The sequence below is a fragment of the Rhizobium sp. SG2393 genome, from assembly GCF_042610495.1.
Classification (GTDB): domain Bacteria; phylum Pseudomonadota; class Alphaproteobacteria; order Rhizobiales; family Rhizobiaceae; genus RU20A.
This window is the reverse complement of sequence record NZ_JBHGAP010000002.1, coordinates 223,387-443,284: the sequence shown is the minus strand read 5'-3', so window position 1 is coordinate 443,284 and position 219,898 is coordinate 223,387. Positions and strand designations below refer to the sequence as shown.

177 protein-coding genes, 2 tRNA genes and 1 other RNA gene (1 of these 180 cut by a window edge) are annotated in these 219,898 nt (G+C 64.4%); 118 read left to right on the top strand and 62 right to left on the bottom strand.

Features of this window, described 5'->3' with window-relative positions; all coding sequences use genetic code 11:
- The first annotated feature begins 15 nt into the window (after positions 1 to 15).
- Positions 16 to 92, top strand: a tRNA-Met gene (locus tag ACED18_RS10705).
- Positions 93 to 242: 150 nt separating this feature from the next.
- Here ACED18_RS10705 and ACED18_RS10700 read toward each other — a convergent pair.
- Positions 243 to 1,301 carry an AraC family transcriptional regulator gene (locus ACED18_RS10700; protein ID WP_377291896.1) on the bottom strand — a complete coding sequence of 353 codons (1,059 nt, stop codon included), beginning with the start codon at positions 1,299 to 1,301 and terminating at the stop codon, positions 243 to 245.
- Between the two features lie 120 nt (positions 1,302 to 1,421).
- Between ACED18_RS10700 and ACED18_RS10695 the strand changes: the two genes are divergently transcribed.
- From ACED18_RS10695 to ACED18_RS10680, 4 genes are all read left to right on the top strand, one after another.
- A complete protein-coding gene (locus ACED18_RS10695; RefSeq protein WP_377291894.1) occupies positions 1,422 to 2,867 on the top strand; it encodes an APC family permease in 1,446 nt (481 codons plus the stop codon).
- A gap of 113 nt (positions 2,868 to 2,980) precedes the next feature.
- Positions 2,981 to 4,135 carry a tyramine oxidase subunit B gene (locus ACED18_RS10690; RefSeq protein ID WP_377291892.1) on the top strand — a complete coding sequence of 385 codons (1,155 nt, stop codon included), beginning with the start codon at positions 2,981 to 2,983 and terminating at the stop codon, positions 4,133 to 4,135.
- Positions 4,136 to 4,217: 82 nt separating this feature from the next.
- Positions 4,218 to 4,640 (top strand): RidA family protein, encoded by a 423-nt coding sequence (locus ACED18_RS10685; protein WP_377291890.1) that lies wholly within the window; start codon positions 4,218 to 4,220, stop codon positions 4,638 to 4,640.
- A 64-nt stretch (positions 4,641 to 4,704) separates the two neighbouring features.
- Positions 4,705 to 6,003, top strand: a complete 1,299-nt coding sequence (locus ACED18_RS10680; RefSeq protein ID WP_377291888.1) for an NAD(P)/FAD-dependent oxidoreductase — start codon at positions 4,705 to 4,707, stop codon at positions 6,001 to 6,003.
- A gap of 59 nt (positions 6,004 to 6,062) precedes the next feature.
- Here ACED18_RS10680 and ACED18_RS10675 read toward each other — a convergent pair whose 3' ends face one another.
- Positions 6,063 to 6,461: a VOC family protein gene (locus ACED18_RS10675; protein ID WP_377291886.1), complete on the bottom strand. Its 399-nt coding sequence runs from the start codon at positions 6,459 to 6,461 to the stop codon at positions 6,063 to 6,065.
- Positions 6,462 to 6,518: 57 nt separating this feature from the next.
- Positions 6,519 to 7,460 carry a LysR substrate-binding domain-containing protein gene (locus tag ACED18_RS10670; protein WP_377291884.1) on the bottom strand — a complete coding sequence of 314 codons (942 nt, stop codon included), beginning with the start codon at positions 7,458 to 7,460 and terminating at the stop codon, positions 6,519 to 6,521.
- Positions 7,461 to 7,682: 222 nt separating this feature from the next.
- Between ACED18_RS10670 and ACED18_RS10665 the strand changes: the two genes are divergently transcribed.
- From ACED18_RS10665 to ACED18_RS10650, 4 genes are all read left to right on the top strand, one after another.
- Positions 7,683 to 8,027 carry a Dabb family protein gene (locus ACED18_RS10665; RefSeq protein WP_377291882.1) on the top strand — a complete coding sequence of 115 codons (345 nt, stop codon included), beginning with the start codon at positions 7,683 to 7,685 and terminating at the stop codon, positions 8,025 to 8,027.
- Complete coding sequence (locus tag ACED18_RS10660) at positions 8,024 to 9,094, top strand: maleylacetate reductase (RefSeq protein ID WP_377291880.1); 1,071 nt, start codon at positions 8,024 to 8,026, stop codon at positions 9,092 to 9,094. Before ACED18_RS10665 ends, ACED18_RS10660 begins: the two co-directional genes overlap by 4 nt.
- A gap of 11 nt (positions 9,095 to 9,105) precedes the next feature.
- Positions 9,106 to 9,957: an intradiol ring-cleavage dioxygenase gene (locus ACED18_RS10655; protein ID WP_377291878.1), complete on the top strand. Its 852-nt coding sequence runs from the start codon at positions 9,106 to 9,108 to the stop codon at positions 9,955 to 9,957.
- 67 nt (positions 9,958 to 10,024) lie between these two features.
- Positions 10,025 to 11,533, top strand: a complete 1,509-nt coding sequence (locus tag ACED18_RS10650) for an aldehyde dehydrogenase family protein (RefSeq protein ID WP_377291876.1) — start codon at positions 10,025 to 10,027, stop codon at positions 11,531 to 11,533.
- A gap of 269 nt (positions 11,534 to 11,802) precedes the next feature.
- On the opposite strand, the gene ACED18_RS10645 is transcribed toward ACED18_RS10650, so the two are convergent.
- A complete protein-coding gene (locus tag ACED18_RS10645; protein ID WP_377291874.1) occupies positions 11,803 to 12,369 on the bottom strand; it encodes a nuclear transport factor 2 family protein in 567 nt (188 codons plus the stop codon).
- A gap of 452 nt (positions 12,370 to 12,821) precedes the next feature.
- On the opposite strand from ACED18_RS10645, the gene ACED18_RS10640 reads away from it, so the two are divergent.
- From ACED18_RS10640 to ACED18_RS10605, 8 genes are read left to right on the top strand one after another with little or no spacing between them, the layout of a single operon-like run.
- On the top strand, positions 12,822 to 14,003 hold the full coding sequence (locus ACED18_RS10640; RefSeq protein WP_377291872.1) for an amidase: 1,182 nt from the start codon (positions 12,822 to 12,824) through the stop codon (positions 14,001 to 14,003).
- On the top strand, positions 14,000 to 15,139 hold the full coding sequence (locus ACED18_RS10635; RefSeq protein WP_377291870.1) for an acyl-CoA dehydrogenase family protein: 1,140 nt from the start codon (positions 14,000 to 14,002) through the stop codon (positions 15,137 to 15,139). The genes ACED18_RS10640 and ACED18_RS10635 overlap by 4 nt, the downstream gene beginning before the upstream one ends.
- A gap of 28 nt (positions 15,140 to 15,167) precedes the next feature.
- The gene (locus tag ACED18_RS10630; RefSeq protein ID WP_377291868.1) at positions 15,168 to 15,530 is read left to right on the top strand and encodes a hypothetical protein; all 363 of its coding nucleotides are present in this window, start codon (positions 15,168 to 15,170) and stop codon (positions 15,528 to 15,530) included.
- Positions 15,531 to 15,548: 18 nt separating this feature from the next.
- On the top strand, positions 15,549 to 16,823 hold the full coding sequence (locus ACED18_RS10625) for a Rieske 2Fe-2S domain-containing protein (RefSeq protein WP_377291866.1): 1,275 nt from the start codon (positions 15,549 to 15,551) through the stop codon (positions 16,821 to 16,823).
- Positions 16,820 to 17,314, top strand: a complete 495-nt coding sequence (locus ACED18_RS10620) for an aromatic-ring-hydroxylating dioxygenase subunit beta (RefSeq protein ID WP_377291864.1) — start codon at positions 16,820 to 16,822, stop codon at positions 17,312 to 17,314. The genes ACED18_RS10625 and ACED18_RS10620 overlap by 4 nt, the downstream gene beginning before the upstream one ends.
- The gene (locus ACED18_RS10615) at positions 17,314 to 18,075 is read left to right on the top strand and encodes an SDR family NAD(P)-dependent oxidoreductase (protein WP_377291862.1); all 762 of its coding nucleotides are present in this window, start codon (positions 17,314 to 17,316) and stop codon (positions 18,073 to 18,075) included. The genes ACED18_RS10620 and ACED18_RS10615 overlap by 1 nt, the downstream gene beginning before the upstream one ends.
- 8 nt (positions 18,076 to 18,083) lie before the next feature.
- Positions 18,084 to 19,052 (top strand): PDR/VanB family oxidoreductase, encoded by a 969-nt coding sequence (locus ACED18_RS10610; RefSeq protein WP_377291860.1) that lies wholly within the window; start codon positions 18,084 to 18,086, stop codon positions 19,050 to 19,052.
- Positions 19,053 to 19,108: 56 nt separating this feature from the next.
- Entirely contained in the window at positions 19,109 to 19,588 is a 480-nt protein-coding gene (locus tag ACED18_RS10605; protein ID WP_377291858.1) for a flavin reductase family protein, read from the top strand.
- A 12-nt stretch (positions 19,589 to 19,600) separates the two neighbouring features.
- On the opposite strand, the gene ACED18_RS10600 is transcribed toward ACED18_RS10605, so the two are convergent.
- Positions 19,601 to 20,050 carry a MarR family winged helix-turn-helix transcriptional regulator gene (locus ACED18_RS10600; RefSeq protein WP_377291856.1) on the bottom strand — a complete coding sequence of 150 codons (450 nt, stop codon included), beginning with the start codon at positions 20,048 to 20,050 and terminating at the stop codon, positions 19,601 to 19,603.
- A 247-nt stretch (positions 20,051 to 20,297) separates the two neighbouring features.
- Between ACED18_RS10600 and ACED18_RS10595 the strand changes: the two genes are divergently transcribed.
- Positions 20,298 to 22,613 (top strand): methyl-accepting chemotaxis protein, encoded by a 2,316-nt coding sequence (locus ACED18_RS10595; protein ID WP_377291854.1) that lies wholly within the window; start codon positions 20,298 to 20,300, stop codon positions 22,611 to 22,613.
- A 73-nt stretch (positions 22,614 to 22,686) separates the two neighbouring features.
- Here ACED18_RS10595 and ACED18_RS10590 read toward each other — a convergent pair whose 3' ends face one another.
- The 3 genes from ACED18_RS10590 to ACED18_RS10580 are packed head-to-tail and all read right to left on the bottom strand — an operon-like array spanning position 22,687 to position 25,786.
- Positions 22,687 to 23,775 carry a D-TA family PLP-dependent enzyme gene (locus tag ACED18_RS10590; RefSeq protein WP_377291852.1) on the bottom strand — a complete coding sequence of 363 codons (1,089 nt, stop codon included), beginning with the start codon at positions 23,773 to 23,775 and terminating at the stop codon, positions 22,687 to 22,689.
- A 1-nt stretch (position 23,776) separates the two neighbouring features.
- Entirely contained in the window at positions 23,777 to 25,246 is a 1,470-nt protein-coding gene (locus ACED18_RS10585; protein WP_377291850.1) for a M81 family metallopeptidase, read from the bottom strand.
- 48 nt (positions 25,247 to 25,294) lie between these two features.
- Positions 25,295 to 25,786: a hypothetical protein gene (locus ACED18_RS10580; RefSeq protein ID WP_377291848.1), complete on the bottom strand. Its 492-nt coding sequence runs from the start codon at positions 25,784 to 25,786 to the stop codon at positions 25,295 to 25,297.
- A gap of 112 nt (positions 25,787 to 25,898) precedes the next feature.
- Between ACED18_RS10580 and ACED18_RS10575 the strand changes: the two genes are divergently transcribed.
- The 6 genes from ACED18_RS10575 to ACED18_RS10550 all read left to right on the top strand — a co-directional run bounded on the left by ACED18_RS10575 (position 25,899) and on the right by ACED18_RS10550 (position 32,649).
- A complete protein-coding gene (locus tag ACED18_RS10575) occupies positions 25,899 to 26,285 on the top strand; it encodes a RidA family protein (protein ID WP_377291846.1) in 387 nt (128 codons plus the stop codon).
- A gap of 67 nt (positions 26,286 to 26,352) precedes the next feature.
- Positions 26,353 to 27,216 carry a MurR/RpiR family transcriptional regulator gene (locus ACED18_RS10570; protein WP_377291844.1) on the top strand — a complete coding sequence of 288 codons (864 nt, stop codon included), beginning with the start codon at positions 26,353 to 26,355 and terminating at the stop codon, positions 27,214 to 27,216.
- Between the two features lies 1 nt (position 27,217).
- Positions 27,218 to 27,994 (top strand): SDR family oxidoreductase, encoded by a 777-nt coding sequence (locus tag ACED18_RS10565; protein ID WP_377291842.1) that lies wholly within the window; start codon positions 27,218 to 27,220, stop codon positions 27,992 to 27,994.
- A gap of 32 nt (positions 27,995 to 28,026) precedes the next feature.
- Positions 28,027 to 29,952, top strand: coding sequence for a beta-N-acetylhexosaminidase (locus tag ACED18_RS10560; protein WP_377291840.1), 1,926 nt, complete (start codon positions 28,027 to 28,029; stop codon positions 29,950 to 29,952).
- 24 nt (positions 29,953 to 29,976) lie between these two features.
- Positions 29,977 to 31,422, top strand: a complete 1,446-nt coding sequence (locus ACED18_RS10555; protein WP_377291927.1) for a M81 family metallopeptidase — start codon at positions 29,977 to 29,979, stop codon at positions 31,420 to 31,422.
- A gap of 27 nt (positions 31,423 to 31,449) precedes the next feature.
- Positions 31,450 to 32,649 (top strand): MFS transporter, encoded by a 1,200-nt coding sequence (locus tag ACED18_RS10550; RefSeq protein WP_377291838.1) that lies wholly within the window; start codon positions 31,450 to 31,452, stop codon positions 32,647 to 32,649.
- A 25-nt stretch (positions 32,650 to 32,674) separates the two neighbouring features.
- Here ACED18_RS10550 and ACED18_RS10545 read toward each other — a convergent pair whose 3' ends face one another.
- The 4 genes from ACED18_RS10545 to ACED18_RS10530 are packed head-to-tail and all read right to left on the bottom strand — an operon-like array spanning position 32,675 to position 36,597.
- Positions 32,675 to 33,586: an ROK family protein gene (locus tag ACED18_RS10545; protein ID WP_377291836.1), complete on the bottom strand. Its 912-nt coding sequence runs from the start codon at positions 33,584 to 33,586 to the stop codon at positions 32,675 to 32,677.
- Entirely contained in the window at positions 33,583 to 34,797 is a 1,215-nt protein-coding gene (gene nagA / locus ACED18_RS10540) for an N-acetylglucosamine-6-phosphate deacetylase (RefSeq protein WP_377291834.1), read from the bottom strand. The genes ACED18_RS10545 and nagA overlap by 4 nt, the downstream gene beginning before the upstream one ends.
- Positions 34,794 to 35,816 carry an SIS domain-containing protein gene (locus tag ACED18_RS10535; protein WP_377291832.1) on the bottom strand — a complete coding sequence of 341 codons (1,023 nt, stop codon included), beginning with the start codon at positions 35,814 to 35,816 and terminating at the stop codon, positions 34,794 to 34,796. Before ACED18_RS10535 ends, nagA begins: the two co-directional genes overlap by 4 nt.
- 31 nt (positions 35,817 to 35,847) lie before the next feature.
- Positions 35,848 to 36,597 carry a GntR family transcriptional regulator gene (locus ACED18_RS10530; RefSeq protein WP_377291830.1) on the bottom strand — a complete coding sequence of 250 codons (750 nt, stop codon included), beginning with the start codon at positions 36,595 to 36,597 and terminating at the stop codon, positions 35,848 to 35,850.
- Positions 36,598 to 37,095: 498 nt separating this feature from the next.
- Here ACED18_RS10530 and ACED18_RS10525 point away from each other — a divergent pair, with 498 nt between their 5' ends.
- From ACED18_RS10525 to ACED18_RS10475, 11 genes are all read left to right on the top strand, one after another.
- Positions 37,096 to 38,277, top strand: a complete 1,182-nt coding sequence (locus ACED18_RS10525) for a Gfo/Idh/MocA family oxidoreductase (RefSeq protein ID WP_377291925.1) — start codon at positions 37,096 to 37,098, stop codon at positions 38,275 to 38,277.
- 12 nt (positions 38,278 to 38,289) lie between these two features.
- Positions 38,290 to 39,174: a carbohydrate ABC transporter permease gene (locus ACED18_RS10520; RefSeq protein WP_377291828.1), complete on the top strand. Its 885-nt coding sequence runs from the start codon at positions 38,290 to 38,292 to the stop codon at positions 39,172 to 39,174.
- On the top strand, positions 39,171 to 40,031 hold the full coding sequence (locus ACED18_RS10515; protein ID WP_377291826.1) for a carbohydrate ABC transporter permease: 861 nt from the start codon (positions 39,171 to 39,173) through the stop codon (positions 40,029 to 40,031). Before ACED18_RS10520 ends, ACED18_RS10515 begins: the two co-directional genes overlap by 4 nt.
- A 27-nt stretch (positions 40,032 to 40,058) precedes the next feature.
- Positions 40,059 to 41,288 (top strand): ABC transporter substrate-binding protein, encoded by a 1,230-nt coding sequence (locus ACED18_RS10510; RefSeq protein WP_377291824.1) that lies wholly within the window; start codon positions 40,059 to 40,061, stop codon positions 41,286 to 41,288.
- A gap of 94 nt (positions 41,289 to 41,382) precedes the next feature.
- Positions 41,383 to 42,510, top strand: coding sequence for an ABC transporter ATP-binding protein (locus ACED18_RS10505; protein WP_377291822.1), 1,128 nt, complete (start codon positions 41,383 to 41,385; stop codon positions 42,508 to 42,510).
- Positions 42,511 to 42,638: 128 nt separating this feature from the next.
- The gene (locus ACED18_RS10500) at positions 42,639 to 42,950 is read left to right on the top strand and encodes a hypothetical protein (protein WP_377291820.1); all 312 of its coding nucleotides are present in this window, start codon (positions 42,639 to 42,641) and stop codon (positions 42,948 to 42,950) included.
- Positions 42,951 to 43,039: 89 nt separating this feature from the next.
- Positions 43,040 to 44,116, top strand: a complete 1,077-nt coding sequence (locus ACED18_RS10495) for a helix-turn-helix transcriptional regulator (protein ID WP_377291818.1) — start codon at positions 43,040 to 43,042, stop codon at positions 44,114 to 44,116.
- A 426-nt stretch (positions 44,117 to 44,542) separates the two neighbouring features.
- Positions 44,543 to 45,328, top strand: coding sequence for a cyclase family protein (locus tag ACED18_RS10490; RefSeq protein ID WP_377291816.1), 786 nt, complete (start codon positions 44,543 to 44,545; stop codon positions 45,326 to 45,328).
- 238 nt (positions 45,329 to 45,566) lie between these two features.
- A complete protein-coding gene (locus ACED18_RS10485; RefSeq protein ID WP_377291814.1) occupies positions 45,567 to 47,156 on the top strand; it encodes a phytoene desaturase family protein in 1,590 nt (529 codons plus the stop codon).
- 11 nt (positions 47,157 to 47,167) lie between these two features.
- Positions 47,168 to 47,674 (top strand): MarR family winged helix-turn-helix transcriptional regulator, encoded by a 507-nt coding sequence (locus tag ACED18_RS10480; protein WP_377291812.1) that lies wholly within the window; start codon positions 47,168 to 47,170, stop codon positions 47,672 to 47,674.
- A 108-nt stretch (positions 47,675 to 47,782) separates the two neighbouring features.
- On the top strand, positions 47,783 to 49,171 hold the full coding sequence (locus ACED18_RS10475) for a methyl-accepting chemotaxis protein (protein WP_377291810.1): 1,389 nt from the start codon (positions 47,783 to 47,785) through the stop codon (positions 49,169 to 49,171).
- Positions 49,172 to 49,301: 130 nt separating this feature from the next.
- On the opposite strand, the gene ACED18_RS10470 is transcribed toward ACED18_RS10475, so the two are convergent.
- The 3 genes from ACED18_RS10470 to ACED18_RS10460 all read right to left on the bottom strand — a co-directional run bounded on the left by ACED18_RS10470 (position 49,302) and on the right by ACED18_RS10460 (position 54,233).
- Complete coding sequence (locus tag ACED18_RS10470) at positions 49,302 to 50,852, bottom strand: indolepyruvate oxidoreductase subunit beta family protein (protein WP_377291808.1); 1,551 nt, start codon at positions 50,850 to 50,852, stop codon at positions 49,302 to 49,304.
- Positions 50,853 to 50,865: 13 nt separating this feature from the next.
- Positions 50,866 to 53,019, bottom strand: a complete 2,154-nt coding sequence (locus tag ACED18_RS10465; RefSeq protein WP_377291806.1) for a thiamine pyrophosphate-dependent enzyme — start codon at positions 53,017 to 53,019, stop codon at positions 50,866 to 50,868.
- A gap of 227 nt (positions 53,020 to 53,246) precedes the next feature.
- On the bottom strand, positions 53,247 to 54,233 hold the full coding sequence (locus ACED18_RS10460; RefSeq protein WP_377291804.1) for an AraC family transcriptional regulator: 987 nt from the start codon (positions 54,231 to 54,233) through the stop codon (positions 53,247 to 53,249).
- Positions 54,234 to 54,400: 167 nt separating this feature from the next.
- On the opposite strand from ACED18_RS10460, the gene ACED18_RS10455 reads away from it, so the two are divergent.
- The 17 genes from ACED18_RS10455 (at position 54,401) to ACED18_RS10375 (ending at position 104,742) form a co-directional block, all read left to right on the top strand.
- Positions 54,401 to 54,907 carry a flavin reductase family protein gene (locus tag ACED18_RS10455; protein ID WP_377291802.1) on the top strand — a complete coding sequence of 169 codons (507 nt, stop codon included), beginning with the start codon at positions 54,401 to 54,403 and terminating at the stop codon, positions 54,905 to 54,907.
- 112 nt (positions 54,908 to 55,019) lie between these two features.
- Positions 55,020 to 55,805 (top strand): SDR family oxidoreductase, encoded by a 786-nt coding sequence (locus tag ACED18_RS10450; RefSeq protein ID WP_377291800.1) that lies wholly within the window; start codon positions 55,020 to 55,022, stop codon positions 55,803 to 55,805.
- A gap of 34 nt (positions 55,806 to 55,839) precedes the next feature.
- Positions 55,840 to 56,739 carry a transporter gene (locus ACED18_RS10445; protein WP_377291798.1) on the top strand — a complete coding sequence of 300 codons (900 nt, stop codon included), beginning with the start codon at positions 55,840 to 55,842 and terminating at the stop codon, positions 56,737 to 56,739.
- Between the two features lie 24 nt (positions 56,740 to 56,763).
- Complete coding sequence (locus tag ACED18_RS10440; protein ID WP_377291796.1) at positions 56,764 to 58,002, top strand: styrene monooxygenase/indole monooxygenase family protein; 1,239 nt, start codon at positions 56,764 to 56,766, stop codon at positions 58,000 to 58,002.
- Positions 58,003 to 58,191: 189 nt separating this feature from the next.
- The gene (locus tag ACED18_RS10435; protein WP_377291794.1) at positions 58,192 to 60,504 is read left to right on the top strand and encodes a bifunctional salicylyl-CoA 5-hydroxylase/oxidoreductase; all 2,313 of its coding nucleotides are present in this window, start codon (positions 58,192 to 58,194) and stop codon (positions 60,502 to 60,504) included.
- 7 nt (positions 60,505 to 60,511) lie between these two features.
- Positions 60,512 to 61,324, top strand: coding sequence for an SDR family NAD(P)-dependent oxidoreductase (locus ACED18_RS10430; RefSeq protein WP_377291792.1), 813 nt, complete (start codon positions 60,512 to 60,514; stop codon positions 61,322 to 61,324).
- A gap of 345 nt (positions 61,325 to 61,669) precedes the next feature.
- Positions 61,670 to 62,089 carry an acyl-CoA thioesterase gene (locus ACED18_RS10425; protein WP_377291790.1) on the top strand — a complete coding sequence of 140 codons (420 nt, stop codon included), beginning with the start codon at positions 61,670 to 61,672 and terminating at the stop codon, positions 62,087 to 62,089.
- Positions 62,082 to 62,477: a RidA family protein gene (locus ACED18_RS10420; RefSeq protein ID WP_377291923.1), complete on the top strand. Its 396-nt coding sequence runs from the start codon at positions 62,082 to 62,084 to the stop codon at positions 62,475 to 62,477. Before ACED18_RS10425 ends, ACED18_RS10420 begins: the two co-directional genes overlap by 8 nt.
- A 26-nt stretch (positions 62,478 to 62,503) precedes the next feature.
- The gene (locus ACED18_RS10415; RefSeq protein WP_377291788.1) at positions 62,504 to 62,929 is read left to right on the top strand and encodes a cupin domain-containing protein; all 426 of its coding nucleotides are present in this window, start codon (positions 62,504 to 62,506) and stop codon (positions 62,927 to 62,929) included.
- Between the two features lie 2 nt (positions 62,930 to 62,931).
- Complete coding sequence (locus ACED18_RS10410) at positions 62,932 to 63,780, top strand: fumarylacetoacetate hydrolase family protein (RefSeq protein ID WP_377291786.1); 849 nt, start codon at positions 62,932 to 62,934, stop codon at positions 63,778 to 63,780.
- 2 nt (positions 63,781 to 63,782) lie between these two features.
- A complete protein-coding gene (locus ACED18_RS10405) occupies positions 63,783 to 64,589 on the top strand; it encodes an SDR family NAD(P)-dependent oxidoreductase (protein ID WP_377291784.1) in 807 nt (268 codons plus the stop codon).
- A gap of 677 nt (positions 64,590 to 65,266) precedes the next feature.
- Complete coding sequence (locus tag ACED18_RS10400) at positions 65,267 to 97,231, top strand: tandem-95 repeat protein (protein WP_377291782.1); 31,965 nt, start codon at positions 65,267 to 65,269, stop codon at positions 97,229 to 97,231.
- Between the two features lie 313 nt (positions 97,232 to 97,544).
- The gene (locus ACED18_RS10395) at positions 97,545 to 97,859 is read left to right on the top strand and encodes a DUF3467 domain-containing protein (protein WP_377291780.1); all 315 of its coding nucleotides are present in this window, start codon (positions 97,545 to 97,547) and stop codon (positions 97,857 to 97,859) included.
- Positions 97,860 to 98,062: 203 nt separating this feature from the next.
- Entirely contained in the window at positions 98,063 to 99,760 is a 1,698-nt protein-coding gene (locus tag ACED18_RS10390; RefSeq protein ID WP_377291778.1) for an HlyD family efflux transporter periplasmic adaptor subunit, read from the top strand.
- Positions 99,697 to 101,913, top strand: a complete 2,217-nt coding sequence (locus ACED18_RS10385; RefSeq protein ID WP_377291776.1) for a site-2 protease family protein — start codon at positions 99,697 to 99,699, stop codon at positions 101,911 to 101,913. The genes ACED18_RS10390 and ACED18_RS10385 overlap by 64 nt, the downstream gene beginning before the upstream one ends.
- Positions 101,906 to 103,879, top strand: coding sequence for a prepilin peptidase (locus ACED18_RS10380; protein WP_377291774.1), 1,974 nt, complete (start codon positions 101,906 to 101,908; stop codon positions 103,877 to 103,879). The genes ACED18_RS10385 and ACED18_RS10380 overlap by 8 nt, the downstream gene beginning before the upstream one ends.
- Positions 103,879 to 104,742 carry an efflux RND transporter periplasmic adaptor subunit gene (locus tag ACED18_RS10375; protein ID WP_377291772.1) on the top strand — a complete coding sequence of 288 codons (864 nt, stop codon included), beginning with the start codon at positions 103,879 to 103,881 and terminating at the stop codon, positions 104,740 to 104,742. Before ACED18_RS10380 ends, ACED18_RS10375 begins: the two co-directional genes overlap by 1 nt.
- A 42-nt stretch (positions 104,743 to 104,784) precedes the next feature.
- Here ACED18_RS10375 and ACED18_RS10370 read toward each other — a convergent pair whose 3' ends face one another.
- Both ACED18_RS10370 and ACED18_RS10365 read right to left on the bottom strand, forming a co-directional pair.
- On the bottom strand, positions 104,785 to 105,831 hold the full coding sequence (locus ACED18_RS10370; RefSeq protein ID WP_377291770.1) for an ornithine cyclodeaminase: 1,047 nt from the start codon (positions 105,829 to 105,831) through the stop codon (positions 104,785 to 104,787).
- A gap of 197 nt (positions 105,832 to 106,028) precedes the next feature.
- Entirely contained in the window at positions 106,029 to 108,590 is a 2,562-nt protein-coding gene (locus tag ACED18_RS10365; RefSeq protein WP_377291768.1) for an FAD-dependent oxidoreductase, read from the bottom strand.
- A 361-nt stretch (positions 108,591 to 108,951) separates the two neighbouring features.
- Here ACED18_RS10365 and ACED18_RS10360 point away from each other — a divergent pair, with 361 nt between their 5' ends.
- The 6 genes from ACED18_RS10360 to deoA all read left to right on the top strand — a co-directional run bounded on the left by ACED18_RS10360 (position 108,952) and on the right by deoA (position 115,227).
- Positions 108,952 to 110,487, top strand: a complete 1,536-nt coding sequence (locus ACED18_RS10360) for an ABC transporter ATP-binding protein (protein WP_377291766.1) — start codon at positions 108,952 to 108,954, stop codon at positions 110,485 to 110,487.
- Positions 110,484 to 111,617: an ABC transporter permease gene (locus ACED18_RS10355; RefSeq protein WP_377291764.1), complete on the top strand. Its 1,134-nt coding sequence runs from the start codon at positions 110,484 to 110,486 to the stop codon at positions 111,615 to 111,617. The genes ACED18_RS10360 and ACED18_RS10355 overlap by 4 nt, the downstream gene beginning before the upstream one ends.
- Position 111,618: 1 nt before the next feature.
- Positions 111,619 to 112,590 carry an ABC transporter permease gene (locus tag ACED18_RS10350; protein WP_377291762.1) on the top strand — a complete coding sequence of 324 codons (972 nt, stop codon included), beginning with the start codon at positions 111,619 to 111,621 and terminating at the stop codon, positions 112,588 to 112,590.
- 3 nt (positions 112,591 to 112,593) lie between these two features.
- Positions 112,594 to 112,986: a cytidine deaminase gene (locus ACED18_RS10345; RefSeq protein ID WP_377291760.1), complete on the top strand. Its 393-nt coding sequence runs from the start codon at positions 112,594 to 112,596 to the stop codon at positions 112,984 to 112,986.
- A gap of 156 nt (positions 112,987 to 113,142) precedes the next feature.
- A complete protein-coding gene (gene deoC / locus ACED18_RS10340; protein ID WP_377291758.1) occupies positions 113,143 to 113,913 on the top strand; it encodes a deoxyribose-phosphate aldolase in 771 nt (256 codons plus the stop codon).
- Positions 113,914 to 113,916: 3 nt separating this feature from the next.
- A complete protein-coding gene (deoA, locus tag ACED18_RS10335; RefSeq protein WP_377291756.1) occupies positions 113,917 to 115,227 on the top strand; it encodes a thymidine phosphorylase in 1,311 nt (436 codons plus the stop codon).
- Here the strand turns inward: deoA and ACED18_RS10330 are convergent.
- The 6 genes from ACED18_RS10330 to ACED18_RS10305 form a co-directional block, all read right to left on the bottom strand.
- A complete protein-coding gene (locus ACED18_RS10330; protein WP_377291754.1) occupies positions 115,220 to 115,744 on the bottom strand; it encodes a TIGR02281 family clan AA aspartic protease in 525 nt (174 codons plus the stop codon). The genes deoA and ACED18_RS10330 overlap by 8 nt on opposite strands.
- Before the next feature lie 114 nt (positions 115,745 to 115,858).
- Positions 115,859 to 116,488, bottom strand: a complete 630-nt coding sequence (gene upp, locus ACED18_RS10325) for a uracil phosphoribosyltransferase (protein ID WP_377291752.1) — start codon at positions 116,486 to 116,488, stop codon at positions 115,859 to 115,861.
- A 115-nt stretch (positions 116,489 to 116,603) separates the two neighbouring features.
- Complete coding sequence (locus ACED18_RS10320; protein WP_377291750.1) at positions 116,604 to 117,824, bottom strand: phosphopentomutase; 1,221 nt, start codon at positions 117,822 to 117,824, stop codon at positions 116,604 to 116,606.
- Between the two features lie 143 nt (positions 117,825 to 117,967).
- Entirely contained in the window at positions 117,968 to 118,555 is a 588-nt protein-coding gene (locus ACED18_RS10315) for a TadE/TadG family type IV pilus assembly protein (protein ID WP_377291748.1), read from the bottom strand.
- 8 nt (positions 118,556 to 118,563) lie between these two features.
- Positions 118,564 to 119,193 (bottom strand): TadE/TadG family type IV pilus assembly protein, encoded by a 630-nt coding sequence (locus ACED18_RS10310; RefSeq protein ID WP_377291746.1) that lies wholly within the window; start codon positions 119,191 to 119,193, stop codon positions 118,564 to 118,566.
- 156 nt (positions 119,194 to 119,349) lie between these two features.
- Positions 119,350 to 119,769 carry a pilus assembly protein N-terminal domain-containing protein gene (locus tag ACED18_RS10305; protein ID WP_377291744.1) on the bottom strand — a complete coding sequence of 140 codons (420 nt, stop codon included), beginning with the start codon at positions 119,767 to 119,769 and terminating at the stop codon, positions 119,350 to 119,352.
- A 323-nt stretch (positions 119,770 to 120,092) separates the two neighbouring features.
- On the opposite strand from ACED18_RS10305, the gene ACED18_RS10300 reads away from it, so the two are divergent.
- The 9 genes from ACED18_RS10300 to ACED18_RS10260 all read left to right on the top strand — a co-directional run bounded on the left by ACED18_RS10300 (position 120,093) and on the right by ACED18_RS10260 (position 129,058).
- Positions 120,093 to 120,272 (top strand): Flp family type IVb pilin, encoded by a 180-nt coding sequence (locus tag ACED18_RS10300; protein ID WP_377291742.1) that lies wholly within the window; start codon positions 120,093 to 120,095, stop codon positions 120,270 to 120,272.
- A gap of 136 nt (positions 120,273 to 120,408) precedes the next feature.
- Positions 120,409 to 120,921, top strand: a complete 513-nt coding sequence (locus ACED18_RS10295; RefSeq protein ID WP_377291740.1) for a prepilin peptidase — start codon at positions 120,409 to 120,411, stop codon at positions 120,919 to 120,921.
- Between the two features lie 149 nt (positions 120,922 to 121,070).
- Positions 121,071 to 121,904: a Flp pilus assembly protein CpaB gene (cpaB, locus tag ACED18_RS10290; protein ID WP_377291738.1), complete on the top strand. Its 834-nt coding sequence runs from the start codon at positions 121,071 to 121,073 to the stop codon at positions 121,902 to 121,904.
- 16 nt (positions 121,905 to 121,920) lie between these two features.
- The gene (locus tag ACED18_RS10285; RefSeq protein ID WP_377291736.1) at positions 121,921 to 123,468 is read left to right on the top strand and encodes a type II and III secretion system protein family protein; all 1,548 of its coding nucleotides are present in this window, start codon (positions 121,921 to 121,923) and stop codon (positions 123,466 to 123,468) included.
- 14 nt (positions 123,469 to 123,482) lie between these two features.
- Positions 123,483 to 124,169, top strand: a complete 687-nt coding sequence (locus ACED18_RS10280; RefSeq protein ID WP_377291734.1) for a CpaD family pilus assembly protein — start codon at positions 123,483 to 123,485, stop codon at positions 124,167 to 124,169.
- A gap of 64 nt (positions 124,170 to 124,233) precedes the next feature.
- Entirely contained in the window at positions 124,234 to 125,523 is a 1,290-nt protein-coding gene (locus ACED18_RS10275) for a CpaE family protein (RefSeq protein ID WP_377291732.1), read from the top strand.
- Positions 125,524 to 125,555: 32 nt separating this feature from the next.
- The gene (locus ACED18_RS10270) at positions 125,556 to 127,043 is read left to right on the top strand and encodes a CpaF family protein (protein WP_377291730.1); all 1,488 of its coding nucleotides are present in this window, start codon (positions 125,556 to 125,558) and stop codon (positions 127,041 to 127,043) included.
- Positions 127,044 to 127,047: 4 nt separating this feature from the next.
- Positions 127,048 to 128,058, top strand: a complete 1,011-nt coding sequence (locus ACED18_RS10265) for a type II secretion system F family protein (RefSeq protein ID WP_377291728.1) — start codon at positions 127,048 to 127,050, stop codon at positions 128,056 to 128,058.
- A 13-nt stretch (positions 128,059 to 128,071) separates the two neighbouring features.
- Positions 128,072 to 129,058, top strand: a complete 987-nt coding sequence (locus ACED18_RS10260; RefSeq protein WP_377291726.1) for a type II secretion system F family protein — start codon at positions 128,072 to 128,074, stop codon at positions 129,056 to 129,058.
- 111 nt (positions 129,059 to 129,169) lie between these two features.
- Here the strand turns inward: ACED18_RS10260 and ACED18_RS10255 are convergent, their stop codons facing one another.
- Entirely contained in the window at positions 129,170 to 130,006 is an 837-nt protein-coding gene (locus ACED18_RS10255; RefSeq protein ID WP_377291724.1) for a tetratricopeptide repeat protein, read from the bottom strand.
- A 160-nt stretch (positions 130,007 to 130,166) separates the two neighbouring features.
- On the opposite strand from ACED18_RS10255, the gene ACED18_RS10250 reads away from it, so the two are divergent.
- The 3 genes from ACED18_RS10250 to ACED18_RS10240 all read left to right on the top strand — a co-directional run bounded on the left by ACED18_RS10250 (position 130,167) and on the right by ACED18_RS10240 (position 132,863).
- On the top strand, positions 130,167 to 131,561 hold the full coding sequence (locus ACED18_RS10250; protein WP_377291722.1) for a leucyl aminopeptidase family protein: 1,395 nt from the start codon (positions 130,167 to 130,169) through the stop codon (positions 131,559 to 131,561).
- Between the two features lie 93 nt (positions 131,562 to 131,654).
- Entirely contained in the window at positions 131,655 to 132,005 is a 351-nt protein-coding gene (locus ACED18_RS10245; RefSeq protein ID WP_377291720.1) for a MarR family transcriptional regulator, read from the top strand.
- A 3-nt stretch (positions 132,006 to 132,008) separates the two neighbouring features.
- A complete protein-coding gene (locus tag ACED18_RS10240; RefSeq protein ID WP_377291718.1) occupies positions 132,009 to 132,863 on the top strand; it encodes an NlpC/P60 family protein in 855 nt (284 codons plus the stop codon).
- Between the two features lie 55 nt (positions 132,864 to 132,918).
- On the opposite strand, the gene ACED18_RS10235 is transcribed toward ACED18_RS10240, so the two are convergent.
- From ACED18_RS10235 to ACED18_RS10215, 5 genes are all read right to left on the bottom strand, one after another.
- Positions 132,919 to 133,878 (bottom strand): 2-hydroxyacid dehydrogenase, encoded by a 960-nt coding sequence (locus tag ACED18_RS10235; protein WP_377291716.1) that lies wholly within the window; start codon positions 133,876 to 133,878, stop codon positions 132,919 to 132,921.
- A 12-nt stretch (positions 133,879 to 133,890) separates the two neighbouring features.
- Positions 133,891 to 135,540 carry an ABC transporter ATP-binding protein gene (locus tag ACED18_RS10230; RefSeq protein ID WP_377291714.1) on the bottom strand — a complete coding sequence of 550 codons (1,650 nt, stop codon included), beginning with the start codon at positions 135,538 to 135,540 and terminating at the stop codon, positions 133,891 to 133,893.
- On the bottom strand, positions 135,537 to 136,688 hold the full coding sequence (locus ACED18_RS10225) for an ABC transporter permease (RefSeq protein WP_377291712.1): 1,152 nt from the start codon (positions 136,686 to 136,688) through the stop codon (positions 135,537 to 135,539). The genes ACED18_RS10230 and ACED18_RS10225 overlap by 4 nt, the downstream gene beginning before the upstream one ends.
- Positions 136,688 to 137,776, bottom strand: a complete 1,089-nt coding sequence (locus tag ACED18_RS10220) for a microcin C ABC transporter permease YejB (protein WP_377291710.1) — start codon at positions 137,774 to 137,776, stop codon at positions 136,688 to 136,690. Before ACED18_RS10220 ends, ACED18_RS10225 begins: the two co-directional genes overlap by 1 nt.
- Positions 137,777 to 137,939: 163 nt before the next feature.
- Positions 137,940 to 139,799, bottom strand: coding sequence for an extracellular solute-binding protein (locus tag ACED18_RS10215; protein WP_377291708.1), 1,860 nt, complete (start codon positions 139,797 to 139,799; stop codon positions 137,940 to 137,942).
- 241 nt (positions 139,800 to 140,040) lie between these two features.
- Between ACED18_RS10215 and mepA the strand changes: the two genes are divergently transcribed.
- From mepA to ACED18_RS10185, 6 genes are all read left to right on the top strand, one after another.
- The gene (mepA, locus tag ACED18_RS10210) at positions 140,041 to 141,105 is read left to right on the top strand and encodes a penicillin-insensitive murein endopeptidase (protein WP_377291706.1); all 1,065 of its coding nucleotides are present in this window, start codon (positions 140,041 to 140,043) and stop codon (positions 141,103 to 141,105) included.
- A gap of 94 nt (positions 141,106 to 141,199) precedes the next feature.
- A complete protein-coding gene (locus ACED18_RS10205; protein ID WP_377291704.1) occupies positions 141,200 to 141,583 on the top strand; it encodes a methylglyoxal synthase in 384 nt (127 codons plus the stop codon).
- A 111-nt stretch (positions 141,584 to 141,694) separates the two neighbouring features.
- Complete coding sequence (locus ACED18_RS10200; RefSeq protein WP_377291702.1) at positions 141,695 to 142,714, top strand: glucokinase; 1,020 nt, start codon at positions 141,695 to 141,697, stop codon at positions 142,712 to 142,714.
- Positions 142,715 to 142,833: 119 nt separating this feature from the next.
- Entirely contained in the window at positions 142,834 to 144,636 is a 1,803-nt protein-coding gene (locus tag ACED18_RS10195) for an ABC transporter ATP-binding protein (RefSeq protein WP_377291700.1), read from the top strand.
- Complete coding sequence (dapB, locus tag ACED18_RS10190) at positions 144,633 to 145,451, top strand: 4-hydroxy-tetrahydrodipicolinate reductase (RefSeq protein WP_377291698.1); 819 nt, start codon at positions 144,633 to 144,635, stop codon at positions 145,449 to 145,451. Before ACED18_RS10195 ends, dapB begins: the two co-directional genes overlap by 4 nt.
- A 25-nt stretch (positions 145,452 to 145,476) precedes the next feature.
- Positions 145,477 to 146,112 carry a 2,3-bisphosphoglycerate-dependent phosphoglycerate mutase gene (locus tag ACED18_RS10185; protein WP_377291696.1) on the top strand — a complete coding sequence of 212 codons (636 nt, stop codon included), beginning with the start codon at positions 145,477 to 145,479 and terminating at the stop codon, positions 146,110 to 146,112.
- Positions 146,113 to 146,300: 188 nt separating this feature from the next.
- Here the strand turns inward: ACED18_RS10185 and ACED18_RS10180 are convergent, their stop codons facing one another.
- Both ACED18_RS10180 and ACED18_RS10175 read right to left on the bottom strand, forming a co-directional pair.
- Positions 146,301 to 147,176 carry a methylated-DNA--[protein]-cysteine S-methyltransferase gene (locus ACED18_RS10180; RefSeq protein WP_377291694.1) on the bottom strand — a complete coding sequence of 292 codons (876 nt, stop codon included), beginning with the start codon at positions 147,174 to 147,176 and terminating at the stop codon, positions 146,301 to 146,303.
- 85 nt (positions 147,177 to 147,261) lie between these two features.
- Complete coding sequence (locus ACED18_RS10175) at positions 147,262 to 147,756, bottom strand: DUF2244 domain-containing protein (protein WP_377291692.1); 495 nt, start codon at positions 147,754 to 147,756, stop codon at positions 147,262 to 147,264.
- Positions 147,757 to 147,801: 45 nt separating this feature from the next.
- Here ACED18_RS10175 and nth point away from each other — a divergent pair, with 45 nt between their 5' ends.
- Entirely contained in the window at positions 147,802 to 148,560 is a 759-nt protein-coding gene (gene nth, locus ACED18_RS10170) for an endonuclease III (protein ID WP_377291690.1), read from the top strand.
- Here nth and ACED18_RS10165 read toward each other — a convergent pair.
- Genes ACED18_RS10165 through ACED18_RS10155 form a run of 3 tightly spaced genes read right to left on the bottom strand, consistent with a single transcriptional unit; the run spans position 148,550 to position 151,465 of the window.
- Positions 148,550 to 149,827, bottom strand: coding sequence for an L-fuconate dehydratase (locus ACED18_RS10165; protein ID WP_377291688.1), 1,278 nt, complete (start codon positions 149,825 to 149,827; stop codon positions 148,550 to 148,552). The two genes, nth and ACED18_RS10165, sit on opposite strands and share 11 nt — an antisense overlap.
- A 36-nt stretch (positions 149,828 to 149,863) precedes the next feature.
- Positions 149,864 to 150,706, bottom strand: coding sequence for a fumarylacetoacetate hydrolase family protein (locus ACED18_RS10160; RefSeq protein WP_377291686.1), 843 nt, complete (start codon positions 150,704 to 150,706; stop codon positions 149,864 to 149,866).
- A gap of 24 nt (positions 150,707 to 150,730) precedes the next feature.
- Positions 150,731 to 151,465, bottom strand: coding sequence for an SDR family oxidoreductase (locus ACED18_RS10155; RefSeq protein WP_377291684.1), 735 nt, complete (start codon positions 151,463 to 151,465; stop codon positions 150,731 to 150,733).
- Between the two features lie 195 nt (positions 151,466 to 151,660).
- Between ACED18_RS10155 and ACED18_RS10150 the strand changes: the two genes are divergently transcribed.
- Positions 151,661 to 152,458 (top strand): IclR family transcriptional regulator, encoded by a 798-nt coding sequence (locus ACED18_RS10150; protein ID WP_377291682.1) that lies wholly within the window; start codon positions 151,661 to 151,663, stop codon positions 152,456 to 152,458.
- 25 nt (positions 152,459 to 152,483) lie between these two features.
- Here the strand turns inward: ACED18_RS10150 and ACED18_RS10145 are convergent, their stop codons facing one another.
- Entirely contained in the window at positions 152,484 to 152,615 is a 132-nt protein-coding gene (locus ACED18_RS10145; RefSeq protein WP_377291680.1) for a hypothetical protein, read from the bottom strand.
- Positions 152,616 to 152,833: 218 nt separating this feature from the next.
- Here ACED18_RS10145 and ACED18_RS10140 point away from each other — a divergent pair, with 218 nt between their 5' ends.
- Complete coding sequence (locus tag ACED18_RS10140) at positions 152,834 to 154,480, top strand: phosphoethanolamine transferase (RefSeq protein ID WP_377291678.1); 1,647 nt, start codon at positions 152,834 to 152,836, stop codon at positions 154,478 to 154,480.
- Positions 154,481 to 154,620: 140 nt separating this feature from the next.
- Here the strand turns inward: ACED18_RS10140 and ACED18_RS10135 are convergent, their stop codons facing one another.
- On the bottom strand, positions 154,621 to 155,181 hold the full coding sequence (locus ACED18_RS10135; RefSeq protein ID WP_377291676.1) for a cytochrome b/b6 domain-containing protein: 561 nt from the start codon (positions 155,179 to 155,181) through the stop codon (positions 154,621 to 154,623).
- 3 nt (positions 155,182 to 155,184) lie between these two features.
- A complete protein-coding gene (locus ACED18_RS10130; RefSeq protein ID WP_377291674.1) occupies positions 155,185 to 155,451 on the bottom strand; it encodes a PepSY domain-containing protein in 267 nt (88 codons plus the stop codon).
- A gap of 191 nt (positions 155,452 to 155,642) precedes the next feature.
- Here ACED18_RS10130 and ACED18_RS10125 point away from each other — a divergent pair, with 191 nt between their 5' ends.
- Positions 155,643 to 156,302 (top strand): response regulator, encoded by a 660-nt coding sequence (locus ACED18_RS10125; RefSeq protein WP_377291672.1) that lies wholly within the window; start codon positions 155,643 to 155,645, stop codon positions 156,300 to 156,302.
- Positions 156,299 to 157,672 (top strand): sensor histidine kinase, encoded by a 1,374-nt coding sequence (locus tag ACED18_RS10120; RefSeq protein WP_377291670.1) that lies wholly within the window; start codon positions 156,299 to 156,301, stop codon positions 157,670 to 157,672. The genes ACED18_RS10125 and ACED18_RS10120 overlap by 4 nt, the downstream gene beginning before the upstream one ends.
- A 106-nt stretch (positions 157,673 to 157,778) precedes the next feature.
- Here the strand turns inward: ACED18_RS10120 and ACED18_RS10115 are convergent, their stop codons facing one another.
- Positions 157,779 to 158,216, bottom strand: a complete 438-nt coding sequence (locus ACED18_RS10115; protein WP_377291668.1) for an Lrp/AsnC family transcriptional regulator — start codon at positions 158,214 to 158,216, stop codon at positions 157,779 to 157,781.
- 141 nt (positions 158,217 to 158,357) lie between these two features.
- A tRNA-Ser gene (locus tag ACED18_RS10110) sits at positions 158,358 to 158,447 on the bottom strand.
- Between the two features lie 306 nt (positions 158,448 to 158,753).
- Here ACED18_RS10110 and ACED18_RS10105 point away from each other — a divergent pair.
- From ACED18_RS10105 to ACED18_RS10095, 3 genes are all read left to right on the top strand, one after another.
- On the top strand, positions 158,754 to 159,092 hold the full coding sequence (locus ACED18_RS10105) for a hypothetical protein (protein ID WP_377291666.1): 339 nt from the start codon (positions 158,754 to 158,756) through the stop codon (positions 159,090 to 159,092).
- A 129-nt stretch (positions 159,093 to 159,221) separates the two neighbouring features.
- Positions 159,222 to 159,869, top strand: a complete 648-nt coding sequence (msrA, locus tag ACED18_RS10100; protein ID WP_377291664.1) for a peptide-methionine (S)-S-oxide reductase MsrA — start codon at positions 159,222 to 159,224, stop codon at positions 159,867 to 159,869.
- Between the two features lie 218 nt (positions 159,870 to 160,087).
- The gene (locus tag ACED18_RS10095) at positions 160,088 to 161,080 is read left to right on the top strand and encodes a BMP family protein (protein WP_377291662.1); all 993 of its coding nucleotides are present in this window, start codon (positions 160,088 to 160,090) and stop codon (positions 161,078 to 161,080) included.
- 66 nt (positions 161,081 to 161,146) lie between these two features.
- Here ACED18_RS10095 and ACED18_RS10090 read toward each other — a convergent pair whose 3' ends face one another.
- Both ACED18_RS10090 and ACED18_RS10085 read right to left on the bottom strand, forming a co-directional pair.
- A complete protein-coding gene (locus tag ACED18_RS10090) occupies positions 161,147 to 161,380 on the bottom strand; it encodes a SlyX family protein (RefSeq protein WP_377291660.1) in 234 nt (77 codons plus the stop codon).
- 39 nt (positions 161,381 to 161,419) lie between these two features.
- Positions 161,420 to 162,145, bottom strand: a complete 726-nt coding sequence (locus ACED18_RS10085) for a sulfate transporter family protein (protein WP_377291658.1) — start codon at positions 162,143 to 162,145, stop codon at positions 161,420 to 161,422.
- Positions 162,146 to 162,451: 306 nt separating this feature from the next.
- Here ACED18_RS10085 and ACED18_RS10080 point away from each other — a divergent pair, with 306 nt between their 5' ends.
- Complete coding sequence (locus ACED18_RS10080; RefSeq protein WP_377291656.1) at positions 162,452 to 163,171, top strand: copper homeostasis protein CutC; 720 nt, start codon at positions 162,452 to 162,454, stop codon at positions 163,169 to 163,171.
- Positions 163,172 to 163,313: 142 nt separating this feature from the next.
- Here the strand turns inward: ACED18_RS10080 and polA are convergent, their stop codons facing one another.
- A complete protein-coding gene (gene polA, locus ACED18_RS10075) occupies positions 163,314 to 166,289 on the bottom strand; it encodes a DNA polymerase I (RefSeq protein WP_377291654.1) in 2,976 nt (991 codons plus the stop codon).
- 116 nt (positions 166,290 to 166,405) lie between these two features.
- Positions 166,406 to 166,750: a hypothetical protein gene (locus ACED18_RS10070; protein WP_377291652.1), complete on the bottom strand. Its 345-nt coding sequence runs from the start codon at positions 166,748 to 166,750 to the stop codon at positions 166,406 to 166,408.
- Positions 166,751 to 166,807: 57 nt separating this feature from the next.
- Here ACED18_RS10070 and ACED18_RS10065 point away from each other — a divergent pair, with 57 nt between their 5' ends.
- From ACED18_RS10065 to moeB, 10 genes are all read left to right on the top strand, one after another.
- Positions 166,808 to 167,005, top strand: a complete 198-nt coding sequence (locus tag ACED18_RS10065; protein ID WP_377291650.1) for a hypothetical protein — start codon at positions 166,808 to 166,810, stop codon at positions 167,003 to 167,005.
- Positions 167,006 to 167,187: 182 nt separating this feature from the next.
- Complete coding sequence (locus tag ACED18_RS10060; protein ID WP_377291648.1) at positions 167,188 to 167,655, top strand: MarR family winged helix-turn-helix transcriptional regulator; 468 nt, start codon at positions 167,188 to 167,190, stop codon at positions 167,653 to 167,655.
- Positions 167,656 to 167,754: 99 nt separating this feature from the next.
- Positions 167,755 to 169,167 carry a M20/M25/M40 family metallo-hydrolase gene (locus ACED18_RS10055; RefSeq protein ID WP_377291646.1) on the top strand — a complete coding sequence of 471 codons (1,413 nt, stop codon included), beginning with the start codon at positions 167,755 to 167,757 and terminating at the stop codon, positions 169,165 to 169,167.
- 299 nt (positions 169,168 to 169,466) lie between these two features.
- Positions 169,467 to 170,417, top strand: a complete 951-nt coding sequence (locus ACED18_RS10050; RefSeq protein ID WP_377291644.1) for a YbhN family protein — start codon at positions 169,467 to 169,469, stop codon at positions 170,415 to 170,417.
- Positions 170,418 to 170,570: 153 nt separating this feature from the next.
- Positions 170,571 to 172,778: a transglycosylase domain-containing protein gene (locus tag ACED18_RS10045; protein WP_377291642.1), complete on the top strand. Its 2,208-nt coding sequence runs from the start codon at positions 170,571 to 170,573 to the stop codon at positions 172,776 to 172,778.
- Between the two features lie 228 nt (positions 172,779 to 173,006).
- Positions 173,007 to 174,917 (top strand): molecular chaperone DnaK, encoded by a 1,911-nt coding sequence (gene dnaK / locus ACED18_RS10040; protein ID WP_377291640.1) that lies wholly within the window; start codon positions 173,007 to 173,009, stop codon positions 174,915 to 174,917.
- A 162-nt stretch (positions 174,918 to 175,079) separates the two neighbouring features.
- Complete coding sequence (locus tag ACED18_RS10035) at positions 175,080 to 176,156, top strand: acyltransferase family protein (protein WP_377291638.1); 1,077 nt, start codon at positions 175,080 to 175,082, stop codon at positions 176,154 to 176,156.
- A 153-nt stretch (positions 176,157 to 176,309) separates the two neighbouring features.
- Complete coding sequence (gene dnaJ, locus ACED18_RS10030) at positions 176,310 to 177,431, top strand: molecular chaperone DnaJ (RefSeq protein WP_377291636.1); 1,122 nt, start codon at positions 176,310 to 176,312, stop codon at positions 177,429 to 177,431.
- Between the two features lie 114 nt (positions 177,432 to 177,545).
- Positions 177,546 to 178,667, top strand: coding sequence for a DNA replication/repair protein RecF (gene recF, locus ACED18_RS10025; RefSeq protein WP_377291634.1), 1,122 nt, complete (start codon positions 177,546 to 177,548; stop codon positions 178,665 to 178,667).
- A gap of 9 nt (positions 178,668 to 178,676) precedes the next feature.
- On the top strand, positions 178,677 to 179,462 hold the full coding sequence (gene moeB, locus ACED18_RS10020; RefSeq protein WP_377291632.1) for a molybdopterin-synthase adenylyltransferase MoeB: 786 nt from the start codon (positions 178,677 to 178,679) through the stop codon (positions 179,460 to 179,462).
- Positions 179,463 to 179,486: 24 nt separating this feature from the next.
- Here the strand turns inward: moeB and ACED18_RS10015 are convergent, their stop codons facing one another.
- A complete protein-coding gene (locus ACED18_RS10015) occupies positions 179,487 to 180,491 on the bottom strand; it encodes a 2-hydroxyacid dehydrogenase (protein WP_377291631.1) in 1,005 nt (334 codons plus the stop codon).
- Between the two features lie 195 nt (positions 180,492 to 180,686).
- On the opposite strand from ACED18_RS10015, the gene ACED18_RS10010 reads away from it, so the two are divergent.
- Entirely contained in the window at positions 180,687 to 181,223 is a 537-nt protein-coding gene (locus tag ACED18_RS10010) for an SH3 domain-containing protein (protein ID WP_377291629.1), read from the top strand.
- 6 nt (positions 181,224 to 181,229) lie between these two features.
- Here the strand turns inward: ACED18_RS10010 and ACED18_RS10005 are convergent, their stop codons facing one another.
- Positions 181,230 to 182,222 (bottom strand): adenosine kinase, encoded by a 993-nt coding sequence (locus ACED18_RS10005; RefSeq protein WP_377291627.1) that lies wholly within the window; start codon positions 182,220 to 182,222, stop codon positions 181,230 to 181,232.
- 210 nt (positions 182,223 to 182,432) lie between these two features.
- On the opposite strand from ACED18_RS10005, the gene ACED18_RS10000 reads away from it, so the two are divergent.
- The gene (locus ACED18_RS10000; protein WP_377291625.1) at positions 182,433 to 183,377 is read left to right on the top strand and encodes an AEC family transporter; all 945 of its coding nucleotides are present in this window, start codon (positions 182,433 to 182,435) and stop codon (positions 183,375 to 183,377) included.
- 78 nt (positions 183,378 to 183,455) lie between these two features.
- On the opposite strand, the gene ACED18_RS09995 is transcribed toward ACED18_RS10000, so the two are convergent.
- Positions 183,456 to 184,166, bottom strand: coding sequence for a c-type cytochrome (locus ACED18_RS09995; protein ID WP_377291623.1), 711 nt, complete (start codon positions 184,164 to 184,166; stop codon positions 183,456 to 183,458).
- Positions 184,167 to 184,321: 155 nt separating this feature from the next.
- Between ACED18_RS09995 and ACED18_RS09990 the strand changes: the two genes are divergently transcribed.
- The 3 genes from ACED18_RS09990 (at position 184,322) to ACED18_RS09980 (ending at position 186,314) form a co-directional block, all read left to right on the top strand.
- Positions 184,322 to 185,074 (top strand): 3-deoxy-manno-octulosonate cytidylyltransferase, encoded by a 753-nt coding sequence (locus ACED18_RS09990; protein ID WP_377291621.1) that lies wholly within the window; start codon positions 184,322 to 184,324, stop codon positions 185,072 to 185,074.
- A gap of 44 nt (positions 185,075 to 185,118) precedes the next feature.
- Positions 185,119 to 185,973: a prephenate dehydratase gene (locus tag ACED18_RS09985; protein WP_377291619.1), complete on the top strand. Its 855-nt coding sequence runs from the start codon at positions 185,119 to 185,121 to the stop codon at positions 185,971 to 185,973.
- Between the two features lie 203 nt (positions 185,974 to 186,176).
- Positions 186,177 to 186,314, top strand: coding sequence for a DUF1127 domain-containing protein (locus ACED18_RS09980; protein WP_149738844.1), 138 nt, complete (start codon positions 186,177 to 186,179; stop codon positions 186,312 to 186,314).
- A 92-nt stretch (positions 186,315 to 186,406) separates the two neighbouring features.
- Here the strand turns inward: ACED18_RS09980 and ACED18_RS09975 are convergent, their stop codons facing one another.
- Genes ACED18_RS09975 through ACED18_RS09960 form a run of 4 tightly spaced genes read right to left on the bottom strand, consistent with a single transcriptional unit; the run spans position 186,407 to position 188,926 of the window.
- Complete coding sequence (locus ACED18_RS09975; protein WP_377291616.1) at positions 186,407 to 186,772, bottom strand: VOC family protein; 366 nt, start codon at positions 186,770 to 186,772, stop codon at positions 186,407 to 186,409.
- A 46-nt stretch (positions 186,773 to 186,818) separates the two neighbouring features.
- Positions 186,819 to 187,523: a helix-turn-helix transcriptional regulator gene (locus ACED18_RS09970; protein ID WP_377291614.1), complete on the bottom strand. Its 705-nt coding sequence runs from the start codon at positions 187,521 to 187,523 to the stop codon at positions 186,819 to 186,821.
- Positions 187,524 to 187,538: 15 nt separating this feature from the next.
- On the bottom strand, positions 187,539 to 188,525 hold the full coding sequence (gene nudC, locus ACED18_RS09965; RefSeq protein WP_377291612.1) for an NAD(+) diphosphatase: 987 nt from the start codon (positions 188,523 to 188,525) through the stop codon (positions 187,539 to 187,541).
- On the bottom strand, positions 188,522 to 188,926 hold the full coding sequence (locus ACED18_RS09960) for an HIT family protein (RefSeq protein WP_377291610.1): 405 nt from the start codon (positions 188,924 to 188,926) through the stop codon (positions 188,522 to 188,524). The genes nudC and ACED18_RS09960 overlap by 4 nt, the downstream gene beginning before the upstream one ends.
- A 101-nt stretch (positions 188,927 to 189,027) precedes the next feature.
- On the opposite strand from ACED18_RS09960, the gene ffs reads away from it, so the two are divergent.
- The 3 genes from ffs to ACED18_RS09945 all read left to right on the top strand — a co-directional run bounded on the left by ffs (position 189,028) and on the right by ACED18_RS09945 (position 191,459).
- Positions 189,028 to 189,125, top strand: an RNA gene (gene ffs / locus ACED18_RS09955) — signal recognition particle sRNA small type.
- Between the two features lie 63 nt (positions 189,126 to 189,188).
- A complete protein-coding gene (locus ACED18_RS09950; RefSeq protein ID WP_377291608.1) occupies positions 189,189 to 191,087 on the top strand; it encodes a DNA polymerase III subunit gamma/tau in 1,899 nt (632 codons plus the stop codon).
- A gap of 48 nt (positions 191,088 to 191,135) precedes the next feature.
- Positions 191,136 to 191,459 (top strand): YbaB/EbfC family nucleoid-associated protein, encoded by a 324-nt coding sequence (locus ACED18_RS09945; protein WP_377291606.1) that lies wholly within the window; start codon positions 191,136 to 191,138, stop codon positions 191,457 to 191,459.
- Positions 191,460 to 191,800: 341 nt separating this feature from the next.
- Here ACED18_RS09945 and ACED18_RS09940 read toward each other — a convergent pair whose 3' ends face one another.
- A complete protein-coding gene (locus ACED18_RS09940) occupies positions 191,801 to 192,406 on the bottom strand; it encodes an MOSC domain-containing protein (protein ID WP_377291604.1) in 606 nt (201 codons plus the stop codon).
- Positions 192,407 to 192,462: 56 nt separating this feature from the next.
- On the opposite strand from ACED18_RS09940, the gene recR reads away from it, so the two are divergent.
- Together recR and ACED18_RS09930 are read left to right on the top strand one after the other, a co-directional pair.
- Complete coding sequence (gene recR / locus ACED18_RS09935) at positions 192,463 to 193,068, top strand: recombination mediator RecR (protein WP_149738836.1); 606 nt, start codon at positions 192,463 to 192,465, stop codon at positions 193,066 to 193,068.
- Between the two features lie 62 nt (positions 193,069 to 193,130).
- Positions 193,131 to 194,342, top strand: a complete 1,212-nt coding sequence (locus ACED18_RS09930) for a lytic murein transglycosylase (RefSeq protein WP_377291921.1) — start codon at positions 193,131 to 193,133, stop codon at positions 194,340 to 194,342.
- Between the two features lie 83 nt (positions 194,343 to 194,425).
- Here the strand turns inward: ACED18_RS09930 and ACED18_RS09925 are convergent, their stop codons facing one another.
- The gene (locus ACED18_RS09925; RefSeq protein ID WP_377291602.1) at positions 194,426 to 194,908 is read right to left on the bottom strand and encodes a cupin domain-containing protein; all 483 of its coding nucleotides are present in this window, start codon (positions 194,906 to 194,908) and stop codon (positions 194,426 to 194,428) included.
- A gap of 193 nt (positions 194,909 to 195,101) precedes the next feature.
- On the bottom strand, positions 195,102 to 196,730 hold the full coding sequence (locus tag ACED18_RS09920; protein WP_377291600.1) for an MFS transporter: 1,629 nt from the start codon (positions 196,728 to 196,730) through the stop codon (positions 195,102 to 195,104).
- 222 nt (positions 196,731 to 196,952) lie between these two features.
- Between ACED18_RS09920 and rimP the strand changes: the two genes are divergently transcribed.
- The 11 genes from rimP (at position 196,953) to ACED18_RS09865 (ending at position 209,432) form a co-directional block, all read left to right on the top strand.
- On the top strand, positions 196,953 to 197,564 hold the full coding sequence (gene rimP, locus ACED18_RS09915) for a ribosome maturation factor RimP (RefSeq protein ID WP_377291598.1): 612 nt from the start codon (positions 196,953 to 196,955) through the stop codon (positions 197,562 to 197,564).
- A gap of 76 nt (positions 197,565 to 197,640) precedes the next feature.
- Positions 197,641 to 199,254 carry a transcription termination factor NusA gene (gene nusA / locus ACED18_RS09910; RefSeq protein WP_377291596.1) on the top strand — a complete coding sequence of 538 codons (1,614 nt, stop codon included), beginning with the start codon at positions 197,641 to 197,643 and terminating at the stop codon, positions 199,252 to 199,254.
- 32 nt (positions 199,255 to 199,286) lie between these two features.
- On the top strand, positions 199,287 to 199,988 hold the full coding sequence (locus ACED18_RS09905; protein WP_377291919.1) for an RNA-binding protein: 702 nt from the start codon (positions 199,287 to 199,289) through the stop codon (positions 199,986 to 199,988).
- Positions 199,989 to 200,092: 104 nt separating this feature from the next.
- The gene (gene infB / locus ACED18_RS09900; protein ID WP_377291594.1) at positions 200,093 to 202,810 is read left to right on the top strand and encodes a translation initiation factor IF-2; all 2,718 of its coding nucleotides are present in this window, start codon (positions 200,093 to 200,095) and stop codon (positions 202,808 to 202,810) included.
- 59 nt (positions 202,811 to 202,869) lie between these two features.
- The gene (locus ACED18_RS09895; protein WP_377291592.1) at positions 202,870 to 203,418 is read left to right on the top strand and encodes a YcxB family protein; all 549 of its coding nucleotides are present in this window, start codon (positions 202,870 to 202,872) and stop codon (positions 203,416 to 203,418) included.
- The gene (rbfA, locus tag ACED18_RS09890) at positions 203,415 to 203,822 is read left to right on the top strand and encodes a 30S ribosome-binding factor RbfA (RefSeq protein WP_377291590.1); all 408 of its coding nucleotides are present in this window, start codon (positions 203,415 to 203,417) and stop codon (positions 203,820 to 203,822) included. The genes ACED18_RS09895 and rbfA overlap by 4 nt, the downstream gene beginning before the upstream one ends.
- Before the next feature lie 55 nt (positions 203,823 to 203,877).
- Entirely contained in the window at positions 203,878 to 204,813 is a 936-nt protein-coding gene (gene truB, locus ACED18_RS09885; protein ID WP_377291588.1) for a tRNA pseudouridine(55) synthase TruB, read from the top strand.
- A gap of 110 nt (positions 204,814 to 204,923) precedes the next feature.
- Entirely contained in the window at positions 204,924 to 205,301 is a 378-nt protein-coding gene (locus ACED18_RS09880) for an SH3 domain-containing protein (protein WP_377291586.1), read from the top strand.
- A 170-nt stretch (positions 205,302 to 205,471) separates the two neighbouring features.
- A complete protein-coding gene (rpsO, locus tag ACED18_RS09875) occupies positions 205,472 to 205,741 on the top strand; it encodes a 30S ribosomal protein S15 (protein ID WP_377291584.1) in 270 nt (89 codons plus the stop codon).
- A 350-nt stretch (positions 205,742 to 206,091) separates the two neighbouring features.
- Positions 206,092 to 208,230 carry a polyribonucleotide nucleotidyltransferase gene (gene pnp, locus ACED18_RS09870; RefSeq protein WP_377291582.1) on the top strand — a complete coding sequence of 713 codons (2,139 nt, stop codon included), beginning with the start codon at positions 206,092 to 206,094 and terminating at the stop codon, positions 208,228 to 208,230.
- Between the two features lie 185 nt (positions 208,231 to 208,415).
- Entirely contained in the window at positions 208,416 to 209,432 is a 1,017-nt protein-coding gene (locus tag ACED18_RS09865; RefSeq protein ID WP_377291580.1) for a methyltransferase, read from the top strand.
- A 58-nt stretch (positions 209,433 to 209,490) separates the two neighbouring features.
- On the opposite strand, the gene fabI is transcribed toward ACED18_RS09865, so the two are convergent.
- The 3 genes from fabI to fabA form a co-directional block, all read right to left on the bottom strand.
- Positions 209,491 to 210,297 carry an enoyl-ACP reductase FabI gene (fabI, locus tag ACED18_RS09860; RefSeq protein ID WP_377291578.1) on the bottom strand — a complete coding sequence of 269 codons (807 nt, stop codon included), beginning with the start codon at positions 210,295 to 210,297 and terminating at the stop codon, positions 209,491 to 209,493.
- Positions 210,298 to 210,302: 5 nt separating this feature from the next.
- Entirely contained in the window at positions 210,303 to 211,526 is a 1,224-nt protein-coding gene (gene fabB / locus ACED18_RS09855; RefSeq protein WP_377291576.1) for a beta-ketoacyl-ACP synthase I, read from the bottom strand.
- A gap of 65 nt (positions 211,527 to 211,591) precedes the next feature.
- Positions 211,592 to 212,107 carry a 3-hydroxyacyl-[acyl-carrier-protein] dehydratase FabA gene (gene fabA, locus ACED18_RS09850; RefSeq protein WP_149738826.1) on the bottom strand — a complete coding sequence of 172 codons (516 nt, stop codon included), beginning with the start codon at positions 212,105 to 212,107 and terminating at the stop codon, positions 211,592 to 211,594.
- 269 nt (positions 212,108 to 212,376) lie between these two features.
- Between fabA and irrA the strand changes: the two genes are divergently transcribed.
- Positions 212,377 to 212,799, top strand: coding sequence for an iron response transcriptional regulator IrrA (irrA, locus tag ACED18_RS09845; RefSeq protein ID WP_377291574.1), 423 nt, complete (start codon positions 212,377 to 212,379; stop codon positions 212,797 to 212,799).
- A gap of 39 nt (positions 212,800 to 212,838) precedes the next feature.
- Here irrA and ACED18_RS09840 read toward each other — a convergent pair whose 3' ends face one another.
- From ACED18_RS09840 to ACED18_RS09820, 5 genes are all read right to left on the bottom strand, one after another.
- A complete protein-coding gene (locus ACED18_RS09840; RefSeq protein WP_377291572.1) occupies positions 212,839 to 213,474 on the bottom strand; it encodes a trimeric intracellular cation channel family protein in 636 nt (211 codons plus the stop codon).
- A 90-nt stretch (positions 213,475 to 213,564) separates the two neighbouring features.
- Positions 213,565 to 214,353: a YdcF family protein gene (locus ACED18_RS09835; RefSeq protein WP_377291570.1), complete on the bottom strand. Its 789-nt coding sequence runs from the start codon at positions 214,351 to 214,353 to the stop codon at positions 213,565 to 213,567.
- A gap of 51 nt (positions 214,354 to 214,404) precedes the next feature.
- Entirely contained in the window at positions 214,405 to 215,577 is a 1,173-nt protein-coding gene (locus ACED18_RS09830) for a TMEM43 family protein (RefSeq protein WP_377291568.1), read from the bottom strand.
- A gap of 131 nt (positions 215,578 to 215,708) precedes the next feature.
- Positions 215,709 to 216,041: a DUF6665 family protein gene (locus ACED18_RS09825; protein WP_377291566.1), complete on the bottom strand. Its 333-nt coding sequence runs from the start codon at positions 216,039 to 216,041 to the stop codon at positions 215,709 to 215,711.
- An 80-nt stretch (positions 216,042 to 216,121) separates the two neighbouring features.
- A complete protein-coding gene (locus tag ACED18_RS09820; RefSeq protein ID WP_377291564.1) occupies positions 216,122 to 217,501 on the bottom strand; it encodes a nicotinate phosphoribosyltransferase in 1,380 nt (459 codons plus the stop codon).
- Between the two features lie 332 nt (positions 217,502 to 217,833).
- On the opposite strand from ACED18_RS09820, the gene ACED18_RS09815 reads away from it, so the two are divergent.
- Complete coding sequence (locus tag ACED18_RS09815) at positions 217,834 to 219,606, top strand: hypothetical protein (RefSeq protein WP_377291562.1); 1,773 nt, start codon at positions 217,834 to 217,836, stop codon at positions 219,604 to 219,606.
- Between the two features lie 84 nt (positions 219,607 to 219,690).
- Here the strand turns inward: ACED18_RS09815 and rpsA are convergent, their stop codons facing one another.
- Positions 219,691 to 219,898: the end of a 30S ribosomal protein S1 gene (gene rpsA / locus ACED18_RS09810; protein WP_377291560.1), read on the bottom strand. It continues 1,496 nt past the right edge of the window; only the last 208 of its 1,704 coding nucleotides appear in the window; its start codon lies beyond the right edge, outside the window; the stop codon is at positions 219,691 to 219,693.

Genomic DNA, 219,898 nt, shown 5'->3' with positions numbered 1-219,898 from the left:
ACCAAACGCGCTCGGCGCGGGGTGGAGCAGCCCGGTAGCTCGTCAGGCTCATAACCTGAAGGCCGCAGGTTCAAATCCTGCCCCCGCAACCAAATTCCTCACAAACAAAACCCATTCGGGAAAGCGAACCAAAAACTCCCCCGCATAAAGCGCCGAGGAGCTTTTGGCGTTGGCACGCAGGTCAAGCTCCAATGACCCGCAAGCCGGTTCAGGAGAGCGTTGTGGGCCCTACGGGCGCCAAACTACTCAGCTTCCGGGGATTGGCGGCGGCGGGAGCGTGTCTGTCGGGGGGATTGGCCGGTCCACTCCTTGAAGGCACGGGAAAAGGCGGCCCCGTCCGCGTAGCCAAGGGCCAGCGCCACATTCGCCGCACGCGCCTCAGGGCGCTCCAGGAGGCCCGCAGCAAGCGTGGTGCGATGCCGGCGCACGAGTTCCCTGATCGACGTGCCCTCTTCATCCAGACGGCGTTGGAGGGTGCGCAGGCTCAATCCAAGCTCCTCGGCAAGAAAGCCCGCCGTCACAGACCGTCGGCCCAGGTAGAGCTGGATGAGAAAGGTGACCCTGTCTGACAGAACGTCTTCCGGCTTCATCTCGCTGATCAGATCGGCAAGATGCCGCTCGATCGTCGCGACGAGGAACTTGTCTTCCGTCCGAAAGATCCGGTTGGCTTCCTCGGCTTCGTAGATCAGTCGGTTGCTGGACTGGGAAAACAGGATCGGCGCGCGGAAAATGCGCTTCAATGGCTCGATTTTCGCGGGTCGCTCATGTTCGAAATGAACTTCGAGCGGATTGAGATTGGCGCGAAAGCAGGAGCGCACAAGTTCACAGGTCACCGCCATTGAATATTCCGCATCCTGCCTGCGCGGCCAGATGCGGCTGTCGGTCAGTGCGTAGCTCCAGATCAGCGCGCCGTCCTCCTCAACGGCACCGGAACTGGTTGCTCCCTGCAGGGAGTTCGCCAACCGGGCAATGCGTTGCAGGGCGATATGCACGCTCGGAGAGACGGAAAACAGAATGCCCATGGGCCCAAGGTCTGCAGGCTTGCGGTGGGCACCGAGCTTGGCGCCGAAGTGTTCATCGCCGGTTGCTGCTGCCGCATCCTCCAGGAAGGCGACAAAATGGTGCAGCGGGATCATGGCATAGGGGTCGCCAAGTTGCGCCCGTGAAATGGCGTGGCGGTCAAGCAGCGTCGGCAGAACCACGCTGCTCCGTTCGAGATGCTCGATGAACGGTGTCAGCGCTGCAACCCGGATATAGGTGGTGGATTGACGCCCGCGAATCGGCGTCGCGCCGCTGGACATGGTCGATTCCTTCCCGGTTTGGCGCAAATTATCAAATAATTGTCACGGATAGCAATATCCAAGCGGCGGCTGCTCTCTCATCATTCTTAACAATAAACAAAGAAACCGTGAGGGGTTCACATGTCTGTCGCCAATAATGCGCAGGCGTCTTCAGGACGTCTGGCCCGCAATTCCGTGGGCATTTCCCATATCATCTTCTTCGTCGTCGCCGCGGCCGCGCCATTGACTGCCGTCGTCGGTGCGACGCCGCCGGCGTTTGCTTTCGGCAATGGCGCCGGCGTACCCGGAGCCTTCGTGCTCGCGGGCTTGCTTTACCTCATCTTCTCGGTCGGCTTCACCACCATGAGTCGGCATGTCGGTGGTGCCGGCGCCTTTTACACCTACATCACGCAGGGCATCGGCAAGCCTGCCGGCGTTGGCGGCGCCTTCATCGCGCTCCTGACCTACAGCTCGGTGCAAATCGCCGTCTATGCTCTGCTTGGCGTTTCGACGCAGGCCATGGTGGCCCCCTACGGCCTCGACCTGCCGTGGTATGTGTGGGCCCTCGCATTCCTCGTTCTGGTGCACCTGGCCGGTCAGCGCAACATCGCCTTTTCCGGCGCCATTCTCGGCCTGTGCATGCTCGCGGAGATCGCCATTCTTCTTGTCCTCAACATCGCGATCCTGGTTGCCGGTGGTGGACCCGAGGGTATCAACCTGACGTCTTTCGAGCCCTCCACCGTCTTCAGCGCCGGTCTGGGCGTGACGCTGGTCTTCGTCGTCGGCTCCTTCATCGGCTTCGAGGCGACCGCCATTTTTGCTGAGGAAGTCGATCGTCCGGAGGTCACCATTCCCCGGGCAACCTACGTATCGATTGTGCTGATTGCCGTCTTCTATGCCTTCTCCACTTGGACGATCGGACTGCATTACGGTCCGTCGAAGGTCCAGGAAGTCGCCAACAGCTTGCTGGGCGCCTTCTACTTCGATGCCGCGACCAACGTTCTCGGTGCCTGGGCTGCCATCACGATGAATGTGCTGCTCGTGACCAGCCTCTTTGCCTGCGTTCTTTCCTTCCACAATACGCTGAACCGCTACTTCTTTGCCCTCGGGCGCGAGGGGCTTGCCGCCCGTGCGCTGGGGAAGGTGCATGCGACGCACGGCTCGCCCTATGTTGCAGGCATTCTTCAATCCGTCTCCGCAGCGACCGTGATCATTGCTTTTGCCGCGGCCCGGCAGGATCCCTTTACCGTCGTCTTCCCCTACATGTCGGCCCTGACCGTCATCGGCATTCTCACCGTGCAGGCCGTGGTTTGCATCTCGGTCATCCGCTATTTCCGCAAGAACAGCCATGGACATGGGCCTTGGCAGACCCTGATCGCTCCGGCGCTCGCATTCGTCGGTCTTGCCGGCGCTCTCGGCCTGGTCATTTCTAATCTTGAGCTTCTGGCCGGCGCCTCCAACATCGTTGTCGACAGCTTCCCGCTGCTCGTCGCGCTTGTTGGCCTCGGGGGGATCGTCTTCGCGATCCGGATCAAGGGTTCCGACCCCGTTCGCTACGCGGCGCTCGGCAAAGTCTTCGAGGCGTAATCCGTAACCGTAACCCGCGGGACGGCGCCGTCGTCCCGTATCGTCCACCACGGCTCACGATCCAGTCGGCTCGACCGGATGCGATGTGCTGCGTCCCTATGGAAGCATGAATCATGAACGACATGACCCCCATCCAAAGCACCAAGATCGATTTCATCTATCTGTCCGAAGACGACATGATCCGCGCCGGCGTGACCGACATGCCTGCCTGCGTCGATGCCATGGAGGAGATGTTCGGGCTGCTCTATCACGGCGATTATCGGATGGCCGGCCCGAACAGCGACAGCCACGGCGCTGCCATTTCCTTCCCGGAAAACTCGCCCTTTCCGGACATGCCGAAGCCGACCGCCGACCGACGCTTCATGGCCATGCCTGCTTATCTCGGCGGCCGCTTCCGCACGGCCGGCATGAAATGGTACGGCTCCAACATCGAAAACCGCGACAAGGGACTGCCGCGCTCGATCCTGATGTTCTGTTTGAACGATGCCGATACCGGCGCGCCGCTTGCCTTCATGTCCGCCAATCTGCTCTCGGCCTACCGCACCGGTGCCATTCCGGGCGTCGGTGCCCGGCATCTGGCGCGCAAGGACAGCCGTATCGTGGGTATTCTGGGGCCGGGCGTGATGGCCAAGACCACGCTTGCGGCCTTCATGGCTGCATGCCCGCACATCGACACCGTCAAGGTCAAGGGACGTGGCGAGAAGAGCCTGAAGAGCTTCCTTTCCTGGATCGCCGAAACCTATCCGCAGATCACGTCGGTGACCGTGGTCGACAGCATCGAGGCGGTCGTGCGCGATAGCGACCTCGTCAGCTACTGCAACTCCGGTGCGGTCGGCGATCCCTCCACCTATCCGCTGGTGAAGCGTGAATGGGTCAAACCCGGCGCCTTTCTCGCCATGCCGGCGCTCTGCAACATCGACGAGGCCATGGAAGCGCGCGACGTGCGCAAGGTGGTCGACAATACAGGCCTGTACGACGCCTGGTTCCATGAACTGCCGAAGCCTGCCCATGTCCATGTGCCGATCATCGGCGTGAAGTTCATGGACATGATCGCCGAAGGCCGCATGGATCGCGCCGACCTCGAAGACATCGGCAAGATCGTCGCAGGCGATGCTCCGGGTCGCCAGAACGATGAGGAGATCATCATCATGTCCGTTGGCGGCATGCCGGTCGAGGATGTCGCCTGGGGCACCATCGTTTACCGCAATGCCATCAGCCGCGGCATTGGTGTCCGGCTCAATCTCTGGGACGTGCCTGTTCTGCGTTGATCCCCGACGCCACCTTGCCGGGCGGCCTGAAGTTTCCGTCCCGCCCGGCTCTTTCTTTCCCCATCTATTGTCGAGCGCTTCCATGACCAAGATCGTCAAGATCAAGACCGGATCCAAGTTTGAGGATCACGGCAGCTATTCACGCATCGTCGCCGTCGATGATTGGATCTTCGTTTCCAACACGGCGGGACGAAATCCGGTGACGAAGGATATTCCCGAAGATATCACCGCGCAGACCTTGCAGGTCTTTGCCAATATCGAGGCCGCGCTGGCCGCGATCGGGTCCGGGCTCGGCGATGTCGTTGCCTCCCGCGTTTTCATCCAGGATCCCGCCGACACCCTGGCCGTCATGACGGTCGTTGGCGAGAAGTTTCGTGGCGTCAATCCTGCCAGCACCGTCACCTGCCCGCCGCTCGGTTCCACAGTCTACAAGGTCGAAATCGAGGTCACCGCCTATCGGGGTGCCGGCAAGGCTGAAACCGAAGAGCGCGTCATTTCGCTCTGATCACGCTCTGGAAAGGCTGCGGCGCGGCCTGCCCCGCATGTCATGAAAGTGAAAGTCTGCAGATATGGCTCCCACCATTCATCCCGTTCAAACCGCGTCCGCTTTTCCGGCCCAAACGACGGTCGTCGTCATCGGTGGCGGCATTGTAGGGCTGACCGCAGCGCTCGTTCTGGCCGAGCGGGGCATTCCCGTCGTTCTTCTCGAGAAGGGACGTGTTGCCGGCGAACAGTCCTCGCGCAATCTCGGCTGGATCCGCAAGATGGGTCGTTCTGCGCCGGACGTGCCAATGGCGCAGGCGGCAGACCGCTTGTGGGCGGTCATGGCGGAACGTGTTGGCATGGATGTCGGCTATCGCCAGGCGGGCATCATGTATCTGGCCCGCACCGAAGCCGAGATGGAGGCGCACCGCCAATGGATGAGGACGGTCGAACCCCTTGATCTCGATTCCGAGATGCTGAGCGCTACCCAGATCGACCAAAGGGTGCCTGGTGGCAGGGGTCTCTGGGCCGGCGGCATCTTCACCGCCTCCGACGGCCGCGCCGAGCCGACGCTTGCTCCTAGCGCGATCGCGCGGGCGGCGATTGCGAAAGGGGCGGTCATCGTCGAGAACTGCGCCGTGCGCACACTCACCCGTTCGGCCGGGCGCGTCACGGGTGTTGTCACCGAAAGGGGCGAGATACGCTGCGATCAGGTTCTGCTTGCAGGCGGCCTGTGGTCACGAAAGTTTCTCGCCAATCTCGGCGTCGGCCTGCCGACACTACCGCTCGTGTGCTCCGTCATCCGGACGGCGCCAATGGAGGGGCCGACGGAGATTGCCGTGGGTGGTCCCGATTTTTCCTTCCGCAAGCGTCTTGATGGAGGCTTTACCATCACCCAGCGCGGCGCGCTCGGAGCGCCACTGATGCTCGATCATCTGCTGATCGGCCTGCGCTATCTCCATGTGCTGCGTGGCCAGCGACAGTTGCTTCGCATCAGCCTCGGATCGGATTTCCTGAAGGATATCGCCTTGCCGCGCCGCTGGGGTCCGAAATCGCATTCTCCTTTCGAGCGCGTGCGGACAATGGATCCGCCGGCCAGCGCCGACATCAACGCCGAGGCGCTGCGCAACCTCACGACCGCCTGGCCGGAATTCGGGAAGGCGGTCGTGGAGGATGTCTGGGCCGGCATGATGGATATAACGCCCGATTCCCTGCCGGTGATCGGTCCGGTCGCGTCCATCCCCGGATTGACGGTCGCCAGCGGCTTTTCAGGTCACGGCTTCGGCACCGCGCCGGCGGCCGGGCAATTGGCGGCAGATCTCGTGACCGCATCCTCGACGCCCCTTATCGACCCGGCGCCCTATCGCCTCGAGCGGTTTCACTGATGATCTCGCGGTCGCCCATGAATGGTCGGCCACGAGAAGGGCTGCGATCGCCACGTCCATCAGGAACGGCGCGGATCGAGATTGCGCACGGTCGCAACCGCGTTGCGGCTGTCCGGCAAAAATTCGAGCAGCAGCCCATCCGGCATTTCAATCCAGTGGGCGCCCTTTTCCGTCGGTCTGCCGCCATGGGCACGCGCGCCGATAATGGCCGCCGGCACATCCGCGCAGATAAGTCCAAGATGTGCGAAGCGACCTTCCGGACCGCTGAAATCAGCATCCTCGACAATCTGAAGTCCCCCGAGCAGCCACACCTGCCGCGGCTTGTCGGGCCCGTCGTCCTGCTTGGTCACTGTCATTCCCAGCACATCACGGAAGAAGGCCAGGTGCGGGGCAATGTCGCGCACGGTGAAGGCAACGTGGTCGAGATAGGCTTCGGTTGCACTTTTCTTTTCCTGCATGGATCAGTTCCAGAGTTTGGCGCCGGATTGTCCTCCCAGCGCGGTTGGGGGAAATGTTCAGACCGGATCGTCTGTGCGTGCCGCCACCTGCTGCCATGTCCGTTCAAGATCATTGTCCCGGAAGTGACGCACGAGTGCGTCGATGAAAAGCCGGGTCCGGGCGGGCAAATGGGTGCGAGAAGGAAAGACGATGTTCATCGTCAGGCGCGGCAGCGTCCAGTCCGGGAGAACAGGCACCAGTTGCCCGCTCTCGATATCCTCTTGGACGACATAGGCTGGCTGAACCAGCAGCCCCATGCCGGCAAGCGCTGCCTGCCGCAGCAGTTGCCCGTCATTGCTGGCCATCTTTGCCACGGCAGGCAGGCGGCGTTCCTCGCCGTCGCGCGCAAAGCTCAGCTGGTCCCAGTTCTCCGAGAGCGTATAGAGCAGCAGGTGATGGTGCTCCAGATCGTCCGGAGTGCGCGGCAAGCCGTGACGTGCGAGATAGTCGGGCGCGCCGACAATCAGTCGCGGCACCTCTGCCAGCTTCCGGATCGTCACGCTGCTGTCCACTTCGGCCCGACGAGTGCGGATAGCGAGATCGAGCCCGTTCTCGATGATATCGCAGTAGCGGTTGGAGGCCTGAAGATCGATGCGGACCTGCGGGTAGCGTGTCGTGAACATGTTGATGACAGGCATCAGGTGCAGCATCGAAAAGGAGAGCGACGCGCCAAGCCTGAGGACGCCGGTCGGCTCGGCCGAAACGAGGCTGACGCTTTCTTCCGCTTCCTGCAGCGTGGACAAAATATCCCGCGCGCTGCGGGCAAAACGCTGCCCCTCGGACGTCAGGGAAAGAGCCCGGGTGGTTCTCTGAACCAGCCGCACGCCAAGGCGGTTTTCCAGGTTCGTCAGATGGCGGCTGACGCCCGAGACGGAAAGCCCCATCTCGGCGGCAGCACGCGTCAGGTTTGCCTCGTCTGCGATGCGCGTGAAGATTTCCAGTTCGACGAAGCGGTCCATCTTGCCCACCCGGTGCTAGGGTCTCTTTCTGTCAATAACAGTAATATTCACGTAATTATGCATTTTTGCAAGAGGGAGCTCCGCGATCTGTCGGTCTTGCACGACCTGCAAGAATGTTTTCTGATTTACGTGATTTATCACGTTTATATTGACGGGCAGAATGCCGGACCATGGGGCGCGGGGCCTGGACCCGCGCAAGTCATCTGTTTCCGGAGCTCGTCCATGTCCACTGCCCTTCTCGCCACGCGTCCCGTTCGGCACATCGTCATGTGGAATGTCGCAGGCGATACGCCAGAAGATCGTTCTGCCGCGATCGAGACCGTGCGTCATGCCTTCGAGGCTTTGCGCGGCCAGATCCCCGGTCTTACGCGGCTCGACATCGGGATTGACTGCAGTCGTGTCGATTACGCCTGCGACATGGTTCTCGTGACCGACTTCGATAGCGGAGCCAGTCTGCGCGCCTACGCCACCCATCCCCTGCATCTTGCCGCACGCGACCGCCTGCAGGGGCTGCGGATCGCCCGTTTCCAGGTCGATTACCCCATCAATGCCGAGGATATCGCATGAGGAACGAGCCCAACTTCGTCTATGTCGGCCATCCGGCCCGGGTCATCTTCGGTTTCGGCACCACGCGTCGCCTGCCGGAAGAGCTTACCCGCCTCGGCGCGAAGCGGGCTCTGGTCCTCTCCACGCCAGCCCAGAAAGCCGAGGCAGAGACGCTGTTGGCGCTGCTCGGATCCTCGGGTGCCGGCATCTTTGCCGGCGCCGTCATGCACACACCCGTTGACGTGAGCGAAAGCGCCACCCGGCATGCTCAGGCGCTTGCGGCAGACGTGATCGTCGCTGTCGGTGGGGGGTCGACGATCGGTCTCTCCAAGGCGATCGCCTTGAGGACCGATCTTCCGCAAGTGGTCTTGCCGACGACCTATGCGGGGTCGGAAATGACGCCGATCATTGGCCAGACGGACAAGGGCGTGAAGCACACGCAGACCACGCTGAAAGTGCTTCCCGAAGTCGTCATCTACGATGTCGAGCAGACGCTCGGCTTGCCGGTGGGCATGTCCGGGACCAGCGGCATGAACGCGATGGCGCATGCGATCGAGGCGCTCTACGCGCGCGAGACAAATCCGGTCATCTCGGCGCTGGCCATCGAAGCGGTCCGGTCGCTGGCCCGGGCACTGCCGGTCATCGCGGGTGCGCCCGGCGATCGCGACGCGCGCGCCGACGCGCTGTATGGCGCGTGGCTGTGTGGTATCTGTCTCGGCTCGGTCGGAATGGCGCTGCACCACAAGCTTTGCCACACACTGGGCGGAAGTTTCGATCTGCCACATGCCGAGACCCACACGATCCTGTTGCCGCATGCGCTCGCCTATAACGCCCCGGCCATTCCCGCCGTCATGGCGCGGCTTGAAGCGGTGCTGGGGGCCGAGCCCTGCGGCGCGCTCTTCGATCTCGCCCGCGCCATCGGCGCGCCGTCGGCGCTGTCGGCCATCGGCATGCCGGGCGATGGCATCGAGCGGGCCGCAGCGGCAGCTTTGGCCAATCCTTACTGGAACCCGCGCCCGCTGGAGAAGCAGGGCATCACCGATCTGATCGGCCGCGCTTTTTCCGGTGCGCGGCCAGTGATTGCCTGAGGAGGGCGACAATGCGCTACTTCACCGAGGAAACCTCCGCGGAGGTCGTCAACGACCGCATCGGGCCGCAGGCCTCACCGCGCCTTGCCCGCGTCATGGCCTCGCTCGTCAGCCACCTGCATGCCTTCGTCAAGGATGTGGAGCTGACCGAGGCGGAATGGGGCGTTGCCATCGATTTCCTGACCCGCACCGGGCAGACATGCTCGGATGCGCGCCAGGAGTTCATCCTTCTGTCCGACGTGCTCGGCGTCTCGATGCTCGTCGATGCGATCAACCACCGCGCGCCTGGCCAGGCCACGGAAACCACCGTTTTCGGCCCCTTCCATGTCGATGGCGCGCCCGAGCGGGACATGGGGGCCAATATCAGCCTCGATGGCAAGGGCGAGACCTGTCTCTTCGAAGGCCGCGTGCTCGATCTCGAGGGGCGGCCGGTCGAAAACGCGCTCGTGGATGTCTGGTCCGACAATGAGGACGGCTTCTATGATGTACAGCAGCCCGGCCTGCAGCCGCCCTTCAACAATCGTGGTATCTTTCGCACCGGCAAGGACGGCGCCTATGCCTTCCGCGGCATCAAGCCGGTCGCCTATCCGATCCCGGATGACGGGCCGGTGGGCAGGATGCTGGCGGCCCTCGGCCGCCATCCCTGGAGACCCGCCCACATGCACTTCATGGTCACGGCGCCCGGCGCCGAGCGCCTCATCACCCATCTCTTCGTGGCGGGCGATCGCTATCTCGCCTCCGATGCCGTTTTCGGGGTGAAGGAATCGCTGATCGTCGATTTCAAGCCTGTGGACAGCCCGACAGAGCGCTTCCGGGCGCATTTCGATTTCGTGCTGGCCCCTGAGCGGCCCGCTGCCACCTGACCGTCCCGCCGGCCATGCGGGGAGCCTGGCCGGCTTATCGAACAATAAAATCCAGAGGGAAACGACAATGAAGATCGCCCAGCCCGACAGCGCCGTCACCACCGTAAGCGCCGATGTCACCGCCTTTCTCGCCGCCCCGACATGCCTGATCGACGGCCGGCCGCATACAGCCCTTTCCGGCAAGACCTATTCCGTCTTCAACCCGGCCGACGGCTCGGTGCTGGCCGAGGTGCCGGCCTGCGGGCCGGAGGATGTCGATCTGGCCGTGAAGGCTGCGCGCCGCGCCTTCGAGGGCCCGTGGTCTCAGATGCTGCCAGCCCGGCGCCAGAGCATTCTCCTGAAGATCGCGGATCTGATCGAGGCGCATGGCGAGGAGCTTGCCCAGCTCGAGACGCTGAACCAGGGCAAGTCGATCATGCTTGCCCGCCTCATCGAGGTTCAGTCCTCTGCCGAGTATTTCCGCTATATGGCGGGCTGGGCGACCAAGATCGAGGGATCGACGCTCGACGTCTCCATCCCGATCCCGCCCGGCATGCGCTATCAGGCTTTTACCCGCAAGGAGGCGGTCGGCGTCGTCGCCGCCATCACGCCCTGGAATTTCCCGCTGAACATGGCGGCCTGGAAGGTCGCACCCGCGCTTGCCGCCGGTTGCACCGTGGTTCTGAAGCCGGCGGAGGAGACGCCGCTGACCTCGATCCGCCTGGCTCAACTCTGCCTTGAGGCAGGCGTGCCGGAAGGGGTCGTCAATGTCGTCACGGGCTTTGGCGAGAGCGCGGGTGCGCCGCTCGTCGCCCATCCGCAGGTGTCGAAGATCACCTTCACCGGCTCCACCGAAACCGGCAGGCTGATCGGCGTGCAGGCCATGAAGGACATGAAGCGCGTGACGCTGGAACTCGGCGGCAAGGCGCCGATGATCATGTTCGACGACATGGATCTCGATCTTCTGGGCGCCGCCGCCGGCATCGGCAGCTTCTTCAACACCGGTCAGACCTGTTGCGCGGGCGTGCGTATCTATGCCCAGAAGGGCATCTACGAAAAGGCGCTGGAAGTCATCGCCAATGTCACCCGCAGCCTGGCGGTCGGCTCCGGCCTCGATCCGCGCAACCAGATCAATCCCGTGGTCTCCGCTCGCCACCAGGCCCATGTGAAGGCCTGCATCGCGCGCGGCATCGCGGAGGGCGCCACCCCCGTCATCGGCGCCAGCGCACCGGACAAGGGCTTCTTCGTCGCGCCCGAACTCTTCACCAATGTGCGCCAGGACATGGCCCTGATGCAGGACGAGGTGTTCGGCCCCGTCATCGCCATGACGCCCTTCGACGATGCGGATCAGGCGATTGCCATGGCCAATGACAGCCGCTACGGCCTCGGCGCGTCCATCTGGACCACCGACCTCAACAAGATGATGCGCTATGTGCCGAAGATCGAGGCCGGCATCGTCTGGGTTAACAGCCACAACATTCCCGACCAGAACATGCCCTTCGGCGGCGTCAAGCAATCCGGCATCGGCCGCGAACACGGACGCGGCGCACTCGACAACTATCTCGAAACGAAATCGGTGTGTGTCGCCTATCGGTGAGGGGCCGTTACTGCGCTGAAATGACAACGCTCCCGGTTTTGGCCGGGAGCGTTTGTGTGTGGTGATGGTGAGGATGGGAGGACTGTTTCCGTCTGCGGGGAAGATCCGCGCGTGTTCCGCAGTCGTCCCGTCCGGCCGACCCGAGGCGGCATCCGGCGCGATTCAGGCCCTGACCGCGAACGACATCTGCCACGACGCGGAGGCGCCGTTGCACGATATCGGCTGACGGCCGGCATGCGCGAGGGCGGGCGCGCGCCCCTCGCCCCTTCTCACGGCTTCATCAGAACCGACTTCGACGGATAGTCGGACGCCCAGGTGGCCGGGAGCGGCGCGACGAAGACGTTTTCGGTGCGGGTGCGGGTGATCTTCCAGGTGCCGTCCGGCTCCCGGCGGAAGGTGTTGTTGAGGCGCGAGGAGCGGAGCAGCGCCTTGCCGTCGGAGAAGAGCCAGGGCTGCATGTGCACCCACTGGCCATCGGCCGTCGTCCCATTCTCGTGCACGTGGATCTGTTCCGAAGTCAGGTAGTGGCAGTTGAGGATGAGGGCGGGATCGGTCTTGCCGCCCCAGAAGCCCTGGAAATGCCTGCGGATGGCGGCAGCCCCCACCGCACGGCCGAACTGGTTGTCGTAATATTCGCCGACGCCTTCCCAGACCGCATCCTCCGTGTAGAGCTGCATGATCCGCTCGATGCGCTCGGCATCGTCCGCCACGCCGAATTCCGGGTTCGGCGTATCGCACAGGAACATGTAGCGCGCCTGGAGACGGCGGATATCGGCCTCCGCCTCAAGCACCTCGATGCGGCGCACGAGCGCGGAGATGTCTGTTGGTGTTGTCATGGAAATCCCCTGTCTGAAGGTGATGGCCTTCTCATCGAAGGTGGAGCGCGATCGCGTCCGGGCTGATGGTGCCGAAGCGTCTCGCCTTCGGCCCGTGCCGCAAAGATCGTACCGAGACGCACAAAGGCGTCAAGCGGTAATATTCACGTAAAAAATAATCCAATAACGCGCCAACCCAAGTCTTTGAATTGTTTGGTATCGGCCGGCTCGGAAAACAGCTTTGCATGTCCTGCAACACCGAATGATGGGCGCGTGTGCTATCAGAAGCGTGTGAGCGCCCTGTGGAGGCAGGGCAGCCGTGCAGCCCGACCCAAGACGCAGGCGGCCTCCAGGCCGATGCGGAGCTGTGCCTTCACTCAAGTTCTTGAAAGAAAATAAAAAATGGCCGCGCGAAATTGCAGATTGACAGTTTGGTCATATACAGTAATTTTCACGTAAAAGGGAACGTGATAATGAAAACCTGGGATGAGCGATACAGACGTGCGGGAGAGACGGCCATCGCCGTGCCGCTTGCGCTCGGCGCAAAGGACGGCCCGAGGGTCGCCATCAAGGACTGCATCGACATTGCCGGCCTTGTCACGCGCTGCGGCTCGCGCGCCTATGCTGATGCCGCGCCGGCCGCCGTTGATTCCGCTGTCGTCGCCCGCCTCATCGCGGCTGGCTGTAACATTGTCGGCAAGGCCCGCCTGCACGAGCTTGCCTATGGAATGACAGGTGTGAACGCCTTTGAAGGTACCCCCGTCAATCCGCGGTGGCCTGATCGCATTCCGGGCGGATCATCCTCGGGCTCGGCCGTGGCCGTCGCGTCAGGTCTCGTCGATTTCGCGATCGGCACGGATACGGGCGGTTCGGTACGCCAGCCGGCGATCTGCTGCGGCGTCATCGGCCTCAAGCCGACCTTCGGGCTTGTCGACCGTGCCGGTACGCTGCCGGCGGAAAGTTCGCTGGACTGTATCGGTCCCATTGCCCGCACGATCGACATGATTGACCGGGCGATGGCGATCATCGCCAACGACTACCGGGCTGACGCACTGCAGAAGCCACCACGTCTTGCCTTGCTGCGCACCGATGAACGCCTTGATCCGGAGATGGGCGAAGCGTTTCAGGCTGTCGCCGCCCATAGCGGGGAGATCGATCACCTCCTTTTGCCACACTTCGACGAGGCCTTTTCGGCCGGCATGGATGTGATCGCCTCGGAAACGCTGACGGCCCATCGCGAACGTCTTGATGCCGGGGCACCGTTTGGTGCCGACATTCTCACGCGGCTGCAAAGGGCGCGCGCCCTTCCGGACGCAGCTCTGGCAGCGGCCTCGCAGGTCCGCGCTCTTTTCACAACAGCTGTGGATGCCGCGCTTGAGACGTCCGACGTCATCGTCACGCCGGCCCTGCCTCAGGCTCCGCCACGCCTCTCGGAGGCCGCCGATCCCGCAAGGGTGCTGCCGCTGACGCTTTATCTGCGGCCGTTCAACCTGTCCGGCCATCCGGCCATCGTCCTGCCGGTCGTCACCACCGGCGGCCTGCCGTCCGGCGTGCAGCTCATAGGTCGCAAGGGGGCGGATGCCTGGCTCGTCGCCGCCGCTCGCTGGCTTTGCGATCACCACCCGATGTTCTCAGACTTGAGGGGAGAGAGATGAATTCCCATAGCACCATCGCGCCGGCCTCGCCGCTGGAGGCGCTGAAGGCCGAAATCGTCCTTCGCCGCCAGGAGTTTCAGGAACTGCGCCATATCCCTGTCGATATCGTCCGCCGCTTTCAGGACGTCGGTGTCTATCGCGCCTTCGTACCCCGGCGCTTCGGCGGCGACGGTCTGACGCCTCAGGCCTTCTGTCGCCTGGTGGAAGAGATTGCCACCGCCGACGCCTCTGCCGGCTGGGTCGCAAGCTTCGGCGTTTCGGCCACCTATCTGGCCGCACTCCCGCCGGAGACGTATCAGGCGATCTATGGCGCGGACCCCAACACGGTCTTTGCCGGTGCCATGTTCCCGCCGCAGCCGGCGCGCCGCGTCGATGGCGGTTTCGAGGTCAGCGGCCGTTGGCCCTGGGGTTCAGGCGTGATGGGCGCATCCATCGTCGGCGCCGGAATCAAGGTCGAAGGTGAAGCAAGCCCGCTGCCGCGCACGGCCATCATGCCGCGCGACAAGGTGAAGGTCGACGAGACCTGGAACACGATCGGGCTTCGCGCCACCGGCAGCCACGACATCCTCGCCGACCGGGTGGTTGTGCCGGAGGAGTGGACCTTCATTCGCGGCGGCAAACCGCAGATGGACGATGCGATCTTCCGCTATCCGGCCATGGCGCTCGCCGCGCAGGTTCTTGCCGTCGTTGCTCTGGGCGCGGCGCGCGGCGCGCTTGACTGGCTGCGCGGGGACGCGCTTGCCCGCACTTCGATCACCGGCGCCCCCAGCCCGGCGGCCCGCGCCTATGTGCAGATTGATTTCGCCCGTGCCGAGGGTCTTCTCGCCGGTGCCCGCGCCGCCTTCTACGAAGCGATCGAGGCCGCCTGGCGCCAGATGGAGGAGAAGGGCGAAATCGATCGGCAGGCGCATATTCACCTGCGCCACACAGCCTCCAAGGCTGCGCAGGATGGAGCCGAAGCCGCGCGCATCGCCTTCGTGCTCGGCGGCTCCGACGCCATGACAGCAGGCCATCCGCTGGGCCGCGCCATGATCGATGCGGCCTGCGTGGCCCAGCACGCCTTCATCAATGCCGGCAGCTGGCAGGCGGCAGGTGCCGCGCTCTTCGAGCAGCAGACGCCGCCCGGCTATCCGTGATTTCGAGACTTCATGAAAGGACCACCCCATGTCGGAACCGACCCCCATCCGAACGCTTCTGTGCCTTGCGGTGCAGCCCGCCTTCTTCGACCTGCCCTTTAGCCAGATCGGCGGCGTCTGGAAGGCCACGCAGGCCTTCATGTCCGGTGTCGCGAGGCTCGACGGCGTCACCGTTCTCGGTACGCTCGATGACGACCAGACGCAGGTCGGCACGTCGCCCGCCTTTCCCTGGACCTGGTACATGCTGTGCGATTTCCCGGACCGGCAGGCGGTGATCGCGGCCTGCAACCTGCTGCGCACGATCGTGGTCGATGAGGAGGATCATCGGCTGTGGAAATACATGCGCGTCGAGGCCCGCATGGGCCGCGCGCTGACGATCCCCGAATTGTGAGACTTGAGAGGAGCAGCCATGGTGCACGCAGCAGAAAAATTCAGCGATCTCGACGCGCTCTATTCGCCGGAAGCGAAGGTCGCGACCTCGATGTACGAGGATGGCGACCTCTTCAAGGAAGAGATGGAGCGCATCTTCAAGCGCACCTGGGTCTGGGTCGCCCATGATAGCGAACTCGCCGACAAGGGATCGTTCAAGCTCTCGCATGTCGGCCTGGAGCCCGTCATCGTGGTGCGCGACCGCAAGGGCGAGGTCAACGTTCTCGTCAACCGGTGTCGCCACCGCGCCGCCACCGTCTGCGAGGTCAAGAAGGGCAAGACCTCGTCCTTCCAGTGCCCCTATCACGGCTGGGGCTATGGCCTCGATGGATCGCTGCGCGGCCTGCCCTATCCCGAACAATATGGCGAGGATTTCGACAGGGGCGCGCATGGGCTGAAGAGACTGCGCACCGAAAGCTATGCCGGCATGATCTTCGCCACGTTCAACGAGGAGATCGAGCCGCTCATCGATTTCCTCGGACCGGGCGTCTGCCGCTACATCGATCTCTTCATGAAGCAGGGCGGCGGCTTTCCGGTGAAGGTGCTCGGCGAGCACCAGTTCACGGTGCCGATGAACTGGAAGATCCAGCTCGAGAACACCACCGACGCCTATCACTTCCCGGTCGTCCACAAGAGCTTCATGCAGTCGCTGGATGGTGACGCCGAGGAAGCCTTCAAGTTCCTCGATACCGGCAAGGGCTTTGTCGAGGATCTCGGCAACGGCCACTCCGTCATGGTGATGATCCCCGAGCGCATCGATCTGGATGAGAATCTCGACGATCCCGTCGAGGAACGCTTCCTGCCGCTCGTCGAGGAGCTGCGCGGCGAGGGCTATCCGGAGGACCAGGTGAAGAAGATCGTGCGTGCCGTCGGCGGTGCGGGCTTCAACCTCAACCTTTTCCCCAACGTCTCCTTCTCGCTTGCCTTCTTCCGGGTCCTGACCCCCGTGAACGTCGAGCGCACCGATGTCCGCCACATCGCCCTCGGCATGGATGGCGGGCCGGCGGCGGCCAACCGCGTGCGGCTGCGTCTGCACGAACATTTCCAGGGGCCGATGGGCTTCGGTTCGCCCGACGATGCCGAGGTCTGGGAGCGCGTGCAGCGCGGCACCAAGGGCGGGGAAGACCTGCCGATCCTCGTCAATCGCGGCCTCATCGACGAGACCCCCGGCGAACTCGGTCCGCGTGGCCACATTAGTGCCGAGACGGGTATGCGCGCCGCCTATCACATGTGGAAGAGGATGATGTCGGTATGAACATGATGATCAGGAACAACGATCTGGCGCTCCTGCAGAAGGTCAGCGCCTTCCTCTGGGCCGAGGCCGCCCTGCTCGACGGCAAGGACTACGACGCCTGGCTGGCGCTGTGGATCCCCGAAGGCTTCTACACGCTGCCGATCGGAGAGGGGGAGGATTACGACAACCAGCTCAACCTCTGCCACGACAATGATCGCATGCGGCGCGACCGCATCCAGCGGTTCCAGCAGGGCTTTTCGATTTCCTCCGCCCCGCCGGCGCGCACCGTGCGGACCGTTTCCCGCTTCGTCATCGACAGCGTCGAGGGCGATACGGTGACGGTTTCGAGCGCCGAGCAGGTGGTCGAAGACAAGTTCGGCCGTCAGCGCATCTGGGCGGCGAATGTCCGCCACGTGCTGGTGGCAGAGGCCGAAGGCTTCCGGATCCGCACCAAGGTGGTGCGCCTCCTCAACTCGGATGGGATGCTGAATTCGTTCAGCTATTTGTTCTGATGGCGGCGCCCCTTCCCGAAAAGATCCAGACCGCCGTCGTCACGGGTGCAGCCCGTGGCCTCGGGGCGGAGATTGCCCGGGCACTGCACCGGGCCGGCTTTCGCGTCGTCATCACCGACGTGGAGGCAGAGGCGGGCACGTCGCTCGCCTCCGAACTCGACCTCGCCGGCGAAACGGCGGTCACGGCAACGCTCGACGTGTCGAAGCCTGGGGATTTCCAGGATGTGCTCGACAAATGCGTCGAGCGCTGGGGCTCGGTAGAGGTGCTGGTCAACAATGCCGCCCGCACCGCGGTCAAGCCACTGCTTGAGATCGACCCCGCCGACTTCAACGCGGTGCTCGCCACCAATGCCGGCGGCACCTTTGCCGGCAGCCAGATCTTCGGCCGCCATTTCAAGGCGCGCGGCTTCGGCCGCATCGTCAATCTGGCATCGCTGGCGGGGCAGAACGGCGGCACGGCAACGGGTGCCCATTACGCGGCCTCCAAGGGCGCGATCCTGACGTTGACCAAGGTTTTCGCCCGCGATCTCGCCCCCTTCGGCGTGACCTGCAATGCGATCGCGCCCGGCCCTATGGACACGCCAATGGTCCGCTCGGTGATCACGCCGGAGAAGATGGCGGGCGCGCTTGCCGGCATTCCGGTCGGACATCTCGGCGATCCCGTCTTCGTGGCCGAACTGGTGGCTCTTCTGGCTGGCCCAACGGCAGCCTTCGTCAATGGCGCCTGCTGGGACGTCAATGGCGGCATCTACATGCGGTGAGGTGGACTATGACAAGCGAACGTCTGACCCTGAAAATCGCCGACCGGTTCGAGGAACCCGGCAATATCCTGCGCCTGCGCCTGACACGTGCCGACGGTGCGCCGCTCAGGCCGTTCGATGCCGGCGCGCATCTCGACCTGCGGCTGAAAGACGGAGCGATCGATCTGTGGCGACAGTATTCGCTGTGCTCCGACCCGGCCGAGACCGGCTTCTACGAGATCGGCGTTCTGCTCGATCCCAAGACGCGTGGGGGCTCCGCCGCCGTGCACCGTCTCGCCCGGCCGGACGTGGCTTTCGAGGTCGAGGGACCGCGAAATCATTTTCCGCTCGCCGAAGAAGCCGACAGGACCGTCCTCTTCGGCGGCGGGATCGGGATCACCCCGATGCTGGCCATGGCGCGGCGGCTGCATGCGCTCGGCCGCGACTTCGTGCTCCACTACTGCACACGCTCCGAGGGCGTGACGGCGTTTCGCGACATGATCGCCGCCGCACCCTGGGCTGACCGCGTCGTCTTCCATTTCGACGACCAGCCAGCCGCGCAGCGGCTTGATCTTGCCCGCGATCTGCCGAAGCCGGCAGCTGGAACACATCTCTACGTCTGCGGCCCGCAGGGCTTCATGGACTGGGTGATTTCGGCCGCTGAGGCAGCCGGCCATGCGCCGGCCAATGTGCACCGCGAATACTTTTCCGCCGATGTCGATACATCCGGTGCCGGCTTCGAGGTGGAAGCCCGCCGTTCCGGCATTACCGTCACGGTCGGGCCCGAGGATACGATCGCCAAGGCGCTGGCCAGAGCCGGCGTCAAGGTGGAGGTCAAGTGCGAGGAAGGCGTGTGCGGCACCTGCGTGACCGACGTGCTGGAAGGCAAGCCCGACCATCGCGACAAATTCCTGACCGATGACGAGCGGGAGGAAGGGACGATGATCTGCGCCTGCTGCTCGCGCTCTTGCGGTGCAAAACTGGTTCTGGATGTCTAAAGCGCCGCGGCGCAAAGGAGGATTGCATGACGATGTCTCAACCGACGGAAGCCGCCTTGACCTTCCGCGAAGGCATGAGCCGACTTGGCGCAGCCGTGACGCTGCTGACCTCCGACGGCGTTGCCGGACGCCACGGAATGACCGCATCTGCCGTGGTTTCTGTCACCGATAGCCCGCCAACGCTGATCGTGTGCGTCAACCGCGGCATTCGCTGCCATGACCTGTTTATCGAAAACGGCGTTCTGGCCGTCAACGTTCTGGCGGGGCGCCATCAGGATCTGTCGCGGCGTTTTGCGAGCAAGGATGTCGGCGACCGTTTTGATGGTGCGGGCTGGCTTACCCTGGAGACGGGAGCTCCGGTCCTCGATGACGCCGAGGTTGCCTTCGATTGCCGGATCATCGATGTCAGATCGGTCGGTTCGCATTCGGTCCTGACCTGCGAAGTCGATGCGGTCCGTCTGCACTCGGATCAGCCAGAAGGCCTGATCTGGTTCGGAAGGCACTTCCATCACCTGCAGTCACAGGCGGTCTTGTAACGGGTATCAGCCTCACATGCGTTTGAGCTGGTCGAAGACTTTCTCGAGAATGCCGTTCAGCACGTCCATCTCCTCGGTACTGACGGAGCGGAAGGCGATGTCGAAGATGTCGCGCACCTCCGCCAGTGCCAGCGCGCCCATGCGTTCGCCGGCAGCTGTCAGGCTGACCTCCGTCGCCCGGGCATCGGTCGGGCGAACGCGTGTCGCCACGAGGCCGTCGGCCGCAAGGCGCTGAACGACCTTGGTGGTGGTGTTGAGCCGCATAGCGGAGAATTCAGCAATCTCCGAGACCGACAGATGGGTATCCTCCCTGAGCGACATGAGAACCCGCCACCGTGGCGCGTCGATCCCGATCGGCTTCAGCCGCTTTTCAAGGACCTGCACGTACCGCTGGTCGACCCTGCTGATCCAATAGAAGGGCCAGGTCTTCTTTGCATGCGGCGTCGCGATTTTGGCGCTCAAAAAACTCACTCCCGGCCTGGTATGCCTGTCAGGATTTGCTGCATCTTCACGTTAACTTTAACCTTTATGATGGTTGTTCCGCGCCCGTCAACGTCCCTTGCGCGCTCATCTGACAAAGCGCCGTCTAAATCCAAGGTAAAAAATAAATCCCTAATGCACCCCCTCACGTCTCTGCTTCACCGAAAATTAAACACGCATTGTCAATCTTACGCAGATTTTAGGATAATCGACAGATTAAGAGGATAATATGCAGCCCGCCAGATCGAGATCGCTCGCGGTCAAGCTCCTTTCCGTCGTAGCGCTCGCGATTGCGAGCTTTCTCGCGATCACCTTTACGATCGTTATCTTTCAGGTCCGCGAACAGGCCGTCCACGCGACGCTTGCGCAGGCAGAGGCTGACGCCAAGGCGATTGCGCGCGACTTCAACACAAAGCTCGGCGCCATATCTGCGGCGACCCTCTCCCTGTCGGGCGTGATGGAGCGCGGCATCGCCGCCCATGCCCTCGACCGCGCGTCTGTCAATGATCTCCTGCGGACCTATCTCGACAAGTTCGATCTCGTTTTTGGCGCGTGGATGCTCGAACAGGAGAAAGGTTTCGACGGGGCTGTGGGGCCGCTCGATGACGCGCGCCAGGGCACGAACACAAGCGGTGTTTTCACCCCCTACTGGGTGCGTTCGAATGGCGAGCCGACGCTCATTCGCCCCGAGAAAATCGATTACTCCGTAGAGTATTTCAAGCTTTCGGCAACATCGAAAAAGGGCGAGGTGACCGAACCCTATCAGGAGGACCAGGCCGACAACGCCCTGATGATGAGCGTAACCCAGCCCGTTCAAGTCGGCGGCAAACTGATTGGTGTGACGGGCGTCGATATCGTTCTCGGAACCTTGGCGGATTCGCTGAAGAACGAACGGCCCTTCGGCGACGGGCGCGTCTATCTTCTGTCATCCTCCGGCAAATGGCTGACCGCGCCCGAGCCGTCTCTGATCACGAAGCCTTACGCTGCCGAAAATGCCGAGGCTGTCATGGCCACGATTGCGAGCGGCGCAACGCTGACGATCCATCATGCGGTCGGCGCGGATGGCGGTGCGGTTTACCGCGTCATCTACCCCTTCCAGCTTGCCGGCCTTGAAACCCGGTGGGCGATTGTGGAAGACGTGCCGGTCGCGGCAGTGTCTGCCATTGTCGATCAGCAGACGATGGTGCTGGTCCTCGGAGGCCTGTTCATCCTTCTCGCTGCCGTCGGCTCACTTTTCCTCGCCGTGCGCCTCTTCGTCCAGAAGCCTCTCGCAGGCCTCGTGAGCGATGTCGGGACGCTCAGCAACGGCATCTACACCCAGCCGATCAGTGGACAGGACCGTTCGGACGAAACCGGTGCGGTCGCAAAGGCGCTCGAAGGCTTCCGTCACCAGCTTGCTGACACCAAGCGCCTGGAGGCAGAAGCCAGCGCCCAGCGAGGTCTGACGGAAGCAGAACGCAGCCGTGCAGAACTCGAACGCGCGGAAGCCGGTGCCCTGCAGCGCGATATCGTCTCCCGTCTTGGAGATGGCCTTGCACAGCTTTCCTCCGGCAACCTCACCTTCCGGCTCTCCGGCGAGTTTCCGGGCGAATATGGCAAGCTGAAGACCGACTTCAATTCCGCCATCGAAAGCCTTGAGGAGACGATCCGGACGCTCAACACATCCGTCGGCAACATCGGCGGCGGAACCAGCGAAATCTCCAAGGGTGCAGCCGATCTCTCCCAGCGGACCGAACAGCAGGCCGCGAGCCTGGAGGAAACGGCAGCCGCACTCGACGAGTTGACCTCGCAGGTCAATGCCAGCGCAGAGAATGCCCGTGTTGCCGCCCGGTCCGTCGATGCCGCAAGCGAGGACGCGAGCAGATCCGGAGAAGTCGTGCAGAAGGCAATCGCCGCCATGCACGGCATTGAACATTCCTCCCAGGAAATCTCCAACATCATTGGCGTCATCGACGACATCGCCTTCCAGACCAATCTCCTTGCTCTGAATGCAGGTGTCGAGGCAGCCCGCGCCGGCGAGGCCGGAAAGGGCTTTGCCGTCGTCGCCCAGGAAGTGCGCGAACTGGCACAGCGCTCGGCCAGTGCCGCCAAGGAGATCAAGACATTGATCAACACCTCCGAGGTTCAGGTCCGCGAAGGGGTCGATCTCGTCGGAAAGGCGGGCGGCACGCTCGAAAACATCGCGCGGCAGGTCATCCAGATCAACGGTCTCATCCGGCAGATCTCCTCCTCGGCCTCCGAGCAGGCAACGGGCCTCAAGGAGATCAACGCTGCTGTCAACCAGATGGATCAGGTCACGCAGCAGAATGCTGCGATGGTCGAGGAGACGACAGCCGCCTCCATGGCCCTCAACGACGAGGCGCAGATGCTGAAATCGCTCGTTGCCCGTTTCCGTGCAGGCACGGCCGCGTCATCAGCCGGGGAGCCCCTGTCGAAGACCGGCGCGTACGGATCCTCTCACCAGCCAGCGGCGACGCGATCAAAGGCCAGACCACAGGTAGCCGGCAACACCGCGCTTGCGCGGGATGACTGGGAAGAGCGCTGAAGCCGGCATAAGACCGCAGCCCTTGTGACACCAAGGCGTTGCTGGACAGTGTGGCGAATTGGTACGTTTGTACTTACCAAACAAGCCCGCGCGCTGTCACCGGCTCGACCCGGGTGACGATGCCGTCGCGGTGGAAGGTCATGCTGTCGAAGAGGTTGGAGATGACGCAGGTATGGTTCGGAACGATCCGGACCTTGTCTCCGATCTCCGGCCGCGGGCCGGTAATCTTCGACAGATCCACATTGGCATGTTCCTCGGAAAGGCCGGTGATGACGGCCTCGGGATAGTCGATGATCAGGCCGTAATCGGAAAAGCCGAGTAGGTCCGATGTCAGCGCCTTGGACCCGGCATCCAGGATGGCGCGGTCCGGGGTGGGGCGGGAGACGACGGTGGCGAGAACATGCATGGCGCAGTCCTCCAGCGTGCAATGGCCGGCGCGCACCATGGAGCGGTCGTTGTAGATATAGGTTCCGGCCCGGTGCTCCGTGGCCGATGGCACGAGATGGGCCGAAAACAGGCTCGGTGTGCCGCCGTTTGAGCGGATTGGGCAGGGAATGCCGTCTTTTTCGAGATCGGCGATGGCGGACGCGAAGAAGTGCTCGACGGCGGCTTCCGTCTGCGCTTTCGGATAGGTCATCAGCCCGGCGAATGTCAGGCCCTCATGGCCGATAATGGCGCGGGCGAGTGCCGTTGCCTCCGCCGGCGTCTGAACGCCGCAGCGCCCGCCGCCCGTGTCGCACTCGACCAGCACGGCAAGCGGCTTGCGGCCGGAAAAATAGGCGGCCAGACCTGCAACCGTAACCCGGCTGTCGGCGACGACCTTCAGGTCCGAGATGCGGTCGTTGAGGGTGGAAAGCGCGGCAAGCTTTTCTGCGCCCAGAATGTTGAAGGTGATCAGGATGTCCTGAAAACCGGCGTCGGCGAAGACCTCAGCCTCGCTGATCTTCTGGCAGTTGATGCCCCGCGCGCCGGCCGCAACCTGCGCCTCTGCCAGTGCCGGGATCTTGTGGGTCTTGATATGCGGGCGGAAGGCGAGGCCGTGGGCGGTGAGGTAATCCTGCACGCGGGCGATATTCGCGGCCATCCGGTCTTCGTCGATCACGGGAAGCGGCGTCGACAGATCGAGAAGGGAGCGGCCGACGGGGTTCGTTTCGAATGTCATATCAGGCGGCCTCGCTGCCATGCGGATCGGCCATGATCGGCCAGATGTCCCGCCGCGCCTTCCGGTAGGGGGTCGTTGCGGGGTTGTTGGGATAGGGCGTCCCGGCGGAACAATAAAGGATGTCACGCGCAATCTTCGAGAAGGCGGCGTAGAAATGATTGGTGGACTTGATCACCAGGATGCGCTTGGCGGTCGGATCGATGCCGAGCGCTGTGAAGAGTGAGGGATCGTAGCTCTGCACGCGCACGCTGCCAAGCACGATGTCGATGCCGCGATAGTGGATATGCGCCGCGTCACCAAAGGGCGCGATGCTGTCGCCGAAGCGCATTTCGGCATCGCGCTTCAGCCTGACCACCTTCACCATGCCATCGACGGGATGACCGGTTCCGGGTGCAGATTTTGCGCCGAAGCGCAGCGGGATCTCGGCGCCCTCGCCGGCGGCCATGCAGATCTGCACGGCGATCGGATCCCAGATGAGGCCGATCGCCACATTGTCCACGCCGCGCGCCAGCAATTCCTCCAGCACGACGGTCGCATCCCCCGCCGTGCCACCGCCCGGATTGTCCCACATGTCGGCGATGACGACCGGAGCGTTGTCGCTTTCAAGCGCGCGTGACACGGCTTCCTTCTCATCCATCGAGGGCATGAGGAAAGTGCCACGCTTGGAAAAGAGCTCAAGGCCGAGCCGGCGCGCCAGCGCCGCACCCTTTTCCGGCTTGCCATTGGTGACGGCGATCGTCTTCGTGCCCATTTCCGGCACGTCGCCGGCCATGAAGCCATGGATGACGGAGAGCGACAGCACATCCGTATCGGCAGCCTCGATGGCTTTCAGATTGTCCACGAAGGAACGCATCGGCTCGCGCGAGGTCGGAAAGACGTCGATCATCCGGCAGTCGAAGACCGACATGACCGGCGTGACGCGCCCTTCCAGCGTATCGACGGCGATCCGCCAGACATCTTCGGCACGGTCGACGAAATCCGTATGCGGAAACTCCTTGAAGGCGACGAAGAAGTCGACAGCCGCGACGCGCCTGGCCGTCAGGTGGCTGTGCGGGTCGATTTCCGAGCAGAGCAGGATATCGGGGCCGATGATCTCGCGGATACGGGTGAGGAGATCGCCCTCGGGATCGTCATAGCCATCCGCGACCATGGCGCCGTGCAGGCCCATGACGACGGCATCGACGGGCAGGGCGGCGCGCAGCTGGTCGAGGATTTCGTCTCGAAGACCTTCATAGGCCTGCCGGTTGATGAGTCCGGCCGGATCGGCCCAGGCAGCCGTGCCCTCGATCAGGGTCCAGCCCTTTTGCGCACAGACCGCCCGTCCCACCGTAATGGGCGCGGTACAGAGCGTTGGCGTGGCCGGATGCTGGCCGGGCGGCGCATAGAGCGAGTCCTCGAAAGCCCGCCGGTCGATGCAGATCGGCGAGAAGGTGTTGGTTTCCGTTGCGAGGGCTGCGGTGAAAATGCGCAAGGCTTCGTCTTTCGCGGGCTGGGAAGGGGCCGAAAGTGGAGAGGCGGCTTAGCGAACACCCATCGGGTTCGGCAAGTAGCCGGTAAAGCCGGAAATCTTCCAGCGTCCCTGATGAAGGCGGCAATAATAAAGCGTCTGCCACTGCATGACGTCGAGTTCGCCGTCCGGCTTGCGGATGCCGCCGGCAAATTTTTTACGCACCAGCGCGGTCTCGCCAGCAATCTCGATCTCTTCCAGCGTCGTGGTGGTGAAGATCGCGGTGCGCGGGTCTTCCGCGTAAGTGCTCTTGCGGAAGTCTTCGGCCTGGCGCAGCCACTCGTCGCGATAGGCGGAAAGGTTGGGAAAGGCGAGCGTCCAGTTGTCGGGGTTCGGATCCCTGTTGCCGGAAATGCCGATGAAGCCTTCCTCTACGAAATCGCCTGCCACCATCGACCAGTCGGCAGCCAGAAACGCATCGATGTCGCGCGGTACCAGCATCTCCCAGATGGCGCGTCGCGCCGGGTCGTTTTCGGGGAAGGGATTCAGGAAAGGATCACGCATTTCGAGCTGTCCATCTAAATAGTTTTCATGATTGGCGAAAATCTCTGGTCAAATTCCGTGCAATATGGTCCATTGTCAATCATTGACGAAAATAATTTCCATGAGAGGCGCCATGTCGATCAAGCGTTACGGAGCCGTCCAGAGTGGCGCGGGCGGTCAGAAACTCCCCTTCGCGCGGGCCGTGGAGGCCGATGGCTGGCTGCACGTGTCCGGCCAGGTGGCCATGGAAAACGGCGAGATCATCAATGGCGGCATCGTGGAACAGACCCACAAGGCCATCGCCAACCTGATCGCCATTCTTCACGAAGCCGGATACGGTGTCGAGCATGTCGTGCGCTGCGGCGTGTGGCTCGATGATCCGCGCGACTTCTGGAGCTTCAACCGCATCTACCAGGAGTATTTCGGCGAACACCCGCCGGCGCGCGCCTGCGTGCAGTCGGCCATGATGGTGGATTGCAAGGTCGAGATCGACTGCGTCGCCTACAAGCCGAAGGATTGAGGGCGGGGAAAATGGCACGGGCGGCTGACGGGCAAGGCCGCACTTTCAGGCTGAGGATGCGGGACGGATGGATATCTTTGCAACGCTGCAGGAAGAGCGGGCGCAGCTTTCGCCCTCCGAACAGCGCATTGCCGACATCCTGCTCGGTGATTTCGACTTTGCCGTCGGCGCCTCCATCATCGAGCTTGCCGAGCGTGCCGCCGTCTCGCCGCCCACGGTCACGCGTTTCTGTCGTCGGCTTGGCTGCCAGAGCTTTTCCGATTTCAAGGTGTCGCTCGCCAAGACCTCCTTCGTCGGCGTGCGCTATCTGAACCCGGAAGCGAAAAGCACGGAGCCGGCCGATGTCGCCGAGGATGTGATCACCAAGGCGCAGAACGCGCTCTTCCTGATGCACCGGGCGCTCGACCCCGCCGTGCTGGAAAAGGTGGCCGACCGGCTGGCGCGGGCCGAGATGGTCTATGCCTTCGGCTCGGGCGGCAATTCCTCGATGATTGCCGGCGAATTGCAGAACCGTCTGTTTCGCCTCGGCTCGCGCATCACCGCCAGCAACGACCACAATATGCAACTGATGCTGACGGCGGCGGCCGGGACAAACGACGTGATCATCGGCTCGTCCTTTTCCGGCCGCAACCAGGAGCTGGCGCGCTGCTTTCGTCTGGCGCACGACAACGGCATCACCACGATCGCACTCACCCAGAGCGACAGTCCCGTCGCCGCGGCGGCCGAACTCGTCATCGGCATCGACCTGCCGGAGGGCGACAATATCTTCCGGCCGACCTCCACGCGCTTCGCCTATCTCGCCGTGGTGGACGTGATCGCGAGCCTCGCTGCCTATCGCAACCGCAAGCTCTCCACCGTGACGCTGCGCCACATCAAGCAACAACTGATCGAACATCGCGACGAAGACGATCGCCAGGTTCTCGGAGACTGACATGACCCAGACACTCGCCGTCGTGACCGGGGCCGCCGGCGACATCGGCCGTGCCATCGCCGCCCGCCTCGCCGACAGCCATGACCGGATCGTGCTGGTCGACATCGACGCTGCCGCCGTTGCCAGGGCCGCTGCCGACCTCGGGCTGCTGGAGCGCTTCACGCCCCTCGTCGCCGATGTCACGGACCCGGTCAGCGTTGCGGAAATGGCAAAGGCGATCGCCGGGCTCGGTGTGGTCCATACGCTGGTCAACAATGCGGGTGCGGCGCGCGCGGTTAGCCTGCACGACACAGACGCCGCCATCTGGCGCAAGGATGCGGCGCTGAACCTCGAGGCGGCCTTCCTGACCTTCCGGGCGCTGGAAAACGACCTCAAGCAGGTGGGCGGATCGCTCGTCAACATCGCCTCGGTCAACGGCATGGCGGTCTTCGGCCACCCCGCCTACAGCGCCGCCAAGGCCGGCCTCATTCACTATACGAAGCTCGTTGCGGTCGAATACGGCAAGTTCGGCATCCGCGCCAATGCGGTGGCGCCGGGCACGGTGCGCACCCAGGCTTGGGAAGCGCGTGCCGCCGCAAACCCGGATGTCTTCGAAGAGGCCAAGCGCTGGTATGCCCTGCAGCGCATCGCCACCGCCGAGGATGTGGCGAACGCCGTCTTCTTCCTCGCGAGCGATCAGGCAAGGGCGATCACCGGCGTCTGCCTGCCCGTCGATTGCGGCCTGACGGCCGGTCAGACGGAGCTCGCCCGCACCTTTTCCCAGTCCGAACACTACTGATCCGCAGACCAAGAGAGCCCAAGGGGAGCCGCATGGCCGACGCTGTCTATCGCCTTGAAAACGCATGGGAGCCCGTCGATGGCGATCCTTGCGGACGTTTCGTCTTTACCCTCGTCAATCTGTCCGATGCGCCGCTTGGCGGCTTCAAGCTCGCCTATACGACGCTGACGCGCATCAAGGATGCCGAGGAGGCGCGTTGCGACAATGCCGTCTTTCTGCGCCGCAACGCCAATTTCCACCAGTTCGCCCCGCCACAAGGCCTCGTGCTTCAGCCCGGTGAGAGCTGGCGCTTCACCGTTGCGCCCCTCTGGCGGCCGGCGAAGCATCGAACAGATGGCGCGAAGTCGGCCTATCTGACGCTCGCAGACGGCCGCCACGTGGATGTCAGCGTCGATGACGTGCTGCTGTCGGGCCGCGCGCCGGAACCGGCGCCGGTGCTGATGCCGAAAGGGGAGGTGACGGAGCCCTTCCACCTCCTGCCCTGGCCATCCGCGGCCACGCTGGTCGCCGGCGATGCCGTGCCGGTTGCACTCTATCCGGCGGATGGCGCGAGCCTTGCCGACCGGCAGGCCATGCAGGCTGTTGGCGCGCTCTACCGTCGGCTCTTCGAGATCGGCCATCAGCCCTTCTCGCTGACGCCTGCCCATGGCGGCAAGGCGATCCGTTTCTCCGAAGAAGCGAGCCTCGGTGCGGAGGCCTTCCGCCTGACCTTTGGCGCGGAAATCGAGCTCGCCCATGGCGGCGCGGCCGGCCGGCAATACGGTCTGACGGCCTTGGCGCAGCTGCTGCATGGCGCGCGCAAGGAGCCGGGCACCTTCGCCTTCCCCGCCACGGGCACCATCGAGGACGTACCGCGCTATGGCTGGCGCGGCTGCCATCTGGACGTGTCGCGGCAGTTCTATCCGACCGGCGACGTGACGCGCCTCATCGACATCATGGCGTGGATCCGGCTCAACGTCTTCCACTGGCACCTCAGCGACGACGAGGCCTGGCGCCTCGAGATCAAGGCCTATCCGACGTTGACGACAACGGGCGTGCTGCGCGGGCCGGACGAGCCCCTGCTGCCGCAGCTCGGCAACGGGGCGGAACCCGTCGGCGGCTTCTACAGCCAGGACGAGGTGCGCGCCATTGTCGCCCATGCTAGCCGGTTCAGCGTCGAAGTCGTGCCGGAAATCGACATTCCCGGCCATAGTACGGCCATGCTGGTGGCGCTGCCCGACCTCGTCGATGGGCAGGAGGCGCCCGACAGCTACCGTTCCGTCCAAGGCTTCCCCAACAATGCGCTGAACCCGGCGATCGAGGAGACCTATACCGTTCTCGGCAAGGTCTTCGACGAGATGGTTGAGCTTTTCCCCTCGAAGCTGATCCACATCGGCGGCGACGAGGTGGCGGCCAATACGTGGATGGCCTCGCCGCTGGCGCGGGCGCTGATGCAGAAGGAAGGGATCGAGGGAACGTTCGGCCTGCAGAGCTATTTCATGAAGCGCATCCAGGCGATGCTCGCCGAGCGCGGCCGCAGGCTCGCCGGCTGGGACGAGGTCAGCCACGGCGGCGGCGTGGATCCGGAGGGCACGCTGCTGATGGCCTGGCAGAAGCCTGAGGTGGGCGTGGAACTGGCCCGACAGGGCTATGACGTGGTGATGACCCCCGGCCAGGCCTATTACCTCGACATGGTGCAGGACGAAGCCTTCCAGGAGCCGGGCGCAAGCTGGGCAGGCACCGTGCCGCCGAAGCACAGCTATACCTATGAAGCGGTCGGCGCGTTCCCCGAAGATTTGAAGGCGCGGATGCGCGGGGTTCAGGCCTGCATCTGGACGGAGCATTTCCTCAACCGGGATTACTTCAACCACCTCGTTTTCCCCCGCCTCGGCGCCGTGGCCGAAGCCGCCTGGACGCCTGCAGCGCGCAAGGACTGGCTGCGCTTTGCCGCCATCGCGCCCTTGCTGCCGCAGCTTTGATCGGATGAGGAAGGACCCATGGCCCTGCGTATCGCCGTCGGCGGCATCCATACCGAATGCTCGACCTCTTCGCCCGTGCTGATGCAGCGAGAGGATTTCACCGTACTGCGTGGAGCCGACCTGCTGGCTGCCGACTATTTCAGCTTTCTGGATGGTGAGGGGCTGGAGCACCTGCCGCTGCTGCATGCCCGGGCCACGCCGGGCGGCCCGGTGGCGCGCCACACCTACGAAGCCTTCAAGGCGGAGTTCATTGAGCGTCTTTCCGCCGCCCTTCCGATCGACGGGCTCTATCTCGCCATGCACGGCGCGATGAATGTCGAGGGCATGGACGATGCCGAGGGCGACTGGATCTCTGCCGCCCGCGCTGTCGTCGGCGATGATGTGCCGGTTGCGGCGAGCTACGACCTGCACGGCAACGTCACCCAGCGCATCATCGACCAGCTCGACATTTTCGCCGGTTACCGCACCGCGCCGCATATCGACGTGCGCGAGACCATGGTTCGCGCCTGGTCCATGCTTGTCAGGACGCTGAGGACCGGCGAAAAGCCGGGCGTCGTCTGGGCGCCGGTCCCCGTGCTGTTGCCCGGTGAGCGGACCTCCACGGAGGACGAGCCGGCGAAGAGCCTCTACGCCGTGCTGCCCGACCACGATCGGGTGCCGGGCATCTGGGATGCGAACCTGATGGTCGGCTATGTCTGGGCCGACGAGCCGCGCGGCACGGCCTGCGCCGTCGTGACCGCCGTGGGCAGGGCGGCGGCCGCCACGGTGGCCGAGACCATCGCGCGCTCCTACTGGGATGCCCGCGCCGACTTCCAATTCGGCCCCGTCACTGGCGAGCTCGACGCCATGCTCGACATCGCCGAGCGGACCGAGACCCGGCCGGTCATCCTCGCCGATTCCGGCGACAACCCGACCGGCGGCGGGGTGGGCGACCGCGCAGATGTGCTGCAGGCGCTGCTGGCGCGCGGCTTCGAGGGTGCGGTCATCGGCGGCATTACGGATCGCCCGGCGGTCGAGGCCTGCTTTGCCGCGGGCGAGGGCGCGACCCTCCGCCTGAAAATCGGCGGCACGCTCGATCCCGCCAGCCCCTCCGTCGGGGCCGAGGTCACCGTCGTCAGGCTGGATGATCCCGGTGTCGCGGCCAACCGTCAGGCGGTCGTCACGATCGCCGGCAACACCCTGATCCTCGCCGCCAAGCGCCGCCCGTACCACAATCTCGCCGATTTCCATCGCCACGGGATCGATCCCAAGGCGGTGCGGCTCCTTGTCGTGAAATCCGGCTATCTCTCGCCCGAGCTGGCGCCGATCGCCAATCCGAACCTGATGGCGCTGACGGATGGCGTCATCAACCAGGATATCGAAAAGCTGCCGAACACGCGGCGCAAGGCCCCGACCTATCCCTTCCGGAAGGATTTCGACTTTGCCGCGCAAGCCCTGCCGTCGGCCCGCTGGAAGAGGAATGATGCCTAGCATGCACAGTTTGCGCGGGGAGGGGGCATGAGCATCGCCTTCGTCTCCGCCCTCCGAGATCCCGGACTGCGCGTCAGCGCCACGGCAATGCTGTTCTTCGGCTTCAGCTGGGCGGCGGTCGCGCCTTACGATTCCATCATCGGCATCAAGGAGATCGGGCTCGACAACGGCGCCTATGCCGGTCTGATGTTTGCAGCCGCGATCGTCAATGTCGTTGCCAGCGTGCTCACGGGCATTCTCGCCGATCGGATGGGTGACTATCGCTCCTCGATCCTCACCGTCTCACTCTTCGGCGTCATCGGCTTCGGGCTCGTCTATCTCGCGGCGAGTGCGCCGGCCTTCGTCCTGGCCAAGCTTATCTTCCTGCCGATCTTCGGGGCGATGAATTCGCTGATCTTCGCCCATGTGCGGGCCGCCGCGACCGATCTGTCGCCGGCTGCGCTGACAGCCGTCAACTCCACCATGCGCGCGACCATATCGCTCGCCTGGGTCGCCGTGCCGGGCCTCGTCGGCATTCTTCTCGCGGGCTCTGCGTCCATGCTCCCGGCCTATCTCTGGTCGGCGGCCTCCGCTCTCGTCTGCTTCATTCTGGCGCTGTGGTTCATGGCGCCAGCTCTGGGGCAGGCGGGAAGGCAGGCCGACGAGCGCTACCGCATGCTTGCCTCGCTGAAGGAAGTTGCTGCGCCGCGCGTGCTGCTGCGCGTCATCGCGATCGCACTGATCTTCTCCATGCTGCATGTCAACGACGCGGTTCGGCCGCTGATCATCACGCTGAAGGCGGGCGGAAGCGTCGGCGATGTCGGCGTGGTCATCGGCATTGTCGCGGCGCTCGAGATTGTCTTCATCCTGGTCTGGGGCATGAGCGAGCGCTTCGTGCATCCGGTCAAGGCGCTGGCGGCAGGCGCGGTGCTGTACGTGCTCTACATGGTGCTGCAGGGCCTGATCACCGAGACCTGGCACGCCTATGCGCTGACGCTGCTGAGCGGCTTTGCCGCCGCCTGCATCATCAGCCTGCCCATCACCTATCTGCAGAACCTGATTGCCGAACGCCCCGGTCTCGGCAGTTCGCTGATCGCGGTCAATATCTGCCTGAGCGCCGGCCTCAGCGCCGTCGTTTTCGCCATCGGCACGCGGCTCGGCGACTACGGGTTTACATCCATCCTCGGGGGCGCCATAGGGCTTGCCGGCGTCGGCCTCCTGCTCATTCTGGATGGCAAGCGGGCCTGAGCGCGGGAATCACGCCCGCGCCGCTTCAGGCGGGGCGATAGCCGAGACCGAGCACGGCGGCGCCCACCAGGCCGGGTTCGATGGCGCATTCGGCCTTTACCAGCAGCGGCCGGTCGAACCGGCGCAGGATGCGCTGACGAAGCGCCCTGTCGATTTCGGCGAGCAGCGCATCCGAATTCGAAAGCCCGCCGCCGGCCGGCATGATGGTCGCGCCGGTGACATTGGCGACCAGCGCCAGCGGCGAGGCGATCACATCCACATAGACATCGATGGTGCGGGAGGCCCGCGCCTCGCCGCCCGTCCACCCGTTCACGATCTCCTCGCTCGTCAGCGTCTCGCCGTGCAGGTGGTGGTGCAGCTTTTCCATGCCGCGCGCGCCGCAGATGGCGTCGATGCAGCCTTGCTGTCCGCAACCGCATTGGAAGCGCGGCAGGGCGGCGGGCGGATGGCCCGCTTCCGTCGCCGCGACCGGGCCATGGCCCCACTCGCCGGCAAAGCCGCCTTCGGCATTGATCAGCCGCCCGTCGATGACGAGCCCGCCGCCCACACCCGTGCCGAGGATGAGGCCAAAGACCACGCGGTGGCCGCGCCCCGCACCCACGCCGGCCTCGGCCAGCACGAAACAGTCTGCGTCATTGGCAACCAGAACCGGAAGGCCGAGGGCTGCTTCCAGATCCGCTTTCAGCGGCCGGCCGTGGATGCAGGGAATGTTGGCGACGACGGCTGCCTGCGTGTCGGGATCGATGATGCCGGCAATCGACAGCGTCACGCAGTCCGGCCGCGCGCCGGCTCTGTCGATCACGCCTCGGAGAACACCGACGAAGGCGTCGAAGTCATCGAGCGGGGTGGGCTGGCGCGGAACGGGGCGGATGTCGTCGGGCGCATGTGCGACCGCGCCCTTGATGGCGGTTCCGCCAATGTCGAAACAGACGATCATGCCCCTGCCCCCGATGCTCTTGCCGATGATGGCCTTGCCACCGGTTCAGCCTTCGTGGCGTCGAAGACGCATCGGCCACCGATCCAGGTGGAGAGAAGCGCAAGATCCGCCGACAGAAGCAGGAAATCCGCATCCGCGCCGGGCGCAAGCCGTCCCTTGGTGGTCGCCCCGCAGGCTTCGGCCGGGAAGCGCGTGGCCATGGCGAGCGCCTCTTCCAGCGGATGCTCCAGCCTCTTGTGTACGAAGCGCACGCAGGAGAGCATGTCGATATCCGCACCCGCCAGCGTGCCGTCGGCAAGCGTCAGCCGTCCGTCGCGGCGGTAGACCTGCCGGCCGTTCAGCTCGAAGCCGGTCTCGTCGGAGCCAATGGTCGACATGGCATCCGTGACCAGGAAGATGTGGCCCGGTCCGCGCTTGGCGCGCAGCGCGATCCGCATGGCCACCGGATCGACATGGAAACCGTCGGCGATCAGCCCACAGGATACCGGGCCCGCATCGAGCGCGGCGCCGACCACGCCGGGCTCGCGGTTGGCGAGTGGGCTCATGGCGTTGAAGAGATGGGTGACCATGCTGGCGCCGGCTGCAAAATAGCGCGCCGCCGCCTCTGCGCCGACATCCGTGTGGCCGAGGCTGACGACATAGCCGGCGGCCACCAGCGCGCGCACCTGCGCCTCGCTCACGCTTTCCGGCGCCACCGTGATCAGTCTCACGCCGATATCCGTCACTTCGGCGGTCAGATAGGCCAGATCGGCATCCGTCATCGGGCGGATCAGGGCCGGATCATGCGTGCCCTTGCGGGCGACCGACAGATGCGGACCTTCCAGATGCAGGCCGAGAAAGCCTGGTACACGATCGCGCAACGCCTGGGCCGCGGCGGCCACCGTCCGGTCGCGGATTTCGGGCCGGTCTGTAATGAGGGTTGCGAGAAGGCTCGTGGTGCCGAAGCGGGCATGGGCCGCGCACATCGTCGCGATGCCCTCGACGGTCGGGTCGTTGTTGAGCAGCACGCCGCCGCCACCGTTGACCTGCAGATCCACGAAGCCGGGCACCACAAGCGCTCCGGCCGCATCGATGCGCCTGATGTCGCCGGGCACCGCCACTTCCGGCAGGATGGCCGTAATGCGGCCCTCGCTGACCAAAAGCGCCTTGCCGTCCTCGAAGGCATCGCCCGTCAGGATGCGCGCGCCGATGACGCTGAACGTGCCGGTCATTTCGTTTCGGTGACCTTCTTCAGGGCCGGCGGCGTATCGGGGTTCAGCCCGCGCGCCCGCGACAGGGCTTCCACCATCCCGTAATAGGGCACGATGAGCGCCAGCGCATCGGTCAGCGGATGGCCGGTCTCAAGGAAGGGCAGGCGGATCGGTCCATGGCCCTCGGTCGAGGTGAGATAGACGGCCGCCTTCTTGGCGGCGAGATCGCTTGCAGTCTTCGCGATCGAGGCTTCCGCCCTGTCGCGCGCGGCAAAGGCGATGACCGGGAAATCGGCGGCGACCAGCGACACCGGACCGTGCATCACTTCCGCCGAGGAATAGGCCTCCGCATGCAGCTCGCAGGTTTCCTTGCACTTCAGCGCCGCTTCCGAGGCAATGGCGAGCGTCGGGCCGCGGCCGAGCATGTAGAGCGATTCCGACTGGCGAAGCGGCTCGACCAGCGCGCTCCAGTCGAGGCGGAGCGCCCTGTCGAGATGCTCGGGCAGGGCGGCGACGGCCTTGCGAAGCTCGGGCTTGTCGCTCCAGGCGGCGATGAGTGCGAGGCCGGCGACGATGGAATTGGCAAACGACTTCGTCGCAGCAACCGCGATCTCCGGCCCGGCGGCGATGTCGATCGGCAGCGATACGGCCTGCGAAAGGGGCGAGGGGACCGTGTTGACCAGCGCCAGCGTCAGCGCGCCGCCGCTTGTTGCGGTGCGGGCAAGCGAGACGATGTCGGGGCTTGCGCCGGACTGGGAGATGGCGATCGCCGCGCCGCGCGCAAGCTTCAGCGGCGCCTCGTAGATCGAGGCGAGCGAAGGGCCAACGGAGGCGACGGGAATGCCGAGTTCCAGTTCGATCGCATATTTCAGGAAATGCGCGGCATGATCGGACGAGCCGCGGGCGATGGTGACAATCACGGCGGGGTCGCGCTCGCGCAGTCTGGCGGCCGCATCCGCGATCGCGTGGTCGGCATCCGCCAGCAGGCGCGCGGCCACGTTCGGGATGTCGTCGATTTCCTGGCGCATAAGGGTTGTCATGGTCGATGTCTTTGCGTGTGCGAGGGCGGCTTTACGCGCCGATGGTGAGTTCGGCAACGAGGTCGTAGGCGTCGTTGCGGTAAAGGGCGGTGGAGACTTCCATGACACGCCCCGTGGAGAGATAGGCGATGCGCTGCACGCGCAGGGCCGCCGAACCGAGCGGCACGCCCAGCAATTCGGTCTCCTCGTCGCCGAGCAGCACGGCCGAAATGCGCTGGTTGGCCCGCACCGGGCGGATGTCACGCGCCGACAGAAGCTCGTAGAGCGAGTTTTCCACCTCGTTCGGATCGGGCAGGAGGTCGTCGGGCAGGCTGGTACGCTCGAGCGCGATCGGCATGTCGTTGGCCGTGCGCAGGCGCACGATGCGCGCCACATAGGCCACGCCGCTAAGGCCCAGCGTCATCGTCTCCTCAGGCGAGGGATGATAAAGGCCGCGGTCGAGCCAGCGGGAGCCGGGCTCCATGCCGCGCCGGCGCATGTCCTCGGAAAAGGAGGTAAGCCGGGTCAGCGGCTGCTGCATGCGCGGAATAGGCTTGACGACGAAGGTGCCGGAGCCGTGGCGGCGCACCAGAAGGCCCTGGTCGACGAGGTCGTCGATGGCCTTGCGAACGGTGACGCGGCTGATGGCGGCGGCATCCGCAATGTCGCGCTCGGGCGGAAGCGCATCGCCGTGCTGGAGGCGGCCGGTGGAGACGGCCTCCTCGATCATCTTCTTCAGTTTCACATAGAGCGGACCGCCGCGCACGGACTGCAGATCGGCGAAGGGGAGGGTAGCGGTCATAGGCGAACGGCCTCCGTTGGGCCGACCGTTCGGATATGCGTCTCACGCTGAGCCTGTATGCGTCGCCATCCCGTCATGCGCCGCTCCCCGATCATTTCGATCCATGGACAATACCAACGCAATGCCACAGCAGCAATTGTTTTTCCATTTGCGGACCAATTTTTCCAGATCCCAACGCAAGCATTCGATTTCGTTCGGAAATCTGGCCGACGTGAATGAATTCTTGAAAAATTTCACGAGGGCCATGGACGATTGGCATTTTTTTGGTATTAAATGTTAACGGATGATAACGAGGCGGGCAGGCAGATCCTCAAAGGGTCGCAGAAAGCACCGTCCGGGAACAGCATAGCCGCATATCAGCGCGTCAGCGGTTTGTCTCTTTGTGTGTTTATGAAAACCATTTTCATGATCTCGGGCAAATTCCGATTCCATGTTGACGGTTTGCTGAAATTGCCGCAGGCTGTGAAAATAAATTACGAAAAGGGGAGCGTGGCCATCATGAAGGTCGCCATCATCGGTCTGGGATTTCGTTTGGGGTATCTGGGTCGCATCTTCCGCGACATCGATCCCTCCTTCGAGATCGTCGGCTATGTCGATCCCGCGCCCGCCGGCCTGCCAAGCCTGACCGAAGCCGGCATTTCACCCGGCAAGGCCTATGAGACGCCCGAGGCGCTGATTGCCGGCGAGAGCTTCGACCTCCTCATGATCGGCTCGCCGAACCACCTGCATCTCGACCATATCCGCATCGGCCTCGAGGCTGGACTGACGGTCTTCACCGAAAAGCCGATCGTCATCTCGATTGCGGAAAGCTTGGAACTGGCGCGCCTGCTCAATCGCTACGGCCATGACCGTCTGCTGGTCGGCCTCGTGCTGCGCTATTCCCCGCTCTACCGCGACCTGCGCAAGGCGCAGGCCGAAGGCCGCCTCGGCGAGGTGGTCTCCATCGAGGCCTCCGAGCATATCGAGCCCTATCACGGCGCCTTCTTCATGCGGGACTGGCGCCGCTACGGCCGTTATGCCGGCGGCTTCATGCTGGAAAAGTGCTGCCACGACCTCGACCTCTACAACGGCGTCGTCGGCGCGCGGCCGCGCTTCGTGGCGAGCTTCGGCGGCCGCAAGAGCTTCGTGCCCGCCAATGCCCCGGAAAGCCAGGGCGTCAACGATCTCGAACTCTACCACCGCAAGCCGAGCGGCTGGATGGGTGCCGACAAGGTCTTCGACAGCGACGGCGACATTATCGATTTCCAGACCGCCATCGTCGAATACGAGAACGGCGCATCGATGACCTTCCACACCAATCTCAACGTGCCCGACCAGTTCCGCCGCTTCTGCGTGATCGGCTCCAAGGGCATGGCGGAAGGCGATTTCGTGCGCGGCTTTCTCGATGTCCATACCGCCCGCGACAACGAGAAGGTGATCGCCAACACCTATGCCGCGCCGTCAGCGACCTCGCACCATTACGGCGCCGACGAACAGATGGCCGAGGATGTGATCGCCTTTATCCAGACCGGCGCCAAGCAGCCCGTATCCGCGCTGGACGCCATCGAGGCCGGCATTCTGGCGCTTGCCATGGACGAGGCGCGCATCGGCCGCAAGGTCGTGGATCTCGCCCCGGTCTGGGCGCAGTACGACGCCTGCCTCAATGGTGAGGAAGAGCCGGCCCGGGCGAAGTCCGCTTAAAGGAGGCGAGCGATGCAGACCCAACGCAGCGCCGTTCTTTTCGCCTGGCTGCTTCTGGCGCCTGCGCTTCTCTACGTCACTGTCATCGTCGCCTATCCGCTGGTGGATACCTTCATCCTGTCCTTTACGGATGCCTCGCTGAAGAAGACGACGAACTGGGTGGGTTGGGACAACTACGCGAAGATCTTCAACGCGACCTTCGCGGAAGTCATCATCCGGACCTTCATCTGGACCTTCTTCTCCGTCTCCATCAAGATGATCATCGGTACCTTCGGCGCGACCATGCTGAATGCCGCCGTGCCGGGCCGCGCGCTGTTTCGCATCCTGACCATGCCGCCATGGATCGTGCCCATGGCGATCGGCATCTTCATGTGGGGCTGGATGTATAACGGCCAGTTCGGCATGATCTCCGGCATGCTGCAGCGGACAGGCCTGGTCGACGGTCCCGTCGCCTTTCTCGCGCAGGGTTCCACGGCCTTCTGGGCCACCGTCATCACCGACGTCTGGATCGGCGTGCCCATGGTCACGCTCTACCTGCTGGCCGCCATGCAGGCCATTCCGCAGGATCTCTACGAGGCCGCCTGGGTGGACGGCGCCGGCCGCTTCTACCGTTTCCGTCGGATCACCCTGCCGCTGCTCGTTCCCTCCATGATCACCATGTCGATGATCTCCATGATCTCGACCTTCAATTCCTTCGACATCATCTGGATCCTGACGCGCGGCGGGCCGAACGGCGAGACCACCACGATGATCATCGACACCTACAAGACCGCCATCGGCTCCTACAAATATGGCGAGGGTGCCGCGCGCGCCGTGCTGATCTGCATCTTCCTGTCGATCTTCTCCGTGGCCTACTTCCGCGTGATCAACAAGCTTTCCGCAGGAGACCAGCGATGATCAATCCTCCCGCCCAGATCAACCGGTACAAGTGGTACGAAATCATTGCGATCTACTGCGGTATCGCGCTGTTCCTCACCTTCGTTCTGGCGCCCTTCGTGGAAGGCTTCCTGGTCTCGCTGAAGCCGCTCGCGCAGCTTTTTTCCTCGCCCTATCGCTTCTGGCCGGAAAACGGCTCCTTCGAGGCCTACAGGACGATGTGGGTCAGCGTGCCAGGCTTTGCCTGGTACATCTTCAACTCGTTCCTGATCTCCGGCGTGGCCACGGCCATCGTGCTGGTGCTGGTCATTCCCGCAGCCTACTCTTTCGCCCGCTTCGAGTTTCGCGGCCGTGGACCGCTTCTCGGTGCCTTCCTCGCCGTCAACATGTTCTCCGGTGCCGTGCTGCTCATCCCGCTCTTTCGCCTGATGCGCTCCTTCGGCCTGTTGAATACCTATTTCGCGATGATCGTGCCGGGCGTGGCCTTCCTCATTCCCTCCGCCATCTGGCTTCTGCGCACCTACATGATGCGCATTCCGCGCGAGCTGGACGAGGCGGCCTATGTCGATGGCGCCGGCTATCTCTACACGCTGCGGCGGGTCATCATCCCGATCGCCATGCCCGGCATCGTGGTCGTCGCCATCACCACCTTCATCGGGGCCTATGCGCAGCAGTTCATCTACGCGCTGACCTTCAATTCCAAAACCGAATACATGCCCCTGCCGGTCGGCCTCTTCGCCTATTTCGGCCGTCAGGAGGTCGTGTGGAATGAACTCATGGCCGCCAGCTTCGTGGGCATCGCGCCCGCCATGGTCGTGATCTTCTTCCTGCAACGCTATCTCGTCAGCGGCCTGACCGCCGGCGCGGTGAAACAATAAACAACCTCAGAGAGTGGGAGCATAAACGTGACGATTTCTTTCAAGACGGGCCTCTACGCCCTTGCCCTGGCCGGCTCGACCTTCCTTGGCACCCTCGCCGCGCACGCGGCCGACAAGGAAATCTCCTGGATCTATTGCGGCGACAAGATCGACCCGATCCATGAGAAGTACATCAAGGAATGGGAAGGCAAGAACCCGGGCTACCTCGTGAAGCCGGAAGTCGTGGGCTGGGAACAGTGCCAGGACAAGGCGACGACGCTGGCCGCTTCCGGCTCGCCGGCCGCCATGGCCTATGTCGGCTCGCGCACCCTCAAGCAGTTCTCCCAGAACGACATGATCGTTCCGGTTCCGATGACGGACGAGGAGAAGGCTTCCTATTATCCGCACATCGTCGACACCGTGACCATCGACGGCACCCAGTGGGGTGTTCCGATCGCGTTCTCGACCAAGGCGCTCTACTGGAACAAGGATCTCTTCAAGCAGGCCGGCCTCGACCCGGAAACCCCGCCGAAGACCTGGGCCGAAGAGATCGCTTTCGCCAAGCAGATCAAGGAAAAGACCGGCATGGCCGGTTACGGCCTTCCGGCCAAGACCTTCGACAACACCATGCACCAGTTCATGCACTGGGTTTACACCAACAACGGCAAGATGATCGACGGCGACAAGGTCGTGGCCGACAGCCCGGAAGTGCTGGCAGCGCTGCAGGCCTACAAGGACATCACGCCCTACTCCGTCGAAGGTGCCACCGCCTACGAGCAGAACGAAATCCGCGCGATCTTCCTCGACGGCAAGGTCGGCATGATCCAGGCAGGCTCGGGTGCGGCTTCGCGCCTGAAGAAGACCGGCATCAACTGGGGCATCACCACGCTTCCGCTCGGCCCGTCTGCCAAGGGTCCGGGCACGCTGCTCATCACGGACTCGCTCGCCATCTTCAAGGGCTCGGGCGTCGAGGACAAGGCGATCGATTTCGCCAAGTTTATCACCTCCCCGGGTCCGCAGGGCGAATATGAACTGCAGGGCGATGCCGGCCTGACGCCGCTGCGCCCCTCCGCCAAGGTTGACGAATTCGTCAAGGCCGATCCGTCGTGGAAGCCGCTCATCGAAGGCATCACCTATGGTGGTCCCGAGCCGCTCTTCACCGACTACAAGGGCTTCCAGAACGTCGTCATCGAGATGGTCCAGTCGGTGGTCACCGGCAAGGCCGAGCCGGCCGACGCGCTGAAGAAGGCGGCTGCCGACATGGAACAGTACAAGTAAGCCGTTCCCCTCGCCGGGGGCGCGAGCGCAAGGTCGCGCCCCCTCTCACATGACAAGACCATCAAGCCGCCCGCTTCGGCGACCGGAGACCCCCGTGGGACAGCTCTCTCTCAAAGACGTTCGGAAATCCTATGCCGATTTCCAGGTGCTGAAAAACATCCAGCTCGACGTGGGCAATGGCGAATTCATCGTCTTCGTCGGCCCGTCCGGCTGCGGCAAGTCCACGCTCCTGCGCATGATCGCGGGTCTGGATTCGACGACGGGCGGCGACATCCTCATCGACGGCGTCAGGGTCAACGACAAGCCGCCGGTGGAACGCGGCATCGCCATGGTGTTCCAGTCCTACGCGCTTTATCCGCACATGAGCGTCTTCGAGAACATCGCCTTTCCGCTGCGCGTGGAAAAGATGCCGGAAGCACGCATCCGCGAGAAGGTCGAGGGCGTGGCGAAGATCCTGCAGCTCGACAAGCGTCTCGAGCAGCGCCCCGGCATGCTCTCGGGCGGCCAGCGACAGCGCGTGGCGATCGGCCGGGCCATCGTGCGCGAGCCGAAGATCTTCCTCTTCGACGAGCCGCTTTCCAACCTCGACGCCGCGCTGCGCGCCGACATGCGCATCGAGCTGACGAAGCTGCACCGCGACCTCAAGGCGACCATGATCTATGTCACCCACGACCAGGTCGAGGCGCTGACGATGGCGGACCGGATCGTGGTGCTGAATGCCGGCAACATCGCGCAGGTGGGCGCACCGCTGGAGCTTTATCACAAGCCGCAGAACCTGTTCGTCGCGGGCTTCATCGGCAATCCCAAGATGAATTTCCTTCCCGTCAACTGCGTGGCCGAGACGCCGGACGGCGTCACGGTCTCCTATCAGGGCCAGTCGATCCAGCTTCCCGTCGCATCCCGCCCCGGCATGGTCGGCCAGACGCTGACGCTCGGCATCCGTCCGGAACACCTCATCCTTGGCGACGGCGACATGACGATCGTTGTCACGCCCTCGGTGATCGAGCGCCTCGGCGTCAACACGGTCGCCTATGCCAACCTGCCGACGGGCGAGCCCTATTGCGCGCTGCTCTCCGGCTCGGCGCCCGTTCGCGTGGAGCAGGCCATGGCCACCGGCATCCGCGCCGCCGACTGCCACCTCTTCGACGCCGAGGGCATCGCCTTCGAACGCCGCATGGACTGGCGCATCCAGGCCATGCCCGACACCGTCACGGCTGCTTGAACACCACCATCCTGATGGGATGTTACCGTCCCGGAACTGGGATAGCGATGCGAACCAACGCTGTATCTAATACATAAGGGCATGTTCTTTGTGTCCCGACGACCGGTTCTGTTCATCTGGAGGTTTTCATGAAAAAATTGCTCTGTGCCTCGGCGTTTCTGCTTGCAATCGTTCAGCCCGCGCATGCTGGTGATTGGGACGGGAGTTGGTCTGGCAAATGGGGAGGAAAGTCCTCAGCGCTGATCAAGATCAAGAATGACAAGGTGGTGGCCTATTATTTCAACGGTGCGGCGCAGAGCGCCGGCACGACGAAGGTGAAGGACAAAACGCTCTCCTTTGGTTCTGACTACTCAGTTGCGCTGACGCGAACAGGGCCGAAAACGGCTTCTGCGTTCTACAAGGGCAGGGGCACGGCAAAAGCCACGCTGACATTGCAGTAGGACTTGCTAATGAATATTGGCCAGGATAGCGTATTACACACGCTGTCCTGGCCTTTTATCATTTCGTCCGACCGTTCCAGTGAAGGGATATGCTCGAAGAGATCACCGATGCCATCTACGAAGCGGCCGTTGATCCTCATTTGTGGCCCGCCGCTTGTGACCGTGTCGCGGCCCTTGTTGACGCCGCTTACTTTGCAATCTCTTCGATTTCGTCGACATTCGGCCATGTGCGAATGATCTCGCCGGCTTACTTGGCGGAGATGGAAGCTTTCCTGGTATCTGGACTTGCGGGGAGCAACGAGCGAATCCGCCGCCATGTCGCGCGCCAACCGTTCGCCTTTCTGCGCGACATCGATGTACTCAGTGAAGCAGAGATCGAGGTTGATCCGATCTATCTTCAGATCACTCAACACTTAGGCTTGAAATGGAGCATGGGTGAGGTCATCGCCGAGCCGTCCGGGCAAACCCTTGTTTTCGATCTGTCGCGACAGACTGAAAAAGGCCCCTTCCAAAAGGATCACCTGGCGCTGATGAATAGCCTCAGAGGAGATCTGGCACGCGCCTTCTTCCTGACTGCCCGACTGGCTCGCAAGGAGGCTGAGACCATCACGGCCGCGCTGTCGGCGCTAAAGCTGGCTGCTGCGGTGATTGGTGACGACGGTCGTGTACTGGCTGCAAATGCCGAATATGAGGGTCTCGACGCCCGATTCCGGATTGGTGCTTTTGATCGTCCAGCCTTCAAGGATGCTGCCACACAGGCGCTTTTGATGTCCTGCCTTGAGGCGTTGAGTACGCAGGCGGGGCCGGGGGTGCTGTCGATACCCATACCGGGCACACCCGGAAACACCCCCTACGTCCTTCACATCGCACCTGTTCGGCGATCGGCGCGCGATCTTTTTGGACGCTCCCGGGCACTGATCATCGCTGTTCCTGTTGGCAAGGTTGGCGAGCCGGACCTTAACGTTCTATCTGGCCTTTTTGATCTCACTGGATCGGAAGCGCGTGTCGCACGCGAGATCGCAAAGGGCTTCTCTCCTGCTGATGCGGGCCGAAATCTGGGCCTGACGCTGGAAAGCGTCCGAACATACTTAAAACGCGTCTACCTGAAAACCGGTGTCACCCGCCAATCGGATCTCGTCCGATTGCTGTCAGGCCTGACATTCTGAGTGTGAGTACACCGCTTGGCAGTTTCGCCGGCTCTCCATTCATCCATCAACTGTCGATCCCGACCGCGAAAAGCCAAGGCTGGCCGTCGATAAGACTTCGTTTGAAAATGCGTGGGCCAGTATGTGCTCAGCGTGCTTTTGGCGAGACGGGTAACTGCGATTATCTGCAATAGCATTTTTTGTGTTTCTGTATGGCGTTACGTCCTGCAAGCCAAGTTGTCGGAGACAGCAGCGGCGGGGGGCGTCAGGGATGGAAATGCCTGGCATTTTTTACAAAGGCACGCCCTTTCCAGCATATAATTGAAGCTTAAAGAAAATCCTTGCGCATTCATATTTTTGCTCTTACGCTTCCATCATTCAACGCTCCAGAACCGATCCGGCAAGGATCTTGCTGCCGGTCAAGGGGCCACAAAAAGGGGAACGTGCATGACAGACGCAGCTATCATTTCGGGCCTCGCTCAGGGGCTTCTCTCCGGTTCGGTCAAGGTCGTGGATCTGACCGCGCCGCTTGGGCCGGATACGCCGGTGCTCTATCTCCCGCCGCAGTTCGGCAAGAACACGCCGAAGGTGAAGGTTCACACCATCTCGGCTTATGATAAGGATGGTCCCTTCTGGGCGTGGAACTGGCTGGAACTGGGCGAGCATACCGGCACGCATTTCGATGCGCCCTCGCACTGGATCACCGGCAAGGAAAACCCGGAAAACACCACCGACACCATCCCGCCGCAGAATTTCGTAGCGCCCGTCAACGTCATCGACCGATCCAAGGAGGCTGCGGCCGATCCCGACTATCTGCTGACCGTCGAGAGCATCAAGGAATGGGAAGCCGAGCATGGTGCGATCGAGCCCGGCACCTGGGTTCTGCTTCGCACTGACTGGTACAAGCGAAACGGCTCCACCGAAACCTTCCTCAATGCCGACGAGAACGGCCCGCATTCGCCGGGGCCGACCGCAGAAGCAATCGAATATCTGCTGTCCAAGGGCATCATCGGCTGGGGCCAGGAGACGATCGGCACGGATGCGGGTTCGGCCGGCGGCATGACCCCGCCATTCCCCGCCCATAACCTCATGCACAAGGCCAACAGATATGGCCTCGCCAGCCTTTGCCATCTCGACAAGCTGCCGGCGAAAGGCGCGATCCTGATCGCCGCACCGCTCAAGCTCGTCAAGGGAACGGGCTCGCCAGTGCGCGCGCTTGCCCTGATCGCCTGAGGTCCGGCAGGTCGCGGCCATGGGATCATGGCTGCGCTTACCGGCAGATGCGCCGTTCCATCCCGGCCGTCATCCTCGGGCCCGACCCGGGTATCCATTTCCGAACGGTATCGACAGCGCTTGGATGGTCGGGTCGCGCCGACCATGACGGCGGACAGAGTGGCGCATGTCTCAACACACGGCGTCACCGCCCTTGGCCGTTCGGACGTTGGCAGACTTTTTCTCGCGGGAGAGATCCATGGCAGATGCGGACTACATCATTGTCGGCAGCGGCATTAATGCGCTGGTCGCCGCCGCCCTTCTCGGCAAGAAGGGACGGAAGGTCGTTCTTCTCGAGCGCAATGCCGCGATCGGCGGTTGCCTGCGCACGGAGGAGATCACGCTTCCCGGCTATCGCCATGATGTGATGGCCACCACCATGGTGCTCTTCCTCACCTCGCCCGCCTTTGGGGCGATCGGCAAGGACCTGGAGGCGCGCGGGCTTGAATTCTGCCATGCCGGCCTGCCGACCGGAGTTCTCAGACCCGATGGCAGCAACGCGATTCTTGCCATGGACAGGGCCCGAAACATCGCGCATTTCGACACCCTTTCGGCCGGCGACGGCCAGGCCTTTGATCGGGAGATGGGCCGTTTCGCCGGCAATGCAGGCTTCGTCTTCGGCCTTCTCGGCGGCAATCTCTGGTCGTTTGCAACGGCGAAGATGATGGCGCGGGAGGCCTGGAAGAAGGGACTTCGCGGCCTCGTTGCCTTCCTCGGCGAGGCGCTTTCGCCGGCCCGCAACTATCTGGAAGCCACCTACCGCTCCGAAGAGGTGCGCGCCCTCTTCGCGCCCTGGGCGCTGCATTGTGGTCTCGGTCCGGAAAGCGCCTATTCCGCCGAAATGGTGCGCGTCATCGGCTTTGCCATCGAGGCGGCCGGCTGCCCGATCGTAAAGGGCGGGGCGGCAAACCTGCTGACCGCTTTCGAGCGGCTGATCCGCGATCAGGGCGGCGAAATCCTGACGGGCGCGGATGTCGAGGCTATCACGGTCGATGCCGGCGGCCGCGCCACGGGCGTCACGCTCGCCTCCGGCCGGCGGCTGACGGCCGCAAGCGGCGTCATTGCCTCCGTCACGCCGCACCAGCTTTACGAGCGCCTGCTGGCCGGCGCAGCCGTGCCCCGGCCGGCCGACATTATCGAAGGGCTGTCGCGCTACCGCTACGGCAAGGGCAACATGCAGATCCACTATGCGCTGAAGGCACCGCCGCGCTGGCGCAGCGGTGAGGATCTGTCAAAGGTGGCGCTCCTGCATCTCACCCCCGGCCTTGACGGCGTCTCCCGCTCGGCCAACGAGGCCGAACGCGGCCTGCTGCCTGCCGAGCCCACCGTCTGCGTCGGACAGCCGACCGCCCTCGATCCGAGCCGGGCGCCGGAAGGCGCAGGCATTTTGTGGCTGCAACTGCCCGATACGCCCCGCATCATCAAGGGCGATGCCGCCGGCCTCCTCGACTGCCCCTCCGATGGTCGGTGGACGGAGGGGCTGCGCGAGGCCTTTGCCGATCGGGTCGAGGCGATGCTGCGGCGGCACATCGAGAATTTCGACGAGATCGCGCTGGCGCGCCGCGCCTATTCGCCGGCTGATCTCGCAGCCATGAACGTCAACCTCGTCGGTGGCGACCCCTATGGCGGTTTCTGCGGCCTCGATCAGTTTTTCGTCTGGCGCCCCTTCAAGACGACGGTTAATCACAGGACGCACGTGTCCGGGCTCTATCATATCGGCGCCTCGACCCATCCGGGTCCGGGCCTTGCCGGTGGTTCCGGCTATCTCCTGGGCTCGACGCTGAAGTGAGGAGTGTCGGTATGCAGAAAGGTGTTGCTGGCGAGTCTGCCGCCGCGGCGGATGCGCAGGACGGGCGCATCCCCGCTCTCGGCGAAATCGGGCTGAACAGCTTCGCGCCTTATGTGATGAACCGCATCATGGCGCGCTGGAACGCCAATCTCGCCGAAGACCTCAAGGCCCGCGACATGACGACGAGCAAGATGCGGGCGCTCGCCGTGCTCAACGTTTCCAGTTCGCTGACCATCAACGAACTTTCCGTGCTCGCGGTCACGGAGCAATCCACCATGAGCCGAACGGTGGATTCTCTCGAAGAACAGGGGCTTATCCTGCGCACGCCGCGCCCTGACGACATGCGCGTCCGCGACGTGACGATCACGGCCGAGGGGCGTGCGGTGTTCGAGGGCATCTGGCCGATCATGTATGGCGATCTTACCCGCATGTTCAGCGGCATCGGCGAGGATGAGCAGCAAGCGTTTCTCGCCACCCTGCACAAGATCCTGCGCAATATCCGCCGGCACGAGATCTGAAGACCGCCTTCGAACGGGTGCAGGCCCGCGATTGAGGGGATGTCAATTAATCGACGCTTAAATGATTAACGTTAACTTTCGGCCCGTATTTCGCTTGGAGATAAGGCCATGTTCGGATTCAGCCGACCGAAAGACGATTTTCGCCAGGAACTGTCCGCTTTCGTTTTCGAAAGTTCGCCTGATGCGTATTGCGTGATCCGCGAGGGTCGGGTGATCGCCTTCAACAAGGCCTTCAGCACCATCATGCGCCAGCCGGCGGAAAAGCTGATGGGCCTGTCGCCGCCGGATTTCTCGCCCGAACTTCAGTTTGGCGGCGAACGGTCGGATCTACTGGCGCAGCGATACATTCAGGCGGCGATGACGGACGGGCATTCGCGGTTTGAATGGGAAATCCGCCGTGCCGACGACAGCCGCTTTGCGGTGATGGTGACCCTGATGCGCTGGAACCGGGCGGACGAGACCCTTCTGATCTTCGTCTGGCAGGATATAACCGAGATGGTGCGCCTGCGCGATCTGGAAAGACTCCGTCAGAGCGAGCGTGCGCGCGAGGCTGAAGAAGACGCCTTCTCCATCGGCGAGCTTGCGAAAGGCCTGACCACCCTTGCGGATGGCGACCTCACCTTCCAGATCGAACGGCAGTTCTCCGCCAAATCGGAAAGCCTGCGCCAGAACTTCAATCAGGCCACCGAGCAGTTGCGCACGCTCGTCAGCGAAGTCTCGGGCGCAGCTTCCGCCGTGCTCCATCGCTGCCGCGAAATCGGCGCTGCCTCGTCGGATCTTGCCGGCCGCACCGAGCGACAGGCGGCCAGCATCGAGGAGGCTGCCGGCGCGCTCTCCCATATCGTCAGCACGGTCACGGAGACGACCTCCGCGGCCCGCGCGGCCAAGCGCACCATCGACTTTGCCAGCACCGATAGCAGCGAAGGTCACGCGATTGTGGAAAAGGCGATTTCCGCCATGCAGGCCATCGACAGCTCCTCGAGCGAGATCGCCAAGATCATCGGCGTCATCGACGAAATCGCCTTCCAGACCAACCTTCTGGCACTGAATGCAGGCGTCGAGGCCGCGCGTGCCGGCGAGGCGGGCAAGGGCTTTGCCGTCGTTGCGCAGGAAGTGCGTGAACTCGCCCAGCGCTCCGCCGCCGCTGCCCGCGAAATCCGCGCCCTCATCACCACCTCCAGCCAGCTCGTCGAAAACGGCGTCGGCCTCGTCAACCAGACCGGCTCGGCGCTCGGCCGGATCTCCGCCCACATCTCCAATGTCGGTGGCTCCGTCGCCACCATCGAGCGCTCCGCCAGCGACCAGGAAGCAGCACTGCGCGAGATCGATGCGGTGATCACCCAGGTCGATCAGGCCACGCAGAAGAACGCGGCCATGGTCGAGGAAACAGCCGCCGCCTCTAACGCCATGATGGACGAAATGATGGAGATCGCCCGCAAACTGCAGGCCTTCCGCACCGGACACGACACCGGCAACGCCCGCCGCCGCGCGGCGTGAGGGCAAGGGAGGCCAGACCGGATTTGAGAACACAAAAGGGCGGACCGGCATGTGGCAGGTCCGCCCTTTTCGTTCGATGGGAGAGGCAACAGGGGGGCGCAGTGTCCGCCCCGCCTGTGCCGCCTCTGGGTTAGAGCGTCGCGACCGTCTTCAGGGCGCCATCGAGCGCGATGCCCTGTTCGTCGAGGAGCGCTGCCTGCCGCAGCCGCTTCATCCAGGCGGCACCGTCCTCGCGGCCCTTCAGCAGCGGCAGGGCGGACATGACGCGGTCGAATTTCGACAGGCCGCGGCTGTGGGTGTCGGAATAGCCCTTCACCAGACGCCGGTTGCCGAGCACTTCCACGGCGAGGTCGTAATTGTCGGGCAGCACGGTGCGGGCGGTAGCGATCCACGCCTCCATGTGGCGCATTTCCACGTGGTGGCGCAGCGAGCCGCGGCGGAAGCGGCGCAGTGCGGAGACCGTATAGAGGCCGGCAAACCAGAAGAGCGTGTTGGTTCTAACACGCCGGCCCTTGTCGATGCGGCGGTTGAGGAAGGCGAAGAGGCGGGGGCTTGCCTCGATCCATTGCCCCAGCGCCTTCGGCAGCGTGCCGCAGACCTCCTCCATGCGCGGATGCATGTATTCGGTCGTGTAGAGCAGCTGCCCGGCCTTCACGCCCACCTCCTTCTTCACGCGCTCGAAGCGGGTGCCGCGCGTCTTCAGGTCGGCAACACGGATCACGTCGTCATAGGCCATGGCGATCGCCACATATTTCGCCGCCTGCACCGTGAAGGCGAAATCCTTCTCCGCTCCGCCATGGGCGCGGTCGGCCTCATGCAGCGCCTTGACGCGGGTGAGATAGTCGTCGGCATAGGCCGGATCCTGGAATTCCGTCAGCGTCTTCACGCCGGCAAACAGCATGGCATGGGCATCGGCCGGGAATTCTGCGCGGATGCGGGAGAGCAGCCGGTCGAGCACGGGATGGCCGGCCTTGTCCGGAAGGGCGTCCAGCCGCTTCTTCGGCGTGGCGCTCAGCCTGTCGTTCTCGCCCTTGCCGGCCCGGTCATAGGCCGCGCCGAAGGCTTTCAGGCTCGCCTCGATGCCCTTGCCGCCGGCCTTGATGGTGGCTTCGAAGGCCTCGCGGGAGAAGGGCAGCGCCTTCGAGGCCGCCAGCGCGCCGAAGAGGGCGGAGGAGACGACGCTGCCATTGCGGGTGGCGAGCGTATCCATGTCGAAGGCGATGGTCTTCTTCGCGGCGAAATCCGTGGCGCTGACCACGACTTCGGGGTTGCCGATGCCGTCGCCCGGCTTTTCCTTCTCGCCCACGGCAAAGGAGCGGTGGGTGGAGGCGATCAGCAGCGTCTTTTCCGGCGTCACGAGGCCGCGGATCACCGAGCGGCCGGCCTCCATCAGCTCGGCGGCGATGACGATGTCCACGTCGCCGGGCGTCGGCATCAGGGAAAGCACCGGCGTCTCGCCGGGCCGGGCCTTGATGAGTTCGAGATAGTAGATGGTGGCGCCGGTGCGCTGGGCGACGCCCGGCACGGAGGTGGTCTGCGCCACGAAGCCCTGGTTTTCGGCGAGCGCCACGATCCAGTCGGCGAGAACCCCGCCGCCCTGGCCGCCCATGGCGAGAATGGCGATGGAGAGCGGCCTGTCGGTGGAAAGCGTCGCGGCGGGGAAGGTCTGCATCATGTTCATGGATCGTCTCCCCTTACGCGGCAAAGGTGATGCGGCGGCTGGCGCGGCGCGTCTGCAGCCAGCCGATCACGGCGCCGCGCAGGCGGTAGAGCGCCCTGTCGAGCCGGGTCGGATTGTGGATGACATCGGCGCGGTAGAAGGAGGGGCAGAGCACGGCCGCTTCCGACACCTCGCCGCAGTTGCCGCAGCCGACGCAGGAATTGTCGATGGCCGCCACCGGATCGTCCTTGAGCGGATCATCCGTGTGCTTGACGGAGAGCGAGGGACAGCCGGAGAGGCGAATGCAGGCGTGATCGCCGGTGCAGACATCCTCGTCCACGCCGAAACGCTCCTTCACCATGCGCTTGCCGGCCTTCACGTCCTTGGCAAATTGCGGCTTCACGCGGCGCTGCTTGTTCAGCATGCATTCGGAGGAGGCGACGATGATCTTCGGACCCTTCTCGTCCGTCGTCAGCGCTTCCTTCAGCGTGTCGCGCATCCGGGCGACGTCATAGGTGCGGTCGATCTGCCTGACCCAGGTGGCGCCGATGCCCTTCACGGCATTGACGATGGAATTGTTGGTCTTGCGGCGCGGATTGATGGCGCGCGAGGAGAGCACGTCCTGGCCGCCGGTGGCGGAGGAATAGAAGTTGTCGACGATGATCGTGACACCGTCCTGCTTGTTGAAGACGGCATTGCCGACGGAGGTGGCAAGGCCATTGTGCCAGAAGCCGCCATCGCCCATGACCGAGATCGAGCGCTTCTTCGCATCGACGTTGAAAGCCGAGGCCGAGGCCGGGCCGAGGCCGTAGCCCATGGTCGTGCCGCCAATGTTGAAGGGCGGCAGGATGGAGAAGAGGTGGCAGCCGATATCGGCGGAAACGTGGTGGGGGCCGAGTTCCTTTTCGACCAGCTTCATGGCCGCGAAGATCGGCCGCTCCGGACAGCCGGTGCAGAAGCCGGCGGGCCGCGCCGGCACCACCTCGGCCAGCGCCTTGACGCGTTCGTCGGCCAGAACCGTGGAGGGGTCCGGCACCGGCGGGCGGTTGCCGAGGAGATGGGCGGCATTGGCTTCGAGGAAGCCGGTCAGGCCCTTGATGAGCACGGGGGTCGTGTATTCCCCGCCCATGGGCAGCACGTCCTTGCCCGAAATGCGGGTCTGGATGTCGCGCCGGCGCATCAGCGTGTGCAGCGCCTGCTCGATATATTCGGGCGCGCCTTCCTCGATCATCAGCACCGCCGTCTTGCCGGCCGCGAACGCGACGATCTCGTCATCGATGAGCGGATAGGAGACGTTCATGACGTAGATCGGCAGGCGGCTGTTGCCGTAGACATCGGCAAGGCCGAGGTGCTGGAGGGCGCGCAGCGTGCTGTTGTAGAGCCCGCCCTGGAGGATCAGCCCGACCTCGCCTTCGGACGGGCCGAAATATTCGTTGAGCCTGTTGTCCTTGACGAACTGGACGGCGGCCGGCCAGCGCTTTTCCAGCTTTTCCTTCTCGTGCAGGAAGGAGGCGGGCGGCAGCACGATGCGGTTGAGGTCGCGCACCGGGTTTTCCAGCGCTTCCCGGAGCGTGAAGGCGGGGCGCCTGTTGTCTTTGGCGACGAACTGGCCGTGCACATGGCAGGAGCGGATGCCGACCTGCAGCATGACCGGCGTGTTGGATGCCTCGGAAAGTTCGAAGCCCTTTTCGACCGCATCCACGATGGCCGTCAGATTGGGGCGCGGCGTCATCAGCCACATCTGCGATTTCATCGCAAAGGCGTGGCTGCGCTCCTGCATGATGGAGGAGCCCTCGCCGTAATCCTCGCCGATGATGACGAGCGCGCCGCCCGTGACACCGCCGGATGCGAGGTTGGAGAGCGCGTCGGAGGCGACATTGGTGCCGGCCGTCGATTTCCACGTCACCGCGCCACGCACGGGATACATGACGGAGGCCGACAGCATGGCGGCCGCGGCCGCTTCCGAAGCCGAGGATTCGAAATGAACGCCCAGATCCTCCATCACGTCCCTGGCGTCGGCCAGAACGTCCATGAGGTGGGAGATCGGCGAGCCCTGATAGCCGCCGACATAGGATACGCCGGATTGAAGCAGGGCCTTGGTGATGGCGAGGATGCCTTCGCCGCTGAAGATCTCGCCTGCGCCGAGCTTCAGATCCTCCACTTCCCGTGCAAACGACCGCTCTGCCATTGTTGGCTCCCCTTGTGATTGAGCGTGGTTTATATGCAAAATCATATTTCTGGATTTTGCCGTCTGTCAAGATGAAAGTTTAAGTCTAAAATACTTTCCGGAACACGTGGCAGTCCCTGAAATCCGGGCGTTTGCGGCAGGGAAAGGGGGAAGGCGGAAAGGGGATATCCCCTCCCGCCCGGCGGAGGCGGGGAGGCGGGCGACGGGCCTTCGGCCGGGCGGACCGGTCAGCCGCGGGCGCGGCGCAGCGTCTGAAGCGGGCTTTCGCCGTAGCGGTCGCGATAGGCCGCCGCCGCGCGGCCGAGATGGCCGAGACCGGCGGCGAAGACGGCGTCGGAAACGCTCGTTTCCGGCCCGCCCGCCAAGAGGGCGGCGCGCAGCTTTTCCAGCCGGACGGCCTGAAGGGCTTCGATCAGCGTCATGCCGCGCGCCTTGCGAAAGCTTTCCTGCAGCGTGCGCAGCGGCACGCCGGCTGCGGCCGCGATATCGCCGGCGGTGATCGCATCGGCGGCATGGTCGCGGATGAAGTCGTCGGCCCTGCGCACGGCGGCGGGGCCGCTGTCGGCCTGCGGGCGTGCGAGCGCGTCCATGCGGTTGTGGCGAAAGCCGGTGAGCAGCAGGCTCGTCAGCCCGTCGCGCAGCATGGCCATGTAGGCCGGCGCAAAGCCCGCACCCGGCAGCGTGGCCGCAACCATCAGGCTGGCGTGATGGACGAGGCCCCGGCCGACCGGGGTGGTGAGGTCGATGCGCGGATCGAACTCCACCGGCCCGCCGGCCCCATGCGTCATGGTCTCCACGAAGTGCTCGACGGGCGCCCGCTCCACCAGTAGGATCAGTTGTTCGCAGCCCTCTTCCCAGCGCATGCGGGTGGACAGGGTGGGCGAGAGCAGGGAGGCGCTGGTAAGGGCGGCGCTCTCCACATCCGTCCCGCCGCAGCGCACCTCGGCCGCGCCCCTGGTCGGGATCTGCAACAGAAAGAAGCGCGAAAGTTCGCCCGGATCGATCTCCACCGCCGCGCCATAGGAGACGAGATTGGCCGAATAGCCTTGGCCGGTGCTGACATGGTGGCGGGCGTGGAAGCGGTCGAGCGAGGATTTCTCGGCCGTCAGGAAATGCGGACAGAAGATCTCGCCGACCGCCTTTCGCGCCACATCGAGATCGCGTGTATCGACACGGCAGGTGGCCGTGGTCCGCAGGCTCTGGTCATCGATCATCGCACCCTCGCCGGAAAGGGACAAAACCGGGGTTTCAGACCGCCTGTTGCCGAATATGGACAAGGCCCTGCGCAAAATGGATTGCCGGAACGTCCTGTTCGCCGGAACATCACCGAAAGTTTAAACATAAAACGAATGCCAAGTACATTCGCAAAGGGAACGAAAACATGGGCAGCGAAGAATTTCGCGCCGGAATGCGCAAGCTCGCCGGCGGTGTGACCATCGTAACCTCCATCGACCAGGACGGCCGCCGCTGCGGCCTGACGGCAACCGCCGTCTGCTCGCTCTCCACCGATCCGCCGTCGCTGGTGGCCTGCGTCAACCGGGCAAGCTCGGTTGCCGCCGTCGTCGAAGCCAGCGGCGTCTTTGCCGTCAATGTGCTCGCCCACGAGCAGCAGGCGGTGGCGGAAGTCTTTGCCGGCCGCGCCGGCCTTGCCCGCGAGGACCGCTTCGCGGCCGGCGACTGGCAGCACGGCGCCGGCGGCGCGCCGGTCCTTGCCGGCACCTGCGTCTCCTTCGAATGCGCGCTGGCCGAGGTCAAGGAATTCGGCACGCATCTGATCCTCATCGGCCGCGTGACGAAGACGCATGTGACGCCCGAGGACGACAGCCCGCTGATCTACGGCAACGGCGCCTTCCTGACGACGACGAGCGCGCCGCAGGCCGCTGCCTGACGCCCATGAGCATGCGCATCGTGCGTTCCGAAGGCCGGCTCCGGTCTTCGGGCCGATCCGACAGCCGACAGGCTTAACCGACATCATCGACATCAAGAGAGGGAGACACGCCATGCGTGGACTTCAGGGGAAAACTGCGATCGTTTCCGGCGGCGCGACGCTGATCGGCGAGACCGTTGCGAGCGTGCTTGCGGGCTATGGCGTGACGACCGTCATCGCCGACATCAACGAAGAGGCGGGCACGGCCGCTGCCGGCCGGGCCGGGGACGCCGTCAGCTTCATCCGCACCGACGTGACGAGCGATGCCGATATCGCAGCGCTCATGGAAAAGACCGTGGAGACGACGGGACGGCTCGACTTTCTCGTCAACGTCGCCTGCACCTATCTCGACAACGGCGCCGAGACGACCCGCGCCGACTGGCTGAAGGCCTTCGACATCAACGTGCTCGGCTCCATCGCCCTCATGCAGGCCGCCCGCCCGCATCTTTCGAAGAACAGGGGCGCCATCGTCAATTTCGGCTCGATCTCGTCGCGCGTCGCCCAGACGGGCCGCTGGGTCTACCCGGTCTCCAAGGCGGCGATCCTGCAATTGACCCGCAACCAGGCCATGGATCTCGCCCCGGACGGCATCCGCGTCAACGCCGTCTCGCCCGGCTGGACGTGGAGCAATGTCATGGTCGAGCTGACGAAGAACACCCGCGCCAAGGCCGATTCGGTGGCCGCCGACTTCCACCTGCTCGGCCGCACCGGCGGGCCGGAGGAAGTGGCCGAGGCCGTCGCCTTCCTGCTGTCGGATGCCGCCAGCTTCATCACCGGCACGGATATCCGCGTCGATGGCGGCTACACGGCCATGGGGCCGGAGCGCAACGAGCCCGCCATTCCGCGGCTCCTGGACTGAGATTTCCGACGGTCGAGAACAAAGAGGGGAACCGATGACCGCACTGAAGATGACAGGAAAGAAGGGACGGCTGGCCTCCGTCGCCGCAGGGCTTGCGCTGGGGAGCGCTCTGCTGGCCGCGCAGCCGGCCGCCGCGATCGATGTTTCGCCGGGTGACTACGGCGTGCTGCCGGCCGGCACCAATATCGGCCTGCTCTATTACAACTTCGGCAAGAGCGACACGCTGAACGTCGATGGTGTGGGCGACATTCCGAATTCGGAGCTGACGACCCATGTCGGCCTGCTGCGCGCCCTTCATTACGACGAGATCGGCGGCGTGCCGGTGCTGTTCCATGCCATCCTGCCCTTCGGCAAGATCGACGCGCGCATCGGCGGCGTGGATCAGCCGATCGACGACGGCTTCGGCGACCTGACGCTCGGCGCCACAGTCTTCCCGATCCATTCCAGCGACCCGACCGGCACGACGCTCGGCTTCAGCACCTTCGTGACGGCCCCCACCGGCGCCTATGACGTGAACCGCGTCAGCCTCGGCTCCGGCACCTGGACCTTCACCCCGCAGGTCGGCCTCCAGCAGGGCCTCGGCAACGGCTTCTTCCTCGATGCCTTCGCCGATGTCGCGATCCAGCTCGACCATAGCGAAAGCGGCCGCGAGATCTCGCGCAAGCCCTCGTCCGAGGTGCAGGCCTATCTGCGCTACCAGTTCGACCAGAAGACCTCGGTGTCCTTCGGCTATGCCGGCTTCTTCGGCGGTGCGGGCGAGGTCAACGGCGTGAAGACCGGGCTGAAAACCCGCGCCGACCAGCTGCGCCTCTTCGCCAACACCTTCGTCCTGCCGGACGTGCAGCTGCAGGGCATGGTCGGCACGGATATCGGCGGCGAGGGCGGCTTCAAGCAGAATTTCGTCGCCCAGGTGCGACTGCTGAAACTGTTCTGATCATCAAAAGGGAAGGGAAGCACAATGACGAAGACACGCACATTCACCATTGTCGGCGGCGGCCAGTCCGGCCTCCAGCTCGCTTGCGGCCTTCTGGCGGCCGGCCATCAGGTCGAGGTGGTGCAGAACCGCACGGCCGAGGACATCGCCAAGGGACGCGTCATGTCCAGCCAGTGCATGTTCGACATCGCCCTGCAGAACGAGCGCGACCTCGGCCTCGATTTCTGGGGCGAGACGTGTCCCACGGTCGATTCCATCAACTTCACCGTTCCGGCGCCCGATGGCTCCGGCAACAAGGCGATCGAGTGGAACGGCAAGCTCGACAAGCCGGCCCAGAGCGTCGACCAGCGCGTCAAGATCCCCTTCTGGATGGGCGAATTCGAACGGCGCGGCGGCCGAATGACCATCCATGATGCCGGCATCGAGGATCTGGAAGGCTATGCGAAGGCGAGCGACCTCGTCATCGTCGCGGCCGGCAAGGGCGAGATCGCCAAGATGTTCGAGCGCGACGCCGAACGCTCCGCCTTCGACAAGCCGCAGCGTGCGCTGGCGCTGACCTATGTGACGGGCATGGCGGCGCGCCCGGATCACTCGGCGGTCAACTTCAACCTCATTCCGGGTGTCGGCGAGTACTTCACCTTCCCGGCGCTGACGACGACGGGGCCTTGCGACATCATGGTGTTCGAAGGCCTGCCGGGCGGTCCCATGGACTGCTGGAAGGACGCGACCACGCCGGAGGCGCATCTGGAAAAGTCGAAGTGGGTGATCGACACCTTCCTGCCTTGGGAAGCCGAGCGCTGCCGCGATATCGCGCTCACCGACGACAACGGGCGTCTGGCCGGTGCCTTTGCGCCGACCGTGCGCAAGCCGATCGGCCGGCTGCCGTCGGGCGCGACCGTCCTCGGTCTTGCCGATGCCGTCTGCCTCAACGATCCCATTACGGGCCAGGGCTCCAACAATGCGTCGAAGGCGGCCAAATGCTATCTCGACGCCATCCTCGCCCATGGCGACCGGCCGTTTGACGATGCCTTCAAGCAGGCGACCTTCGAGGCCTACTGGAATTACGCCCAGTTCGTCGTCGGCTGGACCAATGCGCTGCTCCTGCCGCCGCCGCCGCATGTGCTGAACATCATGGGCTCGGCCCAGGCCTATCCGGATCTCGCCCGCCGCATCGCCAACGGCTTCAACAATCCGCTCGACTTCTTCCCCTGGTTCGCCGTGCCGGAGGAGGCCGACGCCTATCTCGAGAAGCTTGCGGCCTGATCCGATCCTCCCGGGCGTTTTCCCGCGGGCCGCGTTTCGACGCGGCCCGTTTCTGCTTTCGGGGCGCGCTCGTCGGCGGTTTCGGGTGCCGCAGGAAATCCGGTTCGCGGCGTCATTTTTTCCTTGACGCTTAAAGGATCGGCAGATACTTTAAGTTTAAAATAATTTGGGACTGAAGGGAACGAGAACATGCGCATCGTCTGTATCGGTGGCGGCCCGGCCGGCCTCTATTTCGCGCTCCTGATGAAGAAGCTCCATCCGGAGCATGAGATCACCGTTGTCGAGCGCAACCGCCCCTATGACACCTTCGGCTGGGGCGTGGTCTTTTCCGACCAGACCATGGCCTCCATGCAGGTCTGGGACCGCGAGAGCGCCGACGAGATCCGCCAGGCCTTCAACCACTGGGACGATATCGAGGTGCTCTTCAAGGGCACCCGGCAGCGCACCTCCGGCCACGGCTTCGTGGGCATCGGCCGCAAGAAGCTGCTCAACATCCTGCAGGCACGCTGCGAGGCGCTGGGCGTCGCGCTGACATTCGAGACCGACGTCGACAGCGACCTCGATTTCCCGGATGCCGACCTCGTCATCGCCTCCGATGGCCTGAATTCGAAGATCCGCCGCAAATATGCTGAGATCTTCGAGCCCGATCTGGTGGTGCGCCCGAACCGCTACATCTGGCTCGGCACGAAGAAGCTCTTCGACGCCTTCACCTTCGATTTCCGCAAGACCGATCACGGCTGGTTCCAGGCGCATATCTACAAGTTCGACGAGACGACCTCGACCTTCATCGTCGAGACCACCGAGAAGGCCTATGAGGCCCATGGGCTCGGGCAGATGAGCCAGCAGGAATCGATCGATTTCTGCCAGTCGCTCTTTGCCGAGACGCTCGAAGGCGCGGAGCTGATGACCAATGCCCGGCATCTGGTCGGCTCGGCCTGGCTCAACTTCTCGCGGCTCATCTGCGGCAAGTGGAGCCATTTCAACGGCAACTCCCATGTCGTGCTGATGGGCGATGCCGCCCACACCGCCCATTTCGCCATCGGCTCCGGCACCAAGCTCGCCATCGATGATGCGATCGAGCTGGCCAACCAGTTCAACAAGGCCGGCCACGGCAAGGACGCCATCGCCGACGTGCTGAAGACCTATGAGGACATCCGCCGCGTCGATGTCGCCCGCATCCAGAATGCGGCCCGCAACGCCATGGAATGGTTCGAGGTGGTCGGCGACCGCTATGCCGATACCTTGCCGCCCGAGCAGTTCATGTATTCCATGCTGACCCGCTCGCAGCGCATCAGCCACGAAAACCTGCGCCTGCGCGACAAGACCTGGCTGGAAGGCTACGAGCACTGGTTCGCCCGCCAGTCCGGTCTTGCCGTGACCGAGAATGCGCGCTGCCTGCCGCCGATGTTCACGCCCTATACGGTGCGCGGCACGACGCTTGCCAACCGCATCGTCGTCTCGCCCATGGCCATGTATTCGGCGACCGACGGCCTCTTTGACGATTTCCACATGGTGCATCTCGGTGCCCGCGCGCTGGGCGGTGCCGGTCTCGTCTTCGCCGAGATGACCTGCGTGTCGCCGGATGCGCGCATCACGCCCGGTTGCCTGGGGCTGTGGAACGACGAACAGATGGCCGGCTGGAAGCGCTTCGTGGATTTCGTCCATGCCAACAGCGCCGCAAAGGTCGGCATCCAGCTCGGCCATGCCGGCCGCAAGGGATCGACGAAGCGCGCCTGGGACGGCATCGACCAGCCGCTGGAGGCGGGCGGATGGTCGCTGCTCTCGGCTTCGGCACTGCCCTATCTCAAGCACAGCCCGGTGCCGAAGGCGATGGACCGCGCCGACATGGACCGCGTCAAGGCCGATTTCGTTGCCGCCACGAAGCGCGCGGCGGCCGTGGGCGCCGACTGGCTGGAATTCCACGCCGCCCATGGCTATCTGCTGTCCTCCTTCCTCTCGCCGCTGACCAACCGGCGCGAGGACGAATATGGCGGCTCCTACGAAAACCGGGCGCGCTATCCGCTGGAGGTCTTCGCCGCCGTGCGCGCCGCCTGGCCCGAGGACAGGCCGATCTCGGTGCGCCTGTCCTGCCACGACTGGACCGAAGGCGGAAACACGCCGGAGGATGCGGCGATCTTCGCGCAGATGTTCAAGGATGCCGGCGCCGACCTCATCGACTGCTCGTCCGGTCAGGTCTGGAAGGAGGAGAAGCCGGTCTATGGCCGCCTGTTCCAGACGCCCTTCTCCGACAAGATCCGCAACGAGATCGGCATTCCGACCATCGCGGTGGGCGCGATTTCGGAGGCCGACCACGCCAATTCGATCATCGCCGCCGGGCGTGCCGATCTCTGCGCCGTGGCGCGCCCGCATCTTGCCGACCCCGCCTGGGTGCTGCACGAGGCGGCGAAGATCGGGCTGAAGAGCGTGCCCTGGCCGAAGCAGTACATCTCCGGCAAGGGCCAGTTCGAGGCCAATCTCGAACGCGCCGCCCAGGCGCGGTGAGGCCGCCATGCCGACCCCCGATCCCCTCGTGGCTCCCCTCATGGCTCCCCTGAAAGGCCACCATGCGCTCGTCACCGGCGCCGGTTCCGGCATCGGCGCGGCCATCGCCCGCACGCTCGCGGCGGCCGGGGCGCGCGTGACGCTGGCCGGCCGGCGTCTGGAGCCGCTCGAAACGCTCGCCGCGGAGATCGGTGCGGGCGTCCATGTGCGCGACGGTTTCGACGTGACGCGTCCGGCGGCGATTGCGGTGGGGCTGGAAGCCGCGCGGGCCGCCTTCGGCCCCGTCTCCATCCTCGTCAACAATGCCGGCGAGGCGCCGAGCGCGCCCTTCGAGAAGACCACGGGGGAGATGTGGGCCCAGGTGATCGGTGTGGACCTGACGGGCGTCTTCAACGTCACCCAGGCCGTGCTGCCGGACCTGAAGGCGCGGGGCGAGGGCGCGCGCATCGTCAATGTCGCCTCCACGGCGGGGCTGACCGGCTACGCCTATGTCTCGGCCTACTGCGCCGCCAAGCACGGCGTCATCGGGCTGACGCGGGCGCTCGCGCTGGAACTGGCGAAAAAGGGCGTGACGGTCAACGCCGTCTGCCCCGGCTTTACCGATACGCCGATCATCCGGCGCGCGATCGCCACCATCGTCGAAAAAACTGGCCGCAGCGCCGATGAAGCGCTGGCCGAGTTCACGACATCCAACCCGCAGGGGCGCCTCGTTCAGCCGCAGGAGGTGGCCGACACCGTGCTCTGGCTCGCCTCGCCGGGCGCCGCTTCCGTCACCGGCCAGGCGATCGCGGTCGCCGGCGGCGAGATCATGGCGGGGTGAGGGGATGATCGGCATGTGTGCTTTTCGCAAGGATGCGATGCAGGCAGGGCACCCCCCTCTGTCCTGCCGGACATCTCCCCCGCAAGGGGAGAGATCGGCTGAACGGCTGGCCTCTTCGCCTCCATCGGTTTTGCCGGATGCTCGACGGATTCGGATCGTGAGTGCTGCCGGCTGCCGCAGGCTCCCTCTGATCTCCCCCCTTGCGGGGGAGATGTCACGACGTGACAGAGGGGGGTATCGCCGCACCGCACGGCATCAGCCGTCTCCAAGGCCTTGCGCACCCGGAAACCTCCGTGCGCGCACCGGGTGCGATCCCGCAATCACAGCATCAAGCGGAGCATGACCATGCCCTTCACCCATTCCAAACCCATGCGCTTCGGCGATTGCGACCTGACCGGGATTGCCTATCACCCGGCCTATCTCTCCATGCTGGTCGATGTGAACGAGGCGATGTTTGCCTCCTTCGGCGTCACCTGGAAGGAGCTGATGTTCGAGCGCAAGCTCGGCCTGCCCGTGGTGACCATGAACCTCGAATTCAAGAAGCCGGCCGTCTATGGCGACGTGCTGGATTTTGCCGTGCATGTGCGCGCCATCGGCCGCGCCTCGCTCGACCTCGAAACGGTCGTCACCGTCAGGGGCGACGTCATCTGGACGGTGCGCCAGCGCCTCGTGATGACATCGACCATCGACCACAAGTCCCACCCCTGGCCGGACGACGTGCGTGCCGGCCTTTCCCGCTACCTGGAGCCTTCCCATGATGCATGAAATCATCCAGCCCGACGGCTGGGCCAAGCCGATCGGCTATTCCAACGGTATCAGCGCGCGCGGCCGCATCGTTCAGGTCGGCGGCCAGATCGGCTGGGACGAGAACTGCCAGTTCCATTCCGACCACTTCGCCGACCAGGTGCGCCAGACGCTCATCAACATCGTCAGCGTGCTGAAGGCGGCCAATGCCAGGCCCGAGCACCTGATCCAGATGACCTGGTACTTCACCGACCGCGAGGCCTACAAATCGCAGATGAAGGAAATCGGCGCCGCCTATCGCGAGATCATCGGCCGCCACTTCCCGCCCATGGCCGCCGTGCAGGTCGTGGCGCTGATGGAAGACCGCGCCAAGATCGAGATCCAGGCGCTGGCCGTCGTTCCCGATTGAGAAGAGACGTCAGAGGAGGAAATCCCATGAGCAGCAAGGTTATGCCCGTCATCACCCGCAAGGGCCAGGAAGACACCGGAACCGGCCAGTCCGGCGGCTGCGTGCGCGTCTCCGGCGTCGGCCCGCAGCACACGCCCGCTACGAAGATCTGGTTCGGCAAGGTCTCCAACGATCCCGGCTACCGCTCCTATCCCCACCACCATGGCGAGGCCGAGACCGGCGGCTATGTGCTGAAGGGAAAGGCGCGCATCTATTTCGGCGAGAACTGGCAGGAATTCCTCGACATGGAGGAAGGCGACTTCATCTTCGTGCCGCCCCACTGGCCGCATATCGAGGTCAACATGTCCACGACCGAAGAACTGGTGTGGCTGACGACCCGCACGCCCGACAACATCGTCGTCAACCTGCCCGATGTGGATGACAGCATCCTCCAGGGCTTCCGGCGGGCCTGACCATGAAGCTTCTTCGCCATGGCCCGGCGGGCGCCGAAAAGCCCGCCCTTCTTGCCGCAGACGGCACGGTGCGCGACCTCTCGGGCGTGATCGCCGATCTCTCGGGCGAGGTGCTCTCGGATGCCGGCCTCGCGCGTCTTGCCGCCATCGATCCCGCCACGCTGCCGGAGGTGACGGTCGATCGCATCGGCGCCTGCGTGCCGCGTCCGGGCAAGTTCATCTGCGTCGGCCTCAACTATGCCGACCACGCAAAGGAAACCGGCAAGGCGCCGCCGGACGAGCCGATCCTCTTCATGAAGGCGAGCTCCGCCGTTATCGGTCCGAATGACGATGTCGAGATCCCGCGCGGATCGCTGAAGGCCGACTGGGAAGTCGAGCTTGGCGTCGTCATCGGCACGCGGGCGAAATACGTCTCCGAGTCCGAGGCCCTGAAGCATGTCGCCGGCTACTGCGTCGTCAACGATGTCTCCGAACGCGCCTTCCAGTCCGAGCGCGGCGGCCAGTGGACGAAGGGCAAGAGCCACGACACCTTCGGCCCCACGGGCCCCTGGCTGGTCACGCGCGACGAGGTGGCGGACCCGCAGAACCTCGCGCTCTTTCTCGACGTGGACGGCGTGCGCCGGCAGACGGGCAATACGAGCACGATGATCTTCGGCGTCGCCCATCTCGTCAGCTACATCAGCCAGTTCATGACGCTGGAGCCCGGCGACGTGATCGCCACCGGAACGCCGCCGGGTGTGGGCATGGGCATCAAGCCGGAGCCGGTCTTCCTGACGGTCGGCCAGACCATGCGGCTCGGCATCGAGGGTCTCGGCGAACAGCGCCAGACGACCATTGCAGCGAGGGACTGAGGATGAGCGAAGAAACCGGAAGCGATCCGGAACGGCGTGATTTCGCCGGCCGCGTGGTCATCGTCACCGGCGGCGCGCGCGGGCAGGGGGAGGCCGAATCCCGCCTCTTCGCCGCACGCGGCGCGGCCGTCATCATCGCCGACGTGCTGGCCGAGGAAGGCCGCGCCCTGGCCGAGGCCTTGCAAGCGGAGGGCCGCGCGGCCCGCTTCGTCTATCTCGACGTCTCCGACCCGAAGAGCTGGGAGGGCGCGGTCGCGCTTGCCCGCGACTGGAAGGGCCGCATCGACGTGCTCGTCAACAATGCCGGCATCATCAACCGCTCGACGGTCGCCAATACCGGCCTTGAGGCATGGGAGCGCGTGATGAAGGTGAACCTGACGGGCGCCTTCCTCGGCATCCAGTCGGTCGCGCCCGTCATGGCTGAGACGGGCGGCGGCGCCATCGTCAACATCTCCTCCAACAGCGGCTTTTCCGGCCATTACGACCCGGCCTATACCGCCAGCAAATGGGGGCTTCGCGGCCTGACCCGGAGCGCGGCCATGGAGTTTGCGGGAAACAGCATCCGCGTCAACGCGGTCTGCCCCGGCCTTGTCGTCACCGGGCTGAACGCCTCCAGTCCCCATCTGAAGCCGATGATCGGGATGACGCCGATGCAGCGCTCGGGCACGCCGGAAGAGATCGCCGAACTCGTCGCCTTCCTGGCATCGGATGCGGCCGGCTTCATCACCGGCGAGGACTTCGTCATCGACGGCGGCTTCACGGCCGGCGCCGCCTATCGCCGTGTCGCGACGGAAACGGGGATCTTCTAGAGCACGTCCAGCAAAAGTGCGTTAGCGGTTTTGCGTCCAGACTGCGTAAAAACAAATAGATAGAGCATTTCAGGTGCTCCCGTTTTCACCGGAAATACTCTAGGACATGTCCAGCCGAAGCGGGATCGCTGCGGCTGGACAATGCGGCAGAGCCGCCGCGCAGCATCATCGCCCAGACAGGCATGACCTCATCCGCTGCAAGAGCGCCGTCCCGGCACCCGGGGCCCCGGACGGCGAAACGCTGTCACCGTGCGTCGGGAACCGACGGATACGGCGCGCCCTCCACAATGCTAAGCAGTACCGAAGATCGCCGTCACTTTCGCCAGAGATGGCGGGGATGACAGGCAGACATGATGAATTCGGAACGTCGCGCAGGGCGGGTATCAAGGCCGCGCTCCGTCTACGGTCGCGTCATCCGCATTCTTCCCCGAGACTTTTCCTTTGCGGAAAGGAAGATACGACTTACGCTTCTGCGGCAGGAAATACTCGAATTTCCCCGCTTTTTCTTAGGGTTATCCTATACCTAATATCTACGCACAATAGAATATGCTGCTGCCTCGTTAATAAAGTCTAAAAATGGCTGCTTCTTCCCGTGGACTCTTCTGTCTCCCGCGTGCAATCTCAAGAAGAGTTGTAAGAATACGCATATTCCATTCATTTCTTCGATGGGGCAGACCATGACGGTCTTTCGGGGCGGGCGTGACAGGGAATGGATGCTGGGATCGACGGCGCTTTCGGATGCGACGGGACTGGGCGTCCCGCTGCTGAAGGCGCTGGGGCGGCATAATGCGCCGCCGCGGCCGGCAGGAGGTGTGGCAGGTGGAGCGAAGTCGCGGGCTGTTGCTTCGCGGCCGCTTTTGTCTGCCGAACCGCTCGAACCGCGGCTGCTGCTGTCGGCAGATCTTCTGCCGGGTGCGCAGGATGTGCTCCTGCGGGGGCTGGGCGCGCTCGGTGATCGGCTTGACGACCTCATTCTGGAGCCGGTTCTCTCGCAGAATGTGCCGATTATTGATCGGCCGCTGGGCGAGCTGGTGCACGCGCGCGACATCGTTGATGGTGTCAGAAGCGCGGCGTCCGACTATTTCGCCGGGATCGCCGCCGGTGCCACGGCCACTGTCGAGGGTCTGGTTGCGGAACTCGATACGCTGGCAGGTTCGCTGGGTCCTGTCACGCACACGGTCAATGGCTCCGACCACCGACTTGGCCTCTCGTTATCGGCCACGGAGCAGTTGGCAGGCCTTATTCTCGACCTTTCGGGAAGCATCCCCGATGCAGATCTGGTCACCACCGGCAACATCGCGCTTGCCGGGTCGGCGACGGCGCGGCTCGATCTCTCCCTCGGCCTTGATCTCGCCACCTCCACCTTCTTCCTCGGTTCGGCAGCGCTGGGCGCGAGCGTCGATGCCGGTGCACCTGACATTGACGCTTCGATCCGATTCCAGACGATCGACCTCACGGTCACCGACGGCAGCGCGCTGCTGCATGCCGAGGCCAGCGGCTCCTTTGTCGATCCCGACAATGCCGATGGTCGCGGTATCATCACGCTTGCCGAACTCGAAGGCACGCCGCTCGATGTCCTTTTGACGGCCTCCGTCACCGGAAATGCCAATCTGCAGCTCCCCTTCAGTTCGTCGCTCCTGCCCACGGCCGAGACCCTCGGCGTCACCTGGACGGGCGGATTGCAGGGCTCGAATGCAACGGTGAATTTCGCGCCGGGCTCGCTCCTGCAAAACCTGCTGCATCTCGATCAGGCCGACTTCGAGACGATGCTGCGCTCCTTCTTCGACCAGTTGCCGCAGATCGTCGAGCGGCTGGCCGATGCGCTGCCGAAGAACCTGCCGGTTCTCGATGATGCGCTGGCAAGCCTCTACGATCTCGCAGACAAGGTGCAGGACGCCATTGCCGCCGTCGACCAGCTCCTCGACACCGCGACCGCGACGCTGCAGCAGGTCATCTCGACGCTCGAAACCGTCACCGGTCTCGATGTCGATGCCGTGCTCGCCGCCAATGAAATTCGCTTCGCCTTCGATTTCGCCCGCAGCATCTCTACCGATCTGCCCGTCTCGATCCGGGAGACCGTGCTCGGCCAACTCCTGACCTTCGAGGGCACGGCCCATGTCGAGGGGTCTGCGAAGCTCGGCGTCGAGGTCGGCATCGACATTTCCGGCGCGCCGCTGACGCCGGCGCAGCGCATCTATCTGGTCGAGGGGGCCAATTCGGCGGCCGAACTTGCCCTTCTCGTCACGACGCCCACCCTTTTTGCCGGCTCCGCCAATCTCGGACCGGCCCGCTTGACGCTGACCAACGGGCAGGTCGCGGTCGCCGGCTCGACGGGCAATGCCATCGATACGACGAAACAGGCCCGCGCCCGCATTGGTCTCGTGGATGACCGCGTCGGCGGCACGGCCGATGGCCGCATCACGCTGGACGACCTCATCGCCGATCCGCTGGCGATCGTCGGTCCGCTGAGTACCGACATCTTCGCCCATGTGAGTGCCGATCTCGGCGCGGAATTCCTCGGCGAGGGCACACCGCCCCTGCCGATCGCCTTCGACTGGAACATCGGCGCCGGTGGCGCCCCGCAGGTGACGGTCGACAGTGGCGCGTTCAATACCTTCGTCCAGGGCGCGCTGCCGGCGCTGGTGGATGGCGCGATCAACGCGGCCCAGGCGGCCCTGATGCAGCAGCTTTCGGGCTGGTTCCAGGATCTCGGCAATTTCCTGCAGTCCATTGACGTGCTGCAGCGCGATCTGCCGCTCGTCAATGAAAGCATTCTGGATCTCATCGGCGCAAACCAGCTGCTGACGGCACTCGGCGAGGGCCTCTCGTCGGCCGCCGGTGCCGCCGGCAGCCTCACCTCCGGCTTCGGCAGCCGCGCGCAGGTCGCCATCGACAGCCGTCTGCGGCAGCTGACCGACGTACAGGCCGTGCAGGTCACGGGCGCGGTCGGCAATCTCTTCCAGGCGCTTACGGATGCCGACGCGACGCGGCTCGGCTTCTCGACGGCCGGCGACCGGCTTGTCTATTCGCTGCGCGTGGCCATCGACCAGCGAAAGGACAAGACCGTCTCGCTGACCGGCGACAGCGATCTCGCCGGCCTGACGCTCGGCGGCACGATGCGCTTCGGCCTCCGCACCGTCCTCGAAATCACCTTCGGCATCGACCTGACCCCGGATATCGCGCCCGAGGACGCGATCTTCGTCAAGGTCAAGGATCTCTCGGTGGCGCTGAACGGCGCTCTGCTGGGCTCGGCCGATGTCTCGCTCGGCATGTTCGGCAGCGCCCAGACCACGGGCGCCGTGAGCTATGACGGCGGCGTTGCCATCGCGGTCGGCGGGCGTGGGGCCACGGCCCGCGTGCTGACCATCGGCGACCTCACGGGCTCGACGGCCGAAGGCCTGATCGCCGTCAATGTCACCGCATCGAATATCGCCGGTGCGCTCAACGTGACGACGCGGCTGCCGACCGGCGCGCAACTGGCCGCGCAACTGACCTTCGGCGGCGATCCCTTCAACGGCGGTATCACCCAATTCGACTTTACCGGCCCGACCGCGGACGATCTGCGCAACCTCGTCGATTTCGACGCGGCCGACCTGATGTCGGTCCTGCGCCAGACATTGAACTGGCTGAACCAGCTCTCCGACAGCAGCTATCTCGATATCCGGCTTCCCTTCGTCGATCAGACGCTCGGCGGCCTGCTCGATCTCGGGACCAACTTCGCCGAAAGCGTCATCGATCCCTTCTTCGACAAGGGTGCCGACCTCAACAGCGCCGCCGACGATGTCTTCCTCGGCTTCCGCACCGGCGCGACCGGCCCCTCGACCATCGAGGGTTTCCGCACGCGCCTTGCCACCCTGCTCGGCATCAACGTTGCCAATCTGCCCGTCAGCTACGACGCCGCCACCGATGTGCTTTCGATCGGCCTGCAGCTCAACAACACGCTCGATCCGCTGGCTGGCGTCGGCGTTTCCTTCGCCGCCGGCTTCGGCGATTTCGCGGGCATCCGCGCCAGTGCCAGCAATCTGTCGATCGCGCTCACCAGCCAGTTCGGCCTCACCATCGCCTTCGACATGTCGGCCAATGGTCGGCGTCTCCAGGCCGTTCGGGCGCCGGTCTCCACCGGTCGCCTCACGCAGGATGCGGTCTTTGATCTCGCCGCCGGCAGCCAGACGCTTCAGGTCACGGTGCGCAGTGCCGATACCGCCAGCAATGCCGGCATCAACGATCTCGCCAGCGACCTGCGCGCCGCAATCTCCGCCGCGCTCACGGCGCGCGGGCTGGCTGCCGACGCCATCGCCGTCACCGTCGAGGACGGCAAGTTCGTGCTTGCCTCCAGCAATCCGGCCATCCCGTCGCTCAGCCTCCAGGCCGCGCTCACCAACACGGCTGTGACGCAGCTCGGCTTTACCGATCAGACCGCAGCGCCTGTGCGGGTGGCGGCGGCCGGCGGCACGCTCGCGGCCGATGGCCGCCTCAGCGGCGATGCCAGCTTCAACGTCGTCGTCGATGGTGTTTCGCTCGGCACCGTCACCGTGCGCGCCAGCGCCACGGCCGCGCCGCAGACGGATGCCCAGGGGCATGTGATCGTCCAGGGCAATGTCCGCCCCTCCGACCTCGTCACCGACATCAATGCCGCCCTGTCGCCGATCAACACGACGCTCGGCGCCCAGGGCAAGGGCATCCGCGCCGATCTCGACACCACCACCAACCGTCTCGTCTTCGTGGCGACCAACGGGGCGGTGTCCTCGATCCAGATCACCACGCCTGCTAGCGGCACGGCCCGCACCGAACTCGGGCTGGCCGCCTCGCAGACATCAGGGGCGCGCAGCGCCATCCAGCAGGGTGGTTCGGATCTTCTCGACCGCATCGCGCTTGCCGACTTCGCGCTTCAGACCGGGCTGACCATATCCGGCACCTTCAGCGCCGAGGCCAAGCTTGGTCCGCTGGAAGTCGCCATTCCCAATGCCTCGCTCAACGTCACCGGCGCCGCCGGCCTCGTCATGTCCGCGCCGGAACTGACCCTGCGGCAGTTCATCGCCAATATCTCGAGCCTCGACACCTATTTCGACCTCAACCTGACCGGATCCGGCAACTTTACCCTGCCGATCGCCGTGCGCGGCCCGCTGGCAACGCTGCTGCAGGTGCCGAATGCCACCTTCCGCATCGTTGCGGCCGATCTCTTCAATCCCTCGGGCTGGACCACGGATTTCTCCGCGACACAGGATTTCCTGCGTTTCCGCAATCTGGACTCGGCCGACTGGATCGCGCTCGTGCGCTCCGTCGCCACCTTCCTGCGCGAACTCGCCGACAGCACCGACAGCTCGATCTTCAATGAGGAAATCCCGGTCGTCGGCGTCAAGATCGGCGATGCCTTCGACTTCATCGACGACATGGCGGAAGCGGCAGAACGCTTCGCCGCCAATCCGGGCGCGGCCCTTGCCGATCTGCAGGCGCTGCTCAACAATGCGCTGCGCTCCGTTTTCGGCGGTGTGCAGGACTATGTGACGATCGCCTACAACCGCTCGACAGCGGATCTGCGCTTCACCGTGGCACTCGCGCCGACCATCGCGCCGGTCAACCTGCCGCTGTCCTTCAACCTGCAATCGCTCGGTCTTGGCGCGCTCCAGCAGCTGCCGGGCGTCGGTGCGCTGGTCCAGGTGGAGGGCGCGGGCTCGATCACGGTCACGCCGAGCGTCAATGCCAGCCTCGTCTTCGGCTTCAACCTGTCGAGCACCGATGCCGGCAATCCGCTGCTCGGCTTCATCCCCAAGCCCTATATCGACAGCGCCACGGGCATCGAACTCGGCCTGCTGGTGCGCAACAATGCCGCCCTTTCGGTGCGCGCCAACATCGGCCCGCTCAGCGCCGAACTGAAGAGCGCGGCCGGCAATATCCGGTTGTCGTCAACGACCGATGCCAACGCGCCTGCGAGAATCCGGCTAGGCTTCTCCAGCGTCCAGCCGCGATACTATTTCACCGAACTCGGCGATCTCGGAAATTTCAACTATTCGGGCATTGGCGGCAGCCCCATCACGCTCACGCTCAACGGTCTGATCGACACGACGATCGAGGTCTGGGTGGGCGGCGAGGACAAGGGTGACATCATCTTCGATGTCACCAACCTCCAGAACTTCTTCACGGCGCTTCTGCAAGGCGGCAACAGCACGCAATACGTCTCCGTACAGGTGCCCGACCTCAGCAATCTCTTCTCCAACCTCAACCTGCTGAACTGGCAGACGATCGTCGGCGGCGTGAACGCCTTCCTGGACTCGCTGGAAGACATGTTCGCGGGCCGCATCTTCGGCCAGGATATCCCTGTGGTCGGAGATGCGCTGAAGTCCGTTTTCGGCACCAACAACCAGGGCGCCCAGAACTTCATCCGCGACCTCAAGCGCGATTTCAACGCCCTGCTCGGCAACGGCCTTGCAACCGCCCTTTCCGAACTCGATACGACCCTGACCAATGCCCTGCGCCCTGTGCTGAAGGGACCGGCCGACAGCGCGGTCAAGATCTTCTTCAAGATGCCGGGCGATGCCGGTTACACCGAGTTCAACGGCCAGAATGTTGATCCGATCCAGGTCGAGGATGTCCGCGTCGATATCGATCTCGGCTCCGTCATGGAGATCAACAGCGGCATCGGCTTCGATATCGGCCTGCCGGGCCTCGGGCTCAAGGTGGACGAGGCCTCCTCCGTGGCGTTCCGCCTGCAGTGGGGCGTCGCCCTGTCCTTCGGCATCGACCGCAACCGGCACTTCTACATCCGCACCGATAAGCAGAACGAAGTGAGCGCGGAGATCTTTGCCGGCGTCGGCGACCAGTTCTCCATGCTCGGCGAACTCGGCTTCCTGCAGTTGACGCTGACCGAGGACACCGGAAACGACGTACCGCCATCGGGCGTCAGCGGCACGCTCGGCATCGACCTGCGCGGCGGCGGCCCGGATGGCAAGCTTTACCTCGCCACGGCCCTTGACGATCTCGATGTCGCCGTCACCGGCTCGCTCATGGCCGATCTCGATTTCAACGCCCGTCTCGGCATCGGCTTCGAGCGCCTGAGCAATGGCAGCTTCGGCGACAGCAGCCTCTTCCCGAGCATTGAGGGTGAACTGCGCCTGCATTTCAACGTGCTGCAGCCGAACGATTTCTCCTTCGGCCTCAACGACCTGCGCCTCAACTTCGGCGAATTCGTCAATGAATTCCTCGGCCCTGTCGTGCGCGACATCCAGAAGGTGCTGGAGCCGGTCAAGCCGCTCATCGACTTCCTGCGCGCGCCGATCCCGATCCTCTCAGACTTTTCGGGCGATCCCGTCACCATCCTGTCGCTCGCGTCGCAGATCCCCGAACTCCAGTCGGTCACGAAATTCATCGAGGCCGTGGGTGTCGTCTCCGATATCGCCGGCCTCGTCGGCAATGTCGGCAACAACATCTACATCGAGATCGGCGATTTCAATTTCGGCGGCTTCAACCTCAGCCTGCCGCGGGGCGTTGCCGGTGGCATGCCGCTGAATGCCGGCACCTCCACCTCGCAATTCGCCTCGTTCCTCAGCAGCGCCCAGAGCAGCATGGCCTCCAGCCTGCATGCGACGCCCTGGGCCTCGATCCCGATTCAGGATGATTTCGGCATCAGCGTCCCCTTCATCCAGAACCCGGCAAGCCTGATCGGCCTGCTCTTCGGGCAGACGGTGGATCTGATCGAGATCGATCTGCCGACCTTCTCCTTCCCCTTCCAGTTCCCGACGATCACCATCCCGGTCTATCCGTCGCCGCCGATCACGCTCGCCTTTACCGGCAGCCTCGAATTCCGCATCGACCTCGCCTTCGGCTACGACAGCTTCGGCCTCAAGACCTATCTTTCGAAGCCGGAAGCCTCGCGCGACCTGACGGACCTTCTGCTCGGCTTCTACATTTCCGACGACCCGCGCAATACCGGGGGCGATCCCGCTGAAATTACCATGACGGTGAGGGCAGCGCTGACCGTTTCTCTCGATTTCGGCATCGTCGCAGCTGGTGTGACCGGCGGGATTTTCGCCACCGTCGGGCTGAACCTCCACGACGTGCCGGATGCCAATGGTCAGACCGACGGCAAGCTCCGCGGCAACGAGATCATCGATCTGCTGAACCAGGGTCCGATCTGCATCTTCGACGCCGAAGGTGGAATCGGTTTCTATCTCGACCTGACCCTGCGCTTCGGCATCGGCCCGTTCAGCGTGACGCTGAACGTTCCCTTGATCCCGGATACGACGATCGTTTCCTTCAGCGCCGAGCTCTGCGGCCCGCCGCCGCAACTCGCGACGCTCGAATCCGATGGCACGCTGAAGCTGAACATCGGCGATCGCTCTGCCTATCGCAACCATGGCACGGGCTCGACCGACGACAATGCCAACGACGATTACACCGTTCGTTCGCTGGGTAACGGCCTGGTGCAGGTGGAATCCCAGGGCATCAAGCAGACGTTCGGCCAGAAGTCTGACGACCCCCTCATCCGCCGCATCGTCGGCCATGGCGGTGGCGGCAACGACCGGATCGTGGTGGAAGGGTCGCTCCGCAAGAAGGATGGCGAAGCCGTCGAGATGGAACTCGATGGCGGCGCGGGCGATGACGAGCTCTGGGGCTCGGAAGGCAATGATATCCTGACGGGTGGCGCCGGCCGCGACCGCATCTTCGGCCAGGGCGGCAACGACCGCATCGCCGGCAATTCCTTCACCACCGCAGGTGATGCGAATGAAGAGACGGAGATCGATGCCGGCGTCGGCGACGACACCATCTATGGCACGGCCGGCCGTGATCGCATCACCGCGGGCGAAGGTAACGACCTCATCTTCGGTGGCGCTGGCAGCGACGACATCAATAGCGGCGCTGGCAATGACCGCGTCTATGGCGGTGCCGGAAACGATCTCGTGGTCGGCGATGTCGGCAATGACCGCGTCTATGGCGGCGCGGGCAACGATCTCGTGGTTGGCGGCGGTGGCCGCGACACGATCTTCGGCGATTTTGAGGAAGCTTTCAACGACGCGACCGCGACGGTGCTTTTCGGCGCGCCGAACGTTGCCTCCGAGGGCGACGATGTCATGTTCGGCGATCGCTATCTGCCCGATGGCGATGCCGCGCGCCATAGTGCCCAGATCCAGGCACGCTTGGGTTCTGATGTCGACAGCCTGTTCGAAGCCGTCCGCGCCCATACCGGCGACTACGAAAACGGCGACAACGACGTCATCAACGCCAATGGCGGCGCTGACCTCGTCTTCGACGATTACGGTGACGATCAGGTCGATGCCGGCACCGGCAGCGACATCGTCTATACCGGTCGCGGTCTGGACACCGTCTATGGCGGTTCCGGCAATGACGAGATCCGCACAGGCTCCCAGCGCGATTTCGTCTACGGCGGCGATGGCAATGACACGATCTTCGGCGGCAGCGGCGATGACGAGTTGCGCGGCGAGGCCGGCCTCGACACGATCGACGGCGAGAGCGGCCTCGACCTGATCTTTGGCGGCCTTGATGCCGATACGATCCGTGGTGGCACGGGCATCGATACGATCTATGGCGACAGCGGCAACGACGACATCCACGGCCAGGAAGGCAACGACATCGTCGATGGCGGTGATGGCAACGACGCGCTGTGGGGCGACGCCGGCAACGACACGCTGTTTGGCCAGTCCGGCGACGATACGATCCGTGGCGGCACCGGCAATGACCTGATCTCCGGCCATGCCGGCCTGGACCTGCTCTATGGCGATGACGGCGACGACACGATCGACGGCGGCAACGACCGCGACCTGATCTTCGGCAACCTCGGCAACGACACGCTCTACGGCCGCAGCGGCAACGACCAGATCGACGGCGGTGGCGGCCGTGATCGCATCGAGGGCAATGATGGCGACGACCTGATCTTCGGCCGCTCCGGCGAGGACACGATCTCCGGCGGCGCGGGCGCCGACGAGATCTGGGGCGGTACGGAAAACGACACGATCGGCGGCGACGCCGGCAATGACCGCATCTTCGGCGAGGCGGGCGAAGACCTCATCAATGGCGGCACCGAAAATGACCTGATCTTTGCCGGCGCGGGCGCGGACCGCGTGTTCGGCGATGCCGGCAATGACGAGATCTGGGGCGAGGCGGGCACCGACCGCATCGAGGGCGGTTCCGGTCTCGATGCCATTCACGGCGGCGACGACAACGACCTGATCTTCGGTCAGGACGATGCCGACACGATCTGGGGCGATGCCGGCGAGGACGAGATCCGGGCCGGGAGCGGCGACGACACCGTTTTCGGCGGCACGGGCCGCGACCTGATCTTCGGCGATCTCGGCGGCGACACCCTGCGCGGCGAAGAGGGCGAGGACACGATCGAGGCGGGTGCCGGCGACGACTTCGTCTATGGCGACGCAACGCCCGACCGCACGGTCGGCGGCTTCGACGACATCCTGCTCGGCCAGGACGGCAACGACACGATCGAAGGCAATGGCGGCAACGACCTGATCTTCGGCCATCTCGGCAACGACATCATCTACGCCGGCACCGGCAATGACCGCGTCTTCGGCGATGACGGTACCGATACGCTCTTCGGCGAGGACGGCGACGATCTCGTGGAGGGCGGCGAAGGGGCCGACAGCATCGATGGCGGCGCCGGCCTTGATGTGCTGCGGGGCCAGGCGGGGGCCGACAGCATCGTCGGCGGCAGCGAGGATGACGACATCGACGGCGGCACGGGCGACGACACGATCGACGCCGGCAGCGGCGACGACCTCGTGCTCGGCGGTGCCGGCAACGACACGATCGATGCGGGTATCGGCCAGGATCTGGTGCGGGGCGGCGAAGGCCGCGACACGATCCGCGGCGGCGAGGGCAATGACCGCCTCTTTGCCGACCGGGGCATTGGGGACCGCATCGAGGGCGGCGATGGCGACGACGAAATCCACGGCTCGGATGACGGGGCATTAATTGAAAATGACTTCGACGATGCCCTGCGCTTCGGCGACGTGCTGCTCGGCGGTGCCGGCCACGACCTGATCTACGCCTATGGCGGTGCCGACGACATCGATGGCGGCGATGGCTATGACTTCATCGACGCCGGTGCGGGCAGCGACCGCGTGGTCGGCGGCCTCGGCCGTGATCGTATCGAGGCCGGGTCCGGCGATGACCTCGTCTTCGGCGATCTCGGCGATGGCAATGCAACGCTGGGCGATGACGACGTCATCTTCGGCGGCCGCGGCAACGACACGATCCGTGCCGGCGGCGGTGCGGACCGCGTCCATGGCGGCTTCGGCACCGATACGATCTTTGGCGACGACGGCGACGATACGCTCTTTGCCGATTATGGCGGCGGCACGATCCGCGGCGGTGCGGGCGACGACATCATCACCGGTGCCGACGACGATGCGGACCTGCTGTTCGGCGATGCCGGGCGCGACCGGCTGTTCGGCCTTGCCGGCAATGACCAGATCGCCGGCGGTGCAGACGACGATATCGTCGATGCCGGCGCAGGCGACGACACCGTCGAAGGCGGTCTCGGCCGCGATGTCCTGATCGGTGGCTTCGGCGGCGACACGCTCTACGGGCACCAAGCCAATGGCCTTGGTGGCGATGCTGCACCCGACATCCTCTATGGTGACACGGGATCGGGCGCGCAGGCCGGCGATGGCAATGACCGCCTCTTCGGCGGTGCCGGCAACGACCATCTCTTCGGCGAAGGCGGGACCGATTTCCTCGACGCCGGAGTGGGCGTTTCCGACGTGGCCGATACCGGCGAGAATGCCGCATACGTCGCGGGAACGGCGAGCGCGCTGCCGCTCCGCGTCGAAGCATACCCCTACGACGCGGCGGACGCGGCCAGCCTGCCGCAGGCCGTTCCGACGCGCGGTTTCTGGGTCGATCTCGCCGGCCCCGCAGGTCTTTCCCTGGTCGGACCCGGCCAGACGACGGCCGATGCGGACGGCTTCGTGCAGCTTGCCAGCGGTGCGCTGGTGCGCGGCGACGGCTCCGTCATTCCGAGCGATTACGCCCTTCTTCTCGGGCGCGGTTCGACCGTCATCGGCGATGGCTCCATCCGTCCGGGTGACGGCACCGCCAGGCCCGGCGATGGCGCGATTGTCGCCGCCTCTGGCATCAGCACCGCGCTCCCCGGCCAGAGTTTCGCCGACGGCATCGTCACCGCTTCCTCGATCGTGGCCGGTGCCGACGGGCAGTACGTGGCGTGGTCCGATCCGCGTGGCGGCGGCAGTGAAATCTATGTGGCGCGCCTGTCCGGCGGTGCATGGACCGCCGTCGGACTCAGCGCCTTCGCGGGCGGCATTTCGGGCACGACGACCGCCTCGACTGCGCCGACGATCGCGCTCGACTCAACCGGTGCGCCGGTCGTTGCCTGGATCGAGTCCAACGGCGATAACCGCACGGAGGTCAGGGTCCTAAGATACGATAGCGCCACCAACAACTGGCTGCCCTTGGCAGGCTCCATGTTCGCCGGCGGCATCAGCGGTACGGGCAGCATCGATCGCGTCGATCTCGTGACGACCACATCCGGCGTTGTCGCGGTCTGGCGCGATTCCACCTCGGGCAGCGACCGGCTGTTCGCCAAGCGCTTCAACGGCACGGCCTGGGTCGAAATCGGCACTGGCAGCGCCTCCGGCACGGGGCTCGCCACGAGCACGGATCTGTCGGGCGGCTATGCCGTGACGACCGATGGCACGCGGATTGCCGTGGCCTATGGCGAGAAGGTCGGCGACGACCGCCTGATAGCCGTTCGCGAATTCAACGGGACGGTCTGGGCGACGCTGCCCGCCGTCGATGGCGGCGCCCTTGCCGGTGCCGAACGCGTGACGGGCGAGCCGTCGCTGGCCTATTTCGGCGGGCACCTCTACGCGGCATGGGCAGAGCAGGTGCCGGGCACCGAGCGGCTTTCCACCGACCGCGCCAGCCAGATCTATGTACGCGCCTTCACCGGCTCGGCCTGGGCAGAGGCCGGTGCCGGCAGCGCCAGCGGACGCGGCGTGTCGCAGGCCGTTTTCGGCGCCGTCTCGCCGAAGCTTGCCGCCGGCGCAGCCGGCATGACGCTGACCTATGTCCGGCAGGATCTCGCCGGTGCCGCCCGCAGCCTGACGCTGGATGCGCTGCGCTGGACGGGCACGGCCTTCGTGCCGCAGTTTGCCGGCAATGTCGGCGGTGCCGGCATTGCGGCCCTGCCGGTTTCTTTCGCCGGCTACGATCTCTCGGTCGATGCATCGGGCCGCCCCTTCGTCACCTGGACGGGTGCGGAAGCCGGCCGCTTCGGCATCTTCGTCAAGGGATCGCCGAGCGCCGCTGCACGCCTGTTCACGGCCGATGCCACAACCAGCGTCCAGTCCATCCTCGACAGCCAGACGCTGGTGGCGGGCGACGTGATCATGCTCGCCGACAATGCGACCCTGGCCGGCTTCACGGTCACGGCGGCTGATTCCGGCGTCGCGATCGTGGCAAGCCGGACCGCCACCATCTCCGGACCGGTCACCATCGACGGTGCCGCGAACGTCATCCTGCAAGGCCTGACGATCACGGCCGGCGTAACGCTGCGCAACACGACCGGCGTGGAACTGACCGGCAACACGATCACCACCGTCGTCATCGAGGGCGGCAGCAGCAACCGCCTGTTCGGCAATGCGCTCGTCGCGACCGCCGCAAAGCCGGCGCTCGGCTTTGCCGGAACGGCGACGACAGGACTGTCGGTGGTCGGCAACAGCTTCACCTCCGTCTCTGCCGGCACCGCCATCGCCATCGACAGGGCCATTACCGGTCGCATCGAAGGCAACGTGTTGCGCACCGGCACGGTCGGCATCGCTATCACCGCCGCCTCTGTCATCGAGATCACCGGCAACGACATCGGCTATTCCGGCACGGGCGTCTCCTACCGCGCGTCCGCACGCCTGAATGGCAACGTCATCCACCACAACGCCGTCGGCCTCGTCTCCGATGTGGCCGATCCGGCAGCCGCGCTGGGTTACGGCGTCGGCGCCTCTGCCAATACGCTGAGCCAGAACGGGGTCGGCCTCAGCCTCCAGGGCGCAGCCGTGACGGGCCAGCGCATCGTCGGCAACACCACCGGCGTGACGGGAAGCGGCGTGCTGGGCGGGCTTGATGCGGCGCGCGCCAACATCATCGAGCGCAACGGCGTCGGCGTCTCCGCCTTCACGGGCACGATCAGCTTCAACCGCATCGGCTACAGCGAAACGATCGGCATCCAGGCCTCTGGCGGCCAGCGCATCCTCCACAACGTGATCTACCGCAACGGACAGGCCGGCATTCTCGTGACCGGCAGCACGACGGATGTGCGCATCGGCAACAACACGGTCTATGCGAGCGACGCCGGCGCGGATGCGATCCGCCTTGCGGGCTCTGCAAGCAATGTCGAGATCGTCGGCAATATTCTCTGGTCCGAGGCGGGAACGGCGATCTTCGTGGAGAACACCGCCCAGTCCGGCTTCTTCTCCGACTACAACACGCTCTATGCCGGGGAGACCGGCGCGCTGGTTTTCTGGACGCGCTCCTTCGTCGATATCCTCGACTGGCAGGCCGATGTCGCACGTTTCGACCTGCACTCGGTCGGCCGAACCGTCATCGATCCCGGCTTTGCCCGCCCGGCCTTTGCCGATCTCGCCCGCAACGATTTCCGCATCATCGCGCCGGCCGCCGGCCAGCAGGCCACGAGTCCGTCCGCACTCGGCGGCGATCCCTTCGGCCGCTTCCTCGGCCTGCTCGACGGGCTGAACCTGCTCGAAAATCCCGGCTTCGAGGCCGGCCTCACGGGCTGGACCACCAATGTCGGAGCCATCGTCTCCACCAGCAATCCCGCGCCTTACAATGGCGCCCGCGCCTTCTCCGGCGGTCTGTCGCAGGCGATCGGCTCTGCCGCCCAGCAGATCAATCTGCTTGCGCGCGGCTTCACGGCAGCCGAGATCGACACCGCCGCCCTCGAAGTCGTCTTTGGTGCACGTCTGTGGTTGCAGGCAAGCGCCAATGATCAGCTGGATGCGGCCGGTATCCGGCTTGTCTTCCGCGATGCGTCCGGCAATGCCATCGGCGATCCCGTAACGATCAGCCAGACCATCGCCGAAACGCGCTGGAACCTCCTGTGGGACCGCCTGCGCCTGCCTGCCGGCACGCGCTCCATCGACTGGAGCTTCACGACCACGCGGCTCGGCTCCGCCAATCCCGTCTATCTGGACGATGCGATGCTGGCCGTCGTGCCGCGCACGCTGGCGACGGCGCAGGGCGCCTACGCCTCCGAAATGCAGGTGCATGCGGCCACATCGACGCTCAGGTTGCGCTCGCCGGATCTTTACATCGACTGGGAAGTCGATCGCCTGAAGGCCATCCGCTGGGACAGCACGGGCCCGCTCACGGGAACGCCGGTGCGCATCGAACTCTGGCAGGACGGTCCGGATGGTCCGGCCTTCCGGTCGGTGATCGCCGCGCAGACCCAGGACGACGGCGAATTCATCTGGATGCCGGCGCAGAACGGCGTCGCGGCAGGCGAGAAGGGCCTGCGCATCAAGGTGCTGCGCGTCGGCGCGCCCGGTGTCTTCGACCTCACGACCGAAACCTTCTCCGTGCCGGAGCTCGGCAACACCTATTACGTCGATGACGGGTCCAACAACGGCGACGTGTTCACCCCCGGCGCCATCGGCTCGAACCGCAACACGGGCAAGCTGGCCACGGCGCCGAAACCGAACCCGGTCAATGTGCTGCGCACCTATGATCTCGTCGCCGGCTCAACCCTCTTTATCGATACCGGCGATTACCCGATGATCTACGGGATCACTGTATCGGGCCAGTCCGATCTCGGTGCCGGCATCGGCATCGAGGAGGGCTTCTCGACCCTCGGCCCGAGTGCCGAGGGTGCCGTGGCACGGCTCTATTCGGCCAACGCGTCCGTTCCGCTCGATGCCCTCGTGGACATCACGAATGCCGACTTCATGACGATCGGTCACCTGACGCTCGAAAACGCCAGGCGCGGCCTGCGTGCCGGCGGCGGCAGCGACGACCTGACGATCGGCAACATCACGGTCGAAGGCTTCACCGCCGAAGGCTTCTCCATCGATACCCAGTCCGCCAACCGCAGCTTCAGCCATCTGGTGGCGCGCGGCACCGGCAATGTCGGCTTCAACTTCGCCGGCTCGCTGGGATCCCTCAGCGATATCGTCGCCACCGCCCGCCAGCAGGCCGTTCTCGTCAACGGCAGCATCGGCTCGATCGAGAATATCGAGGTCTACGGCGCGGCGACGGGCCTCGAGGTCTACGGCAGCATTGCCTCCTTCCGCACTGTCTATGCCCATGACAACACGCAATTCGGCGCCTATCTGACGCTGTCCGGCGGCAGCACCATCGAGTCCAGCCGCTTCAGCAACAATGGCCGCTACGGGCTCTATGTGAGCGCCAGCGGTGCGGGTGTCGCCAATCTCGTCACCGTCGGCGCCAACGACCTGACGCGCCGCGCGGGCAACCTCGTCGAAGGCAGCGGCCTCTACGGCATCGGCGCCGGCAGCAATGTCGATATCGTCGGCAATGCCATTACCGGAACCGCCGCGCAGTTTGCCATCCAGGCGAGCTCCGGCCGTGTGGTCGACAACCTCGTCTACGGCAATGCCAACGGCATCACGGCCACGGGCCTCGTTGCCGGCAACCGCGTCTATGGAACGGGGACTTCCAATGCATCGGGCGTGGGCATCGACGCGCGCTCCGGCGCGGTCGTGCGCGCCAACACCGTCTATGGCCAGTCCATCGGCATCCGTGTCGCCACCGGTTCCGGCGCCGATGTCGTCAATAACGTGGTCTATGGCAATGCCACCGCCGGCATCACCGTCGATGCCTCGCTGAACACCGACATCCTCAACAACACGGTCTACCAGCTGGCCGGGTCGGCGATCTTCCTTACCGGCAACACCAGCGGCACGGTGCTGACCAACAACATCATCGTGGCGCTCAATGCGCTGGGCATCGTCGTTGCCAATTCGGCCCAGGGCGGCTTTGCCTCCGGCTTCAACATCTTCCAGGTCGGTCCCGGCGGACAGGCAGGCCAGTGGCAGGGCTCCAACCGGCAGTCGCTTGCCGCCTGGCGCCTCGCCAGCCAGCAGGATGCCACGAGCATCGACACCGATCCGCTCTTCATCGATCCCGATGGCGCCGACAATGTGCTGGGCTACGCGTCTGCCTCTGCCGACGGCAGGGACGACGATTTCCACGTGCAGAGCGGCAATGGCAGTTTCGCAGGTGGCCACCTCTCCGTCGTGCGCGATCTCGTCACCGGTCTGCCGGTTCGCCTTGCGACACCGGTTGCCGTGCCGCAGGGCGGAAATTCGCCGGCTGTCGATCGCGGCTCTCCGGCCACGCCGGTCGGCGCCGAGCAGCAGCCGAATGGCGGCTTCGTGGAGGTCGGCGCCTATGGCGGCACCGCGCAGGCATCGCTCAGCCCCGAACGCTACATCCGCGTCTTCGGCCCCAATGGCGGCGAAACCTTCCAGCAGGGCCGGACCGTCTCTGTCGATTGGCGCTCGTCGGGCATCAATGCAGCGACCGTCGATGTCGAGGTCTCGCGCGACGGCATTACCTGGATCTCGCTTGAAGACGATGGCGCCAATGACGGTCATCTCGACTGGGTGGTTGCGCCGGGCACCTTTGTGCCGGGCAGCTACCAGCTGCGCGTCACCACCTCCGACGGGCTCCTCAGCGACACATCCGACACGCCCTTCACCGTCACCCTGCCGATCCGCATCTACTATGTGGACGATGCGTCGAACACCAATGACGAATATACGCCCGATGCCGTCGGCAATGATGCCAATGACGGCCTGTCGGCCCTGACGCCTAAAGCCTCCATCCAGGCGCTGCTGGCGCAGTACGATCTCGGCGCCGGTGACATCATCCTCGTCGATACCGGCTCCTATGCCTCGACCACGACGATCGTCATCACCGCCGATGACGGCGGCACCTCCGATACCGGCCGCCTGATCATCCGGGGTCCGACCGATGCGGCCCGCCAGGCGATCATCGATCGCGGCAACGTGTCGAGCGGCGCGGATGTGATCCGCCTCGACAATGCCGATTTCGTCACGCTCGAAAACCTGCGCTTCCTGCGCGGCGCCCGCGGCCTCGTCGTGGATGACAATGCCGGTGTGACCGGCCTCAATGTCATTAACACGCAGTTCCTCGATCAGGCCGGCGTCGGCATCGACCTCGGTATCGGCACCAGCGATGTCCTGATCCAGGGCTCCACGATCTCGGCCAGCACGACCGCGACCCGCGTCGTGCTTGACCGCACCGGCAATGTCACCCTGACCGGCAACACCATCTCGCTCGGCATCAGCGGCAACACCGGCATCGATCATTCCAACGGCACCGGCACGCTGACCGTCACCGGCAACACCATCACCGGCGGCTACTGGGGCATCTACAACTACGACGGCAGCAACTTCGTCGCCACCGGCAACACGATTTCGAACCAGTATTATTACGGCATCTACAGCAACGCCAACAATGCGACGATTTCCGGCAACACGATCACCGAGACCTCCGGCAGCGCGGTCGGCATCTACGCCTATGCCTCGACAGCCGATCGGGTTGATATCTCCAACAACACGGTCAGAAGTTCTGCCAACGCCGCCATTCGCGCCGACGCCTCAAGCACCGCCGCCGGCATGAGCGTGCATCACAACGATGTCTCGCGCAGCACGACGGGTATCTTCGCCACCGACAATGTCGATGTCACCGACAACCGCATCCATGGCAACGTGCGGGGCATCCACAGCAGCTCGTCAGCCGTGCTGCGCAACCTCGTCTACGGCAATGATGTCGGCATCTACGTGAGCGGCAGCGGCCGCGGTCTGAACGTTGCCGGCAACATCATCTACGACAATGCCGTCGCCGGGCTGCAGTTCGCCGATTTCGGCAACACCAACCGCATGCTCGTTGCCAACAACCTGTTCTATCAGGTCAGCGCCGACGCCATTCAGGCCACGAGTTCCTCGCAGATCGTGCTGCGCAACAACGTCTTCACCCAGCTCGGCGGCCGGGTGTTCAACGTTGCCGACAATGCCCAGTCCGGCTTCTCGTCGGATTACAACCTGTTCGACCTCAGAAGCGGCGCGACGCTCGGCCTGTGGGGCTCGACGGCCTTTACAAGCCTGGCCGACTGGCAGGTGCTGCTTGCCAATGAGGGCAATTCCTTCACCGGCACCATCGCCTACACCGATGTGGATGGCGCGGACGATCTGCTCGGCCAGACGGGTGCGACGGATAACGGCCTGGATGACGATTTCACCATCCTCAATCCGCAGATCCTGCGCGATGCCGGTGACCCGCGCACCTCCTACTATCGCGAGGCTTCCGGCAATGACGGCGCGCGCGCCAATATCGGCCTCGGCGGTGCGGCCGGCGGCGGGGTGGCAAGCCCCGACCGGACCGTGCAGATCCTGACGCCGAACGGCGGCAATCGCCTGACGGCCGGCGATGCCGTGACCGTGGCCTTCCGCTCCTCGGGTCTGACGACGAACCGGCCGAGCCTTTTCGTCAATGCCGGCGGCGGACAGGTTGCCGGTCCGGAAAGCTGGAGCACCTGGCTGACGGACCAGCGTTTCCGCACGGTGGGCAACACGGCGACCTACAACCCCGCCATCGATGTCTCCGGCATCCCGGGCGTTCCGGCAGAGCTCTTCCAGACCTATTCCTACGGATCGTCCACGCGCGGCGAGGCGCTTTCCTACAGCCTCGACGTGCCCGATGGCACCTACCAGATCACGCTCTATTTCGCCGAATTCTACACCTATGCGCAGCGGCCGATGGATATCCGCCTGCAGGGTGCGACGGTCCAGAGCAATTTCGACATTCTCGCGGCTGCCGGTGGCGTTGCGAACAAGGCGGTGGCCCGCACCTTCACGGTTGAGGCCGCCGGCGGCAGGGGCATCCTTCTCGACCTCGTCAACCGCTCGACGCAGGGTTGGCAGCCCATCCTCTTCGGGCTCGGCGTGTCCGAAGTCGTTCCGGCTTCCGGAACCTGGCTTGCCTCGCTGGAGGTATCGACGGACCTCGGCACGAACTGGACAACGGTTGCGACCACCCAGACCTTCGACCGCTTCGGCCATGGCGTCTTCACCTGGACGCCGACGACCGCGACCAACGGCTCGACAGCCCTGATGCGGGTCACCGCCACCAATGGCACCGAAACGCTGACGGATCTCTCCGACCGGCCCTTCTCCATCGTCGGCGCCGGCAATGTCTATTACGTGGATGATGCCAGCAATGACGGCGACCAGTACACGCCGGATGCGATCGGCGACAACGCCAATGACGGCCGCTCGGCTCTGCGCCCCATGGCCTCGCTCGCCGCGCTGCTGCGGCTTTACGACCTCAAGCCCGGCGATATCGTCTATATCGATACCGGCGTCTATCAGGTGTTCCAGAACATCGCACTGACCGCCGACGACAGCGGCACGGCGGCCGATGCCGTCACCCTCCAAGGCCCCACCAACGGCAATGCGGCGATCCTCGACCGCAGCAGTTCGCGCAGCGATGCCGCCGTGTTCGACTTTGCCGGTGCCGATTATCTCAAGCTCAGCAATCTGACGCTGCGCAATGTCACGACCGGCATTCACTATCTGAACAATGGCGGCAGCACGAACACCACGCTGCAGTTCCTGCGCATGACCGGCATCTCGAACCAGGGTATCTGGATCGAGCAGGGCAATCCGGATATCGCGATCACGGACTCGGTGTTCGAGAGTTTCACGGCGAATGCGCAGAGCGGCGTCAGGGCCGAAAACTACACCGGCGCACTCACGATCGCCCGCAACACCTTCGATATCCCTAACTACGCGCTTTACCTGCCGGGAACCTACAGCGCCTCGACGCTGCTCATCGAGGAGAACACGATCTTCTCGCGTGCAACCCACGTCACCAGCGGCGCGACCAGCATCGCGATCAGCAGCTATGGCGCGGGTGCGTCCACCATCGTGCGCAACAACACGCTCTCGGCGGCTGGCGGGCGGCTTGCCGGCGCGATCTCTATGTCCAACTCCAGCAGCGTGGCCGTGAGCCTCATCGAAGGCAACACGATTTCCGGCTACACCAATGGAAGCAGCGGCTCGGGCTACGGCATCAATGCCTCGAGCGGCAGCGAGCTTGTCATCCGCAACAACCTGATCACCGGCGGCAACCACGGGATCCAGAGCAACAACGGCGTGGTGCAGAACAACCGCATCCAGGCCATGACCGTCACCGGCATCACCGCGCGGACGGCCGGCACGCAGGTTCTCGGAAACACGATCACAGGTGGCCCGGTCGGCATCCGTTTCGAGAGCAGCGGGACGGGCGGTCTCGTCGCCAACAACCTCATCAGCGCCACGAGCGAGGCCGCGATCAACATAACGGGCACGGCGAACACGACGCTCGTTCTCAACAACACGCTGATCATTGGTGCCGGCGCCGGCGTTCTGCTGAACGGCAATGCGTCGGGTGTCTATGTCGCCAACAATATCCTGCAGGCTTCGGGCGGTGCCGGCATCGTGCTGGATCGCTCGGCGACCCAGTCCGTCGGCAGCGCCCGCAACCGGGCGAATTTCAACCTTTTCGATCTGAGCGGTGCTGCCGCAGTCGGCCGTATCGCCGATACGAGCTTCACCAGCCTCGACCAGTGGGCGCTGGCAACCGGTCTTGACGAGGACAGCCTCGCCGGCACGCCGGGCTTCGTCAACGCGGCCGCCAACGACTTCCGCCTCCAGTCCGGTTCCATCGCCATCGACCGCGGTGATCCGCTCTCGCCCTACCAGCGCGAACCCGGTCGCAACGGCGCGCGCGTCAATATCGGGCATCTCGGAAACACGGCACTCGCGACGGAAGGACAGGCGGAATCCGTCCAGGTTCTGTCGCCGAACGGGCTCGAGAAATTCGAACGCGACCAGGCGATGCAGATCACCTGGCGGACAAGCGGTCTGGCGCAGGAAGAGCTGGTCGGTCTCTATGCCACGAATTTCGGTCGCTATTCCGATCCGATGACCGTGATTGCCGGCGATCAAAGCTGGGCAGCCTGGAAGGCCACCCGGCCGACCACCGCTGTCGGGTCCTACACGACGATCTCCTCCACGACCGCAGTGGACCTGTCGGCAACGCCCGGCATTCCGGAAGCCATTTTCCGGACCCTCGCCCTATCAGATGGCGGTGTCGGCAACGGGCTTTCCTATTCGGTGGATGTGCCCGACGGCACCTACCGCGTACGCCTCTATTTCGTGGAGCTTTATGGATATGACCACGGCGGCCTCGATGTCGTGATCGAAGGCACGACACGGGCGGATAACTACAATCTCTTCGCCGCGACCGGCGCGCGAAACCGCACGACGAGCCTCAGCTATGATGTGGCCGTCACGGGCGGCAAGCTCGATCTCTCGGTGATCTCGCGCACCGGCAATCAGGTCACGCTGGCCGGCTTCGAAATCTCGAAGGTCACGGGCGTGGCCCCGCAAACCGCGCGCGTCGAAGTTTCGCCGGATAATGGCGCCACCTGGACGCTCGTCTCCGCCGATGCCGGGATGGACCGCTATGGCTATGGCAGCACCGTCTGGTCGACCGGCTTCGATACCAATGCCAACTCGGTTCTCGCCCGCGTCACGGTCGCCAACAGCCGCGATGTGTCCGACAAGCCGTTCCTGACGACCAATGCCGGCCGCAGCTTCTACGTGGACGACACGTCCAATGACGGCGACCAGTACACGCCGGGCGCGATCGGCGACAACCTGAACTCCGGCAAGACGGCCGACCGCCCCATGGCCTCGCTCGAAGCGCTGCTGCGGGCCTATACGCTGCAGGCCGGCGATGTCGTCTATGTCGATACGGGCAATTATACGCTGCTCTACGACCTCGTCTTCGGCGCCGAGGATTCCGGTTCCTCGACGGCTGCCGCCGATCGCGTCCGCATCCAGGGACCGACCGGTTCTGCCCAGGCTGTGCTGAACCGCGATGCGACCGCCATCGACAGCGCCGTCGTCCGCTTCACGGGCGCGGATTTCGTCACACTGTCCGATCTCGAAATGACCGGCGCGCGCGTCGGCGTCTTCTTCAACTATCAGGCTGGCTCGAGCGACATCTCTTTCCTCAACAGCCAGATCTACGCGAATGCCTATGCCGGCATGTATTTCGACTCTTCCAGTAGCGCACAGCTCAACCGGAACATCGAAATCGGCGGCAGCCGCATCTTCAACCATGCCAATGGCTACGGCATCTACGCCTACTTCTCGACGGGCAACATCACCGTCCACGACAGCGAGATCTTCGGCAATCTCTACGGGCTGAACATCTACGGCACGCAGGGGCAGGACAGCGCCATTCTCAACTCCGTCATTCGTGACAACGAATACGGCGCCTATCTCTACGCCAATGATGGAACATTCACGATCAGCGGCAACCGCTTCACCAACAACCGCAATGTCGGTCTCGAAGTCCTCGGCGGCACGGTGCGCGACAATATCGTCTCGGGGACGGCCTCCTACAGCTACAGCGTGGGCATCCGCGCCAACAATGCGGGCGGCCGCGCACTCATCGCCGACAACACCGTCTTCGACAACACGACCGGTATCGTCTCGACCGGCAATGCGCTGATCGAAGGCAACCGCGTCTTCCGCAACGCGCAGAGCGGCGTGCGCATCGACGGCCAGAACGTCACCGTCCAGGCGAACCGCATCTACTCCAACCTCGTCGGCATCGCCTCGACCACGTCGTCGCTGAATGCCAGCGTGCTCTCCAACCTCATCTACGCCAATGCCGATGCAGGCATCAGTTTCTCCAACACCGGAACTGCGACCAAGATCATCGCCGGCAACACCATCTACCAGTCGGTGGGTGACGGCATCATCCTGGCCGGCACCTCGCAGAATGCGCAGATCGTCTCCAACATCCTGTGGAACGATCTCGGCCGCATCCTCAACATCTCCTCCGCCGCGCAGGCCGGCCTCGTGCTCGGCACCAACCTGTTCTACCGCGGCCTGTCGGGTGCGGCGAATGTCGCGGTCTGGGGTGCGACGGCGGCCGCCTCGCTTGCCAATTTCCGCACCGTCTCCGGTCTTGCCATGGCTGGCAGCCTCGAAGGCAATCCCGATTTCATCGACATCAACGGCTCCGACAACGTGCTCGGCGGCGCCGACACGGCCACCGGCGGCGGCGCGGACGACAATTTCGGCCTGAAGCGCGGATCGATCGCCATCGACGCCGGGGAAGGCTTCACCGACCGCCGCACCGATTTCCTCGGCCTGCCGCGCTCCAACGACCCGTCCGTTGCCGATACCGGCACGGGCTACGCGCTGTACGAGGAGACGGCGGCCGCCGGGTCGAGCTTCAATCCGGCCGGCGGAACGGCGCTCAACCACCGCACCTCGACTGGCACGCGGGCGGTTACACTGCCCTTCGCCTTCACCTTCTACGGCACGTCCTACTCGACCATCTATGTCAGCGTGGACGGCTATATCGACCTCGTCGATCGCCAGCCGGTCACCGACGACAGCACCGATGCGCTGAAGAACCGGGTGCGCATCGCCCCCTTCTGGGAAGAATCGCTCTACACCTACGGCAATTCCGCTAACGACGTTTTCGTGGATACGTCTGTCGCCAGCCAGATCACCGTGCGCTGGAACGCCACGGCGGCGATGAGCGGCAGTCCGCAGGCGAATTTCTCCGCAACGCTCTTTGCAGACGGCCGCATCCGCTTCGATTACGGCTCCGGCAACCAGGGCATGACGCCGACGATCGGCCTTTCGGCCGGCAATGGCTACACCTTCGTCTCCGCCAGCTACAGCGGCAGCGGCGCCCTGCAGAATGCAGCCTCGCTGACCTTCACGCCGAATGTGGCCGAAGGCCTCGATTACTTCGATATCGGCGCCATCGAGTTCCAGGGCGCCTCCAACGACGTCACACCGCCGCGCGTACTCTCCATTCCGGCCCTGCCGGCCGAGGGCGGTTCGACGGCGGCTGCCTTCAACCGCATCTCCATCGGCTTCTCCGAGGCGCTTGAGCAGATCAGCGCGCTGTCGGCGGCCAATTACGAGCTGCGCTATGCCGGCGCCAACGGCGTCTTCGGTGATGCCGACGATCGCTCGATCCGCCTGCGGCCCAGCTATTCCTTCCCGGAAACGGCGCTTGTGCTCGATCTCGTCGATGGACCCCTGGCCGATGGCCGCTACCAGCTCATCGTGCGCGGCTCGGACGACCGGGCCGTCTACGACACCGCCGGCAACCGCCTCGATGGCGACAGCAATGGCAGTGCCGGCGGCGATTTCGTCCGCAACTTCATCGTCGATCGCTCCGTCAACCGTGCCCCGGTCGCCGCACCGGCGGCCGTAACCGTCGGCGAGGATGGCAGCCTGCTGATCCAGTTCGGCGCCTCCGATCCGGATTCCGATCCGCTGACCTACGAACTGATCGGCCTGCCGCAGCACGGCAGCCTGACCGGCTTCGAAGCGGCGACCGGCCGCGTCACCTACCGCCCGGATGCGAATTTCTCCGGCACCGATACGCTGCGCTTCCGCGTTAGCGACGGCAAGCTCGGTGTGAGCGAGGCGCTGGTGACCATCACCGTCACGCCGGTCAACGATCGCCCGACCGCCAACGCGCAGACGCTCAGCGCCATTGCCGGTGAAGAGCGCACGATCATCCTCACCGGCGGCGACCTCGAAACCGCACCGGCGGCCCTCGTCGCGTCCATCGTCACCGGGCCGGCCCATGGCACGCTGATGCTGGATGCCGGCAATGTCGTCCGCTATGTCGCTTCGCCCACCTATTCCGGCACGGACAGCTTCACCTTCCGCATGCGCGACACCGGCGATCCGGCCGGCACGCCCGGCAATGCCACCGACAGCGATCTGGTGACGATCACCATCAACGTCAGCAATCCCAACGACCCGCCGGTGGCGGTGCGTGACGACCTGACGGCGACGGTCGATGTGCCGCTCGCCATACCGGTCGCCATCTTGCTCTCCAACGACCGCGACCCGGATGGAACGACGCCGACGCTGACCTCTGTCTTCGGTGCGGTGAATGGCACCGTTTCGCTTCTGAACGGCGTCGTGACCTTCACGCCGGCGCCCGGCCATATCGGCTCGGCCAGCTTCCAGTACCGTATCACGGACGGCGAGTTCACGTCTGTCGGCGAGGTCAGGATCACGGTCGAGCCGTTCAATGCGCCGCCGGTGGCCGATGACGATGTCGTTACCGGTACGGAAGACCTGCAGGTCGTTATCCCGTTCGCGACACTTCTGGATGGCGACGTCGATCCGGAAGCGCAGCCGCTTTCCGTCCTCGGCATCGTGCCGGGCTCGGCCTCGGGCGGCATCGTGACCTTCGATCCCGCCAATGGTCGTATCGTGTTCACCCCGAATGCGAACGTCAACGGCGACCAGGGCTTCGACTATATCCTCTCCGATGGCGGCCGCACCGACATCGGCCACGTGACGGTGCGCCTTGCGCCGGCTAATGATGTGCCGACGGCAGGCCCCGTATCGGCCACCACGACGGAGGACACCGCCGCGACCATCCAGGCTGCCACGCTGCTGGCGGCGACGGCGGACGTCGATGGCGATAGCCGCACGCTCCTCAGCGTCGGCAATGCCACGTCCGGTACCGTGCAGCTTGCCGGTGGTGTCGTGACCTTCACGCCAACCGCCAATTTCGCGGGCTCTGCCGGCTTCGACTATACGGTCAGTGACGGCAACGGTGGTCAGGCCACCGGCCGTGTGACCGTGACGGTCACGCCCGTCAATGACACGCCGATCGCCACGGCCGATACGCTGTCCGGAACGGAAGACATTGTCCTGACCATTGGCGCGGGGGGTCTCGTTGCCAACGATGTCGATGTCGACGGCGATGTGCTGACGGTCACTGCTGTCTCCGATGCAATCGGCGGATCGGTTGTGCTGAACGGCACGCAGATCGTCTTCACGCCGGCTTCGAACGTCAGCGGTCCCGTCAGCTTCCGTTACACGGTCTCCGATGGACAGGGCGGCACGGCAAGTGCGCGCGTCACCATCACGCTTGCGGCCGTCAATGACGCGCCGGTTGCGACCGACGATAGCTTCGCGACCGACAATGCGACGCCGGTGACCATCTCGCGCGCATCGCTTCTTGCCAATGACAGCGATGTGGACTCTGCCATTAGCGTTACCGATCTCGTCACCAATATCGTTGGCGGTACGGTTCAGCTTTTCACCGATCGGTTCGTCTTCACGCCCAATGCCGCCTTCGTCGGTCTCGGCGGCTTCACCTACCGCATCACGGACGGGACGCTGTCGGCAAATGGCCGGGTGAACATCACGGTTGGCCAGGCCAACCGCGCGCCGAGCGCCGTCGCCGATACGCTCCAGACCGACGAAGACCAGGCACTGACCTTCACCGAGGCAAGCCTGCTTGCAAATGACACCGATCTGGATGGCGACACGCTGGCGGTCACGATCGGCAGCGCCCAGAACGGGACGATTACGCAGACCGCGCCGGGCGTCTATCGCTTCACGCCCACGGCGAACTTCAACGGGGCTGCGGGTTTCAGCTATACGATCGATGACGGGCATGGTGGCAAGTCGACCGCTGACGTGACCGTGACCGTCACCCCAGTGAACGATGCGCCTCGTCCCACCGACGACTCCGTGACGGTGGATGAGGATACGACGACCCGGATCCGCTTCTCCAACCTGCTGGCCAACGATATCGATGTCGATGGAGACGGGCTGAGGATCGTCGCGATTTCGAATGTCGTCGGTGGTAGTCTCGGCGAGGTCTGCTTCCCCTGCGGCCGTATGGATTTTGTTCCCTTTGCCGACTTTAACGGCATTGGCGGCTTCGACTACACGGTTGAAGATGCCGCAGGTGTGCAGAGCGTAGCGCATGTCACGGTTACCGTGACGGCCGTCAACGACGTCCCCCGCGTGGTGGACGATACGTTGACGGTCACGGGCAACAGCCTTGTCGAGATCGATCCTGCGACCTTGACGGCCAACGACACGGATGCGGACGGCAACCCGCTCACGATCACGGCGGTCAGCAATCCGCTGAACGGCACGGTGCAACTGGTTGGCGGCGTCATCCGCTTCCAGCCGGCCGCAGGCTTTGCCGGTACGGCCGGCTTCGATGTCACCGTCTCCGATGGTGCCGGTGCAACCGCGAACAGCCATGTGACGGTGACGGTCACCCAATTGAACAAGCCGCCGGCTGCCGTCGACGATGTCGTGTTCCAGCGGATCGGACAGCCCCTGCGCATCACGGCCGCCACTCTGCTCGGCAATGACACGGATCCGGACGGCGATGCCCTGACGCTGCTGTCGCTGGGAACGCCATCCATCGGCACGCTGTCGGCGCAGGCCGATGGCAGCTATATTTTCAACGCACCGCCCTTCAACACCGCCGATGCAAGGCTGACCTATACAATCGAGGACGGTCGTGGCGGGACCGCAACCGCCAACCTTACGATCCGGCCACAGCCGAACCGCGCGCCCACGGTCGCCGCAACCACGGCGACCACGGCAGAAGACCAGCCGCGTGTCTTCACCATTGCGAGCCTGCTCGCCAATGCCGGCGATGCCGACGGGGATACGCTGAGCCTCGCTTCCGTGCGGGCCGAAAACGGTGTTGCTGTCATCGATCGCGCGGCCGGTACTGTGACATACACGCCGCCAACCGATTACAATGGACCAGCGCGCCTCTTCTACGGCGTCAGCGACGGCCAGCGCACGACGGAAGGTCGCGTCGATATCACCGTGACCCCGGTCAACGACGCGCCGCGAGCGTCCCTCGTCAGCCTCACCGGACGACTGGGCGAAACGCTGCGCATCGATCCCGCAACGCTTCTGGCCAAGGTAACCGATGTCGATCGCGATACGCTGACCATCACCGGGGTCACGCCTCGCTCCGGCGGAACGGTATCGATCGAGCCCGGAACGGGGATCATTCTCTACACGGCCACCGGCACAGGAAACACGGGCTTCTCATTCACTGTCAGCGATGGAACAACGTCGATCACCGCGGCGGCGTCTGTCGTCGTGCCGCTTCTGGCCGTCGGCGATGTCGTCGTCACCACGGTCGGGACACCGATCGTCGTGGATGCGGCGACGCTCCTGGCAAATGACGTCGGTGCCCCGGGCGACATCGTGTCCTTCGTCGGTGTCTCGTCTCCGACCAACGGCTCGGTGTCCTATAATGCCGCCGCCGGCACAATTACCTTCACGCCGAGGGACGGTTTTGCCGGACGCGCCCTCTTCCGCTACACGGCCTCTTTCTCCGGTGTCCAGTCGACGGCCACGGTCGCCGTCGAGGTCGTTCGCCCGGATGCACCCACGCCGCTTTCGGACACGGTTCGGGCGATTGCGGGGCAGCCCGTCACGATTGATCCTGCCATCCTGCTGCAGAATGATGCGCATGCTCCGGGCACGACGCTGACATTGACCGGCGTGGGCGGAGCAACGAACGGGTCGGTCGCGCTCGTTGGCGGCAACATCGTCTTCACACCGGCGGCCGGCTTCGTCGGCACGGCATCCTTTACCTATGGTGTCAGCACGGGCGGAGCGTCGGCAACGGGTCAGGTCCGTGTCACGGTCGCCAACAACGGTTCACCATCTGCTGTCGGGCGACAGTTCGTGACAGCCGAAGACAGAGTGCTGAACCTGTCCCAGGCCGAACTGCTCACAGCCTTCCGTGATCCTGAAGGGCTGCCGCTTCGGGTCCTGTCTGTCGATAATGGCGTGAACGGCATCGTGACCTTCGACGCCGTCACGGGTGGGACCAGCTTCCTGCCGGCGTTGAATTTCAACGGCCGTGCCAGCTTCGATGTGACGGTCAGCGATGGCGTCAATCAGACGAAGGCCACAGTTCTCGTGCGTGTCACGCCCGTCGATGATGTACCTGTCATCCCGGCTCTGACATTGCAGGCTGTCCCGGGCAAGCCGCTGTCCGTTCCCGTCGTAGGACTCGTCGAGCGTCTGGTTGATCCGGATCTGGAAACCATCAGTTTCCGCCGCGTGGTCGGCGCAACACACGGCACGGCGACCTATAACCTTGCGACCGGCATGATCACCTTCATCCCCGCAGACGGGTTTGCAGGGCAGGCCTCCGTGACCTACGAAGTGGTCAGCGGTGGCGTGCCGACGCAAGGTGTCATTACCGTCAATGTGGATGCGGTCAACGCCGGCCATTCGGATCGCGAGATCGACACGAGCATGCGCGCCGGTGCCACGCTCGACCTTTCGCTCGCCACACTGGCGGGCCCGGGCCTGGACCTGGCAACACCCGGAGCGCGCGTTGTTATCGTCAGCGCACCCGCCGTCGGTCAGCTTCTCCAACAGCCCGGCGGCGGCGTGGCATACATCGCACCAGATTCCTTCACCGGGCATGTGTTCTTCGATTACAAGGTCATTGATCACGCCGGCGCCGAATCTACCGGGCACGTGTCTGTTGTCGTCCGCGTCAACAGTGCGCCGACGGTCGCCGCGTCCAGCGTTACGACAGACGAGGACACGCCGATCGTCTTCTCGATCGCCTCGCTGCTGGCGAATGCGCGTGATGCCGATGGTGACGTGCTGCGTCTCGTGTCCGCCAGTGCCAATAGCGGGGCGCGGGTGGTGATCGATTTCACTGCGCAGACGGTGACCTATACGCCGAGAGCAAATGTGTTCGGCACGGACCGGCTGATCTACGGCGTCAGCGACGGCAAGCGGGTGACAAACGGCGCTGTCGAGATCCAGATCAATCCGGTCAACGATGCGCCGATCGCACGCGCCGATACGATTGAGCTCCAGGTCGGTCAGACCTTGCGCCTTCCCAAGTCGGCTTTCCTCGACAATGACAGCGACCTGGAAGGCAGCGCACTGTCTCTCGTCGGGGTCACTTCGGCCCAGAACGGCACGGCATCCATTGATGCCGTCACCGGCGACGTGATCTTCGTCCCATCCATCACGAACGGCTATGCCACGTTCAGCTACATCGTCTCGGATGGCGATCGCCAGAGCATCGGCAAAGTCAACATCCAGGTCGATCGTCGCGCCGATCTCTTGGCGGCTTTGGCCGGCACCACGATCGAGATCCCCTTCGCCCGCCTGTTGGCCAATGATCCGCAAGGCCAGCCGCTCACCATCGTGCGGACGGAAATGGCCACGCGCGGAACGGCTGTCGTTGACGGTGCGAGCGGTGTCATTCGCTTCACGCCGGAGACCGGCTTCCGCGGAACAGCCTCCTTCCGCTACGTGTCGTCCGATGGCACCACTGAGACTGTGAGCACTGTCAGAGTGATGGTCGTCGCCAAGGATGCTCCCCTTGCAAGCAACGATGCGTTTGCAACGACCGTCGACATCGCGGTGGATATCCCCGTCTCCACGCTTCTTTCGAATGATCTGCATCCCTCGGCGAAACCCTTGTCCCTGGTTTCCGTCGGCGATGCAGTGGGCGGAAGCGTCGTTCTGGATGGCACGACAATCCGCTTCACACCGGATGCAGGCTCACGGATAACGGGCAGCTTCCGCTACACTGTGACCGATGGTGCGGCGATCGCAATCGGCACTGTCTCGGTTCCCGTTCGGGAAAACCGGGCGCCGACCTTCCGCGCAACTGCCCTGTCGGTCCTCGAAGACACGCCTCTCGTTCTGTCCTTCGCCGATGCGGTAGCGCGGTTTGCCGATCCGGAAGGCAGGACACTCACCTTCGTCCGGGCAGAAAGCGGACTGAACGGCACTGTGACGGTCGATACCGTGGCGCGGACCCTGACATTCCGCGGTGACACGAACTTCGCGGGTGCGGCGAGCTTTACGCTGGTTGTGAGCGATGGTGTCAACGAGGCCGCAGGCGAGGTGCAGGTCAACATCCGTCCGGTCGATGACGCGCCCGTTTTGTCCGCGCCGATCCTCTTCAGTGCAACGATCGGCAAGCCGCTGATCGTTTCGGTGGAGGCAATTCTGGCGGCGTTTACGGACGTCGATGGCGGGGCGTTCTCTTTCGGCCGCGTCGTCGGCGCGAGCAGCGGCCAGGCAACGCTCGATCTTTCGCGGCAGTGGATCACGGTTTCAAGTCTGGCCCAAGTCGGTCAGGAAACGGTGGTGACGTTCGAATATCTGAGTGTTGCGGGACGGACCCAGGCAAGCTTCACGGTGCGGGCCGTTGCGGCCGCCGTTGCCGGTGCCATGCCGAATGGACCTATGCTTGCGCAGGCCGCGTCGGATCAAATGCTTGCGACCGCTGCGGCGCCTTTCGATGGGCCCTCAATCGAACAAGCCGATCGTGGCTTTGCGCTGCCCTCGCAGATGGTTTCCGCCGATCAACGCGCGCTTGTCCTTCCCGCGACCGCCACCGTCCTGGGCATGCCCCCGGGCACTGGCACGGGGTCCGATCTGGCGATGGCAGGCAGCGTTGCGCCGGGCGTCGTGGCGGCGAGCAGCACGCGCGATCAGTCCATGCTGCTTGCCGCGCTGCTCGCAGGCGGCGTCAACCTGTCGGCCTACCGGAAGGTGTCGCAGCGGCGGGTGGTGGATACTGAGACCCTCCTCTCGCCCTTCCTTGCGACCGATGAGGAAGAGGATGCCCCAATGCCCTTGTGGGATGAGGGCGATGAGGACGGTTTTGTTCGGGTCGGCAGTAACCTTGGGAACAGGCAGACGATGACAGGCGTGATTTGATCCATTAGCTTCAGGTGCGGGAGGGAAGGACGACAGGGGATTTCAGGCCACGATCTCTGCGTAGGGAAACGGAGAGGATTGCTGTCGGCCACCCCTTCTGGATCGCGAAGACGTTGACGCGTGGCGGAGACAAGGCCTGTGGAATTGTCATCCGGTACGCGGCGTAACGGTAATATTGTGGGCAGGGCGGCTGCGATGTCTCCCGCGCCCGTTTTTGGGGAGAGAAACGGTCGAAAGTGCGACTGCATCCGTCTTCCCCGGTAAGCGTAACCCTTGGCCCGAGGGCCTGTTCTTCGATGAGAAAGCCAAAGCGATGACATCTGAAACCAAGCCTGCCGCCCCCGCAACGCCCTCTGAAGCCGTGATGCCGACCCGTGTGACGTGGGACGACAGCCAGATGCAGACCTCGTTTGCGAATGTGATCAACGTGATCAATTCGCGCGAGGAATTCACCCTCCTGTTCGGGACCAACCAGACCTGGAACGTGGTTGGCAGCAACTCGCTCGCTGTCAAGCTCTCCAACCGCATCGTGCTGACCCCCTACGCTGCCAAGCGCCTGCACACGCTGCTCGGCCAGCACATCAAGGATTACGAAGACCGCTTCGGTGTGATGCGGCTCGAGCCCTGATCTGACCTGAACCCATGGGGATCGTCGATGTCCAGCTGAACCCGGGCGAAGGCCAGGGTACGCGCGCCACGCGCGATGCATCGGGAGAAAACGATGCATCCGCCTGGACGTCGCTCACAAGCGATGATCCCCTTGTCTTCGCACGGGGTTGGCTGGCCGTCACCGGACGTTCCTTCCCACCCATCCGGCAGGGAACGTTGTTCTTGCGCGGTGCTGATCCCGCCGCGGCCATGGAGGCCTTGGCCGTCTGGGCGGCTCCCGGCCGGCCTGTCGATCTGGAGCGGCTGAAGGTGCTCGGAACCGACGCGCTGACCGCTGCCAGCGAACAGCGCGCACCCGCATTGGCCGCCGACGGTGAAACGGCGACGGCGGCGGTTCCCGTTCTGATCAATGGATCCATCGCCGCCATGGCCTTGGTCGAGGCGGTTCTCGAGGGCCCGACCGGCGGCCGGCGCCTGATGCGCCATCTGCAATGGTCGAGCGCCTGGATCGAAGCGTTTCTGCACCGTCAGGACCAGTATGCCGGTCGGGACGGCCTGCAGCAGGCAAGCTTCATCGTCGAGGCCATCGAGAGTGTGGCGACATCCGAGCGCTATCTCGATGCAGCCCGCGCCCTTGCCGGTCTTCTCGCCAACCGGTTTGCCTGCGGGCGCGTGGCGGTCGGCGTTCGCCGTGGACTGAAGAGCCGGCTGTCGGCGCTGTCCGAGAACGCGGAATTCGAGGGGCGAACCGAAACGGCCCGCGCCTTCGAGGCGGCCATGGACGAGGCGATCGACCAGGAGACCGTTCTGGTGTCTCCTTCGGGCGAAGCCGGCATTCGCCTCGTCGCCCATGCGCAGGACGGCCTGCGCAGGGCGCTCGGGGTCGATCATGTGCTGACTGTTCCCATCTTTACCGGGAAAGGCGCCTTCGGGGCTCTGGTCCTCGGCCGCGATGGCGCCCCCTTTACGCAGCGTGATGTGGATCTTCTCGATGCGATTGCCGTTTCTGCCGGTGGCGCGCTCTCGGCCCGGCATGAGGCGGATCGCAGCTTCATCGGCTTCGTGGGCCACCGCATCCGCCGGGCCGCCAGCGTGATACTCGGCCCGAGCTTCCTGCTCTTCAAGACCATCATCCTCGCCCTTGTCATCGGCACGGTCGCCCTTGCGCTCATCCGGGATACGGTGCGCGTCACCGCGCCGGGGACTGTCAACGGCGAGGCCCGCCGTGCCGTGAGCGCGCCGTTCGATGGCTATCTCCAGACCCAGTTCGCCCGCGCCGGCGATGTTGTCCGGGCCGGGACGGTGATTGCGGAACTGCAGGACAACGACCTTGTGCTGAACCGGCTGCGCAATCTTGCCGCCCGCAGACAGACCGAGGCCGAACGGGACCAGGCGCTTGCCAAGCGTGATCTCGCCCAGGCGGCCATCGCCCGCGCCGCGCTGGAGCAGAAGGATGCGGAAATCGCGCTCGATGATGAAATGCTGGAGCGTGCCCGCATCCGTGCGCCCTTTGATGCCGTGGTCGTCAGCGGCGACCTTGCCCAGTCGATCGGCAAGCCCGTCAGCCGGGGCGATGTGCTCTACGAACTGGCACCGCTTGACCGCTACCGGGTGACACTGAATGTTCCGGAAACGGCCATCGGATCGATCCGGCCCGGACAACAGGGCCAGCTCTTGCTGACAGCCCTGCCGGAACGGCCGTTTGCCATCGAGATCATCGCCGTCACGCCGGTCGCCCGTGTTGCCGATGGCGTCAACAGCTTCGAGGTTCTTGCCCATCTCGTTGATCCGGATAGCCGCGTGCGTCCGGCCATGGAAGGAACGGCAAAGATTGCGGCGGGTGAAGCTTCGCTCCTGTGGATCTGGACGCACAGCTTCTTCGACTGGCTGCGCATCCGCGTCTGGTCGTGGTTGCCATGAGTGGCGGTCTGACCCTCTACAGCGCGCTCTGGCATCGGGTGGAAGGCCTGAAGCCGCGGATGAAGCCGGGCGTCGCCGTCGAGCGGCATGTTATTCGCGGCGAGATCTGGTACGTGACGCGCGACCGGCTGTCGGCTGCGAGCCATCGCCTGTCCGCGCCCGTCTATGCCATCCTGATGCGAATGGATGGCGAAAGAACGGTGGCGCGCATCTGGCAGGAAGTGGTCGAGATCTTCGGGGCGGATGCGCCCTCGCAGGATCAGGTCATCCAGATGCTTGGCCAGCTCAGCACTTTCGATCTCGTGCAGGCCGACACGCTGGGCGACGGACGCGAACTGGCGCAGCGCGCCGAGCAGATGCGTGGCAAGCGCTGGCTGCAGCAGATCCAGAATCCGCTGTTCTTCAAGCTCCCGCTCTTCGATCCTCACCGCTTCCTCACGGTAACGGCGCATTTAATCCGGCCCTTCTTCTCGCCGCTCGGTCTCCTGATCTGGCTCGGCGTCATGGGGTGGTACGTGGTGCAGGGCGTCACCCACTGGGATGCCCTGACGCGCAATTTCAGCGATCGCCTGCTGGCGCCCGACAATCTCGTCATCCTGCTGCTGCTCTTTCCGGCCATCAAGCTCGTCCACGAACTCGGCCATGCCTATGCGACGCGCATCTTCGGCGGCGAAGTGCACGAGGTGGGCCTGATGTTTCTGGTCTTCATGCCCGCGCCCTATGTGGATGCGACGGCATCGGCGGCCTTTTCGGACAAGTGGCGCCGCATCGTCGTCGCTGCCGCCGGCATGATGGCGGAAATGCTTCTGGCGGCGGGCGCCATGGCAATCTGGATCAACGCGGAACCCGGCTTCCTGCGGTCGGCAGCCTTCAATACGATGATGATTGCCAGCGTCTCGACCCTGGTCTTCAACGGCAATCCGCTGCTGCGCTTCGACGCCTATTACATCTTCGCCGATCTCGTCGAAATACCCAATCTCGCCACGCGTGCTGCCAAATGGTGGTATTGGCTGGCCCAGCGCTACCTCTTCGGCATGCGCGAGGCCGTCAGTCCCGTGACCGGGCACGGCGAAAGCGTGTGGTTCGCGATCTATGCGCCAGCCTCGCTGGCCTACCGTCTGACTGTCGTCTTCTCGATCGCCCTTGTCGTCGGCTCCTCCTATTTCTTCATCGGCGTGGCGCTCGTTGCCTGGACGATGATCCAGAGCTTCGTCTGGCCGCTCCTCAAGGCCCTGCAATTCGTGCTGATGTCGCCGGCCGTCGGGCGCCGCCGGGTCCGCGCAACAGCGGTGACGCTGGGCGGTGCGCTGGCGCTTGTCGCACTGGTGGGCTATGCCCCGGTGCCGCATGGGACGGTTGTCCAGGGCGTCCTCTGGGTGCCGGATGAGGCGCGGCTGACAGCCGAGACCCAGGGCACGGTACGCCGGTTCCTCGTCGCTCCGGGCACGGTGGTTGCCGCCGGCACGCCGATCGTTGAGATGGAGGATCCCTTCATCCGCAGCGAACACAGGCTCGCCAAGGCGCGGCTGGACGAGCTCAATCGTCGGCTGACAGCCGCCGAAAGCATCGCGCCGGCCACGATTGCCGTCATCCGCAAGCAGATGGAATATGCCAGAGGTGAGCTTGCCAACACTGAGGCCCGCATGGCCGCGCTCATTCTCAAGGCGCCCGTGGCCGGCCGGGCGATCCTGCCGCGCTGGCAGGATCTCGTCGGCAGCCATGCGTCGCGCGGGACCGTGCTGGGCTACGTCATGCCGGATACACGCCCGATCGTCCGCGCCGTCGTGCCGGAGGGTGAGATTGATCTGGTCCGCAGCGAGACAAAGTCGGTCGCCGTGCGCCTGTCGGGCCAGATCCTGACGCCTGTCCCGGACGCGCGGCTTGCCCGCCTGGTGCCCGGTGCGGAGCGAAAGCTTCCCTCGCTGGCCCTTGCTGCAAATGCGGGCGGCCCCTTCGTGCTGGATCCGGCCGCCAAGGACAAGGACGTGGCCGTGCAGCCCTTCTTCGTGGCCGATATCGCGCTTCCTGAGACTTTCAGGCCGGAAGGCTGGGGCGAGCGGGTCTATGTCCGTTTCGATCATGGCATGGCCTCCCTCTTCGATCAGGCCTATCGCTCCGTGCGGCAGATGTTCTTGAAGAGGTTCAATGTCTGAGCACGTCGGTATCCCGCCCGTTCTTGCCCTGCCGCGCGGACCAGTCAGCGCCGCTGCGGCCGGTGAGCATCTCCCGATCGATCATCCCGTCACCTGGGCGCGCACGCGCCTGAGCCTCGCTACGCGGCTGTTTCGCGAGCGCCGCGTGATGAGCCATGCACGGGCGGCGGACGGCCTGCGCGCAGGCGTCCATACGCTGTCGGAAGAGATGTTGCAGGAGCGTGTCCGCGTGCTGTCCATCCAGCTCCGCCGCCGCGGGCTGAAATCCGATCTCGTCGCGGAGGGCCTGGCACTGGTCCGGGAAGTCGCGCGTCGAACGCTGGGGGTGGAGCCCTATCGCGAACAATTGGCCGCTGCCGCTGCCATCATGTCCGGCCATGTCATCGAAATGGCGACGGGGGAGGGCAAGACGCTGGTCGCCGCCACCTCGGCCGCCCTGCACGGGCTTGCCGGTCGCTCCGTGCATGTAGTGACGTCAAACGACTACCTTGCCGAGCGCGACGGCGCCCATGCCGTGCCGCTTCTTGCCGGACTGGGCCTGTCATGCGGCATCATCGTGCATGAGCGCACACCCGAGGAAAGACGCGTCGCCTATCGCGCCGACGTCACCTACATCTCGAACAAGGAAGTGGCCTTCGACTACCTGCGCGACAGGCTGCTGCGTGCCTCGCCGACGGAACAGCCGATGGTGTCGCGCTTTCGCCGCGCCATTGCGGCGGGTGAGGGCGGGCAGCCGATCCAGCGGGGACTGGATGTCGCCGTGGTGGACGAGATCGACAGCGTGCTGATCGACGAGGCGGGCACGCCGCTCCTGATCTCTGCCGAGGGACCGGCCCTCATCACGCAGGAAATTGCCGAACTTGCCTGGGCCATGGCTGGCGAGCTGCGCGAGGGCCCGCATTACGAGCGCTCCCGCCACGGCATTTCCGTCGAGATCACGGAGGCCGGCCGTCGCTATCTGGAAACGCGCCTGAGCGACAAGGGTCTGCCGTGGCTCATCGCCATTCGTCGCGAAGAACTGGTCCGTGCCGCGCTGACGGCGCGCTTCGTGCTGAGCCGGGACCGGCATTACATCCTGAAGGACGGCAAGGTGGTGATCGTGGACGAAAACACCGGCCGCACCATGGCCGACCGCTTCTGGGGCCACGATCTCCACCCCATGGTCGAGTTCAAGGAGGGCGTGCCGCTCTCCACGTCGCGCCAGTCGCTGGCAAGCATCAGCTTCCAGCGCTTCTTCCGTCGCTACCGCATGCTGTCGGGCATGAGTGGCACCGTGGCCGAAGCCGCGCCCGAACTGGCAAGTGTCTACCGTTTGCCGCTGACCCGAATCCCGCGCCGCCGCCCCTTGCAGCGCAAGGCGCTTGGCACGTCGATTTTTGCGGACCGGCAGAGCCTCTGGACTCATGTCGCCGGTGCCGTTGCCGGCTTCGTCGCGCGCGGTCAGCCCGTGCTGGTTGGCGTCACCTCGGTCAAGGAGGCAGTGCAAGCCAGTGAGGCCCTGGCGGCCCGCGCCATCTCGCACCGCGTCCTGAGTGCCGCTCAGGACCGCGAGGAAGCCGAGGCGATCGCGGCGGCCGGGGAGGCCGGTGCGGTCACCGTTGCGACCAACATGGCCGGACGCGGCACCGATATCCGCCTCGGGCCCGGCGTCGCGGAGGCCGGCGGTCTCGTCGTGCTGATGTGCGAGATGAACGATTCCCGCCGGGCGGACCGGCAGCTCATCGGCCGTTGTGGCCGCCAGGGCGATCCGGGTGCCTTTGCCGTCTATCTGTCGAAGGAAGATCGTGTGCTATCGGTCGCCACGCGTCCCTGGCAGTCCCTAGCACACCTGCCGATCGTCTCGACCGTCGCTTTCCGTCAGGGCCAGCGGCGCATCGAAACCGCGCAGCGCGATGCCCGTCGCTCTCTGGTGCGGCAGGACGAAAATCTGAGCCGCATGCTGACCTTTGCCGGAGGGCTGGATTGATGCCGAGACGTGTTTGCCGCTGGTGTGTGACCGCAGCGCTGCTGGTCGCCCCGCCTGCCCTTGCCGAGGAGAAGCCGGTAACGCCGGAAACGCTCGCCGTGCTGAATGCCGCCGCGGGCAATGCGTCCTGCCTGATCGAGGCGAACCGGATCATCAAGCTCTCAAGCCAGGTACAGGGAACCCTGTCTGACGTCTCCGTCCGTCGTGGCGATCGCGTCCGCAAGGGCCAGGTGGTGGCCTCCCTCGATTCCGAAGTGGAAGCCGCCCAGGTGGAATCGCTCCGCCTCAAGGCCGGCAATGAAGCGCTGATTGCCTCGAAGCGAGCGGTAAAGGCCACGCTGAAAGATACGCTCGATCGCCAGCAGACGCTGAACAAGCGGGGCGCGGCTTCGCTTCAGCAGATGCAGAAGGCGGAAATGGACTATGTGCTTGCCAATGCCGATGTTGAACAAGCCCTTCTCGACCAGCAATTGGCGCGCATCGACCTGAAGCGTGCAGAGGCCGCATTGGTGCGCCGCAACCTGCGTGCGCCGGTGGATGGTGTCGTCACGCAAGTGGCTCTGGATCCGGGCGAATTCGCCGATCCGCAGCAGATGGCAATGGAGATCGCCGAAACCGCCGTACTGCGTGTCGAGCTCTACTTGCCACTCGAAGCCTTCCCGCTGGTAAAGGTCGGCATGGCGGCCACCATCGCGCCCGAAGCACCGATCGGTGGCGCCTATCCCGCAACCATCACCAGCAAGGACGGCCAGATCGATTCGGCAAGTGGCCTCTTCCAGGTGCAGTTCGAACTTGCCAATCCCGACGGCGTGGTTCCCGGTGGCATCCGCTGCACAGCCCGCTTCGAGCCGGCCAAGAACTGATACGAGGCGCACGGGAGGATGAGCCGCCGATGGCGTGCGTCGTCAGCCGGCGCGCTGGAACATGCCAAACAGGTCGCGCGGATCGTCGGGATCGGCGATGATGTCGAGGTTCTGGTAGAAATCCGTGCCGGCGAGGCGGTCGCGGATATAGCGCAGCGCCGAGAAATCCTCGATGGCAAAGCCGACGCTGTCGAACAGCGTGATCTGGCCGGCATCTCGCCGTCCCGCGATCTTGCCGGTCACCACCTGCCAGAGTTCCGTGACCGGGAAATCAGCCGGCATCTGCTGGATCTCGCCTTCGATACGGGTCTGGGGCGGATACTCCACGAAGGTGTCGGCGCGCAGGAGAATGTCGCGGTGCAGCTCCGTCTTGCCCGGACAGTCGCCACCGATCGCATTGATGTGGACGCCGGCGCCGACCATGTTGTCGGTCAGGATCGTCGCATATTGCTTGTCGGCCGTGCAGGTCGTGATGATCTGCGCACCCTCGATTGCCGCCTCCGGTGAGGCGCAGGCAATGGCCGTGATGCCGGTGCCGGCGAGGTTGCGCACGGTCTTTTCCGTGGCACGGCGGTCGATGTCGTAGAGGCGCACCGTATCGATGCCGAGCACCGCCTTCATGGCAAGCGCCTGGAATTCCGCCTGCGCGCCATTGCCGATCATCGCCATCACCCGCGCCCCTCTCGGAGCAAGATGCCGGGCGGCCATGGCCGAGGTGGCCGCCGTGCGCAGCGCCGTCAGCAGCGTCATTTCGGTCAGCAGAACCGGATAGCCGGTGGAGACTTCCGCCAGAAGGCCGAAGGCGGTTACGGTCTGCAGGCCCTGCGCCATGTTCTTGGGATGGCCGTTCACATATTTGAAGGCGTAGATCTCGCCATCCGAGGTGGGCATCAGCTCAATCACGCCCTCGCGCGAGTGAGACGCCACGCGCGGCGTCTTGTCGAACAGCTCCCACCGCGCGAAATCCGCCTCGATCACGTCGGTCAGTTCCCGAAGCACCGTCTCGATGCCGATCGCATGCACCAGCCGCATCATGTTCTCGACGCTGACGAAGGGGACGAGGGCTTTTTCGGACGGCGGAATGAACATGCGGGCTCTCCTCTGGCGATATGTTCCAAGAGTAGCCTGCAGCGGTTTCTGGCCGAAAGAGCAAGGATGGTAAGAATTGCGCAGGGAAATGCGCAATTTGCTAGGAGCATTCGCGCAAAATGTCAGAGGCGCGTTCAAGAGAAACCCGCCGGCCTTTCGGCGGCGGGTTTCCTGAAGTCCGGGCTTTCAACCGCGCATCAGCTGCGCGGCTTGAGGTTTTCGGGGTCGTAGAGCGGCTTGTAGCCGACGGCGGCAACTTCCACCGGGAAGCTCTCGGCGAAATATTCGACGTTCAGCTTGCGGCCGACTTCGCAATAGTCGTGCGGCAGATAGGCGAGCGCGATGTTCTTGCCGATCGTCGGACCGAAGGCGACCGAGGTCGTGTAGGAGCGGCGGCCGAGGCTGTCGACCAGCACCTCGCCCGTCGCGGGATCGACCACCGGCATGGAGCCGACCGGGTAGCGCTTCACGCCCTTGCTGTCGGTATTGTCCGTCATGACGAGCGTGCAGAGCATGGCCGGTTGGTGCGGGCGCGCCTTGTATTCCAGGTGCTTCGCCTTGCCGCGGAAATCCGCCTCCTTGACCTTCGGACGGGCAAGATCGGCCTCGATGAGATTGTACTGGGTGATGAGGTCGGCGTTCTGCAGGCGCAGGCTCTTTTCCATGCGGCGCGAGTTGGCGTAGGTCTCGACGCCGAAGGCCATCACGCCGGTGGAGCGCAGCGCGTCCCAGACGGCAAGGCCATCCTCGTATTTCATGTGCAGTTCCCAGCCCTGCTCGCCGACATAGGAGATGCGGAAGGCGGCGACGGACTTGCCGGCGATCTCGATCTGCTTGATGGCGGCAAAGGCGAAGTTCTCGATGTCGAGACCGGCGGGGTCTGCCACCACCTTCTTCAGCGTCTCGCGGGCATTCGGGCCCCAGATGCCGATGGTGATGAACTTTTCCGAGACGTCGGTGATGGTGACGTTGAGACCGCGATCCTCGGCGACGCGCTTCATGTAGTGGAAGTCGCGCGGCCCGGCATCCGCACCGTTCACCAGCCGGCAGCGATCGGCCATGCGGAACACGGTGAAGTCGGCGCGCACCATGCCCTCGTCATCGAGGAAGTGGGTGTAGATCCCCTTGCCAATATTGGCGTCGCCGCCGATCTTGGCGGCACACAGCCATTCAAGCAGTTCGACGTGGTCTGGTCCCTCGATGTCCACCATGTGGAAATGCGAGAGGTTGACGATGCCGCAATCCTCGCTCATCGCCAGATGCTCGGCATTGGAAACGCGCCAGAAGTGGCGGTTGTCCCACTCGTTCTCGCGCACGGGAACACGATCGCCGTACTTTTCCAGGAGATGCTCGTTAGCCGCATAGCCGTGGGCACGCTCCCAGCCGCCGAGCTCCATGAAGTAGCCGCCGAGTTCCACCTCGCGCTCATACATGGGCGAGCGCTTGGCGCCACGGCCAGAGGCATAGGGTTCGCGCGTGTGCACGGCCGGGAAGTAGATCTTCTGCGCCGCCTCGTAGCAGCGGCCGGCGATGAAGTCCTCCGTCAGCTGGTGCGGGTAGAAGCGGGCATAGTCGATCGAGTTGTGGTCGATCTCGGTGCGCCCGTCCGTGATCCAGTCGGCGATCAGCTTGCCATAGCCCGGTCCATCCTTGACCCAGATGGCGACGCAGTACCAGAGGCCGCGCACCTTCTGGCTCTCGCCGCAGGAAGGGCCGCCGGCGGCCGACACCTGCAGGAGGCCGTTGAAGGAATGGCTCTCGTTATAGCCGAGTTCGCCAAGGATCGGCGTCAGCTCCATCGCCTTTTCGAGCGGCTCAAGGATCTGCTCCATATCGAGGTCGCGCTGCGACGGTGAGAGGCGTGCCTCGTGCTTTTCCAGCAGCTCGCGCGGATGGCACATGCGCGGATTGTGCTGCTCGTAATAGCCCCACTCGATCTGGCCGCCTTCGGTGGTCTTCGGATCGCCCGTGTCGCGCATATAGGCGGAGTTGCCCTGGTCGCGCAAAAGCGGGAAGCCGATTTCCTTGCCGGTGCCTTCGAATTCGTTGTACGGGCCGAAGAAGGTCAGCGGGTGATCGACCGGCATGACAGGCAGGTCCTCGCCGACCATTTCGGCGATCAGGCGGCCCCACAGGCCGGCGCAGACGATGACGTGATCGGCCATGATCGTGCCGCGGTGGGTGACGACGCCCTTGATGCGGCCGCCCTCAACGATCAGCGACTTGGCCGGCGTATTGCCGAACATCTGCAGCTTGCCGGTCTTTTCGGCGGCATCCACCAGCTTGCCGGCAACCGTCTGCGAGCGCGGAATGACGAGGCCGGCATCGGGGTCGAACATGCCGCCCATCACCTGATCTTCCTCGATCAGCGGGAACTTTTCCTTGATCTCGGCCGGCGAGACATAGTGGGCGCGCGTGCCGAAGGCGCGGGCGGAAGACAGCTTGCGCTTGATCTCTTCCATCCAAACGTCATCGCCGGTGCGGGCAACTTCAAGCCCGCCGATGCGGGCGTAATGGCCCATCTTCTCGTAGAAATCGATGGAATACTGCGTGGTCCAGACCGAGAGAAAGTCGTGGCTGGTGGTGTAGCAGAAGTCCGACGCATGCGCCGTCGAGCCGATATCGGTCGGGATGCCCGACTTGTCGATGCCGACAATGTCGTCCCAGCCCCGCTCGATGAGGTGATGGGCGATGGAGGCGCCGACAATGCCCCCGAGCCCGATGATGACGATTTTGGCCTTCTGAGGAAATTCTGCCATGGAACGCGACCCCTGATGTCTGTTTTGCCGGTGATCTTAGGGCCTTATCGTCAGACTGTGCAGCCTGTCTGCGACATTCTTCCAAAACTGCACGACGGGTTTTGTCGTACAGAGAACAGCCGCATGACCTGTGCATCGTCGTTTTCACACCCGTGCTTGACCGGCCCGTGGCAGCGATCAGGGCTTTACTCCGGCCACTTCATTAGAAAGACTGGAGAAGACAGATGCATGGGACGGGGCGCCGGAGATTTCGGCTTGCGAAATTCGGCGCCAAAGTTATACCAAATGGTAAAAATTCCGGGCGGAGCGCGGTCTGCAATCCTGATCCGGAGACAACATAAACGGGGATCAAGACGGCACCATGAGCGATCTTGCCATCGAGCTCAGGGGCATCGACAAGAGCTTCGGCCTCGTCCATGCCAATCGCGACATCAATTTGAAAGTCCGCAAGGGCTCCATCCACGGCATTATCGGCGAAAACGGCGCGGGTAAATCGACGCTGATGTCGATCCTCTACGGCTTCTACCAGGCCGACCGGGGCGAGATCATCGTCGATGGCAGGCAGGTCGCCATCCGCGACACCAATGCCGCGATTGCCGCCGGCATCGGCATGGTCCACCAGCACTTCATGCTGGTCGAGAATTTCTCCGTGCTCGAAAACATCATGCTCGGCGCCGAGGACAGCCAGATCCTCAACTCCAGCATCGCCAAGGCCCGCGTCGAGCTGAAGCGGCTGGAAAAGGAATACGGGCTGGAAGTCGATCCCGACGCGCTGATCGAGGAGCTGCCTGTCGGCATCCAGCAGCGTGTTGAAATCCTGAAAGCCCTCTATCGCAAGGCCGATATCCTGATCCTCGATGAGCCGACCGGCGTTCTGACCCCCGCCGAGGCCGATCACCTGTTCCGCATCCTCGCCCAGCTGAAGGCCGAGGGCAAAACCGTGCTGCTCATCACCCACAAGCTGCGCGAGATCATGGCGATCACCGACGAGGTCTCCGTCATGCGCCGGGGCGAGATGGTCGCGACCCGGAAAACGGACCAGACCTCCGTGGAGGAGCTGGCCGAACTCATGGTCGGCCGCCGTGTGCTGCTGCGTGTGGAAAAGGGCGAGGCAAAGCCCGGCGAAACACGGCTGTCGCTGCGCAACCTCACCGTCAGGGACGGCCGCGGCGTGACGATGGTCGACAACGTCTCGCTCGATCTCAGGGCCGGCGAGATCGTCGGCATCGCCGGTGTCGCCGGCAACGGCCAGTCGGAGCTTCTAGAGGCGATTGCCGGCATGCGCCGGGCCGTGTCCGGCACGATGACGCTGAACGGCAAGCCGGTGGAGGTGACGGGAACGGTCGATCCCGCCGAGCTGCGCCGCCGCGGCCTCGCCCATGTGCCGGAGGACCGTCACCATGTGGGCCTCGTCCTGAAGTTCGACGAAAGCGAAAACGCCATTCTCGGCTATCACGACAATCCGAAATACCGCAACGGCGTGCTCCTCAACGTGGACGCCATCCGCGCCGAGGCGGAGGAAAAGATCGCCCGCTATGATATCCGCCCGCCGAACCCGCGCCTGAAGACGGCCAATTTCTCCGGCGGCAACCAGCAGAAGATCGTGCTGGCGCGCGAGATGGAGCGTGGGCCGGACGTGCTGATCATCGGCCAGCCGACCCGCGGCGTGGATGTCGGCGCCATCGAATTCATCCACAAGCGCATCATCGAAATGCGCGACCAGGGCGTTGCCGTGCTGCTGGTGTCCGTGGAACTGGACGAAATCCGCGCGCTCTCCGACCGTATTCTCGTCATGTTCGCCGGACGCGTGGTGGGCGAGCGTCGGCCCGATGCCACGGAAGGGGAACTTGGCCTGCTGATGGCCGGTGTCGAAGGCTCCAAGGAGGCCGCGGAATGAGCAATCCCTACGCCAAGCTGCCGAACTGGGCCGAGTATGGCCTGATCCCGTTCGTCAATCTCGTCGTCGCCTTCATTGTCGCCGGCCTCGTCGTGCTGCTGGTAGGCGAAAATCCGCTGGAAGCGGCCTACCACCTTGTGAACGGTGCCTTCGGTCGCGGCGAATATATCGGTTTCACGCTCTACTATGCGACGACCTTCATCTTCACGGGTCTTGCCGTCGCCGTCGCCTTCCATGCGGGCCTCTTCAACATCGGCGGCGAGGGACAGGCCTATATCGGCGGCATCGGCGTCGCGCTCGCCTGTCTCTATTTCGACCAGACGCTGCCCTGGTTCGTTGTCTTCCCGATCGCGCTCGTCGGCTCGATTGCCTTCGGCGCCGCCTGGGCCTTCCTGCCCGGCTGGCTGCAGGCCAAACGCGGCAGCCACATCGTCATCACCACCATCATGTTCAATTTCATCGCTTCGAGCCTGATGGTCTATCTCCTGACGCGCGTCCTGAAGCCGCTCGGCTCCATGGCGCCGCAGACGCGCACCTTTGCGGAGGGCGGCCAACTGCCGAAGCTCGACTGGCTGCTCGGCATCTTCGGCCTCAACATCGGGAACGCCCCTTTCAACATCTCTTTCCTGCTGGCGCTTGTCGCGGCCTTCGGTGTGTGGGTGCTGATCTGGCGCACCAAACTCGGCTATGAAATGCGCGTCATGGGCCACAGCCCGGGCGCTGCCCGCTATGCCGGCATCAGCGAAAGCCGCATCACCATCATCGCCATGATGATTTCCGGTGGTCTGGCGGGCATGATGGCGCTGAACCCGATCATGGGCGAACAGTTCCGCATGCAGCTCGATTTCGTGCAGGGCGCCGGCTTCGTCGGCATCGCGGTCGCGCTGATGGGGCGTTCTCATCCGCTCGGCATCATCCCGGCCTCGATTCTCTTCGGCATGCTCTATCAGGGCGGCGCAGAAATCGCCTTCGAGATGCCCACCATTTCCCGCGACATGATCGTCATCATCCAGGGTCTCGTCATCCTGTTTGCCGGCGCGCTCGAAAACATGTTCCGCCCGGCGATCACCTCCGCCCTGGCGGGTTTCGCAGGCCGCCGCGCCACCGTAGCTGAGAGCAAGGGAGCCTGAGATGGACCTCTTCCACACCCTGATCGTGCTCCTGGAATCGACGGTGCGCGTCTCCGTGCCGCTGATTTTTGCAGCCCTTGCCGGCCTCTTCACCGAGCGCGCCGGTGTCTTCGACATCGGTCTCGAAGGCAAGATGCTCGGCGGGGCCTTTGCCGCCGGTGCCGTTGCCGCGGTCACCGGTTCGGTCTGGCTCGGCCTGCTTGCCGCCGTCCTCATTTCGGTTCTCCTGTCGCTGGTGCATGGCTATGCCTCCATCACCCAGCGCGGCAGCCAGATAGTCTCGGGCGTCGCCATCAACTTCGTCGTGGCCGGATCCACCGTCATTCTCGGCGAAGCCTGGTTCCGCCAGGGCGGCCGCACGCCGGCGCTGTCCGAAGGCGCGCGCTTCTCGACGATCGACCTGCCCTTCGCTGACACCGTGCGCGACGTGCCGATCCTCGGGCCGATCTATTCCGACCTGCTTTCGGGCCATTTCCTGCTGACCTATCTCGCCTTCGCCCTCGTGCCGGCCAGCTGGTGGGTGCTCTACCGGACCCGTTTCGGCCTTCGCCTGCGCGCCGTCGGGGAAAATCCGGGTGCCGTGGATACGGCCGGCATTTCGGTGATCTGGCTGCGCTACCGCGCCGTCATCTGCTGCGGCATTCTCTGCGGTTTTGCCGGCGCCTATCTCTCGCTTGCCATGACGGCCGGCTTCGTGAAGGGCATGACGGCGGGCAAGGGCTATATCGCGCTCGCGGCCCTGATCTTCGCCAAGTGGCGGCCCTTCAACATCATGCTCGCCTGCCTGCTGTTCGGCTTCCTCGATGCGCTGGCGATCCGCCTGCAGGGCAATCCGCTGCCGCTGATCGGCCAGGTGCCGGTTCAATTGATGCAGGCACTGCCCTATATCCTCACCGTCATCCTGCTTGCCGGCTTCATCGGCAAGGCCATCCCGCCGAAGGCCGGCGGCATCCCTTACGTGAAGGAACGCTGAGACATGGACACCGAGCTTTTCGAGGCTGCCCGCGAGGCCATGGGCAAGGCGCATGCGCCCTATTCGAAGTTCCCCGTCGGCGCGGCGATCCGCGCCGGTGACGGCAAGATCTACACCGGCGCCAATATCGAGAACCTGTCCTTTCCGGAAGGCTGGTGTGCGGAGACGACCGCCATCAGCCACATGGTCATGGCCGGCCAGCGCGAGATCCAGGCCGTTGCGGTGATTGCTGAGAAGCTGGCGCTCTGCCCGCCCTGCGGCGGCTGCCGCCAGCGGCTCGCCGAATTTTCCGGGGCGAGCACCCGCATCTATCTCTGCGACGAGGCGGGTATCCGCAAGACCCTTGCCCTGTCGGACCTGTTGCCCCACAGTTTCGAGACGGAAGTCATCGGCTGACCGGGGGCCGCCAGTGGGGCTGACCGGGGGGGGCGGCCGCCGGCCGCGCCTGTCGGCTGGTCCCTTCCATTCGCTGCGGGATATCAGCCTGTCCCGCCGATGCCAGGACGCGCGCATTGCCGGCGGCAAGCGCGCCAAGCTTACGGAACACTCACCATGATCGAAGCCACCTCCCGGCAGATTGCCACGCTCGCTTTGTCGCTTCTCGACCTCACCAATCTCTCCGAAACCTGCACGCCCGCGGAGATCGAAACCCTCTGCGCCCGCGCGCAGACGCCCTATGGCCATGCGGCGGCTGTCTGCATCTGGCCGCGTTTCGTGGCCCAGGCACGCGCCATTCTCGGCGGCGGCCCCGTCCGGATCGCCACCGTCGTCAACTTCCCAGGCGGCGATGAAAGCCATGAGGCTGTGCGCGGACAGATTGCCGGTGCCCTGGCGGATGGCGCCGATGAAATCGACATGGTCATCCCCTATCGCGCCCTGCTGGCCGGCGACGAACAGGCCGTCATCGACATGCTGGCGACGGTGCGCGAGGCCTGCGGCCCCGCCATCACCATGAAGGCGATCCTGGAAACGGGGGAACTGAAGGACACCGGCCTTATCCGCAGCGCCGCGCATCTGGCCATCCGCGCCGGCGCCGATTTCATCAAGACCTCCACCGGCAAGACGCCGACGGGCGCAACGCTAGAAGCGGCCGACATCATGCTGACAGCCATTCGCGAGAGCGGACGCAAGGTCGGCTTCAAGCCGTCGGGCGGCGTGCAGACCGTGGCGCAGGCGCGCCTCTATCTCGATCTCGCCGTCACCATCCACGGGCCCGACTGGGTCATGCCCTCCACCTTCCGCTTCGGCGCATCCTCGCTGCTCAATGACATCCTCTCGGTCATCGAGGGGCGCGAGGGCACGGCGGCGGCTGCCGGATATTGAGCCATGCTGCCGCAGGAGGTCATCCGCCGCAAACGGGACGGGGAAATCCTGGAGCCGGACGAGATCGCCGGCTTCATCGCCGGCATCGGCGACGGCTCGATCGGCGAGGCCCAGATCGCCGCCTTCGCCATGACGGTCAGGCTGAACGGCATGACACCGGCCGAAACCGTAGCGATGACGCTCGCCATGCGCGACAGCGGCACGGTGCTGTCATGGCCGGGCGCGGACCGGCCGGTGGCCGACAAGCATTCGACGGGCGGCGTCGGCGACAATGTCTCGCTCATGCTGGCGCCGATCGCAGCCGCCTGCGGCCTCACCGTGCCGATGATCTCCGGTCGCGGCCTCGGCCATACCGGCGGCACGCTCGACAAGCTGCAGTCCATACCAGGCTATGAGATCGCGCCGGATGCGGAAACCCTGCGACGCACAGTGGAGACGGCCGGCGCTGCCATCATCGGGCAGACGGCCGCACTCGCCCCTGCGGATGGTCGCCTCTATGCCGTCAGGGACATCACGGCTACGGTCGACAGCGTGCCGCTGATCACCGCCTCCATCTTGTCCAAGAAGCTCGCTGCCGGGCTTGGCTCCCTCGTGCTCGACGTCAAGCTCGGCAACGGCGCCTTCATGACCGGACAAGACGAGGCGGAGGCGTTGGCACGCTCGCTCGTCGATGTCGGCAACGGCGCGGGCCTGCCGACCCGCGCCCGCCTGACGGATATGAGCGAACCGCTCGCCGACAGCGTCGGCAATGCCCGCGAGGTGGAACATGCACTTGCCTTCCTGAGGGGCGAAAAGGCAGGCACACGCATCGAGACGGTTGTGCTGGCTCTGGCCGCCGACATGCTGCTGGCATCAGGTCGCGCGACCAGCTGGCAGGCGGGCCACGAGAGAGCAAGGAGCGTGCTCGCAAGCGGTGAGGCCCTCGACCGCCTCGGCCGCATGATCCATGCGCTCGGCGGGCCCGCGGATTTCGTCGAACACCCTGACAGATATCTGGCGCCTGCGCCCGAGCGCCTGCCTGTTGTGGCCGCCCGCAGCGGATATATCGCCGGCTATCGGACGCGCGATATCGGTCTGCTCCTCATCGAAATGGGGGGAGGGCGGCTCCGGGCAGAGGATGGGATCGACCATCGCGTCGGCCTGACGCATCTCAGACCGGTGGGCACGCGGGTTGAAGCGGGCGATCTGCTGGCAACGCTTCATGCGGCAAGTCCGCTTGGCGCCGAGCAGGCTGCTGCAGTCCTTGCAGGTCACATCCACATTGCCGAAGAGGCGCCGGCGACGAGGCCGGTGCTGGTGTCGGAGATTACCTGACGAGTTCCATCGTGTCGTCTGACACGCTGTAGGAGCGAAGTTTGCTGAGGAAACTCATGCCGATGAGCGTCGTTCCCATCGCCGTATCCGGAAGCACGACGGCACTGATGTTGCGCACGGCAATCGAACCAATTTCGATGCGGTCGATAACGACGCCGGAACCTGTCACGGGACCATTTGCGGTGTTGACCGCGATCTTGCCCTGATAGTGAACGGGAAGGATCCCCAGGCGCCTTGCCGTCGTCTCGTTCAGGGCCACCAGCGTCGCCCCGGTATCGATCAGGCCATCGGTAGAGCGACCATTGATGCGGAAACGGCTGCTGTAGTGATGATAGGCATCTGCGTCGAGACGGACCTTGCTGGCCGCGGACAAAGGGGGCACCGCCGAGGCGGCTTCGGCCGATACGGGTTGCCCGGCAGTCTCCGGCGCACGCTTCAACACAGCCGTCATGAGTTCCGGAACGGCGATTGCCGCCATTCCGGCCAGAAGAGCAACGCTGGCTAGTCCCCTGATCACGCGATATGCCTCCTCGCGTTTTAATATTCGGAGACACTATTTCAGAAATCTCTTGAAAAACAGTAGTCCGCCAGGCTTCCACCGCCTTTGGTTGCAGGCGTGGTTATGGCTTAGTTACTTCGTCCCGTACATACGGTCGCCCGCATCGCCGAGACCGGGCACGATGTAACCCTTCTCGTTCAGGTGGCGGTCGATCGAGGCGGTAAAGATGGGCACGTCAGGGTGGGCTTCCTGGAAGTTCCGGATCCCTTCGGGCGCGGCCAGCAGGCACAGGAAACGGATATTGTGCGCACCCCGCTCTTTCAGCTTTTCAACGGCAGCGATCGAGGAGTTGCCGGTCGCCAGCATCGGATCGACGACGATCACCAGTCGCTCGGCAAGGTTCTCGGGCGCCTTGAAGTAATATTCGACGGCTTCGAGCGTCTCGTGATCGCGGTAGACGCCGACATGGCTGACGCGGGCCGATGGCACCAGTTCCAGCATACCTTCCAGAAGACCGTTGCCGGCGCGCAGGATGGAGGCGAAAACCAGTTTCTTTCCTTCCAGGATCGGTGCCTCGATCTCCTCGAGCGGTGTCTCGATGCACTGCTGGGTCAGTTCCAGGTCGCGCGTCACTTCGTAGCAGAGCAGTGTTGAGATCTCTCGCAACAACCGGCGGAAGCTCGCCGTCGACGTTTCCTTCTTCCGCATGATCGTCAGCTTGTGCTGCACGAGGGGATGATTGATGACTGTCACGCCGTCCATGGTGCTGCTTTCCTGTCTGCCTTTTCCCGGTCTTGACCACTCTTTTTTCACGGATGACCCGGACCCTGCAAGGGTCAGCGGCACCTTTCAACCAGGGATGTCGATCAAGGAGCGGCTACAGGAAGGACCGCCCGTTTGGTCCCTGCGGCAGGCCGAGGTGCTTGGCGATCGTTTCGCCGATATCGCAGAACGTTGGCAGGATGCCGGCCGAGCGGGACGTAAAACCCGGGCCGAAGGCGAGCACAGGCACACGTTCGCGCGTGTGATCCGTGCCGCGCCAGGTCGGATCGCAACCGTGATCGGCGGTGATGATCGCAAGGTCACCGGGCTTGAGCTTGCGGCCGAAGGTCGGCAGGCGTCGGTCGAAAGCCTCGAGCGCGGCAGCATAGCCCGCGACATCGCGGCGGTGGCCGTAGAGCATGTCGAAATCGACAAGATTGACGAAGGTCAGCGATCCCTCGGGCGCCGTATCAATCGCCGCGATCGTTTCGTCAAAGAGCGCGGCGTTCCCGTCGGCCTTGCTGAGCCGTGTCACGCCCTGATGGGCGAAGATGTCGCCCACCTTGCCGATCCCGTGCACCTCCCGTCCGGCCGCCTTCAGGCGGTCGAGAATGGTCGGCGCCGGTGGCGGTACGGAAAAGTCCCGCCGATTGCCGGTGCGCCTGAAGCTCTGCGGATCATAGCCCACAAAGGGTCGGGCAATGACGCGACCGATATTGAGCGGATCCAGAAGCCGCCGCGCCGCAGTACAGAAGGCCATCAAGCGGTCGAGCCCGAACAGCTCTTCGTGGGCGGCCACCTGAAAAACACTGTCGGCAGAGGTGTAGCAGATCGGATAGCCGGTCCGCAGATGCTCTTCGCCCAGCCGGGCGATGATGTCGGTCCCGGATGCATGGCAATTTCCGAGAATGCCCGACACGCCGGTTTCGCGGCAAAGCGCCTCGACGACATCGGAAGGAAATGCCGGGCCTTCCGTCGGGAAGTGTCCCCAGTCGAAAAGGACCGGAACGCCGGCAATTTCCCAGTGTCCGGAAGGTGTATCCTTGCCATGCGAGATTTCGCAGGCCGCCGCATGGATGGCGAAGGTTCGGTCGGGCACAGGCATCCCTGCCGGATAGCGCCCTGTCGCCAAGCGCGCAGCCTCCAAGAGGCCAAGCGCGGACAGCATCGGAAGCTTCAGCGGTCCCGCGCGCAGCCCGTCTCGGTCTGCCGCCCCGGCCGCGCAGAACTCGGCGATATGGCCCAGCGTGTCGGCGCCGTCGTCGCCATAGGCGGCTGCATCGCGCGCACCGCCAATGCCGAAGGAATCAAGGAGAAGAAGAAAGGCTCTCGCCATGGGATCATCCGCAATCGCCCTGCCGGCCTATCGGGCAGTGGAGATCAGCCATAGACCTGCCGGTGACCGGAAGCAATTGTGCTCGTAAGGAGGCTTTGGCGGGAGATCATGAGCAGACGGAACGGGATGCAAGGCTTGCCGCCTCAGCACCCCTGGCAATCGATCTTGTCGCCGACGCGCTGGCGGAAATAATAGGTCTTCGCCAGGGTGATCGAGGCGGAGGTTTCCGTGGAATTCGGCCGATAGAACCAGAGCGTATAGGGCGCGGTGACCTCCGAGCGCACGACGAAGGTGGTCGAGGTTGCAAGGCCCGAGGGCAGGGTCACGGGCGACCCGACCACATAGGGGCGCGCTCCCTTTTCGTCTCGCGACCAGGCGACCTTTGCGGTCCCGTCGGATGCCACGGTGATCCCGGTGATCTTCATGGTGAAGCTGTCGCCGCCAAGCGGCTCCAGCGCGCGCTGGACGACCATTTTCATGCTGTCGAGCGTTGCCGCGTCGACAGCATTGCGCTGAGCCGTGAGGTCCGCAATCGTGCTGGAGGCGCGCGCCACCTTTCGGGCCATGGAAAAGCCGAGCGAAAGCTCGAAGCTGCCCATGTAGAGGATGAGCATCACCGGCACGACCATGGCAAATTCGATGGCGCCGGTTCCCGAACGATCCCGAAGAATACGTGGAAGAAAGCGGCTTATTCCATAGTGGCGGGCAGAGACTTTCCGTGACGTCGGCATCATGGACCTCAGTAGCTTTCCGCCTGATAGGTGCTTGTCGCCACCATCAGATAGTCGTTCGGCATGCTGGAGCCGGCAGGCCGAAGATTGGTGACATAGGGACGAACGAGATCGGTCATGACCGTCCAGCGATAGTAGACGCGGATCATGTTGATGGTGCCCGGTCCACCGGGCTTGAAGTCGAAACCTGCGGTGCTCACGTCAGAGCCCGCACCGCCGGTGCGCTTCATTGTCTCCGGCAGATTGCTGAAGGACGACACGCTGCGCACGTCGATGAAGAGCTTGGCGGGCGTTGAAGCTTCGGTTCCGGAGCAGGAAATCATGACCGAGATTTCCTTGCAGAAGGCTGTACGGAACTCCTCATTCGTGAGGTCGCTGGGTCGGCCCTGCTGAAAGGTGATCTGGCCGGTGCGCAGCTTGCGGGCCATGGTATCGGTGGCCGACGCGATCAGCTGTTCGCCTGTGAAGGCAACGAATGTTTCCACGGATGCGAACAGAATGACGAAGAACGGCATGGCGAGAATGGCGAATTCAAGTGCTGTCGCACCGTCGCGATTTTTCCGGAAGCGGCGGAAGAGGCCACCGCAAGCGTCTCCCGAACCTTGCGCCTGCCTCGATGTTTTCCGGAACCGCAGCATCACATCGCCCTGTCAGTCGTCAAAGCCGGCACATCGCATCGTGCCGTTACGGATCCCATGATAAGCGGGGGCTCGTTGAGAATTCGTATGCACGATCGTTAAATTTGACGGCGACTGTACCGAAGCGGCCATCCGGGGAGGTGGCGAGCCCTGGCCCTAGTTTCCGTTGCCGGTCGATGCCTTCGAGCCATCATGGGACTCGCAGATCGGCGCGCACGACAGGACGGAACGCTCTGTCTGGCGATAGACGCGCACGGTATCCCCCTCGTCGATCGAGACGATGATGCGCTTGTCCACCAGCGCATTGCCGTCGTTGTCGAGAATGACAAGATTGGTCGTGCCGAAGCTTTTGCCGGTCAGAACGATGGTGCGGGCATCTGCCACCGTCGCATCCGCGACCTCTGCATTGCCGATGATGACCTTCGAGACGGCACGGTCGAGCTTCAGCACCCGCGCCTGGTCCATATAGACCCGCATGGCTTCGGTGCCGGCCAGTGCGGGGCTGGCCGCAACGACGATACCCCCGAGCACGGCGGCAAGGCAGGATACAAAGGCAGCGGCGCGGGACACAGGCATCGGCGTTTTCCGGATCAATGACGTTGCATACTGTGACGGGTTTTGGTGAATGAACGGTTAAGCCGCTGTTCCGGCCTGATCCGCTGCCAAGCCGATCCTGCGCTCCCTGCGCCTCCGCGGCGCGTCTCTGCCCGCATCCCGCTCACGGGGCGCGGTACGGTAGCGGTTCATTTACCAAAATAAGCAACGCCGAATATTCACCCTTTGCTAACCCTGTTTCTTAAGGCGATGGCAAGTGGTGCTTTGTACCTTGGCGACACCCGAACAACGGAAACAGTTGGCGGTAGTGCTGAACCAGAACCTTTCTTGGTAGGAGAATGAACATGAACAAGATTTTCGCTCGTTTCCTGAAGGACGAGTCGGGTGCGACCGCCATCGAATACGGCCTCATCGCAGCCCTCATCTCGGTCGCCCTCATCACCGGTGCAACGGCGCTCGGCTCCAAGCTGAACACGCAGTTCAACAACCTGAGCACCTACCTGAACGTCACCGCTAAGACGTAAGACGATCGCCTGACACGCCCGGTGTTCATCGCAACGCAGGGCGTCGGCATCCTGGCTTGCAAGGCCGCTCTCTGTCTGGAGGGCGGCCTCGCCGTTCCCAGATGACTGGTTTCCTGAAGGGATGGGGTTACGGTTCATGTTGACCGCCGCGATTTTCGTCATTTTTCCGCTCGGCCTTGCCTTTGCAGCCGTCAACGATCTCCTGACGATGACGATCCCCAACCGTATCAGCCTCGTCCTGATCGCGTCCTTCCTTGTCATCGCCCCCTTGTCGGGCTTTGGCGCAGCCGACATCGGCTATCACCTGCTGGCCGCATTGATCGTGTTTTCCGGCTGTTTCGCGCTCTTTGCGATCAATGTGATGGGCGGCGGCGACGCCAAGCTCCTGACGGCCGCGGCGCTCTGGTACGGCTACAACACCTCTCTGATCGAGTTCCTGTCGACAACCGCACTCCTGGGCGGCTTCCTGACCATCATCATCCTGATCATCCGGTCGCAGGGACTTCTCATCGCAGCCACGCGTCTTCCGCTGCCAGCCATGCTTCTGAACGCAGAGAAAATCCCCTATGGCATTGCCATTGCCGGTGGTGGGCTGATGACCTACGCCGCCTCGCCGCTCATGCATCCCTTGATGACCGGCGCGATCTAGGCCGTCCCGCTCCGCTTACGCTCCTGCCATGGGCGCGAAGCGCGGTGAAATCATCCGTTAACCATCCGCTTAAGGATGTTGTTAACCATAATTACACCAATTCCTGATCAACCTGCGGGACAGAACAGTGGACCCGCCAGGAACAGATCATGAAACCGGTGCGCATCATCATCCTCGCCGTAGCCGTCCTTTCGGCCGGAATGGCAGGCCTGCTGGCAGTGAACCTCACTTCCAAGAGCAATGCGCCTGTTGTCGCCGAGACGGTCGTGCAGAAAGAGCCGGTCATCAACGTCCTGGTGGCCAGCAAAAGCCTTCCGGTGGGATCTCGTCTGGATGCCGGCGCCATGCACTGGATTGCGTGGCCGAAGGGCGGTCTGGTCGATGGCCTGATTACCGAGGAATCGCGCCCGCAGGCCATCACGGACCTGGCAGGCGTGATCGTTCGCCTGCCGATGTTCGAAGGTGAGCCGATCCGCGCGGAAAAGATTGCGGACGGTGCGGGCCGCACCCTGTCCGCTCTCCTGCCGGCCGGCAAGCGCGCCGTCGCCACGGAGATAACCGTTGCGACCGGCGCTGGTGGCTTCATCCTGCCAAACGACCGCGTGGATGTGATCATGGTCCGCAAGGGCGCGGACATGACCTCCTTCTCCACCGAAACCGTCCTGAGCAATGTCCGCGTGCTGGCCATCGACCAGCAGATCGAGGAGCAGCAGGATGGCCAGAAGGCCGTCGTTGGCACCACGGCGACGCTTGAACTGACGCCCGCCCAGGCAAAGGTCATCACAGTCGCACAACAGATGGCCGACCGCCTGTCGCTCGTGCTTCGCAGTGTCGCCGACGCCCAGGAGCCCGATACCGCCGCCGCCGATTACCTCCTGAGCGGCGAGGACGCCCCTGCCATCCAGGTCATCAAGTCCGGGTCGATCACGAAGACGGAGCCCGTTGCCGCACGTCCCACGACGCCCACCCCCACGATGCAGTAAGCCTGCGGAGCCGACCGTGAACATCATCGCACGAAATGCCCGAAACCTTTTGGCCGCAAGCCTCTCCTTCTGCATCGGCTTTTCCGGCATCGGTCCGGTTGCCATGCCGGGTTTCGGCGTGAGGCTCGCCGAGGCCGCCAATTCCGTCATCCGGATCACCGAATCCGGTCCCGGGGCGCGTCAGCGCATCAAGCTCGGCCTGAACAAGGCGGTCGTTATCGACTTGCCTGAAGACGCGCATGATATTCTGGTCGCGGACCCGACACTCGCCGATGCCGTGACGCGCACATCGCGCCGCATCTACCTGTTCGGCAAGACGGTCGGCCAGACCAATATCTTCGTCTTCGGCACCGGCGGACAGGAAATCGTCAGCCTCGAGATCGAGATCGAGCGCGACATCACGGGCCTTGAGTCCAACCTGCGCCGCTTCCTGCCCGATTCCGACATCAAGGTGGAGATCGTCTCGGACAACATCGTCCTGACCGGCACGGTACAGACGCCGCAGGACGCCGCACAGGCAGTCGCACTGGCCCGCGCCTTCATCAAGGGCGGTGAGGCGACGACCCGCAACATCACGGTTTCCGGTTCCGAAGGCGGCACGGGCGACATCTTCGCCGAAAGCCGCCAGCAGTCCCAGATCGTCAACATGCTGAAGATCCAGGGCGAAGACCAGGTGACGCTCAAGGTGACCGTCGCCGAAGTCAGTCGCCAGGTTCTCAAGCAGCTTGGCTTCTCCGGCGTTCTCGGGCGCGGCAACGACCAGATCGCGTTCCGCAACCCGACCAACCTCGGCAATGCCATCAACCCGCTCGCATCGCGCGTGCTGAGCACGATCGGCAGCGCCAGCATCGAGACCTATGTCAATGCGATGGAGCAGGCCGGCGTCATGCGGACACTCGCCGAGCCAAGCCTGACGGCGATCTCCGGCCAGCAGGCAAAGTTCTACGTCGGCGGCGAATACCGGCTGCCGAGCAGCCAGGAAATCACCACCAATGCCGATACGGGGCAGCAGGAGCTCAGCCGCGGTGTCGAAACCGTGGAGTATGGCATCCAGCTGAACTTCAAGCCCGTTGTGCTCGGCCCGGGCCGCATCAGCCTCAATATCGAGACGAACGTCTCCGAACCGACGTTTGAAGGCTCCGTCGTCAACGGCAACACGCAGCGCGACGTGCCCGGCCAGACCTATCTCTCGATCCGCAAGCGCGAGGCATCGACCAGCGTCGAACTGCCCTCCGGCGGCTCGATCGTCATCGCCGGCCTCGTGCAGGACAATATCCGCCAGGCCATGTCGGGTCTGCCCGGCGTCAGCAAGATCCCGGTCTTCGGCACGCTGTTCCGCTCGCGCGACTTCATCCGCAACGAGACCGAGCTGGTCATTATTGCCACGCCGTACCTGGTGCGCCCGGTCGCACGGTCCGAACTGTCGCGCCCGGACGACAACTTCAGCGCGCCGAACGATGTGGCCGGCTTCTTCCTCGGCCAGGTCAACCGCCTCTATGGCCGCGAGGAGCGGACCGCACCGGCCGGTCAGTATCACGGCAATGTCGGCTTCATCTACAAGTGAACAGGATCGCACCCATGAGCACCTCATCGATCGAGACCACCGGTAAGGTCCGGGCTCCGGCATGGGCCGCCGTGCTTGCCTGCGCCATGGCCGCAGGCGTGCTTGCCGGTTGCGCGCCCAAGCCGGATCGCCTGTCCACCGGCGCCGTGCCCGACGACTACCGCGCTCGCCATCCGATCGTGCTTGCCGAAGGCGAAAGCACCGTCGACGTGCCGATCTCTTCAGGCGATGTCAGACTTCAGCTTGCGACGCGCGATCTGATCCGCGGTTTTGCATCGCGTTACCACACCACGGCGTCGAGCGTCGTGCAGGTGATCCTGCCGAGCGGAGCACCGAACTCGGCCGCCGTCCAGCGCCTGCGACGCGAGATCCGCGCCGCGCTGGTCTCCGGTGGCGTCCCGGCAAACCGTATCGTTGAATTGCGCTACGAGGCCGGCGCATCCGGCGACGCCGCACCGGTTCGCCTGTCCTACACCGCCATCAAGGCCAGCACCGCACCCTGCGGCGAATGGCCGGAAGACCTGGCGATCAAGACATCGACAAACCAGAACTACTACAATTTCGGCTGCGCGACGCAGGCCAACCTGGCCGCCCAGGTGGTCAGCCCCACCGACCTTCTGGGGCCGCGGGTCATGTCGCCGGTCGACGCCGAACAACGCAACCTCGTCATCAACGACTACCGCACGAGCGGATTGCAATAGCAGCATCCGTCCAGAACGGACGCCGCGGGACCCGCACGGCAGCAGGATACGGCAGGAACAGAAGATGACCACGTTTGATTACAAGATCGGAAGCGGTGGGCGGCCAGACGACATGGCCCTCGACACGACGCGCCCCGGCGATCTCGACACGGTGAGACCGCTGCCGCGCATCTCGATCCATGCCTTCTGCGAGAGCGATGGCGTCCAGTCCTTGTTCGACACGCTCGGCAAGGACCGGCGCATGGCGAAGGTCACGCTGCGCGTCAACAAGGGCACGATTGCCGCCGCCGCCGCCATGTTCGCGCAGATGCCGACCCCCAACCTCATCGTCCTGGAAACGACCGTCGAGCCGCGCAACCTTCTGAGCGAGCTCGCACCCCTGGCCGAAGTCTGCGATGCCTCGACCAAGGTCATCATCATCGGCAAGCACAACGACATTCGCCTCTACCGCGAGCTGATCCGGAACGGCATCTCCGAATACATGGTCGGACCCGTGTCGATTGCCGACATCCTCCAGGTCGTCTCCAACATCTTCGTTGATCCCGAAACCGAACCGCTCGGCCGGTCCATCGCCTTCATCGGTGCGAAGGGTGGCAGCGGTTCATCGACGATCGCGCACAACTGCGCCTGGGGCATTTCCAGCCTCTTTTCGACGGCGGTGATTCTGGCCGATCTCGACCTGCCCTACGGTACCGCCAATATCGACTTCGATCAGGACCCGACGCAGGGGATCGCAGAAGCGGTCTACTCGCCCGAACGCCTGGACGAGGTTTTCCTGGATCGTCTTCTGGCCCGCTGCTCGGATCATCTTTCCATGCTCGCAGCGCCATCCATGCTCGACCGGGCCTACGATATCGAGCCGCAGGCCTTCACGCCGATCATGGAAATCCTCCAGCGCGCCGCCCCGATCGCCGTTCTTGATGTGCCGCATGTCTGGTCGGAATGGACCCGTCGCGTGCTGTCTGAAGCCGACGAAATCGTCATCACGGCAACGCCCGATCTTGCAAACCTGCGCAATGCCAAGAATCTTTTCGATTCCCTGAAGCGCCTGCGCGAGAACGACAAGCCACCCCATCTGGTGCTCAATCAGGTCGGCGTGCCCAAGCGGCCCGAAATCGCGGTCGAAGACTTCTGCAAGTCACTTGAAGTCGAGCCCGCCGCCATCCTGCCATTCGACGCGGCACTCTTCGGCAACGCTGCAAACTCCGGTCGGATGATTGCCGAAGTCGACAAGAAGGCACCCGCTGCCGAAACCTTTTCCCAGCTCGCCCATCTGCTCACCGGGCGGGCGACCAACAAGAAGATCCGTCGGGCGGGTCTGGGCAAGGTTCTGGGAATGCTGGCCCGCAAGTAACGCCGGGCACAAACGAAAGCTGGAAGAAGATCATGTTCGGCAAACGAGGAAACGACAGCTCCGTCAAGACCGCGCCCGCAGTCATTGCGGCCGTGCCACTGGCGACGGCCAAGGTTGCGGAACGGGTCAGCGGGCCTTCGCTGCGTGAAACCCCGCGTGACACCGCGCCGACGGCGCCGACCGCACCCTCCGCTGCCCCGTCGGGTGTGTCCGCATCCCAGCCGCGCCGGCGCCAGGCGCGCAACGAGCAGTACTACGAAACCAAGGGGCAGGTTTTCTCGGCGCTCATCGATACGATCGACCTGTCGCAACTCGCCAAGCTCGATACGGAGAGCGCGCGCGAGGAAATCCGCGACATCGTCAACGACATCATCACGATCAAGAATTTTGCGATGTCGATCTCCGAGCAGGAGGAACTGCTCGAGGATATCTGCAACGACGTGCTCGGCTACGGGCCGCTTGAGCCGCTGCTCGCGCGCGACGACATCGCCGATATCATGGTCAACGGTGCCGGCCAGACCTTCATCGAAGTCGCCGGCAAGATGGTGGAATCCGAAATCCGCTTCCGGGACAATGCGCAGCTTCTCTCCATCTGCCAGCGCATCGTGAGCCAGGTCGGCCGCCGCGTCGATGAATCGAGCCCGATCTGCGACGCCCGCCTTCCCGATGGTTCGCGTGTCAACGTCATCGCCCCGCCGCTCGCCATCGATGGCACCGCGCTCACCATCCGCAAGTTCAAGAAGGACAAGCTCACCCTCGACCAGCTGGTCCGCTTTGGCTCGATCACGCCGGAAGGGTCCGAGCTCCTGCAGATCATCGGCCGTGTCCGCTGCAACATCATCATCTCCGGCGGCACGGGTTCGGGTAAAACGACGCTGCTGAACTGCCTCACCCGCTACATCGACAGCACCGAACGCATCATCACCTGCGAAGACTCCGCCGAACTGCAGCTTCAGCAGCCCCACGTGGTCCGCCTCGAAACGCGCCCGCCGAACATCGAAGGCGAAGGCGAGATCACCATGCGTGAGTTGATCAAGAACTGCCTGCGTATGCGTCCCGAACGCATCATCGTCGGTGAAGTGCGCGGCCCGGAGGTCTTCGACCTCCTGCAGGCCATGAACACCGGTCACGACGGATCGATGGGCACGATCCACTCGAACAACCCGCGCGAATGCCTGAACCGTATCGAATCGATGATCGCCATGGGCGGCTACTCCCTGCCGGCCAAGACCGTGCGCGAGATCATCGCCGGATCGGTCGATGTCATCATCCAGGCCTCGCGCCTGCGCGATGGTTCCCGCCGCATCACCCACGTCACCGAAGTCGTGGGTATGGAAGGCGACGTGATCATCACGCAGGATCTCATGCGCTACGAAATGGAAGGCGAAGACGCGGCTGGAAACATCATCGGCCGCCATGTCTCGACCGGCATCGGCAAGCCGCATTTCTGGGATCGTGCCCGCTACTTCAATGAGGACCGGCGCCTGGCGTCGGTTCTCGATGCCATGGAGAAGAAGTAGCGCCATGTTCGGTCTAGAGCCCGCCGTCCTTGCCATCATCCTCCTGTCCGCCATCGCCGCGGCGAGCCTCGCCTACACCTTCCTCTTCTCCCGCATCGAGGTGGAGAAGAAGGCGGAAAACCGCGTGCGCCGCGTCAGCACCGCAGAAACGGACCGGACGAAGATCAAGGCAGCGCGCGACCGTGTCGCCGAACTCTCGAAGCGGCGAAAGTCGGTGCAGGATTCCCTGCGTGAACTGGAAAAGAAGAAGGAAGAGAAGGCCGTCTCCCGAAAGATGGATCTCAAGACGGCGCTCCAGCGCGCGAGCATCCAGATCACGCCCGGCAAGTTCTACATGATCTCCGTGGGGCTCGGGTTTACCTTCTTTCTGTTCGCCTTCATCTTCACGGGCAATATTTTTGTGGCACTCGGTGCCTTCATCGTCGGTTCGCTCGGACTGCCGCGGTTCGCCCTGAAGTTTCTCATCAAGCGCCGCAGCAAGAAATTTCTCGACGAGTTTCCAAACTCGCTCGACGTCATGGTCCGCTCCATCAAGTCCGGCCTGCCGCTGAGCGATGCCCTGAAGCTGATTGCCAGCGAGGGCCGCGAGCCCGTGAAGTCCGAATTCCGCAAGATCGTCGAATCGCAGCAGGTCGGCATGAGCGTGCCGGATGCCTGCGCGCGCATCTACCAGACGATGCCGCTGCCGGAGGTGAGCTTCTTTGCCATCGTGATCGCCATTCAGAGCCAGTCCGGCGGTAACCTTTCCGAAGCGCTTTCCAACCTGGCGAAGGTCATTCGTGAGCGGCGCAAGATGAAAGCGAAGGTGCAGGCCTTGTCCATGGAAGCAAAGGCTTCCGCGGTCATCATCGGCGCCTTGCCCTTCATCGTCGCCTTTCTCGTCTACATGACGTCTCCGGCCTACATGACGATCCTGTTTACGGACTGGCGCGGCCACGTGATCATGGCCTGCTCCGCTGTCTGGATGAGCATCGGCATCCTCGTCATGCGCAACATGATCAATTTCGACATCTGAGGACGCCGGAACCATGGAAGCGCTCATCACATCGATGCTCAATCCGAAGGCCATGCTGGCGCTCTTCGTCGCAGTTGCGGTCCTCGCCACGGTCCTGTCGCTTGCCGCTCCCTTGCTCGGCGGCAACAACCTCAACAAGCGCATGAAGGCGGTGGCGTCCGAACGCGAGATGATCCGTGCCCGCGAGCGCGCGCGCCTCAATGCCGAGCACACCGCCAACAAGGGCAGCCTGCGCAACCAGTCCGGCAACGGCTCGGTCCGTCAGATCGTCGAACGGCTGAACCTCAAAAAGGCTCTCCTCGACGATTCCATGGCCAACAAGCTCAAGGCGGCCGGCTACCGCTCCCAGAGCGCGACGAACACGTTCCTGTTCGCGCGGTTTGCTCTGCCCTTCCTTTTCCTCGCCATTGCCGCCTTCTACGTCTTCGTGCTCGGCTACCTCGCCGACAAGGCGTTCGGCGTTCGGCTGCTCGCGGTTCTCGGCTTCGGCTATTTCGGCTTCTATCTGCCCAACATCATTGTCATGAACACCATGGGCAAGCGCCAGGCCTCGATCCGTCGCGCCTGGCCGGATGCCCTGGATCTGATGCTGATCTGCATCGAGTCCGGCATTTCCATGGAACTGGCCATGCGTCGCGTTGCCGATGAAATCGCTTCCCAGTCGACCGAGCTTGCCGAGGAGATGGTTCTGACGACGGCCGAGCTCTCGTTCCTGCCCGACCGCCGCACCGCGCTCGACAATCTCGCCCAGCGCATCGGCCTGGAAGAGGTCAAGGCCGTGACCCAGGCGCTCATCCAGGCCGATCGTTTCGGCACGCCGATTGCTGCTGCGCTGCGTGTTCTGGCTCAGGAAAGCCGCGACCAGCGCATGAACGAGGCTGAGAAGAAAGCCGCAGCCCTGCCGCCCAAGCTGACGGTGCCGATGATCCTGTTCTTCCTGCCCGTGCTGATCGCCGTCATCCTTGGCCCCGCCGGTATCCAGGTGGCCGACAAGTTCTGACGGCCGGACGCCGCGTCTCCGATTGACCAAAGCAATCGATCAGAAGAAAAAACGGGGCGCCGCTGCCGACGCCCCGTTTTTCTCGTTGTTGGTAAGGCCTCTCGGATCAGTTCAGTTCGTGTTGCCGGCCTCGGGCGTGTCCTTGGCGGCGAGCTTCTGCCAGGAGTTCTGCTGGGAGAGCATGCCGCGCAGATAGGCGACATTCGCCTCCGCCTGATCGGGGCTGAGTTCCTTGCGGGCGATGGCTTCGGCTTCGGCAAAACGCCCCTGCAGGCCGACGGCAAGTGCGAGGTTCTGGCGCACGCCGCTGTCGGCGCCCGGCTGTTCTGCCGCGGAACGCAAATAGGTCTCCGCCGTCTTCAGGTCCTTGGTGAGCAGGTAGGACATCCCGAGATTGGACAGGACGGAAGGCTCGTTCGGCTGGATGTCGAGTGCCTTGCGATACTGGTCGCGTGCCTCTTGCGAGCGACCCAGCTGGTCGAGAATGGCGCCTTCGGCCGACATCAGCCGCCAGTCGGGCCGATCAGGCGTCTGCGCGCGTCCAATGGTCTGCAAGGCCTGCTCGAACTGTCCGGCCGCGGCCTGCGCCTTGCCATAGGCGGCGAGCACCTCGCGGTCGGTCGGATAGTTGATGGCGACTTGCTGCATCACGGCCAGAGCCTGGTCATTGCGCCCGGTCATGCGCAGCACGTTGGCATATTGCAGGCCCGTATTGCGATCCTTGGGATTCTTCTCGTAGGCCGCGCCAATCGTGCGCTCGGCGCCTGCCAGTTCCGTCGCGCTCATGCCGTCCAGCGAGCGCGTCACGGCCGGCGATGATGCGATCGAACCGGTTGTCAGCGGCTTCCTGGTCGTGGAGCATGCCGATACGGCAACAGCGATCAGAACGATTGCCGTGCCCTTCGAGAGCTGCCGGAGAAAGGCAGGGCGGATTTCCGGTGCGGACATGGTTCGGGCCTCTTGAAGCAAAACGCCGGGCGCCGCACGGAAGGGAACGTGATCGGCGCAATCTTCGCTCCAGCAATAATCTGTTAACCCTAACAGAGCGTTAATTGGCCGTTCTCCCGAGGTCTGTTCCCGCCGGGAAAGCCAGCACAGGAAACCGAAAATGATCCCTTTCCAGTTCATCGAGCGCTCCACGCCCTTCGACGCCGGCGGCGCCGGGACCCTGCCCGTCTTTGCAGTCACACCGCACGACATTGAGGCCGGCAATATCGATCCGATCGCACTCGATTGGGCCCGAAAGGCGGGCTTCAAGGCCGAAAGCGGCGCAGTCCTGCCCGTTCCGGCCTCCGACGGCCATCTGGGCGGCGCGCTCCTCGGCCTTGGCGAACAGCCGCTGGAGCTGCCTTTCCTTGCGGGCAAGCTCGCACGCGCCCTGCCGGCGGGCCGGTGGCATATCGAGACCGCACCGCTTTCGGCCGACCACCTGGCGCTCGGCTATGGTCTCGGCGCCTACCGCTTCGAGCGATACAAGAAGGCGACGATCGCCTCGCCGACGCTCGTCATCCCGCCCAATGCGGATGCCACCGACATCAAGCGGCAGATCGCCGGCATTTATCTCGCCCGCGACCTCATCAACACGCCCACCAACGACATGGGCCCCGCCGACCTCGAGGCCGTCTTCCGGGCACTCGCCGCGCATTACAAGGCGGAGGTCTCCGTCGTCTCGGGCGAGGCGTTGCTGGAGAAGAACTTCCCGCTGATCCACACGGTCGGCCGCGCCAGCACCGGCTTGCCGCGGCTTCTGGAGATGCGCTGGGGCAAGAAGGGCCACCCGAAGATCACGCTGGTCGGCAAGGGGGTCTGTTTCGACACCGGCGGCCTCGACATCAAGCCGTCCGCCTCCATGCTCCTGATGAAGAAGGACATGGGTGGTGCGGCCAACGTCATGGGCCTGGCGCTGATGATCATGGATGCCAAGCTGAAGGTTGATCTGCGCGTCCTCGTTCCCGCCGTCGAAAATTCCATCGCCGGCAATGCATTCCGCCCCGGCGACATCTATACCTCCCGCAAGGGCCTGACCGTGCAGATCGACAACACGGATGCGGAAGGGCGCCTGATTCTGGCCGACGCGCTCGCCTATGCCGACGAGGAGGAGACCGATCTCCTGGTGGACATGGCAACGCTGACGGGCGCTGCCCGCGTGGCGCTCGGCCCGGATCTGCCCCCCTTCTTCACCGACGACGAGGATCTCGCGTCGCGGCTGGCGGCGGCCAGCACGGCGGTGGACGATCCCCTGTGGCGCATGCCGCTTTATCGCGGCTACGAGAAGGACGTGACGGCCCGGATCGCCGATCTGACCAATGCCCCCTCCGGCGGCATGGCCGGCGCCATCACCGCGGCACTTTTCCTGAAGCGCTTCGTCACGCAGTCCAAGCATTGGGTGCACTTCGACATTTTCGCCTGGTCGCAGAACGAGCGTCCGCATGCCCCGATCGGCGGCGAGGCGCAGGCGATTCGCGCCCTCTACCGCGTGATTCGCGGCATGGCGAAGCACTGACCCGCAATCGAAACGCTTGCGTAACGATCTCACCCTAGGTTCAATGGGGTAGGCCCGGGGTGGGGCCGTTCTCGCAGGGAGCGTAAGCAGGCCATGGCCGTGGAGATGACGCCGTCACAGGCCCTGGGCCTGTGGCATGCCGTATCGCTGGAACAGGTGCGGGCCGAGGCCAATGATCTCAGCCTGCGCCAGATGGCGATTTTGCTGCATATCTATCTCGTGCCGCCGCCCCACACGGTGCGGGCACTCGCCGCCACGCTCGGCGTCACCAAGCCGGTCATCACCCGCGCGCTCGACAGCATGGGCGCACTCGGGCTCGTCGATCGCGTCAGGGACGAGCGGGACCGGCGCAACGTCGTCATCAAGCGCACCGTCCAGGGCGCGCTCTATCTCGAACGGCTCGGCGATCGCATCATCGATCGCGGCCGCCAGCTTCCGGTGTAGCTCATGACCAGCCTTCCCGACCGCCGCCTGAACGCCTACCGTCCCGATCTCGCCGAAACGGCGCTGAAGGGCGTCGTGGAAGCCGAGCGCTACACGGACGGCACGCCGGCCACCGTGGCGCTTCCGGTCGCGGACCTCCGGCCCCGGCCCGACCTTGCGGCCGGCATCGACACCCAGATTCTGCTCGGGGAACCGGTCAGGGTGCTCGACCGCGCCGACGGCTGGGCCTGGGTCAAATCCGGGCTGGATGACTATGTCGGCTATCTTCCGGAGACCGCCCTTGAGGCCGCCGCGCCGGCCGCGACCCATATCGTCACCGCCGCGCGCAGCTTCGTCTATCCCGGCCCGGACCTGCGCTTCCCCATGCGCCGTGCGCTTTCCATGGGATCGCGCCTTGCGGTGACGGGGGAGGCGGAGACGCGCGGCACGCGCTATCTGCTGCTTGCGAACGGCGAGGCCGTCATTGCCGGCCACTGCACGTCGCTCTCCGCAGCGCTTTCCGGCGATTACGTCGCCATCGCCGCCCGCTTTCTGGAAACGCCCTACCTCTGGGGCGGCCGTTCCGGCTTCGGCATCGACTGCTCCGGCCTCGTGCAACTCGCCATGATGATGGCCGGCATGGACGCGCCACGCGATTCCGACATGCAGGCGAAGGGTCCAGGCACGCCGGTCGAGCGCGCCGACCTGATGCGGGGCGATCTCGTCTTCTGGAAAGGCCATGTCGCGATCGTCGAGGATGTCGATACGATCCTGCACGCCAATGGCCACACGATGACGGTGGCCCGTGAAGGTCTCACGGCAGCCATCGAGCGCATCCGCTGGCTCTATGCCGAACCGACCGGCTACCGCCGCCCATGACCTCTGGTGCGCAAGCATGCGGCGCGTCCTGGCGTCCGTCCGATAAGAAAGGCGGTCAGTAGCCGGTCTTCCGGTCCACCAGCGCCTCCAGCGGCGCGCCGGCCTCGTGGCGGGCGATCTGCCGCTCCACATGGGCAAACAGCGCCTTCACATCCGACGACGCCGCCACATGCGGCGTCATATAGACGTTCGGCAGGGTCCAGAAGGGGCTGTCCGCCGCCAGCGGTTCGGTCTCGAACACATCCAGCGAGGCGGCCTTCAGCGTGCCGTCCGCAAGCGCCGTCAGGATATCGGCCTCCACCTGGCTGCCGCCGCGGCCGGCATTGAGGAAGACCGGGCCGCCGAGGGCGCCATCGCGCTTCAGCTTGCGGAAGAGGGCGAGATCGTAGAGCCCGCGCGTCTCCGCCGTCAGCGGCAGCAGGCCGACGAGAATGTCGGTGCGGGCAAGAAACGCATCCATCTCGCCGCCGTCGAAGGTGTCGATGCCCGCGATCGTCTTCCTTGTGCGCGACCATCCCACGACGTTGAAGCCCATGACGCGGAGCTTGGCGACGGCATCTTGGCCGAGAACGCCAAGGCCCATGACGCCGACGGTGACATCGGCCGCTTCCGGCTGGCTGAGATCGCGCCATTCGCGGCGCGCCGCCTGGGCCTCATAGGTCGCATGCTGGCGCAGGTGCATCAGGCAGTGCATCACCACCCATTCGCTCATGCGCGTCGTCAGGCTGCGGTCGATGAAGCGCACCAGCGGCACCTCCGGCAGGCCCGGCAGCGTCAGCACGTGATCGACGCCCGCGCCGCCCGAAAACAGCACCTTCAGGTCGGGCGCCCGCGAAAAGAGGTCCGCCGTCGGCTTCCAGAGCACGGCGTAATCGATGCCGGAGAGATCCCGGCCGGCATTTTCGGGGTCGGCGAGGTTGATCGCCTCCCGGTCGGCGAACGCCGTTGCAAGCGCGGCCGTGACCTCTTCGGGAATGAACTTGAGGTCGATGATGACGGGCGATTTGCGGGGCATGGATGAACTCGGCTACTGCTGGATCTGGCTGGTCGGCACGGCCTCGATGTTGAAGGCGGCGGCCATCAGCGCGCGGGTATAGTCTTGCGACGGCGCCGCCACGACACGCTCGGTCGGGCCTTGCTCCACCACCTTGCCAAAGCGCATGACGATGATGTCGTTGGCAAGCGCGCGCACCACCTTGAGATCGTGGCTGATGAAGAGATAGGCGAGGTCGTGCTTCGCCTGCAGGTCGCGCAGGAGATCGACCACCTGCGCCTGCACGCTCATGTCGAGCGCCGAGGTCGGCTCGTCCAGCATCACGAAGGACGGTTTCAGCACCATGGCCCGGGCAATCGCGATACGCTGCCGCTGCCCGCCGGAGAATTCGTGCGGGTAGCGCCAGCGGGTTGCGGGATCGAGACCCACTTCCTCAAGGGCGGAGGCGACGCGCCTGTCCCGCTCGCCGGAAGACAGGCCGGGCTCATGCACGCCAAGTCCTTCGCCGATGATGTCGGCCACCGGCATGCGGGGGCTGAGAGACCCGTAAGGATCCTGGAAGACGACCTGCATGCGCCGCCGCAGCGACCGCATTGCGCCATGCCCGAAGCCGGCGATGTCCTGACCGAGAAAGGCGATGCGCCCCTTCGAGCCGATGAGACGGGTCAGCGCCAGTCCGAGCGTCGTCTTGCCGGAGCCGGACTCGCCGACGATGCCAAGCGTCTGGCCGGCGCGGAGCGTCAGGTCGATGCCATCCACCGCCTTGACGTGATCGACCGTGCGGCGAAGGAAGCCGGCCCGGATCGGAAACCAGACCTTCACGTCCTGCCCCTCGATCACTGCTGGGCGGGACGGATCGGAAGCCGGCGGGCGCCCACGCGGCTCGGAGGCCAGCAGGTGCTTCGTATAGGCATGCTGCGGGTTGGCGAAGACCTCCGCTGTCGGGCCCGTCTCGACGATCTTGCCCTTGGTCATCACGCAAACCCGGTCGGCGATCTTGCGCACGATGCCGAGGTCATGGGTTATGAACAGCATGGACATGCCGTGCTCGTCCTTCAGCGCCTTGAGCAGCGTCAGGATCTGCGCCTGCACGGTCACGTCGAGCGCCGTGGTCGGCTCGTCGGCGATCAGCAGCTCCGGCCGGTTCGCAAGCGCCATCGCGATCATCACGCGCTGGCGCTGCCCGCCCGACAGTTCATGCGGATAGGCTGTGAGCCGCTTTTCCGGCTCGCGGATGCCGACCTGATGGAGCAGTTCGAGCACGCGTTTGCGCGCCGCCTCGCCCTTCAGGCCCTGGTGGAGGTCGAGAATTTCGCCGATCTGCCGCTCGATGGGATGCAGCGGATTGAGCGAGGTCATCGGCTCCTGGAAGATCATGGTGATGTCGTTGCCGCGCACCTTGCGCAGGTCCGCATCCGAAGCCTTCAGCAGGTCTTTGCCCTTGAAGAGGATCTCTCCGGCCGGGTGGCTGGCGGCCGGATAGGGCAGGAGCTTGAGGATCGAATTGGCCGTGACCGACTTGCCGGAGCCCGATTCGCCGACGAGCGCCACGACCTCGCCGCGCGCGATGTCGAAGGAGACGCCATCGACGGCCGTCGAGGTGTGGCCGCCCTGATGAAAGGCGACCTGAAGGTTCCGGATCGACAGGAGAGGGGTCTCGGCACTCAACGGTTCTGGGCTCAACGGAAGGTCTTCCTCGGATCGAAGGCATCGCGGGTCGCCTCGCCCACGAAGATCAGCAGCGACAGCATGACCGACATCACCACGAAGGCGGTGAGGCCGAGCCAGGGGGCCTGCAGGTTCGACTTGCCCTGCGCGATCATTTCACCGAGCGACGGCGAGCCGGGCGGCATGCCGAAGCCGAGGAAGTCGAGCGAGGTCAGCGTGGTGATCGAGCCGGAGAGAATGAAGGGCAGGAAGGTCAGCGTCGCGACCATGGCGTTGGGCAGAAGGTGGCGCCACATGATCGTGGCGTTGCCGACGCCGAGCGCGCGCGCCGCGTTCACATACTCGAAATTGCGGGCCCGCAGGAATTCGGCACGCACCACGCCGACGAAGCCGACCCAGGAGAAGAGCAGCATGATGCCGAGCAGCACGAAAAAGCCGGGCGGCAGGATCGCGGCGATGATGAGCAGGATGTAGAGCACCGGCATCGAGGACCAGATCTCGATGAAGCGCTGCATCAGAAGATCGGTCCAGCCGCCGAAATAGCCCTGCACGGCGCCTGCACTGACGCCGACGACGGCAGACGCGATGGTGAGCGCGAGGCCGAAGAGAACCGAAATCCGGAAACCGTAGATCATCCGCGCCATCACGTCGCGCGCCTGGTCGTCCGTGCCGAGCCAGTTGAGATTGCCGAGCACGCAGTTCGGATCCTCTACGCCGCCGGCATAGCCCGAGCAGCGCTCTTCCTTGCTCATCAGCCAGAAGGGGGCCGTTGGCGCCGAATGCGGGATGTTCGAGTTGACGGTGCTGTAGGAATAGCGGATCGGCGGCCAGATCATCCAGCCATTGGCGTTGATCTCGTCGCGGATGAAGTCGGAGCGGTAGTCGGTCTGAGCAAGGAACCCGCCGAACTTCTCTTCGGGGTAGTCGACGACCACCGGAAACAGCATCTCCCCCTTGTAGGAAGCGACAAGCGGCCGGTCATTGGCGATGAACTCGGCAAAGAGGCTGAGCACGAAGAGGACGAGGAAGATCCAGAACGACCAGTAGCCGCGCCGGTTCGCCTTGAAGTTCTGCCAGCGCCGCTGGTTGACGGGCGAGCGCAGGCCACGGCGCACGGGCGTAGCGTCGGCGGGTGAGAGGGCGGAGGCGGTGGCGCTGGCCATCAGACATCCCTCCGCTCGAAATCGATGCGCGGATCGACCCAGGTATAGACGAGGTCGGAGAGCAGCCCCACGATGAGGCCCATCAGCGAGAAGATGTAGAGCGTGCCGAAGACGATCGGATAGTCGCGCTTGACGACCGCGTCATAGCCGAGCCGCCCGAGGCCATCGAGCGAGAAGATGTATTCGACCAGCAGCGACCCGGTAAAGAAGGCCGAGATGAAGGCGCCGGGAAAGCCGGCGATGATGATCAGCATCGCGTTGCGGAACACATGGCCGTAAAGCACCTGCCGCTCGCCGAGCCCCTTGGCACGGGCGGTGACGACATACTGCTTCTTGATCTCGTCGATGAAGGAATTCTTGGTCAAAAGCGTCGTGGTGGCGAAGGCAGACAAGAGCAGCGTGATCAGCGGCAGCGTCATGTGCCAGAAATAGTCTAGGATCTTCTGCCACCAGGTGAGCTGGCTGAAATTGTCCGAGACGAGGCCGCGCAGCGGAAACCAGTCGAAGAAGGAGCCGCCGGCAAACAGCACGATCAGCAGAATGCCGAAGAGGAAGCCGGGAACCGCATAGCCGACGATGATGATGCCGGAGGTCCACACATCAAAGGTCGAACCGTCGGATACCGCCTTCCGGATGCCGAGCGGAATGGAAATGGCATAGGACAGGATGAGGATCCACACGCCGAGCGAGATGGACACCGGCATCTTCTCGAGGATCAGGTCCACCACCGAGGCATTGCGGAAGAAGCTCTCGCCGAAATCGAAGCGGGCATAATCCCACATCATCTTGCCGAAGCGTTCCAGCGGCGACTTGTCGAAGCCGAACTGCTTTTCCAGCCGCTTGATGAATTCGGGGTCGAGGCCCTGCGCGCCGCGATACTTGCCGGCTTCCTCGCCGCCGGATTCCTGGAAACCGATGTCGTTGCCGGTGCCGGCGAGGCGATCGCCGGAATTCTGCCCGGTGAGATCGGAAATAACCTGCTCGACCGGGCCGCCCGGTGCGAACTGCACGATGATGAAGGAAATCGCCATGATGCCGATCAGCGTCGGGATCATCAAAAGCAGGCGCCTGAGGATATAGGCCGCCATCTAGCGCCCGCCTCCGGGCCGTTCTGCTCCGGCCGTCACCGTCGAGAATGTCACGCCGATCCGTTCCCCGCTCTGCCAGGTCCGCCACGGAGGCGGCAGACCTCTCTGATTCGTCATGAATAGCCTTTGGCGGCGCGTTTTTCCATTGCCGTGCCGCAGGCGCTCACGGTTTGGCGGCAGGATCGAACCACCAGATGCCGGGAAAGCCCGTCGAATACTCAGGGAGAGGGGTCGGGTAACGAAGCGTCGATGTGTAGGCGATGCGGGAGGACCGGCTCGTATAGCTCGGGATCACGTAGTGATGGGCGAGCAGCACCCGGTCAAGCGCCTTGGTGGTGGCGACCAGATCCTCGCGGTCCTTGGCGAAGATGATGCGCTTGATCAGGGCGTCGATGCCGGGATCGGAAATGCCGGCATAGTTCTGCGAGCCCTCGCGCTTGGCCGAGGCCGAGCCCCAGTATTCCGTCTGCTCGTTGCCCGGATTCAACGACTGGGCCCAGCCGCTATACATCACGTCGAAATCGCGCGAGCGCCAGCGATTGGTGAACTGCGAGGAATCGACGGTGCGGATGCGCGCTTCCACGCCGATCTTCTTCAGGTTCTGTGACCAGGGCAGCGCCACGCGCTCGATGGTCGGTCCATCCAGCAGGATCTCGAAGCTGAAGGGCTCGCCCGTCTTGGCATTGACCATGCGGTTGTTCTTCAGCTCGTAGCCAGCCTCCTTGAAGAGCGCGATCGCCTTGCGCAGGTTGTCGCGCTGCGCCTGCGGCGTGCCGCCCACCGGGTTCTGGTAGGGCGTCGTGAAGACCTCCGGCGGCACCTGATCCCTGATGCTCTCCAGCACGTCCTTCTCCTTGCCCTCCGGAAGGCCCTTGGAGGCAAGTTCGGAGCCGAAGAAGTAGCTGTTGATACGATCATACTGGTTGTAGAAGATCGTCCGCTTCAGCTCTTCGAAGTCGAAGGCATAGTTCAGCGCCTCGCGCACCCGCTCGTCCTGGAACTTCTCGCGGCGCAGATTGGGGATGAAGCCGACCAGAACGCCGCTGTCGCGGTAGTCATTGTCCAGCACTTCCCGCTTCAACCGTCCGTCATTGATGGCCGGGAAGTCATAGGATGTCGCCCAGCGCTTGGCTGAATTCTCCCACCAGTAATCAGCATTGCCCGAGCGGAAGGCTTCGAAGGCGACATCAAGATCGGCAAAATAGGTGTAGGTGATCACATCGACATTGTTCTGGCCGACATTGACCGGGAGATCCTTGCCCCAGTAGTCGGCGCGCCGCTCAAAGCGAAGAGTGGCGCCGGGCGTGGCGGAGACGAGCTTGTAGGGCCCGGAGCCCAGGGGCAGTTCAAGCGAGGTCTTGGAAATATCACGGGGCGTTCCCTTGGCGTCCTTGCCCGTCCACCAGTGCTTGGGAACGACGATGAGATCGCCGACGATCTGTGGCAGTTCGCGATTGCCCTTCTCGTCGAAAGTGAAGGTCACCTCGCGCTCGCCGGTTTTCTCCACCTTCGTCACATGCTGGTAGTAAAGCGCGATCTTCGGGTCATTGGCCTTAGCGGATTCGAAGCTGAAGATCACGTCGTCCGGGGTTACCGGCTGCCCGTCCTCCCATTTTGCCTCCGCACGAAGCCGGAATTTCACGAAGCTGTAGTCTTCGGGATAGGCGATGGCTTTCGCCAACAGCCCGTAGGTCGCCGAAATCTCGTCCATCGAGCGCTTCATCAGTGTCTCGTAGACCAGGCCGGGCGTGGCCGGCGCGCCGATCCCTGACGCGAGCTCGCCGCGCGCCACCAGCGGATTGTAGGTATCGAAGGTGCCGAGCCCCGTCAGGCGAAGAGTGCCGCCCTTCGGCGCGTCCGGATTGACGTAGTCAAACCGCTGGAACCCTTCCTGATACTTCGGCGCGCCGATGGTCGCGGTCCCGATCTTCCAGGCCGGCTCCGTCTCTGCAGCCGCAGCCGGCGCCGCAAGTGACAGACAGATCATAAGACTGGCAGCGGACCACAGACGGGCATTCGGCATCAGGGCATATCCTCTCTCGTGTCGTGTTCGACGCTGCGTTCGCAGGCGTGTGCGCAAGGAACTGAGGCATCAGTCTAGGCGAATTGATGGCTGCTGCCAGCGCTCCCGCCCCAAAACAGGCCAAATTTTCAGTGAACGCCTTCTGCTCAAGGCCGGCGCAATGCCCCGCCCGCATGCTCAAGCGGAGACGGGGCGCACCGCACCGGCTGGCTGACGGATGTTGGCGGCGGATGAGGACAACATGACCAAGACACGCAAGACATGGGGCGCCCGCGCTGGCGCCCTGCTTTTCTCGGCCCTGACGCTGGTCGGTCTTCTGGAGCCGACCGCCGGTACCGTCTACGCCGCCGACCAGACGCCGGCCAAGGAACTCTTCGGCTCGATGAAGCTGCCGGTGCGCGCCAACCCGACCTCCTTCGGCTTCTATTCCAAAGGCTGCATTGCCGGCGCCGTCGCCATTCCAACAGATGGTCCGACCTGGCAGGCCATGCGCCTGTCCCGCAATCGTCGTTGGGGACATCCGAAAATGATCTCCCTGATCGAGCAGTTATCGCGTGACGCAGTGACCAAGGCCAACTGGCCGGGCCTGTTGCTCGGCGACATCTCCCAGCCGCGCGGCGGGCCGATGCTGACCGGTCACGCATCGCACCAGATCGGCCTCGATGCCGACATCTGGCTGACGCCGATGCCGCAGCGGACGTTGACGGCCGCCGAGCGTGAAAGCATTTCGGCCACATCCATGCTGGACCCGAAGAAGTTCCTGACCATCAACGACAAGGTCTGGAACGGCAATCAGGCCAAGCTGATCATGCTCGCCGCCAGCTATCCGCAGGTCGAGCGCATCTTCGTCAATCCGGCGATCAAGAAGAAGCTCTGCGACACCTGGACCGGCGACCGCACCTTCATGGGCAAGGTGCGGCCCATCTACGGCCACGACTATCACTTCCACATCCGCATTTCCTGCCCGGCCGATTCGCCCAACTGCCGCAAGCAGGAGCCCGTGACGGCAGGCGACGGCTGCGACAAATCGCTCGCCTGGTGGTTCACCGACGAGCCCTGGGCAAAGCCCGACAAGCCGAAGGACCAGAAGCCGGTCAAGCCGCGGCAGACGACGCTGGACGACCTGCCAAAGGCTTGCCGGGCCGTGCTGGCGGGCGCGCCGGTCTCCGAGGCGGAAGCGACTGTGCGGACCGCCGTGACCGCGCCGGCCCCTGCATCCGACGGTGTCGGTGCGATGATCCGCGCGACCTCCGAAGAGCAGCCATCCTCCGTGCCGGTTCCTCTTGCGCGGCCCGCGCTGCAGTAGACGGCTTCCCAATTGGCGCCACCTGCGTTAAAGCGGTTTCAAATCGATTGAAAGATCGAGACGAAAGCGTTTGGCGCCAAAGCGGAGACCCGTCATGACCCGTCCGACATGCGTGGCGCTGATTGCCCACGACCAGAAGAAAGATGATCTGGCCGCCTTTGCGAAGCGGAATGAAGCGGTGCTGTCCGGCATGAAGATCGTGGCGACTGGCACGACCGGCGGCCGCGTTCTGGAAATGTGCCCCGGCCTCGATGTCACGCGCCTGAAAAGTGGGCCGCTTGGTGGTGACCAGCAGATCGGCGCGCTGATTGCCACCGGCGAGGTGGACATGCTGATTTTCTTCGTCGACCCGCTCACCGCCATGCCACACGATGTCGATGTGAAGGCGCTGATGCGGCTTGCGACCGTCTACGATATTCCGATGGCCCTCAACCAGGCGACGGCGGAGCAGTTGATCGTCTTCCAGCAGGCCTTATAACCATCGCACGCAAAGGCGGCGCCATGCGATCGATGGTGCCGGCAGACCGTCCATGTTCAACGTCGGCGCGCCGCCTCTCCCGCCCGGGCGCCGGTTCCAGCGAGATCCGAAATGGTCAACGAGCTCTCCAGCACCCTGTCCTTCCCGATCCTGATCGGTGATATCGGCGGGACCAATGCCCGCTTCGCCCTTCTGACGGATGCCTTTGCCGAGCGGCGCGAATTCCCGGTCGTGCAGACCGCCGATTTTCCGTCCATCGACGCGGCCATTCAGGAAACGGTTCTCGACAAGACCTCGGTTCAGCCGCGCACGGCCATCCTGGCCATTGCCGGCCCGATTCAGGGCGATGAGATCCCGCTGACCAATGCCGGCTGGGTGATCCGCCCGAAGACGCTCATCGGCGATCTCGGCTTTGAAAGCGTGCTTGTCATCAATGATTTCGAGGCGCAGGCGCTCGCCGTCGCCTCGCTGTCGGCCGAGGACCGCGAGCAGATCGGCCCCGGTGCCATCCGCCCGGCCGCTTCGCGCGTCGTGCTCGGGCCCGGCACGGGCCTTGGTGTCGCCGGCCTCCTGCATGCGCAGCACACCTGGTTTCCGGTGCCGGGCGAGGGTGGGCATGTGGACATGGGGCCGCGCACGGAACGCGACTACCAGATCTGGCCCTATATCGAGCGGCTGGACGGTCGCGTCTCCGGCGAGCAGCTGCTGTGCGGGCGTGGCATCATGCACATCTACAATGCCGTCTGCGCCGCGGACCGCAAGGAAGCAACCCTCGAAACCCCTGCCGACGTAACCTCGGCCGCTCTTGCCGGCAAGGACCCGCAGGCGGTGGAGACCGTCTCGCTGTTTGCGACCTATCTCGGTCGTCTGGCGGGCGACATGGCGCTTCTCTTCATGGCCCGTGGCGGCGTGTTCCTTGCGGGCGGCATCTCGGTAAAGATCCTTCCCGCCCTCAAACGCCCGGAATTCCGCATCGCCTTCGAGGATAAGGCGCCGCATTCCGCCCTGCTCGCAACCATTCCGACCTTCGTCGTGACGCATCCCATGGCAGCTCTCGCCGGTCTTGCCGCCTTCGCCCGCGCGCCGCAGCACTTCGGTGTTGCAACAGAGGGACGCTTCTGGAGAAGTTGATCGGGCTGGCGGGGCTCAGGACTCGCCAAGGCGAAAGCGAGGGCCTATAGAGCGGCAAGGGTCGAAAACGGGCATTTTTAGCCCGTGCACAAGACCATTTGTTGAAAGCCACCGGAAGAATGCAGCAACAGCACCTCGACACGGATACGGTGACCAGCATCCTCAAGCGGGTCGTCGCAGAAAACGCGCGTGATCATCTGCGAGGCTACGTCTATGCCATCGCCGCTCTCATTATCATCGCGGGCTCGACGGCCTTCACGGCCTGGATCATGGAATCCGTTGTCAATGAAGCCTTTGCCAACAAGCGGGCCGACATGGTGCTGCTGATCTGCGGCGGCATCTTCCTGGCCTTCGTGATCCGCGGCTTCGCAACCTATGCGCAGACGGTGCAACTGTCGAAGATCGGCAACAACATCGTCGCCCGCTACCAGAGCCGGCTCTACACGCATCTCATGGCGCTGAACGTCGGCTATTACAACAACACGCGGTCGGCCCAGCTTGCCGCCCAGATCAGCCAGAACGTCACCGGCATTCGTGACGTGTTGAACCTGACAGTCACATCCATTGCCCGCGATCTCCTGACGCTCGTTGCGCTGATCGGCGTCATGGTCAGCAAGGACTGGCTGCTGACGATCATCGTCTTCGTCATCGCACCGCCACTCGTCATCGGTCTGCGTTACGTGTCGCGTCGTCTGCGGTCAGCAACGCGAGAGGCCGTCGAGATCAACAGCCGCGTGCTCGGCGCCATGCAGGAAACGATCCAGGGCATCACCATCGTGAAGGCGTTCACGATGGAAGATGAATTGCGTCGCAAGGTTTCCTCGATCATCGACTATGCCGAAAACCGCGCCAACCGCATCGCGCGCCTCAGCGAGCGCACCGCTCCAATGACGGAAACCTTTGCCGGTCTCGCCATCTCCAGCGTGCTCGCATATGCGGCCTTCCGCTCCATCTATGCCGGCGTTCAGCCCGGCGCGTTCTTTGCCTTCGTCACGGCCCTGCTGATGGCCTACGAGCCCGCCCGCCGTCTGGCCCGTCTGCAGGTGCAGTTGGAGCGCGCTGTCGTCAACGCGCGCATGATCTATGAAATTCTCGACACCGAGCCCCTCCATCGTGACAAGGACGACGCCCGCGACCTGGCTGTCACACAGGCCAAAATCGAGTTTCGCGACGTCAAATTTTCCTATGCCAACAGCGAACAGGTTCTGCGCGGCGTGAACTTCGTGGCGGAAGGCGGAAAGACGACGGCGCTTGTCGGTCCCTCCGGCGCCGGCAAATCCACCGTCATCAGCCTGATCCCGCGTTTTTACGATCCGATGGGCGGCCAGATCCTCATCGACGGGCAGGACATCGCGACGATCACGAAGCAGTCGCTCCGCCAGGGCCTCGCCTATGTCTCGCAGCAGCCCTATCTTTTCGAGGGCACGATCCGAGACAATATCCGCTATGGCCGGCCGGAAGCGACCGACGCCGAGGTGGAAGAAGCCGCCCGTCTCGCCTACGCCCACGATTTCATCCTTGCCCAGCCGCAGGGCTATGACACGCCGGTCGGCGAGCACGGCTCGACCCTGTCGGGCGGCCAGCGCCAGCGCCTGTCCATCGCCCGCGCGCTGGTCCGCGGTGCGCCGATCCTGCTTCTGGACGAGGCGACATCGGCGCTCGACACCGAATCGGAAGCCGCTGTGCAGAAGGCGCTCGACGCGGCCATGAAGGGCCGTACCGTGATCGTTATCGCCCACCGTCTCTCCACCGTCGTCAAGGCTGACAAGATCGTCGTCATGCGCGACGGCCTGGTGGTCGAGGAAGGCACGCACGAGCAGCTTGCGCGCCAGCCGGGCGGTCTTTACGCTCGTCTCAACAATCTGCAGGGGCAGTCGTCCCTCCTTGACGATATCCCGTCAGAAGGAAGCATCACGCCATGAGCGCTCCGGACATGAAGCTCGTCGTCGTCGGTGCCGCCGGCCGCATGGGCCAGACGCTGATCCGCACCATTGCCGCCATGCCGGGCGTCACGCTGCACGCTGCCGTGGAGCGCGAGGGCTCTCCTTTCATCGGCAAGGATGCCGGTGCGCTGGCCGGCCTCGGTGAAAACGGTGTCGCCATCACCGATCGGCCGCTGGAAGCCTTCGTGGACGCCGAAGGCGTGCTGGATTTTACGGCCCCCGCCGCTTCCGTCGCCTTCTCCGAACTCGCGGCCCAGGCCCGCATCGTCCATGTCATCGGCACCACGGGCTGCGGGGCCGAGCACGAGGCTGCCTTCAAGGCCGCTGCCCGCCATGCCCGCATCGTCAAGTCCGGCAATATGAGTCTCGGGGTCAATCTGCTCGGCGTGCTGACCGAGCAGGCGGCGCGCGCGCTCTCGCCCGATGCCTGGGACATCGAAATCGTCGAGATGCACCATCGCCACAAGGTGGATGCGCCCTCCGGCACCGCACTTCTGCTCGGTGAAGCCGCCGCAAAGGGGCGCTGCATCGCGCTTGCCGACCACTCTGTGCGCGTGCGTGATGGCCATACGGGCCCGCGCGAAGCCGGCACGATCGGCTTTGCCACGCTGCGCGGTGGCTCTGTCATCGGCGAGCATTCCGTTCTGCTGGCCGGCGAGGGCGAGATCGTGACACTCTCCCACAGCGCCACCGACCGTTCCATCTTCGCCCGCGGCGCCGTCACGGCAGCGCTCTGGGCGCGGGGCGCAAAGCCCGGTTTCTATTCGATGCTCGACGTGCTCGGGCTCGCCTGACCCAACCTAGCCAGAGGAAGCAGACATGAGCGGAACCCTTGTCCTCGTACGCCACGGACAGAGTGATTGGAACCTGAAGAACCTCTTCACCGGCTGGCGTGACCCGGATCTGACCGATCTCGGCGTTACCGAAGCGACTGCCGGCGCCAAGGCGCTCGCGGACTACGGCATCCGGTTCGACATCGCGTTTACCTCCGACCTGAAGCGCGCCCAGCGCACCTGCCAGATCATCCTCGACGGCGTCGGCCAGTCCGGCCTCGAGACGATCCGCAACCAGGCGCTCAACGAGCGGGACTACGGCGATCTCTCCGGCCTCAACAAGGACGACGCCCGCGCCAAGTGGGGCGAGGAGCAGGTGCATGTCTGGCGCCGCTCCTATGACGTTCCGCCCCCGGGCGGCGAAAGCCTCAAGGACACCGGCGCCCGCGTCTGGCCCTATTACATGACCGAAATCCTGCCGCGCGTTCTCGCCGGCCAGAAGGTGCTGGTCGCCGCCCACGGCAATTCGCTGCGCTCGCTGCTGATGGTGCTCGATCGCCTCGACCGCGAACAGATCCTCTCGGTCAACCTCGCGACCGGCGTTCCCATGGTCTACAAGCTGAAGGCCGACTCCACCGTCGCGTCCAAGGAAGTCCTCGGCGACATGTCCGGCGCGCATTGAGCGCTGATGACGCATTGAGATGAGGGGGAACGCCCCCTCATCCGCCTGCCGGCATCTTCTCCCCGAGGGGAGAAGAGCCAACGTCGTGAGCGCACGCCTTTGATGATGCCGATGCTTGAGGCACTCGTCTCATCTCCTCTCCGGGAGAGGGCAGCGTGAGGGGTCTTCCCTCCGACCGCGCTGTATTCCTACCCCGCCTGTGCCGTCTCCCACCCGAGAATCGCCCGCTTGCGCGTCAGCCCCCAGTGATAGCCCGTCAGCGCCCCGGATTTGCCGAGCGCGCGGTGGCAGGGAACGACGAAGGAGATGGGGTTGCGGCCGACGGCAGCACCCACGGCGCGTGAGGCGGTCGGCTGGCCGATATCGCAGGCGATGTCGGAATAGGTGACGGCACGGCCGAAGGGGATTTTCAAGAGCGCCTGCCAGACGCGGATCTGGAAATCCGAACCGATCAGCACCACGCGCAGCGGCGCCTCCGCCCGCCAGCGGTCCGGATGGAAGACGCGCACCGCATAGGGCGCCGTGGCGGCCTGATCCTGTTCGAAGCGGGCATTCGGCCAGCGGATGGCCATGTCCTCGAAGGCCGCCTGCTCGCCCCCCTGATCGGCAAAGGCAAGACCCGCCAGCCCGCGATCGGTTGCCATGACGACGGCAATGCCGAAGGGGGAATCGTGGAAGCCGTAGCGGATCGTGAGACCTGCGCCGCGCGCCTTCCATTCGCCCGGCGACATGGCCTCGTGGGTGACGAAAAGATCGTGCAGGCGTCCCGGCCCCGACAAACCGAGTTCGAGGCTTGTTTCGAGCAGCGGCAGGTTCTCGTCACGCATCAGCCGCCGGGCATGATCCAGCGTCACCGCCTGCAGGAAGGCCTTGGGCGACAGGCCAGCCCAGCGCGTGAAGGTCTTCTGCAATTGCGTCGGCGACAGGCCGAGTTCGGCGGCGAGATCGTCAAGCTGCGGCTGGGTGCGGTAGTCCTCCGTCAGCCGCTCGATCACCCGGCGCACGACCTCGTAGTCGGCACCCGCGGGCGTGATTTCGGCTTCGATGGTGGGAACGATGGTCATGGCGGTCTCTGCTTCGTCTCGGATCTGGGATGAACAGACACCAAAGCGGGAGGCCATGCCACCCGAAACCTGCACCTGCGAGCGTCTAGCGCTTCACGGTGGCGAGTGCGCCTGAAAAGGCCTTGGCGAAACTCTCCCGGTCGTCGGCATTGAGGAAGGAGCCGATATCGGTGCTGCGGCCCTGACCGGACACCCACATGGAAACGATGCCGATTTCCGTGTGGCGGTTCACGTTGAAGCGCGTCCAGAAGGGAACGAAGCGGTGCTCGGTGATGCGGCCCGCCGGCGAGATCTTGCGGATCGACAGATCCGTGCGCGACAGGCTCACCTCCTCGCGGGCGCGCGCCGAACGGTAGGAGAGCCAGAAGGCGCCGTAGAGCAGCAGGAAATCCAGCCCGAAGAAGACCATGATCGGCCAGGCGCCGAGCCCGAAGAAGATGAAAAGGTGGATTGCGGTCAGGGCACCGGCAATGGCGAAGAAGACCGTGTAGCCGCGTCTGCCGAGCGAGCGATAGGGTGTCAGCTCGGCCTGAAAGACCGGCACCTCGTTGACGGTGATCTCTCCATTGCGCTCGTCCATGGCCGACGACTATAGGTGACATCGGGAAAACGGAAAGATGAAAAGTTGACGACGGTCAGAAAGTCGCAATCTGCGCCCCGCCGGCGGGTTCGCAGCGCCTACACCAGGGAGGAGATCGCCGAGATCTTCCGCCGCTTCTCCATCCAGCGGCCGGAGCCGAAGGGCGAGCTGGAACACGTCAATCCCTTCACGCTCGTCGTGGCGGTGGCGCTGTCGGCGCAGGCGACCGATGCGGGCGTGAACAAGGCGACGCGCGCGCTGTTTGCCGTCGCCGATACGCCGGAGAAGATGCTGGCGCTCGGGGAAGATCAGGTTCGCGACTACATCAAGACCATCGGCCTCTTCCGCAACAAGGCGAAGAACGTCATCGCCCTGAGCGAGAAGCTGGTGCGCGATTTCGGCGGAGAAGTGCCGCAGACGCGCGAGGAACTGGTGACATTGCCCGGTGTCGGGCGAAAGACGGCCAATGTCGTGCTCTCCATGGCCTTCGGCCAGGCGACAATGGCGGTCGATACCCACATCTTCCGCATTGCCAACCGCCTGAAGCTCGCGCCCGGCAAGACCCCCGACGCGGTGGAGCAGGCGCTTCTCAAGGTCATTCCCGACCTTTACCTTTTCCACGCCCATCACTGGCTGATCCTGCACGGCCGCTATGTCTGCAAGGCCCGCAAGCCGGACTGTCCGGCCTGCGTGATCGCCGACATCTGCAAGTCGCCGGAAAAGACCGTGGACGTGCCCGCGCCGCTCGTTCCCCTGGAGGATAGCGGCGCGGGCACGTCCACGAACGAAACCGTCACCCCTTGAACTGGTTGGCGGCGATCGATTCCGGCCTCATCTCGATCGAGAAACCCGGCAGGCGCGGCGGCATGTAGGCGGCATTCTCGATCCGGCAGGGTTCGATGAAATGCTCGTGCAGGTGATCGACATACTCGATCACACGCCCCTCCTTGCTGCCGGAGACGGCGACGTAGTCGATCATCGACAGATGCTGCACATATTCGCAAAGCCCCACGCCACCGGCATGCGGCCAGACCGGCAGGCCGAATTTCGCCGCCATCAGGAGAACGCCGAGCACCTCGTTCAGCCCGCCCATGCGGCAGCTGTCGATCTGCACGATGTCGATGGCGCCATTGGCGATCATCTGCTTGAAGACGATGCGGTTCTGGCACATTTCGCCGGTCGCGACCTTCACTGGCGCCACGGCCTCGCGGATCTTGCGGTGGCCGAAGACGTCGTCGGGGCTCGTCGGCTCCTCGATGAAGAAGGGCTTGTAGACGGCAAGCTCCTTCACCCAGTCGATGGCCTGGTTGACCTCCCAGACCTGATTGGCATCGATCATCATGAAGCGGTCGTAGCCGATCACCTCGCGGCAGATGCGCAGCCGCCGCTTGTCGTCCTCGAGATCGCGGCCGACCTTCATCTTGATGTGGGTGAAGCCCTCGTCGACCGCTTCCTGCGCCAGCCGCCGCAGCTTCTCGTCGTCATAGCCGAGCCAGCCGGCCGACGTCGTGTAGCAGGCGTAGCCTTCCTTTTCGAGGATCGCCATGCGCTCTGCCTTGCCGGGTTCGGCCTTGCGCAGGATGGCAAGCGCCTCCTCCGGCGTCAGGGCATCGGTGAGGTAGCGGAAATCGACGATCGAGACGATCTCCTCCGGGCTCATTTCGGCCACCAGGCGCCAGACCGGCTTGCCGGCCTTTTTCGCAAGCAGATCCCAGACGGCATTGACGACCGCGCCGGTGGCCAGATGCATGGCGCCCTTGTCCGGCCCGATCCACCGCAGCTGGCTGTCGCTCGTCACGTGCCGCCAGAAGCGACCGGGATTTTCGGCCACCCAGTCGAGATCGAGCCCCACCACGAGATGCTTCATCGCGTTGATCGCGGCGCAGCAGATGTCGTTGCCGCGACCGATCGTGAAGGTCAGGCCATGGCCTTCCAGCCCGGGCGCATCCGTGCCGAGGATGACGTAGGCTGCCGAGTAATCCGGATCCGGATTCATGGCATCCGATCCATCGAGACTTGCCGATGTCGGAAAGCGAAGGTCGATGGACTTGAGGCTCGTGATGACGGTCATTCTGCTCCCCCCGGGGCTGGCTTTCTTCTGGCGCCGTCAGGCGTCGTTGCGCAGCGTCTGCTTCTGCTGTCCAAGGCCCGCAATGCCGAGCGCGACGACATCGCCCGCCTTCAGGTAGCGCGGCGGCTTCTGGCCCATGCCGACGCCCGGCGGCGTACCGGTGGAGATGATGTCGCCCGGCTGCAGCGACATGAAGCGGCTGAGGTAGGAGACGAGGAAGGCGACGCCGTAGACCATGGTCTTGGTGGAGCCGTTCTGCATGGTCTCGCCATTGACCGCGAGCCACATGTCGAGCGCCTGCGGGTCGGCAACCTCGTCCTTCGTCACCAGCCAGGGGCCGATCGGGCCGAAGGTGTCGGAGGACTTGCCCTTGGTCCACTGTCCCGCATGCTCGAGCTGGAAGGCGCGCTCGGAGACATCGTGCACGACGCAGTAGCCGGCAACATAATCCAGCGCCTCGGCCTCCGAGACGTATTTCGCGGTCTTGCCGATGACGACGCCGAGCTCGACTTCCCAGTCGGTCTTCTCCGAGCCGCGCGGGATCAGCACATCGTCATCCGGACCGCAAATGGCCGACGTGGCCTTCATGAAGATGACGGGCTCCGGCGGAACGGCCATGCCGCTTTCGGCAGCGTGGTCGGAATAGTTGAGGCCGATGCAGATGAACTTGCCGGTGCCGGCAACGCAGGGGCCGAAACGGCCGGCCTCAAGTTCCGGCAGGCTCGCCGGATCGAGCGCCGCGATGCGGGCAAGGCCTTCAGGCGAGATCGCCGCGCCGCCAATATCGGAGACATGGGCGGAGAGGTCGCGCAGCTTGCCGTCCCTGTCCACGAGGGCGGGCTTTTCCTGGCCGGGAAGGCCGACACGGGTGAGCTTCATGGCAATGTCCTTTGAAGAGAAAGATCAGATCGTCCAGCCGCCATCGATGGCGTAGGCCTGGCCGGAGGTATAGGTGGCGCCGGCGAGATAGACGGCAAGGTCGGCGATTTCCTCGGGCGTGCCGAGGCGGCCCATGGGCTGGCGGGCGATGAAGGCGGCGCGTGCCGCATCGTAGTCGCCCTGCGCCTTCATGCGGTCCTGCAGCGAGGGGCTTTCGACGGTGCCCGGGCAGATGGCGTTGCAGCGAATGCCCTGGCCGACATAGTCGGCGGCGACCGATTTGGTCAGCCCCACGACGGCGGCCTTGGTGACGGTATAGGCGCAGCGGTTCGGCACGCCCTTCACGCTGGAAGCCACCGAAGCCATGTTGATGATCGACCCGTCCTTCTTCTCCAGCATGGCCGGCAGCACGGCGCGGATGACGCGGATCATGGCGCGGACATTGAGATCGAAGGCGAAATCGAGATCCTTGTCGCTCATCTCCAGGATCGAGCCGGCATGCACGAAGCCGGCGCAGTTGAAGAGCACGTCGAAGGGGCCGGTTTCGGACACGACGGCCGTCACCGCTTCATCCTTGAGAACATCGAGGATGCGCGTCGTGATGCCTGCTTCGCCGTCCAGCGTCGCCAGCGCCGCCGCATTGATGTCCGTTGCAACGACCGATGCGCCGGCGCGGGCAAAGGCCAGTGCACTGGCGCGGCCAATCCCTTGGCCGGCGGCCGTGACAAGCACACGCTTGTTGGCAAGCGAAATCGACATGGAAGGCTCCTTCTGGCGAATGTCCGGCGGCACGCCGTGTTCCGGAAATGACGAAGGACGATAGTGCCGATCAGGCGCGCGTTTCCGCGTGCCCCGCCAGCCGATCTTCCTCCCTTTAAGCAGCCTCTTGCGTGCCGCCCGTTCATTCATATACAAAACATTTATTCATCAGTAGTCAAGTGCGGAGAGGGAACCATGAGCGAAAACGACAGCGATCGCTACCGCGCGCCAGCCCTCGACAAGGGACTTGATATCCTCGAACTGCTGGCGGAGGAGGAGGCCGGCCTCACCCAGGCCGAAATTGCCAAGCGGCTGGACAGGGGCGCCAGCGAATTCTACCGCATGCTCGACCGGCTGGTGAAACGTGGTTACGTAAGCCGGATGGACGGCGATCGATTCGCCCTGTCCCTGAAGCTTTTCGGCCTTGCCCAGCGGCATGCGCCGATCCGCCGGCTGACCTCCTTTGCCGTCCCTGTCATGCGCGATCTCGCCGAAGCGACACGTCAGGCCAACCAGCTTGTCGTCTTTGATCGAGGAAATCCGGTTGTGGTCGCACAGCAGGAGGCGCCCGGCTACTGGGGCATCTCCATCCGCGTCGGCTCGCGAATCGGCCTCTTCGACACGGGCTCCGGCCATGTCCTCCTGGCGTTCCGCTCCCAGCGGGAGCGCGAGCGCATGATCGCCGAGCATCTTGGCAATCGCGCCCACGGGTGGGGGATCGACGCGTCCTTCTTCGACAGGCTGGAGGCGGTCCGCGCTGAAGGTCACGAGCGCATGCCGAGCGCCCAGACCGCTGGTGTCACAAATCTTTCGACCCCTGTGCTGGGTGCCGATGGCAAGGCGATCGCTGCACTCACGATCCCCTATCTTCCACTGATCAACGTGCCCGATGCTCCCGACATGGAGGGAGCCGTCACCGCCCTCAAGGCGGCCAGCCGGGCCCTGTCGGTGATGTCCGGTGCGGAAGATGTCGTTGGAACGAGCCCCTTGTAGAGCGTCCCGCACCGCACCTCGAAGGTCAGCGGCGCATCAGCGTCACATCCGCCCGTAGCGTCTGCGGCCCGTCCCCGCCATGTCTGACGGCGGGGATTGCCAGCACCGACAGGATCAGGAAGCCGATGAGCAGGGGGCCGAGATGGATGGTTTTCACCGTTGATTTCCTGGCACGCATTCCGGATGAGGTGGCTGTCTTCTCCAAGGCTAGGCTGACGCGAACCTGAATCCTGTCCGGATGGCCGTATGTGCCGGATCCCGAAACTTCTCTTCTGCTCTTCAGCTTCGTGTCAGGAAGCGAGCGCATCAGCACGAGCTTCAGACTCGGGGCTGTCAGATCGGCAGGGTCCGGTCGCATGTCAGGAGACAGACGCCTTGTATTCGCCCACCATGGCCGGCCGAACCACCTCGGGTTTCAGGCCCCGCATCGCCAGCATCCCGCTGTCGATTCTCGTTGCCCTCTATCTGTTGTTCGTGACCAACCACACGTACTGGTCCAAGGCCTGGAGCTACATGGCCGACCAGACGCTGGCGGTGATCGTGCTCGGCATTGGCATGGCGGGGCTTTTCAGTGCTGCGTGCATCGCCGTTTCGGTCAAATACCTGACCAAGCCCATTTTCATATTCCTGATCCTGGCCAGCGCGGCCGCAGCCTGGTTCATGGATCACCTCGGCATCATCGTCGACACCGAAATGATCCGCAACGCTGCCGAGACGAATACAGCGGAAGCCGGACACCTGATCACGCCGGCCTTTGTGCTGCACATGCTGATCTTCGGCATCGTTCCTGCTCTGCTCGTCGCGATCGTGCGCATCGAGCACCGGACCTTTGGGCGCAAGGTGCTCCACAATCTTCTCGCGATCGCCGCCTGCCTGGGCTTGGCCGGTGCGGCCGCCTACCAGTATTCCTACATGTATGCCTCGCTGATCCGCATCCATCGCGACTGGTTCGAGACGCTGAACCCGGTAACCCCGATCGCCTCGGCGGTGAAATTCGCGATCGGCAAGGGCTCGGAAGCCAATATCGTCGTCAAGCCGATCGGCACCGATGCGAAGGTGCTCGGCGCCGCCGTTCCCGCCCGCAAGCCCCGCCTCGTCGTCATCGTCGCCGGCGAAACGGCGCGGGCCGAGAACTGGTCGATGAGCGGCTATAGCCGGGAAACCACGCCTGAGCTCAAGAAGCAGGACATCACCTATTTCCCCAATGCCACGAGCTGCGGCACGTCCACGGCCGTCTCGATCCCCTGCCTCTTCTCCGTCTACACCCGCAGCGAATACACGCACCGCAAGGGCATCGAGACGGAAAATCTCGTCGATGTGCTGCGCCATGCCGGCGTGAACGTGAACTGGTGGGACAACAACACCGGCAGCTACAAGGTTGCCGCCCGCATCGAGGAGATTAGCTTCCCCGCCATGAACGATCCTGCCTTCTGCAAGGACGGCGAGTGCCAGGACGGCATGTTCCTCAAGGAGATCGACAAGTGGATCGGCACGATCACGCAGGACACCGTTCTCGTCGTCCACCAGATCGGCAGCCATGGCCCCTCATACTATCTCCGCTATCCCGAGGAGTTCCGCCGCTTCAAGCCGGACTGCCGCTCGGCTGAATTTGCCGACTGCACCCATGAGGAGCTGGTGAACGCCTACGACAATACGCTCCTCTACACCGACCACATCATCTCCAGCATCATCGACCGGCTGAAGGCCGTCCAGGATCGCTTCGATCCCGCGCTGATCTACGCCTCCGACCACGGCGAATCGCTTGGCGAATACGGCGTCTATCTCCACGGCGCGCCCTACATGATCGCTCCCAGCCAGCAAACCCACGTGCCTTTCCTGCTGTGGTTCGGTGATGCGGAAAAGAAGCAGATGGACATGGCCTGCATCGCAAAGGAAGCCGCCGGCGACATCTCGCACGACAACATCTTCCACACCGTGCTCGGCATGATGCATGTTGAAACCACGGTGCGAGACAAGGATCTCGATCTCGTGACGGGTTGCCGGACAGGCGCGAATTCCTGAGGTTCAGGCTCGGCGAGGGACGGTTCACACGTCCCCGGCCGTGCCGCCTTCGGAACGATTGTGACAGGCAAGCAAAAGGCCATCGCCTCCCCGGGGAAAGCGATGGCCTTTCTGCTTTGCCTTGTCTTTGAGGGGCGTTTCTACAGCACGTCGCCGGGTCGTGGCGCCCGCTTGCGCCCCGAAATCATCGCGCCGACCAGGTTCTCGTGATGGCGGATGCTTTCGAAAAGGACGCCGAAGAGATGCAGCGCGACGGCCGCCAGCATCATGTTTGCCAGCGCCTCGTGGGTCTCTTCCACCCATTCCACGCCCCAGTAGGCGTCCGTGGTCTGTAGCCAGCCGGTGAGCGCGACGCCGGCCATGGCAAGGATGAGCGCCATCACCATCAGCCCGCCCAGCGGATTGTGGCCGATATAGCGGGGGTCCCGGCGCCGGATCATGCTGCCGACATAGGAGACGACATGAGCGGGGCTGCGCACGAACTGGCGGAAGCGGGCATAGGGCGAGCCCGCAAAGCCCATGACGATCCGGCTGGCGATGAGGGCGCCGGCAACATAGCCGGCGACCTCATGCACATCGCGGATGTCTTCCGCCGTCACATAGGCGAGCGCGAAACTGCCGGCGAGCCCCCAGTGGAAGATCCGAACCAGCGGATCCCAGACCCGGATCGTGCCCGATGGCGTGGAGGATGCTGAGGACATTGCTCAGTCCTCGGTCTTCAGGTCGACGGCGACGAAGGTCTTCGGATCGAAATAGGCCTCCACCTTCTCGCCCTTGGCGTTCAAGGCATACGCTTCGTAGCAGCCGTCCTCGCTGCGGATCGAGCGGACCGTCCAGCCCTGGCCTTCAAGCTTGGTCTGCAGCGCTTCGCGGGGCTGCCAGTCTGCCATCGGCACGCTGCATTTTTCGGAGGCGGCGGCGGTGCCGGCGAGCAAAAGGCAAGCCGAAAGGGTTGGGAATATGATCTTCATTGCAAGTCTCCGTGGGGTTGGAACGTGATGATGCTTTTCTCCTCCAGCTTCCTGACGACCCGCTGAAGGCTGTGTGCGGCGTGAAGAAAGCGCTTGGCGCCCCTTCAGCGCTCCGTCAGAATCCCGCGAAACAAGACGAGCCCGGCCGGCGCGATGTTGAAGATCCGAAGCCGGCGAGAAAAGGTGTCACAGTGCGCGTTCTGCTGGTCGAAGACGATGAAACCCTGGGGGATGCCGTGCGTGCCCACGTTGCGGCTGCCGGTCACGCGGTCGACTGGATGAAAGGCGTTGCCGATGCAGAGCTTGCTGCCCGCACGGCCTCCTACAGCCTCGTTCTTCTCGATCTGCGCCTGCCCGATGGTTCCGGTATCGCCCTGTTGAAAGGTCTGCGGGCTCGCGGCGTGACGACCCCGGTCATCATCCTGACCGCGCATGACCAGATCTCTGACCGGATCGAAGGGCTGAACAGCGGCGCGGACGACTATCTCGTCAAACCCTTCCATCTGGACGAGCTGACGGCGCGCATGCTCGCCGTCGCACGCCGCTACGCCGGCCAGGCGCGGCCGGTCATCGTGATCGGTGCATTGACCATCCACCCGGCGGACCGCGCGGTTCAACTGTCCGGCGCCGATATCGTTCTGTCCAGCCGCGAATGGGCGGTGCTGGATGCGCTGGTTGCCCGCCCGGGTGCCATCATCTCCAAGCAGCAGATCGAAGAGGCGCTCTACGCCTTTGGCCAGGAGGTGGAAAGCAATACGGTCGAAGTCTATGTGAGCCGCCTGCGCAAGAAGCTCGGCAAGGATATTGTCGAGACCGTGCGCGGCATCGGCTACAGGATGGGCAAGGCATGAAGGCAAGCGACAAAAGCATGGCCCGCCGCCTTGTCGTCTGGCTGACGGCGACGCTGACCGGCTTCTGGCTGGCGGCCGCCGGCCTTGGCGCCCATGTCATGCAGGAGGAATTCGGCGAGATTTTCGACAGCGCGCTTCAGGAAACCGCTGCGCGCCTGCTGCCGATCGTCGTCGATGACCTCTACCAGCGCCCCGACGATCAGGGGCCGCTGAATTTCCAGCAGGCAGCGCCGCTCAGCGAAGAGGAATATCTCACCTACCAGGTCCGCGATGCCACGGGAAAGGTGCTCATGCACTCCCACGATCAGGCGCGCAAACCCTTCAATGCGCCACTTTCGGGCGGCTTCTGGGATGGTGACGGCCACCGCGTCTACACGCTCGCCGCCATCAGCAACACCATCTTCGTGCAGGTTGCCGATCCGCTCTCCCATCGTCGCGAGGCCCTGCGAGAAGGTGCCGCGGCGCTGCTCCTCCCGCTCTTCCTGCTGGTTCCCGGAAGCGTTTTGCTGGTCTGGCTGATCGTGCGACGTGTCATGGAGCCGGTCGACGAGCTTCGCGCCGCCATCGGTCTGAAAGACAGCGGCAATCTTGCCGACATGGAGGCGGACGGTCTGCCACGCGAGTTGCAGCCCATCGTCTCCTCCGTCAACGGCCTGCTCGCCCGCCTGCGCACCGCGCTCGACGCCGAGCGCGAGTTCACCTCCAACAGCGCACATGAGCTGCGCACGCCGATTGCCGGCGCGCTGGCACAGACGGAGGTTCTGGTGGCGCTCCTGGAGGATGGGCCGGCCCGCGAACGTGCCCGGCAGGTGGAAAGCGCACTGAACCGGCTTGCGGGCCTGACGGAAAAGCTGCTCCAGCTTTCCCGTGCCGAGGCCGGCATCGGCGCGGCCGAACGCGCGATCGACCTCGTCCCGGTCATCGATCTCGTCGTCACCGACTTTCGCCGCAGCCTCGATGAACCGGGCCGCCTTGAGGTCAGCCGCGCGCCGGGCGCCCGCCTCTTCGAAGCCGCCGACCCCGACGCCTTTGCCATAGCGCTGCGCAATCTCATCGAGAACGCCGTCCGCCATGGTTCGGCCGACGAAGCCGTCACGATCCGGCTGGAAGAAGACGGGGCACTGTCGATTACCAATGGCTGCCCGCCACTGTCGCCCGAGGAACTGACCCTCATCCGCCGCCGCTTCAGCCGCGGCCGCACGCAGGCGCAAGGGTCGGGCCTTGGCCTCTCGATTGTCGATCGCCTCCTGCGGCAGATGCGTGCCGAACTGCACCTTGCCTCGCCCGCGCCCGGCCGCGCGGACGGCTTCGAAGCCCGCATCCGCTTTGTTCGCGGAGCCGATGCGGTTGCCACAACGACGGCGGATTGAGCAGGAAGCGGGCGACCCGGCATCGAAGATCTGAAGGACGAGAGATGTCTGGAAGACGGGCGCAGAATGCCGCGCGACCGGTGCCGGCAGCGCTCCGAATGTCCTGTCAGGTGCTGGACAGCAGCAGGCTCGTCTCGCTGTTGGAAACACCGTCGATCATCCGGACTTCCCGCAGCACCCGGTCGAAATCCGCAAGGCTCGCCGCCCGGATCGTGGCGACCAGATCCCAGTTGCCATTGGTCGTGTGCAGGGACACGATCTCCGGCAGACCGCGCAGCCGGCGTATGACCTGATTGGTAGACTTGCCGACCACCTCGATCATCATGATCGCCTGCACGGTCTGCGCATCGTAATCCTCACGCACACGCACCGTGAAACCCAGCAGCGTCCCCGTTGCCATCAGTCGGTCGAGCCGGTTCTGCACCGTCCCCCGCGCGACGCCGAGCGCCTCCGACAGCTTCGAAAGAGACGCCCGCCCGTCAACCCGCAAATGCGCGATGATGCGCCGGTCCAGCTCATCCGGAATGTATTTGCCCGCTTCCAAAATGCCGCCCCGTGGTGGATCGATTCACAACCGATCCATAGCGCAAACAAACCGAAACGTCGCGCATGTCGCGTTCACATGATCCGGGTTCGACAGTGTGTTCGCCGTTGTTCGATGAAGGCAATGATCAAATGGTGAAAGTGGCGGACAGAGAGGGATTCGAACCCTCGATACGCTTTCACGTATACACGCGTTCCAGGCGTGCGCCTTCAACCACTCGGCCACCTGTCCGTCTGAAGAGCCGCTGTCGCCGGTTGGTGCGAGGCGGGGGTGGCGCTGTCTTGCGCCTGTCACGGTTGGCGTGACCGGCGCGGTATATACCGAGGTGCGCGCGCGGATCAACTGCTTTGTGAGAGAAATTTGCGTTGTCGGGCAACGGTTTTGCGGCGATGGTTGCCGGCGGGTGTGATTGGGGTTGCAGCAGGCGGCTGGTCCAGGTGTTCTGGCCGTGCGGCAGGCATTGCAGTCGGGCCGGTGCGACACTATCTTTGCCGGGCAAGGCGGCGGCTTTCACAAGAGATGCGGGGGAGCATCGGAATGCGCGTCCTATTCAGGCTTTTCAGTTTTCTTGCCCTCGTGGCTGCCATTCTGCTGGCAACCGTGGATGCGATCCAGTCCGTCGCAGCAGGCGCCACGGTTTTCGTTCGTTTCGCCGATGTGTTGACGGGGCTTGATCCCGCGTTGGCAACGCGTCTGGCGGCATGGCCGGGCTCTCTGGCCGGTGCTTTCGGCGAAAGCGGGGCCAATCTCGGCTCGGCCTCGGTGCAGTGGCTGCTGGCCCGCCCGGCCGCCGCCGTCATGCTCGCGATGGCTTTGGTCTTCTGGATCATCGGCTATCGTCGATCGGCGCGCTTCAGCGGGCTGCCTGCCGCCTGAGGCCAAGGACAGGCCGTCGCCGGCACGGCCATGGGCGGCCGGACTGAACAACGATTCACGAAACATGGCGACGCGCCCGGCAGGACGGACGCCGCCAGATGCATGCGCGCAGCGCAGGAAGGAAAGACGATGTTTCTGACTGACCTTTTCAATCGCAAGACCGCGATGCCAACGGCAGAGACGGCTTTGCCGGGCCGCGCCGACCCCATTCCGACGGCCGAACATCACTTCGTCAACGGCCGGGCGCTGAAGGGCCCGTTTCCCGAAGGCCTGAAGACCATCTATCTCGGTCTTGGATGCTTCTGGGGTGCTGAGCGTCTCTTCTGGCAGCTGCCCGGCGTCTACGTGACCGCGGTCGGCTATTCCGGAGGCCTGACGCCGAACCCGACCTACCAGGAAACCACGACGGGGCTCACCGGCCATGCCGAGGTGGTGATGGTGGTCTATGACCCTGCGGAGGTGTCGCTCGAGACGCTCTTCAAGGTGTTCTTCGAGGAGCACGACCCGACCCAGGGCATGCGTCAGGGCAATGATGTCGGCAGCACCTATCGCTCCGCCATCTACACGCTCGATGATGCCGATCTCGATGCGGCGCGGGCGGCGGCTTCAGGCTATCAGAAGGCGTTGGACGCGGCGGGGTTCGGTGCGAAGATCACCACCGAAATCGCCCCCGTCGGACCGTTCTATTATGCCGAAACCTACCATCAGCAGTATCTCGCGAAGAACCCCGGCGGTTATTGCGGGCTGAAGGGAACGGGTGTGGCCTGCATCGGTTAGGCGCGAAATCGCCATTGAAAGGGCCGCGCGGCACCCCCCGCGCGGCCCTTCCGTTTTTTTGACCGCCTGAGAAAATTCCGGGTGAATTTTGCCGGGAGCCATGCAAGGATGCCGCGCGTCTGCCCGGGCGACCGGTCGGACAGTTCCGCAGACAGGCCTCCCGAAGAGAGGTCTGCGGGAGGACCCCGCAAGATCAATAGCAACGACAGGGCTGCAAGATGAAGAAATCCCTCCTCGGACTCATTGCCTTCTCCTTGATGTCGGCGACCGCCTATGCGGCAGACATCAAGCCGGCGATCATTTACGATCTCGGCGGCAAGTTCGACAAATCCTTCAACGAGGCGGCCTTCAATGGCGCCGAGAAGTTCAAGACCGAAAGCGGCATCGAATACCGCGAATTCGAAATCGCCAACGACGCCCAGCGCGAACAGGCGCTGCGTCGCTTTGCCGGCGACGGCAACAACCCGATCGTGATGGCCGGCTTCTCCTGGGGTGCGGCCCTTGAAAAGGTCGCCGCCGAGTATCCCGACACCAAGTTCGCCATCATCGACATGGTCGTCGAAAAGCCGAACGTGAAGTCGGTCGTCTTCAAGGAGCAGGAAGGTTCCTACCTCGTCGGCGTTCTCGCCGGCCTTGCTTCCAAGTCCAAGACCGTCAGCTTCGTCGGCGGCATGGATATCCCGCTCATCCACAAGTTCTCCTGCGGCTATGTCGGCGGCGCCAAGTCGACCGGCGCTGACGTGAAGGTTCTCGAAGCCTTCACCGGCACCACGCCGGATGCCTGGAACGACCCGGTCAAGGGTGGCGAAATCGCCAAGTCGCAGATCGACCAGGGCTCTGACGTCGTCTACCACGCCGCCGGCGGCACGGGTGTGGGCGTTCTCCAGGCGGCTGCCGACGCCGGCAAGCTCGGCATCGGCGTCGATTCCAACCAGAACGGCCTGCATCCGGGCAAGGTCCTGACGTCGATGCTGAAGCGCGTCGATGTCGCCGTCTACGAAGCCTTCAAGAGCGCCAAGGACGACACGTTCAAGCCCGGCATCTCCGTGCTCGGCCTGAAGGAAGATGGCGTCGGCTTCGCGCTCGACGACAACAACAAGGCGCTGATCACGCCCGAGATGATGGCTGCCGTCGAAAAGGCCAAGGCCGACATCATTGCCGGCACCGTACAGGTCCACGACTACATGACGGACGAAGCCTGCCCCTATTGATTGGCATGTCGCCTGACTGAACAGAAGCCGCCGGGTGAGAGCCCGGCGGCTTTTGCGTTTGGGTGGTCAGTAGTGAGGCGGACGCTGCACGGGGATGGCTTCCGCCGTCTGTTCCTCCAGCGTCAGGAAGCGCTCCGTCAGCCGGTCGAGCTTGGCGCGGGTCTGCTCGATCACGGTCCACTGCCGCGCGATCTCTTCCGAAAGCTCCTCGATCACATGGGTCTGGTGCGCCACCGTCTCCTCGAGCCGGATGATCCGCGCCTGTTGTCCGTCCGTCTCTGTCTCGCCTGCTGCGCTCATCTGGGTCGCTCCGCCTGGGTTCGTGCTCCTGATGGCCCGTCACGCCGCCGGACGCAAGGTGGCCGGCGCGTTTGCGGCAATCGCCTTGTAGAGATGCACCATGAGGCCGGCGGCAAAGAGCGGCGTCAGAAGGTTGACGACGGGGATCGCGAGAAAGCCGGCGATGAGAAAACCGGCCAGCGTCACGCGGCCGGCATGGCGGGCCCGCAGTTCACGTGCCGCATCCGGCGACAGGTGGCGCATCGCGGCGAACTCGAAGAACTCGCGACCCAGAAGATAGCCGTTGACAACGAAGAAGGCGATCAGGTTGACGCCCGGCACCAGCAGCAGGAAGAGGGCGATGATGTTTCCGGCGATGACGACGCCCAGGAATTTCGCGCCCTCCACGATCGCCGCGCCGATCGGCATGGGGCGGCCGGGAGGAAGCGCCGGATAGTCGCGTTTCTCGATCACGTCTGCGACATCGTCGAGAAACAGGCCGGCGATCAGTGCATTGATCGGCGCGAGCAGCAGCGCAAGGCCGAGCGCCAGCCCGATGCTGGCGAGAATGCCGACGAAGAAGGTGACCCACCCCGCCCATTCAGCCCCGGCTGCCGGCCAGACGGACGCGATCCACGGAAGCACATAGGCGTAGAAAAGGCCGCGCAGGGCAAACCAGACGGCGACGAGGCAGACGAGCGTCAGGCCGATCACCTTCCAGAACACCGAGCGGGTCTCGGGCGCAAAGAGATTGCTGAGCGACATCCGCGCGGCGGCAAGGATCATCGGGGGCTCCTTTGGAGCGTCTTCCATCGCCTGTGACGCAGACTGACGCTCTGACAGTGTGAAATTTCATCTCGTGCCTGTCCGGCTCCCGGCTGAAATGCCGGTCCGGCCGGGAGAGATCTAGGAAGGCACGGCGGCGGGCTCAAGATCAGGGCGCGAAACGACGGGCCGCCTTGCGCGCAGTGCCGTTTCGCGCCAACAAGAGACCCTTCGCGAGGCGCGGCATGGCACGCGCCTGATGGTCGGAACGGGTATCGGCGGTTTTCAGCGCCATGCCGTCGCGGGCCGGTAAGGCAAGGGACAGGGATGACAAGCATTCGTCTGGAAGTCTGCGTGGAGGATGCGGCCGGCCTTGCCGCCGCCATTACGGCGGGTGCCGATCGCATCGAGCTCTGCTCCGCGCTGGCGCTGGGCGGCCTCACCCCCTCGCCGGGGCTGATCGCGATCGCCGCCCGTGCCCCCGTGCCCGTGCGTGCGATGATCCGCCCGCGTGCCGGCAGCTTCGTCTTCACGCCGGACGAGGTCTCGCAGATGCTGGCCGATATCGAGGCCGTGAAGATGGCGGGCCTTGCCGGCGTCGTGCTGGGCGCAAATACCGCGGACGGCCGCCTTGACACCGCCGTGCTGGCGACCCTGCGCGCGGCGGCTCGTCCGCTCGCTGCGACCCTGCACCGCGCCTTCGATCTGGTGCCCGATCCGCTGGAGGCGCTGGAGACGGCCATCCAGCTCGGTTTCGACCGTATCCTGACTTCGGGCCTTGCCCGAACCGCGCCGGAGGGAACAGACATGCTCGCCGCGCTCGTGGAGCGCGCCGCCGGCCGTATCGGTATCCTGCCGGGCTCCGGCATTTCCGTGGAGACCGTGGAGGCGATCCTGTCGCGCGTCGATGTCAACGAGGTTCACGCCTCCTGCAGCACGGCGCTTCGCGAGCAGGCGCAGGCGGTCGCCCTCGGCTTCACGCCCGCCGAACGGCGCGTGACCGATGGCCAGACGGTGCGCGCGCTGAAGGCGAAGCTCGCACGATAGAGCGCTGTTCGATCTGACAGGATCAGATCGGCGCTCTAAGCCCTCCTTTTTAAAGCATAATCTTGTCGATCCTTGTCTCACTCCGGTCGGATTATGCTCGAGGATGGCAGAGGCGGCCCGGAGATTGTCGGGAAGCAGCCTCTCAGTGCGCCTCTTCCCAGTTCGTGGCCGCGCGCGCATCCACCTTCAGCGGCACGCGCATGTCGAGCGCCGGCATGGCGGCGTTTTCCATGACCGCGGTCACGAAGGGAATGGTGCGCTCGACTTCGGCATCCTCGACTTCGAAGATCAGTTCGTCATGCACCTGAAGCAGCATGCGGGCCGACAGCTTTGCCTCGACCAGCGCCGGCTCCATGCGGATCATGGCGCGGCGGATGATGTCTGCCGCAGACCCTTGGATGGGCGCGTTGATCGCGGCGCGCTCGTTGAAGGCGCGCACCGAGGGATTGGAGGAGCGGATGTCCGGATAGTGGATGCGCCGTCCGAAGATCGTCTCCACATAGCCCTTGTCGCGCGCCGTCGCCTTGGTGGTTTCCATATAGTCGCGAATGCCGGGGAAGCGCTCGAAATACCGCTTGATGTAATCGCCGGCTTCCGAGCGCTCGATGGAAAGCTGGTTGGCAAGCCCGAAGGCGGAAATGCCGTAGATGATGCCGAAGTTGATCGCCTTGGCGCGCCGGCGCACCTCGCCCGGCATGCCCTCGACGGGGACGCCGAACATCTCCGATGCCGTCATGGCGTGAATGTCGATACCCTCGGCAAAGGCCTGCCGCAACTGCGGGATATCGGCGACATGGGCAAGAACGCGCAGCTCGATCTGGCTGTAGTCGGCCGAGACCAGCTTGTTGCCGGGCGTCGAGACGAAAGCCGTGCGGATCTTGCGGCCCTCGGCCGTGCGCACCGGAATGTTCTGCAGGTTCGGGTCGGAGGAGGAGAGGCGCCCGGTGGTGGTTGCGGCCAGCGCGTAGGAGGTGTGGACGCGCTTCGTGTCCGGATGCACGAAGCCGGGCAGCGCGTCGGTATAGGTGGATTTGAGCTTGGTCAGCTGCCGCCAGTCGACGATCCTGCGGGGCAGGGGGTGGCCTTCCGCCGCAAGGTCTTCCAGGACCTGCGCCGAGGTGGACCATTGCCCGGTCTTGGTCTTCGAGCCGCCCGGAAGCCCCATGCGGCCGAACAGGATATCGCCGAGCTGCTTGGGCGAGCCGATGTTGAAGGTCTCGCCCGCCAGCTCGTAGATCTCGGCCTCAAGGGCAGCGGCACCCTGGGCCAGCTCGCCGGACAGGCGCGAGAGGATCTGCCGATCGACCGTGATGCCGCGCTCTTCCATGCGGGCCAGAACCGGCACCAGCGGCCGCTCCAGACGCTCGTACACGGAAACGAGGCCGTTGGCGGCAAGCCTTGGCTTGAGGATATGCCAGAGGCGCAGCGTCACATCCGCATCCTCGGCCGCATAGGCCGTCGCGCGGTCGATCTCCACGAGATCGAAGGTGACCGCCCCTTTGCCGCTGCCGGCGACATCCTTGTAAGCGATCGGCTTGTGGCCGAGCCAGCGCTCCGACAGCGTGTCCATGCCGTGCGTCGTCGCACCCGCGTCGAGCACGTAGGACAAAAGCATCGTATCATCGAAGCCGGCGATCTCGATGCCGTACCGCTTCATGACGAGATAGTCGTATTTGAGGTTCTGGGCGACCTTGAGGACGGAGGGGTCTTCCAGAAGATCCTTCAGGCGGGCAAGGGCCGCAGCAACCGCGATCTGCCCCTCGACCAGTTCGCCGCCGCCGAGAAGATCGCCCACGCCGTTGCGGTGGCTGAGCGGCACATAGGCGGCGCGCGTGACAAGACCGCGCGGATCGCTGCCCTGTTCGGCGAATGCCAGCGAAAAGCCGACAAGCTCCGCCTGCATCGGATCGAGCGACGTCGTCTCGGTGTCGAAGGCGACGGTGCCGATCTCGCGGGCCGCCGCAATCCAGGCCTCCAGCGTGGCGATGTCGCGGATCGTCGCGTAGCCGCTGCGATCCACCGGCTGGGCGGTAAGCGTCTGAGCACGCGCGGCGGCCAGGTCTGCCGGGCTGTCCCCCGCGTCGGGGAGGCTGTCCGTGGCCACCGGCGCGGCGGACGGGGAGGAGACCGGCGCGGTGTCGCCGGCTTCTCCCTTGTCGAGATCAGGGCCATGCGCCTCTGCGCCGCGTTCGACGGGAACATGTGCGGGCTCGACAGCCTCCGCATCGGTCCCGGTGACAGCGGCGACACGGCGGGTCAGCGTGTTGAATTCCATGGCCTTCAGGAAGGCGACGAGCTTCGGCCCGTCCTGCGGCTCAAGCCGCAGATCGTCGAGGGGAACGTCAATGGGCGTGTCGATCTTCAACCGGACGAGATCGCGGGAAAGCCGGGCGAGATCGGCATTGGCGATGATGTTCTCGCGCCGCTTCTGCTGCTTGATCTCGCCGGCGCGCGACAGCAGCGTATCGAGATCGCCGAACTCGTCCAGAAGCTGCGCCGCCGTCTTCGGACCGATGCCGGGAATGCCGGGCACGTTGTCGACGCTGTCGCCGACCATGGCCTGCAGGTCGATCATCTTTTCCGGCGGCACGCCCCATTTCTCGATGACTTCGGGGATGCCGATCTGCTTGTCCTTCATGCTGTCATACATGGACACGCGCGGCGTCACGAGCTGCATCAGGTCCTTGTCAGACGAGATGATGGTGACATCCGCCCCGGTCGCTTCGGCGAGCCGTGCATAGGTGGCGATCAGGTCGTCGGCCTCGAAACCTTCCTTTTCGATGCAGGGCAGGTTGAAGGCGCGTGTGGCGTGGCGGATCAGGCCGAACTGCGGGATGAGGTCGGCCGGCGGCTCGGGCCGGTGCGCCTTGTACTGGTCATAGAGCGTATTTCGGAAGGTCTTCGACGAGAAGTCGAAGATGACGGCGAAATGTGTCGGCGTGACCCCGACGGAGGTGTCGCGCGCATCCGTCAGAAGCTTCCACAGCATGTTGCAGAAGCCCGAAACCGCATTGACGGGCAGGCCGTCGGATTTGCGGGTGAGGGCCGGAATGGCGTGGAAGGCACGGAAGATGAAGCCCGAGCCATCGACGAGGAAGAGATGATCGCCTGTTTTCATGGGCAAGGGATAGCGCGGCGACGGTCAAAGGTCTATTCTCCTGTCGTGCCGCCTGGCCTTTTCTTGCCGCGCGCGCCGCCAACCAAGGGAAGCTTCCTTCGATGATGTCGAACACGCTACGCGCCTACGCAACGGCAGTCGTCCTTGCCGCGCTGGTCGGCCTGTCCGCGTGGTGGCTCGGCGACGAACCCGCCGCCATCTTTCACAAGGTTCTCATCGCGCCGCTCTTCCTTCTGGCCGCCGCCGGGCTTCGTCACCACTTTCCCCCGCATCTCGATGCAACGCGCGGAATTGCCGCAACGATCGAGTTTCATGTCATGGCAGGCTTGATCATCGCCGCGTTTGTCCAGCTGGTCGGCGTGTTTGGCCCGATCCCGCTGGTCCGGCAGATCGAGATCTTCCTCGCGATGGGCGTCGGCATCGGTGGCATCAATGCTGCGGTTTTCCTTCTGCGCCGCCATCGCCTCCAGCGCTGAGGCATTTCTCCTGAACGCGTGTCACGCTTGCAGGAAAAAGATATGCAAAAACAGATTCTTGCAGCACGTCGCATGAATCGCGAACGAGGCGGCATGCTGCCGGATTTCGATCCCGGATCGACGCTCACGCAAACCTTACGAATTTGTAATCGAACCGTGCGGTCCTCTTCCCTTGAAAAGCCATATTTGGCCGCACATTTCATAACTCAACGGCGCCGCAAACCCGCCGTCGTCTGGTGACCGGCCTGTCCCCCGCCGCACCGGATGCTGGACAAAGGCCTCATCCCCCCCCTCTCCGGGCCTTTGTCCGTTATCAGACGAAAACCGCCATGGCCCCCCGCCTCCGCGCCATGGCGGTTTTTCGTTTCTACATCGCCTGCGATCCATCTTGTCTGTGACCGGCTTCGGGCGTACCGATAGACATGGGCTTCAAACACACCGAATCGGCAACGCATCTTGCGGGTCTTCTGGCCAAGGTCAGCGCCCGCGCGTTGCATGAAAGGGGTCAGGCACTCGGCTTCGCCCCCGGCCAGTTTCCGGTGCTTTTGGAGCTTTGGCGGGAGGATGGCCTGACCCAGCGCCAGTTGCTCGACCGCGTCGATATCGAGCAGGCCACCATGGCCAATACGCTCGCCCGCATGCAGCGCGACGGGCTGATCGAACGCCGCCCGCACCCGAATGATCGCCGCGCCCAGCTCGTCTTCCTCACCGACAAGGCCCGCGCCATCGAAGAGGAGGCAAAGGCCGCCGCCCGCGCGGTGGAGGATGATCTCTTCAAGGGTTTCCGCCGTTTTGAGCGCGAGCTGATGCTGCAATACATGCGCATGGCGCTCGCCAATGCCGAGGGTGAGACGACCCCGGATGCGGAGCGCCGGCCGATCGCGCCGTAAGGTACCGATCGTTTTCGCGCCGTCTCGTCCCTCTTCGCCAAACGGTTTTCTCCTGCCGCGCGCTTGTGTAGGGTCGCGCCAACAGGAAGGATTCGCCCCATGACAGCCCCGACGACCGCTTCGATCGACCTCACCGCCACGCTCGCCCGCGCCGATGCCAATCTTGAGGGCAGCCTCGAGCGCATGTTCGAGCTGGTGCGGATCAAGTCGATCTCGACCGATCCGGCCTACAAGGCGGAATGCCGCCGGGCAGCCGAATGGCTGGTCGCGGAACTTTCCGCGCTCGGCTTCGAAGCCTCCGTCCGCGATACGCCCGGCCACCCCATGGTCGTTGCCCATCAGGTGGGACCGGCCGGCGCCCCTTCCGTTCTGTTTTACGGCCATTATGACGTGCAGCCGGTCGATCCGCTAAACGAGTGGACCACCGAACCCTTCGAGCCCTCGATCACCGAACGCGACGGCCGGAAGGTCATCACCGGTCGCGGCACCTCCGACGACAAGGGGCAGCTCCTCACCTTCGTCGAGGCCTGCCGCGCCTATCGCGATGTGCATGGCAGCCTGCCCGTCAGCGTCACCATCCTGTTCGAGGGTGAGGAGGAATCCGGCTCGCCATCGCTGAAGCCCTTCCTCGAAGCGCATGCGGACGAACTCAAGGCCGATTACGCGCTCGTCTGCGACACCTCCATGTGGGATGCCGAGACGCCGTCGATCTCGGCGGGCCTGCGCGGCCTCGTCGGCGAGGAGGTCGTCGTCACGGCGGCCGACCGCGATCTGCATTCCGGCTATTTCGGCGGTGCCGCCGCCAATCCCATCCACATCCTCGCCGATATCCTGGCCGGCCTCCACGCCGAAGACGGCAGCGTCACGCTGCCCGGCTTCTACGATGGCGTCGAGGAGACGCCCGACGACGTGAAGGCCATGTGGGACACGCTCGGCCAGTCCGCCGAGAAGTTTCTCGGGACCATCGGCCTGTCGCAGCCTGCCGGCGAGCGCGGCCGCTCCGTGCTGGAACTCACCTGGGCGCGCCCGACGGCGGAGGTCAACGGCATCATCGGCGGCTATACCGGCGAGGGCTTCAAGACGGTGATCGCCGCCCGGGCCTCCGCCAAGGTCTCTTTCCGCCTCGTCGGCAAGCAGGATCCGGCGAAGATCCGCGAAAGCTTCCGCACCTACGTCAAGGCGCGCATTCCCGCCGACTGCCGGGTCGAATTCCATCCGCACGGCGCATCGCCCGCCATCCAGCTGCCCTATGATTCAGAGCTTCTGACGCTGGCCAAGGGCGCGCTGTCCGACGAGTGGCCGAAGCCCGCCGTCGTCATCGGCATGGGCGGCTCCATCCCGATCGTCGGCGATTTCCAGAACATGCTCGGCATGGAATCGCTCCTGGTCGGCTTTGCACTTGCCGACGACCGCATCCACTCCCCCAACGAGAAGTACAACCTCAACTCGTTCCACAAGGGAATCCGCTCCTGGGTCCGCATCCTTGCGGCGCTGGGCGCCCGTTCCGCCTGAGGCGGGAACCGACGGTCCGCCTCATGCATTCCGGATGCGGAACCGGAAAGGCGATCACGCAAAAATGTGGTCGCTTTTCTTGACCTTGCGGAATGAGGGGTGGTTCCTACGAAGAGATTGGAAAGGGAACGCCCGCTAGGCTGCGCGTCATTGAGACAGGCGCACGCGGCCCGGCGCTGGTGGGATGGAGCATTGGACAGGGATTTGACGGCAGAACAAGGATCGGCAGCCGGCCATGCCGGGCGGCACGGCAACAGTCACGCCTCTTCACGCGCCGCAGGAAACGGACGGGGGCGGCGATGCATCTGGTAAAACGCGCCTTCTGGCCCGTCATCGGCTTTCTCGCGATCGGCTTCTCCCTCTACGGCCTCTACTTCGAACTGCGCGACATGTCCTTCCATGCCTTCATGGACAGTCTGAAGGCGGTCTCGCTCAAGGGCTGGGTGCTGGCGATCTTCTCCACGCTTCTGGCCTATGCCGCACTCGCCGCCTACGACCATCTGGCGCTTGCCCATCTCGGCCGTCGCATTTCGCTGACCTTCATCACCGTCTGTTCCTTCACCACCTACGCGCTGTCGCATACGATCGGCGCTTCCGTGCTGTCGGGGGCCGTGGTGCGCTACCGCGCCTACCAGTCTAAAGGGTTGAGCCCGTCGGAGATCGGCGTCCTCGTCGCCTTCTGCTCCTTCACCTTCGCGCTCGGCACGCTGATGCTCGCGGCCTTCGTGCTGATCGTCTCGCCCGATCTTGTCGATCGCTTCGCAGACGTCATCCCGAAGGGGCTCTCGCGCACGACCGGCGTCATCATCCTACTCGTTCTGCTTCTCTATCTTGCAGGGAGCATCCTGCGCCTGCCGCCGCTGACCACGCGCTGGTTTTCGGTGCAATATCCGCGTCCCGGCATCGTGCTGCGCCAATTCGTGATCGCGCCGATCGAGCTGATCGGCGCCGCCGGCATCATCTATTTCGCCCTGCCCGAGGCGGGAAATCCCGGCTTCCTCGTCATTCTCGGCGTTTTCCTCGCCTCGTTCTCGGCAGCCCTTCTTTCCCATGCGCCGGGCGGCATCGGCGTCCTCGAGCTCGTCTTCATCGCCGCGCTTCCCGAGATCCCCTCCGCCGACGTGCTGGCGGCGCTTGTGATTTTCCGGCTGCTCTACCTGCTGATCCCCTTCTTCATCGCGCTTGCCGTCGTCATCGGTTTCGAGCGGTCGCGCTATGTGGCGGAACAGAAAGGCCTTTCCCGAAGCTGAGCGCCGGGTGAATGCTTAACCACCCGTTAATTCGCCGCATTTAGAGTCCACCCACCGCAGCTCGGGGCCGGGGCATGATCCGCCACGTCCCGCAACATCGACATTCCGGCGACATCAGTGCCCGGACGACAGCAAGGGGCACGGCCGGAGAGCATGGCAGGCGGCAAGAACAAAGGGCGAATCGAACCTTCCTTCGGCAGCGGCGCCGACGGCAGCGACCTGCGCGCCGACGCCGGCGACCGCGTGTCCGGTGCGGGCCGCGGAAAGCCGTCCGGCAAGGCGCCGCGCAGGCGTCGAGAGAAGAAGACCCGCGGTGGCGGCAGGGGCGGGATTTTCGGATTCTTCCGCCGGCTGTTCTACTGGGGCGTCGTTCTCGGCATCTGGGGCGGTATCGCGCTGGCCGGCATCGTCGTCTATTACGGCTCGAACATGCCCGCCGCCAACAGCTGGGCCATCCCCGAACGCCCGCCGAACGTGAAGATCCTCGCGGCGAACGGCGAGATCATCGCCAATCGCGGCGCCACCGGCGGCGAGGCGATCCCGCTTGAAAACATGTCGCCCTATATCCCGCTCGCCGTCATCGCCATCGAGGACCGGCGCTTCTATTCCCACTGGGGCGTGGATCCGCTGGGCCTGGCGCGTGCCATGTTCACCAACCTCACCTCGGGGCGCATGGTGCAGGGTGGCTCGACGCTGACGCAGCAGCTCGCGAAGAACCTCTTCCTCTCGCCGGAGCGCACGCTGGAACGCAAGGTGCAGGAAGTTCTGCTCTCCTTCTGGCTGGAGCAGCACTACACCAAGGACCAGATCCTTGCGATGTATCTCAACCGCGTCTTCTTCGGCTCGAATGCCTACGGGGTCGAGGCGGCATCGCGGCGCTATTTCAACAAGTCGGCGCGCGACGTGAACCTCGGCGAGGCCGCCCTTCTGGCCGGTCTCCTCAAGGCACCCTCCCGCCTCTCGCCGGCGCGCGACCCGGAGGCGGCGGAAGCCCGCGCCCAGGTGGTGCTCGGCGCCATGCGCGAAGCGGGCTTCATCACCGACAGCGAGATCAAGACGGCCATGTCCCAGGCCCCGACGCGGGCCAAGAGCTTCTGGTCGGGCGCCGAACATTATGCCGCCGACATGGTCATGGACCAGCTGCCCGGCATGATCGGCGACATCAAGGAAGACCTCGTCGTCGATACCACCATCGACCCGGACCTGGAAAAGAAGGCGGAGGCGGCCATCAAGGACGTGCTGGATGCCGACGGCGCCAAGGCGAACGTCTCGCAGGCCGCCCTCGTGTCCGTCGATGGCACGGGCGCCATCCGCGCGCTGGTCGGCGGCCGCGACTATGCCGAAAGCCAGTTCGACCGCGCCTCCAAGGCCAAGCGCCAGCCGGGCTCGGCCTTCAAGCCCTTCGTCTACGCTGCCGCAATGGAGATGGGCCGCACGCCGCTGTCCATCCGCAACGATGCGCCGGTGCGCATCGGCAACTGGACACCGGAGAATTACGACCAGAAATACCGTGGCGAGGTGACGCTTGCCGATGCCCTGGCCCAGTCGCTGAACACGATCGCCGCCCAGCTCGTCATGGAAGTCGGCCCGAAGCAGGTGGTCAAGCTCGCCCACCGCGTCGGCATCAGCTCCGACCTGCAGGACAATGCCTCGATCGCGCTTGGCACCTCTGAGGTCTCGCTGGTCGAGCTGACCTCGGGCTATGCGGCCTTCATGAACGGCGGCCTGAAAGCCACCCCCCATGTCATCCGGCGCATTTCCACGGCAGAGGGAAAGGTGCTCTACGAAAACACCTATGACAATCCGCCCCGCGTGCTCGATCCGGTCGTCGTTTCCGAGATGAACACGATGATGGAAGGCGTCATCGAGCGCGGCACCGGCAAGCATGCCCGCCTCGACGGCTGGCCGGCGGCCGGCAAGACGGGCACCACCCAGTCCTTCCGTGATGCGCTCTTCGTCGGGTTCACCAGCCAGCTGACGACGGGTGTGTGGTTTGGCAATGACGACGGCAAGTCGATGAAGAAGGTCACGGGCGGCGGGCTGCCGGCCAAGGCCTGGAAGGAATTCATGACGGCCGCCCACAAGGGTCTGTCACCCTCGCCGATTTTCGGAACCACCGAGGTACAGCCGCAATTCGGCGATCCGCTGCCCGGCGGCGAGCTTCCGCCCGGCGACGTGATGAGCGACGGATATCCCGTCGCACCCGGTGCCGGGGGTGGCGTTCTGGAAGGTCCGGTCGCCGCCGGTGATCCCGTGCCGGCCGGGCAGGAGGGGGGCGGTCTTGCCCCGCCCGCCGATGTCGGCCAGACCACGGGCGCCACGCGCCGCACCACGCTTCTCGACGTGCTGCTCGGCAACTGACGCCCCGACTTTCCGCCCGCCTGTCACAATCGCCCGAAAGCGCTGGAATTTCGGGAAAATTTTGGCCTTTGATGAGGAAAAGCCGCCTTGCAGTCGCAAACGGCCCTCCTTATATGTCCGCAATCCACGGGCGCTTCGATGCCCGTTCACCCCGCATGATATCCCGTTAGGGGCTGTCGCAGGAATGCCTGACCGGGTTCTGACAGTCCGCTTCAAGGAGAGACTGAAATGGCAAAAGTAATCGGTATCGACCTCGGCACGACCAACTCCTGCGTCGCCGTCATGGACGGCAAGGACGCCAAGGTGATCGAAAACGCCGAAGGTGCACGCACGACCCCTTCGATGGTGGCCTTCACGGAAGACGGCGAGCGCCTCGTCGGCCAGCCGGCCAAGCGCCAGGCGGTCACCAACCCGGAAAACACCCTCTTCGCCGTCAAGCGCCTCATCGGCCGCCGCTACGAAGACCCGACGGTCACCAAGGACAAGGGCCTCGTTCCCTACAAGATCGTCAAGGGCGACAATGGCGATGCCTGGGTCGAGGCCGGCAGCAAGGCCCAGTCCCCCTCGCAGATCTCCGCCATGATCCTGCAGAAGATGAAGGAAACCGCGGAAGCCTATCTCGGCGAGAAGGTCACGCAGGCCGTCATCACCGTTCCCGCCTACTTCAACGACGCCCAGCGCCAGGCCACCAAGGATGCCGGCCGCATCGCCGGTCTTGAAGTGCTGCGCATCATCAACGAGCCGACCGCTGCAGCGCTCGCCTACGGCCTCGACAAGAAGGACGGCAAGACCATCGCCGTCTACGACCTTGGCGGCGGCACCTTCGACGTCTCGGTTCTCGAAATCGGCGACGGCGTCTTCGAAGTGAAGTCCACCAACGGCGACACCTTCCTCGGTGGCGAAGACTTCGACATGCGTCTCGTCGAATATCTCGCAGCCGAGTTCAAGAAGGACAACGGCATCGACCTGAAGAACGACAAGCTCGCCCTGCAGCGCCTGAAGGAGGCCGCTGAAAAGGCCAAGATCGAGCTGTCGTCGGCCCAGCAGACCGAAATCAACCTGCCCTTCATCACGGCAGATGCTTCCGGTCCGAAGCACCTGACGATGAAGCTGTCGCGCGCCAAGTTCGAAAGCCTGGTCGATGACCTCGTCCAGCGCACCATCGCGCCGTGCAAGGCTGCGCTCAAGGATGCCGGTGTTTCGGCTTCCGAGATCGATGAAGTCGTGCTCGTCGGCGGCATGAGCCGCATGCCGAAGGTGCAGGAAGTCGTCAAGCAGCTGTTCGGCAAGGAGCCGCACAAGGGCGTCAACCCGGATGAAGTCGTCGCCCTCGGCGCCGCCATCCAGGCCGGCGTTCTCCAGGGCGACGTCAAGGACGTTCTGCTCCTCGACGTGACCCCGCTCTCGCTCGGCATCGAAACGCTCGGCGGCGTCTTCACCCGCCTCATCGAGCGCAACACGACGATCCCGACGAAGAAGTCGCAGACCTTCTCGACGGCCGAAGACAACCAGAACGCCGTGACCATCCGCGTCAGCCAGGGCGAGCGCGAAATGGCGGCCGACAACAAGCTGCTCGGCCAGTTCGACCTGGTCGGCATTCCGCCGGCACCGCGTGGCGTTCCGCAGATCGAAGTCACCTTCGATATCGACGCCAACGGCATCGTACAGGTTTCGGCCAAGGACAAGGGCACCGGCAAGGAGCATCAGATCCGCATCCAGGCGTCCGGCGGTCTGTCGGATGCCGAGATCGAGAAGATGATCAAGGACGCCGAGTCCAACGCCGAGGCCGACAAGAAGCGCCGCGAGACGGTGGATGCGAAGAACCAGGCCGAAAGCCTGATTCATTCCTCGGAAAAGTCGCTGAAGGAATATGGCGACAAGGTTTCGGAAGCCGACCGCAACGCGATCTCGGATGCCATCGCCGCCCTGAAGACCGCAACGGAAGCCTCCGAGCCGGATCTGGAAGACCTGAAGGCCAAGACCCAGACCCTCATGGATGCCTCCATGAAGCTCGGTCAGGCCATGTATGAGGCCAACCAGGCACAGACGGCCGAAGCCGACGCCCGCCGCGATGCCGGCGACGACAACGTCGTCGATGCCGACTACGAGGAAGTCAAGGACGACAAGAAGTCGGCCTGATCGACTTGTCTCACGCGCAAGTGAATGGAAAGGGCTGCGTAAGCGGCCCTTTTCGCATTTGGTGGTGGGGTCGATCCGCTATCGCTTAAGAATTCCCGCCTATCACGGACTTTGGAAAGTCGTGCCCGACGTTTCGGCGGGCCGGTTGCACGTGGTGGGCCGATGCATTTCAGGATCTTCGAGACATGGCGCCTGGTCGCCGCGCTTCTGGTGATGTTCTATCACTTCCTGCGCTATGGGCCGGGAGACCAGCAGGCGCTGTCGAACATGCTCGAACGTCTGCTGCCGCTGCTCGACATGTTCTTCATGATCTCCGGCTTTCTCATCCTGCTGCGCTATGGCGACAAGCTGGCGAACTGGGCCGATTACCGGATCTTCCTCCTGAAGCGGCTCGTGCGGTTCTATCCGCTCTATCTCGCAACCCTTGCCTTTTTCATCATCGTCGGCATGGCGGTCAAGCTCGGGCTGGTGGTCTCCACCCAGCCGGAGCGCTACGACCCTGCGCTCATCCCGCAAAACCTGCTGCTCGTCCAGGCCTGGGGTGTCACCGATCATCTGAGCTTCAACTACGTCAGCTGGTCGCTTTCGGCGGAATGGTTCTGTTACCTGCTGCTGCCGGTTTTCGTCTTCATCATGGCGCGCGCCGGCGCCCGTGGCCTCGTTCTCCTGGCATGCCTCGGCATTGCACTGATGGAGCTGGCCATTGCCATCGGCCTCATGCCGTTCGAGAGCTGGCTGGAGGCCGATACCTGGGGCGCCTATCGGGCGTTTGCCGATTTCGCGCTCGGCGGCGCGGTGATGCTTGCGGTCAAGGGCGCCCGCTGGTCTCTGCGTTCGCCTCTGCCAGCCTGGGGCGTCTTTGTCCTGTCGGTGGCCGCCATGCTTCTCCTGGCGCCATCTGCGATCGTCATCGGGCTTCTGGCGCTCGCGATGTTCCTCGCCGCCCTCTCGGAGCGCAACAATCCGGAAGGATCGGCAGTGCTGCGCCATCTGGCGCCGGTGGGCGCCGTCTCCTTCGGGATCTATCTTCTGCACCCGGTGATCGAGACGATCGTTCTTGCCGTGGTCTGGCGAAAGATGGCGGCCTTCGGTCTTCCTGTCGACTTCTATCTCTTCCTGCCGGTTCCCATGGCTATCACCGTCCTCGTCGCCATGGCCTCCGACCGCTGGTTCGAGAAGCCGGTGGCGCAAAGGTTGCTGGCTGCGCTGTCCGCCTCTCCGCGCCGGGCGGCCGGATAAGCCGCCAAATGGCACGTTTCGTCACAAAATTCACGATGTCCTGTGCATTGCCTATGGTATCGCGCGTCAAGGTTCACTAAATCCTGAGAGACGATAATAGGGCGGCCGGCGCATCGGGTGCGGCTGCCTTCTCGACAGGATCATCAAACGAGCATGAAACGTGACCTTTACGAAATTCTCGGCGTCTCGAAGACAGCCGACGAGAAAGAGCTGAAGAGCGCTTTTCGCAAGCTCGCCATGAAGTATCATCCGGACAAGAATCCGGGCGATGCGGAGGCTGAGAAGACCTTCAAGGAAATCAACGAGGCCTACGAGACGCTGAAGGACCCGCAGAAGCGGGCCGCCTACGATCGCTACGGCCACGCTGCCTTCGAAGGCGGCATGGGCGGCGCCGGCGGTGGACAGGGCTTCGGCGCCGGCGGCTTCTCCGACATCTTCGAGGATATCTTCGGCGAGATGATGGGCGGCGGGCGCCAGCGGCGTTCCTCCGGTGGCCGCGAGCGCGGTGCTGACCTGCGCTACAACATGGAAATTACGCTGGAGGAAGCCTTCAGCGGCAAGAACGCCCAGATCCGCGTTCCCACCTCCATCACCTGCGATGTCTGTACGGGGTCGGGCGCAAAGCCCGGCACCAGCCCCAAGACCTGCACGACCTGCCAGGGCTCGGGCCGCGTGCGCGCCGCGCAGGGCTTCTTCTCCATCGAGCGCACCTGCCCGACCTGTCATGGCCGCGGCCAGATCATCACCGATCCCTGCACCAAGTGCCATGGCAATGGCCGGGTCACGGAAGAGCGCTCGCTGTCGGTCAACATCCCCGCCGGCATCGAGGATGGCACCCGCATTCGTCTCTCCGGCGAGGGCGAGGCCGGCATGCGCGGCGGCCCGGCCGGCGACCTCTACATCTTCCTGTCGGTCAAGCCGCACGCCTTCTACCAGCGCGATGGGGCAGACCTCTATTGCAGCGTGCCGATTTCCATGACGACCGCTGCGCTTGGCGGCAAGTTCGACGTGACGACGCTCGACGGCACCAAGTCGCGCGTCACGGTTCCGGAGGGCACGCAGGCCGGCAAGCAGTTCCGTCTGAAGGGCAAGGGCATGCCGGTGCTGCGCTCGGCCCAGACCGGCGACCTCTACATCCAGATCCAGATCGAGACCCCGCAGAAGCTCACCAAGCGCCAGCGCGAGTTGCTGAAGGAATTCGAGGATATCTCCTCCAAGGAGAACAATCCGGAATCGACCGGCTTCTTCAGCCGGATGAAGGAATTCTTCGAGTGATCCTTTCGATCGCTTGCTGCAGATCAAAGCCGGGGGCGGCGCCCGCCTCCGGCTTTTTCATGTGATGACGCGGCCGGCGGAGCATTCCGCCCACGCCGCCCGACCCGGAACGACATGGCCAACAGGGTGAGCCTCAGCCGGCTGAAGCTCGGCAATTTCCGCAATTACGAGAGCCTTGCCCTCGATCTCGACGCACGCCATGTCGTGCTGACCGGTGACAACGGTTCCGGCAAGACCAATCTCATGGAAGCCGTTTCCTTCCTCTCGCCCGGACGCGGCCTCAGGCGCGCGGCCTATGGGGATGTTTCGCGTGTCGGCGGGGATGGCGGCTTCACCGTCTTTGCCGAGTTGGAGGGCATGGAGGGCAATGTCGAGATCGGCACGGGCACGGATGCCGGCGAGGACAGCCAGAGCCGCCGCCTGCGCCTCAACGGCACGCAGGCCCGCACCGTCGAGGAACTGCTCGACCACTGCCGCGTGCTGTGGCTGACGCCCGCCATGGACGGTCTCTTCACCGGCACCTCTTCCGATCGCCGCCGCTTCCTCGATCGCCTCGTTCTGTCGCTCGATGCCGAGCATGGTCGGCGCGTGGCGGATTTCGAGCGCGCCATGCGCAGCCGCAACCGACTGCTCTCCGAACCCGGTGCCGATCCCGTCTGGCTGACCGGGCTCGAAAAGCAGATGGCCGAGCTCGGCGTCGCCATGGCGGTCGCACGGCGCGAAATGCTGGGGCTGCTGGCGGCCCTCATCGAACGCCGCCCGCAGGAAACGCCCTTCCCGACCGCGTCCCTGACTCTCTCCGGCTTCATGGATGCCCATGCCGGCCCGGCCTTCGAGCTGGAAGATGCCTATCTCGAGGCACTGCGCAGCGGCCGTTATCGCGATGCCGCCGCCGGCCGCACGCTGGAGGGCCCGCACCGCAGCGACCTCGTGGTCCGCCACCGCGAAAAATCCATGGAGGCCGAGCGCTGCTCGACGGGCGAGCAGAAGGCCCTGCTGGTCGGCCTTATCCTCGCCCATGCCCAGCTTGTCGCCGACATGACCGGCTTTGCGCCCCTGCTGCTGCTGGACGAGATCGCCGCCCACCTCGACGAAGGCCGTCGCGCAGCCCTCTTCGATCTCATCGATGCTATCGGCGGCCAGGCCTTCATGACGGGTACGGACAGCGCGATGTTTGCAGCACTCGGCGATCGGGCTCGCTTTCTGGCCGTTGCCAACGGCACGGTTTCAGGTTGAAATCAGACCATGATGGACAATCTGCCCACGCCTTCGGACATGACGCTCGGCGCCGAGGAAATCGAGCGCTATCGCCGCCATATCCTGCTGCCGGAAATCGGCGGCATCGGCCAGAAGCGCTTGAAAGCGGCGCGCGTGCTGGTGATCGGTGCGGGCGGGCTTGGCGCGCCGGTGCTCGCCTATCTCGCGGCTGCCGGCGTCGGCACACTCGGCATCGTTGACGACGACCGCGTCTCGGTTTCCAACCTGCAGCGCCAGATCATCCACGATACCGGGACGATCGGCGCGGAAAAGACGGCGAGTGCGGCGGCATCCATCGCGCGTCTCAATCCGCATGTGACGACGATCGCCTTTGAGGAGCGCTTCGATGCCCTCTTCGCCGCGCAGTACCTGCCGCGCTTTACCCTTCTGATCGACGGCTCCGACAACTTCACGACGCGCTATGCGGCGGCCGATGCGGCGGAATCGGCCCGCATTCCGCTGGTGACCGGAGCGGTCGGCCGGTTCGATGGATCGCTGACCGTGCTGAAGCCTTATGAGAATGACGCCGACGGGCGGCGGAACCCCGGCTATCGCGACATCTTCCCGGAGCCGCCGCCGGACGGCGTCGTGCCCTCCTGCGCCGAAGCCGGCGTCATCGGCACGCTGACGGGCGTCATCGGCACGCTGATGGCCATGGAGGCCGTCAAGCTCATCACCGGGGCTGGGGAGCCGCTGGTCGGCCGCCTGATGCTCTATGACGCGCTTTCGGCCCGTTTCGATACGATCCGCTACCGCCGGCGCACGAAGGACTGACCCTCGCCGCGCCGGCAAAGGCCGTCACATCCGGTTCGGCAGCACGCGGTCCGGCGGGCGGTGACCGTCGATGAAGGTGCGGATGTTGATCACCACCTTGTCGCCCATGTCGATGCGGCTTTCGAGCGTGGCCGAACTCATGTGCGGGAGAAGCACGACCTTGCCTTCGCCGGCAAGCTTGACGAGCTTCGGGTTGACGGCCGGCTCGTTTTCGAACACGTCGAGACCGGCACCGGCAATCTTGCCCTCCTTCAGGCACTTGACCAGAGCTGCCTCGTCGATGATGCCGCCGCGCGCGGTGTTGACGATGTAACTCGTCGGCTGGAGGAGCGCGAGGCGGCGGGCCGACAGCAGGTGATAGGTGGCCGGTGTCGAGGGGCAGTTGACCGAAACGATATCGACGCGCGCCAGCATCTGGTCGAGACTGTCCCAGTAGGTCGCTTCCAGCTTCTCTTCGGTATCCGGATGCACGCGCTTGCGGTTGTGATAGTGGATCGAGAGGCCGAAAGCCTTGGCGCGGCGCGCGACGGCGGTGCCGATGCGGCCCATGCCGATGATGCCGATGCGCTTGCCGGCGATGCGGCGGCCGAGCATCCATGTCGGCGACCAGCCGGCCCATTCGCCCTTGCGGTCCGTCAGGATGCGCGCGCCTTCCGCCAGCCGTCTCGGCACGGCAAGGATGAGCGCCATGGTCATGTCGGCGGTATCCTCGGTCAGCACGTTCGGCGTGTTGGTGACCGTGATGCCCTTGCGCGTGGCGGCCTCGATGTCGATGTGGTCGATGCCGTTCGAAAAGCTTGCGATCAGCTTCATCTGCGGACCGGCCGCCTCGATCAGGCTCGAATCGATCCTGTCCGTCACGGTCGGAACGAGGACATCGGCACGCTGCATGGCATCGACCAGTTCGTCGCGGGTACGCGGCGTATCGTCGATATTGAGCTCGGCGTCGAAGAGTTCGCGCATGCGCGTTTCCACCGCGTCCGGTAGCTTGCGGGTAATGTAGACCTTCGGTCTCTTCTTGTTCGTCATGAAACCCCACGCCCCGTTGACGGGTTTTTAACCAAGATGGGTGATCGTTCTCCCTGGAAGCCGCATTTTTTAACAGACCCGCCGGGGAAGACAAACACTTCTCGTGGCTCGCACCGCGAACCTCTCGTGACTGTCGCCCAAGCGCCTCTGTTCTGCGGCCGTAACCCTTTGTACGATATCGAGAACGGTTCCGTCATGCGTCGCGTCCTTCGTCTCATTCCGCTGTGCCTCGCCTCGCTCGTGATGATCGCGCTTCCGGCCGCAGATGCGCTCGCGCAGGCTGCGAAGGGACCGAGCGGCCTGCCGCTGCCCCGCTTCGTCAGCCTGAAGGCCAAGAGCGTCAATCTGCGCATCGGTCCGAGCGTCGACTATGCCGTCTCCTGGCGCTACCTGAAGCCGGGCGTGCCGGTGGAGATCATCCAGGAATACGATAACTGGCGCCGCGTGCGCGATGCCGACGGCACGGAAGGCTGGGTCAACCAGGCGCTTCTCTCCGGCAGCCGCACGGCACTGGCCGCCCCGTGGATGCGCGGCAAGGGGGAAGGCGTCTTCGTCAACATGCGTCGCGAACCGCAGACCACCAGCAGCATCCTTGCCCGCCTGCAGCCGGGTGTGATGATCCACGTCAAGGAATGCAATGGCGACTGGTGCCAGGCCGAGACGCAGGGCGTCGAGGGCTGGATCGCCCAGAGCGAGATCTGGGGCGCCTATCCGGGCGAAGCTTTCAAGTAGCCGCGCTCAGATCAGGCCGATCTTGCGGGCCTCGACATCGAGCGGCAGCATGGGACGCGGGCCGATCTGCCCGATGACGATGCCAGCCGCGAGACTGCCGAGCTTGCCGCAGGTTTCCAGCGGATAGCCGGCCGTATAGCCGAACAGGAAGCCTGCCGCGTAGAGATCGCCGGCCCCGGTCGTGTCGACGACGCGCTCGACGGGCAGGGCTTCGATCTCGATGCGCTCAGCGCCCTTCAGGATCACCGATCCCTCTTCGCTCTTGGTGACCAGCGCCAGCTTGCAGTCGGCGGCGATCTTGGAGAGCGCCAGTTCGAAATCTTCGGTCTCGTAGAGCGCCAGAACTTCGGCGCGGTTGGCGAAGACGATATCGACGGTGCCGGAGCGCATGAGGTCGAGGAACTCGGCCCGGTAGCGATGAACGCAGAAGCTGTCCGACAGCGTCATCGACACTTCACGACCATTCTGGTGCGCGATGCGGGCGGCTGCGCGGATCGCGTCCTTGGCGCGCGGCGGATCCCAGAGATAGCCCTCGAAATAGGTGACCTTCGAGGCTGCCACGACATCGGCTTCCACATCCTCCGGGCCCAGCTCGACGCAGGCACCGAGATAGGTGTTCATGGAGCGCTCGCCATCCTCGGTCACGAAGATCATCGACCGTGCCGTCGGCGGCGTCTTGGCAAGTGGCCTGGTCTCGAAGTGTACGCCGAGCGCGCGGATGTCGTGGGCGAAGATCTCACCCAACTGGTCGCTGGCAACCTTGCCGAAATAGGCAGCCTTGCCGCCCAGGCTCGCCACGCCGGCGGCCGTATTGCCCGCGCTGCCACCGGAGGCTTCGAGCGCCGGTCCCATGCGGCTGTAGAGCAGTTCGGCTCGCTCGGCATCGATGAGGTTCATCGCGCCCTTGATGATGGCATTGTCGATCAGGAACTGCTCTTCGCAGCGGGAAATGATATCCACGATCGCATTGCCGATCGTCAGAACGTCGAATTGGCTCATAAGGGAAATCCGTCACCGTCAAAGAGAAGCACGGGTCCCCGTCATAACGGAATTCTTCGCAAGGGGAAGAGCTTTCACAGAAGGCCTTGGACCGTCGCGGTCGATTGTCGGTGATCGAGCATCCCGTGACCGCTTCCCGTTCAGGTCGTCTGTTTCACTTGGGGCGCCTTATCCGGTAAGGCTGGGGAGGGGCGTTCAACCGGGCCAGTCATGTCGATCATCTTTCTCAATGTCGTGCCGCTTTTCGTGTTGATCCTGACCGGTTGGCTCATCGTACGGTTTCGCTACCTGTCGGAGAGCGTCGGTCAGGCCCTGGGTGACTTCGTCTTCCGTGTCGCGGTGCCGGTGCTCCTCTTCCGCACGATCGCGGAAGCCGATTTCAGCGACGGTTCGCCCTGGCGGCTCTGGGCGGCCTATTTCTTCGGCGTTTTCGTCACCTGGACGCTCGGCCATCTCGTCGCGACCCTGGGCTTCGGCAGCGATGCGCGAATCGGCGTGCTCGCCGGCGTCTCCTCAGCCTTTGCAAACACCGTCTTCATCGGCCTGCCGCTCGTCTCGCGCGTCGTCGGCGATCACGGCATCGTCGCCATCTCCATCCTGCTTTCGGTGCATCTGCCGGTCATGATGGTCGCCGGTACGATCCTGATGGAGCGGGCTGACCGCAAGGTGACGGGTGCAGCCCCGCGTCCGCTGGTCGCCGTGCTGGCCGATATCGGCCGCAATCTCGTGAAGAACCCGCTGGTCATCGGCCTCGTCTGCGGCGCGCTGATGCAGGCGCTGGGCCTTGCCATGCCGGTTCCAATGAAGACGGTGGTGGACCAGTTGGCCGGCATGGCCGCCCCGGCCGCGCTGATCTCGATCGGCATGGCGCTCGACCGCTACGGCATCCGGGGCCATCTCGCCCTCTCAAGCGTGACCAGCCTGTTGAAGCTCATTGTCTTTCCGGCCGTCGTGCTTTTCGCGTGCCGCTTCCTCGGCATCGATCCGGTCTGGACGCAGGCGCTTGTCCTGACCGCCTCCGTGCCAACCGGCGTCAATGCCTGGCTGATCGCCAACCACTTCAATGTCGGCCACGGAATGGCATCCTCGATGATCACGCTGACCACCGCGCTCGGCGTCATCAGCGTCTCCGCCTGGGCCTATATTCTCCTTTAGCAACGTCTCGCCCGCCGAAACGAAAACACCCGGCGGTAAGGCCGGGTGTCAGAAGCGGTATTGAAACGGGGCTGGCGATTACGGCTGCGTTGCAGGCGCCTGGCCAGTGGTCGCCGGGGCCTGTTCGGTCGAGGCGGGAGCCTGACCGTTTGTCGCGGGCGCCTGTTCCGTCGCTGCCGGGGCCTGCTCCGCAGCGGCTGGAGCCTGCTCGGTTGCGGCAGGGGCAGCACCTGCGGCCGAAGCATCCGGCAGCGGAGCCGGAGAGTCCGACTGCGTGCGCAGGTAGGCGATCAGGTTTGCGCGCTCTTCGGGCTTCTTGATGCCGGCAAAGCCCATGGCGGTACCGGGAACGTGCTTCTTCGGCGCTTCGATGAAGTAGCTGAGGTGATCGTAGTCCCAGACCACCTTGCCGCCTTCGGAGAAGGTCTTCATGCCGGCGGAATAGGAGAAGCCCTCATGCGAGGCGATCGGGCGGTTCACGACGCCATAGAGGTTCGGGCCCACCTTGTTCGGGCCGCCCTTGCCGATGTCATGACAGCTTGCGCATTTCTTGAACACGGTTTCGCCGGCGGCAGCATCGGCAGAGGCCAGCAGCGGGCCGATGGCAACTTCCGGCGCTTCGCCGCCAGCGGTTTCGCCGGCCGCAGGTGCTTCCTCGGCGACAATCGCGAACCCTGGCTTCTCGGGCGCTTCGGAATGGAAAAGCCCTTCCGAGGCAATGGAGACGGACATCAGCACGAAGACCGTTCCCAGCAGGGCGCCCAGGCCCATGTTCACTTTAGAGTTCATCTGAAAAAGCTCCCTTCCCAGCCGCCCGGCGCAAACACGCGGCCCATCTTGAATTCGCGCGGAACCTATGTCTTTTGGCTCTGCGTTGCAACAGGAATGGCGCCACTCCCGTTGAGACCAATTGCCACTTCTGCCCGGATTCTAAAGGCCTGTCCATGCCGCAAGCTGACCACGACAAGACCCTTGTGCTCATTCCCGCGCGGATGGCCTCGACGCGCCTGCCCGGCAAGCCGCTTGCCGACATCTGTGGCGCACCGATGATCGTGCAGGTCGCGCGTCGCGCGGCCGAGGCAAAGATGGGGCGCGTCATCGTGGCCGTCGATGATCAGACCGTCTTCGAGACGGTGAAATCCGCAGGCTTCGAGGTGGTGATGACGCGCGCCGACCATCAGTCCGGTTCCGACCGCATTTTCGAGGCGCTGGAGGCCGTCGACCCCGGGCACCGGGCCGAATACGTCATCAATGTGCAGGGCGATCTCCCGACCGTCGAGCCGGAGACGATCCGGGCCGTCATGCGGCCCTTCGAGACGCCCGCGGTCGATATTGCCACCCTGACCGTTGAGATTGCGGACGAGGCGGAAAAGACCAATCCGAACGTGGTGAAGGTCGTCGGCTCGTCGCTCTCCGAAACGCGCCTGCGCGCACTCTATTTCACCCGCGCCACTGCCCCGCACGGCAAGGGGCCTCTCTACCACCATATCGGCCTCTACGCCTATCGCCGCGCTGCGCTGGAGCGGTTCGTGTCACTTTCCCCGTCGCCGCTCGAAAAACGCGAATCGCTGGAGCAGCTGCGCGCGCTGGAAGCCGGCATGCGCATCGACGTCGAGATCGTCGCGGCCGTGCCGCTCGGTGTCGATACGCCCGATGACCTTGAGAAGGCGCGCCGCATCCTCGCCGCCAGGCCCTGACCCCCATCCGTTTCCATGCCCCTCTGACAAGCAGGCCAATTGCCATGACAGCCAAGACCAACAGGATCGCCTTCCAGGGCGAATTCGGCGCCAACTCCGACATGGCGAGCCGCGACATGTTTCCCGCCATGGAGCCGCTGCCCTGCCAGACCTTCGAGGATGCCTTCCTGGCGGTCGAGAACGGCGAGGCGGATATCGCGATGATCCCGATCGAGAACACGATCGCCGGCCGCGTCGCCGATATCCACCACCTGCTGCCGGAATCGCGCCTGCACATCATCGGCGAATATTTCATGCCGATCCGCTTCCAGCTCATGGTGCTGCCGGGTGTGCGTCATGAGGAAGTGCGCACGGTGCACAGCCACATCCACGCGCTCGGCCAGTGCCGCAAGATCGTGCGTGCCAACGGCTGGAAGCCGGTGATCGCGGGCGATACGGCCGGCGCCGCGAAGCTGGTCGCCGAGACCGGCGACCGCAGCATGGCAGCGCTCGCCCCGCGCCTTGCCGCCGATCTCTACGGTCTGGAGATCATCGCCGAGAATGTGGAGGACCTCGAAAGCAATGTGACCCGCTTCGTGGTGCTCTCGCGCAAGGAAACGGTGATCGAGCGCAGGAGCGATGACGATCGGATCGTCACCACCTTCGTCTTCAATGTCCGAAATATTCCTGCGGCGCTCTACAAGGCGCTCGGCGGCTTTGCGACGAACGGCATCAACATGACCAAGCTCGAAAGCTACCAGATCGGCGGCAAGTTCATCGCCACCCAGTTCTATGCCGATATCGAGGGGCACCCGGATGATGCCAATGTGCGCCGGGCGCTGGAGGAGCTGAAATTCTTCTCCGAGAAGGTGCGCATTCTCGGCGCCTACCCCGCCCATCCCATGCGCGGCACGCTGTGAGCGATTCTTGAGCAGGGCTCCGGCCCTGCCTTCTTTCCCGGCAATCGCACAAAGGCCGCAACCCTTAAGGATCGCGGCCTTTTTGATGTCGGTCGTTAACCCGGTACGCCGCAAACGCATGCCTAATTTGCAATCATCGCGCTGCTGATTTTTGGGCAGTTCGGCTATATTCCGGTCATACAAAAGAGACCGAGGAAACAGCCATGAACTTCCGTACCAAGATCAATGAATTCGTTGCCCAGCGCCGCGCCGTTCGCGAACTGAACCGTCTCAGCGACCACGAACTGGCCGACATCGGCATCTCCCGCTCGCAGATCCGCAGCGCCGTTTACGGCCGCTGATAGATGCCCCGCGCTGCCCATCGCAGCGCAAGGCACAAATCGGGACTGAGACGCTCCTGGCCGGCTTTGCCGGCCTTTTGCGTTTCTGGCGGTCACTCGTCGATGAGGCAGACGCGCAGGCGGTGACCGTCGGGGTCGAGCGCGACGAAGGTCGGGCCGAATTCAAAGCGCGTCAGCGGCTGGACGAAGGTGAGCCCCTTGTCCTGCCAGTCCCGGTAGCAGGCCTCCACGGCCGCATCGCCCGCCACCATGAAGGCGAGTTCGCTGGCGTCGTCGCCATGCGGATGGATGAGCGCAGTGGATGCCTTGGAAAGCAGGCCGAGCGACAGGCCATTGTCGAAGACAAAAGCCGCATAGCCGGGCGAAAGCGCACGGGGCTTCTGGCCGAAGAGATCGGCATAGAAGGCGGCGCTGGCGACGGTATCGGCGACGTAGAGGATCATCAGGTTCGGTGTCATGTCAGGGTCTCCTTGGTTGGGAGCCCCGGTTTAGGCCGAGCCAGTGTCAGTTTCCGTCAGCAGTCTTGTTATCGATGCGGGCTCGTTCCGCGCGCCATTCCTTCAGCAACACCTGCCGCCGTCTTGGATAGCGCTCGCTTGTAATGACGGCTTCCACCATGCGGTCTGCGCGAAAATGCCGGAGCTCCTGCCGCAGCTCGCACCAGGCGGCGACCACTCGGACCTCCTCGAAGAAACCGAGCGCGAAGGGCCAGATGACCCGCTCCGTGTGCCGGCCTGACAGATCCTCATAGGAGAGCTGAACTTTTTGCTCGTTGCGGATTGCGGCGCGGAACAGGCCGATGTCGATCCGGTCCTGACGTGCGCGTGGCGGCCCGACCAGAAGGGTGGAGCTGTCAAGCTCTTCGCGCAGCGCCGCCGGCAGGACGGCCGCGATCTTCGAAAGCGCTTCTTCGGCGGCAGCCGAAAGCGATGCATCCGCCCGCCGCGCCACCCAGCGCGAGCCAAGCACCAGCGCCTCGATCTCCTCGACGGAAAACATCATCGGCGGCAACAGGAAGCCGGGGCGCAGCACATAGCCGATTCCTGCTTCCCCCTCGATTGGCGCGCCCTGCGCCTGAAGGCTTGCTATGTCGCGATAGAGCGTGCGCAGGCTGACGCCGGTTTCCTCTGCCAGCGCCCGGCCGCTCACCGGCATGCGATGCCGGCGCAGGACCTGGATCAGCGCAAGAAGCCGTTCGGAGCGTGCCATGGCGTGATCGCCGCCTCAGCCGGCGCGTCCCCAGTCCAGCCAGTCGCGCATCAGCCGGTGGGCGATGGCGCCTTTCGGCGGCGAGACGGTCTGCCCTTCCGTCCCGGCAACACCGGTGACGCGCTCCAGCATGGCCGCGGTCTCCGCGCGCGTGAACCAGCGGCAGTCTTCCAGCTCCTGCTCGTCGCGCTTGATGTCGAAGGATTTCGCCTCCGCAAAGCAGCCGATCATGAGGCTGTGCGGCATCGGCCAGGGCTGCGAGGCGTGGTAGCGCACGCGGCCGATGTGAATGCCGGATTCCTCCAGCGTCTCGCGCCGCACGGCATTTTCGATCGTCTCCCCCGGTTCGAGGAAGCCGGCGAGGCAGGAATACATGCCTTCCGGAAAATGCGCCCCCCGGCCAAGCAGGCAGAGGTCGCGCTCAAGATCCACCGTCAGCATGATGACGACGGGGTCGGTGCGCGGGAAGGCAAGGTTGCCGCAGGCCGGGCAGGCGCGGCGATAGCCGCCACCCTTCGCTTCCATGGCGCTGCCGCACTTGCCGCAGAAGCGGTTTGCCGCCGCCCAGCTGATCAGGCTGGAGGCCTGCGCGAACTGGCCGAGCACGTCGTCGGCCATCATCTGCTGGCGGTAGAGCGTGCGCCCGTCCGTGAGCCGGAAATCCTTCGGCAGCTCGTCCTCCGTGACGCCGACCGGTACGGCAAGGCGGGGCTCGCCATTCGGCAGGAAGCCGAGCAGGATGGCGGCGTCGAGATCGGGCTTCAGCTCGGCAAGCTCGTAGGGCGCAAACAGCGGATCGACGATCTTCTCGTCGTGCTTCACCACCAGCCGCCCGCCGGAAAAGGCAAAGACATGGGCACCGGGCGCCGCAAACGCCTTTTCGAGACAGTCGTCGGCGCGGTGCTCGGACTGGCGGTCGAGATTGTTTTCCGCAAAGGCGACCAGCGTGCTCGGCTCGTGATGCGGATGCCGGCTGTCGAAGATGGAAAGAGGTGCGCTCATAGCCGCTCCAGAAGATGGGTTTTCAGCGTTTCGAGGGTGGCAGCGTCCTTGTGCTCCGGCGTGCCGAAGCCCCAGACGGGGCCCGGCCAGGCGGGATCGCCCTCGCTGCGCGCGATGACATGAATATGGAGCTGGCGCACGATGTTGCCCAGCGCCCCGACATTGATCTTGGTCGCTCCCGTCAGGGTCTTGAGCGCGGCTGCGACATGGGCGGTCTCGACGGCCAGCACGACCTGGTCGTCCGCATCAAGCTCGAAGATCTCCGAAACGCCGGCGCGGCGCGGCACCAGCAGCAGCCAGGGCCAGCGCCCGTCGCGCATCAGGCGCAGCTCGCACAGCGACAGCATCGCAACGGGAACGCTGTCGGCGGCAAGGCGGTCGTCCAGTGTGAAGGTGTCCATCGCTCCCCGCAATCTCCGGTGTCGCAACTGCTTCGCCCGCCTTCACAGTTTTTTCAAGGCTCGGCTTGCATTTGCCCGCGAGATTGCCGATATGGAGCGCGGGAGGTTGGTGGTGGACGAGCCACTCGCCAACCGGGTCAGGTCCGGAAGGAAGCAGCCCCAACGAGCTCCGGCACGGGTCGCCGTGCCAGCCTCCCACCCGTTCCCGTCCTGTCGCGGGACAGTTGAAAAGCAGCCACTCGGCATTGATTCGGCAGGGGCGATGAGCGAAGACGCACCCCAGGACGCAGCGTTGGCAACTGAGACGCGGCAGAGCGGCTATCGCGTTCTGGCCCGCAAGTATCGCCCAAAGGACTTTTCGGACCTCATGGTCGGCCAGGAGCCGATGGTCCGCACCCTCACCAATGCCTTCGAGACCGGCCGCATCGCGCAGGCCTACATGCTGACGGGCGTTCGCGGTGTCGGCAAGACGACGACGGCTCGCATTCTGGCCCGTGCCCTGAACTACAAGACATCAGAGATCGACCGCCCGACCATCGACCTGCGCGTGCCCGGCGAGCATTGCCAGGCCATCATGGAAGGCCGCCATGTCGATGTGATCGAGATGGACGCCGCCTCCCATACAGGCATCGACGATATCAGGGAGATCATCGAGCAGGTGCGCTACCGTCCGGTGTCGGCGCGCTACAAGGTCTACATCATCGACGAAGTGCACATGCTCTCCACGCAGGCTTTCAACGGCCTGTTGAAGACGCTCGAAGAGCCGCCGGAGCATGTGAAGTTCATCTTCGCCACCACCGAAATCCGCAAAGTGCCGATCACGGTGCTGTCGCGCTGCCAGCGCTTCGACCTGCGCCGCATCTCGGCCTCCGATCTCGTCGGCCTCTTTACGACGATTCTCGAAAAGGAAGGCGTGCCGGCGGAAGCCGAAGCACTCGCCATGGTCGCCCGTGCGGCCGAAGGCTCGGCGCGCGACGGCCTGTCGCTGCTCGACCAGGCGATCGCCCATGGCAACGGGCGCGTGGAGGCGCTGACCGTGCGCGCCATGCTGGGCCTTGCCGACCGCGCCCGCATCGTCGATCTCTTTGAACACGTCGCGAAAGGCGAAGTCGCCGCCGCCCTTGCCGAATTTGCCGCGCAGTACGAGGCGGGCGCCATGCCGAACGTCGTGCTGACCGACCTTGCCGATTTCACCCATCTCGTGACCCGCATGAAATTCGTGGCGGATGCCGCGGAAGATCCGTCGCTCAGCGAAGTCGAGCGCCGCCGCGGTGCGGAGTTTGCCGCCACCGTTCCGGTCAGCGCGCTCTCGCGCATGTGGCAGATGTTGCTGAAGGGCATTCCCGAGACGGAAAATGCCGCGCGCCCGGCCGGTGCCGCCGAAATGGTGCTGATCCGTCTGGCGCATGCCGCAAACCTTCCCTCGCCCGAGGACGCCGTGCGTCGCCTGCTGGAGATCGAAGGTGGTGCCACGCCGGCCGCAAACGGTGGCGGTCGCCCCGCAGGCGGTGGGCCCTCCGCCATGGCAAGCGGGCAGGGCGCCTCGGCGCGCGCCAGCGCGATGACCTCCGCCAATTCTGCCCCGTCCGGCGCCCCGTCCATGATGGCCGCCGGCGAGGGCGGTCGCCCGACGCTCGTCAGCGTCGGGGAGACCCGCGCCGAAGCCGCGCCCCGCCAGGCGGCAAAGCCGCAGCCGTCGGTTCCCGTCAATTCCGCGGCCGATATCGTCGATCTCTGCGCCCGCAACCGCGACATCCGCATGAAGACGCTGGTGCGCAATTATCTGCGCCTCGTGCGGCTCGAGCCCGGGCGCCTTGAGCTCAATCTCGCCGAGGATGCGCCGAAGACCTTCGTCGGCGAGCTGCAGAAGCGGCTGGAAGACTGGACCGGCATCCGCTGGATGGTCATCGTCAGCCGGGAGGCCGGGGAGGCGACGCCTGCCGAGCAGGAAAGCGAAGCGCAGGAAAAACGCGTCAGCGACGCCCGGCAGGATCCGGATGTCGCCGCGATCCTCGCCCGCTTTCCGGGCGCCAGGATCACCGACGTGCGCATCAAGCTGAGCGAGGCGGAAGCCGCCGCCGATGAGGATGACGTTCGCCCGCCGGCCGCAGCCGAAAGCGCCGAAGGCGATATCCTGCCCGGCGACGACATCGACTTTTAGCCGGCAACGCATCGCCGGTTTCGATATTCTCTAGGAAAGGACGACGACATGCGTGACCTCTTGGGCATGATGGGCAAGGTCAAGGAAATGCAGGCCAAGATGGAGAAGATGCAGGCGGAAATCGCCGCCATCGAGATCGACGGCTCCGCCGGCGGTGGCCTCGTCACGATGCGCATCGACGGCAAGGGCAACCTGAAGAGCCTGAAGATCGATCCGAGCCTCTTCAAGGAAGACGAGGTCGAGATCCTCGAAGACCTGATCGTCGCCGCCCACAAGGACGCCAAGGACAAGGCCGAAGCCGTGACCGCCGAAAAGACGCGCGAACTCACCGCCGGCCTGCCGATCCCGCCGGGCATGAAGTTCCCGTTCTAAGACACTCTGTCGCTGCAAGCAGGGCGCGGTCCGTATTTCCAAGCACGCTTTGCGCTTCCGTGACGCGATGCCTCCTCTGGAAGCCAACATTGTGGTGCGGCAAGCCGTCCCCCACCTTCCGTCATCCTCGGCCGCAGAGCCGAGGATCCACGGCCAGGGACGCGGAGGGCCGCATGGGTCCTCGGGTCAAGCCCGAGGACGACGCTGGAGCGATTGGCGCAGGAAGCTGCTCCACCAAGCATTCGCCGTCTTTCGAAGACCTTTATCTTTTCATCGAGATGGCATGTGATCTTCTCGTTATCGCGGCGATGAAAGGCAAGCCTCTCTTTCGCCGTCGATAGTCAAGAAATCTTCGCCCTGATCTTCGCATTGACCGGCGTCGCCAGATAGCGCGCGAACTTTTCCGGCGGAATGCGGCCGTAGTCATCCATGAATTCCGCCATGCCGATGCGCTCGCCGGCAAAGGGCGTGTAGGTCACGCTCTGCCCCGCTTCCAGCATGCCGCCCGCAATAACGCGGGTGTAGATGCCCGGACGCTCGGCCCTCAGATAGCGCTTCACCATCAGCGGGTCGCCCATGTGGGCGGCAAAGGTGGCGCAGGGGCTGCGGGCGGAGGTCGCCTCCAGCACCACGTCGCCGATGGTGAAGCGGTCGCCGATCGCCACGTCGCGATTGTCGAGGCCGGAGATCACGAGGTTTTCCCCGAAGGTGCCGGGCTCCAGCGGTCGGCCCAGTTCCTGCGCCCACCAGGCAAGTGTTTCCGCACCCTCGATGTAGACCGCCTGTTCCGGTCCGCCGTGATGCTTGCGGTTGATGATCGCGTCGCCGACGAGCCCTTCCGCATCGACCATGACCGGACCCGTCACCGCTGCCTTGGCGATGCCGGTCTTGGTGTTCTTGCCGGGCAGCTTGCGGGCCTGACCGATACAGACAGCGAGGATTTTCATGGGTGCGCTCCGGCAGGCGATTCCTTCGCTCCACCTTATCAGGTAAAACCCGCCCCATGGCAAAACGAGTCACCGGCCCCGAAATCGAAAAACTCATCCAGCTTCTGGCGAAGGTGCCGGGCCTCGGGCCGCGTTCGGCGCGCCGGGCGGCACTCCACCTGATCAAGAAGAAGGAGCAACTGCTGGGGCCGCTCGCCGGCGCCATGGGCGAAGCCTATGACAAGGTGCGCATCTGCTCCTGCTGCGGCAATGTGGATACGGTCGATCCCTGCACGGTCTGCACCGATCCCCGCCGCGACGCCTCAGTCATCATCGTCGTCGAGGATGTCGCAGACCTCTGGGCGCTGGAGCGTGCCGGCGCCATGAGCGCGGCCTATCACGTGCTCGGCGGCACGCTCTCGCCGCTCGACGGCGTCGGCCCCGACGATCTCAACATTCGCGGCCTTGTCGACCGCGTGGCGGGCGGGACGGTGCGAGAACTCATCATTGCCGTCAATGCGACGGTGGAGGGACAGGCGACGGCCCATTACATCACCGACAGGCTCGAAGGTTTCGAGGTGAAGATCACCCGGCTCGCCCATGGTGTTCCCGTCGGCGGCGAGCTGGACTATCTCGACGAGGGAACGCTGACCGCCGCGCTGCGCGCCCGCACCGCCGTATGAGGAGCGCCCCGATGAAGCCTGTCCGCACCCGTCTCGCCAGACTTGCTGGCGTTCTTGCCCTGATGGTCGCGGCAGCGGTTCCTCTGCCGGCCGGCGCGCAGTCGCGCGATGATGTGGAAAAGCAGTTCCGGGCCTGGCTGCAGAACGATGTCTGGCCGGAGGCGAAGACATCGGGCATTGGGCGCAAGACCTTCGAGGAGGCTGCCGCGCGCATCCGCATCAACTGGGACCTGCCCGATCTCGTGCCGCCGGGCACGAAGCCGTCCAAGGACCGCAAGCAGAGCCAGGCGGAGTTCTCATCCCCCGGCGCCTACTTCTCCGAAAAGCGCCTGCAGGGGCTCGCGGCCAGCGGTCGTTCTCTGGCTGCGGCCAATGTCGGCGTGCTGACGCGCATCGAAAAGACCTATGGCGTACCGGGGTCGGTCGTCCTTGCCATCTGGGGACGGGAGTCCGGCTTTGGACGCGCGAAGATCCCCTACAACGTCATGGACGTGCTGGCCACCAAGGCCTTCATGTCCACACGGCCGGAGCTTTTCCGCCGTGAACTGATCGCCGCCCTCCATATCCTCGAAAGCGGCGACGTGCGCGAGGAGGACATGCGCGGCTCCTGGGCCGGCGCCATGGGTCAGCCGCAGTTCCTGCCCTCCAGTTTCCTGCAATATGCCGTCGATTTCGATGGCGACGGGCGCCGCGATATCTGGAACTCGACGCCCGACGCACTCGCTTCCATCGCCAACTATCTTTCGAAGAAGGGCTGGCAGCGCGGTCGTGACTGGGGTTTCGAGGTCACGATCCCCGCTTCTGTCTCCTGCGCGCAGGAGGGGCCGGACCTCGCCCGCCCGATCGCGGACTGGGCGTCCACCGGCATTACGCGGGTGACCGGCAAGGGCTTTCCTGCAGGCGAGCTGAAAGCCAGCGGCATGATGCTGGTGCCGGCCGGCCGCAGCGGCCCGGAATTCGTGGTGACCCCGAATTTCTACGTCATCAAGGAATACAACAACTCCGACCTCTACGCCCTCTTCATCGGCAACCTCGCCGACCGGATCGGTTCGGGCGGCGGCGCGTTTCGCGGCGCGTGGGGCGATGTCGGCTCGCTGTTGCGCTCCGATGTCGCCGCCATGCAGAAGGCGCTGGAGAAGAAGGGCTACGATGTCGGCGGCAGCGACGGCCTGCCCGGCTACAAGACCCGCCGCGCCATCGGCGACTGGCAGGCGAAGAACGGTCTTGCCCCGACCTGCTATCCCTCAGAAAGCCTGAAGGGCCGCATCCGCTGAGACGGCCCGTGGCAGGCCCGCTTCCCGTCCCGAACGCAGGATGACGGGAAGCGGACAGGCTGCCGGGATCGCCGCGCCGGTCGTCACTTGGGCGGCGCGATGGTGAATTTGTACTTCGAGGACACGGCGATCATGGCGTGGACATCGGCCATGTCGAGCGGTGGCGCCTGAACATTGCGCGTGCCGGGATGGCCGATTTCGGCAAACATGCCTTCCATTCCGGGCGGATTGTACATGAACAGCATCTTGGCCGGTCCGGTATGGACGTTGCGGAAGCTGTGGATCACCCCGCGCGGCACGAAGACAGTGGTGCCGGGCTGCGCGTCGATCACCTCCTCGCCGAGCTGGAACGTCACCCGCCCCTCCAGCAGGATGAAGGTCTCGTCCTCGGCATTGTGGTGATGCGGCGGCGGGCCGGTATCCGGCGGCACGAGCGCTTCGAGAAGCGTGAAGGCCCCGCCCGTCTGCGCACCCGAAAGCAGGGTCGTGTAGGTATCGCCGACGAGAAAAACCGTCTCGCCGCCATCCGGGCCGACGCAAACCGGCTTCAATTCGCTCGCTGTCATGACTGGAATCCCCCTAAATCAGCAGGAGGAAAATTAGCATCTTTAGGATGAATTGCCAGCGAATAAATGGCAGAAGATTGCCGGAGTCTGAACCTTAAAAAACAATAAAAACAGTTGGATAGCTGGTGGCGGAAGCGCAGCCTTTGTGAGAAGCCCCCTTATCGTGCCCGCCCACTCCGGGGCATCCGCGCCGTCAGTGCATGTCCATCTGCTGCTTGAAGCGCTCGTAATCGTGGGGGATGATCGTCTGGCGCTCGATCATGCGGTGCACGCGCGGCGGTTCTTCCCCGGAATGCAGCGCCCGAAGACGATCGCCGTTTTCCGCGTCGGCCTTCGTGCGGCGCATGTTGTGGCGCACATACTCCACCCAGGTGGGTACGTGATACGTTTCCGTCCAGATGAGCGGCTTTTCGAGATCGCGCATCAGCGCCCACTGGCCCGCGCCGTCGCGGATTCGGATGCGCCGGCGTTCCGTCATGGCGTCGAGGAAGTCGGGAATGTCCTGCTCGGCGATCTCGTAGTCGATCATCACGACGATGGGTCCGCTGCGGGACTTGAGGTCGAGCGGCAGGTTCGGTTCGGCGAACTGGTTGAGCGGATCAAGGTTGAGCGCCTTGAATTCCGGCAGCGCATAGCGAAGACCGAGGGCAGCACCGGCGATCATCGCGAAGGCGGCGACGATCAGCGACGTGGAGACGTCCTGCGCGTCGGCGATCTCGCCCCAGAGCCAGCTTCCCGCCGCCATCCCGCCGAAGGTGGTGGCCTGGTAGATGGAGAGCGCCCGCCCCACCACCCAGCGCGGGGTGGAAAGCTGTACCGTGGTGTTGAAGAGCGAGAGCGCCCAGACCCAGCTCGCTCCGGCGATCAGGAGAACCGCGCCGGTGATCGTGGCGCTGGTGCTGAGCGCGGTCACGAGGGCAGCAAGGAAGAAGCCGGCAAAGGAGAGCCGAACGATCCATTCGCTGGAGAGCTTTTCGCGCAGCCGGCTGCTGGTCATGGCCCCTGCAATGGCGCCCGCGCCGAAACAGCCGAGCAGAAGGCCGTAGGTCAGCGGCCCGCCCTGCACGTGATCGCGTGCCACCAGCGGCAGCAGGGCAAGGATCGCACTGGCCGAAAGACCGAAGGCGAAGCCGCGCAGCATGACCTTGCCGATATTCGGCGACATGCCGACATAGCGGATGCCGGCTCCGATGGCGCGGGCAAAGCTCTCGCGCGGCAGGGTGCGGTCGTCCTTCGGCCGCTTCCAGACAAGGAGGGCGGCAAGGATCGCGATGTAGCTGACGGCATTGACCGCGAAGGCCCCCGCCGCTCCGGCCGCCGCGACGATGGCGCCGCCGATGGCCGGGCCGAGGCTGCGGGTGATGTTGAAGCCCATGCTGTTCAGCGTGACGGCGGCGGCAAGATCCTCGCGTGGCACCATGTCGCCCACCGAGGCCTGCCAGGACGGGTTGTTGAGCGCGGTGCCGCAGCCGATCAGGAAGGTGAAGGTCAGAAGCAGCCAGGGGCTGAGCACGTTGAACCAGGCGGCAACGGCAAGCGCCGTCGAAACGACCAGCATGAAGACCTGCGCCGACAGCATGATGCGCCGCCGGTCGAAACTGTCGGCGAGCGCTCCGGCAGCGAGCGCGAAGATCATGATCGGCAGCGTCGTGGATGTCTGCACCAGCGCGACCATGTCGGCCGAGTTCGAAATCGACGCCATCATCCAGCCCGCGCCCACCGACTGGATCAGCCCGCCGAAATTCGACGCGATGCTCGCCACCCAGATGTTGCGGAAAGTGGCATGCCGGAAGGGGCGGAGGAGGGAGGATTGCTGGCTCATGGAAGATCGCTTGTGGCAGGCGGGGTTGGAAGGGAAGGTAGCGCGCGCCGGTGCCCGCTCAACCCTTCCCGGCAGGCACTGTCGCGACCGATTGGGGCCAAACCTTGCAATCCCGGCAAAAGCCGCGTATATGACATTCAAATTCTTGATCGCCAGATGAAGAGTGGGCCCTTCGGGACCCGCTCTTTTTTATTGGCCTCGCCTTTTGAAGGAGTGGCACCGTTGGAAGATACGGTTGAGACCGCAAACGAGCCGCGCCTGGTCGAAGAGACCGGGCTCGACCGGCGCATTGCCGAAATCATCGAACCGACGCTGATCCAGCTCGGCTTCCGCCTTGTGCGGGTCCGGCTGAGTTCGCAGAACGGCGCAACGCTGCAGATCATGACGGAGCGCAACGACGGCACCATGACCGTCGAGGACTGCGAGGAGGTCTCCAAGGCCATCTCTCCGGTTCTTGATGTGGCGGACCCGGTCGATAAGGCGTATCATCTGGAAATCTCGTCGCCGGGCATCGATCGCCCCATGGTGCGCCGTTCGGATTTCGCGCGCTGGCAGGGTCACCTGCTGAAGTGCGAGACCTCGGTTCTGGTGGAAAACCGCAAGCGGTTCCGCGGCAAGCTGGTGGCCTCCGACGACAACGGCTTCTCGCTGGAGCGCGAGCAGCTGGGCTACGGCGAAGAGCCGATCGTGACGATCCCCTTCTCGGCGCTGGCCGATGCGCGGCTGATCCTCACGGACGACCTGATCCGCGACGCATTGACGGCCGACAAGAAGGCGAAGCTCGCCCAGGCGGCCAACCAGAACGACGAAGACGCAGACGAGAGCGAAGACTGATCGAAACCCCTCCGGCAGGAAGCGCGGGCGGCGCGGCCGGTAGAGGCGATCACAGCAACAACGGAGACGGAAAGACATGGCAGTCAGTGCAAACCGGCTGGAGCTTCTGCAGATTGCAGATGCGGTGGCGCGCGAAAAGGTCATCGACCGCGAGATCGTTCTTGCCGCCATGGCGGATGCGATCCAGAAGGCCGCGCGCTCGCGCTACGGTTCGGAATCCAACATTCGCGCCGACATCAACTCCAAGACCGGCGAAATCCGCCTCCAGCGCCTGCTGGAAGTGGTCGAGAAGGCCGAGGACTATTCCACCCAGATCCCGCTGGAGCTGGCCCGCGACCGCAACCCGGACGCCAAGCTCGGCGACTTCATCGCCGACCCGCTGCCGCCGATGGATTTCGGCCGCATCGCCGCCCAGTCGGCCAAGCAGGTCATCGTGCAGAAGGTGCGCGAAGCCGAGCGTGACCGCCAGTTCGACGAGTTCAAGGACCGCGTCGGCGAGATCGTCAACGGCACCGTCAAGCGCGTCGAATATGGCAACGTCATTGTCGATCTCGGCCGCGGCGAAGGCATCATCCGCCGCGACGAAATGATCCCGCGCGAAAACATGCGCTACGGCGACCGCGTCCGCGCCTATGTCTACGACGTGCGCCGCGAGCAGCGCGGCCCGCAGATCTTCCTGTCGCGCACCCATCCGCAGTTCATGGTCAAGCTCTTCACGATGGAAGTGCCGGAGATCTACGACGGCATCATCGAGATCAAGTCGGTCGCCCGTGATCCGGGTTCGCGCGCCAAGATCGCCGTCATCAGCCGTGATAGCTCGATCGATCCGGTCGGCGCCTGCGTCGGTATGCGCGGTTCGCGCGTTCAGGCCGTCGTCGGCGAGCTGCAGGGCGAAAAGATCGACATCATTCCGTGGAGCCAGGATCCGGCCTCCTTCATCGTCAACGCCCTGCAGCCGGCCGAAGTCGCCAAGGTCGTTCTGGATGAAGACGCAGAGCGCATCGAAGTGGTCGTTCCCGATGAGCAGCTGTCGCTGGCCATCGGCCGTCGCGGCCAGAACGTGCGTCTCGCTTCGCAGCTGACCGGCTGGGACATCGACATCCTCACGGAAGCCGAAGAGTCCGAGCGCCGCCAGAAGGAATTCAACGAGCGCAGCAACCTCTTCATGGATGCGCTCGACGTCGATGAAATGGTCGGCCAGGTTCTCGCCTCCGAAGGCTTTGCCCAGGTGGAAGAGCTCGCCTATGTCGATCTCGACGAAATCGCCTCCATCGACGGCTTCGATGAAGACACGGCCACCGAAATCCAGACACGTGCCCGCGAATATCTGGAAAAGCTGGAAGCCGAACTCGATGCCAAGCGCCGCGAACTCGGCGTTGCCGACGAACTGCGCGGCATCGACGGCATGACCGGCCAGATGCTGGTGGCGCTCGGCGAGGACGGGATCAAGACCGTCGAGGACTTCGCCGGCTGTGCCGCTGACGACCTCGTCGGCTGGACGGAGCGCAAGGACGGCGAAACCAAGCGTTTCGAGGGTCTGTTCTCGAAGTTCGAGGTTTCCCGCGCCGAAGCCGAAGCGATGATCGTGCAGGCCCGTCTGGCGGCCGGCTGGATCACCGAGGACGACATTGCTGCCGAAGCGGAGGCCGATGAGGCCGAGGCTGTCGAAGGTACGGAAGAGGACGCGTGAGCGGTCCAGTCGAAAAGCCGGCCCCCGAAGGCATTCGGGAGCCGGAGGAGCCCGGCGCCGGCCGCTCGTCCGAGCGGCAGGCCGGGGGACGGAGAGAAGACGTGAACGATCGCACCTGCATCGTGACGCGCGAGAGCGGATCGGCTGACGAACTGATCCGCTTTGTCGCGTCACCCGATGGGCGGGTCGTTCCCGATCTCAAGCGGCAGCTGCCGGGTCGCGGCTGCTGGGTAAAGGCCGAGCGCGCCCTGGTCGAGAAGGCCGTGGCGCGCAAGCTCTTTTCCCGGGCGCTGAAGGCTGACGTGATCGCCGAACCGGCTCTGGCCGACGACGTGGAGCGTCTGTTGAAGGTGCAGCTCGCCGGCATGATGAACCTCGCACGAAAGGCCGGGCAACTGGTCAGCGGGGCGGCCAAGGTGGAGAATGCGGTGCGCGCTCTCGAAGCGCTCGCCGTCTTCCACTCCAGGGACGCGGCACCCGATGGGGTGCGCAAAATCGATCAGGCACGCAAGGCCATGCACTTTGCGACCGATGGTGAAACCGAAATCCCGGCCTTCCACGTCTTCGACGGCGCGGAATTGGACCAGCTTTTCGGAAGTTATGCTTTTATCCATGCCGTGGCGCTTGCAGGGCAGGCGGGTGAAGGTGTAGTGAAGCGCGCAATCATGCTCGAGAAGTACCGTGGAAATGACCCGGTCCGGGCCCGTGATGGCGCTGGCCAGTCTCGTCAATGACGTGGGTCACCGGCGCAATGCCGGAAATTCGCGCCATTGAGCACAGGAACTCATGACAGGATCGGTCAGACGTGGCCGGGCCTGATCGCTAGGAACGGAACGGAATGACCGATAACAAAGACGACAAGACCCTCGGCATGGCTGGCAAGAAGACGCTGACGCTGAAGCCATCCGGGGTACAGCAGGGGACGGTGCGCCAGGATATGGGCCGCGGCCGGACCAAGGCTGTCGTGGTCGAGACACGCAAGCGCCCGCGCTTGAACCGCCCGGAAGACGAAAAGCCGATTACACCCGTTGCCGCAGCGCCCGCCCGCCCGGTCGAGCAGCCGCGTCCGGCGCCTGTTCAGCCGCAGCAGCCGGTGCGCCAGCAGCACCCCGTGCGCCAGCAGCCGCAGGACCGCCGCGAGGAAGCCCCGCCGCGTCCGCGTGTTGGTGTCGTGCTGAACCAGCTCTCGCCGGAAGAAGTCGATGCCCGCCGCCGCGCGCTCGCCGAAGCGCAGATCCGCGATGCCGAAGATGCGCGCCTGCGCGCCATCGAGGAAGCCCGCCGGGCCCGCGAGGAAGAAGAGCGCCGCGTTCGCGAGGCCGAGGAAGCCGCAAAGCGTGCTGCCGAAGAGGCAGCGCGCCCGAAGGTCGTGGAGCCCGAGCCTGTCGTGGAAGAGCCCGTCGCGGCCGCACCGGCGCCTGCCGTCGTGCAGCGCCCCGCCGCTGGCCAGCCCGCCGCGCGCCGTCCCGATGCCGCCGGCCGTCCGGCGCCGCGCGTTGCGACCCCGGCCGATCCGGCGCCCGTTCCGGGCGCTCCGGTTCGTGGCCGCAAGGTGGATGTGGAACAGGACGACGAGCGCAAGGGTCCGGCCGGCGCGTTCCGCGGCAAGGTTGCCCGTCCGGAGCCGGCCAAGGCGCCCGTCCGCCCGAAGACCGACGATGGCCGCCGCCAGGGCAAGCTGACGCTGACGGCAGCGCTCGACGACGAGAACTCCTCGCGCGGCCGCTCGCTGGCTGCCGCCCGCCGCCGCCAGGAAAAGTTCCGCCGCTCGCAGATGCAGGAAACGCGCGAAAAGGTCATGCGCGAGGTCATCCTGCCCGAGACCATCACCATTCAGGAACTCGCGCAGCGTATGTCCGAACGGGCCGTTGACGTCATCAAGTACCTGATGAAGGAAGGCCAGATGATGAAGCCGGGCGACGTTATCGACGCCGACCTCGCCGAAATCATTGCGACCGAATTCGGCCACACCGTCAAGCGCGTGTCGGAGTCCGACGTTGAAGAAGGCATCTTCAACATCAAGGACGACGAAGGCGAGCTGGTGGCGCGTCCGCCGGTCGTGACCATCATGGGCCACGTCGACCACGGCAAGACCTCGCTGCTCGACGCCATCCGCAAGACCTCCGTCGTCTCGGGCGAAGCCGGTGGCATCACCCAGCATATCGGCGCCTACCAGGTCGAGCAGAACGGCCAGAAGATCACCTTCATCGACACGCCCGGCCACGCCGCCTTTACCGCGATGCGTGCCCGTGGCGCGCAGGCGACGGATATCGCGATCCTCGTGGTTGCCGCCGACGACAGCGTGATGCCGCAGACGATCGAGTCCATCAACCACGCCAAGGCGGCCAACGTGCCGATCATCGTGGCGATCAACAAGATCGACAAGCACGAGGCAAACCCGGACAAGGTGCGCCAGCAGCTGCTGCAGCACGAAGTCTTCGTGGAATCGCTCGGCGGTGAAGTGCTCGACGTCGAAGTTTCCGCCAAGAACAAGGTCAACCTCGACAAGCTTCTCGAAGCCGTGCTCCTGCAGGCCGAAATCCTCGACCTCAAGGCCGATCCGACCCGCACCGCCGAAGGCACCGTCATCGAAGCCCAGCTCGATCGCGGCCGTGGTTCTGTCGCGACCGTTCTCATCCAGAAGGGCACGCTGAAGCCCGGCCAGATCATTGTCGCCGGCGACCAGTGGGGCCGTGTGCGTGCGCTGGTTAACGACAAGGGCGAGCACGTCAAGGAAGCCGGTCCGGCCATGCCGGTCGAAATCCTCGGCCTGTCCGGCACGCCGGCGGCCGGTGACAAGTTCGCCGTGGTCGAGAACGAAAGCCGCGCCCGCGAGATCTCCGAATATCGCCAGCGTCTGGCCCGCGACAAGGCCGTTGCCCGCCAGTCGGGTCAGCGCGGTTCGCTGGAACAGATGATGAGCCAGCTGCAGAACACCGGCTTCAAGGAGTTCCCGCTGGTCATCAAGGCCGACGTGCAGGGTTCGGTGGAAGCGATCGTCGCAGCCCTCGACAAGCTCGGCACCGACGAGGTCAAGGCACGCATCGTGCATTCGGGTGCTGGCGCCATCACGGAGTCGGATATCTCGCTCGCCGAGGCCTCCAACGCCGCGATCATCGGCTTCAACGTGCGTGCGAATGCGCAGGCCCGGACCGCCTCCGAGCGTGCCGGCATCGAGATCCGCTACTACAACATCATCTACGACCTGACGGACGACGTGAAGGCGGCCATGTCCGGCCTGCTGTCGCCCGAGCGGCGCGAAACCTTCCTCGGCAATGCCGAGATCCTCGAGGTGTTCAACATCACCAAGGTCGGCAAGGTCGCAGGCTGCCGCGTCATCGAAGGCAAGGTCGAACGTGGTGCGGGTGTCCGTCTGGTGCGTGACAACGTCGTCATCCACGAAGGCAAGCTCAAGACCCTCAAGCGCTTCAAGGACGAAGTCTCCGACGTGCCGATGGGTCAGGAATGCGGCATGGCCTTCGAGAACTACGAAGACATCCGCGCCGGCGACACGATCGAGTGCTTCCGCGTCGAACACATCACGCGTACGCTCTGAGATTGTAACGCAAGCGGCTGCAGCCGGAACGGTCCAATACCGGCCGATGGAGTGTGATGATGTCGGAAACGGCAGAGAGACCGGCGGCTTTGCCGCCGGTTATCCGTTACGTGCTGACACAGGCGGATTACAACGCGATGGCGGAGGCTGCCCGCGGGCCGCGCGACCGCTGGGTTGGAAAGTGGCTCTTCTGGCCGCTGGTCGCCGCAAATGTGGTGCTCAGCGCATGGTTCCTCTGGCCGATCCTTCAAGGCGACCGTCCCTTCGACATCGGCGCCCTTGGCAACCTGGCGATCGCCGCGCTGCTTCTCGCCTGGCGGTTCCTGCTTGTTCCTGCGATCTGGCGCAGCGCCCTGCGTCGGCTCAATCTTGAAGGCAGAAGCTACGAGATCACCTTCGCAGACGAGGCGATCGCGCTGGACGCCGGCGGCCTGTCGTCGCGTGTTTCCCGCTCCGAAATCAGCGCCTATACTGAAACCGAAGCCTATTTCCTCCTGTGGATCAACAAGGCCCAGGCCGTCATCGTCCCGAAGCGGGCACTCAACACCCCGGAAGGGGAAGACGCGTTGCGCGCCTATATGGCGGCCGCGAAATGGAAGAAGAGATGAGCAAAGCAACGTCCTCCGCGCCCTCCCAGCGCATGCTGCGCGTCGCCGAACAGGTGCGTGCCGCCATTACCCAGGTTCTCCAGCGCGGCGATGTGCGCGATCCCGTCATCGAGACGACGGTGATCGCCATTTCCGAAGTGCGCATGTCGCCCGACCTCAAGCACGCGACCGCCTTCGTCTCGCCGCTCGGCGTCAAGGACCACGAGACCGTGATCGAGGCGCTGAACCGCAATGCGAAATTCATCCGCGGCCGCCTCGGCCCGCAGCTCCGGCAGATGAAATACATGCCGGATCTGCGCTTCCGCGACGATACGAGCTTCGACAATTACCAGAAGATCGACGAGCTGCTGCGCTCGCCCGAAGTCGCCCGCGACCTCGATCAGACCGACGACGACAAGGCGTAAGGCCGGGCTCCCGCCCGCCGCACCGCCCAAGAACCATCACGAACGAGAGACACGAATGTCCAAGCCCCGCAAGCCGAAGGGCCGGCCGATTTCCGGCTGGCTTATCCTCGACAAGCCCCTCGACTACGGCTCCACCGAAGCCGTCTCCAAGATCAAATGGCTCTTCAAGGCCCAGAAGGCCGGCCATGCCGGAACCCTCGATCCGCTCGCCTCCGGCATGCTGCCGATTGCGCTCGGCGATGCCACCAAGACCGTTCCCTACGTCATGGATGGCCGCAAGGTCTACGAATTCGCCGTTGCCTGGGGCGAGGAGCGCTCGACGGACGACCTGGAAGGGGCCGTGACGGAAAGCTCCGCCAACCGCCCGACGGAAGAGGCGATCCGCGCCCTCCTGCCGCGCTACACCGGTGTCATCAGCCAGGTTCCCCCGCAGTTCTCCGCCATCAAGATCGACGGCGAGCGCGCCTACGACCTCGCCCGCGAAGGCGAGACCGTCGACATTCCCGCCCGCGAGGTCGAGGTGCATCGCCTGACGCTGATCGGCGCGGCACCCAACCTTGCCCATTTCGAGATCGAATGCGGCAAGGGCACCTATGTGCGCTCGATCGCCCGCGACATGGGGCGCGATCTCGGCTGCTTCGGCCACATCGCGTCGCTCCGCCGCACCTTCGTCGCCCCTTTCGGCGAGGAGGACATGGTGCCGCTGTCCGAACTCGTCGCGCTCGAAAAAATCGAGGACGATGCCGAACGGCTGGCAGCGCTCGATGAATACCTGATCGACACGGGCGAGGCTCTGTCCGACCTGCCCCACATCGCCGTCAACGACGACCAGGCCCACCGCCTGCGCATGGGCAACCCGATCATCCTGCGCGGCCGCGACGCGCCGGCCAACGAGCCGGAAGCCTATGCGACCGCCCGCGGCAAGCTGGTTGCCATCGGCGAGATCGGCGAAGGCGAGTTCCGCCCGAAGCGCGTTTTCGCCGGCAACTGAGCGCTCCGCGCGATGAGGGTTGCATCGGGGTGAAAAATCGATTGTTCTGCCACAGGCGGTGGAGCAATCGGCAGGGAGACGGGATGCAGCGGTCCGGCAGGGGAGGGAAGGTGACGGTCATCGCGGCGCTTCTGGTGCTGCTGACCTCTGTCGCCCAGGCTGCCGAGCGTTGCACGGTGGCCGATCCCACCGGAACCCCGCCCAACCTGCGCAGCGAGCCGAATGGGACGATCGTCGATCGCCTCGAGAACGGCGTTGTTGTCAGCGTGCTGGAACGCCGGTCCCACAAGGGCAAGCGCTGGGCGATGATCGAGACCGCGAGCGGGACGACCGGCTGGGCCTTCGCGGCCTATCTCGATTGCCCGAAAACGAAAACGACTCTGGGCAACACGCTGAAAGTGCCCGAACGTCGCCCCGTCGAGACAGCGCCTGAGCCGGACCAGCAGAAATCTGCACCGATGAAGCCGCGTCCCTCGCCCGCAAACTGACACTTTGCGTGCATCCGGCAGCTCTGTTGCGCCACCCTTTCCTTTTGCCCGCGAATGGTCTATAGGCACCGCCAGCTTGAGGTTCCCGGAACCTTTTGCCTCACGGCCGCTGCTGGACGACATCCCGGCTGCTGGCGACCCAAACTCCTCGAAATTGAAAGGACGACACGATGTCGATCACTGCAGAACGCAAGGCCGCTCTCATCAAGGAATATGCGACGTCGGAAGGCGACACCGGTTCTCCGGAAGTTCAGGTTGCCATCCTCACGGAACGCATCAACAACCTGACGGAGCACTTCAAGGGCCACAAGAAGGACAACCATTCCCGCCGGGGTCTCCTGGCGCTGGTGTCCAGCCGCCGTTCGCTCCTCGACTACCTGAAGAAGAAGGACGACGACCGTTACACGAAGCTCATCACTTCGCTCGGCATCCGTCGCTAAGCTTCCTTCCGGCGGGGCGGTCCTCATGGCTTCCCCGCCGGCTTTCATTCTGAGCGCGCCATTTCTGCGCTCGCCCTCCGCTCTCCGATGCCCGTCACGGGCGCGGACGGGCGGACCCAGCAGACCGGGTGGGCCGGTGCTGCGGACCAACGGATGACCCGTCATGGGGCAGGATTGCAGGACGCTTCGCCGGCCGGATCCCAGCCGGGAACGACGAGGGATGTCGCGACAGGGAAGAGGTCTTCCCGCAAGCGCCCCGCTGTCTTGCCCGTGATGCGTCATCGACAGTGGCCCTGTCGGACAAGCGCAAGACCTGCGCGCCGGCCGTGGCCCGCTATGAAGGACAAGACATGTTCGAAACCCATACGGTAGAAATCGAGTGGGCAGGCCGCCCGCTCAAGCTGGAAACCGGCAAGGTCGCCCGTCAGGCCGACGGCGCCGTCATCGCCTCCTACGGCGAAACCGTCGTTCTGGCGACTGTCGTTTCCGCCAAGGCGCCGAAGCCGGGCCAGGATTTCTTCCCGCTGACCGTCAACTACCAGGAAAAGACCTATGCCGCCGGCAAGATCCCGGGTGGCTACTTCAAGCGCGAGGGCCGTCCGTCGGAAAACGAAACGCTCGTTTCCCGCCTCATCGACCGCCCCATCCGCCCGCTCTTCCCGGAAGGCTACAAGAACGACACACAGGTCGTCGTCACCGTTCTCCAGCATGACCTCGAAAACAACCCGGACATCCTGTCGATGGTTGCCACCTCGGCGGCCCTGACGCTGTCGGGCGTTCCCTTCATGGGCCCGGTCGGTGGTGCACGCGTCGGCTACATCAACGGCCAGTACGTCCTCAACCCGCATCTCGACGAGATGAACGAGTCGGCTCTCGACCTCGTCGTCGCCGGCACGCAGGACGCCGTGCTGATGGTCGAGTCCGAAGCCAAGGAACTGAACGAAGACGTCATGCTCGGCGCCGTCATGTTCGGCCACAAGGGCTTCCAGCCGGTGATCGACGCGATCATCAAGCTCGCCGAAGTCGCTGCCAAGGAGCCGCGCGAATTCGAGCCGGAAGATCATTCCGCCCTCGAAGCCGAAATGCTCTCGATCGCCGAGACCGAACTGCGCGCCGCCTACAAGATCACCGAGAAGGCTGCCCGCTACGCCGCCGTCGATGCCGTGAAGGCAAAGGTCAAGGCCCACTTCTTCCCGGAAGGCGTTGAGCCGAAGTACACGGCCGAAGTCATCGGCGCCGTCTTCAAGCACCTGCAGGCCAAGATCGTCCGCTGGAACATCCTCGACACCAAGAGCCGCATCGACGGCCGCGACCTTGTCACGGTCCGCCCGATCGTCTCGGAAGTCGGCGTGCTCCCGCGCACCCACGGTTCGGCCCTCTTCACCCGCGGTGAAACCCAGGCCATCGTCGTTGCCACGCTCGGCACCGGCGAAGACGAGCAGTATGTCGACAGCCTCACCGGCATGTACAAGGAACGCTTCCTGCTGCACTACAACTTCCCGCCCTACTCGGTCGGTGAAACCGGCCGCATGGGCTCCCCGGGCCGCCGCGAAATCGGCCACGGCAAGCTTGCCTGGCGCGCCATCCGTCCGATGCTGCCGTCGGCGGAGCAGTTCCCCTACACGCTGCGTGTCGTTTCCGAGATCACCGAGTCGAACGGCTCGTCCTCCATGGCCACCGTCTGCGGCACCTCGCTGGCGCTCATGGATGCCGGCGTTCCGCTTGCAAAGCCGGTTGCCGGTATCGCGATGGGCCTGATCCTGGAAGGCGACCGCTTTGCGGTTCTCTCCGACATCCTCGGTGACGAAGACCACCTCGGCGACATGGACTTCAAGGTCGCCGGCACGGCCGACGGCATCACCTCGCTGCAGATGGACATCAAGATCGCCGGTATCACCGAAGAGATCATGAAGGTCGCGCTCGGCCAGGCCCAGGGCGGCCGCAAGCACATCCTCGGCGAGATGGCCAACGCCATCACCGAAGGCCGCTCGCAGCTCGGCGAATTCGCTCCGCGCATCGAAGTCATGAACATCCCGGTCGACAAGATCCGCGAAGTCATCGGCTCCGGCGGCAAGGTCATCCGCGAAATCGTCGAAAAGACCGGCGCCAAGATCAACATCGAGGACGACGGCACGATCAAGATCGCATCGTCTTCCGCCAAGGAAATCGAAGCCGCCCGCAAGTGGATCCACTCCATCGTCGCGGAACCGGAAGTCGGCCAGATCTACGAAGGTACGGTCGTCAAGACCGCCGACTTCGGCGCTTTCGTCAACTTCTTCGGCCCGCGCGACGGTCTCGTTCACATCTCGCAGCTCGCCCAGGAACGCGTTTCCAAGACGACCGACGTCATCAAGGAAGGCGACAAGGTCTGGGTCAAGCTCATGGGCTTCGACGAGCGCGGCAAGGTTCGCCTCTCCATGAAGGTCGTCGACCAGGCGACCGGCAAGGAAATCGTCGGCGAGAAGAAGGCCGAAGACGCAGCCGAGTAATCGGCCGCAGGCTACTGATCACGGGCGCGGGGCCTTTGAGGGGTCCCGCGCCTTTTTCTATAGGGGCGCACTGACCTGCAAGGCCCCGCGTGCGGCCGACGCCGGCCGGCGAAAGACCTCTTGTTTTGACACGCGCGATGGGTTTGGCTGAACCTGAACGGCGCGACCCTCCCCAGGAAGACACCATGGCCCGCGATGCATTGAAGACCCTGTTTTACCCCTTCGAGAACGGAACGCTGTCCCCGCCGGCGGCTGACGAAAAGGTGCTGTTCCTTGGCGCGGAGGCGGGCTTCCGCAAGCCGGAAGGCTTCGAGGCGGCCATCACCTCGGTCCAGCCGCTCCGCCCGCTCTACAGGGCGCTGGAGGCCGCGCGCGTGGCGGTCTCGCCCCTCGTGGAGGGTGATGACTATGCTGCAAGCCTCATTCTGCTCGGCAAGCACAAGGGCGAAAACGAAAGCCGCCTTGCCGAGGCCCTGAAGCGCACCGAGGTCGGCGGCCTGATCGTCGTTGCCGGCGCCAAGGAGGACGGCATCCAGCCGCTGCGCAAGCGCCTGCTGCAGATGAACATCCCAGCCGATTCCATGCCGAAGTACCATGCCATCGTGCTTTGGTTTGCGCGGCCGGAAGACGTGTCCGAACTCCTCGCCGCCTTCGAAGGAAAGAGCGTGACCGTCGAGGACCGGTTCGAAACGGCCCCCGGCATGTTCTCCCACGACCGCGTCGACGCCGGCTCCGAACTCCTGGCTGGTCGCTTCCCGGCCGATTTTGCCGGCCACGCCGCCGATTTCGGCGCCGGCTGGGGTTATCTCTCCGTGATGCTGGCGAAGGCCGCGCCGGGCGCCAAGGGTATCGACCTCTTCGAGGCCCATCACGAGGCGCTGGAAGCTGCGCGCCGCAACATGGCGTCCAACGCGCCCAACATGCCGGCCCGCTTCTACTGGAGCGACCTCACGTCAGAGGCGCCGCGCGATCATTACGACCTTATCGTCATGAACCCGCCCTTCCACGAAGGCCACGCCGCGGAACCCTCCCTCGGTGTCGCCATGATCCGCATGGCCGCCAAAAGCCTCAAGCAGGGCGGCCGCCTGATGCTCGTCGCCAACCGCGGGCTGACCTACGAGACGGTCATGCCGGAACTCTTCAAGGAATGGGGAGAAACTTGCCGCAATGCACGCTACAAGGTGCTGTGGGGCAAGCGGTAAGCCTGAGCGCAGCCGAACAAACGAAAAGGCCGGCATCTCGCCGGCCTTTTGCATGTCGTCATTCCGTATCTGCGCCCCGCAGCCGGTCCAGTGTCGGCAGCGATGTGATGTTGTAGCCGGAGTCCACGTAGTGGATTTCGCCGGTGACACCATTGGAAAGGTCGGAGAGCAGGTAGAGAGCCGAGCCGCCGAGATCTTCGATGGTCGGGGTGCGGCGCAGCGGCGCGTTCTTCTGGTTCCAGGAGAGGATCGCACGGGCATCCGAAATGCCGGCGCCGGCGAGCGTACGCACAGGCCCGGCCGAGATCGCGTTGACGCGGATGCCCTGCGGGCCGTAATCGCTGGCGAGGTAGCGCACGGAGCTTTCGAGCGCGGCTTTGGCGACGCCCATCACGTTATAGTTCGGGATCACGCGCATGGAGCCGCCATAGGTCAGCGTCAGCATCGAACCGCCATCGGTCATCAGCTCTGCGGAACGCTTGGCGATTTCCGTGAAGGAGAAGCAGGAGATGACCATGGTGCGCACGAAATTCTCGCGCGTCGTATCGGCATAAAGCCCCTTCAGCTCGTTCTTGTCGGAAAAGCCGATGGCATGCACCACGAAGTCGAGCTTGCCCCAGCGCTCGCGGATCGCATCCATGGTGCGATCGACCGAAGCCAAGTCTTCCACGTCAGCCGGAACGACCAAGTCCGAGCCGAGCTCGGATGCGAGCGGCTTGACCCGCTTGCCGAGGGCTTCGCCCTGATAGGTGAAGGCGAGCTCCGCACCTTCAGAAGCGAGCTTCTGGGCAATGCCCCAGGCGATCGAGTGATTGTTGGCGAGCCCCATGATGAGGCCGCGCTTGCCGTGCATGATGCCAGACATGGATGTCACCCGTTGTGGCGCTGGAAGACCAGCGTGGCGTTGGTGCCGCCGAAGCCGAAGGAGTTGGAGAGGATCGTATCGATCTTGGCATTGTCGATGCGGCTGCGCACGATCGGCACGCCTTCGAATTCGGGATCCAGCATCTCGATATGGGCGCTTTCGCCGATGAAGCCGGCCTGCATCATCAGCAGGCCGTAGATCGATTCCTGCGCGCCGGCCGCACCCAGGGAGTGGCCGGTCAGCGACTTCGTGGACTGGATATGCGGGATCCTGTCGCCGAAGACTTCGCGGATCGCGCCGATTTCCTTCGAGTCGCCCACCGGCGTGGATGTACCGTGGGTGTTGATGTAGTCGACCTCGGTCTTCACGGTGGAAAGCGCCTGTCGCATGCAGCGGGCGGCACCCTCACCGGAGGGAGCGACCATGTCGTACCCGTCCGAGGTCGCGCCATAGCCGACGAGTTCGGCATAGATCTTGGCGCCGCGTGCCTTGGCGTGTTCCAGTTCCTCAAGCACGAGAACGCCCGCACCGCCGGCAATGACGAAGCCGTCGCGGTTGGCATCATAGGCGCGCGAGGCCACCGACGGCGTCTCATTGTACTTGGACGACATCGCGCCCATGGCATCGAAGAGGTTCGACATGGACCAGTCGAGATCCTCGTGGCCGCCGGCAAACATGATGTCCTGCTTGCCCCACTGGATCATTTCGGCCGCATTGCCGATGCAGTGCGCCGAGGTCGAGCAGGCCGACGAGATCGAATAGTTCACGCCGTGAATCTGGAACCAGGTGGCAAGCGTGGCCGAGGCCGTGGACGACATGGCCTTCGGTACGGCGAACGGGCCGATGCGCTTCGGGCTCAGGTTCTTGCGGGTGATGTCGGCGGCCTCGATGATCGTACGGGTGGAAGGACCGCCCGAACCCATGATGATGCCGGCGCGTTCGTTGCGCTGATAGTCGGCCTCCTCGAGACCGGCATCGGCGATCGCCTGCTTCATGGCCACATGGTTCCACGCGCCGCCCTGCGAGAGGAAGCGCATGGCGCGGCGATCGACGAGGTCGGTCGGGTCGAGCGTCGGCGCGCCCCAGACCTGGCAGCGAAAGCCGTATTCGGCAAAGGAAGGCGAAGCGGTAATGCCGGATTTGGCCTCGCGCAGCGATGCCGTGACTTCCGCCGCGTCGCTTCCGATCGAGGAGACAATACCAAGTCCGGTAACAACGACTCGTCTCATCTTGTGAACCTTTCTGATCATTGAAGCGGCGGTCCCGCCGCAGGCAGCCTGTGCCGGTGCGAGCTTTAGGCCGTCTTTTCCTTGGAGAGGCCGACGCGCAGGTCGCTGGCCTGGTAGATCGTCTCGCCGTCGGCCTTCAGCCAGCCGTCGGCCGTGCCGAGCACAAGCCGGCCGCGCATGACGCGCTTGAAGTCGATGCCATATTCGAGAAGCTTGGTGTGCGGGCGGACCATGCCCTTGAACTTCACCTCGCCGGTGGAAAGCGCCATGCCGCGGCCTTCTTCACCGAGCCAGCCGAGAAAGAAGCCGGTCAGCTGCCACATGCCGTCAAGGCCGAGGCAGCCCGGCATGATCGGATTGCCCTGGAAGTGGCACGGGAAGTACCAGTCGTCCGGACGCACATCGTACTCGGCACGGATGAAGCCCTTGTCGAAGGCGCCGCCCGTTTCGGAAATCTCGGTGATACGGTGCACCATCAGCATGGGCGGCAGCGGGAGTTGTGCATTGCCGGGACCGAACAGCTCGCCGCGTCCGCAGCTGAGGATTTCCTCGTACGTGTAACTGGACTGTCTGGTCGTCATGGGCTGGTATTTCCCCGCTTTCGTGCTCGTCGTTTTGCGATGTTCGAAAGCGGCCGGAAGTTGACCCGGCCGCGTCCCATCGTCTTCATCAACGCCGTCGCATACATGATGGTCGCGTCAACGGCTAGGGGTCAATGGTCTGAGACCCCACAATTGCAGCCTCCGACGGGCCGGCGGGGCCTGTCGCTATTGAAAGCGGAACCCGCAAAAGTTATATCGGTTGTCAAGGGAGCCCGTTCAACCGGGCCGAAGGGTACATTTGCGCCGCCATGACATGCGACATCGCTCCTAGCGTCGAAGACCGTTTGCGGCTGAGCGGCCTCAGGCCGACCCGTCAGCGCGTGGCACTGGCCGACCTCCTCTTCGCCAAGGGCGACCGCCACCTGACGGTCGAAGAACTGCACGAGGAAGCCCAGATCGCCGGCGTGCCAGTGTCGCTCGCGACCGTCTACAACACGCTTCACCAGTTTACGGAAGCGGGCCTGATCCGCGTTCTCGCCGTAGAGGGTGCGCGCACCTACTTCGATACGAACGTGTCCGATCACCACCATTTCTTCGTGGAAGGCCGGGCAGAAGTCCTCGATATTCCCGTCAACAATATCGAGATCGGCAATCTGCCGGAGCCGCCGGAGGGCATGGAAATCGCCCATGTCGACGTCGTGATCCGCCTGCGGCCGAAAGTCCGCGCCTGATCGCCGCCTGACGGGACAGACACCCCTTCACACCATCCCTCACATCACGTCATCCGGATCGCGCGGCGGCCGCGGATCGCCGACGGGCAGCGTCCACCCGAAACGCAACGCACCGCCGCGGATCGCGAAGGCGGCCAGAACTCCGGCAATACCCGCTGCCTCCTGCGTTGCCCCGAGCGCGATCAGCGCCGTATAGGTGCCGGCGCCTGCAAGAGCGGCCGTGACATAGATCTCCGGCCGCAGCAGCACGGAGGGTTCGCCTGCGATGATGTCGCGAAGGATGCCGCCGAAGGTGGCCGTAAGCACGCCGGTCACGACAGCCACGGCAAAAGAGCCGGTGGCTGCGAGCCCTTTGGCCGCGCCCATGACGCAATAGGCCGCAAGCCCCACCGCATCCAGCCAGACGAGCACGCGGTAGCGTGACTCCAGGAGGCGTGCGGCAAAGAACACGAAGATGCCGACAACGCCGCAGACGACGAGATAATCCGGATTGCGCACCCAGAAGACGGGTGTTGCGCCCAGCACGAGATCGCGCAGCGTGCCGCCGCCAATGCCGGTCACGGAGGCGAGGAACATGTGGCCGATGATGTCGAGCTGCTTGCGCGCCGCGGCAAGCGCACCGGTGGCGGCGAAGACGGCGACGCCGGCATAGTCGAGCCAGTCGAGAATGGTCATGGGATCGTCCGGCCTCCGCCTCGGCACGGCCGCCTCCTGCCGCCGCTTCGGCATGTGACATGCCGGCGGGCGGCGCCGCAAGGGCGCGGCCTACTTCGGAAAGACCGTGTGGGTGCGCCCAGCCAGATAATAGGTGACGAGCCCGACCCATTCGCGTGCCGCCGTGGTCGAAAGCTGCGCGTTGAGCGAGGGCTGCGTGAAATCCAGCCCGAGCCGCGCCCGGCCCGTGGTGCGGTAGTCTGTCGGCCACGGCCGGACCTCAACGCCCATCTTGCGGAACAGGCCGACGGCGCGCGGCATGTGGAAGGCCGAGGTCACCAGCAGACAGTTGTCGAGGCCCTCGCGGGCGAGGATCTGCGCCGTATTGGCTGCGTTCTCCGAGGTCGTACGCGAGGTGCCTTCTTCGATCAGCCGGTTCGTATCGATTCCGAAGCGGCCAAAGAAGTCGCGTGCGACCGCGGCATCGCCCTGATAGGCGCCCGAGAACGACCCGTCGCCGCCGGAGATGAGGAGGCGCGCATCGGGATTCTCACGCGCCAGAATGACGGCCTCAACGAAGCGGTCGCCAGCCTGATTGAGCTCGATGCCGCCGCGCGCCGCGATCACTTCGTTTTCGAAGGCACCGCCCAGCACGATGATGCAGCGCTCGCCGGTGGCCGGCGGCACGTGGCGGGGAAAGCGGTCTTCCAGAACCTGCAGCGCCACGCTTCCGGACGTGGTGAACAGCGTCACGAAGAGCGTCAGCGTTGCGAAGACGATGATGCCGGTCCCGCTGCGGGACAGGCCAAGCCGCATGGCAAGAAGCCCGGCCACGAGCAGCAGGAAGACGAGGCTGAGCGGCTGCAGGATCAGCCAGGCGATCTTCGATATCAGGAACATCAACGGCCCTTGCACAAGAGCTGGGGCCGTTTTGCGGCAGCCATCATCGCGTCAGGCCGCCTTCGGCGTGGCTGCCGCGCTCTTCGAGCCGCGCAGCTTCAGGACGGCTATGGCCAGCACGATGCCGCCAGCGATCAGCCCAAGCGAAAGAAGCGGCCGATAGGCGAACCAGGCGAGCGCAATCACCGTCGGACCGATGATGAGCGTCAGCGCAAAGGCGATCAGCCCTGTGCCGAAGCGCACGATGGAGCCGACGAAGGGAATGACATCGGCGATGACGCCAAGGATGGAGAAGCTCAGCGAAAAGCCGATATAGAGCCCGATCAACCCGCCCAAGCGGATCAGCCAGGTGATCAGCGTATTCTCGCTCTGGGCCGCATCGAACATTTCCGCTGCGCCGACGATGCCGGCCTGCGACAGGAAGAGGCTGCGGCCATTCGAGGTGTTGAAGGGCTTCAGGCCGTTGCCGGATTGCGCCGCGATCAGGCTCGCTTCGCCGGTGTCGATACGGTCGAAGCGGATGCGAAGGTCGCCGATGGCAGGCGCATTGCGGTTGTTGGAGACGAACAGCGTCTTGCCGTCGCTGGAAACGGGCATGCCCACGGCGATCGTCTCTTCGATCTTGCGCACCAGATCCGGTGAGACCGCGATCTGCTTGGTCGTGCCGAGATTGGCGATCGTTTCGCCATCGACCACGAAGGCGCCGACATGGGCGGATGAGATCGTGAAGCGCTCACTCTCGAAGGGCATGGGCGGATTGGAATGGCCGTCCCCTTCGCGGAAATTGCTGGAATCGACAGGTCGGCTCTGCCAGTCCTTCTTGTAGCTGTAGGTGGTGACCGTCTCCTCGCCGCCGCCAAGCGTCTTCTTCGTCTCGCTGCGGCTTTCCTCCACCCACTGGTACATTTCCACGTCGCGGCGAAGGCCTGCAGCTCCCTCGGCGGATACGGCGAAGACGGAATCCTCCGGCGTGCCGTCCGGCACGACCTTGCCCGAAATATGGATCAGCTTCCCCTCGTTGGCCGGGTCCACCGTGTCGCTCGCCACGGAAACGACGAGGCCGGCGCCCTCCACGAGCGAGCGATAGGTCTTCACCGAGCGCCCCTCGTTCCAGGCCAGCAGCACGATCATCCCGACGGCGATGATCAGGCCGACGACGATGCCGATCACGCCGTTCTTCAACCGTGTGAACCACGATGTATGGGTGGTTTCCGTAAAGCTCATCATATCCCTCCGCAGGCGCAGCCCCCGCCGCCTTTGCAGCGCGGCAGTTTAACGGCGATTACGGATTCGACAACTGGCTGACCCGATGCGCCCCGCAATGGTCGAGCGCTGCGGGTGAGGGGCGAGGGTCTTCAGCCCTTGCGGACAACGCCGAGACGGGCCATCACCTCGGACGGGATACCATACCGCTGCACCACGTCGCGACCATTGCGTAGGCCGCAGATTTCGCGCTGGATGAAGAACGACCAGACGGCATCGGCCGCCGTTTGCAAAAGGTCCTCGCGCCATGTGCCGGTGGCGCCGGCCTCCAGTCCCTTCGCAAGGGCGGCCAGCGCCGCCTCCACCTTGGTGCCGTGTCGCCCGAGCGAATCGGCCCGCTCCGACATCAGCTCGTATTCGAGGACGCCAAGGCCTGTTTCGGTGGCGCGGCCCGGCTGAAGCGATTGCGGCGGACGAAACGACATGGACGACCCTCCGTGTATCCGACACAGAAGATGGGGCGCCAGCCCCCGTCACGCAAGCGATGCCGTCGCGCCGCCGATCGTCACTGCGCGCGTGCGCGAACCTCGGCGAAGGTGACGGGAGCGTGGAGCTGCCCCTCGCGCCAGACGAGCCGCATCCGGTTGGTCCGCGCGCCGAGTTCTTCCAGGCGTACGGCCTCCAGCCCGTTGAACCCTTCGATGACCGCCTGCCGGCCCGCCTTGGAAGCTTTCAGGCTCATGGTCGCCGGTCGCTTGTAGAGATCGTGCCATCGCCCCGCCGCATCCTTGCGCGCATTGGCCTTCATGGCGAAAGAGAAGGTGTCGCGGTTGAGCTTTTGCAGCAGACTGCCACCGAGACCGAACATCACGTTCTCCGCCGAAAAGCCGAAGGCTTCCAGCCGTGAGAGCACAAGCCCGATGTCGTTCAGGGAAATACCGTCGCCCTGCAGCACGCGCACGCAGTCGTCGAGCAGCTTGTAGCCCTTGGCGTTCTGCCGCGAGCCGAAGTGATAGTCGAGCTGGCGCACCGCGTGCGTCGGGTTCTCGATCGGATCGCCGCTGTCGGGGCGGATGATGAGGCGACCGCCAGCGGCGCGCACCTTGTCCTTCAGCTGCTTGCCCCAGATTTCCGAGATCGCGTAATTGATGTCGAAACTGTCTGACACGACGGAATAGGTGCCGCGGCCGAACGTATCGATCATGGCGCGATAGGCATCCGCCTCGTGGTCGCCGCCCCAGGCGATCATGGTGGAGTGCTCCGAGGCCGGATAGGAGAGATTGGCAAGCTCGGCGGCGTAATAGCGCTGTGCGAAGAGAATGCCGGTCATCGTGTCCGTGCGGTCGAAATGGATGAGATGCGCTGCGCCACCGAGACCCGCCTGCTCGAAGGAGGCCACACCGCGTGCGCCGAAATCGTGAACGGCGTGACGCAATACCGTCTCGGGATCGTCGCAGGTTTTTTCGTAGTATGGCCGCAGAGCCTGCCTGATGCGTCTGCCGTGGCTGGCGACGGTCGAAGGGTACCAGATGGCGCGCAGCAATGCGGTCTCGATGAAGCCGGGTAGCCAGAAGCACGCGGGGTCCGTGTTGATGACCTGCACCAGCGGCACGCCGCGTCGCACCCGGCTTCCTTCCGGCAGTGCCCAGATTTCCAGAGGCAGGACGCCATTGTGGCGATCCACGATGTGCATCCAGCCGGTCTTGTCGAACGGTTGGCCTTGGGCGGTCACGATGGCTTCCGCCTCTTCCACGTCCGCACGGGTGACGCGACGCATCAGGTAGCTGAGCAGAAAAGCCTGGAGGCCGAAGAACACGACATCGGTAAGGTCGGACGAGCCACGCGTTTCCACATAGGCGGAAATTGCCGTCGTTTCCGGCGGATACTGCAGGAAATGACCGAACTTGTAGCCGTCGCTGTTGAGGATGGGGTTGTCGATCTGCATGCCTGCCTCCCGCCGTCTCGGCGCAATACCGGAGAGGGTATTTGGGCGAGCTTGCGTGCAGCCTGCGGCAGGTGCCTGCGCAGGTTCGTGTTAACAACTCTTCAACAAAACTATGCGAATCCTACAGGTGCTGAAGCCCGGTGACGATGTTGACCATCGACAAAGACCTTTGAACCGGACGTCGCCCATCATCCGACAGAAGATTGTCGGCGAGCGGACGCATGACGCGGCTTCAGGCTAGACGATCTCTGAGGAAACCGGACAGGAGAATGCCGCGGAGGAGCGGACTCACGGCTGTGCGGGCCTACCGCACCCAAACGATGGATGTGACGATGCTCTCGATCAGTGCACCGGCAACATCTGCGGGCTTGCCGCCGCAGGACGACATCTTGGCCAGCGCTGCCGTGATGCGCGGCAACATGGCGAGTTCTGCCGGCGGGCAGCGACCTCTCGAGATCATCGGCTCTCTGATCGAAAAACTGGCCCGCCACGCCTCCGGTGAACAGCCGCTCTCGCGGGGCGACCTCCTGCGCCTCGTCCTGTCCCTGGGCGCGGTAACGGGTGTGTCGTGGCAAACGGACGAGAGCCTTCGCGCTTATACCCAACGCATTGCACGGGCCCTTGAAGCGATATTGCCCGAGATATCCGCCGGAGCAGCGGCAAACCGTTCATCCTCTCCGGACCCTCTTGATCGGGGGTTGCGCCAGCGCCCTGACACCGCCTCTCCTCCCTTCGCAGATGGCAGGGCGGTCCGCCCGGGCCCGGGTTCCGTTTCCATGGCGACGACGCTGCCGCGCGGCGGTGCGGAAGCCACACCTCAACGTATCCTTCCGCCGCAAGGGCCTGTCCTGACCCCTGTCATGATACAGGCGCTGGTTGCTGCGCGGGCCACCGATGCCGGCGTGATGCAGGCGGTGCAGCAGTCCGCTCCCCGTCGCAAGGAGGAAGAGGGAACAGCATCCCGATTGACGGAGGGTGAGGAAGGCGTGACGCCATCGGCACGCGAGGGATCGCGAGGTCATACGCCCCGCCCGATTCCGGCTGCCGCCAACCTGTCTGTCCGGCCACAGCAACAGGGCGTCCCTGCCGATCCGCAAGGTCTGCGCCTGACAGGCGCACCACTGACGCCTGCCGAGCGGATCGAGCCTACCACGTTGAATTCAGCTCAATCGGGCCGCCTTCTTCAAGCCCTTGCTGCATCCTCGGCGCCCGAGAACGCACTTGCTCACATTGAAAGGTTGCAGAATCCGTCTGATGGCGGTGGTGCCTCGGATGCCGCCGATCCCGAGCAAGGCCGGCATGGTGGCGCCGATGTCGTCGCTGCCGATTCAGCAGAAGCCGCACCCTATGAGGTGACCGGCGACACGGAGCAGGCTCCGGCTGAAGGTGACGACAACGCTTTTACCAACCAGCGGGCTGGTGACCGCGCCGAAATCGATTCCGACGGTACCTATCGCATCACCAATCCGACGGAAGAGATGTTGGCCGAAACGGGTCTCGCCGAACTCTTCCGAAGCGAAAGCGATGCAGCGGAGATCGCCAGAGGCGCAGATGCGACGACCGGCGCGCAGTTGCCAGGCGATGACGAATCGCTCCCTGCTGACGGGTCGACACCATTACACGACGATCGGCAGGCGGGCTCTCTTTCCGATCACGATCGGACGTTGCTCGATGAAGCCGAGCGAGCCGCGGCGCCCACGGGCGATGCTGGGAGCTACCGTGCCGACATGCGTTCGGACGAAGCGCGCCGTACCTATCGCGACCCATCGCAAGGGGCTGCCGAAGCATGGGTCGAGGGCAGGGCTGAAAGCCAGCGCGCGCTTGCGTCACTCCCGGCCGGAACCATTCCCATCCCATTCCCTGGCGCTTTGTCTTTTCCGGGCGTGGCAAACGGCCGTGGCGGCCCTTCGCATACGCAAACGATCGACCCCGTGGACAGCGATGCCTCCGGTGAAAAGCCGCCGCGGGAGCAAAACTCCGAAGATCCCGATCAGCAGCAGGAGCGTGGCGAGCATTCCGCAAAGAAGGAAGACGACACGCATGCCGATGCCGTCGATGCGTCGGGCGCCTACCATCTCTACCACCTCCTGGGTGACGCAAGCTGAGACCTGGTCTGCCGTGATGGCATGAAAAATCCGCGGGAACCGGATGGCTCCCGCGGATCGCAATCGTTCGACGATGTCGAAGGATTAGTCGTTGTTGCGGTTCTTCAGGGCCGCGCCGAGGATGTCGCCGAGCGAAGCGCCCGAGTCGGAAGAGCCGAACTGTGCGACGGCTTCCTTCTCTTCGGCAATTTCCAGCGCCTTGATCGAGAGCTGGATCTTGCGATCCTTCTTCGAGAAGTTGGTGACGCGGGCATCGACGGTCTGGCCGACCGAGAAGCGCTCGGGGCGCTGC

Excerpts from the sequence above, each read along its gene's own strand:
- ACED18_RS10615 (WP_377291862.1), top strand. The coding sequence starts at position 17,314 with ATGGCGGCGCCCCTTCCCGAAAAGATCCAGACCGCCGTCGTCACGGGT.
- recR (WP_149738836.1), top strand. The coding sequence starts at position 192,463 with ATGGCAAAACGAGTCACCGGCCCCGAAATCGAAAAACTCATCCAGCTT.
- nusA (WP_377291596.1), top strand. The coding sequence starts at position 197,641 with ATGGCAGTCAGTGCAAACCGGCTGGAGCTTCTGCAGATTGCAGATGCG.
- ACED18_RS10435 (WP_377291794.1), top strand. The coding sequence starts at position 58,192 with ATGCGCATCGTCTGTATCGGTGGCGGCCCGGCCGGCCTCTATTTCGCG.
- ACED18_RS10345 (WP_377291760.1), top strand. The coding sequence starts at position 112,594 with ATGGACACCGAGCTTTTCGAGGCTGCCCGCGAGGCCATGGGCAAGGCG.
- ACED18_RS09840 (WP_377291572.1), bottom strand. The coding sequence starts at position 213,474 with ATGACCATTCTCGACTGGCTCGACTATGCCGGCGTCGCCGTCTTCGCC.
- ACED18_RS10085 (WP_377291658.1), bottom strand. The coding sequence starts at position 162,145 with ATGATCCTTGCCGCCGCGCGGATGTCGCTCAGCAATCTCTTTGCGCCC.
- ACED18_RS10535 (WP_377291832.1), bottom strand. The coding sequence starts at position 35,816 with ATGACAACCCTTATGCGCCAGGAAATCGACGACATCCCGAACGTGGCC.
- ACED18_RS10465 (WP_377291806.1), bottom strand. The coding sequence starts at position 53,019 with ATGGCAGAGCGGTCGTTTGCACGGGAAGTGGAGGATCTGAAGCTCGGC.
- ACED18_RS10320 (WP_377291750.1), bottom strand. The coding sequence starts at position 117,824 with ATGGCGAGAGCCTTTCTTCTTCTCCTTGATTCCTTCGGCATTGGCGGT.
- ACED18_RS10395 (WP_377291780.1), top strand. The coding sequence starts at position 97,545 with ATGACATCTGAAACCAAGCCTGCCGCCCCCGCAACGCCCTCTGAAGCC.
- ACED18_RS09960 (WP_377291610.1), bottom strand. The coding sequence starts at position 188,926 with ATGGACACCTTCACACTGGACGACCGCCTTGCCGCCGACAGCGTTCCC.
- ACED18_RS10700 (WP_377291896.1), bottom strand. The coding sequence starts at position 1,301 with ATGTCCAGCGGCGCGACGCCGATTCGCGGGCGTCAATCCACCACCTAT.
- ACED18_RS10445 (WP_377291798.1), top strand. The coding sequence starts at position 55,840 with ATGACCGCACTGAAGATGACAGGAAAGAAGGGACGGCTGGCCTCCGTC.
- ACED18_RS10065 (WP_377291650.1), top strand. The coding sequence starts at position 166,808 with ATGCAAAAACAGATTCTTGCAGCACGTCGCATGAATCGCGAACGAGGC.
- ACED18_RS10265 (WP_377291728.1), top strand. The coding sequence starts at position 127,048 with ATGTTCGGTCTAGAGCCCGCCGTCCTTGCCATCATCCTCCTGTCCGCC.
- ACED18_RS09950 (WP_377291608.1), top strand. The coding sequence starts at position 189,189 with ATGAGCGAAGACGCACCCCAGGACGCAGCGTTGGCAACTGAGACGCGG.
- ACED18_RS10275 (WP_377291732.1), top strand. The coding sequence starts at position 124,234 with ATGACCACGTTTGATTACAAGATCGGAAGCGGTGGGCGGCCAGACGAC.
- ACED18_RS10150 (WP_377291682.1), top strand. The coding sequence starts at position 151,661 with ATGAGCGAAAACGACAGCGATCGCTACCGCGCGCCAGCCCTCGACAAG.
- ACED18_RS10215 (WP_377291708.1), bottom strand. The coding sequence starts at position 139,799 with ATGCCGAATGCCCGTCTGTGGTCCGCTGCCAGTCTTATGATCTGTCTG.
- rbfA (WP_377291590.1), top strand. The coding sequence starts at position 203,415 with ATGAGCAAAGCAACGTCCTCCGCGCCCTCCCAGCGCATGCTGCGCGTC.
- ACED18_RS10635 (WP_377291870.1), top strand. The coding sequence starts at position 14,000 with ATGAATTCCCATAGCACCATCGCGCCGGCCTCGCCGCTGGAGGCGCTG.
- pnp (WP_377291582.1), top strand. The coding sequence starts at position 206,092 with ATGTTCGAAACCCATACGGTAGAAATCGAGTGGGCAGGCCGCCCGCTC.
- ACED18_RS09920 (WP_377291600.1), bottom strand. The coding sequence starts at position 196,730 with ATGAGCCAGCAATCCTCCCTCCTCCGCCCCTTCCGGCATGCCACTTTC.
- polA (WP_377291654.1), bottom strand. The coding sequence starts at position 166,289 with ATGAAAACAGGCGATCATCTCTTCCTCGTCGATGGCTCGGGCTTCATC.
- cpaB (WP_377291738.1), top strand. The coding sequence starts at position 121,071 with ATGAAACCGGTGCGCATCATCATCCTCGCCGTAGCCGTCCTTTCGGCC.
- deoA (WP_377291756.1), top strand. The coding sequence starts at position 113,917 with ATGCTGCCGCAGGAGGTCATCCGCCGCAAACGGGACGGGGAAATCCTG.
- ACED18_RS10575 (WP_377291846.1), top strand. The coding sequence starts at position 25,899 with ATGTCGATCAAGCGTTACGGAGCCGTCCAGAGTGGCGCGGGCGGTCAG.
- fabI (WP_377291578.1), bottom strand. The coding sequence starts at position 210,297 with ATGTCTGGCATCATGCACGGCAAGCGCGGCCTCATCATGGGGCTCGCC.
- ACED18_RS09820 (WP_377291564.1), bottom strand. The coding sequence starts at position 217,501 with ATGCAGATCGACAACCCCATCCTCAACAGCGACGGCTACAAGTTCGGT.
- ACED18_RS09970 (WP_377291614.1), bottom strand. The coding sequence starts at position 187,523 with ATGGCACGCTCCGAACGGCTTCTTGCGCTGATCCAGGTCCTGCGCCGG.
- msrA (WP_377291664.1), top strand. The coding sequence starts at position 159,222 with ATGTTTCTGACTGACCTTTTCAATCGCAAGACCGCGATGCCAACGGCA.
- ACED18_RS09815 (WP_377291562.1), top strand. The coding sequence starts at position 217,834 with ATGCTCTCGATCAGTGCACCGGCAACATCTGCGGGCTTGCCGCCGCAG.
- ACED18_RS09865 (WP_377291580.1), top strand. The coding sequence starts at position 208,416 with ATGGCCCGCGATGCATTGAAGACCCTGTTTTACCCCTTCGAGAACGGA.
- ACED18_RS10000 (WP_377291625.1), top strand. The coding sequence starts at position 182,433 with ATGTCGATCATCTTTCTCAATGTCGTGCCGCTTTTCGTGTTGATCCTG.
- ACED18_RS10405 (WP_377291784.1), top strand. The coding sequence starts at position 63,783 with ATGAGCGAAGAAACCGGAAGCGATCCGGAACGGCGTGATTTCGCCGGC.
- ACED18_RS10225 (WP_377291712.1), bottom strand. The coding sequence starts at position 136,688 with ATGGCCAGCGCCACCGCCTCCGCCCTCTCACCCGCCGACGCTACGCCC.
- ACED18_RS10300 (WP_377291742.1), top strand. The coding sequence starts at position 120,093 with ATGAACAAGATTTTCGCTCGTTTCCTGAAGGACGAGTCGGGTGCGACC.
- ACED18_RS10400 (WP_377291782.1), top strand. The coding sequence starts at position 65,267 with ATGACGGTCTTTCGGGGCGGGCGTGACAGGGAATGGATGCTGGGATCG.
- ACED18_RS10640 (WP_377291872.1), top strand. The coding sequence starts at position 12,822 with ATGAAAACCTGGGATGAGCGATACAGACGTGCGGGAGAGACGGCCATC.
- ACED18_RS10310 (WP_377291746.1), bottom strand. The coding sequence starts at position 119,193 with ATGCTGCGGTTCCGGAAAACATCGAGGCAGGCGCAAGGTTCGGGAGAC.
- moeB (WP_377291632.1), top strand. The coding sequence starts at position 178,677 with ATGATGGACAATCTGCCCACGCCTTCGGACATGACGCTCGGCGCCGAG.
- ACED18_RS10685 (WP_377291890.1), top strand. The coding sequence starts at position 4,218 with ATGACCAAGATCGTCAAGATCAAGACCGGATCCAAGTTTGAGGATCAC.
- ACED18_RS10135 (WP_377291676.1), bottom strand. The coding sequence starts at position 155,181 with ATGTCCTCAGCATCCTCCACGCCATCGGGCACGATCCGGGTCTGGGAT.
- ACED18_RS10675 (WP_377291886.1), bottom strand. The coding sequence starts at position 6,461 with ATGCAGGAAAAGAAAAGTGCAACCGAAGCCTATCTCGACCACGTTGCC.
- nagA (WP_377291834.1), bottom strand. The coding sequence starts at position 34,797 with ATGACCGGCACGTTCAGCGTCATCGGCGCGCGCATCCTGACGGGCGAT.
- ACED18_RS10495 (WP_377291818.1), top strand. The coding sequence starts at position 43,040 with ATGCTCGAAGAGATCACCGATGCCATCTACGAAGCGGCCGTTGATCCT.
- recF (WP_377291634.1), top strand. The coding sequence starts at position 177,546 with ATGGCCAACAGGGTGAGCCTCAGCCGGCTGAAGCTCGGCAATTTCCGC.
- ACED18_RS10665 (WP_377291882.1), top strand. The coding sequence starts at position 7,683 with ATGTCCACTGCCCTTCTCGCCACGCGTCCCGTTCGGCACATCGTCATG.
- ACED18_RS10440 (WP_377291796.1), top strand. The coding sequence starts at position 56,764 with ATGACGAAGACACGCACATTCACCATTGTCGGCGGCGGCCAGTCCGGC.
- fabA (WP_149738826.1), bottom strand. The coding sequence starts at position 212,107 with ATGACGACCAGACAGTCCAGTTACACGTACGAGGAAATCCTCAGCTGC.
- ACED18_RS10355 (WP_377291764.1), top strand. The coding sequence starts at position 110,484 with ATGAGCAATCCCTACGCCAAGCTGCCGAACTGGGCCGAGTATGGCCTG.
- ACED18_RS10120 (WP_377291670.1), top strand. The coding sequence starts at position 156,299 with ATGAAGGCAAGCGACAAAAGCATGGCCCGCCGCCTTGTCGTCTGGCTG.
- ACED18_RS10045 (WP_377291642.1), top strand. The coding sequence starts at position 170,571 with ATGGCAGGCGGCAAGAACAAAGGGCGAATCGAACCTTCCTTCGGCAGC.
- ACED18_RS10660 (WP_377291880.1), top strand. The coding sequence starts at position 8,024 with ATGAGGAACGAGCCCAACTTCGTCTATGTCGGCCATCCGGCCCGGGTC.
- ACED18_RS09995 (WP_377291623.1), bottom strand. The coding sequence starts at position 184,166 with ATGAACTCTAAAGTGAACATGGGCCTGGGCGCCCTGCTGGGAACGGTC.
- ACED18_RS10095 (WP_377291662.1), top strand. The coding sequence starts at position 160,088 with ATGAAGAAATCCCTCCTCGGACTCATTGCCTTCTCCTTGATGTCGGCG.
- ACED18_RS09980 (WP_149738844.1), top strand. The coding sequence starts at position 186,177 with ATGAACTTCCGTACCAAGATCAATGAATTCGTTGCCCAGCGCCGCGCC.
- nudC (WP_377291612.1), bottom strand. The coding sequence starts at position 188,525 with ATGAGCGCACCTCTTTCCATCTTCGACAGCCGGCATCCGCATCACGAG.
- ACED18_RS10690 (WP_377291892.1), top strand. The coding sequence starts at position 2,981 with ATGAACGACATGACCCCCATCCAAAGCACCAAGATCGATTTCATCTAT.
- ACED18_RS10425 (WP_377291790.1), top strand. The coding sequence starts at position 61,670 with ATGCCCTTCACCCATTCCAAACCCATGCGCTTCGGCGATTGCGACCTG.
- ACED18_RS10590 (WP_377291852.1), bottom strand. The coding sequence starts at position 23,775 with ATGACATTCGAAACGAACCCCGTCGGCCGCTCCCTTCTCGATCTGTCG.
- ACED18_RS10475 (WP_377291810.1), top strand. The coding sequence starts at position 47,783 with ATGTTCGGATTCAGCCGACCGAAAGACGATTTTCGCCAGGAACTGTCC.
- ACED18_RS10580 (WP_377291848.1), bottom strand. The coding sequence starts at position 25,786 with ATGCGTGATCCTTTCCTGAATCCCTTCCCCGAAAACGACCCGGCGCGA.
- ACED18_RS10090 (WP_377291660.1), bottom strand. The coding sequence starts at position 161,380 with ATGAGCGCAGCAGGCGAGACAGAGACGGACGGACAACAGGCGCGGATC.
- ACED18_RS10530 (WP_377291830.1), bottom strand. The coding sequence starts at position 36,597 with ATGACCGCTACCCTCCCCTTCGCCGATCTGCAGTCCGTGCGCGGCGGT.
- ACED18_RS10160 (WP_377291686.1), bottom strand. The coding sequence starts at position 150,706 with ATGAAGCTCACCCGTGTCGGCCTTCCCGGCCAGGAAAAGCCCGCCCTC.
- ACED18_RS09990 (WP_377291621.1), top strand. The coding sequence starts at position 184,322 with ATGCCGCAAGCTGACCACGACAAGACCCTTGTGCTCATTCCCGCGCGG.
- ACED18_RS10430 (WP_377291792.1), top strand. The coding sequence starts at position 60,512 with ATGCCGACCCCCGATCCCCTCGTGGCTCCCCTCATGGCTCCCCTGAAA.
- ACED18_RS10295 (WP_377291740.1), top strand. The coding sequence starts at position 120,409 with ATGTTGACCGCCGCGATTTTCGTCATTTTTCCGCTCGGCCTTGCCTTT.
- ACED18_RS09975 (WP_377291616.1), bottom strand. The coding sequence starts at position 186,772 with ATGACACCGAACCTGATGATCCTCTACGTCGCCGATACCGTCGCCAGC.
- truB (WP_377291588.1), top strand. The coding sequence starts at position 203,878 with ATGTCCAAGCCCCGCAAGCCGAAGGGCCGGCCGATTTCCGGCTGGCTT.
- ACED18_RS10680 (WP_377291888.1), top strand. The coding sequence starts at position 4,705 with ATGGCTCCCACCATTCATCCCGTTCAAACCGCGTCCGCTTTTCCGGCC.
- ACED18_RS10500 (WP_377291820.1), top strand. The coding sequence starts at position 42,639 with ATGAAAAAATTGCTCTGTGCCTCGGCGTTTCTGCTTGCAATCGTTCAG.
- ACED18_RS10485 (WP_377291814.1), top strand. The coding sequence starts at position 45,567 with ATGGCAGATGCGGACTACATCATTGTCGGCAGCGGCATTAATGCGCTG.
- ACED18_RS09830 (WP_377291568.1), bottom strand. The coding sequence starts at position 215,577 with ATGAGCTTTACGGAAACCACCCATACATCGTGGTTCACACGGTTGAAG.
- ACED18_RS09825 (WP_377291566.1), bottom strand. The coding sequence starts at position 216,041 with ATGTCGTTTCGTCCGCCGCAATCGCTTCAGCCGGGCCGCGCCACCGAA.
- ACED18_RS10610 (WP_377291860.1), top strand. The coding sequence starts at position 18,084 with ATGACAAGCGAACGTCTGACCCTGAAAATCGCCGACCGGTTCGAGGAA.
- ACED18_RS10375 (WP_377291772.1), top strand. The coding sequence starts at position 103,879 with ATGCCGAGACGTGTTTGCCGCTGGTGTGTGACCGCAGCGCTGCTGGTC.
- ACED18_RS10560 (WP_377291840.1), top strand. The coding sequence starts at position 28,027 with ATGGCCGACGCTGTCTATCGCCTTGAAAACGCATGGGAGCCCGTCGAT.
- ACED18_RS10470 (WP_377291808.1), bottom strand. The coding sequence starts at position 50,852 with ATGAACATGATGCAGACCTTCCCCGCCGCGACGCTTTCCACCGACAGG.
- ACED18_RS10130 (WP_377291674.1), bottom strand. The coding sequence starts at position 155,451 with ATGAAGATCATATTCCCAACCCTTTCGGCTTGCCTTTTGCTCGCCGGC.
- ACED18_RS10625 (WP_377291866.1), top strand. The coding sequence starts at position 15,549 with ATGGTGCACGCAGCAGAAAAATTCAGCGATCTCGACGCGCTCTATTCG.
- ACED18_RS10550 (WP_377291838.1), top strand. The coding sequence starts at position 31,450 with ATGAGCATCGCCTTCGTCTCCGCCCTCCGAGATCCCGGACTGCGCGTC.
- ACED18_RS09985 (WP_377291619.1), top strand. The coding sequence starts at position 185,119 with ATGACAGCCAAGACCAACAGGATCGCCTTCCAGGGCGAATTCGGCGCC.
- ACED18_RS10620 (WP_377291864.1), top strand. The coding sequence starts at position 16,820 with ATGAACATGATGATCAGGAACAACGATCTGGCGCTCCTGCAGAAGGTC.
- ACED18_RS10010 (WP_377291629.1), top strand. The coding sequence starts at position 180,687 with ATGCGTCGCGTCCTTCGTCTCATTCCGCTGTGCCTCGCCTCGCTCGTG.
- ACED18_RS10420 (WP_377291923.1), top strand. The coding sequence starts at position 62,082 with ATGCATGAAATCATCCAGCCCGACGGCTGGGCCAAGCCGATCGGCTAT.
- ACED18_RS10655 (WP_377291878.1), top strand. The coding sequence starts at position 9,106 with ATGCGCTACTTCACCGAGGAAACCTCCGCGGAGGTCGTCAACGACCGC.
- ACED18_RS09895 (WP_377291592.1), top strand. The coding sequence starts at position 202,870 with ATGTCGGAAACGGCAGAGAGACCGGCGGCTTTGCCGCCGGTTATCCGT.
- ACED18_RS10695 (WP_377291894.1), top strand. The coding sequence starts at position 1,422 with ATGTCTGTCGCCAATAATGCGCAGGCGTCTTCAGGACGTCTGGCCCGC.
- ACED18_RS10105 (WP_377291666.1), top strand. The coding sequence starts at position 158,754 with ATGCGCGTCCTATTCAGGCTTTTCAGTTTTCTTGCCCTCGTGGCTGCC.
- ACED18_RS10180 (WP_377291694.1), bottom strand. The coding sequence starts at position 147,176 with ATGACCATCGTTCCCACCATCGAAGCCGAAATCACGCCCGCGGGTGCC.
- ACED18_RS10480 (WP_377291812.1), top strand. The coding sequence starts at position 47,168 with ATGCAGAAAGGTGTTGCTGGCGAGTCTGCCGCCGCGGCGGATGCGCAG.
- mepA (WP_377291706.1), top strand. The coding sequence starts at position 140,041 with ATGACCAAGACACGCAAGACATGGGGCGCCCGCGCTGGCGCCCTGCTT.
- ACED18_RS10545 (WP_377291836.1), bottom strand. The coding sequence starts at position 33,586 with ATGATCGTCTGTTTCGACATTGGCGGAACCGCCATCAAGGGCGCGGTC.
- ACED18_RS10360 (WP_377291766.1), top strand. The coding sequence starts at position 108,952 with ATGAGCGATCTTGCCATCGAGCTCAGGGGCATCGACAAGAGCTTCGGC.
- deoC (WP_377291758.1), top strand. The coding sequence starts at position 113,143 with ATGATCGAAGCCACCTCCCGGCAGATTGCCACGCTCGCTTTGTCGCTT.
- ACED18_RS10050 (WP_377291644.1), top strand. The coding sequence starts at position 169,467 with ATGCATCTGGTAAAACGCGCCTTCTGGCCCGTCATCGGCTTTCTCGCG.
- ACED18_RS10565 (WP_377291842.1), top strand. The coding sequence starts at position 27,218 with ATGACCCAGACACTCGCCGTCGTGACCGGGGCCGCCGGCGACATCGGC.
- rpsO (WP_377291584.1), top strand. The coding sequence starts at position 205,472 with ATGTCGATCACTGCAGAACGCAAGGCCGCTCTCATCAAGGAATATGCG.
- ACED18_RS10630 (WP_377291868.1), top strand. The coding sequence starts at position 15,168 with ATGTCGGAACCGACCCCCATCCGAACGCTTCTGTGCCTTGCGGTGCAG.
- ACED18_RS10260 (WP_377291726.1), top strand. The coding sequence starts at position 128,072 with ATGGAAGCGCTCATCACATCGATGCTCAATCCGAAGGCCATGCTGGCG.
- ACED18_RS10205 (WP_377291704.1), top strand. The coding sequence starts at position 141,200 with ATGACCCGTCCGACATGCGTGGCGCTGATTGCCCACGACCAGAAGAAA.
- ACED18_RS10155 (WP_377291684.1), bottom strand. The coding sequence starts at position 151,465 with ATGTCGATTTCGCTTGCCAACAAGCGTGTGCTTGTCACGGCCGCCGGC.
- ACED18_RS10415 (WP_377291788.1), top strand. The coding sequence starts at position 62,504 with ATGAGCAGCAAGGTTATGCCCGTCATCACCCGCAAGGGCCAGGAAGAC.
- ACED18_RS10240 (WP_377291718.1), top strand. The coding sequence starts at position 132,009 with ATGACCAGCCTTCCCGACCGCCGCCTGAACGCCTACCGTCCCGATCTC.
- ACED18_RS10305 (WP_377291744.1), bottom strand. The coding sequence starts at position 119,769 with ATGCCTGTGTCCCGCGCCGCTGCCTTTGTATCCTGCCTTGCCGCCGTG.
- ACED18_RS10315 (WP_377291748.1), bottom strand. The coding sequence starts at position 118,555 with ATGCCGACGTCACGGAAAGTCTCTGCCCGCCACTATGGAATAAGCCGC.
- ACED18_RS10280 (WP_377291734.1), top strand. The coding sequence starts at position 123,483 with ATGAGCACCTCATCGATCGAGACCACCGGTAAGGTCCGGGCTCCGGCA.
- ACED18_RS10060 (WP_377291648.1), top strand. The coding sequence starts at position 167,188 with ATGGGCTTCAAACACACCGAATCGGCAACGCATCTTGCGGGTCTTCTG.
- ACED18_RS10195 (WP_377291700.1), top strand. The coding sequence starts at position 142,834 with ATGCAGCAACAGCACCTCGACACGGATACGGTGACCAGCATCCTCAAG.
- ACED18_RS10570 (WP_377291844.1), top strand. The coding sequence starts at position 26,353 with ATGGATATCTTTGCAACGCTGCAGGAAGAGCGGGCGCAGCTTTCGCCC.
- upp (WP_377291752.1), bottom strand. The coding sequence starts at position 116,488 with ATGGACGGCGTGACAGTCATCAATCATCCCCTCGTGCAGCACAAGCTG.
- ACED18_RS10515 (WP_377291826.1), top strand. The coding sequence starts at position 39,171 with ATGATCAATCCTCCCGCCCAGATCAACCGGTACAAGTGGTACGAAATC.
- ACED18_RS10670 (WP_377291884.1), bottom strand. The coding sequence starts at position 7,460 with ATGGACCGCTTCGTCGAACTGGAAATCTTCACGCGCATCGCAGACGAG.
- ACED18_RS10270 (WP_377291730.1), top strand. The coding sequence starts at position 125,556 with ATGTTCGGCAAACGAGGAAACGACAGCTCCGTCAAGACCGCGCCCGCA.
- ACED18_RS10595 (WP_377291854.1), top strand. The coding sequence starts at position 20,298 with ATGCAGCCCGCCAGATCGAGATCGCTCGCGGTCAAGCTCCTTTCCGTC.
- ACED18_RS10080 (WP_377291656.1), top strand. The coding sequence starts at position 162,452 with ATGACAAGCATTCGTCTGGAAGTCTGCGTGGAGGATGCGGCCGGCCTT.
- infB (WP_377291594.1), top strand. The coding sequence starts at position 200,093 with ATGACCGATAACAAAGACGACAAGACCCTCGGCATGGCTGGCAAGAAG.
- ACED18_RS09940 (WP_377291604.1), bottom strand. The coding sequence starts at position 192,406 with ATGAAAATCCTCGCTGTCTGTATCGGTCAGGCCCGCAAGCTGCCCGGC.
- ACED18_RS10380 (WP_377291774.1), top strand. The coding sequence starts at position 101,906 with ATGTCTGAGCACGTCGGTATCCCGCCCGTTCTTGCCCTGCCGCGCGGA.
- dapB (WP_377291698.1), top strand. The coding sequence starts at position 144,633 with ATGAGCGCTCCGGACATGAAGCTCGTCGTCGTCGGTGCCGCCGGCCGC.
- ACED18_RS10460 (WP_377291804.1), bottom strand. The coding sequence starts at position 54,233 with ATGATCGATGACCAGAGCCTGCGGACCACGGCCACCTGCCGTGTCGAT.
- ACED18_RS10200 (WP_377291702.1), top strand. The coding sequence starts at position 141,695 with ATGGTCAACGAGCTCTCCAGCACCCTGTCCTTCCCGATCCTGATCGGT.
- ACED18_RS10070 (WP_377291652.1), bottom strand. The coding sequence starts at position 166,750 with ATGGCGGCGCAGAAGGAAAACCGCAGCATTGATGCCACCGATGCCGAC.
- ACED18_RS10410 (WP_377291786.1), top strand. The coding sequence starts at position 62,932 with ATGAAGCTTCTTCGCCATGGCCCGGCGGGCGCCGAAAAGCCCGCCCTT.
- ACED18_RS10350 (WP_377291762.1), top strand. The coding sequence starts at position 111,619 with ATGGACCTCTTCCACACCCTGATCGTGCTCCTGGAATCGACGGTGCGC.
- ACED18_RS09930 (WP_377291921.1), top strand. The coding sequence starts at position 193,131 with ATGGTCGCGGCAGCGGTTCCTCTGCCGGCCGGCGCGCAGTCGCGCGAT.
- ACED18_RS10650 (WP_377291876.1), top strand. The coding sequence starts at position 10,025 with ATGAAGATCGCCCAGCCCGACAGCGCCGTCACCACCGTAAGCGCCGAT.
- ACED18_RS10220 (WP_377291710.1), bottom strand. The coding sequence starts at position 137,776 with ATGGCGGCCTATATCCTCAGGCGCCTGCTTTTGATGATCCCGACGCTG.
- ACED18_RS10645 (WP_377291874.1), bottom strand. The coding sequence starts at position 12,369 with ATGACAACACCAACAGACATCTCCGCGCTCGTGCGCCGCATCGAGGTG.
- fabB (WP_377291576.1), bottom strand. The coding sequence starts at position 211,526 with ATGAGACGAGTCGTTGTTACCGGACTTGGTATTGTCTCCTCGATCGGA.
- ACED18_RS10365 (WP_377291768.1), bottom strand. The coding sequence starts at position 108,590 with ATGGCAGAATTTCCTCAGAAGGCCAAAATCGTCATCATCGGGCTCGGG.
- ACED18_RS10005 (WP_377291627.1), bottom strand. The coding sequence starts at position 182,222 with ATGAGCCAATTCGACGTTCTGACGATCGGCAATGCGATCGTGGATATC.
- ACED18_RS10255 (WP_377291724.1), bottom strand. The coding sequence starts at position 130,006 with ATGTCCGCACCGGAAATCCGCCCTGCCTTTCTCCGGCAGCTCTCGAAG.
- ACED18_RS09835 (WP_377291570.1), bottom strand. The coding sequence starts at position 214,353 with ATGTTCCTGATATCGAAGATCGCCTGGCTGATCCTGCAGCCGCTCAGC.
- irrA (WP_377291574.1), top strand. The coding sequence starts at position 212,377 with ATGACATGCGACATCGCTCCTAGCGTCGAAGACCGTTTGCGGCTGAGC.
- ACED18_RS10175 (WP_377291692.1), bottom strand. The coding sequence starts at position 147,756 with ATGGACGAGCGCAATGGAGAGATCACCGTCAACGAGGTGCCGGTCTTT.
- ACED18_RS10490 (WP_377291816.1), top strand. The coding sequence starts at position 44,543 with ATGACAGACGCAGCTATCATTTCGGGCCTCGCTCAGGGGCTTCTCTCC.
- dnaK (WP_377291640.1), top strand. The coding sequence starts at position 173,007 with ATGGCAAAAGTAATCGGTATCGACCTCGGCACGACCAACTCCTGCGTC.
- ACED18_RS09925 (WP_377291602.1), bottom strand. The coding sequence starts at position 194,908 with ATGACAGCGAGCGAATTGAAGCCGGTTTGCGTCGGCCCGGATGGCGGC.
- ACED18_RS10015 (WP_377291631.1), bottom strand. The coding sequence starts at position 180,491 with ATGACGAACAAGAAGAGACCGAAGGTCTACATTACCCGCAAGCTACCG.
- ACED18_RS10055 (WP_377291646.1), top strand. The coding sequence starts at position 167,755 with ATGACAGCCCCGACGACCGCTTCGATCGACCTCACCGCCACGCTCGCC.
- ACED18_RS10235 (WP_377291716.1), bottom strand. The coding sequence starts at position 133,878 with ATGCCCCGCAAATCGCCCGTCATCATCGACCTCAAGTTCATTCCCGAA.
- dnaJ (WP_377291636.1), top strand. The coding sequence starts at position 176,310 with ATGAAACGTGACCTTTACGAAATTCTCGGCGTCTCGAAGACAGCCGAC.
- ACED18_RS10185 (WP_377291696.1), top strand. The coding sequence starts at position 145,477 with ATGAGCGGAACCCTTGTCCTCGTACGCCACGGACAGAGTGATTGGAAC.
- ACED18_RS10455 (WP_377291802.1), top strand. The coding sequence starts at position 54,401 with ATGGGCAGCGAAGAATTTCGCGCCGGAATGCGCAAGCTCGCCGGCGGT.
- ACED18_RS10450 (WP_377291800.1), top strand. The coding sequence starts at position 55,020 with ATGCGTGGACTTCAGGGGAAAACTGCGATCGTTTCCGGCGGCGCGACG.
- ACED18_RS10525 (WP_377291925.1), top strand. The coding sequence starts at position 37,096 with ATGAAGGTCGCCATCATCGGTCTGGGATTTCGTTTGGGGTATCTGGGT.
- ACED18_RS09945 (WP_377291606.1), top strand. The coding sequence starts at position 191,136 with ATGCGTGACCTCTTGGGCATGATGGGCAAGGTCAAGGAAATGCAGGCC.
- ACED18_RS10250 (WP_377291722.1), top strand. The coding sequence starts at position 130,167 with ATGATCCCTTTCCAGTTCATCGAGCGCTCCACGCCCTTCGACGCCGGC.
- ACED18_RS10245 (WP_377291720.1), top strand. The coding sequence starts at position 131,655 with ATGGCCGTGGAGATGACGCCGTCACAGGCCCTGGGCCTGTGGCATGCC.
- ACED18_RS10165 (WP_377291688.1), bottom strand. The coding sequence starts at position 149,827 with ATGACCGTCATCACGAGCCTCAAGTCCATCGACCTTCGCTTTCCGACA.
- ACED18_RS10035 (WP_377291638.1), top strand. The coding sequence starts at position 175,080 with ATGCATTTCAGGATCTTCGAGACATGGCGCCTGGTCGCCGCGCTTCTG.
- ACED18_RS10370 (WP_377291770.1), bottom strand. The coding sequence starts at position 105,831 with ATGTTCATTCCGCCGTCCGAAAAAGCCCTCGTCCCCTTCGTCAGCGTC.
- ACED18_RS10520 (WP_377291828.1), top strand. The coding sequence starts at position 38,290 with ATGCAGACCCAACGCAGCGCCGTTCTTTTCGCCTGGCTGCTTCTGGCG.